We start from the raw sequence: 191067 nt of genomic DNA, 5'->3' as shown, positions 1-191067 counted from the left end.
AAAGCATCTGATTTCCAACCTTTGACATCTGTTTTGTCATACTGGCTGTTTTGTTCAGTTTTCAAAGAGCGAGTCATAATGGCTTTGTCCAAGCCAACTTTTTCATTATATCAGGCAGCCAACTTAATGTCAACAATTATTTTTATTGAATTGTTTTATGCCTGTGCGGTTGTGCTTCGCTGAAAAAGCGACTTTATTAATATACCATCTTTCAAAATCGAAGTCAACAACTTTTTTATTTCGTTTGCTGCTTTCGTTTTTGGCCGCATCTGTTGGCGCGACATTTAATAATTTATCATGTTTGCCATCCGGAATCAATAGTAAATAAATAAAAATTAAATGGTTTTTTTATCCATCTGTTCAGCCGGGTACCCCACCTGCCATGCACACATATTTGAGTCACTAACAGCAAAAGATAAAGGATTGGTTCGTTGTCAGGTTCGCGATTAATTAATTCGCTCCATCGCAGACAACAAAATTGCCCACGTTCTTCCTTCTATCCGTTCATCACCACGGAATCCTCAGTACGGGGCCTTTTTCCAAGCCCCGCACTTTGATCCTCATCCTTTGAGTGATTGTTCAAAAAGTCCGGTAAAGGCGATCGGCGTCACAAACTTAGCCTGCCAATCCTTTTTATCCTCCTTCTTGAACACGCACTTTAAGACTATTTATTCCGCATTTGCGGGAATAACAGAACATCTCTAATGGATGGAGAATTGGTTAATAGCATTACCAGACGATCAATTCCTATACCCAATCCGCCTGTTGGAGGCATTCCATACTCGAGTGCTTCCAGGAAGTCTTCATCCATTAAATGAGCTTCATCGTTCCCTTCGTCCCGTTCTTTTACTTGCGCCTCAAACCGTTCGCGCTGATCAATCGGGTCGTTTAATTCGCTAAAAGCATTTGCATGCTCACGTCCAACAATGAACAGCTCAAACCGGTCTGTAAACCGCTCATCCTCCGCGTTACGTTTAGCGAGCGGAGAAATTTCCACTGGATGCCCGTAAATAAAGGTAGGCTGAATTAGATTCTCTTCAACCTTTTGTTCAAAGAATTCGTTGACAATGTGCCCGTATGTCATATTGTCCTGGACTTGAACACCATGTTCGGCAGCAAGTCTTTTCGCTTCGTCATCACTCATTTGTGACCAGAAATCAACGCCTGTATATTCCTTTATCGCATCGACGATATGCAGTCGTTTCCAACCCGGTGCCAGACTGATTTCATAATCGTCATACGTTACGGTTGCATCGGAGAGAACATCCTCGGCTATGTGGGCGATTAGATTTTCTGTCAGGGTCATAACATCATGAAAATCAGCATATGCTTCGTACAGTTCCATCATCGTAAATTCTGGATTGTGCCGTGTGGAGACACCTTCATTACGAAATACACGTCCAATTTCATAAACTTTTTCCAAACCGCCGACAATCAGCCGTTTCAGATGCAATTCAATCGCAATCCGCATGTACAACGGGATATCCAATGCATTGTGATGGGTAACAAACGGACGAGCGGAGGCCCCACCTGGAATTCCGTGCATCATTGGTGTTTCCACTTCCAGAAACCCTTGTCCATCGAGGAAACTGCGCATCGAACGTATAATTTTACTGCGCAGGATGAACGTTTCTTTACTGTCTGGATTGGTTATAAGATCCAAATAGCGCTGGCGGTAACGCTGCTCAACATCCTTTAGTCCGTGATATTTTTCAGGAAGCGGACGCAATGATTTAGTCAGCAAAGTAAACTCCGCTGCTTTCACGGACAGTTCGCCTACTTTCGTCCGGAACATAGTGCCTGTCACGCCGACAATATCGCCCATATCAGCGGACTGAAAGATTTCGTATGCATCTTCGCCAACTGTGTCTTTGCGGACATAAATCTGAATTTGGCCGCTGAGATCCTGCACATGGGCAAAACCGGCTTTCCCTTTCCCACGTTTCGTCATTACCCGGCCTGCGATGGTTACTTCATCCGGCTTTTCTTCCAATTCCTCTTTGGAATATTGGTCATAACTTGCAAACAAGTCGTCTGCCAAATGTGTCCGGTTAAACTTACCGCCAAAGGGATCGACATTCTTCTCCTGGTACATGGCAAGTTTCTCCCGCCTGGCCCGCATATGATCATTTAATTCTTCTGACACGATTATCACTCCAACATTGGTTATTAATCGGGATCCCGATCAATCCTGTATTTTTCTAACGTATAGTATAAAAGAAAACCAGTCGACTTTCATCCCCAGGGTTCTGCACTGCGCTGCAACTGCACGGATCCGTCAAGCCGCACTCAAACCCAGTCATTACAACAGCCGCATTAGGATGCGCTCTCAGAACCCTCAAGTTCTTCCGCAAATGTGTACAGTAGGTCGGTCAATTCTTTTTTTGTCGTTGTTTCATTAACTTTACGACGTACTTTTCCACCGCCACGCAGGCCTTTCAAGTACCATGCTGCATGTTTGCGCATCTCCATTACTGCAATTTTTTCGCCCTTCAGTTTGATAAGGCGCTCCATGTGCAGCATAATTTTTTCTCTTGGAGATGGGCTGGAAATCAATTCGCCAGTTTCTAAATATTGGGCTATCTGGTAAATAATCCATGGATTACCCAGAGCAGCACGTCCTATCATAACGGCGTCTACACCTGTTTCGTCCAGCTGCTGTTTTGCTGCCTGCGGACTGTCGATGTCGCCGTTGCCAATAACCGGTATATCGACAGCCTGCTTTACCTTCTTGACAATTTCCCAGTCTGCAGTTCCCTCATACATTTGCAACCTTGTCCTGCCGTGCAGTGCAACTGCTTTGGCACCAGCAACTTCAATTGCTTTAGCATTTTCAATTGCATAGATATGATCGTCGTCCCAGCCGGAGCGCATCTTAACAGTGACAGGTTTATCAACATTATTAACGACTGCTGTCACCATTTCATGGATTTTCTCCGGATCGAGCAGCCATCTGGAACCCGCATCACATTTCGTGATTTTCGGTGCAGGACAGCCCATATTGATATCAATAATGCTGGCATTGGTATTCTGATCAACATAATGGGCCGCTTTGACCAATGAATCCTTTTCACCGCCAAAGATCTGCAGACTCATTGGCATTTCGCCTTCATCTATATAAAGCATGTTCATGGATTTATCATTTTTATTGTTAATGCCTTTGTCACTGACCATTTCCGCGCAGACGAGCCCTGCTCCAAATTCTTTGACTAATCAGGCGGAAAGCGGAGTTCGAAACACCAGCCATCGGTGCCAGAACAACACGTTTGGAATGGTAATATCACCGATCGTAAACATTGGTTAATCCTCCTTCTCACCATTGCTGCTGTTTATCAGTTCCTGCCTAGGTATTTGCAGATGCCTGGCTATTTGATCCAATCGTTCCTCCGAGGGCTCTGTCTGCCCCCGTTCCAATTTACCAAGGGTGATGATAGGAAGATTCAATTCCTGAGCCAGTTCCGCCTGCGTGTACCCTTTTAATTTACGAAACGCTTTTATTCTTCTGCCGACCCTCTCTCTGTCCATCGTGTTACATCCTTTATGTCTCTTTCGGAAAGTGCATCTATATAATCGGAAATTGGTTTATCCGCTGGGGGCAATGTCAAGTCAGGTGCGATTTCGCCCAGCGGGATAAGTACAAATGCCCGTTCATGCATACGTGGATGCGGAAGGGTCAATTGTTCTGTTTGTCTATTTTCTTGATTATAAACTAAAATGTCAAGGTCAAGTGTGCGGGGGCCAAATCGGAACTCCCGCTCTCTTCCCAGCTTCTTTTCAATTTGCTGACAGACATCCAATAATGCCAACGGAGAAAGCGAGGTCTCTGCCTTTAGCACCATGTTCAAAAAGTCAGCCTGTTCCGTATACCCGACCGGTGCCGTCTGATAAATGGATGATGATTTGATGACAGTCAGCCGGGGATCGTCCTCCAATAAATGCACTGCCCTTTTCAGATAGTCTTCCCTTGGTTCAATGTTTGACCCTAATGCAAGATATACTGTTTCCATCATTCGTTTCGCTCCCGAAAAATTTCTGCCGCTACTGACCGGTAGTGCCCCGGTATTGGCGGATCTGGCTTGGTGATGCGAATGCGGCAAGCCTCCAGTATGGAATATGACTGAAACAATCGTTCTGAAATTGTTTCAGCCAGCGCCTCAAGCAAGTTCACCGGCTTGCCTTCCATAACTTCTTTCACAAGCTCGTAAGCATCCCCGTAATCAATGGAATCGTTCATATCATCTGACTTGCCTGGCTTTTTCAGACTAAACTTAAGCTCCGCATCTACAGAAAATCGCTGGCCAAGCTTTTTCTCTTCCTCAAAGAGGCCATGATAGCCGTAAAACGCCATCCCGTTCAACAAAATTTTATCCATTGCTTCCCACTCCTTGTTTAAAAAGCATGGCATCCATCATTTTTGCCAGTTCCACATGCAAAGGTACATTGTGAACACGGACAATTTGTGCCCCTTTCTCAATTCCCAGACAGGTAGTTGCTCCAGTTCCGTTATCCCGTTCAGGTGCGGGCAAATCCAGAATCCTTCCGATAAATGATTTACGCGATGTGCCAAGGAGCAGCGGGTAGCCGAGGTCCGTAAATGCCTCTAGCTGATTCATGACCATCAGATTATCCTGTGGCGTCTTTGCAAAACCCACACCGGGATCCAGAATAATGTTTTCCGGAACAACACCAGCGTCAAGAGCAATATCAATACTTTCCTGCAAATCGTGTTTCATATCATCTATAATCGACGTATAATTCTTGTTCGTCCGGTTGTGCATCAAAATAATCGGTGCGTTATGCGCTGCCGCTACCTGTGCAATGGCAGGCTCTTTTTTTGCACCCCAGACATCGTTAATGATATCAGCACCTGCTTCCAATGCCTGACGGGCTGTTTCCGCTTTATATGTATCAATGGATATCGGAATCGTAACATAATCTTTAACAGCACGAATCATGGGAATCACCCGCTGAAGCTCTTCCTCCAGCGATACCGACTCATGATCCGGGCGTGTCGATTCTCCGCCGATATCAATGATATCCGCTCCCTGTTTTTCCATCTGAACAGCTTGTTCAATAACTTCATCAGCCGATGTGTAATTTCCACCATCCGAAAAAGAATCAGGGGTTACATTTAATATACCCATAATATGGGTGCGTTCAGACAAATCGTATGTATTTATTTTTGTTTTCAGTTTCATCCTGTACCCTTCTTTCATCGATCAGATTATGTCACTACCATCCTATCACAGCCTAAAAAAAAGCGGAAGCAGGCACCATCAAAGCCGCAGCTGATTTCCCAGTCATTTAATTAGAAAGACTCGGCATCTGCCTCGTCTTTTAGCAAATGCCGAAGTTTTGCTTATAAGTTCATCCATAATTTATACTTTCTGACGTCACAAAAAGAACCGGTACCATAAACGGCACCGGTTTCGACTAGCTTTTCCCATCAGTCATCATATTGATACAGTGGAGTGGATAAGTACCGCTCGCCATTATCTGGTATGATCGCGAGCACCTTTTTCCCTTTGCCAAGCGTTTTGGCAACCTTTTTAGCCGCGGCGACGGCAGCACCCGATGAAATTCCGCCAAGTACGCCTTCCAATCGGGCAACTTCACGTGATGTTTCAAATGATTCTTCATTGGAGATCCGAATAACTTCGTCGTAAATGGATGTATCCAGAGTTTCCGGCACAAAGCCTGCACCAAGTCCCTGAATTTTATGCGGCCCTGGTGTGTCACCGGACAGCACGGCTGAATCTTCCGGCTCAACGGCATAAATTTGAATTCCTTCAAAGTGCTTTTTCAGTACTTTCCCGGCTCCAGTCACTGTTCCTCCAGTGCCAATACCGGAAATAAACGCATCAAGACCATCGCTCATCTGTTTGACAATTTCATTCCCTGTTGTGCGTGCATGCACTTCCGGGTTCGCTTCGTTGCTAAATTGTTGTGGCATGAAATAGCCATGTTCTTCTTTAAGTTCTTCCGCTTTTTTAATCGCACCCTTCATCGCATCTGCACCAGGTGTCAGCACAAGCTCAGCCCCATAGGCGCGCAGCAGATTGCGTCGCTCCTGGCTCATCGTGTCAGGCATGACCAATACAGCTTTATAGCCTTTCGCTGCAGCGACCATCGCCAGCCCGATTCCGGTATTCCCGCTCGTCGGCTCAACGATAGTGTCCCCCTCTTTCAGTTCCCCACTTTTTTCAGCTGCCTCAATCATAGATAAGGCAATCCGATCCTTCACAGAGCTGCCAGGGTTCATGAATTCCAGTTTCAAATAAACATCAGCACTGTCATCCTCAATAGAACGGTTCAGCTTTACAATAGGCGTCTCCCCTATCAGACCTGCAATATTATCAGCGACTCGCATGTGGACCCCTCCTAATTCCTAGTAATTTTATAGGATTTATATATCACAACTATATGCTGTAGCCGAAAAATTGTCAACGAAAACACTATCATTCATCACCGTATACCCATTCCACATCTAATTCACTCCAAAGCGATGCAGCGGATAATGACTGGTCCAATTTATCCATAGCCAGCTCCCTTTTTACATAGGGTTTCATTTCATCATAAGTGAATTCTATAGCAGAAAGTTTTCGGTGAACAAAGATGATTGCAAAACCATTATCGCGCCTGATTGGTTCACTGTATGTACGCTCCTCCATATCCGTGGAAGCTGTCATATAAGAGGCAGGGAAGGACCGGCTTGAATTGACGAAAAAACCTAAGTAGCCGCCGTCTTGTTTTGTATCTTCATCCATTGAATACTTCCGTGCAAGCTTGCCAAATTCGGAACCACCCGCTAGCTTCTTTCGTACCTTTTCAGCTGTTTTTCTATCAGGTACGACAATATGGGAAAGCTGAGTGGACGCTTTGAAATCATATTGGTTCTGATACTTGTCATAATATGTTTTCACGCGGTCTTCGGGTATATGTACATCGGCTGTCAGAAGAGCTTCCAGCCGATAGCGATATAAAATATCCTCACGCCACTTTTTTTCATTTTTCTTGGTTATTTTTTCTGTCATAACGCCTTGTGTGGTCGTCAGCAGTGCTATTTCCCGGGCAATGACCTTTTCGCTCACACTAACACCAAGCTCTTTTGCCAGCTGGCGGACAACCTCATAATCAATCATCGTTTCCAGTTGTGCCTTCCCTTGATTTTCCCTTAGTGATGTCATCCATTCATCGTAGGAGATTTCCCTATCACCAATTACAGCGGCAGGCTCCGACTGATCGATAGCTGTGCCACTTTCCAGCTTGATTTGCTTTTGCTGGCTCCAAAACAGGAGGGTTGTTATGTTTGTGATAAGCAGCACCGCCACAACTCCCCAAAGAAGTTTCCTGTTCATGGGTAACTCCTTTCCGCTTTATGTCTGGGCTGACTCTTTTTAAGAAGTAGTTCAAAAAGTCCGGTAAAAATGACACATCGAATTTCTTCGTTGGCTTGTTTCTCCGCTCCTTGGAAAAGAAATACGCTTTTCCTGCGTGCGATGCCGGTTCAGGGAAGCATTCCTTGTGCTCATGTATCTAAATACATACATTCCACTCCTTGGGAAAGAAGAACACTTTCCCAGCGTGCGAAGCGGTTCAGGGTAGCTTTACTTCTGCTCGAAACGACGCCGCCTTGAAATTCTCGGTCCTTTTTATCCTCCTTTTTGAACACGCATTTTAAGTTCACTCAACTCTTCTTCATTAAACCGGTAGACTTCATTGCAGAAATGGCATGTTGCTTCTGCACCGTGGTCTTCCTCAATCATGCTTTGAATTTCTTCTTTCCCTAATCCAATCAGCGCCTGCTGCAGCCGTTCCCTTGAGCATTTGCACTGAAACCGGACCGGCAGGCGTCCTTGAATTTTCACGTCGTCTTCCTGAAAGAGACGTTCCAATATTCCCTCAGGTGACACACCTTCTCTAATTAACTGGGAAATTGGAGGCATAGCCCCGATTCTCTCCTCGACACGCGCAATAACTGCATCATCTGCACCAGGCATCACCTGAACAATAAAACCGCCGGATGCGAGGATGCTATGATCAGGATTAACAAGGACACCTGCACCTACTGCAGAAGGAATTTGTTCCGAATTGGCAAAGTAATACGTGAAATCTTCTCCTATTTCACCTGACACAATCGGTACATGACCGGTGAAGTAATCTTTCAAACCCAGATCCTTCACAACACTAATGTTACCTTCCCCAACGGCGCGGGCAACATCCAGTTTCCCCTGGTTATTCAGGTCAAAATCCACGTGTGGGTTCGTTACATACCCGCGTACATCACCTGTGGCATCGCTGTCAGCAACAATAGCGCCGATTGGGCCATTGCCTTCCACCTTCACAGTCAGTGAATCGTCACCTTTCAGCATTGCGCCCATCATTGCACTAATGGTAATAGTTCGGCCAAGTGCGGCCGATGCCGTCGCCCAAGTGTCCTGCCTGACCTGCGCCTCTTTGACCGTATTGGTTGTGCTGATCGCATACGCACGAATCATGCCATTATATACTGTTGACTTTACTATATAGTCTTTCATTAGGTATTCATCCCCTTTTCTGTCACACTTTTAATACGAACGCCGATTGCTTGAATAATACAACTTATACAGACCTTTCAGCGTCAGATGCTTGTCCGCATGATCAATTGTTTCGGACTTGTTGGCGATTAACGGAGCAAGACCACCAGTTGCAACGATGGCCGGGGCTGTATCCATTTCCCGCTTCATTCTGTTTACGATCCCGTCAACCTGTGCCACATACCCATAAAAAACTCCAGATTTCATTGCATCGACTGTTGAACGGCCAATCACTTTTTCCGGTTCCTGAATCTCTATCTTCGGAAGCTTGGATGCCTTTTGGTACAAAGCCTCCAGTGAAATCTGGATCCCAGGCACAATCAGGCCGCCATGATATGCCGCATCACTGTTAATACAGCAATATGTTGTAGCGGTACCGAAATCAATAATGATCAGTGGCGCACCATAATCTTCAATTGCACCGACAGCATTGACAATGCGGTCAGCACCAATTTCTTCGGGATTGGGATAGGACATCTTTAAAAATTTATGGGCTGATGCACTGCTGATAATCATTGGCTCTATGTGAAAATATTTTGTGCACATTTTCTCTAATGCAAACATAATGGGCGGAACGACAGAGGAGATGGCAATCCCGCTGATGTCTGATAATGCAATATTTTTATGTTCCAGCAATGATTTGATTAACATGGCATATTCATCTTCTGTTTTATGGCGATCAGTTTTAATGCGCCATTCGTAAATCAATGTATCTCCATCAAATACACCAAGCACGGTGTTTGTATTACCGGCGTCGAGTACAAATAACATTTACGACCAAACCTTCCTATAGACCTTTTTCTATCTTTTTACTATATCATAAATCTATACTGTGTCATTAAGGAAAAACCTCGCCTTTATTAGAAAAACTCGGCATTTGCCCCGTCTTTTAGCAAATGCCACAATACTTTCTGTCGTTAAAATAAATACAGCCTCCCATAACGATGAGAGGCTGTAGCGTTTTTATTCCTTTTTCTCGTCTGAATCCGTTGAGGAATCGTCAGTATCATTTGTATCTTCTTCGTAGTTTCCCTGATGCTTTTCTTCTGCCTTCTGCTTCGCTTCCTCATACGTTTCCGGAGTTGATTCATCACCATCTTTAGAATGGATGTTTACTTTCACATCCGAACCCTTTTCGTCTTTTATTTCAGGCTCCGGCAAAACACCGTCCTCAAACAGTGATTTAATTTGTCTTTTATCAAGTGTTTCCACTTCCAGCAATGTTTGTGCCATCAGTTCCAGCTTATCTTTATTTTCGGTAAGAATGGTTTTGGCACGTTCATAGCAGTAATTAATAAAGTTTTGCATTTCTTTATCAATTTCATGTGCAATTGCATCACTGTAGTTTTGATCGTTTTGTATGTCACGGCCAAGAAAAACTTCCCCGCCGCCGCTTGTAAACTGCAGCGGTCCGATTTTATCACTCATGCCATACTCCGTAATCATTTTGTGGGCAATGTTGGTAGCCTGCTGGAAGTCATTGTGGGCTCCTGTACTCACTTCACCAAACATCACTTCTTCAGCGACCCGACCGCCCAATAATCCGGTAATTTTATCGAAAAGTTCCGGTTTGGTTATGAAAGACCGGTCTTCTTTTGGCAACTGAATGGCATAACCGCCTGCCTGACCGCGCGGCACAATCGTCACTTTATGAACTTCATCCGCATTCTCCAGGACCAAGCCGACAATGGTATGCCCGCTTTCATGGTGGGCAACAATGTCGCGCTCCTTCTTGGAAATGACTTTGCTCTTCTTGGAAGGGCCCACAATAACTCGATCAATGGCTTCGTCTACATCTTCCATGCCGATTTTATCTTTATCGAAGCGCGCTGCAACAAGTGCCGCTTCATTCAGAAGGTTCTCCAGATCGGCACCCGAGAATCCCGGCGTGCGCCTCGCAATCGTCTCGAGATCAACTGTATCATCAAATGGTTTATTCCGTGCATGTACTTCCAGTACTTCTTCACGACCTTTGACATCCGGACGGTTAACCGTAATCTGACGGTCAAAGCGCCCAGGACGCAATAGCGCCGGATCGAGAATATCCGGACGGTTCGTTGCAGCAATGATAATGATCCCTTCATTAACACCAAATCCATCCATTTCAACGAGCAATTGGTTCAATGTCTGTTCACGTTCATCATGGCCGCCGCCAAGACCTGCACCGCGCTGACGTCCGACAGCATCAATTTCATCTATAAATATAATACATGGCGCATTTTTCTTGGCATTTTCAAATAAGTCACGTACACGTGATGCACCGACACCTACAAACATCTCCACAAAGTCTGAACCACTTATGGAGAAGAACGGTGTGCCTGCTTCCCCTGCAACAGCACGGGCCAGCAATGTTTTACCTGTTCCCGGAGGTCCTACGAGTAGTACCCCTTTAGGGATTTTTGCCCCGACTGACGAAAATTTGCGGGGATCCTTTAGAAAATCAACAACTTCAACGAGTTCCTGTTTTTCCTCGTCTGCCCCGGCGACATCTTTAAATCGAACTTTTTTATTATCTTCACTGACCATTTTGGCCTTATTCTTGCCAAAGTTCATAACGCCGCGACCGCCACCGCCGCCTTGTGCCTGACTTAGGATAAAGAAGAAAAACAGTCCCAATATCAGAAATGGAATGATTGTTGTCAAAAAGGTTACCCAGCCGCTTGGTTGTTCCTCTTCTTTTACTTTCAGCGAGCTTTGCTTTGTTGCCTGCTGTGTAATCTCAGAAATGATATTGGTATTATCCGGAACCTGCGCAACAAATTGCTCATCACCCGTTTCGCCGGTAATGCGCATGATTCCATTTGCTGGCTGCATCGTCATTTTATCGATTTCGCCATTATTTAACGCATTCATGAATTCCTGTACATTGAATTCTTCTCTTTGTTCATTCGGTCCGTTGAATACTCCTATGACGCCTATGACGACTAAGAATATTAATAAGTAAAAGATGACATTACGAAATATCCGGTTCATTCCTTACCTCCTCCCAAGCGGGAAAACTACAACCAATAGTATCATACAGAAAAGTGTCCGCACAACTAATATTACTTATCCCGGCAGCAGATGCAACTCTTCCTGCAGCCCCGTTCCTACAAGGATTTCTATGCCTTTTCATTCAAATCCATCACAACTATTTTCCGCCATAAATCTCCGGTTTCAGCACACCGATATATGGCAGGTTACGGTATTTCTCTTCATAATCAAGGCCATACCCGACCACAAACTCGTTTGGAACCTCAAACCCAGCAATGTCAGCTTTAATATGGGAGGTACGCCCGGATGGCTTATCCAGCAGCGTGACAATTTTAATAGAGTTCGCTTTCCGGTACTTGAATAAGTCAACGAGGTAGCTCAACGTAAGGCCACTGTCAATGATATCTTCAATAATCAGTAAGTCACGGCCCTCCACTTTCGTATCCAAGTCCTTTACAATTTTTACCTCGCCGGATGACTGCGTCTGGCCGTCGTAGCTTGATACATCCATGAAATCCATTTCGAGGTATGGATGGATATACCGCAGAACATCTGCCATAAACGGCATAGCACCTTTCAGTACACCGACTGCCAGCGGAAATTTCCCTTCATATTCCTTTGTCAGCTGGTCTCCAAGTTCCGCACACTTAGCGGCAATTTCTTCTTCCGTAATCAAGATCTTTTCAATATCGTTATGCATGCTGCTCCTCCTATTGCTCCCGTTTTTCGCATGTCAGCTGAATAAATGGCCCCTCTTCCGTTTGCCCTGGCGGAAGCCCTTTTTTCAAACCAGCCAGCCAGAGCACGTTACCATTATTATCAGCTAGGACCGGCCATGTATCCCTTTCATTTAATGGAATTTTCGCATCGATAAAAATATCTTTCAGCTTTTTGCTTCCATTCAGTCCGCTCCAGCGCATCCGGTCACCTGCCTGCCGAGTTCGTATATGTAAAGGCAAGGCGACATTTGCCGCACGACAAGCATAAATAGCCTCTCCTTTTGTTCCCGGGGAGTCTGTATAATATGCCGTAAAACACAGGCTATTTGGCAGCTCCAACTCCCCCGGCACATCCAATATCTGGTGGTATGGCTGTAACTGCTCGTCCACAAAATAAAATAACATGGTCCGGTAATTTCGTTCCACTTTCAGCTGTTGCGGAAAGTCAAGCCTTGCATTACCGGTATCTTCCGTCAGTAATGCAAAAAACTGATCTTCATGAACATAAGATAACTTTTCCGGCTGCTCTTCATACAGATAATTTAATATTAGATGAAAGAAACGCCTTTGTAAAGAACGGGAATAGTTATGTAAGGAAGAAATTGAAAAAGATAAGGATTGTTTCTCCTCATTGATTACAGCTACTTCTTCAAATATTTTTTTCGCCTCGGCCATCAGGAATGCATCATCTTCCTGCAGTGACTCACTCAGGTGCTGTATCGTTCTATGCAGATTACTGTTTTGGGCTTTTAGTAGCGGGAGTACATGGCTGCGGTAATAATTCCGGGTATAGGTATCATCGTGATTGGATGGATCACGTCTCGGTGTAATCCCCCACTCCAGGCAATAGTGTTCAATTGCTTCTTTCGTCACACATAATAACGGCCTCACGATACGGCCCGTGGCAAACGGCCGCATTATTGGTATCCCTGCCAGCGATTGGACACTGGCTGAGTGAACCAGTCCCATCAGCATCGTTTCCGCCTGGTCATCACCATGGTGGCCAAGTGCCAGATAATCCGCCTGAAACTTCTCCATCTCTCTTTCGAAAAATGCATAGCGCAGGTTCCGTGCTGCCACCTGTGTTCCCAGTTTCTCCTCTTTCTTGTGGGCTGGAACATCCAATGAAGCCCCTGAAAATTCGATTCCCCAGTTAGCACAGACACGTTTTACATATGTAAGGTCCTCCTGGGATTCGTCCCCCCTCAACTGATGATCAGCAGTTACAGCGACAAGCCTTAGGTTCCATGCACCGCTTATCCTCCAGAGAAAGTGCAGCAGTGCCATCGAATCCGGACCGCCGGAAACACCAACCAAAACAGTCGCACCTTTTTTCAGCAGTTCGTTTTTTTTAATGAATGAACGGATGTTCGCTTCCAATCCCATTCCATCTCCTGTCCGTTTACAGTCTTTTCACTGCAAACGCAAAAATGTCCGCTGCCATTCCGACACATGCGGCTCCTTTTCCTTATCCTACCACAAACCAGCCATCTGAGAAATCACTGCGGCCGACCCTATTACGGTAAAAGAAGCGACGACAAGTAATAAAATAACGCAAGCAATATAATGCCGCTCCCCTCTTTAAACACCATGCGGTTCGAGGCAGCAACAGACTTTGTTCTAGTATCCCGCCGATTATTTGCACTATTAATTGCCTCCAGCAGTTCATTTCTCATCTCGGCGCTCGACTGATAGTGTCCGACGAGTGCCTTCTTGAGACAATGCCGGTAGATGCGCAACTGCTTTACATCATGCAGCTTTTTAAATAATGTTGCTTTCGGATTCGCTCCTTTTTCAAAGCGGTTCGGATAATAAACAGTTAAAAAAATCATGGCCAGTGCGAACAAATCATAACTTGGTTCCGCACGCCTTGAGCCCAGTCCCCAGTAGCCTCTGTCATAAAACTCCGTGTACTCTTTAATGGCTCGGCCTATTTGTGTCGTGCCACCGACATCAATCCAGCGAACTTTGATGGGGGAGGAGACTACAATTAGATTTTCCGGCTTGAAATCACCAAATACCCAGCCGGCCTTATGCAAATGCTCCAAGTCATCAAGCAACTGCAGCATAAAAACACCCGCCCACTCCTGGCCTTGGTGTTTGATAAAAGATTGCAGCGACTCTCCGTCCAAGTATTCCATAACATAAAAAGCATACTTGGCATTCGTGGAGGCTTCCCAATCGTCCACATCCAGTAAAGAAGGTCCAAGACGATTGCCTTGAACCTTCTGCAGCGACTTGAGTACATTTACTTCTACCGTCATGGATGCAGCATTTTCACTGATTTTCAAGGCAGCATAGCGACCGTTCTGTTCACAGAGGTAGACAGTGCCGACAGCGCCCTGGCCAAGTCTGCGTTTGATGACATAGCGTTTTCGGTGCCATTTGCCGGTTATGACTGTTCCCGGCCGTATATTAATGCCCTGCTTCTTCCATGCCTGGTTCATCTTCATCCCTCAAGCTCCTTAACAAGCTTTTCTTCCCAAATTGATACATTGCTTCCCGTATCGCCGGACCTGTCGGAGTAATTCCACCACTGGTCAGTTTTGGGAATACGTTAGAAATAGAGTCAAGTTCCGGTGACCAGTCCAACACTTTCTGAATTTGTTTGCGCTTGCCTGGAAAATGGTAAATGGAGAAACGATTGCGGCCGATCCGGGCATTGAGGCTAATGGACAAGTCGGTAAGGGCTTCCTTAACGGTCGGAAGCTTATCATGCATGCTGGCGCTTGTATCAACCAGTATTAATACCTCTAAATCGCACGTCTCACCCATATCTTCCACGACTTCCATAATTTCACCGCGTTTTTCGGGCTCAATCTCCTCCAGATTCTGTTCCGGTCCGAGAATCTGCTTCAGCTCCTGATTAACAAACCCTTGTATGGTCTGTGTCATCGCCTGCTTTGTCACCATCTGTACCGTCTGTGATAATGCCTGTTTGTAAACAATCTGACTGAGACCACCGCCGGAATTTGCAATGTCTTCCACCTCTTGAAATCCTTCAGGTTCCTCCGTCTGATCATCATCAAGGATTCCAATGACATTAACAGCAATACCCTGCTGCTGTGCCAATGCTGCCGTAACAGACGGGTCTTCCCCTTTATTGGAACAGCCGTCGGTAATCAGCAGTATTTGTTTCAATGTTCCTTTTTTCACCTGGCATACCTCCCTGTTAAATCCACTACCATCATCGACACAAACAGGGAATAATATACATTGGCCCCTCGCTCAGGCGATATTTGTTATAAGACAGAGGACCTTCTGTGTCTGCGATTACTCGGCACAACACGCACTATTAGGTCATCCTTTTAGCAATATAAATCTTAGTGCAAATCGCACATAAAATAACAGATTGAGAATTTTCGTTCCCAATCTGTTGCTTTGTGTGCTAAATGGCATGTTACTTAAAGTATATTCCTTTTGATTCTAGCAGTTGATATAAAATGTGCAGTAACGGCCCCGCCCGATTCCGCTGCGGGCAGTTGCTTTCCGCGGGCACGGCTTCAGCCGAGACTCCTGTGGGAGCAGAGGCCTAGATGAGACCCCGCAATGCGCAAGCACAAAGCAAGACTTCACTGAGTAATCTGCGACCTGCGAGGAGCGTATGCTTCGCCGAGTAAGCTTGCAACGTGACGAGCATGAGGAGGCTCATCAGCCGCCCACGGAAAGCGACGAGCAAGACATCCACCGAGTAAACTGCGAGTTGCGAGGAGCGTATGCTTCACCGATAAAACCTGCAACGCGACAAGCACCCAAGTGTATTTCCGTAGCGGTAATTAGTGCGCATTCCATTTGTGAAAAACAATGAATCCTATTGTGAATTCATCTGCTATTTTCATTGCTGATTTCTATGCGATTAGCCATGACTTTTTCCTGTTTGCGCCTCAAAAGAGAACGTCTTAGGGAAGCCAATATTGTGGCAAACACTGGCCTGTCTTTTTTTATACATCGTCACTGTGCTTGTACATCAGAATAAATGGGGATGGACGCCCATTGCGGTGCATTTTTTTCTACCTTAGTAACGACAACTGTCATATCATCCTCAATAGCACCTGACCTAGTACGTACAACCTCTTCCAGTAATAAATCCGCAATCTCTTGTGCATCATCTGTTTTCAATTCCCGGATTTTCCGTTTCAGCCACACATCCGTATCTTCAATATGCTTTGGACCGTCCAGTATACCGTCACTCATCATGATCAAGATGTCTTCTGATTTCAGCTGCTCTCCGACAATGTCTACATCAAATTCCTGGATAATTCCCATTGGCAAGTTGCTAGACTCCACCTTAATAATCTCCTCGCCTCGTTTTATAAAACTTGGGGCTGAACCGATTTTCAAAAACCGTACAAATGCATTATGAAGGTTAACGACAGCCAGATCCAACGTAGCGTACATTTCATCACGGGTCCGGAGTGACAAAATGGAATTAATCGATTTGATGGCCACTTTTTCAGGAATGCCTGTCTGCAAAATTTGCTGGAGAAGCCGCAGCGTCTCTTCACTTTCTTCATTTGCCCGCTGGCCGTTACCCATTCCGTCGCTGATTGCAAGGGCGTGTTTTCCTTCTCCGAGTTCAATTGTCCGGTAACTGTCACCGGAAACGAGGCCGCCTCCTTTTGCCGCATTAGCAATGCCTGTCTCTACTACATATTCCTTGGCCGATCCGAACACCAATTGGCAATACCCATTTGGAAAGGGCGAAACCTCTTCTTTTTTGACAACAATCATCTCATTTAAAATATCTGACAGAACTGGAGCAATGAGCTTGGGTCCTTCACCATGGTAATCGTAAAACGACAGTGTCATTTCGATATCGATGTTGCCTTTTTCCAGCCCGTAAATATCCAGTTTCTCCACTTCGATACCCATGTTCTGCAATGCATTCATAATCTGCATTTCCTGTTTTTCGTGATGCTTCCGTTCTTTAAGAATTTCATTAGCAAAGTCGTCCATGACATCTGACACGCCCTGCAGCTGATCGGCGACAAACTGTTTACTTTCCAGTACCTGTTTTTTCAATTGCTTGTTTGCCTCGAAGAATGATGCTTCTTCCTTCATGGCATCAAGTACTTTCTTTGACTTTACACAATGGTTCTCAAAGCTATACATCGATTTGCGATCGGGCTCTTTTCCATCTGCAAGGTCATCTTTCAAATGTTCCATTAAGGTATATGTTTTGTCGAACTGCTGCTGCCAGCACCGTTCCTTCATGAAACAGGATTGACACGTCTTTTCCGTTACCTGGCTCAGGAAATAATCGGTATCCCGCCTGTCATCGATGTCATCCTCTTTGCTCTCTTCTGCTGCTGAGAAACTTTTCGACAGTGCCTCAAATACGTCAGAGAACTGTTCCACGCGCTTGGCTGTTACATTACGTACCTTCTGTAAGTATTGTTCCTGTTCGTTCGTATATTCCTCCGTCCCAGGAATGTAACGGGACAACTTTTTGATCAAGCTTGCCGGTGTCAATAGGAAAAGAATGATAGCCATCAGTGTTTCCATAAGCGAAGGGACAACTGCTGCCACATCCGCGTAAATAGCAACCAAAAACGTCCCGACCAAGAGACCAGCACTGACCCCCGGCTTTCCTCCCTCTTTCAGCAGTCCGCCAAGCAGCCCGGAAAAAGCGAGCAGACTCATCTGATAGAGATTCGCAACATTGGCCAGTGACAGAATGAGCCCTGCCACGACACCAACAGTAGATCCGATTGCTGCCCCACCAACAAAGGAAAGCAATAAGACAAAGTACCGGGAAAAAATCTGTTCAATCGAAGCATTATACACTTCCCAGCCGATGGTTCCGGTCAGTATTGATGCGATGAGGATAATCATGCAGACAATTTCCTCATTTTTTAATGCAGGTTTATAACGTTGTGGTGATAAAAGCGGAATGCTTTGCATAAAGATTAATACTAGGACAGCACCCAATACTCCCTCCACTAATAGCAGCATCCATTCATAAGATGACAGCTGATCACGGATGGAGTAAATAAATATTCTTGGTGCCGCTGTCGAAATGAACACAATAAGCGGCATTAGAACTTGCTGTTTTTGCGTTTGCTTCACAAGTCCTGCCATGAAAAGGAACACAATCGTGGCCAATGCAATGAAAGCACCATGGACAAGCGAATAGCTTAATGCACCACACAAAGCAAATAACATAACCTTTGCCGCCTTTTCCCGTTGAATAAACCAAATAGTTGCCAAAAAGGCAATGGCAAAGGGAGAAACAACAGACAATATAATGGCTCGTCCAAGTAAAAAACCGACAATATAGAACAGCCAGCCTTTTTCGAACAGCATTGTCTTCAGTGCAGATGTTATTTTTATGCGGAACTTGTCCAGGAGACGATCATGCATATCACGTGCAGCAGGTTTGAGCTCTGGAACAGAATTTATCATATTCAACCACTCCCTCTTGCAACCCATTAAAACACAGGATGCTAACTTTTTTTGTCAAAACAAGAGGAAGGAATTAAAAAATCGTTCGACTTCTTTCAAGCTGGACAAGCGATATTCTACATGACATTCCGTATTCTGTTTATTTATGTCAATGAGAAATACCCATTGACACATTGGACATGCTGTTATAATATATCATTTGTGACTAATTCGGCGGCGTAGCTCAGCTGGCGAGAGCGTACGGTTCATACCCGTAAGGTCGGGGGTTCGAACCCCTCCGCCGCCATACAGATAAAATGGGTGCCATGCCCAGAAGGAGAAGAATCGGTGAAGACACCGGTTCTTTTTTTTGGTTGTTTTCTAAATGACTGTTGCTTTTTGCCGCAGTTGGAATATAATGCGACATAACTTTGTATGAGTGTTAAACCGCCGCTGCGGAAATACACTTGGGTGCTCGTCGTGTTGCAAGTTTTTCGTTGAAGCAGCACTCCTCGCAACTCGCAGATTACTCGGTGGATGTTTCGCTCGTCGCTTTCCGTGGGCGGCTGATGAGCCTCCTCATGCTCGTCGCGTTAAAAGCCAATTCGGTGATGCGTACGCTCCTCGCAGGTCGCAGATTACTCGTGGAATCCTTGCTTTGTGCTTGCGCATTGCGGGGTCTCATCTAGGCCTCTGCCCCCACAGGAGTCTCCGTGTATTTCCTCCGCTGGTTTGAAGATATTCCGCTTCTAATCATTGTTAGTGCTATTATAATGGTTGATTAAAGCGGAGGGTAGTCGACTCCTGGGCGAACAGCACGTGTCTGAAGACCCCGCAGCACTTGTACCCGGAGCGGTATGCTGTGTCGCAGTTTAAGGAATTTGTTCAGTAGCGTTTCATTCTTTAAGGTGACCGGCTAAAAAAGCAGGCATCCCACTAAAAGGGATGCCTGCTTTTTATATATGGTGAATTCCGGATCAAATTTTGCATCAATTGATCATAGACAGCAAACTGCTATCCTCTTTTCGCACCACGACCTCCCCGCTTGGATTCCGTGTGCTTCTTCAAAGAGGCTAAACGTTCATCCGAATCTTTGAGAAACTTGTTCATTTTAGATTCAAAGGACTCCGTACGCTGACGGGGCCGCTGGCGTGGCGGTTTATCCTTTGCTTTCTTGATGGATAGGCCAATCTTCCCATCCTTTTCGACATTGATGACTTTTACTGTCACACTGTCGCCAACACTTAGGTGTTCATTAATATCTTTCACATAATTGTCAGCAACCTCACTAATATGGACCAGACCTGTTTTTCCTTTCTCAATTTCGACAAAGGCCCCAAAATTAGTGATACCGGTCACCTTTCCCTGCAGCTTGCTGCCTACTTCGATTGACATAAAAAAAGTGCTCCTCCTTAGAATTTTGAAAAGTGTACTTCTACTATATTATAGCCATTCATGTAAAAGTGTGTCAATAAGAGGGGTCTTTATCGGGAATTTTAAAAATCAATTCGCCTTCTTTGGAGAAGAAATAGTTCGTGCGGGCAATCTCCAGCACATATTCCTCATTATTCAACAAACTGATCTCTTCCTTCAGATTCTGTTCTCTTTCCTCAAGATTGGCAAGCCTGTCCTCCAGCTGCTCATGTTGTTCCTTTTTCTCCGCCTGCAATGCGCGCTGGTTCAAATGGTATGCAGTAAGGCTGCCGACAATCAGCATGACAAGCACAGAAAAAAATACAAGCCGGCGCACTAGTCGCTTTTTCTTTCGCTTTTGTCTGGCTATGTAGGCATCGTACTGCTCCATGTAATTGGAATCCAGGCGTGTAACTGTTTTCTTATCTGCCGACACGAATCACTACCTCCTCTTTGACAGCAATTGCTTTATCCTTTTCCTGCATATATTCTCTATTTTACTATAAAATCCTGCAATTTTGTGTAATTTCTTTTGAACTGTTTGAGGAAGCATGCGATATACCAGCCGGCACAGCCAGAAAAGCGGAACAGCGATTATTTTAACAAGCCACCGCAAAATTGTTGCCAGCGTACTCAAGATAAACACAGCAATGACCGTAATAAGCTGGAAAAGCCATTTCACCGGTATGATGACGAGCACTTGAACCGTCCGCTTGCAGAATCGGTAAGCAGCCGCCACCATCCGGATGATGTGTTCCAAGAATGCTTTGTATGGCCTGGCCGCTAATCCCTGGTACATGGAAAATCCGAGCAGGCAGGCCAAAAACACATAAAAGCGCAGTTCTCCACTGTTTACCCGGAATAATACATAATATAACAGCATCGTCTGGGTCAGCCAAAAAACGATTTCCATGAAGTATTTCATGAATGGGCTGCTTTTCCAATGGATCGACAGGCGCCTGTATGTGTCCAGTATCATCCCAAGATAGAATCCGCCTGCAGTCATGGAAATCATCGTTAAGAACTGTACACTCAAAGTCATTTGAATAGCTTGCTAAAGAATCCTTTAGCTTTCTCCTGATGATGGTCATCAACATAGGAAAGCTCATATACTTTGCCTTTGATGGTAACCAGACCGTCACCAACATCCAGGTTCTGCATCTGCAGATTTTGTCCACGAATGATCAGATAGCCCATAACTGTTTCCAGCAGAAACTCTTCATTATCAAAACTGTCAACCTCTTTGACCCCAGTTATCTCCAAATTCTTCCGGTTGTTCATCTTGACGGAATGATCCTGCTCCGTGCGATTGACGGTATCATTTTGATAATAATTCATACACTTTCCCCTCCTTGTCATTACTACTCTATGAAAGGAGGGACAAGTATAGAACTGACTCAGTCCACTTTTTCTTCACTGATCACACGATATAACGAATCCGCCTCATCCTTATGAGCTGCATCCTTCAGTGATGTCACTTCAAGCGTTACAACCTTCTGGCCGAAACGGATGGTCATCTCATCCCCAACCGAGACGATAGATGAGGCTTTTGCCTTATTCCCGTTAATTGTGATGCGTCCTTGTCCGGCAACTTCTTTTGCCAGGGTTCGGCGCTTAATAAGCCTTGATACCTTTAAAAATTTATCGAGCCGCAATGCAATCACTCTCCCCTCTTGGCTTGATTCCAATAATAATCCATTTCCGCAAGTGATGTTGTTTGTATATCTTTTCCGTTATCCTTCAGCTGCTGTTCAACATAAGAAAATCGCCGAACGAATTTCTGATTGGTCTGATGCAGAGCGAGCTCCGGGTTTACTTTATAATACCGTGCCAGGTTGGCCAGTACAAATAAAACATCGCCAAGTTCCTCTTCGATATGCCGCTGATTGCTGACAGCCTCCTGCAATTCCTGCCATTCTTCTTGAAACTTGGTAAGAACATCCTTTACATCATCCCAGCCAAAACCAACTTTCGCTGCTTTATACTGCAGCTTAGAGGCCTTTGCCAGCCCAGGAAGACCAGCAGGAACACCGTCAAGTACGGATGTCCGCTGATGCCCCTTTTCTTCCTGCTTTAACGCATCCCATGTCTGATAAACGTCATCAACCGTCCGGGCCTCATGGTCAGCAAAAATATGCGGATGCCGGTGAATCATTTTTTCCGTAATTGAACGGATGACATCATCAATGGTAAAAAAGCCATTGTCCGCACCGATCTGGCTGTGCAGCATGACCTGAAGCAATAAATCGCCCAATTCCTCGACAATACCATCATCGTCCTGTTCATCAATCGCTTCGATTAACTCATATACCTCTTCAATTGCATATTGCCTGAGTGTTTCATGTGTCTGTGCACGATCCCACGGACAACCATCAGGCGCGCGCAATGCAGCAATCACCTCGCGCAGACGGGGAAACGTATGCTGCAGCATGCTGTCCGCCACAGGGGGAATATAAACCGATATCAAATTATGTACCTTATCAAAAGCACGGTCAAGTTCTTCCAGCCGAACCTGTGTCAACCGTTCCTGCTCACTTCCAGCCGCCTCTACAATACTGACTGGATAATCCGGGGGTAAATCCTCCAGCAGTTCAAGCTTCACATTGGATGCTGTGATCCGGTCATACACCTGAGAAATAATGATATGCTGCCGGTAATTTAGTGTGTTTCTATTAAAAGCTGTTCCTTCAGTGAACTGGAACCCGTCAACCGGATCTATTTTTAATACTGTAAATAGAGCATCGAGGTAACTGTGCCCACCTGTGATTTCAACCGGTATTTCTTCCTGATCAAGTAATCGGCTGACAGTCTCTTCAGCCAGCATCGGATGACCCGGAACAGCGTATATAACGGAACGAGTCCTAGCCTCATCCAGAAGTCTGTCCACGATAGACTCATAAACCGCAGCAAATTCATCCGATGCTTCATATAAGTCATCAAACGGTGTAAACACAACTCCTTCTTTTTGCAATTCCTTTACTGCCGGGTGGTCCATCGTCCGTACGAACACGTCTTCTTCCGCACGTATTAATTTCCGATAAATGCCGAGGGGCAATTGATCCAGATCACCCGCTCCCAGTCCAACAACTTTGATTGTCCTGTCCATTACGAATCCCTCTCTTTATGTAGTCGTATCCACAATCCCGCTAACGGAAGCATGGATAAATCTGTTTTACGGAAAGCTCCCTGACGCAGAAGCAGTAGCAGGTAAACAGCTCCCCCAGTAACCGATATGAAAAGAACATACAACAACAGTCCGGCTCTGGAAATAATCGGCTCCATCAGCCAGTCCATCCCTGCTAAAAATGCAACCATCCCGGTTATCGCCAACAGCAATGCACGCCAATTCACCTGTTTTCCAAGTGCAAGCTGTGGCATCTTCTGTTTCAGGGTTATTAACATCAAAGCAGCAAGAAATGCCGAACCAATGACTGTTGCGAGAGCACTTCCAGTGATTCCTAAACGCGGTACGAGCATTACGTTACCCAGGACTTTTATGACAAACGCAGCCGCAACAAAAAACGCAGTCTGCTTTACATAACCAAGTCCTTGAAGAATCGACGCCGCTGTGATGCCGATAGAACTGAGAAGGATGGCCATCACAAGAATTCGCAGACTGCCTGTACCATCATCATTTTGGAAGAGAAGCCTGTTCGCCTCCGGAAAAATAACCATCAATCCCACAGTTGCACCTGCAGCAAGATAAAAACTGACCGCCAGCGCACGCTGAACTGGCAGATGGAGTGCTTTTGAATCTTTGGCTGTTATTTCCCCTGACACAGCTGGGAGCAGTGTTAGGGCAAACGATGACCCAAGCACAGTTCCAAGCTGAATTAGTGGCTGTCCGCGGTCAAATACCCCTTTTGCCGCCATGGCTTCCAATTTGGTCCATCCATCCGCAGTCAATCCTGGCACAAGGGTGAATGTATCAGCCAGTTGCATCAGAATGAGAACCGAGTGATTCATTGCAGCCGCAATTCCGACAGTCAAGAGCACGCCTGTATAATAACGCCAGGGAGTCCGTGCTTCACGTGCTGCCGGCGACCTGTTCCGAACAAAAAACATGGTAAGAATGATAATAGCAGCCAGCATACCAGCCATGGATGCAATCACAGCCGCCTGTCCAATCGCATAATAAGAAACGGTACTTACTGAAATCCATACCGCCGCACCAATGATGAGAAAGACGCGAATAAACTGCTCAGCTATTTGTGAAAAGGCTGTCGGCTTCATTTGTCCGGTTCCTTGCAGTACCCCGCGCAGCAAAGCGGTAAACGGTACAAGCAAAAAGATGAAAGCAGCCAATCTGTAAACTCCTGTTAAATGCACATCCCCCACTAGTTTCGCCAATTCACCCGCCTGAGAAAACAGCAGCAGGAATACACCAGCCATCATGATAAACAGCAGTATAAACACCGGAGCATAAAAATGACGGAAAGAAACACCTCTTCCACGCGCCAGCAGTTCAGCCGTTATTTGGGAGATAGCGGAAGGAAAACCGTATAACGATAGTATGGTTACAATTCCCAAAAAAGGGTATACTTGCTGATAAATATAGAAGCCTACATCACCCGTCAGGTTCTGCAGCGGTATCCGGTAACCTGCACTGAGCACTTTTCCAGCCAGCCCGGCCAACGTCAGGAGCAAAGCCCCTTTCATTACGTCCGTGTTATCATGTTCCTTCATTCAAAACGCCTTTCTCCAAAAACTTATCCGCAAGCCATTTTGCAGCTGTAGTACCAGCGTCCGGCCAACGATTCAAACACATTACCGATACAGTATAGCTATTTTATTATAGCATAGACGAGCATTGACAATGGAAGCGAATCGTCCGAAGAATCATCGCTAAAACGAAAAAAGTGCCCTATTTTCTCGTAAAATAAAGACACTTTTTCCATACAAGATACAATTGTTATTGATGGCATTTCATTTTCACTGCCACTATTCCATTTGTCTGGCCAGAAAGCTGGAGGCCGTTTGAACCGCCTTTTGTTCAGCATCCCCGATTTTATTCCCGTCGTTGGAAAACAGCATGACACATCCAATCGGATCACCATTGGCAATAATTGGGCTAATGCAATATGAATCAACTTGCTCATCTTGCCCTTGAATAAACTCGACCGAAGCTTGTTCTGTTTCATAGGACATTGTACGGTTTTCCATCGTGCTTTCCGGCTGCGAACCAATGCTTTTATTTAAGTAGTCTTTTCTGGATTCACCTGCAACAGCAATAATCTCATCCCGATCACAGATCAGTACTGGGTATTGGAGTGAATCAAACAATGCTTCTGCATATTCTTTCGCAAATGTCCCTAATTCACTGATTGGTGAATATTTCTTTAAAATAACCTCACCTTCACGGTCAACAAATATTTCTAATGGGTCTCCTTCGCGAATGCGCAATGTTCGTCTGATTTCTTTTGGGATGACAACTCTTCCTAAGTCATCAATGCGTCGTACAATTCCTGTTGCTTTCATTTGTAGGAAGCCCTCGCTTTCTGTGGTGATTGTTCCTGGTGTATGTATGTTTTCAGACGTTTCCTCTATGAGAAAAAAACACCAGTTGTGGGTTTAGTATGAAACAATCAGTGATATCTATACATCCACAGAAAACTTCTAGGCAGAAAATGGAATATGCCAGCCTTGAAGCAATTTAATTAATTAGCCGATACCATTCCGTCCCGGTCGACAGTGGCTAGTTCCCGGATAAACTGTTCAGCTTGTTCGTATCGCTTATGCTTTGTGTCACGAGTCCATGTCAGCATAATCTTTAATTTACTTCCTTCAGTCCCAAGCTGTACATTCCTGCCAAACTGATTGGCCTTTTCAAACAGCTTAGATCCATCAATCCTCTGACTGCGCTGCTCCTCAATCAATAATTCCAGTTTACCGGACTTCTCTGTGATCGATTCAACACGCTGCTGTTTCGCGTTGTATTTTAATGATGTGACGGTAAATAAGTTCGCCACTTCCTCCGGATAATCACCAAACCGATCCATTAATTCATCCCGCAAATCCGATATGTCCTCCGTGGAGGCAATAGACTGGAATTGTTTGTACATATCGACTTTTTGTTTTTCATCCGCAATATAGGCATCCGGTATATAGGCATCCAGCATAAGGGACAATTCAGGCTCAAATGCTTCTACTTCGTCTAGCGCCTTTCCTGCTTTGCGTACCTCAATCGCATCCTTGAGCATTTGTGAATACATGTCAAACCCGACTGAATCAATAAATCCATGCTGCTGGGCACCTAACAGGTTCCCCGCACCGCGGATGGATAAGTCACGCATGGCAATCTTAAAGCCAGATCCCAGTTCAGTAAATTCTTTGATAGCCTCGAGACGCTTTTCCGCCACTTCACTGAGCACCTTATCCCGGTGATACGTAAAGTACGCGTACGCAACGCGGTTGGAACGGCCGACACGTCCACGCAACTGGTACAACTGGCTGAGGCCCATTCGGTCGGACTCATTGACAATCAGCGTGTTTACATTTGGTATATCTACACCTGTCTCAATAATGGTTGTACTAACGAGAACATCGTATTCTCCGGCCAGAAAGGCAAAAATAATATTCTCTAATTCCATTTCATTCATCTGACCATGGGCAACTGCAATCCGCGCATCATCAACCAGCATGCCAAGATCACGTGCAACCTTGTCGATATTATCCACCCGGTTATGGAGGAAAAACACCTGACCGCCACGTGCCATCTCACGTTCAACCGCTTCTCTAATGAAGATGGGATTATATTCCATAACATACGTCTGAATGGGGAAACGGTTCTCAGGCGGTGTTTCAATGACCGACAAGTCACGGACACCGAGCATAGACATGTGCAACGTTCTTGGAATTGGCGTTGCTGTCAGAGTAAGGACATCGACATTGGATTTAAGCTGTTTAATCTTTTCCTTATGCTTGACACCGAATCGCTGCTCTTCATCGACGACGAGCAGTCCCAGATCACGATAAACGACATCTTTGGACAGCAGACGGTGCGTTCCGATTACGATATCCACCTGCCCTTTACGGAGTCCTTCCGTTGTCTCCTGCTGCTGTTTCCTCGTCCGGAATCTGCTTAACATGCCGATATTGACCGGATAGTCCTGGAATCGTTCCTGAATCGTTTCCATATGCTGTTGTGCCAAAATCGTTGTCGGTACAAGAATGGCCACTTGCTTTCCATCTGCAATCGCTTTGAATGCAGCACGAATCGCCACTTCCGTCTTCCCGTATCCAACATCTCCGCAAAGCAGCCGATCCATCGGGCGTTCCCGTTCCATATCATGCTTGATTTCAGCAATACAACGCAACTGATCCTCAGTCTCCTGATAGGGAAAAGCTGCCTCGAATTCATGCTGCAGATCCGTGTCTTCACTAAACGCATTCCCTTTTCTCGCCTCACGCTCCGCGTACAATTTGATAAGGTCATCCGCAATATCCTCAACATTGGACTGCACTTTTCGTTTTACTTTCGTCCATTCACTTCCACCAAGTTTATACAGCTTTGGCTCTTTGCCCTCGGATGCAACAAATTTCTGAACCAAATCTATCTGATCAATCGGTACGTAAAGCTTATCATCACCTGAATACCTGAGCAGCATAAAATCCTTGTGCAAATCATTCACCTTAAGCGTCTCAATGCCAAGGTATTTACCGATGCCATGGTGGGCATGAACGACATAGTCACCTGCTTTTAACTCCTGATAATTTTTAATGCGCTCCGCATTTGACAGCTTCTGTTTCTTTTTACGTGGACGCTTTGTTTTCTTTTTAAACAGTTCATTTTCTGTAATGAGCACGAGTTTATGCATCGGAAATTCAATACCATTGCTGATATTCCCGACCGTTATCACTGGGCGTTTAACAGGCAGTTCCAGCTCACGCACAACATCCGCCTCTATTGCATAATCCATGAAAATGGACTGAATCTTTTCGGCACGCTCTTCATCCGGTGCAAAAACAACTACTGAAAACTCACCTTTTTCCCACCGCTGCAGTTCATTTTTAAATAAGTGCATCTGTCCATGGAATTCCTGCATGGCCCGCGCCGACAAGTTAACAATGTTTTGTGGATGCGTATTGGGAATATGGCGCAAAAAAACAGACATATAGAGCCGCTGCTGATGCTGCATGCTAGCCCTCACTCTATTCCAGTCATAGGAAAATGTGCTGTCTCTGACCATTGCATTCGTTTCCAGTAAGCTGCTGTACCACTCCGCTTCTTCTGTATCCAAATTAGCTGCAGTTTCTTCAATCCGGCTCATTTCATCCATAATGATTAGCCCATCAGAAGGAAGGTAGTCTAGCAAACTAGCCGGATTATCATAAAGAAAACCAATATACTTGTATAGTTCCTGAAAATGTTCCAGGTTCTTCAGCCTGTCAATATCCGGCTCAATAGTCTCTGCCAGTTTTTCTTTCGCTTCTGTCGATGTCAGCTTTTGCAGCGAGGAGGCCAGTGCTTCTTCCAGACGATTGGCAGCGGCCAGTCTGTCCTCATTTGTCAGAAGCATTTCGGTTGCAGGCCCCGCCGTGATCGATGACAGCTTTTCCAATGATCGCTGTGTTTCCGGATCAAACTGGCGGATGGAATCTATCTCATCATCAAACAATTCAATCCGGACCGGCATTTCTTCTGCTACTGGATAAATATCTATAATACCGCCGCGGACACTGAATTCACCCGGCGTCCCGACCATGGACACCCGCTCATATCCCATATCAACCAGTGATGACAGATAAGCATCCAAATCAATAGCCTCTCCGGAAGAGAACGGAAGCTGGTAGGCCGCCCAGTAATCTGTCGGGGGGAGAATCCGCTTCAGTGCTGCCACCGGTGCAATTAGAATTCCGGACTTCTTCTGTGACCATTCACTTAATGACTCAATCCGCTGCCCTCGCAATTCAGGGCTGGCTATGGCAATTTCTGATGCAATCAATTCGTTGACAGGATACAAATGAACATGATCATCCCCAGCCAACTCTGTCAGATCATCATACAACTGCTGTGCCTGCACAAGCTGGTTCGTCACAAGCAAAACTGGCCTGTGCAGCGATTCGTTGATGACCGATACAAATAAGCTCCTCGCCGAACCTGACAGGCCGGCAACCAGCTGTTCTTTCATACCATCTGAAATGCCACTAATAACAGATGCTACATCTTCTTTTGATTGTAAAAATGCATGAATACCCTTCATTATTCCCCACCTGCTCACGTGCAAAAATGCTCTGATTGCAGACGGGGCACCTTAAAGGCAGCATGCCGTTCTCCTTCTCAAAACGGCACCCGGACTATGGGGCTTCCCGCTACCAAGCAATCAAAGCTTCTTACAGCATGTATGTTATTGTATAAAATGATCCAATTCATGATACTGCGGATTTTTCCCCAGTGACTCTTCACAGCTTTCGCAAATAGACTTAATTTGTATATCGCCATTTTCCTGATAATTAACCATATCCTGTCTATCTTCCACGGATAACTGATCCAGTCCCAGCATGGACGCATCAACCATCTGCTGATCCAATTGTCCAATCTTATGCCCGCAATGCCTGCATTGATAGATAATCGGCATAACCATACCTCCTCGAATAAACATAGGGTATCCTAAAGTTTATCCGAAAAGCGTATGATTATACTATATGAGGTTGTTCAAAAAGTCCGAAATAACACTTCGGTAGACCTTAGCCGGCTGGTCCTTTTTATCCTCCTTTTTGAACACTATATGCAGTTTTAACGGTTAAATTCATTCATTACTTCAGGAAAGGACTTTTCCATCCAAGCCTCACAAGCTTCCGCTGCTGTTTTGACGCTCCGTTCCGCATCATGCTTTTCTTCCTTAGTAAACGGCCGCAAGACATAGTCAACGACTGGCATGGCATTCTGTGGTCTTCCAATCCCAATCCGTAAGCGCTTAAATTCTTTTGTGCCCAGATGATCGATGGTCGAACGAATACCATTATGGCCGCCATGGCCGCCTTTTTCGCGCAAACGGACTTTTCCTGTGGGCAGATCAAGGTCATCATAAATAACCAATACATCCTCCGCACGAATATTATAGAAATCAGTCAGTGGCCGGATAGACTCACCAGAAAGATTCATGAATGTCTGCGGCTTCAGCAGGATTATCTTTTCGCCATTAACCGTCTCCACAGCTGACTGGCCGCTGAATTTATCCTTTTTTACTTTCCAGCCATTTCGCCTTAGCAGTTCATCAATCACCATGAATCCGACGTTATGCCGGGTTCCGTCATATTTTTTGCCAGGGTTTCCCAATCCTGCGATACATTTCATTTCGTTTCTTCCTTTGCTGATTAGTATTCCTTTTTTATTACCGGCTAGAACGATTAGAAAAACCTAGGTCTAGTCTTGTTATATCGCTAGTGCCGTCTGACGTTATAAAGCAAAACCCCCCTATCCCGGTAGGAGGGTTTCATATGCCTCTAGGTCTATTCCACTAGAGAACTTGCTTTTATAGCCTTATTCCTCGTCCTTACCGTCGGCACCGACCAGTTCCGGTTCAGCATCTTCGTCGGATGCCTCGTCCGTTTCACTGACAGTATCTGGCGGTACAACTGTAGCGATGGTCGTGTCTTCCGTGTCAAGGAATTCATATTCTGCTGCTTCCGGCAAATCGGCAACCGTAATGGTATCACCAATTTCCAGCTTCGTTACATCAACAGTAATCGCTTCCGGAATGTCAGCAGGCTTCGAGCGCACTTGCAGCTGATATAAAGGTTGCTGCAGTACACCGCCATCTTTCGCGCCCTGCGCCTCGCCTTCAAGGTGCAGCGGTACTTCAACATCCATTTCCTCTGCCATATTAACCATGTAAAAATCAGCATGCAGCAATTCATCTCTGAGCGGATCCTTCTGATAGTCATACAGCATGACATTGACCGGCTGCTCTCCTTCAATATCAAGTGACATAATCGCATTTATGCCCTCGTCCCGGACAGTTTTGACTAATTCGATGCTGTTGACCGATATCGTCTTTGACTCTTTATCCTTCCCATAAACAACCGATGGGACATAGCCACTTTCTCTTATTTGTTTCGTTACCGATTTGTTAAGGTCTTCCCTTTTTTCTGCTTTTAATGTTACTGCCATTTTCATCACCCTCCATTAGTTGAGAACCTACTTGTACTCAAGTTTATTGATACGGTAAATATTTCAGTAACAAAGGTTGCACTAACACTCTCTATTAAAACACATTTTAAACCACTATACAAAAATACAGCTGCTAATCAAACAGGATGCTGACCGATTTCAATTCATGTACACGGGTAATTGCTTCGCCTATTAGCGGGGCAACAGATAATTCGTTGACTTTTTCACTCCGCTTCTCATCCGGGAGCGGAATGGAATTGGTCACAACCAATTCTTTGATTTTCGAGTCATTTATCCGTTCCATTGCCGGACCTGACAGTACCGGATGTGTGCAGCATGCATATACATCTTTAGCCCCGTTCTCAATCAGTGCATTTGCAGCCATTGTAATGGTCCCTGCTGTATCAATGATGTCATCAATAAGTATGGCCGTTTTACCTTCAATGTTACCGACAATATTCATTACTTCTGCAACATTCGGACGCGGCCTGCGTTTGTCAATAATTCCGATTGGTGCTTTAAGACGATCAGCCATCTTTCTGGCTCGTGTCACACCGCCATGGTCCGGAGAAACAATAACTACATCATCAAAGTTTTTCGCCTCAAAGTAATCTGACAAAATCGGTACACCCTGTAAATGATCGATTGGAACATCAAAGAATCCTTGAATCTGCGGCGCGTGCAGGTCAAGGGTAATCACACGGTCGGCACCGGATGATTCGAGTAGATTGGCGACGAGTTTAGAGGTAATCGGCTCTCTGGACCTTGCCTTGCGATCCTGTCTGGCATAACCATAGTATGGCATCACGAGATTAATGGACCTCGCTGACGCACGTTTTAGCGCATCAATCATAATCAAGAGCTCCATCAGATGCTGATTGACCGGTGATGAGGTGGACTGAACAACGTACACATCACAGCCACGCACACTTTCCTCAATATTAATTTGAATTTCACCGTCACTGAATGTTTTGACCGTACACTTGCCCAATTCTGTTCCAATATGATTAGCGATGTCCTCAGCCAGTTCCGGATTGGAATTTAACGAAAACACTTTCAAAAATGGATCTTTATAGCCAGACGCCATGGAAAAACCCTCCATTAATCTTTTTTTTGATTTTTGATTCTTGATGCATATCCTTCTTTATTCGTCTGTCTTGCACGGGCAATTGACAATGAATCCCCGGGCACATCATTTGTGATTGTCGATCCTGCGGCGACATAAGAGCCTTCCCCTACCGTCACCGGAGCAATCAGATTGGAGTTACAGCCGATGAATGAATCGTCCTCAATGGTTGTTAAATACTTATTGTTTCCATCATAGTTAACTGTAATCGTTCCGCAGCCAACATTGACATTACTGCCAACTTCAGCATCCCCGATATAGCTCAAGTGGGACACTTTGCTATTATCTCCCAGGGACGATTTTTTCACTTCCACAAAGTTGCCGATCCTTGCTTCACTGCCAACCGAAGTCTCCGGCCGGATATGAGCATACGGCCCAACCTGTACCCGGTCGCCAATTCGGCTGTCTTTAGCGACACTATGCCGAATGACAGTAGATTGTCCAACAGAACAATTGTCAATTTCTGTATACGGCCCTATTTCGGCGTCCGTTTTAATGGTTGTCTTGCCTGTAATAATGGAACCGGGGTGAATCAGGACATCTGAATCAATGACAGCTTCCAGCCCAATGTATGTGTTATCCGGATCAATAAGTGTTACACCATTTTGCATATGGTTTTCATTAATGCGCCGTTGCATCACTTTCTCGGCGCGGGCCAATGCTTTCCTGTCATTGATCCCCATAGTTTCTTCAAAGTCGAGCGTCTGAAAAGCACTCACTTTTTCACCGCGGCTTTGCAGAATTTCGATGACATCCGGCAAGTAATACTCACCTTGTGCATTGTCATTCGATATGTGCTGCAGTGCCTCAAACAGTGTTCTGTTATCAAAACAGTATGTTCCTGTATTGATCTCGTCTACTAGACGTTCACTATCCGATGCATCCTTCTGTTCGACAATCCGCTCTACTTCTTTTTGTTCATTACGAATAACCCTGCCGTAACCTGCAGGGTTGAGAGCCTTAGCTGTTAAAATTGTCGCCTTGGCACCTTCCTGTTCATGATGCTCGAAAAGCGTCTGGTACGTTTCACTTGTAATCAATGGAGTGTCTCCACATACGACAATCGTCGTTCCGTCCTTATCTTTCAGCAAATCTTCCGCCTGCAATACGGCATGACCTGTTCCCAGCTGTTCTTCCTGCAGAACCAGCCGGCTTTCATTACCGATGTACTCGGCCACTTTATCAGCACCATGGCCTACAATCGTTACCATTTCATCGGGGCTCACTGCACTCAATTGGCCTGTCACATGCTGCACCATCGGACGCCCGGCAACCGGATGAAGCACTTTATACAGCTTGGACTTCATTCTGGTCCCCTGTCCTGCAGCAAGGATTACTGCATATCGTTTCGCCATGAAGAATCCTCCATTCTGAATATCCATTATGAATATATCTTAAAAAAAGACGAATTTCAATTCATAAGCATAACAGGACACAGGGGAGAATAAGGACATTTAAAATTTTCACTTAACGCTAAAGCGGTTCTTAGAAAAGCGTTCTTAGCTTTCTTAGAACCCCTTAAGATTTGGAGTGCGATTAGCTTTTGTTCACTTGTGAGAAAGTATCTTATACCAAAAAAAGAAGGCTAACCTGCCCGCAGATTAGACTTCTTGTTGATTGCAGTTTAGGAAGCACCAGCTTCTTCGTAATTTTCTTCTGTTTCTCCGACAAGATGATATTCTTCCAGGACGGCCTCCTGAATCTTGCCACGAGTACTGGAATTAATTGGGTGCGCAATGTCCCTAAATTCCCCATCCGGTGTGCGCTTGGAAGGCATTGCCACAAACAGGCCATTGTTTCCATCGATAACACGAATATCATGAACGACAAACTCCTCATCCATCGTGATTGATGCAATTGCCCGCATCCTTCCATCTGTGTTTACGCGGCGTAATCTGACGTCAGTAACTTCCATGATGTTTCACCACCTTTTACTTTTGTACTTACTATACATAATTCAACAAAACTATAAGAAATCCTGCCTATTTTTTAAAAAATTTTAGAATTTGGATATAAAAAAATCTTTCCCTTTTCGGAAAAGACCTTTTACCACTCCGATACAATATTCCCGGGAGCAACTGTTATGCGCTGATACTTCCCATCCACATCCGTAATCTTCACAAGTGATTTATAGTGATCAACCACCCGTTCATCTTCTTCATCATCCGCCTCAGCAAGCACACCGACTGCACTGACGTTGGCTTTGAACTCATTCAACAGACTGATTATGCCGTTGATCGTTCCGCCAGCTTTCATGAAGTCGTCAACTATACAGACATTGGCATTCTCCTGCAGACTCCGTTTCGGCAGCACCATTGTCTGAATTTTTCTAGACGAACCTGATACATAATTAATACTTACGGAGGACCCTTCCGTTACCCGCGGGTCCCTTCTAACAATGACAACTGGAACATTTAAAACAGAAGCCACCGCATAGGCAAGCGGAATTCCCTTTGTAGCAACGGTCACAACGACATCAATATCCGCACCTGCAAAAGCTGATGCCAACACCCGCCCGACCTTACCGACCATTTTCGGATCACCTAAAATGTCACTCATGTATAAATAACCGCCGGGGAGAATGCGTTCAGGATCTTCCAGCATATCGCACAGTTCCCTAATAAAGGTCATGCTGTTCTCCTGTGAAAATTCTGGTATGAATCGAACTCCGCCAGATGCACCAGGCAATGTCTGCAAATGACCAATTCCTTCGCCCCGCATAACACGGTCCACAATGTCCAAGTCCTCACTGATCGAGGATTTTGCTGCACCATACCACTCACTAAAAACTGGGAGTGCTGTATGTTCCCTTGGGCTTTCCATAAAATAGTTCATCAACGAAACTAGACGTTCACTTCTTTTCATATAACCACCTCTAATAATACCCGAATATTATAAGATAAATATACCATTATTATACGTGTTCAGACAAATTTTTAGCGCTGATCAAGCAGCCGTACAATAAATACCTCATCACAAAAACCGCGCAGTCCATTGTACACCCGCTTTGCCTTGCTGTATTGCCTGACGAAACCAGCTACTGTCGGACCACTTCCGCTCATGACTGCACCCGGGACGCCATTGGCAAGCATTTTTTCCTTTATCCGGCTCACCTCCGGATGCATCGAAAAAGTTACACGCTCCAGCGCATTACCAGCACTGGCACAGAGCCTTTGGAAGTTTTTCTCCCGCAAGGACTGAATAACCTCTTCTGTTCGCGGATGCTCCAGTTCATCCATGTTTACCCTGGGGAAAATATGCCTCGTGGATATTCCAATATCCGGCTTGGCCAGCACGACATAGCAGCCAGGCGGTGAGGGCAATAAACGAATCTTTTCCCCATGCCCTGTTCCAATGGCAGTCGTGCCGTAAATACAAAAGGGCACATCAGAGCCAAGGCCTGTCCCCAGTTCAGCCAGCTCAGCCTGTGAAGCACCGACAGACCACATTTCATTAAGGCCGCGCAAAACAGCAGCCGCATCACTGCTGCCACCTCCAAGTCCCGCTGCTACCGGTATGTTCTTTTTAATGTCTATCCGGACCCCCCGCGTCAATTGATAGTGATGCTTAAAAGCCGCCGCAGCCTTATAAGCAAGGTTCCGTTCGTCATCAGGGACATACCGGCTGTCCGCCGATACCTCAATTACATCACGGTGAAGTTCCTGGAGCTCAACGTGATCAGCTAAATCAACACTTGTCATGATCATCTCCACTTCGTGAAATCCATCCTCACGCTTTCCCAGAACATCAAGGGACAAGTTGATTTTAGCCGGAGCCCGTTCAAATAAACCCATCGCCGTCACCCACTTTAATTAGAAACAGTCTTTTCGTAAAAACCCACGTACTTTATGAAAAACTATAACAGATTGTATCACATTCCAAAAGAAGCTTCGACTCAAAACGAAATTTAAGCGGCGGTGCTTCACCATAATTCCTAAAAAGTGCATTAAAAAGGCAAACCCATTCAGGGTTTGCCTTTTTGGCAGTTAAGAAAGTATGAACCCTTTCTTTCTGCATAAGTCAACTAGGGCTTTCGCCATTAAGGCTTGTACTCCATAAAAGCACAAATCAAATCCCTGCAGCGATAAGCCAAGTTTTTAAATTATTTCATCTGTTGCTCGGCCTTTTCAATTGCTCGTTTCACCATATTCCCGGCATCCTTCGCACGAATGCCGCCCCAGCCTTCCTGCTGCACTGTGTCGTAAAATCCTAACTCTTTAGCAATTTCTTCTTTCAGTTGGTCCGACATCGCTCCGCCTCGCCTAGCCAACAAAGAACATCCCCTTTCCTGAAAGAGTGGTTACGACACCTATAGTATATGAAAAGATCGAAAAACAAATTCCCGTTAAATTAATGAAAAGCAGGAAAAAGTTATGTCCGGCATATGTATTCTTTGCAGTACATCTTTTTTCGTCTAAAAGGAAAAACTGCAAATAAGGAAAAAGCAAGCAGCAAACGGTGTTTACTGCTCGGCAATCAATGCTCCTTCATTCATTGCTCCCTCATTCTGAAAGCTTAATTCCACTGTCTCTGTCAATACGTCCGCATAGCTGTAAGAAACACGTTCGAATGCATTTTCATCCTGGTCCAGTTCAACAATAAAAACAGAAGGATATGTTTCTGCCAACACACCATAGCGTTCAATCGTTTTCCTTCTGCCGCCATTGGCTTTTAACCGCAGCCGCCTGCCGACCTGGCCTTCAAGACCTTGCTTAATTTCGATTAATGTTTTTGCCACTATACTCCACCTCACTCCCATTCATATTAGCATATGCTTGTTTAAAAGTCAAATAAAACTTTTAATTATACCAGCATAGCTTTTCGAATGTCAATAAACAAAAACACTTTTCACGTTTTATTATTACAAAAAGTTAACAATTTATGTATGCGTTTTCAAATTTTGTGCATAAAAGGGGTTCTAAACCCGAAAATGGACAGGAACAAGGAAGCAATCGTTCCTGTCTATGGAGTAGTGGCAATTTCGTCAGCTATCTTCCTCGTCATCAGGTATATAAGGAACTCCTGTCCGCAGCAGCCCTCTTGTTTCAATGCCACCCATCCCCTTTTCACCGGTCATGGTGTTCCGGAGTGCATCCCAGACACCGACTTTTTCCATGAACGGGGTATAGGCAATCTTTGCAGCAATATACACTGGATCCAACGCATGAATATTAATGCGCAAAGGAGAACTGGCAAAATTCGCCCCTGCCCTAATAAGCGATTCAAAATGAGATTGACAGGCGCCTGCAAATATGACAAGTTCATCCAGATTCGGGTTTATCTCCCGGATAGCCCTGACGGTTTCTGCAAAATATTTGGAGTTCCGGTATGCACGAATGTCTTTCTTCATGCCTTTATTACGGGAATAAGCATCATGACCAGTAATTACAACAATATTGGGCTGAATTTTCTCCACAAGTGAGCCAATTTCATGCGGCATGTCTTTTTCATGGATATGAACCCCATGAACCTGGAGACCAATCCGACTGTACAATTCAATGCACTTACGGAGGTACATACGGTCACCATCTATATGCAGCACTTTCGTCGGCAGCTGAAAAAAACTCTCCGTATACTGGTACCCATTTGTTGTCTGGTATTCACGCTTTTCCTTCATCAGCTGGTAATCTTGCCGGAACAAGCGATAGGAAAACTCCTCTTGCTCCTTCCTTTGCTTCTTCCGCTGTTCCAAATCTCTTTTCCCGACGTGTTCCAAATCATCCAATGAGGCATCTGCGACAAGACGAAAGTCCTCGCCATGCAACAGAGCACTATTACCGGATATGGATGCAATGCGGAACAGCAAATCATGCTTATGCGATTTTCGTGTTACCATCTCTCCTGCTGAAAAACTCATAAAGCCACCTCACAGCCTCTGATTGGATGAATCTCCCTATCTGTAGACTATGAAGGATGGACCTTTTCTGTGCCGTTGACGTTAGAAAAAAAACGGTTGCTCCAAAGCAAAAAAAGCGATTGCATATAGCAGGCAATCGCTTTTGATAATCAGTTTCTAAATTTACGGTAGAATGCATTAGCAAGTCCGGCAAATTCCTCCATTGTCAGGGATTCGCCACGCCTTACAGGATCTATACCGGTTTCATCGAGTACCGCCGTGATTATGTCCCTGTCAGCCCATTCACTGAAATGACGCCGCAAATTATTACGCAATGTTTTCCGGCGCTGTGCAAAACATGCCTGTACGAGTGCGAAAAAATAATCCTCATCATCAACCTCTACCGGTGGTTCCGTTTTTTTGGTCAGTTTCAGTACGCTTGAGTCCACATTCGGAGGCGGCATGAATACACTTCTTGGGACACTCATGACTACTTCCGCGTCCGTGTAATACTGAACCGCAATAGTCAATGAACCGTACTGTTTGCTATTCGGCTGTGCAGCCATACGCTGTGCAACCTCTTTCTGGATCATGACCGTAAAACTGGAGACCGGCAGCTCTTCACGCAGCAACTTCATTAGAATTGGAGTTGTAATGTAATAAGGGAGATTGGCAACGACATGAATAGACTGATTCGCATCAAAACACACATTCATCATTGCTTTCACATCAGCTTCAAGAATATCCTGATGAACCACCTGTACATTACCGCAGTTGTGCAAGGTATCATCCAGAATGGGGAGCAGGCGACTGTCAACCTCGTACGCCACCACTTTGTCGGCTGCGTTGGCAAGCTGTTCTGTCAACGCGCCAATGCCGGGTCCAACTTCAATTACTCCGGATGTTTCGCTGATGCCTGCTTCCCGTATGATATTCTGAAGGATATTGACATCAATGATAAAGTTCTGTCCCAAACTTTTTTTAAACGAAAATCCGTACTTATGGAGTATATCAGTTGTTCGCTTAGGTGTTGCTATTGGTTTTCCGTTCATCGTCTTCCTCCTGCAATACCTGGTTCATCGCCTGATTAAATTGGCCTTTGGAAATACGAAACATGGACAGACGCTTCAGCAGTTGCTTGCCGTTCGTGTGGCCAATTTGCAGCAGTTCACCAAGACGTTCCCGCCGGGCTCCTGCCTCCGCGCTTCCAATCAGTCCTGCTGCAATCAAGTCTTCCCTATTAATCTGCGCCGGTTCATCTCCGGCCAGTGTATACACATTACGCAAAGCTTGCCGGAGCGCTTCCGGTGAGGCATGTTCTATCCCCAGACTGTTATCATGGTCATTTTTCGCGCGGGCATCATCCCGCTGCAAAAATGCATGTTTGCAGCCTGGAACAGCATGGTCAATAATATGGCGTATCCGGCTGCCCGGATGGTCCGGATCAGTAAAAATAATGACTCCTCGTTTAGCTTGTGCATGCCTTATCTGTTTTATGACTGCATCATTAACAGCCGACCCGTTCGTTTCAATGGTATCTGCATCGACGGCCTGCTTTAGTTTCGCTGTGTCGTCGCGCCCTTCTACAACGATGACTTCTCTAATTTTCACATGTATTCCTCTTCCCGAATAATAATGCTCCTGTCACTATACCATGACAGGAGCTGTTTTCCTATTTTAGTCGAGTATTTTAACTTTAACGGTTTTTCGTCCAAAATTCAATGCCGCTGATTGACTTGAAAAATGGAGATCAATTCGGTTTCCGGCAATTTTTGAACCAGTATCCCCAGCAATTGCCGTGCCATAGCCTTCCACCCAAACCTTCGTGCCCAGTGGAATGACACTTGTATCAACGGAAACAACTTTTTTGTTCGGGTTTGCCTTCAAATTAATACCAGTAGCTGTAGTACCCGAACAGCCATCACAATTAGCTGAATAAGCAGTGGCATTCATATACATTACCTTACCGCTATCGCTGTCGCTGTCATCAGAATCGTCACCAGAGTTGCTCGTATTGGACAGCGTCTTCAGATTCTGCTCTTTTTCCTTTGTACCGATTGCGACAACCCGGTTTTTGCTTTCGCGTCTAACTGTCTTATCAACCAGTTCCCGGTCAACCTCTTTGCCGTTTTCTTTCGTTACTTTGTATTTTTTGACCACCAAACCTTCTTTTCCTTCAGAAATGACATTTTGCTTTCCTTTTGCCAGACTGTTGTCTTTTTGTTTTTCTACTTGGTAATCAATGGTCTCTTCTACTTTATCCGTCACTTTTTTAATACGGGTGATGGTTACTGGTGTGTCTTTTTTAACCTTTTTATCTTTTGCTGGTTTAACTTTATCATGATCTTTAAGTTTGATGTCTTCTTTGTCCAGAAGTTCCCCGACGGTTCCGCCATTTACCCAAATTTTTTCCTTTTCACCGCCGTCATTGACAGTCACCTGAAATGCTTTATCGATGGCAAGCGTCATACCATCCTCAATCGATTCATCCTTGGCATGTGACGTCTCATCATGCTTTGTCACTTCAATGCCTTCCTCATCAAGGAATTTCTTCACGGTATCCATTGTTGTAAAATAACTTTTTTCATTCCCATCGACTGTAACGGTAACCTCACTGGCTTCATCGTATGTAACGTTCATATCATTTTTCAGTGCTGTGTTTAAATTATGGTTTAGTGCGTCATGCTCTTCATAGGTAATCCCTGCTTCGGCAAGTAATTCTTCAACGGTGTCTGCATGGGTCTTGACTGTTTGCTTTTCCCCATTTTCCGTCAGTGTCACTTCTGCTTTTGTTGTTTCGAAAATGACGAATCCGGAAAAAGCAATCAGTGCTATGATACCTGCACCAGAGAAAATCTGTTTCCAGGTCAGTTTTGGCAAAAGCTTTGAAAATATTCGCATGCTTCTTTGCCTCCTTTCACCGCGACTTTGATTATATTAACAGACCTATGCAATTGCAACGAAATTCCGTTTACGTTTCCTTTACAGTTGGATTACAAATGATGACCACTTTGTGACAACCTTTCTAAAAGGTTGTCATGGCAGTACGTACAGCCAAAAAAAGAAGACTGACAATTGCCGTCAGTCCCATCAGATTATCCAATTTCCTATCATTTTATTACACGCATTTTACAACAATCTTCACGCGTTATCGCCAATTTTAAAGAATGTAAAGGCATTTTCTGTCGTTTTTCTACTTAATTCATCGAATGGCATATCCCGGAGTTCAGCAATCTTCTCGGCCACCAGTTTAACGTAAGCAGGCTCGTTGCGCTTGCCGCGGTTGGGGTGTGGTGCCAGGAACGGAGCATCGGTCTCCACCAGCAGCCGGTCAAGCGGAACCTCGACAGCCACATCTTTTGGCAATGTTGCATTTTTGAATGTGACTGGTCCGCCCAGCGATATGTAAAAATTCATATCGAGGAAGGTCGGCACATGTTTGGCATCGTCATTGTAGCAATGCATGATGCCACCAACATCCTTGGCATTTTCCTCTTGCAGTACTTCAATAATATCCACCGTCGCTTCCCGGTTATGGATAATAATTGGCATACCGACCTTTTTGGCCAATTCAATTTGTTTGCGGAAAACATCTTTCTGCACATCTTTCGGTGATTTATCCCAATGATAGTCTAATCCCATTTCACCAATGGCCACCACTTTCGGATGTGCGGTCAGCTCTTCAATCCATTCCAGGTCCTCATCTTGCATATCAATGGCATCAACGGGGTGCCAGCCGACAGCGGCATAAATTGTTTCATTCTGTTCGGCTAGTTCCAATGCCAATGGGATAGTCTCCCGGTTAAAGCCGACCACGACCATGTATTGAACCCCAGCATCAAACGCACGCTGGATGGTTTCCTCTCTGTCTTCAGCAAATTGCTCCACATTCAAATGCACATGTGTATCTACTAACATACGATCACTCCTGTGATAAACGGATTTAACATACTTACAGTAACAAATTGTTGCTTCCTAAACACGCAGTGAAAATAGAAAAATCGGCAATACGGCCGATTTTTCTAAGGTTGGTTCAGGCTTATTTCACGACAGATCCATTCGGCAATGATTGTTCAACAGATGCCAGCACGAGCTGTCCTTGGTTGTCTTCTCCACATAGAATCATGCCCTCGGACATTTCCCCACGCAGTTTGACCGGTTTCAAATTGGTTACGCAAATGACTTTGCGGCCAATAAGGTCTTCCGGCTGATAATGTTCCGCAATGCCTGATACAACCTGGCGCTTATCCGTTCCGACGTCCAGCTGTAATTTCAGCAGTTTATCGGTTTTTTTGACTGATTCCGCCTTCATGACTTCAGCAACGCGCATGTCCAGTTTCATGAAATCATCAATAACGACTTCTTCTTTCTGTTCCGGAACCGGTTCCTGAGGCTCCTGCTCCTCTTTCTGTTTCGGCTTTTGCATCATTGCCTTGATTGCCTGGACTTCTTTATCAACATCAAGACGAGGGAAGATTGGGTTGCCTTTTTGGACTGGTTCGCCTTCCTTCAGAACACCGTCGTCACGGATGCTGTCCCATGCCTTAAGTGATCCGTCCTGAATTCCAATCTGGCGGAAGATTTCGTTAGGCGCCTCTGTCAGAAATGGCTGCAGCATAACCGCAATTTTGCGCAATGATTCGGCAAGATGTGCCATTACATTGCCGAGGCGTTCATTGTTTGCAGCATCCTTAGCCAGCTTCCACGGTTCCGTTTCATCAATGTATTTATTGGTACGGCTGATCAGCTGCCACAAAGACGAAAGAGCGACTGAAAATTGCATGTTGTCCATCGCGTTTTCTACTTTTTCGGCCGTTTCTTGCTGCAAGTTTTCCAGCGACCTCTCCACTTCAGTTTCTGCCGCTTTGTAGGCAGGCATTTTGCCGTCAAAGTATTTGCTGATCATCGCAATCGTTCTGTTAAGCAGATTGCCAAGATCATTGGCAAGATCATAGTTCGTGCGTTCCACAAATCCTTCCGGCGTGAAAACACCATCCGATCCAAATGGCACCTCGCGCAACAAATAGTAGCGCAATGCATCAAGGCCATAAACATCGATTAGCTGGACCGGATCGACAACATTGCCTTTTGATTTGGACATTTTACCATCTTTCATCAAAATCCATCCGTGTGAAAAAACCTTTTTCGGTAATGGCAGATCAAGTGCCATCAGCATAATAGGCCAATAAATGGTATGGAACCGGACAATCTCTTTACTCATTAGATGAACATCAGCAGGCCAGTATTTCCGGTACCGTTCATCGTCACGAGACCCATAGCCGAGTGCCGTAATGTAGTTCGTCAGCGCGTCAATCCATACGTAAATAACATGCTTCGGATCGCCCGGTACTTTAATACCCCAGTCAAAGGTTGTCCGTGATACAGCCAAGTCCTCAAGACCTGGTTTAATGAAGTTATTCAGCATTTCATTTTTTCGGGTTTCCGGCTGAATGAACTCCGGATTTTCCTCGTAAAATGCCAACAGCCTGTCCACATACTTGCTCATCCTGAAGAAATAAGATTCTTCTTTTACTTTTTCAACTGGCCCGCCACAATCCGGACAGGCGCCTTCATCAAGTTGGCGTTCTGTGAAAAAGGACTCGCATGATGTGCAATACCAGCCCTCGTACTCATCAAGGTAAATATCCCCCTGCTGGACAAGCTGGTCAAAGATCTGTCCGACTACCCTTTTGTGCCGCTCCTCGGTAGTTCGAATAAAATCATCGTTTGTTATTTTTAATTTCGCCCATAAATCCTGAATGCCGCTGACAATTTCATCGACATACGCCTGAGGTTCTTTTCCTGCTTCTTCTGCTTTGCGCTGGATTTTCTGGCCATGTTCATCCGTTCCGGTCAGATACATGACATCATACCCGCGCAGCCGCTTATAACGTGCCATCGCATCACCGGCGACGGTTGAATACGCATGGCCAATATGCAGGTTGCCACTCGGATAATAAATCGGTGTGGTTATATAGAATGTTTTGTTATCGTTAGGCATAGCGTTCCCTCCTCCATCATGATTCCCATTGTAGCTTTTTTTAAAAGTTTTTCCAATCACGGGCTCCCCGGACACATGCAACTGACTTTCTATATTCCTAATACGCGCTATTTTACCAAAAAACGAACCAATTGTTTAGTTAATCTAATTTTCAAATTAATTTTTACACTTTTGCACCATACTTATTGACACCTGTACAGAAGGTTGGTACGATATTCCATAAGTAAGTGTCGAAACGTGGCGAATATTTTTTAATGGGGAAACAATTTCCATGGTTGTTTTAAAAAAGAAAGTTTAGAGGGGAGAATGGACTATGAAATCAACCGGAATTACACGGAAAGTGGATGAACTAGGCCGGGTCGTGCTCCCGATTGAACTGCGCCGTACACTGGACATCAACGAAAAGGATGAGTTAGAAATTTTCGTTGATGATGACCGGGTAGTACTGAAAAAACACAAACCAAGCATGACCTGTCAGATTACCGGGGAAACATCAGATGACAATTTATCATTGGCCAATGGTCAAATTGTGCTCAGTCCAGAGGGGGCAAAAGCACTTATTGCAGAAATAGAGTCACGATTCGACCCGCAACCGGATTAAACAGCTAGAAACAGCAATTTATTTGCTGTGTTCCCATAGAATGTGCGAAAAGCGGCTGACGCATTGCCAAAACAACGTCAGCCGCTTTTTTTTGCTATTTACCCTGTTTGCGCAGATCTCCCACTTTTCCGTCCGGATGGAGCGTTTCCGGTTTCTGCTCAGCTGTCAATATGGAATGCCTGGTATACTTCACGCTTGGCAAGATTCCGGTCAGTGGCAGTACGTTTAATGGCGTCTTTGCTTGTTAGATCCTCTTCCTGTATGTAATGGGTGACGTGCTGGGCAATGGACATGCCGCTCCACCACAGATCATCCGCCTGTACCGTATCACTGGAGGCCCCTTCCATCACGAGGCAGCATTCCCCTTTCAGTTCTACTGAATCCGTCCATTCAATCAGCTCTTCCGCGGTTCCGCGGGCATATTCCTCAAATCTTTTTGTCAGTTCGCGTGCCACCGTGATCCGGCGATTGCCAACATGCATATGCAGTGCTTTCAGTGTATCTTTCACCCTATATGGCGACTCATAGAAGATTAATGTGGCCTGTATACTCTTTAGACGGTCCAGTTCTGCTTTCTTATCCTTCGTTTTGCGCGGCAAAAATCCATAAAACAGAAATTCCCCCGCCGCAAGCCCCGATCCAACAAGTGCACATAATGCAGCATTAGCACCGGGAAGAACAACTACTGGATGCTCTGCTTCTATTGCAGCCTGCACCAGTTCCTCACCGGGATCGGAGACAGACGGCATGCCCGCATCACTGACAACAGCGATCGATTCGCCTTTTTCCAGGCGGGCAAGAAGTTCTTGTCCACGGCTTTTTTTATTATGTTCATGGTAGCTAACGAGCGGTGTGGGTACATCGAAATGGCGGAGCAGTTTCCTAGTGTTCCTCGTATCCTCCGCAGCAATGACATCCACCTCTTCTAATGTTTTCAGCGCCCGCATCGTAATATCATCCAAGTTCCCGATCGGGGTAGGAACAACATAAACAGTACCGTCAGTATCTCCGCTAAAGCTCTTCTGAATTTGCATACTGCATCACTTCTTTCAGCTTCTCCCTTATCAACTTCACTTTTTCCTTGCGGGAGAGCTGTTTCACTTGGTATTCCTTCTTTAGTGCTTCTTCTTTGGTTGGGAATTTCTCTACAAACACTACCTGGAATGGCCCACGTCCCCTTGTATACTTGGCACCTTTTCCGTCTTCATGCATTTTCAGCCTGTTTTCCAAGTCATTGGTATAGCCGGTATAAAACGTGTCATCGCCGCATTTCAAAATATAAACGATATGCTCATTGTTTTCCATAAATGATTCCCTCGGCTTCCTTTGTATAAGTATTGTCCTCATGATAAATGTATAATGGTGGAAGAGTAGCAAGCCCTGGCTTTCCGTCTCTTGTCCCTTCAATCAGCAGCATATTGGCATCCCGCCCGTATTTCGGATAGACAAATTGAATCCGTTTCGGCTCAATCCGGTGCTGGCGGAACAATGCGATAATATCCACTAGTCTATCAGGCCTGTGCACCATCGCCACTTTCCCACCGGGGCGCACATGCAGCTTGCATGCTTTGACCACATCCTCAAGAGTACAGTACACTTCATGCCTTGCAGCAGTCAAATGGGCATTTGCATTATGCTCTGTTTTGGCAGGAGACCGAAAGTAAGGAGGATTGCACGTAACCACGTCAAATGCAGAGTGACCCAGCTCCGTCTTCATTTCCTTTAGATCGCCGTGAATCATCGATAGCCTGTCACCAAGCCCATTCAATTCCACACTGCGCTGTGCCATATCAGCGAGCCGTTCCTGAATCTCAACCCCGGTAATCGATGCATTCGTGCGCCGTGACAGCAGCAGAGGAATCACACCATTGCCTGTACACAAATCAAGAATATTGCCTTTTTTGATTGGTACATATGCAAAGTGGGCTAGCAGCACAGCGTCCAGGGAAAATGAAAAAACCTCCGGGCTCTGTATAATATGCATATCATCTTCAGCCAGCAAGTAATCAATTCGTTCATCATCATTTATTGCCTTCATTGTACTCATCCATTCATGCCAAGGATACAAAAGCTGTCCCTAAAGCATAGAGACAGCCTTTTGAACACGCAGCGACATCGCCATCATTTTGTTTTATTCAGAAATTCGAGACAGAACAGGCAGTCCTCTTCCCTTCTTGGAGTGCCAAAATGAACATTGCATATATGAAATCCCTCTTCATACAGTCTGGCCAGGTTATCATAGCCTTCCCCCGGTATGTCCTTCGTAGCATGACCCTGCTCTTTGTCATCCGGGACATCTTCCCCTGTTTGTTCCAGGCGATTGTGCAAATAATGATTCTCCATTTCCAGCCGGTGCTTTTCCTCAAGCAAATCACGCAATTTGCCCTTCAAATCACCAAGCTGTTCATACAGCTCACCGATTTGTGTTTCCATATCGGATACCTGGTCGAAAATTTGCCTCTTAGACACGCTTCCTCACCCCACTACTCTGTGGCTTGCGCTGCAATAATGCCTTCATTAATCATTTCATCTAATGTATATTCAATCACGCGTTCCTTTTCCGGTATTTCAATATGGATGATTCTCTCCAGAATGTTCAGCCCGACTACCTTCCCATTTCCATATGGGGTTGTAATTTCTTCCCCCATGTCGGGCAGTTCACGTTTAGCAGTTTCGTAGTCATCGTTTTCGTATTTCAGGCAGCACATTAGACGTCCGCACAGTCCTGAAATTTTAGCCGGATTCAGTGACAAGTTCTGATCCTTCGCCATTTTGATGGATACTGGTTCGAAATCTCCTAAAAACGTGGAGCAACAAAGCAGTCTGCCACACGGACCGATACCGCCGAGCATTTTGGCCTCGTCACGGACACCAATCTGCCGGAGCTCAATGCGTGTTTTGAATTCCGCAGCCAGGTCCTTCACAAGATTGCGGAAATCGACCCGGCCGTCTGCTGTAAAGTAAAAGATAATTTTATTGCGGTCAAACGTAAATTCCACTTCGACCAGATTCATATCCAGTTCATGTTCCTTAATTTTTTGGGAACCTATTTCTATAGCTTTATCTGCAAGGTCCTGATTTTCCATGACCGTACGTTTATCTTCCTCATCTGCCAAGCGGATCACTTTCTTGAGCGGAAGGACGACATCCTCCTCGTCCACCTGCCTGTTCGTGATGACAACTTTGCCAAATTCGATTCCGCGGACCGTTTCAACCACAACATAGCTGTCGGTTTCTATTTCATTATTCCCGGGATCAAAATAATATATTTTACCCGCTTTTTTAAAGCGGACACCAATCACTTCTATCATTGTCTATCACCCCTGTATTTGAACGGTGAGCTGTTCCATCACTAGTGCTGGATTGACATTTTGCTTGAGTTTGCGTTTGGCATCCAGCAGTCTGTTCAGTATATCCAGCAATTTCTCCTGTGAAAAGAACATCACCAGGTTTTCCAGTTTCTCATCACCCTTTGAAAAAATAATCAGGTCCTCGTCCTTGCCGATATGGCAGTATAATATATCTTTGAATGCCAAAACCAGCAAATCCAGCCCCTGTTCCTGCTGTGACCGTTCTTTGAAATGCGGCAGCCACTCGTGATGCAGAAACAAAAACAACTCGTCCGGATTAGCTGTGATTATTTCTATCAATTGTATCATTCGTTTTCGTGCCTGCGCAAACCAGTCATCTTCGCTCCACGCAATTGCTTCGTCCAAATTATTCGTTAAAGCACTCAGTAAAACAGCAGTTGGCCTATTGATACCATGCTCCACAAGCTGCTCCTGAAAAGCCTCCGGATGAAGCGGTTTCAAATCGATAACCTGGCATCGTGAGCGGATAGTAGAAATAACTGCCTGACTATTTTCGGTCAGCATCACGGCCGTCGTTTCTCTTCCCGGCTCCTCCAGAAACTTCAGAATCCGGTTGGCGGCGTTCTGCGTCAGCGTCTCAGCACCCTTGATCACATAAAACTTTCGATCTGACTCCAGTCCGGAATACATGAACTCCTTTTGCAAATGCTCTATCTGTTCTTTTCGTATGGATTGCCCGTCCGGTTCAATCCAATGGACATCCGGATGGTTCCCTGATTCAATCCGTTTACACGCGTGACATACCTGGCAAGGATCAGGGCCGGATCGATTCTGACAAAAGACAGATTTTGCAAGCAGGATTGCAATGGCGTCTTTTCCTGTGCCGCGCTCTCCCTGAAGCAGATAGGCATGGGATATGCGGCCCCTCTCAATACTATTGGTGATAATTTTGCTTGCCAGTGGCTGAATGACAGCTGCTTCCGACCATGTTTTCATTCGCTAGTCCCTCATTTATCAAACTACATGTACAGATTGACTAACAGATCTTTTACTTCTCCAATCAATCCGAGCAAATCGACGTTTTCTTTTCTTGATTCATGACCTCTTCCGTTATTTAATCAGTTTATTGTCGACTTCTTTTATAATTGCCAGCTTACGGTTATGCCCATCCATACTGAAATCATGTGACTTTTTTACATCAGGCCCTTTGTACACCGTTTTCTCCAGGAATGACTTAACGAGTCTTTTGAATCTCACCATGTCGCGGAATGACCGGTACCGGGCTAGTTTATCCCCTTGCGTTGTCTTTCATGAGCCGATCAAGTTCCTGCTGTTTCAGCCCCTGTGTCTGCGACTAGACGATCTGCTGAAAAGAAACATGCCTTTCAGCGGATAATGGCTGTTTTTTGGCTGCCGTTTCGACTTGTGATTGTACATCCGTGCTCACTTTCATGCGATCATTCCTTTTCGATAAACCATCCCGGATGAACGGTCATTCAAAGTATCTCATCCCTTAAAACTGTAGAAACTTCTCGACGGGCATTATGAATACAGTTGCTCCGCCAACCTCGACTTTTACCGGTTTCGGGATGTAAGAATCAGCATTGCCGCCCATAGGTGAAATTGGCGCCACCATTTGCTCGCGCTTGGAACAGTTGTCCCTGATAACATCCAAGGCCTGGTCAACATACTGGTCTTCGCAGCCAATCATCAATGTTGTGTTCCCTTCTTTCAGAAAGCCACCAGTCGTTGCCAGTTTGGTTATCTTGAAGTTCTCCTCACCCAAGGCATCAACAAGGCGGTTCGTATCCTTATCCTGGACAACCGCGATAACTAATTTCACTGTTCTCCCTCCTCTGTATTCGTGTGTAAACCTGATAATAGCTCTTGTACGGCATCTGCCTTAACCTGTTCGTACGGCTGATCCGCATCAATAACCCGGATGCGTTCCGGTGATTGTGAGACAAGCCACTGATAGGCCTCATAAACCTGTTCATGGAACTGAATATTCTCAAGGTCAAGGCGGTTTCTTTCCCGGTTCTCATTAGCCTCAATGCGCGCCAGTCCTTTGCCCGGCTTAATGTCAAAAAATAGTGTCATATCCGGGAAAGCATCCTGGATGGCAAACTGGTTAATCCGATAAACATCATCCACACCAATTCCTCGAGCATAGCCCTGATAGGCCAGACTGCTGTCAATGAATCGATCGCACAGGACAATTTTTCCTTTGTCCAGAGCTGGCAGGATCTTTTCCACGAGATGCTGCCGTCGCGCTGCTGCATACAATAGGGATTCCGTGCGCGCATCCATTGATGTATGGGTTTTGTCGAGGATAACTTGACGTATCTTCTCGGCGATTTCGATGCCCCCCGGTTCACGGGTGGTCAGCACATCATATCCTTTATCCGACAGCATGCTGGCTGCGGCTTCAAGAATGGAAGACTTACCGGCACCCTCCCCACCTTCAAATGTTACAAAATATCCATCCACGTTTGGTTGCTCCTTTATTCAAAAACAGTGATTCTACCAGTGATGCTCCGATGCTGGAACGAAACATTCTGCTGCAGCATTTCTTCCACTAGCTGAAGATGCCTTTCTGTGATCTTTTCGCCCTTCAGGATAATCGGAATTCCAGGTGGATAAGGTATGACAGCTTCTGCTGCTATATAGCCTGCCGATTGCTGCAAGGGTACCTGCGTTGTCCGGCGCTCTAGCATTGTCTGGTAGTCCAAATCAAGTTCTGTTAATTTTTCTGTAAATAAAACATTCATTTTCATTATAGCATGATTTGCCGTAAATTTTAATTGTGCACCAATTCGTTTGACGGCATTTTTTAGATGTGCTGTTTTGGTGAAAGGAGCTAGTCCGTGTACCATTAATACCTGATTATGAGTGGAAAGCTCCGGATAAATTCCTTCCCGTTCAAATGCTTGAGCCAGAGCATCACCAGTTAGACCACTTCTTGCCTGCAGTGTAATTTTCAGCGGATCATCCGACTCCAAAACTTCCCATGGCCCGTCCGCCAGTATACCCTTGAGATGATCAGCGCTTTCAATTACCAGATCGATCTCATGTTCAGTCATTCCCACCATGTGAAAACGTGCTAAATCCAATGATGCCATAATCGGGTACGACGGGCTGCTCGACTGCAGCATCTGTAAATAGTGCCTGATACGTTCAATGGCAATCCGCGGTGAACGGACGTGCAAATAGGATCCCATCGTCATTGCCGGAGCCATCTTGTGCGCCGACTGAACAACAGCGTCCGCACCTAATTCAAGTGCGGCTGCCGGAAATTTGCTTCCCAGCGGAAAATGAACGCCATGTGCCTCATCAACAAGCACTGGTACATCATATGCATGGGCAAGATCAATCATTTCTTTTAAAGGGAAGATTCCGCCAAAATAATCAGGATAGGTCAGAACAACGGCTTTCGCTTCAGGATGTTGCCTTAATGCCTCGCGTATAGTATGTATAGCCGGCGCAGTATAACGCCCTTTGGACTTATCAAATTCTGGTGCTGCGAACACGGGTCTGGCACCACTCAATTCCAGCCCATTCATAATCGACTTGTGGCTATTGCGCTGTACGATGATTTTATCCCCAGGGGAACAGACAGCCATTACCATTGCCAGATTGCCTGCCGTACTGCCGCCAACAAGAAAAAAGGTGGCATCCGCGCCAAAAAAAGCAGCTGCCAGGTCTTGCGCCTCTTTAATGACTTCATTTGGTGCATGCAAATCATCCAGGCCCACAAGTTCCGTCATGTCAATAGGTAGAACCGAACCAAAGAAAGACCGCGCCCGTTCTGGAAAAATCCTCCCGTTTTTATGTCCGGGCACATGAAACGAAACGGATTCACGGCCGGCCATTTGCTGCAGTGCATCATATAACGGTGTTTGTGTCTGGTTTCTTCTCATCGTTCATCCCCCCTTTGGTTATTTCTATTCTATTTCAACAAAAAAGGCCTCTGCAAAAAATTTGCAAGAGACCTTCAGTGATTGCTAGGAATATAGTGTTGGCTGATTAACATTTTTCAGTTTCTGTAGATAGTAACGGTATTTTTCTTCTCGTGGTTCTGTCTGGACCATGTTCGTCTCACATTCGCGGCAGATAAACATTTTATATAAATGAATACCCCGTTCCTTCTCTTCTTCACAGATTCCACATCGTTCCAACATTACTTTTTGTTCCATCTCCCCACCTCCGTTAGCTTAGTATCTCCTAATCTAACGAATCGTATACATGATAATCTTGTAAATGTAGATTTTTTAATAGAAAATACCCGCAAAATTTTGTATATACAGCAGTATATGCTGTGGGGGCTCTTTTCTTTACTGTTTCAGCCAACATTTGTGGGGAATATTTTTTTAAAAGACTGTTGCTTTTGGCGTCATTCTAAGAACCAAACACTTACTTAATAATTTCTATAAACCGCGACGTAACTGCTACGTTGATTTCCACTCCGGGCAGTCGCTTTCCGCGGGCAAATAACCGTCACGCTATGATGAATAAATGGATAGCGGCCAGTGAGGCCAGTCCAAATAAACCCAAAAATCCGGAAACGGCTGCCGTGAATAGATTAATTGGGATATGCAACCCAATCGCCCCACCAAACACATTAAAGAAAAACAGAAATAAAATGCCAATACCCATTTTCACCGTACTGTTTGCGATGAACCGCATTGGCTTCACAGGGGCACCTGCAAATAGCAAAATGACAATCAGCGCAACCATAATCGATATCACCAGTGTTGAACTCAATCCGAACACTCCTTTTCCTTGTCCCTTTCTACTTATATATGAAAAGGCGTGCGGAAAAAGAACTTCTTATCTATTTATTATATCGGATGGCACTAATTTTGCGCCGTTTGGCCTCCCGCAGCAAAAATAAATAGTTTTCCCTGGCAATATTCTGCCTGTAAAAAATGTCTTCCGTCGGTTCAATGCTCTTCTCCACAATTGCCTGGATCTGCTTCCATTCATTCTCCAGGGCTACAATTGCATCCAGTAATTGTTCGTCTGCTCCCCGCTTTTTCTTTTTTCTCCTCATATCATCACCTGACCACGTATGTTAGAGGTCTCTTCTGCCTTCAAGGGCTTTGGACAGTGTCACCTCATCTGCATATTCCAAATCACCGCCAACCGGCAATCCGTGGGCGATCCGGCTCGTTTTAATACCTGAAGGCTTGACAAGGCGAGATATATACATTGCCGTTGCCTCCCCTTCAATATTCGGGTTGGTCGCGAGAATGAGCTCCTCCACCCCTTCATCCTTCAGTCTATTAATCAGGTCCGGAACATTGATATCTTCCGGGCCAATGCCATCCATTGGAGAAATAGCACCATGCAGCACATGATATTTCCCGTTGTATTCCTTCATTTTTTCCATGGCTATAACATCTTTCGGATCCTGTACAACACAAATAATAGAACCGTCTCTTGATGTATCCTGACAGATTGCACACGGATCCTGGTCTGTGATATGGCCGCACGTGGAGCAATGTGTCAGTTCCCGTTTGGCATTGACCAATGACTTGGCAAAATCCAGCACATCGTCATCTTTCATATTCAGCACAAAAAATGCCAGCCGGACAGCGGTCTTCGGACCAATCCCTGGCAATTTTGTGAAACTGTCAATCAGTTTGGAAATCGGTTCTGGATAATACATTCCGGTACCTCCTATTAGAAAAGCTCGAAGCTCACCCCCGCCTTATGGCAGGCGCCGAAGCTTTTCTTATAAGGTCAACAATCCTGTTTAAATTCCTACATTAGAACATTCCAGGCATATTCATCCCTTTTGTGAATTCTCCCATCGTGTCATTTGTTTTATCTTCAATCTGTTTAAGTACATCGTTGGTTGCGGCCAGAATAAGATCCTGCAGCATATCTACATCATCCGGGTCAACAACCTCTTCAGAAATCTGTACATCCGTTATTTCTTTTTTGCCATTTGCCACAACCGTAACCATTCCACCGCCGCTTGACGCCTCAAACGTCATTTCATGCAGTTCTTCCTGGGCTTTCATCATTTTCTTTTGCATCTTCTGCATCTGCTTCATCATGTTATTCATATTTCCTTTCATTGGAAACGCCTCCTTGAACTTAATCGGTTTTTATTCGTGAATTTCCAGCAGATCATCGCCTACAAGCTTCCTAGCCTCTTCCACCAGAGGATCTTTCTCCTTGCCTTCTTCTTCTGCGGCGGATTGTTCCTGCCTGCTTATATATTCATTGCGCAATTCCTGCCAGTTATGCGCTGGAATTGGTATAATTGTCCAATCTTTACCTGTGACGCTTTTTAAAACAGACTCAACTGTTTCCTGGTTATCGAGGAATAAGGAACAATGAATTTCATATTTGAACTGAACGACCAGTGCCTCCTGTGATGCGGCGGCCGGCTTGCTGTCCTGGATCGTTGCGTGGGCAGGAGCACTTGCTGACTTTAGCTTTGATAAAAAAGATGCCCACTGGGACTGTACTTCCTTCAGAAGCGGCCGTTCTGCTGCATTCAGCACACGCCGGATTTTTTCATATGGTATTGTGTAGCCATTTTTGGATGACCTTGGCCTTGACCGTTTGGGTTCACTTTTTGAAGGCTGCTGTTTGGCGGCAGGCGGTGCCTCTTTCAACGCATTCAGCTCTTTCTCCAAGTGTTGAATCTTTGTCATCAATTCCATGACTTTCTCCGAGTCCGGTGCATTTTGCTCTTGTCGTTCATGCCCCTTGTCGGCGATGGTCAGCAGAGCAATTTCAATGAATACTTTCGGGCTATTTGTCCACTTAATCTCCTGCTGACACTGGTTCAGATGAGTGATTGCCTCTTGAATCCAATTATTGGATACCTCACCGGCAAGCTGTTTAAACGGTTCGTCAATCATCGCCCTTTCCAAAATGCCTTCCAGAGAGGGGGCGCTTTTATACAGCAGCAAGTCACGCAAAAAATAGATCAGGTCATACACAAAACGTGCTGGGTCTTTACCGTTCTGAATCAAATCGTCCAGCAATGACAGTGCCCGCTGTACATCCCGCTGTTTTAGTGCCTGCACGATGTCCGTCAATAGCCCTTGTGCCACACCGCCTGTGACAGCCAGGACATCCTCCAGTTCAACGCGCTCGTCACTGTAGGAAATTGCCTGGTCAAGAATGCTCAACGCATCCCGCATGCCGCCTTCCGCTGCCAGTGCAACTGTTTCCAGTGCATCAGGTGATACACCTATATTCTCTGCGCTGACAACCGTCTGCATGCGTTCCACAATCGACTTACTCGTGATCGGCTTGAAGTCGAAACGCTGGCATCTTGACGCAACGGTCAGCGGAATCTTATGGGGTTCGGTTGTGGCAAGAATGAACACGACATGCTTCGGCGGCTCTTCCAGTGTTTTCAGAAGTGCATTAAACGCACTCGTTGAAATCATGTGCACTTCGTCAATAATATACACTTTATAAGGAACCGTACTGGAAGCATATTTTACTTTATCCCGTATTTCGCGTATATCCTCAACACTCGTGTTCGAGGCAGCATCCATTTCGATTATATCGGAAATGGAGCCATCCTGAATACCGCGGCAGGCAGCACATTCATTGCATGGTTCTTTCACAGGGGCCTTTTCGCAGTTAATTGTTTTCGCAAAAATCTTAGCCGCACTTGTTTTCCCGGTTCCCCGCGGGCCTGAGAAGATATAGGCATGCGAAAACTTCTCCTGCACAATAGCATTCTGCAAAGTTCTTGTAATATGGGTTTGTCCGACAACGTCCTGAAACTGTCTTGGCCGCCATACGCGGTATAATGCCTGATAGCTCATAATGAACGCTTCCCCTTTGTGGATTCTATTTAAATTATACTCGATTTAAGGGGTGAATGTGAACCTTTATGGACCATCAATTGAAAAATAGCTGCCAGCCGCAGAAAGTGCTTTTCTTTTCCAAGGAACGGAAAAGCAAGCTAACGAAGAAATTCGAAGCGTCATTTTTACTGGATTTTTTGAACAACCTATTATATACGAAAAAACTGCACCAGCCCGCAGTACGGTACTGATGCAGCCTTGCAAATATATGTAACCGTGCACCCATCGTTGATCGGACGTCCCTAAGCGTTACCCAAGTTCATGGCTCAGCTCAGGCTTCCCCGCGGCACACAAGAATGACCACTTACTGCTGCTTCCTTCCGGATCTGACAGGATTCATGGGTTCCTGTTGCGCAGGACCTGGGCGTCAACACCAATCCCTTGGGGCAGGCCTTAAAGACGCCTGACCTCGAATGGGAATTCAGCCTCGCTATAGCGGATTGCGAGTACAGGGCACCGCTACCTCCCCGCCTAGCACGGCAATAATTATTATACGTACTATCTAAGCAAAATGCAATGAAAAAAACAAAGTGGATACATTTTACAGTACGCCAGAACCTTCAAACCCATTTGCAGGCTAAGTTCGTGATGCCTTTGAAAAAAGTACCGCCTTTTCTGCTTGCGATGGATAGCTCCCGAAGCTATTTCTTTTTATTCCCGCGCAATTCCCGGAAAAAGTCAGTCAAAAGCCCGCTGCATTCCGCTTCCAGAACGCCGCTGGTCACCGCTGCCTGATGATTAAATCGCTTATCGTCAAGCAGATTCATCAGTGTTCCGGCACACCCTGCTTTTGGATCCGGTGCACCATACACAACCCTTCCAATCCGTGACTGGAGTATCGCACCAGCACACATGGGACACGGCTCCAGCGTCACATACAGTGTGCAGTCTTCCAGCCGCCAGCTGCCAATTGCCTGATTGGCCTTTTTGATGGCGATAAGTTCAGCATGTGACAGCGTCGTCTGGGATGTCTCCCGGACATTATACCCTGCCGCAATCACGTTTTCATCATGAACAATAATCGCTCCTATCGGGACTTCATTCATGGCTTTTGCCTTATTTGCCTGTCGGATTGCTTCCATCATATATGTAGCATCATCCATTAGCCGTAACACCTCACTTGCAGTCAGTATAACCCATTTTACCAGAATACGAACAGTATAATCGGTACATTGGTGGTATATCTGTCTTATGCCAGTCATAACGTGTAATAAGGATACAACAACTGAGGGAGGGAACTTTCGTGCAAATACACGTGGTACAGCAAGGGGATACACTGTATGCCATCGCCAATACATATGGCACCTCAGTGAATGAACTGATTGAAGCAAATGAACTGGATGCGCCCAATAACCTTGTTGTCGGCCAATCGTTGGTCATACCAATCGTCGGGCAATTTTACTTCGTCCAGCCCGGCGACAGCCTGTACTCCGTCGCCCAAAAATTTAACATGTCCTATCAGCAATTAGCTCAAATCAATCAATTTCCTGTCAATAATACCTTACCTGTCGGCTACAAACTGTACATTCCGGAACAGCCTAAACAGCAGATAACCGCCAATGCCTATATTGAACCATATGGTGACAGTGTTTCGGACACACTGGTGAACGCTGCAACTAAAACAGCACCATATTTGACTTATATCGCACCGTTTAGCTATCGCATCAGCCGGAACGGGACACTCACGCCGCCGCCATTGGATAATTTCCAGCAGATTGCAAATGAAAACAATACAGCAAGGATGCTTGTCGTTACTAACCTTGAAGGCGGTGAGTTCAGCAGGGAACTCGGACATATCATTGTTACCGTCCAAGCTGTGCAGAATACACTGCTCGATAACATTGTGAACGTTGCCAATGAGCAAGGATACAATGATGTCCATTTTGACTTTGAATTTTTGCCGCCGGATGATCGTGAAGCTTATAACCAGTTCCTTCGCAAGGCAAAACAGCGCCTAGCAGAAGAAGGTCTGCTCATGTCAACTGCACTCGCCCCAAAAACAAGCGCCGAACAGGAAGGAGCATGGTATGAGGCACATGATTATGCCGCTCATGGGGAAATTGCCGATTTTGTGGTGTTGATGACATATGAATGGGGATATAGTTATGGTCCGCCATTAGCCGTCTCTCCGATAGATGAAGTTCGCAAGGTAGTCAATTTTGCACTTAGTGTCATGCCTGCTAATAAAATCCTGCTTGGACAGAACTTATATGGCTATGACTGGACATTACCATATGAAGAAGGCGGAGATCCCGCTGAAGCAATCAGTCCGCAAGAGGCGATTAACCGGGCACGCATCAATAATGCAGCTATTCAGTACGATTCAGAAGCACAGGCACCATTCTACACGTATACCGATGCACAGGGAAAAGAACATGAAGTGTGGTTTGAGGATGCACGCTCCATCCAGGCTAAATTTGACATGATCAAGGAACTTAACCTTCGAGGAATCAGTTACTGGAAGCTTGGACTCGCCTTCCCGCAAAACTGGCTGCTACTGCAAGACCGTTTTAATGTGAAGAAATTGGAAGAATGATAAAAACCCCCCTCAAATGCCGTAGTTTTCGAGGGGGGATTTATTCCCGATTAGACCTTCTTCTTTCTCAATTGTTACCACTTCATGACCGGCATCCTTGAATGCCTCGGCTGGTTCTGTGTACTCGACGTCTTCAAACATGTCCGTCAGAACTGTCGCTATTTTCTTACCCATGTACGATCACCCCTCCCAGCTTTGGTAAATCCTGAACAGTTACCCTGCAATCCATATGCAAGGCAAAGCATGTTCCATCCATAATTGTAATACCAGGTCGGACTATGCGAACAACCAAACTGCTTGTCCGACCAATTCATGCTAAAAAGGCTGCCATCCGCAGATGACAGCCTCTAATTTTTTACGTTTCCAATGTTGACGTATCGCCGGTCGGTAATCCAAGTTCCCATGATTTCAGCAGCCGGCGCATAATCTTTCCGCTTCGTGTTTTCGGAATACCATCTTTGACTTCGAGTTGACGTGGTGCCGCATGCGCACTTAGCCCAGTTTTGACGAATTGACGGATTTCTTCAAGCAATTCGTCTGAATGCTTATATCCGTCATTTAGCGTAATGAAGGCTTTAACAATTTCTCCACGCTCCGGATCCGGTTTGCCGATAACACCAGCTTCTGCAACAGCAGGGTGCTCGATTAGCTTGCTCTCAACCTCAAATGGACCGACGCGCTCACCGGACGTATTGATAACATCATCCAGACGTCCCTGGAACCAGAAATAACCATCTTCATCCTTGTAGGCGCTATCACCGGAAACATACCAGCCATTGATGAAGTAGCTTTCGTATTTCTCCGGCCGTTTCCAAATCGTACGCATCATTGCTGGCCATGGCGCTTTAATAGCTAAATTCCCCATCTGATACGGTGGAACCTCATTGCCTTCATTGTCGACAATGGATGCTTCAATTCCCGGAATTGGTTTACCCATTGAACCAGGACGGATTTCCTCTGACGGTAGGTTAACAATCAGCTGCGCACCTGTTTCCGTCATCCACCATGTATCGTGAATCCGCAAATCAAATGCCTGCAGTCCCCATGTAATGACTTCCGGATTCAGCGGCTCCCCGACACTCATAATATGACGCAAGGATGACAAGTCATGGCTTTTTACCGCATCCTCACCGGCACTGACCAACTTCCGGAGTGCAGTCGGAGCTGTGTACCAGACGGACACCTTATAGTTTTCAATTGTGCCATACCAGTTATCCGGACTAAACCGGCCGCCGCGGACTACGTTTGTGACACCATGCAGCCATGGGGCAAAAATGCCGTAGCTCGTTCCTGTAACCCAGCCAGGGTCGGCTGTGCACCAGTAAACATCGTCCTCTTGCAGGTCAAGCACCCACTCAGCCGTTGCATAGTGCTGAATCATCGCGTTATGGACATGGTAGACGCCCTTAGGTTTGCCGGTTGATCCGGACGTATAATGAATCAGCATGCCATCTTCCAAGTCAACCCACTCAATAGCGAAGTCGCTGGAGGCCTCTTTCATTTCACTCGCATAATCAATATATTTATCAGACGTTTCATTATGATCACCAACAAGGATGATTTTCTCCAGGTCAGGCAGATCTTCCTGTGGGACTCGCTCCAAAAGTTCTGGCGTAGTAACTAGCATGCTTGCTTCACTATCCTGCAGACGGTCACGGACAGCCTGCTCCATAAAAGCTTCAAATAGAGGTCCGGCAATTGCACCAGTTTTCAGAATACCGAAAAACACCGCATAGAACTCTGGGCTTCTTGGTAAAAAGAGAAATACACGGTCGCCCTTTTCTACATTATATTTTTTTAACACATTTGCAAACTGGTTGCTTTTTTGACGCAATTCATCAAATGTCACTTTTTCTTCCCGGTCCGGTGACGTGTACATTAAGGCAGCTTTATCCTTCTTGGCAGGATCTTCCGCATGGCGGTCAATAGCTTCATATGCCATATTCACTCTGCCAGTTTCATTCCAGCTGAAGTTCTTTTTTATTTGGTCCCAGGAAAAAGTCTCCCGCACCTTTTCATAGTTTTGCAGATTGAAATTCCCATCTCGCGCAGGTATCCGTTGCATATCCATCTGTATCACCCTTTCTGAGTTTTGCAACCGGTTACAATGGCCCCTATTAAAATACTTATAGGAGAAGTGCACCAACTATGCAATTATATAAAATTATGCAAACATTTTGTAACTGATTTCTATTTTAGAACATTTTGTGACAATTTTAAAGTGTTAAGGCTTAAAAAAGTAAAAAAACACCCTTATGGTCTATCTGCATAAGGGTGCTAGGGGAGCAATCAGCCTGTATTTTTGGCTTCTTTTCGTTTGTCTTTTTCCGATATGATATAGGCACATGCGGCATCACCGGTTATGTTAAGTGATGTTCGCATCATATCCAGCAACCGGTCAACACCAATAATCAGTGCAATACCTTCAACCGGAAGACCTATTTGATTTAATACCATTGCAAGCATAACTAGGCCTACACCAGGCACACCAGCTGTCCCGATGCTTGCCAGGGTAGCGGTGAGAATGATGATCGTAATATCACTGAAACCAAGGTCAATGGCATATACCTGCGAGATGAACACTGTTGCAACAGCCTGCATAATACCTGTTCCGTCCATGTTGATTGTGGCTCCAAGCGGCTGGACAAAACTGCTGATTGATTTTTTGACGCCAAGATTGTCCTGCGCCATTTTCATGGAAACCGGCAATGTGGCACTGGAACTGGATGTACTGAATCCAACCGACATAGCCGGGAAAAACCCTTTGTAAAAAGTGAGCGGATTTGCCTTGCCAAGTGCCCAGATTGCCAGACTGTATGTGATGGCGCCATGAAGGATTAAACTTAAAATGACTGTTATCATATACATCGCCATGGATCCCAGAGCATCAAGCCCCGCATCCCCAATGGCCGATGCAATTAAAGCAAACGCACCATATGGGGCTGTTTTCATTACTAAGTTCACCAGGAAGATTAAAATATCGTTTGCTTCTTCAAACAATTGGTGAATACGTTTTGTTTTATCCCCCAGCGCGGCAAGTGCTATCCCTATAAAAATAGCAAAAGCAATTATTTGCAGCATATCTCCGCTGCTCATCGCTTTTATTGGATTTTCCGGGATGATGTTAATCAGGGTATCCATAATCGGAGGAGCTGACTGTTCTTCATACGTATTCTCACCGATAGGAAAATTGCCTCCCTGACCCGGCTCCAATAAATACCCCATCCCAATACCGATAGACAGGGCAACTGCTGTTGTCACAAGATAAAACGCAATTGTCTGCATGCCGATTTTACCAAGCTTTAACGGATCACCCAGCCCGGCAGCTCCGAGGACAATGGAGACAAATACAATCGGCACTACCAGCATCATAATAAGATTTAAGAATAGCTGACCGATAGGATTTAAAGCGTATTCATCAATGGCAGAAAAAACATCCCCTGGAACAAAACTCAGACCAATCCCAGCTACCACACCAAGTACAAGTGCGATTAGAATCTTTTTTGTTAATGTCATGCTGCACGTTCCTTTCATGCTGATTTGTTCAAACGATGGATGCTTCTTTATGAGATATTTCGAATGTTTCAGGATGGCATATACTTAATGAGGCATGCCCCCGGCAGGAATCGAACCTGCGCACACGGCTTAGGAGGCCATTGCTCTATCCGCTGAGCTACGGGGGCATTGACTAGTGAAGCTTGTCCTATACAAGAGAAAATAACTATGATGTGAAAAACTCACAACAACTATTATACTAAAGGTTGACTCAAATGAAAAGATAAAATTGCATATTTACATGGAAGTGCCTTTTCCAATATGCTAAAATAAACCGAGTCGACCAGATAATAGATTGATCGGAGGGTACATCATGCCAACTGTTCCGTTCATTGCAATCGAGGGTCCGATCGGGATTGGCAAGACATCACTTGCCAAAAAACTTTCCGCCCGTTTTGACTTTCATCTGCTGAAAGAAATAGTGGAAGAAAACCCATTTCTAGGAAAATTCTACGATAATATTGAGGAATGGAGCTTCCAGACAGAAATGTTTTTTCTATGCAACCGGTTCAAGCAGCTGGAAGATATTGAACAGAAATATTTAAGAAAAAACAAGGCGGTCATCGCCGATTATCATATATCCAAGAACATGATTTTTGCCAGGCGCACACTGCCGGCAGATAAATTTGATAAGTATGAACAGATTTACCACATTTTAACGAAGGATATGCCTGTCCCGAATATTATGATTTACATGCATGCAAGCCTTGATACAATCCTGGAGCGCATTCGCAAACGCGGGAGAGATATTGAGCAAAATATTAAATCATCCTACCTGGCTCAGCTTGCCGACGATTACGAGGCATATATGAATGAATTTGAGATGCTTCATCCGGATATTCCGGTTATTCGCATTGACGGAGACAAAATGGACTTTGTCAAACACCAGGATGACTTGGAGAACATTATCAGTCAAGTCAAGCAGCAAATGCAGTACCAACAGGCAATATCTAAACATTAAAGGGGAACAAAATGATGAATTTACGTGCAAAATACCAGATACCAAATGACAGCATCATAACAGTCGCCGGCACCGTTGGCGTAGGTAAGTCAACGATGACAAAAACATTGGCGAACGCCCTCCATTTCAAAACCTCCTTTGAAAAGGTGGAAACGAATCCCTATCTAGAAAAGTTTTATAACGATTTTGAGCGGTGGAGCTTCCATCTGCAAACCTACTTCCTGGCTGAACGTTTTAAGGAACAAAAACGGATTTTTGAATATGGTGGCGGGTTTGTTCAGGACCGCTCCATTTATGAAGACACCGGCATCTTTGCCAAAATGCACTATGAAAATGGGACGATGCCGAAAACAGATTATGAGACATATACGAACTTGTTTGAGGCAATGGTCATGACACCGTATTTCCCGCATCCGGATCTCCTGATTTACCTTGAAGGTTCATTTGACGAAGTACTCGAACGTATTCAGAGCCGCGGCAGGCAAATGGAACAGGACACACCTGTTTCCTACTGGAGAGAAATGTACGACCGTTATGAGGATTGGATAAACAACTTTAATGCATGTCCGATATTGCGTATCAATATATCTGATTACGATCTGATAGAACAAGAAGAGTCAATTGAGCCAATCCTTGAGAAAGTCGGCCATTTCATCCAGCAGGCACGGAAATGGAAGACAAGAGAATTTATTAAATAGCAGGAAGGACTCCTAATCAGAAAGGAAGAATGATCATGGCGACCATTCGGACGGAAAATGAACGGGATTTGGTCGTAGAAGCTGATTTGTCTGACCTGCAGGCATTCATTGATGAAGCAGAACGGAATTTGGATGACTATAAAGATGAGATTGCCGTCATTCACGATAAGATGCCAAAGTTTGAATATATATACTTTTGCTCCTATGCCTATTCCACGTATCGCCTGCTCGAAGTGACATTTGACTTTGATACGAGTGAAGTCGTGCATATCCGGGTTTCCGCGCCTAATGAACTTTTCTATGCCTTCTATGGCATGATTGCAACACTCCACAAACAAGCAAAAGTACAGGAAAACAAGGAACTCGGTGCCAAACCGGTTCCTTGTTTATAATTTTTTCCCTAACTCAATCGAGCGCTCACGAGCGGTTTCGACACAGCTCATGACCGCTTCTTGAAAATTACCTTTATCCAAAGCCTCCAGCCCGGCCTGGGTCGTCCCCCCCGGACTTGTTATATTTTTACGAAGTTCAGCTGGATCCTGCCCAGAAGACTTCAACATTTCCCCGGCACCAGCAATTGTTTGTACAAGCAATTCGTGTGCAGTTTGTTTGCCAAGTCCCGCTTGTATGGCTGCCTCCTCCATTGCCTCGACCAGATAATACACATAGGCTGGTCCGCTTCCTGCAATGGCAGTAACCGTATGCATATCTTCTTCGGCAACTTCTGTAGCTGTTCCGATTGTGCTGAACAAATGAAGGGCAGTACGGAGATGATCCCCGGTGGCATACTTTCCCTTTGTAACAGCCGTAGCAGACTCACCGGCTGCTGCGGATGTGTTCGGCATCGCCCTGATCACCGGTATGTCACGACCCAGCAACTGTGAAATCGTGTCAGTTGATACACCGGCGGCAACAGATATAAGCAGCTGATCACTATCTAAATGATCCCGAATGGAAGCAACGGCTGCCTTTATATCGTATGGCTTAACAGCAAGCAAAACGGTACGAGCATCAGCAACAGCTTCCCGTTTATCCTCGACATATGGAATATGGTACTGCCTTTCTAAATGTTCCAGCCTCTCGAAATCCGATTTGTTTGTTACCATGATATTTTCTTTTGGCAAAAACTCACTGGCCAGTATGCCGGATAAAATAGATTCAGCCATCGAACCAGCGCCAATAAATGCCATTTTTTCGGACATAATCCAAATCCCTCCTTGAAATGAATGTAAAAAATCCCCAGTCCATCCTTGTAAAAGGACGGACTGGGGTTCCGTGGTACCACCTTTATTGGCATATCAAGATACAGTATGCCCACTCTCTTTGATAACGCATTGGGTATGCGGTCAGACATTGCTGACAACTCCAAGGCAGGTTTCACGTTAGCTTCATCCGATGGAATCTCGCAGCCGGTGAATTCCAATCTCTTGCGGCAGCTTTCCGCTACTGACCTCTTCTTCGTTCGTTTACCTTTATTTCCATGTACTATACCTGCTGCCACTCGTAATGTCAAGTGGTAGTCAGGTTGAAATCGCGACGTCCTCGAAAAAGGAACCCGCTTTTTCTTCGTGCGATGTAATTGCTGCCGAAGCCATCCTTGTCCTGTACGTCGAAAAAAAACCGCTACAGAAAATGTAACGGCCTGGTGGTTCTATCTCCAATTTTATGCGCGTTTGAAATTAAATGGAGGAGGTAGAGGGATTCGAACCCCCGCGCGGTTTGACCAGCCTGTCGGTTTTCAAGACCGATCCCTTCAGCCCGACTTGGGTATACCTCCATAAGACAAAATATACTATACCATTCATATAGGACATTGTCAACGGAGGCAGCCATTTTTTTAAGCTGATTAAGTGACCTCTTTGAATTCCCGGTAAATTTCCTCATACAAAGTCCTGTCCGTCAGAAGCTCTAATACTGTTAAAGCAGCTGCTTTAGCCCCTAGTATAAGTGCTTCATCTCCTTTTTCCGACTTTGCTGCTTCTCTGAATTCAACGGTATGGCCTACTAAATCACTTGGACCAATTTTAATATGTGGATGGATCGTCGGAACAACTTGACTCACATTGCCAACATCTGTGGAACCAAATGCGGTTCTTTCCTCCAAATTCACCGTCTCTCCCAAGCTTTCCATAACTTCTTTAAAGACGTTGTCAAAACGGTGATTAATAATAAAGTTATCTACTTCATTCTGAAAAGAAGAAATCTGTACCGATGCGCCTGTTGCCAGAGCTGCACCATTTGCAATCCCCTTTACTTTTTCTGTTATTTCATTGAGTACGGTTCTTGTCGCCGCACGTATAAAAAATCTTGCTTTCGCATATTCCGGAACGATATTCGGTGCATCACCACCATCGGTAATAATGCCGTGGATCCTTACATCAGAGGGAAGGTGCTGACGCAATGCATTAACGCCATTGAATAACTGAATGACACTATCCAATGCATTAATGCCCTTTTCAGGTGCTGCTGATGCGTGTGCCGGTTTACCAAAAAACTCAAAGTCCAGTGGATCAACACCCAGCGTTGGGCCGGTTAAAGTTGTTTCATTGCCAGGATGAAGCATGATTGCGGCGTCTATTCCTTCAAGCAAACCTGCCTTTACAAAACTTCCTTTCGCACTTCCATTTGGCCCGCCTTCTTCTGCAGGCGTTCCAAGTACGAAAAGTTCCCCGCCTATGTCGTCGATTACCTTACTTAATGCAACTGCAGCTGCAACGCTTGTTGTTCCAATGATATTATGCCCGCAAGCATGGCCGATTTCCGGTAATGCGTCATACTCTGCCAACAGTCCAATTCTAAGCCCATTTTTCTTCCCCTTTCTGCTGGCCAAAAATGCCGTTTCATGCCCTGCAACACCTTTGTCTACATGGAATCCTTCATCAGTTAAAATATCCGTTAAAACCTTTGAAGCAAAAAATTCCTCATTTCCAACCTCCGGATGATTGTGGATATCATGACTCGTCTGAAGATAGCGTGCCTTATTGTCTTCAATGTTCTCCGTAATACGCATTCTAATCTCCTGCAAATTGCTTTTTGTCACTGCCATTCCAAACACCTCTTTGTGATTTATTACCTAGTCCGCATCCCACATACATTTTGCTTTCCGCGGTCGAGTGTTTTCTTCCATCAAATAACAACAATCTATACGAAAGCAGCCTTTATTATGAATGGTTACCAGCCTATTTTCTCCAATGGTACAAAAGTCGGTATCTGGTTTCCGTCGTATTCCTTTTCTATCAGTTCCTTCACATCGTCGGACTGGTATATATCAGCTAATTTCTGCAGTGTTTCGTCATCTTTATCTTTTTCCTGTACGGCAATGATGTTAATGTATGGTGTTGCTGTTTCATTCTCATGAAAAATGGAATCGTCTAATGGACTGAAGCCTGCGTCGACAGCAATACCGTTATTGATGATGGATGCTGCAACATCTGGCAGGACACGCGGCGTTTGTGCGGCCACAAGTGTTTCAAACGTCAGACTCTTTGGATTTTCCGCAATTTTATCGATAGACCCGTTCCCATCAAAATCCTCCACAAGTTCAATTAGTCCGGCTTCCTGAAGCAGCAGCAATCCGCGGCCCATATTCGTTGCTTCCTTTGGCAAGGCAATAGTTGCACCTTCTGGAATTTCTTCCGGAGAATCATATTTTTCAGAGTAAAGCCCCATTGGTGCGATGACTGTTGTCGCAATCGGTGCTAAATCCAAATCGTGCTCCTCGATAAATGCATCAAAATAAGATACTGTCTGAAAGGCGTTAGCATCCAGTTCCCCTTCCGCTAATGCCAGATTTGGCTGAACATAATCAGAAAAGCGGACAATCTCAACATTTATTCCTTCTTTTTCAGCCTTTTTAGCAACAAAATCCCAGACCGTTGTATCCGAACCACTGATCCCAACTTTTACAGTTGATACTGCATCACTGGAACATGCACTGCTAACCGCTATTAAACTCATAAACAATAAAAACAAACCAATTTTTCTCATATTTCCTGCACCCCTTTGATATGTTCAGCTCTTAACGCCGTCTAACTTTTTTTGATAAAACATTCCCTGTCGTTTGCAATCCCTGCACCATGACAACCAGAATGGCTACGGTAATGACCATCACTGCCGTATCAAATCGCTGATAGCCATATGTGATCGCCAAATCACCAAGACCTCCCCCGCCAATGGCACCAGCCATAGCTGATGCACCAACTAACCCAATGGTTGCGATCGTTAATCCCAGTAAAAGTGAACTTAATGCTTCCGGTATCAAAAAACGAATAATGATTTGCCATGGTGTCGCTCCCATTGCTTGTGCCGCCTCCATCACACCCGGGTCAACCTCAAGCAGGGAGTTTTCAATTAACCGGGCAATGTATGGGCCTGAAAAAAGCACCATTGGCACAATTGCAGCTGCAGTACCAATTGATGTCCCGACAATCAAGCGTGTAAATGGAATAACAGCAACCATCAGGATAATGAAAGGTATGGAACGGAACACGTTTACGAACGCATTCAGCACCTTAAAGATTAGAGCATTTTCCCATAAATGCCCTTCACGGGTTACGACAAGCAAGATTCCTAACGGCAAACCAATTAGTATAGCAAACAATAATGAAAATACCACCATTGCAGCAGTTTCCCCCAATGCTGCAATAATTTGATTCCAATCAACCAGCATCTTCCAAAACCTCCTTAATCGTTACTTCTTGCTGATTAATATACATGAGTACCCTATTAATCTCTTTCGTTTCTCCCTGAAATTGAATAACCAAATTTCCAAATGGTATTCCCTGTAATTCAGTTATGTTGCCAAACAACACATTTACTTCCACATTAAAATGCTTCGCTATTTGTGAAAGCAGCGGATCCCCGGTAGCTTCACCAAAAAACACAACTCGGTAAATCTGGTTCGTTTCCCCTTGAGAACGGATTAATTGATGGACAGATTCCGGTATTTCATCATGCATGACCGTGCTGACAAAATTGTAGGCAACGGCTGTCTTTGGCCGAGCAAACACTTCAAAAACAGAACCGGATTCCACTACTTCACCCTGATCAAGAACGGCGACCTTATCACAAATCTCGCGAATAACTCCCATCTCATGCGTAATAATCAAAATGGTAATGTTATATTCCTGATTAATCTTTTTCAGCAGATTTAAAATCGAATTAGTTGTCTGCGGATCAAGTGCCGATGTTGCTTCATCACACAGCAGGACTGATGGCTGCGTTGCTAAGGCCCGTGCAATGCCTACCCGCTGTTTCTGTCCTCCTGATAATTGGTCCGGATAGTTATCTGCTTTGTCACGCAGCCCAACGAAATCCAGCAATTCCTCGACCCGCTTCTTCACCTCTTCTTTTGGTTTTTTCATAAGCAATAATGGCATTGCCACATTGGTGAAAACTGTTTTAGAATCTAGCAGGTTGAAATGCTGGAAAATCATACCGATATCTCGTTTTGCTTCTCTTAATTCCTTAGGGGAAAGGCGAAGCAAATCCTGATTATTAACAGTAATCGTTCCATGGGTTGGCCGCTCAAGCAGATTGACACAGCGGATCAATGAACTTTTCCCAGCGCCGCTGAAGCCAATAACACCATATATTTCACCTTTCTCAATCTGTAAATTCACATCATCCAAGGCCTTAACTTCCTTTTCTCCACCTTGATAAATTTTTGTGACATTCTCTAATGTAATCAATGATTCCCCTCCTTAAAGTAAAAAAATACCTCTTTCTGATAGATAGGAAGAGGCATTTTTTGTATTATCCTCTTCTTATCTTTCAAGTCTGTTGCTTGCTGGATTTGGCACAGTACTAAAAAAGTCCGCTGCCGAGGCTTCCAAGGGCCAGTCCCTCCACCTCTCTGGATAAGAAGTTCGTTCTTATTTAGTTTTGGAAATGAAAAAATCTCTTCTTATGGTCAAAATAAAAAGAGATTTGCAAACAGATCCGCTCTCTCTTCTTATTTTCCAAGCAAATGCTTGTTGGATTTGGCACAGTACTTAAATAAGTCCGCTGCCGAGGTTTCCAAGGGCCAATTCCCTCCACCTCTCTAAATAAGAAGTTTGATTATTTAATTTAAAATAAAGCTTACTATCATTTAGATTATTTGTCAATACATTTTAAAAATAAATCTGATCCAGTTACTTGACTATTTGATGACTTCCTTTCCGCCCATATACGGCCGGAGTACTTTCGGGACGACAACAGAGCCATCCTCGCGCTGGTAATTTTCCAGAATAGCAGCGAGGGTTCGGCCCACTGCAAGGCCTGAGCCATTTAATGTATGCACATATTCTGGTTTTCCCTTTTCTTCACGGCGAAAACGAATGCCAGCGCGCCTTGCTTGGAAATCCTCAAAATTGGAGCAGGACGAAATTTCGCGGTATGTGTTCTGGCTTGGGATCCATACTTCAATATCGTATTTTTTAGCAGCAGTAAAGCCTAAGTCGCCCGTGCACATGCTCATCACACGATACGGCAGGTTCAGCTGCTGCAGCACTTTCTCGGCATGTCCGGTCAGCACTTCTAATGTGTCATATGAATCTTCCGGTTTGGTGAAATGAACCAGTTCCACTTTGTTAAACTGGTGCTGGCGAATAAGCCCGCGTGTATCCCGTCCAGCAGAGCCTGCTTCAGAGCGGAAGTTAGCACTGTATGCCACATATTTTCTTGGAAGGTCGTCCACACTTAGAATCTCATCCCGGTGATAGTTCGTCACTGGCACCTCAGCCGTTGGAATCAGGAAATAGTCCCAATCAGCCAGTTTAAATACATCCTCGGCGAATTTAGGCAGCTGTCCAGTTCCTGTCAGGCTTCCGCGATTGACAATCTGTGGCGGCATCATTTCCGTGTACCCATGTTCGTCTGCATGCAAGTCCATCATGAAGCTAATCAATGCTCGTTCCAGTCGGGTCCCAATTCCTTTATAGAATACAAAACGGCTTCCCGTAACTTTGGCAGCCCGTTCGAAATCCAGAATACCTAGGTTTGTGGCAATATCCCAGTGCGGTTGCTCGGTAAAATGAAATTCCGGCCGGTCGCCCCACTGACGCACTTCTACATTATCATCTTCATCCTCGCCAACCGGGACACTTTCATGCGGAATGTTCGGGATGGACAGCATCATCATTTCCAAGGCTTCTTCAATTTCTTTCAATTCTCCATCCAACTCTTTGATTTGATCGCCGACTTCGCGCATCTCTTTAATGGCAGATTCGGCATCTTTTTTCTCTTTTTTTAGAGCAGAAATCCGTTTGGATGTTTCATTGCGTTTGGCCTTCAATTTCTCTGCTTCCGAAATAAGTGTTCTTCGGCGTTCGTCAAGCTCACTAAACTTCTCCAGTTCTGATAAATCCTCTCCGCGGTGAGACAACTTTTCCTTTACTTCCTGAAAATTATTACGCAAAAATTTCATGTCCAGCATGGCTATATCCTCCTTTTAGTGTTTAAAATAGGCTCTTTTCGCACATGTTGTTGTTTTTCGCAGTTGATAAAAAAAGCGACATACTGAAAACTAATTTGTGTTCGACACCGCAACAATGGTAAGAAGTCGAATAGCACAAAACCAGCGAGGAAATACACGGAGACTCCTCGAAAATAAAAACCAATTTTCTTCGTGCGATGCATCGCTGCCGAAGCCTTCCTTGTCCTGCGGGAACAGTGGCCTACGTGAGACCCCGCAGAACGGAGTTCGAGGAGGCTCACGGGTCACCCGCGGAAAGCGACGAGCAAGACATCCACCGAGTAAACTGCGAGTTGCGAGGAGCGTATGCTTCACCGATAAAACCTGCTACGCGACGAGCACCCAAGTGTATTTCCGGAGCGGTATCATGGAACTAAACCATTTCTTCAAGTTGTGTTGCATTTTATGGAGAATGTTAAGTAAGGTTCATCTTAACCCCCTGGTGCGAATAGCAATAATCTTTTCGAAAACAGCCTTAAAATAAATATTAAAAAACTCCCGTCCCTGTTTTAATTCAGGGACGGGAGTGCTGTTCCCGCGTTGCCACCCTTATTGAAGAAAAATGTGCATTCCTCTTCCGGCTCGCTCAGATAACGGTTGATGGCCGGGTTCACCTACTAAAAAGTTCAGCAAACCAGTTCAAGGACGGATTCACAGGCAGCTCCCACTGGTTCTCACCTGCCACCAGCTCTCTGAAGTAAGCTTTCCTGTTACTATTTCCTCTCATAACTGTTTAAGTAATTCTATTATAGAGGTTGTTCAAAAAGTCCGGTAAAAAGGACACTTCGAATTTCTTCGTTGGCTTCCTTTTCCGTTACTCATGTATTGAAAGCATACACTCCGCTACTCGGGAGCTGCGCCGCCTCGAACTTCTCGGTCCTTTCTATCCTCCTTTTTGAACACGCACTTATAGGTTAGTCAATTTCTAATTAAGATGCAAGTGTTTGCTTTGATTGTTCCACCATATCGGCAAAATATGCAATAATACGGTTATCATCCGTTAATTCGGGGTGGAAGGCTGTACATAAATAGTGGCCTTGCCTTGCTGCAACAATTCTGTCCTGATAGGCAGCAAGAACTTCCGCATCCTGGCCTGTTTCTAATATGTACGGCGCACGGATGAAGACAGCGTGAAAATCATCACCGACATGTTTAATGTCCAGAGTTGCTTCAAAGCTTGCCACCTGCCTGCCAAATGCATTCCTGGCAACTGTCATGTCCATCAGACCGAGGTTTGCATCTTCCTGTCCCTCAATCGCATTTGCCATTAAGATTAGCCCAGCGCAGGTTCCAAAAATCGGCTTTCCTTGCCTGCCAAATTCCCTGATGGCATCGAAAAAGCCGTAACTGTCCATTAGCCTGCGCATTGTCGTACTTTCACCGCCAGGAAGAATCAGCCCATCAATTTCATGGAGCTGTTCCACTCGTTTTATTTCTACCGCGTCAGCCCCGGCTTCCTTAATCGATCGGACATGTTCCCGGACTGCGCCCTGCAAAGCGAGTACACCAATTACACTCATCATCCTACCTTCTTTCTATTCGCTGCGGTCCTGCATCCGGTCATGTGCTTCCAGTGTACCCATTTCAATACCTTTCATCGCATGACCGAGTTCTTTGGATAGCTCACCGATCAGTTTGTAATCCGTGTAATGTGTTGTTGCCTCAACGATTGCTTTTGCATACTTTTCCGGATTGGTTGATTTGAAAATACCAGATCCAACGAATACACCATCCGCTCCGAGCTGCATCATCAGTGCTGCATCAGCAGGCGTCGCCACTCCGCCCGCTGCGAAATTGACAACGGGGAGGCGGCCTTCCTGCCTGATTTGCATCAGCAGTTCAAACGGTGCACCAATTTCTTTCGCATAGGTCATTACTTCATCATCAGACATGGATGTCAGTTTCCTGATTTCCGACTGAACCTGACGCATATGACGAACAGCTTCAACAATATTTCCTGTACCAGGCTCACCCTTCGTACGGAGCATGGATGCACCTTCACCAATGCGCCGTGCCGCTTCACCCAAGTTGCGGCAACCGCACACAAATGGAACGGTATAATCTGATTTTTTCAAGTGATAGACGTCATCGGCTGGTGTGAGTACTTCACTCTCATCAATATAATCAGCACCCATTGCTTCCAATACACGTGCTTCAACAATATGCCCGATACGTGCTTTAGCCATAACCGGAATGGATACGGCATTCATTACTTCTTCTGTAATTTCCGGACTTGCCATGCGGGCTACACCACCGGCAGCACGAATATCAGACGGAACACGTTCTAGTGCCATAACAGCAACTGCACCTGCTTGTTCCGCTATCTTAGCCTGCTCAGCATTGACGACATCCATAATGACGCCGCCTTTTTGCATTTCTGCCATTCCCCGTTTTACACGTTCTGTTCCTGTGTTCGCCATTTAGTTCCCCTCCAGAGTGTCTGTGAATTTTCTGTCATATCTATTTTACTACGCCTGTCCACCTGAAGTCGATTAGAAAAACTTGGCTTTCACCAAGTCTTACTAGTGAAAGCCTTCGTTTTTTTATAAGGTCAACCATAATTTATACTTCTGACGTTATAAATAATAGCCAGCAAGCAAGGCCCAGCTTAGAACCAGCCTTTCACTGTATCAACAACTGTACTGAACAAGTTTCCGAAAAATTCACCAACCGAGCCGATTGCAAGCATAAACCAATTATCTTTTTCCACCTCGCTCTGTGCTACCAGATCAATGGTCTGTTTTCCGGCGTCGGGATAAATATAACCATAGTCTTCCTCACCATTATAGACGATTTCAGCGGTGCCGACTTTTTCGCCTTTTTTAACTGGTGCAATCAGTTCTCCATCTTTATTCAATTTATCTTTGTTCAAATGGTACTTGATGCTGTAGTTCTCTGCCTGTCCTTCTTTTATCGGGGCACTGAACGCTTCTTTTGTTGCTATCTGTACGGTATCTTCTTTCCCTTTGGCTACAGAAATATCCGATTTATCTTCCAGCTGATAGCCTTCAGCGAATATTTCCTGCTTTTGAAACCGCTGGAATCCATAATCCATCAGTTTGGCTGTCTGCTGAAAGCGTGCTGGTTCATCTTCCGCCTTCATAATGACAGAAATAAAGCGATTGTTATCACGCTTGGCCGTTCCCGTAAAACAATACTTGGCCAGATCCGTGTGCCCAGTCTTCAGTCCATCAATGCCTTCATAATGGAACTGCTGAAGTGAACTGGCTTCTTTTGCATCATGCGGCAGCATCCAGTTATAGTTGCGGATTGTCTGTCCATCAAATTCTGTGGATGGGACTTTGGAAACATCAAGTGCTTCCGGATAATCATTAATCAGATTATAAGCCAGTAGTGCTGCTGAACGGGCTGAAAGCAAGTTATTGGCATTCGGGTCTGTCCCCTCCGGCACATTTTCTCCGAGTGATGAATTGGCAAGTCCTGTCGAATTAACAAACTTGTAGTCCGGCAGTCCCATTTCTTCTGCCTTTTTATTCATCATCTTGACAAATTCGCCTTCCGAACCTGCAATCAATTCCGCAAGAGCGATTGTTGTTGCATTGTCCGAATTGATGGCCATCGCTTCGTATAACTCTCTGACAGTATAATCCTGGCTCTGTGTCAGTCCAACACCTGAAAATGCTGGATTTGCTGATATGCTATACGGGTAGTCGCTAATCTGTGTTGTTGTATCCCAGCTGATTTGACCTTCCTCAATCGCTTCATGGACAAGGTATTCCGTCATCATTTTGGTCATGCTGGCCGGTGGCAGTGCCATATCTGGTTTTTTAGCATATAGAATTTTGCCCGTTTCTGCATCTACCAGTATCGCTGACTCTGCCTCGATATCCAATGTTGCTGCCTGTGCAGAAAATGGTTGTGTTAAAACTGCGGCCATCATCACCAAAACAGCCAAGAATAACGACATTTGTTTCTTTCGGTTGTTGTTCACTTTCTTTGCCTCCACTTATATTGAAATCTTTCTTTATCATCGTTCATTAGACACTTTCGTATTTTACCACAAAAAATAGAGAAAAAATAGACAGGGAAAAGCCCTATCTATTAAAAATCCTATAGGAAATATCTACTATATACACCGCCATGACAAACCTGATTATGGCAGCAAGTGGCCTCACTATGAGTAATTCGGTGCCTCTTTCGTTATCTGCACATCATGCGGATGGCTTTCTCTTAGCCCGGCATTAGAAATTCGGATAAAGCGTCCATCCTGGCGCAAATCGTCAATCGTTGGGGTGCCGCAATAGCCCATGCCAGCTCGCAAACCACCAAGCAGCTGATGGATGGTATCAGCGAGTGGCCCCTTATAAGCTGTTCTTCCTTCAATGCCTTCCGGAACTAGCTTTTTAGCGTCTTCAGCATCCTGGAAATACCGGTCTTTGGAACCTGCCTGCATGGCACCGACTGATCCCATGCCTCGGTATACTTTATACTGCCTGCCCTGGAAAATTTCCGTCTCACCGGGACTTTCTGATACACCGGCAAACATACTTCCCAGCATCACTGCATTTGCGCCGGCAGCAAGTGCTTTGACTATATCACCGGAATACTTGATCCCGCCATCAGCAATGACCGGTACCCCGTACTCGGCTGCCTTTACAGCACAATCATGAACGGCAGTAATCTGGGGAACACCAATGCCTGCTACGACTCTGGTTGTACAGATAGAGCCTGGTCCAATACCCACTTTGACAATGGACGCACCTGCCTCTATCAAATCGGCTGTTGCTTCAGCAGTGGCCACATTTCCGGCAATGATAATAAGCTCCGGATAAGCATTGCGTACCGTGCGAACTTGTTCCAGCACACCTTCTGAGTGACCATGTGCTGTATCAATAACAATGACATCGGCACCAGCTTCGGTCAATTTTTCAATCCGTTTCATGGAATCACCGGTTATGCCAACAGCCGCACCCGCCAGCAGCCGGCCCTGGCTATCCTTGGCTGCACTCGGGAATTCAATTGCCTTTTCAATATCTTTAATCGTGATTAGCCCTTTAAGCACACTGTTGTCATCAACCAATGGAAGTTTCTCAATCCGGTGGGTCTGCAAAAGACTTTCCGCTTCTTCCAGTGTCGTTCCCACCGGGGCTGTCACCAGATCTTCACTCGTCATAACATCTTTAATTGACATGGAATAATCCTGGATAAAGCGCAGATCCCGATTCGTCAAAATCCCTGTCAGTTTCTGGTCATCCGTGTTATCGACAATCGGTACTCCGGAAATGCGGAATTTCCCCATCAGATGTTCCGCATCATAAACCTGATGTTCCGGTGTCAGGAAAAATGGATTGGTAATTACACCGCTTTCAGAGCGCTTTACCCGGTCTACCTGTTCCGCCTGGTCCTCAATCGACATATTCTTATGAATAATGCCCAGACCGCCCTGCCGTGCCATCGCTATCGCCATTTCTGCCTCTGTCACCGTATCCATACCGGCACTTATCAATGGAAGCTTGAGACGGATGTTTTTCGATAAATTTGTGCTTACATCAGCATCTTTCGGTAGTACCTCTGACTTAGCCGGCATCAAAAGTACATCATCAAACGTCAATCCTTCTTTGGCAAACTTGTCCTCGCGCATTGGTATCCTCCTATCCAGTCAATGTATTCTGTGAGTAAATAAATGAAATCTTGGCTAAACTATACCAGTAATTCTATTGTTATTCACAATACGGCAACTGTGCTACATTTGCAATAGTCTATGGAATATGCAGCAGAAAAACCTCAATTCTGAAATTTGTAATATTAGGGAGACTGTTTCATGCTGACCAATGAAATTAATACATTTTATACATATCTGCAGTCACAGCAAAATGCTCAGCAATATTTAGCAGCTTGCTATCGGCAACTGGAATTCGATAATGCCTCCGTAAAAAGCTTTGAAAACTGTAACCCATTTATGCACTACTTAGATCATGGCGTGCGGTTTTACGATAATGGCAAACGGCTTGAACCGCTGCTGCAGCCAATGCTATTTTTTTACGGCATGGTCCATTTAATCAAAGCAAACCTGCTGACAGTGCGTCCGGAATATCCCGAATCAACAGCTATATTGGCACACGGTGTATCAACAAGAAAGCGCAAAAAAAGAGATTACACATTCATGGGGGACGAAGTGAAGATTCAGCATAATGGCTTGTTTTCCTATTTCACCACACATTTGTTTTCCATCCGAACACAGCCGTTTGACAAGATAAAAATGAATCGGCTGTTTGCACTAATTCCCGAGATGGACCCGTTGTTCCAATTTCATGCGGAACGGAAATTGACCGTTATTGGGGAAATGGGAACAAAGCATGTACAATTTCCCGTATGGCTTCTGGATCGTTATCATCTGACGGACAAAGCATTCATCAATCGGGTAAAGCCTTATTTGCCAGAAATAAAAGAGACTCATAATAAGGGTGGACATATTGTTGTCCATTTGAATGATCCACTATTCCCGGCAGGGGCCAGTCCATTCTTTACAGGTATGGCAGATCATCGTATTTATTTTCCAGCAGACCGGGAAGATTTTCTGCCTATTTCTGAAGTGATGGTCCACTATTTGCTCCTGTATAACTTGAGTATGCTGTGCCGTTATGAACCGGAATGGTGGGGTGATCTGCTTGCCGCAAAACCGGATCGAGACTTTCCATTCATTCATTCCTTTTTAGACGTAACGGCGGCAAAAATGCCCATGCTGCTGGGGAAGTGTCTGCTGGATAACCATGCTGGAACTTCAGAGTGAATGCCTGGACTGACATACCAGAATATAAAAGAAGCCATTATAAAATGGCTTCCATGTGATTAGCATCGCTGTCTTTTAGTACGATGTGCTCATTAGACCTGCCCAGCCGAATAATGGCCGTACTGGGTCATTTTTGCCAGCAGAAACGACTTCACCTGGAATTTTTATACTAAGATCAGACTTATTCGCCGTTATCCTCTGTATTGTCCGCGCTTTCGTCATCTTCAGCCGATTCCGTTTCAATAGCAGACTCGTCACTGTCTTCTTCCGGTTCATCCTCTTCCTGTTCAACGACAGCCACAGTCGCCACTTCTTCCTCCTCTTGCACCCGAATCAGCCGGACACCTTGTGCATTACGTCCGGTTTGGGAAATACCGCTGATCGGGGTACGAATCAGTACACCAGCAGCAGTTATGAGCATCAGATCTTCATCCCCTGTTACGGCTTTCACCGCAACAACACTATTGCTTTCGGTCAATTTGCATGTGAAAATGCCTTTCCCACCGCGTTTTGTTACGCGATACTGATCTTCAGGCGTCCGTTTCCCGATACCTTTGTTCGTTACATGAAGCACTTGCAGCCCTTCATCAAGTATTTCCATCGAAACAACTTCATCATCGTCCCGCAGTGAAATACCGCGCACACCAGCTGCATTTCTTCCCATTGCACGCACCTGGTCCTCCGGGAAGCGGATAAGGTAACCGTTCTTAGTTCCAATCATAATATCTCTTGTCCCGTCAGTTAGCCGGACAGACATAAGTTCATCTTCTTCACGGAGCCCTACTGCAATCAGCCCGCCTTTTCGGATATTAGCAAACTGGGAAAGGTTCGTCCGTTTAGAGAGCCCATGTCTTGTTGTAAAGAACAAGTACCAATCACTGCTGTATTCGGAAACGGAAATAACTGCATTAATCCATTCTTCCTTTTCTATCTGCAGCAGATTAATAATCGGTATTCCTTTAGCAGTTCGGCTAAATTCAGGAACTTCATACCCTTTGGCACGGTATACCTTTCCTTTGTTGGTAAAGAATAGAACAGTATCATGTGTTGATGTTGATACTAAATGTTCAACAAAGTCATCATCATTTGTTCCCATTCCTTGAATGCCGCGGCCGCCGCGTTTTTGCGTCCGGTACGTGGAAGCTGGTAGCCGCTTGACATATCCCTGGTGTGTAAGCGTGATGACGATGTTTTCCTCAGGAATTAAATCTTCATCCTCAATGGAATCTGCCCCGCCGGCAACAATTTCTGTACGGCGTTCATCATTGAATTTCTCCTTGATACCAATCAGTTCTTCGCGAATAATCTCCAGCAATTTTTCATCGTCGGCCAGGATGGCTTTCAGTTCATCGATTTGCTTCAGCAGTTCGTCATATTCATTGTTGATTTTTTCCCGTTCCAGCCCTGTCAGACGCTGCAGCCGCATATCAAGGATAGCCTGTGCCTGTTTGTCCGACAGCCCAAACCGCTCAATCAAGCCGTTTTTGGCCGTGTCGGTTGTTTTGGAATTACGGATAAGTGAAATAACCTCATCCAGGTGATCGAGTGCAATCCGCAAGCCTTCCAGTATATGAGCGCGTGCCTGTGCTTTCCGCAGCTCGAATTCGGTGCGGCGTTTCACAATTACCCTTTGGTGCTCGAGGTAGTGTTCCAGACACTGCTTAATCGTCAGCACTTTTGGTCTTCCGTCAACAAGCGCAAGCATATTGATGCCGAACGTCGTCTGCAGTGCAGAATATTTATATAAATTATTCAGGACAATGCTGGGATTTGCATCACGGCGCAGTTCAATCACAACACGAAGCCCGTTACGATCCGATTCATCGCGTAAATCGGTTATGCCGTCAATCCGTTTTTCCCGGACAAGTTCAGCAATTTTTTCAATCAGTTTCGCCTTATTGACTTGATATGGCAGTTCGGTAACAATAAGGCTGGCCTTTCCGTTTGCCTGTTCCTCAATATCCACTTTCGCACGGATGGTCACTGATCCTTTTCCAGTCTCATATGCTTTACGAATGCCGCTTCTGCCAATAATTTCACCGGCTGTCGGAAAATCAGGCCCATGAATATGGTCCTCCATCAGTTCCTGGATAGTAATTTCCGGGTCTTTAGTAAGAGCCAGTACGGCATCAATTGTCTCCCCGAGATTGTGGGGCGGTATATTTGTAGCCATCCCGACTGCAATACCAGCCCCGCCGTTGACAATCAAGTTCGGAAAACGGGAAGGGAATACAACTGGCTCGCGTTCTGTCCCGTCATAGTTATCCGCATAATCAATCGTGTCTTTCGTGATATCCCGCAGCAACTCCATGGAAATTTTGGACATACGTGCTTCTGTGTAACGCATTGCGGCTGCCGAGTCCCCATCGACTGAGCCGAAGTTGCCATGCCCGTCTACAAGCATATACCGGTAACTGAAATCTTGTGCCATCCGGACCATGGACTCATACACAGCAGAGTCACCGTGCGGATGGTACTTACCAATAACTTCACCGACGATACGGGCTGATTTCTTATATGCTTTATCCGAGTGCATGCCAAGATCATTCATTGCATACAGAATTCTGCGGTGGACAGGCTTCAGCCCATCCCGGACATCCGGCAGAGCACGTGAAACAATGACACTCATGGCATAATCAAGGAATGATGTGCGCATTTCCTGACCAAGATTAATTTCCTGAACGTTTGGACGCTGTTGATCCGCCATTAAAATACCTCCAAATCTCACTTCCTGAAAAAGACACGGCACACAGCCAGGGCAGCTGAATAAAGACTGCCTGCCGTCCTGCCGGGAAATCAAATTTCACCGATTTCACTGCAGTTGTATTTATACTTTCTTAACTGCCAAAGATAAAAGACAGTTGATTACACATCCAGATTTTGCACATATTGCGCATTTTCCTGAATAAAATTCCTGCGCGGCTCGACTTTATCACCCATCAGCATATCGAAAATATAATCCGCATCCATTGCATCCGATAGCTCCACTTGAAGTAATGTCCGTGTTTCCGGGTTCATCGTCGTTTCCCAGAGCTGGGTTGCATTCATTTCACCAAGACCCTTATAGCGCTGGAGCCCAGGTTTAGGTGTTTTTGCAAGCTCTTCCAGTATCCGCTCCATTTCCTTGTCATCGTAGGCATAATAAGCAGCTTTGCCCTGCTGTATTTTATACAATGGCGGCTGCGCAATATAAACGTATCCATGTTCAATCAGTGGACGCATATATCGATAGAAAAATGTTAATAGTAAAGTACGGATATGCGCACCGTCAACATCAGCATCTGTCATAATGACAATCTTGTTATAGCGGGCTTTGGTAATATCAAATTCCTCACCAATTCCGGTACCAAGTGCTGTAATCATCGCCCGGACTTCGTTGTTTGATAGAATCTTATCAAGACGGGCCTTCTCTACGTTCAATATTTTGCCACGCAATGGCAGAATTGCCTGGAAGTGCCTGTCACGGCCCTGTTTGGCAGATCCACCGGCAGAGTCACCCTCTACAATATATAATTCACTGATGCTGGCATCCTTTGACGAACAGTCAGCCAGTTTGCCGGGCAGGTTGGACACTTCAAGTGCACTCTTCCGCCTTGTCAGTTCCCGTGCTTTTTTAGCAGCGATTCTGGCTCGGGATGCCATCAGTCCTTTTTCAACTACAATTTTTGCGACATCGGGATTTTCAAACATAAACTTGAAAAAGGCCTCGCTGAACGCTGAGTCCGTCACTTTTTTCACTTCACTGTTCCCAAGCTTTGTTTTCGTCTGTCCCTCAAATTGAGGATTCGGGTGTTTGATAGAAATGATTGCCGTCATTCCTTCGCGGACATCATCACCGCTCAGATTCGGATCATTTTCTTTGAACATATTGTTCTTGCGGGCATAATCGTTGATGACACGAGTCAGCCCGGTCTTGAATCCAGCCTCATGGGTACCGCCTTCGTACGTATGAATATTGTTGGCATAGGAATAAATGTTGCTGGCAAACCCATCATTGTACTGAATGGCTACTTCTACCGTGATCTCCTGGTCTTCACTTTCTGCATAAAACGGTTCATGCAGTACTTCACGATTCCGGTTGATGTACTCAACGTACGAACTGATACCACCCTCATAGTAAAATTCGACCGGCTCTTCATCTGTCCGTTTATCTTCGAGCGAGATTGTGATTCCTTTGTTCAGAAATGCCAGCTCCCGCAGACGCTGAACAAGCGTGTCAAAGTCAAACTCAACCGTTTCAGTGAAAATTTCCGGATCCGGTTTGAATTGTGTTTTTGTCCCGGTTATGTCTGTTTCGCCAATTGTTTCAATTTTTCCCTGTGGCACTCCTTTCTGGAAGCCCAGGTAATAAATTTTTCCGTCACGGTGAACATACACATCCAGTGTACTGGATAAAGCATTGACAACCGAAGCCCCGACTCCGTGCAGACCACCAGAAACTTTGTACCCGCCACCGCCAAATTTACCGCCGGCATGGAGGACAGTCATAATCACTTCAAGCGCTGGCTTGCCGGTCTTTTTCTGAATATCCACAGGTATACCGCGGCCGTTATCAATGACAGTAAGGCTGTTGTCTTTTTCAATAATAATCTCAATTCTGTCACAGAAACCAGCCAGTGCTTCGTCGATACTATTATCGACAATTTCCCATACCAGGTGGTGCAATCCCCTGTCACTGGTTGTTCCGATATACATGCCAGGCCTTTTGCGTACTGCTTCCAGTCCTTCCAGCACTTGTATCTGATCAGCGTCATACGCCTGTTCATTTGAAACTTTTTCTTCTGCTGACATCTTATCACCTACGTTTCTGCTTATAATGCGTGCTCAAAAAGAAGGATAAAAAGGACCGAGAATTTCGAGGCGGCGGAGAAACAAGCCAACGAAGAAATTTAATGTGTCATTTTTACCGGACTTTTTGAACAACCTTTTATAGCTGTTCCTTAAGCGGTCATTCCTCAAGTTCATCTGAATCATCATCAAGTTCATCCGAATAATCATCCAGCTTGCTGATTGTAGAAATCATGCTTGCGCGTTTTTTCAACGTTGAAACGGACAAGGAGCTGTAATAAATCTCTTCTGCTGTAACAACGACGGATTTCGCCTCATCTGTCGGTCCAAAAACTTTTTTTCTTATGGTCGCATTTTCCATCATTTCTTCCATGATGCTGGATGATGTCACGACATTGCGGTCAATGATCGAGATGACATCTTTTGATTGGATAACATTATCATTGCCAATATGAATAAACATCGTATCCCTCCACGGTCATGTCTGTGCGACGCCGTCCTTCACACGGAATAATTCAGCTTCCCGCAATGTCTCATGATTAATTCCATCAACACTTGTAGTGGATACAAATGTCTGTACTTTGCCCTGAATCGTGTTCAATAAATGGGACTGCCGGTGATCATCCAGTTCACTCAATACATCATCGAGAAGCAAAACAGGATATTCACCAACCTCACTGGAGATAAGCTCAATCTCGGCTAGCTTCACCGATAACGCGGCTGTCCGCTGCTGGCCCTGAGATCCAAAGGTTTGTACGTTCTTCTGATTAACATAAAAAATGAGATCATCCCGGTGCGGCCCTGCCAAGGTAGTACCGCGCTCAATCTCTTTTTCCTGTAATTCATGGAATTTATTGGTATACACTGTTTCTATCTTTTCCCTGTTTGCTGATTCTGATACCTCTATCGTGGGAGAGTACCTGATTTCAAGCTTTTCCATGCCACGGCTGATGTCATGATGGACCGGAGAGGCCCATTTCCGGAGCAATTCCAAAAAAATGAAACGGCGCTCCAAAAGTGTCGCCGCATGCTGGATAAGCTGATCAGTCAGGACCTCAAGCATCGTCGGGTCCTGTTTTTCCCGGCGCTGCATCTGTTTAAGCAAATGGTTCCGCTGCCGTAATGTTTTCTGGTACTGGCCAAGGTGGTAAATATATCTTGGCTGGATCTGACCAAGTTCCATATCGATAAACCGTCTTCTGATCTGGGGTGGTCCTTTGACGAGTGACAAATGCTCCGGGGCAAACATAACAACGTTGAGTGCACCAATATAATCGCTAAGGCGCTTCTGTTCCAGGTGATTTAATTTTGCCTTTTTTCCTTTTGCTGAAAGAATAATTTCCAGCGGGAAGGTCCGATTCCGTTTAGTGACCTCTCCCTTTATTGTAGCATACTCATGCTCCCATTGGATAAGTTCTTTTTCCCTAGGGGTCCGGTGTGACTTTGTGAACGCAAGCAGATAGATTGCTTCCATCAGATTAGTTTTCCCTTGCGCATTTTCCCCGATAATGACGTTGATTTTATCATCAAAGGAAAGGTCTAACTGTGCATAGTTCCGATAATTTTTCAGTTGCAGCTGCTCAATCTTCATGGAAACTCCCCACAATTATTCTTTAGAAACGATAAAGGTGCCGATATCTTCCACTTCGACTGTATCACCCGGGTACAATTTTCTCCCCCTTCGATGTTCACGCTCACCATTAATCAGTACCCCAATATCCTGTAGATAGGCTTTGACCATTCCTCCAGAATCAAGTACGTTTAATAGTTTTATGAATTGTCCCAGCGGAATGTAGTCCGTGCTGATTGGTATTTGTTCATGTTCATGCATAGCATTCACCAGACTTTTATCATTATCGTGACACTTCTTGTACTTCCTATCTATTTTACTAAACTTTTGCCGTTTAGGGAAGGAAAGAGCACATACAAATGTGCTGATCCGGCGAATACACTTCATTCGATGCACAGGACATGCTAGTGTCGGCGTTACAAATTGTTAAGTAGGGTTTCATTCTCTTAGTGACGGAAAAAAAGGGTCTTTAAAGAGGTTGTTTAAACACGCACTTAAAACAGCCTTTTATAAATATAACGGAAATGGGCTGGATGCAGGGTTTTAGAAAAGCAGAACAGCTAAAAATGAGCAAGTTGCCAAATTCAGCTGTCCTGTCTGTCAGCATGGAAGTTTGAATTCCAACCGAAATCATGCCGGTAAAACCTTCCTAATACGTTCTGACCGGAAGAATCAGTTGCAAAATAGGATCGCCGTTCGCTGGTTTAATAATAAATGGCCGCATGGCACCAGTGAATTCAATTACCACATCGTCATTTTCAATAGCTTTCAATGCATCAAGCATATATTTGGAACTGAATGAAATCTTCAGTTCTTCACCTTCCATGGACTGAGCAGTAACTTCCTCTGCCACTTGCCCTACCTCTGGTGAGTTGCTCGTAATTTGTAATAGCTGGTTATCTTTTGTTGTCAGTTTGACGACATTATTTCGTTCATCCCTGGCAAGCAGAGAGGCACGATCAATGGTATCAATCAATTCTTTTGTTTTTACATGAAGTTTTGTCTGACTTTTCTCCGGAATTAGCCGAGATGTTTCCGGATAATTTCCATCAAGCAGTCTTGACAGGAAATGCAAATGTTTGGTCCTGAACAGGATCTGATTGCTAGTAACACTTATTTCAACTTTTTCACCTTTATCATCAAGTATTTTATATAGTTCATTAAGACTTTTTCCTGGCACAACAATACTTGAAAATTGGCCATGCACGTCATTGATTGGAACCTGGCGTGATGCTAGCCTGTGACTGTCTGTTGCAGTGAAATGTAGTGTTTCATTTTCAACTTTTACATTGACACCGGTAAGAATTGGCCTTGTTTCCATAGTAGAAACCGCAAAACCAGTTTGTTTGATTAAACTTTTCAAGAGATCCGCCTGTATTTCGAAACTATCTTCTGTCTCCAGTTTTGGTAACTTCGGATATTCATCTGCGTCTTGTCCATTCAAGTTAAATTTGGCTTTTCCAGAACGGATTGTAACATTCAGACTGTCATCAGCTTCGATTTCAACTGTTTTTTCAGGAAGTTTTCGAATAATATCCGGGAAATAGCGGGCCTGAACAACGATGCTTCCTTCTTCAATTTGTTCGGCATAGACAATACCATCTTCCTCAGCCGGTATATGAGATTCGATGGATATATCAGAATCACTTCCGGTTAAGGTGATTCCATTTTGTTTAGCATCTATTTTCATTCCGGTCAAGATGGGGATGGCTGCTTTTGACGAGATAGCTTTCATGACATCCTGCACACTGGATATGAGTAGGTCACGCTGAATGACAAATTTCATGAAATGGATTCTCCTTTTGGATGCATATTTATATTAATTATTTATAAAAATACAGTAATAATAGTAGTAAGGCCTGTGATTATGTGGATATCTGTCGAAACATGCCGCAAGTAAGAGTTATTCACATGTGGACAGACTGTTCATAAGTATGGTACTTCTATCCACATTGTGAACAGTGCCCCTGTATTAAAATGATTTCAACTGTTCCTTTAATTCTTCAATATCTTTCTGCAGTAGAGTGTCGTTTTCCATTGTTTTAACAACTTTCTCATGGGCATGAATAACGGTTGTATGGTCCCGTCCACCAAACTCATCCCCTATTTTTGGCAGGGAGAAATCGGTAAGTTCCCGTGACAAGTACATGGCAATCTGCCGGGGAAAGGCAATAGATTTGGTGCGCTTCTTGGCTGCAAAGTCCTCCAATTTCACATTGTACTTTTCGCCTACTGCTTCTTGGATGCCCTGGATTGAGATGGTGCGCGGTTTGCTGCTTGGGATAATATCTTTCAAAGCATCTGCAGCAAGTGACGCGTCAATATCCTGATTTACCAGAGATGAATAGGCGACAACCCGGATAAGTGCACCTTCCAGTTCCCGAATATTGGTATCAATCTGATTGGCAATGTAAAGCATCACTTCATTCGGGATATCCAATCCTTCCGCTTTCGCCTTTTTGTTTAAAATAGCAATTCTTGTTTCCAGATCTGGTGGTGTGATGTCTGTGATCAGGCCCCACTCAAACCTGGAGCGCAGCCGGTCTTCCAGTGTTGGTATTTCTTTAGGAGGACGGTCACTGGAGATAATGATTTGCTTGTTTTCCTCATGCAGTGTATTGAATGTATGGAAAAATTCTTCCTGTGTTTGTTCTTTTCCAGCAAGGAATTGAATATCATCAATCAGTAAGATGTCCACATTGCGGTATTTGTTTCGGAAATTGGCTGCTTTGTTGTCCATGATTGCGTTAATGAATTCATTGGTGAATTTTTCCGATGTTAAATAGTCGACTTTTGCCTTTGGGTTATGATCCTGAACATAATGTCCGATTGCATGCATTAGATGTGTCTTGCCGAGTCCGACCCCCCCGTAAATGAACAGCGGGTTGTATGCCTTTGCTGGTGCTTCTGCAACTGCAAGGGATGCGGCATGTGCAAACCGGTTCCCTGATCCAATGACAAATGTGTCAAAGGTGTACTTTGAATTCAGCATTGTTTTTGTTGCTTCTCCTGTATCGGAGTTGTCTGCTGCTGGAGCTTTTTTTGGCGTCTGGCTGATATCATCCTCCGGTTCCTGTGCATCAGGGATGATAAAGCGGGTTGATAGTTCTGCTCCGGTGAGTTCCAGCAGTATTTCATCAATGAGTTTGGTATATCTGCCTTCAAGCCAGTCACGGGCAAATTCATTCGGTGCAGATACGGTCAGCGTATTATTGTCCAGTGATTCGGCTTTTGTGTTCTTTAGCCAGGTATCAAAACTTGGTTTGCTTATTTTGTCTTCAATACTTTTTAATGTCGCGTTCCACAAATCATCGATGTTTTCCATAATGGTTCACCCCTTTCAACGCTTAGTTGATGATAGAAAAACCCTTCCTCAATCCTTCAAATAAGGTTCTGGGTGCGAAAGATGGAAAGGTCTGCGAAATGGTTAAATTGTCTTTATTTTATTGTGGATGGGGAAATGCCTCTGTTAGAGTGCATGTTTCTGTTATTTACATTATCCACAGTGTTGTTAATGAAATAAAGCACAATGGTGTGAATGAATATCCACACGTTGTCCACAACCTGTGGAGAACTGAAACTGGAGAAAATGATACACACATGTTAAAACACAAACATAATATCAAAAAAATCCCCGATGTGCAACGGTTTTTCGTAAGTTATCCACAGTATCTACCGCTTGTAGACGGCAATTGTCCACACCACTATATTTTGTGAGCGGATTGTCGATAGGCGTTGTGGATAGTGGAAAAATGTCGAAAACAGGAACACAAACGTGTGTGGATAACTTTTTGCCAAGGAGAAGTTGACAGGCAGGAACTGTTTTCTTTATAATGATCTAGACTGTCATTAGAAGTGTGTGTTCAAAAAGGAGGATAAAAAGGACCGAGAAATTCGAGGCGGCGTAGTTTCGAGCAGCGGAATGTATGTGTTTAGATACATGAGTAGCGGAGAAACAAGCCAACGAAGAATTTCGATGTGTCTTTTTTACCGGACTTTTAGAACAACCTCTAGAAATGATCCTAAAAGGTTTGTTATTCCTCAGGGAGGTGTAGAATAAATGAAACGAACATTTCAACCAAATAACCGTAAACGTAAAAAAGTGCATGGTTTTCGTAACCGCATGAGCACAAAAGACGGTCGTCAGGTTTTGAAACGCCGCCGTCGTAAAGGAAGAAAAGTATTATCTGCATAGACCACTGAACCTTTCAGTGGTCTTTTTTCCACTTTCGGCGAGTAAATACGCTAGAATACTTCAGGCATCCGGAGTGCATGTAAAAGGTGATGGCATTGAAAAAATCATATCGGATAAAAGCGAATAAAGAATTTCAGCATGTGTTCAAACATGGCAAGTCATTTGCAAACAGGCAGCTTGTTCTATATTATATAAAGAAGCCGGAGCAGACCCATTTCCGCATCGGCTTGTCTGTTGGGAAAAAGATAGGTAATGCTGTAACCAGAAATCGTATTAAGCGTTACTTGCGGGAAGCATTTCATGAACTGGAAGCAGGCGTTGAACCGGGATATGACATTGTAATTATTGCACGGCAGCCGACAAAACGAATGAACTACCATGAAATGAAAAAAAGTTTAATTCATTTGTTATCTAAAGAAAAACTGCTTTCAAAAAAATAGTAGCGTTTTTTATTTTTATATAGAATCTTTCATTGTATTAATGGTAAAATAACTATGAAAATGGGATACATAGGTTCTTTTTGTTAGTTAGGAGGAAAAGCGGTGCGTAAAAAGATGGTATTGCTGGTAGCCTTGATAGGGCTAGTAGCGGTTTTATCAGGATGTACGCAGATTAATGAGCCAATAACTTCAGAAAGTGAAGGTATCTGGAATTCATATTTTGTATATCCATTGTCAGAAACAATTAAATACCTTGCAGGGCTATTTAATGGTAGCTATGGTCTGTCTATTATTGTATTGACGATCTTCATCCGGCTATTATTGCTTCCATTGAACGTCAAACAGCTGAAAAGTTCCAAGGCGATGCAAGACATTCAACCGGAGTTAAAAGAACTGCAGGCAAAATATGCTTCAAAAGATGCCAATACACAGCAGAAACTGCAGCAGGAAACCATGCAGCTATTCCAGAAGCATGGAGTGAACCCGCTTGCAGGCTGTCTGCCAATATTTGTGCAGATGCCGATTTTGATTGCGATGTATCATGCAATCATGCGCACGACAGAGGTACAGCAGCATCCTTTCCTGTGGTTTGAATTGGGATCACCGGACTATATTTTGCCGTTAATTGCTGGTGGGGCAACATTCCTGCAGCAAAAATTAATGATGGCCGGCAGTCCGGCAGCTCAAAACCCGCAAATGATGGTCATGCTATATGTTATGCCGATTATGATTACGGTGTTCGCCTTCTTCTTCCCGGCAGCATTAGCATTGTACTGGGTAGTGGGTAACGTCTTCATGGTTGCTCAGACAGTTTTCATCCGTAAGCCAATGATGAAAGATTCGAATACTGGGGGAGACAAAAAGTGAGGGAAGTAACTGCTAGTGGTCAATCGGTTGAGGAAGCGGTCCAATCAGCACTAGAGCAGTTAGACACCACAAGGGACCAAGTTGAAGTTGATATCGTTGATGAAGGAAAAAAGGGACTTCTGGGTGTTTTCGGGTCCAAGCCGGCAATCGTCAGAGTGAATGTGCCAGCGGATCCAGTTGAAGACACGCGGAAGTATCTGCAGCAGATTGTGGAAAATATGGGTGTTACAGCAGAGGTAACAGCTGCGGTCACAGGCAATCGGGTAACGTATGATGTAGATGGGGAAAATGTAGCCCTGATTATAGGCAAGCGCGGACAGACACTGAACGCAATCCAGTACTTGGTCCATCTCGCCATTAATAAAGACCTAAGTGAACATTATGCCGTAACCGTCGATGCTCAGGGATACCGAAACAGAAGGAAAGAAACCCTGGAATCATTAGCTTATAAGATGGCCGATAAAGCGAAACGATTGAATAAAGAAGTGACGCTTGAGCCGATGCCAGCATTTGAACGTAAAATCATTCACCACGCACTGCAGAACAATGACCAAGTGACAACTTCTTCAGAAGGCCTCGAGCCGCACCGTCATATTGTCATAAGACCATAATATAAGATAGTTAAAAAACTCCCGGAAACCCCGGGAGTTTTTTGACGCAGAGGACGTGCTAGTGCTGGCGTTGGCGATTGACGTTGTGAATTTAGCCATGGACGTACAGGACAGGGAAGACTACGGGAGCGTTAATCGCACATGTTAATAACTTTTTTCTTAAACCCTTTTATTCACATGTGGATAAAAGGGTTTAATTTTTACCACGATAAAATTGCTAACATTGTGGATAACTTTATTTTTGACTGGATTTATGATATTCTATTAAGTTAGTGGCACAAAAATAAATGTTTTTATATAGATGTTCATTTGGAAAAGATGGAGGTGAAGCAAATGGAGACAGATACGATAGCTGCCATATCGACACCAGTCGGTGAGGGAGCGATATCAATTGTCCGGCTGAGTGGGGAACAAGCGATTCCGGTAACAGCTGAACTGTTTCAAGGCAAGGACCTAGTTGAAGCAGATACGCATACAATTCATTACGGAAAAATTTTCGACCCTGCTGCAAATGAGGCTGCCGAAGAAGTGATGGTAACTGTTATGCGTGGACCAAAGACTTTTACAAGAGAAGATGTAGTTGAGATTAATTGCCATGGCGGGATGGTTGCGGTAAACCGTGTGCTGGAAATCGTCCTGGAAAAAGGGGTTCGGATTGCCGAGCCTGGTGAATTCACGAAGCGGGCATTTTTGCATGGCCGGATTGATTTATCTCAGGCCGAGGCGGTGATGGACGTTATCCGGTCCAAAACCGATAAAGCTATGTCTGTCGCTCTTAAGCAGATGGACGGCCGCTTATCGGAATTGATCGGACGGCTTAGACAGGAACTTTTGGAAACAGTTGCACACGTGGAAGTGAATATTGACTATCCGGAATATGATGATGTAGAAGAAATGTCCAATGACATGATGCAAGAAAAGACGAAAGAAGTACACGGGGAACTGGAACACCTGCTGCAAGTGGCCAAGCAAGGGAAAATTTTGCGAGAAGGACTGGCCACAGCCATCATCGGGCGTCCAAATGTTGGCAAGTCATCCTTAATGAACACACTCGTGCAGGAAAATAAGGCCATTGTGACAGAAGTACCGGGGACGACACGTGATATTATAGAAGAATATGTCAATGTGCGCGGGGTTCCGCTAAGACTAGTTGACACTGCCGGAATTCGTGAGACAGAAGATATTGTTGAAAAAATCGGGGTGGACAGATCCCGGGAAGTACTGCAGGATGCAGACCTCGTTTTGTTTGTGCTGAACCATAATGAGCCGCTGACCGAAGAGGATGAGAAACTGTTTGAAGCAGTACAGGGACTTGACTATATTGTGATTGTGAATAAAACAGACTTGGAACAACAGCTTGATTTAGATAAGGTAAAGGCACTTGCGAACGGAAAGCCAATTATTACAACATCACTTATCAGAGAAGAAGGAATCGATCAGCTTGAATCTGCCATCGCCAAGACGTTTTTCGCTGGTGACGTGGATGCGGGTGATATGACGTATGTATCCAATGTGCGCCATATACAGCTTCTCAAACAAGCCAAGCAAGCGCTGGAAGATGCAATGGGAAGTCTGGAAATGGACATGCCATTGGATATTGTGCAGATTGATGTCACCAGAACGTGGGAGTTTCTGGGCGAAATCGTTGGCGACACCGCCAGTGACAGTCTGATCGACCAGCTATTTTCCCAGTTTTGCCTTGGGAAATAATCTAACGACTTATCATGATATAATGATTAAGTCAATACTTGTTAATAATGGACGTTTACGTAAGGGATGTTGTTTTCTTTTTAAACAATCTCAGGATTTAATAATAACAGGAGAAAGGGTGAAAAATGATGGTATATGATGCTGGACATTATGACGTTATTGTTGTCGGTGGGGGTCATGCCGGTGCAGAAGCAAGTGTAGCTGCAGCGAAAATGGGCGCCAAAACGCTAATGCTGACACTAAACCTGGATATGATTGCTTTTATGCCGTGCAACCCGTCACTGGGAGGACCAGCCAAAGGTATCGTTGTCCGTGAAGTGGACGCACTTGGCGGTGTTATGGCCAGAGTGATTGATAAAACACACATCCAAATGCGGATGCTGAATACAAGGAAGGGTCCCGCTGTACAAGCATTGCGTGCACAAGCAGATAAACCAATGTATATAAAAGAAATGAAACATGTCCTTGAAAGTCAGGAGAATTTGACATTGCGGCAAGGCATGGTCAATGAATTGATTATGGAAGATGGTGTATGCAAAGGGGTAATTACGGAGACAAAAGCCGCTTATTATGCGGATTCAGTCATCATCACAACCGGAACATTCATGCGCGGAAAAGTACTGATGGGTGATCTGGAATATGAAAGTGGCCCCAACAACCAGCGTGCCTCCGTCAAACTATCGGAAAACCTTGAAGAGCTTGGTCTTTCCATCACACGGTTTAAAACGGGAACTCCACCAAGGGTGAACAGTAACTCCATTGACTATTCCAAAACCGAGGAACAGCCGGGAGATGCCAAACCGCAAAGTTTTTCATATGAAACAACGGAGTATATCACTGACCAGATTCCATGCTGGCTCACATATACAAATGAATTCACACACCAACTCATCAACGATAACCTATCCCTGTCGGCAATGTATTCCGGTATGAAGCGTGGAACAGGCCCACGTTATTGTCCTTCTATTGAGGATAAGATTGTACGGTTCAACGACAAGCCCCGCCATCAAGTCTTCCTTGAGCCGGAAGGACGGGACACAGAAGAGGTGTATGTGCAGGGCTTGTCAACATCACTGCCGGAGTACATCCAGCATGACATGGTTAAAACCGTTCCGGGACTGGAAAACGCGGAAATTATGCGGGCAGGCTATGCAATTGAGTATGATGCGGTCATTCCGACACAGCTATGGCCAACATTGGAGCTGAAAAATGTCTCAGGTCTGTTTACAGCCGGGCAAATAAACGGTACATCTGGCTACGAAGAAGCAGCTGCACAAGGCATTATGGCTGGGATCAATGCTGCAGCCAAAGTTCTTGGCAAAGAGCCTCTGATCCTTGACCGCTCACAGGCATATATTGGTGTTCTGATTGATGATCTGGTTACCAAAGGAACAAGTGAGCCTTACCGTCTTCTGACATCACGTGCCGAATACCGTCTGCTGCTCCGTCATGATAATGCGGATATTCGTTTGACAGACATCGGGCATTCTTACGGACTGATTAATGATGAACGATATGAACAATTCACTGAAAAGAAACGGCTCGTTGAAGAAGAAAAAAAACGTCTCAGCAAAATTGTTATCAAACCGGGAGAAGCCGTGCAATCGATGCTGAAGGAAGCAAACGGCTCCCCACTAAAAGAAGCAGTCAAAGCATATGATATGTTGAAACGCCCTGAGGTAACGTATGATATGGTGGAACAGCTTATCGAACCGAATGATGAATTACCGCAAATTGTAAGGGAACAAGTAGAAATTCAAATTAAGTATGAAGGGTATATCAAGAAAGCAAACGAACAAGTGGATAAAATGCTGAAAATGGAAAATAAAAAAATACCGGATAACATTGATTATGATGATATTGATGGTATTGCCTCCGAAGCAAAAGAAAAACTGAAAACAGTGAGGCCGCTGTCAGTCGGTCAGGCTTCCCGTATTTCCGGTGTAAACCCGTCAGACGTGTCCATCTTGTTGGTTTATATTGAACAAGGAAAGATCGCCCGTGTTGCCAACTGATTACGAAGGATAACTAGTTGGGACGAGGCTGGACGTTTTACTTTTATAACCATGGTAAAGGGGCTTTGCGTAATGACACCTGAGCAATTTAAAGACAGATTGAGCGCTAGGGGGATTGACCTGACCCAGGAGCAAGCTGATCAATTTGAGACGTATTTTCAGACACTGGTGGAGTGGAATGAAAAAATAAACTTGACCACCTTAACCAATAAAGAAGATGTCTATTTAAAGCATTTTTATGATTCCATATCTGCTGCTTTCTACCATGATTTCACTGGAAACAGTCATATTTGTGATGTGGGTGCTGGGGCGGGTTTCCCCAGCATTCCTCTCAAAATATGCTTTCCTGAATTAAACGTAACTATCGTGGACTCGCTGAAAAAACGGATTCACTTTTTGGAACAATTGGCTACAAACTTGAATTTAACGGATGTTACATTTCATCATGACCGTGCTGAAAGTTTTGGAACTAACCGTACATATAGAGAATCGTTTGATATTGTCATTGCGAGAGCAGTTGCCAAAATGTCCGTACTAAGTGAATTATGTTTGCCGCTGACAAAGAAAAACGGCACATTCATCGCCATGAAGGGTGCAAATGGGGAAGAAGAAGCTGCGGAAGCGACGAATGCATTTAAGGTGCTTGGCGGAAAGCTGGAAAGCATTCATTCATTTCAGTTGCCTGAAGAGGACAGCGAACGGTCCATCATTCGTTTACATAAAGCACATAGTACACCGAAAAAGTATCCAAGAAAACCAGGTACACCAGCTAAAAAGCCAATTACATAATGAAAAAGTTGAAATTGGTGAAAATATTATACCGTGATTTCATACTTTTTTACCGTCAGATGTGATAGAATAGCAATAGAGTTTAATTCTAGTTTGCAGGAAATCTATTACTAGCCCCATAGGCAGACGCGCTATGGTAGCATACTTATTTTGTAAGGAAATCATGATAATAATAGAAAATGTTTCACGTGGAACATTTTTTCATAGATGCTATGTTTTTGCTGACATGCCCTGATTTGCTAAAAATATTCGGCCAGTACAGAGAATGAGAATGGGACGGATTTTCAGTAAAACTGGTATTGTCCAGAGCAGCAGATGTGTTATTGTTGAGTATGTTTTTAAAAGGTGGTGATTTGGTAATGGTAAGTCCATTGAACCGAATATTTGGCATGGGCGATAAAAATGAATCAGTGCCAGAAGAAGAAACCTACCATCCAGATGAGGTAACCGAACTTCCCGTTGAAAAAATAAAACCAAACAGATTTCAGCCCAGGGCCGTATTTAATGAAGAAAAAATCGAGGAACTTGCCCAGACAATACATACACACGGGATGATCCAGCCAATCGTTGTCCGTGAAGTTGATAACGGGGACAGTTATGAGTTGATTGCCGGTGAACGCAGGTGGCGAGCAGTAAAACTGCTGGAGTGGGAACAGATGCCTGCCATTGTCCGCAGTATGACGGACACGGAAATCGCCTCCGTTGCACTGATTGAAAACTTGCAGCGGGAAGAGCTAACAGTGGTTGAAGAAGCCAGTGCCTATGCACGGCTCCTTGACTTGCATTCATTGACACAGGAGGCATTGGCACAGCGACTGGGTAAAAATCAGTCTACTATTGCCAATAAATTGCGTCTGCTTAAACTTCCAGAAGAGGTACAGACCGCACTTCTCGATAAACAGATAACAGAGCGGCATGCAAGAGCATTAATTAAAATCAATGATCCTGAAAAACAAGTAAAAGCACTGGAAACCATCCTGGAAAAGGAACTAAACGTTAAGCAGGCTGAGGAGCTTATTGCGAAACTGGACCAACCGGCGGAAAAACCCGCAAAAAAACAGCCGAAACGTAAAGGTGTCAGTAAAGACGTCCGGATTGCCATGAACACCATTCGCCAATCCCTGAATATGGTATCAGATACAGGGATTGATGTGGAGACGGATGAAGAAGATCTTGATGATTTTTATCAAATCACGATTAAGATACCGAAAAAGAACTAATTTATTCCATTATAGCACCTGGTAAAATACCATTCATCTTTGCAGAACAGAAGATGAGTGGTTTTTAAATTCTTTGCAGATTTTAAAAGATTATTTAATATAGAATCGGATGCGCATTAGTCTATATATAGAATAACTTTTATGAACATAGAGGTAGATCTACTCATTTACATTTCATTAGATTAATTTTTCCTGACAAACGTTCATATTAATAGCCCATTTTTCAAAAAAAGTGATAGAATAATAAGTATAGATTTTAGGTAGGTGACAGCATGGGAAAGATTATAGCCATTGCCAATCAAAAGGGTGGCGTAGGAAAAACAACATCAGCAGTTAATTTGAGTGCTGGTCTTGCCAGTATGAATTATAGCGTACTAGTTGTGGACACTGATCCGCAAGGGAATGCTACCAGTGGCGTTGGGATAAACAAGGCTGATATGGACCAGTGCATTTACAATGTCCTGGTGGAAGACTTGCCCGCGGAAAAGGTCTGTGTACCTACTCAAGTTCAGAACTTGGATATTATACCTGCCACAATACAGCTTTCAGGAGCAGAAATTGAGCTTGTACCGACTATTTCACGTGAAATACGCCTTAAAAAATCGCTGGAAAGTCTTAAGGAAAAATACGACTATATCATTATTGACTGTCCTCCTTCTTTAGGGCTGCTCACCCTTAATGCACTTACATCTGCAGACACCGTATTGATTCCTGTCCAATGCGAATATTACGCGCTGGAAGGGCTTAGTCAGCTCTTAAATACAATACGGCTCGTGCAAAAACATTTGAATAAATCGCTGATGATTGAGGGTGTTCTACTGACAATGCTTGATGCAAGGACGAACCTCGGCATCCAGGTGATTGAGGAAGTGAAAAAGTACTTCCAAGATAAGGTGTATCAGTCAGTTATACCAAGAAATATCCGGCTAGGGGAAGCTCCGAGCCATGGTCAACCGATCATTACATATGATCCAAAGTCTAAAGGTGCTGAGGTATATCTTGAATTAGCGAAGGAAGTGATAAGCAATGGCGAGAGGGTTAGGTAAGGGTATTAATGCACTTTTCCCCCAGGATGTGGAAGAGAAAGATGATGATGTCATTAAGGAAATACCGGTTAATGAATGCCGTCCGAATCCCTATCAGCCTAGAAAGACGTTTCATGCTGACGCAATAGAAGAATTAAAAGATTCCATTATGGAATATGGAATCGTACAGCCGCTTATATTGCGCAAAAGCATTAAAGGCTATGAAATTGTGGTTGGTGAACGTCGTTTCCGTGCCGCAAAAGAGGCTGGACTGGATACACTGCCTGCAGTGGTAAAAGACTTATCAGATGAAAAAATGATGGAAGTTGCTCTTTTAGAAAACCTACAGCGGGAGGATTTAACCCCAATCGAAGAGGCACATGCCTATCACAATCTGATGAACGAACTTGGCGTTACCCAGGATGAGCTATCTAAACGGCTAGGCAAAAGCAGATCACATATTGCCAATATTGTCAGGCTTTTATCTCTACCTGATCAAGTGGTGGCTTATATCAACAATGGTGAGCTCTCGATGGGGCATGGACGTGCTCTTATCGGGGTGAAAGATAAGGAAAAGATTATGCCGGTAGCCAACAAAATCCGTAATGAAAAGTTGAATGTGCGACAGGCGGAAAAATTAATTAATGAGCTTAATGACCAGGCGCCGAAGAAAAAACAGGCAATGCCGAAAAAAGATATTTTCCTGGAGAAACAGGAGTCTTTGCTGCGTGACAGACTTGGTACAGCAGTTTCTATCAATAAAGGGAAACGTAAAGGGAAGATAGAAATTGAGTTTTACTCAAACGAAGACCTGGAACGTATACTGGAAACGTTTGAAGATTAATCCAATGTTGACGAGTGTATCGAATTTGTTGATGGCTGCGAATGTAAATGGTTTAAATACAAGAGGGACTGACTGTTGATGAAGTCAGTCTTTTTTAGCAGTTAAGAAGGTATAATTTTTTTTTACTGAATAAGTGCAACTAAGGTTTTCGCGACTTGTGATAAGCCAAGTTTTCTAACACCAAACGTTTGTACTTCCATGGAATCAAAGGAAATTTCCGTAATGTCGCTCCCGTATGAATAATTTTAAAATGGGGTGTTTGAATCGTGATCTATTTTGATCAGGCTGCATCATCTTATCCTAAACCACCAGAAGTGGGGGAGGCTATGGTTCACGCGCTTAACAATATCGGTGCTAATCCTGGCAGGGGGAGTCATCAGCTTGCAAGACAGGCAGCACTAATCATATCAGAAACTAGAGAAAAGGCAGCGCGTCTGTTTGGGTGCAGTGATCCGCGGAAAGCTTTGTTTTTTCCAAATGCGACTGCAGCACTGAATCAGGCAATTAAAGGTATAACATGGTCAGCTGGCGATCATGTTATAGCAACTGTACTGGAGCATAATTCGATTCGCCGGCCGTTGGAATATGTGAAACGTAAATATGGGGTCGAAGTTACATATGTAAATTGGGACGGAGATACGGCGGCATTTGAACAGCAAATCTGGCAATCCATCCGTCCGGGAACACGGCTCTTAGCCATGACTCATGCTTCCAATGTAACAGGCTCTCTTCTGCCAGTTGGACAAGCAGCTATGATTGCCAGAGAACATAGTATCCCGATTCTTCTTGATGCCTCCCAGACAGCAGGGCATTTGCCGTTGAATATGCAGGATATGGGGATTGATATGCTCGCTTTTCCTGGGCACAAAGGACTTTTAGGTCCACAGGGGACAGGAATGCTGCTTGTAGAAGGCACTATCGACATGGAACCTGTCCAGCACGGAGGGACCGGAAGTTTTTCCGAGGAAGCAGAAAATCCAGAGCAGTGGCCGGAGAAATTCGAGAGTGGCACTCTAAATACACCTGGAATTGCAGGACTGAACGCCGCTCTGAATGTACATGAATCAGAACAGGATGGAAATGTTCCACGTGAAACAATTTTAGGTCAATTGCTTCGAAAAGGGCTGCAGTCAATAGATGGCATCACATGTTATGGGCCGGATAAGGAAAACTATCAGCTGCCGATTGTTGCTTTCAATGTGCTGGATATAGCCTCACAGGAGATTGCGATGGTGCTGGATTCCCATTATGGAATAGCTGTTCGAGCAGGTCTGCACTGCAGTCCGCTGGCACACGATTTTCTTCACACAACAGAACAGGGTGTGATTAGAGCCAGTTTGAGCAAGTATAATACAGAAGAAGAGGTTAATCGTTTCCTGGAGGCAATACAGGAAATAACAGAATCATATAAAATGCTGTAACAATTTTATATAGATAGGGATGGATCTATGGCCTTACTTGGAACATTGGTGAATGGAGTTTGTATTGTAGCTGGAAGTATGATTGGGCTGTTTTTTTCAAAGATACCCGAGCGCTATAAAGAAACAGTAATGCATGGAATTGGCTTGGCCGTTATTCTGATTGGGATGCAAATGGCCCTGTCTACAGAAGCAATCATTGTTGTGCTCTTGAGTCTGCTAACCGGTGCAGTGATTGGTGAACTGCTGCATTTGGAAGAGGGATTGAACAAGCTGGGGGAATGGCTGGGAAATAAATTTTCATCAGCAGATGATGATAGTAGGGTTGCACAGGGGTTTGTGACGGCATCACTCGTTTTTGTTATTGGTGCGATGTCAGTCGTAGGAGCACTGGACGGCGGCTTGCGCGACAATCATGAGGTTTTGATCACAAAAGGGGTGATTGACGGATTTGTCGCATTGGTGCTGACGACAACACTTGGGTTTGGTGTCTTGTTTTCTGTTGTTCCGGTTTTCTTATATCAAGGAACAATCGCATTATTGGCCACCCAAATCGAGCGGTGGATTCCTGAGCAGGTCCTGAACGGAATGATTGTGGAGCTGACCGCGGTCGGTGGTCTTATTATTGTCGCAATTGGACTAAATTTGCTTAACATAACGAAAATACGTGTTGGGAATTTACTGCCATCCATTGTAACGGTTGGACTAGTCTATGCAGTCTATTTACTTTTTTAATAAGTGGTACGTATGTGATAGTTTCTCGAAATAAAAACTCTGCCCTGTGGTGCCGGCAGAGTTTTTTATATCATCCTTTCACTTTTATCATTTGCTGCGGCAAGTTTTGATAGGGTATGTGTATGTACAAGCTGTTCATCAATTCTATATAGCAGTTCCGACATGCGCTTTGCCATGGCAACGACGAGTGATAATCTCGTATTTTGCAGAATAGAATATTCCATAAAACCACCAATATTGACAACACCCGTCAGATGGATATCGCCAATTTCCGGAAGTTTCTTGTTTAAAGCAGCTCCGGGTTTCAGGGAACCGGTATCAGCCGTAATCGTGCCGACAGATGCAGATTTACCCAAAGATGCATCAACTGCAATCACAAATGGATTGCGGTGTTCCATGCGGATATAACGAAAATAGTTCTCCATATTGGCGGCATGTACTGGATCATGCAGTGTACCGTAGAGATGGATGTGTTTCGGTTTTTTTTCTGCTAAATAAGAACCAGCAAACGGACCAAATGCATCACCAGTTGAACGATCTGTACCGATACAAATAATGACGTAGTCTCTCGATGTTACAGGAGTCCATGACAATATCCGTTTTGTCATTCGTTCCAGCAAGTTTGGATCATCATGCATCATTTGCAGCTTTTCATTCTTGGGCATTAAACGGTTAATCAGATTCATAGCTTATCCTCCACAATCATATTGGTATTAGTATACGGAAAAAATTTAAAAACTATACCTGTGTAAATAATGGAGGCAAAGCGATGTGGGGAGCAGGATTTAAGTGGATGTTTCTAATCATTGGGACGACTATTGGGGCTGGATATGCATCCGGCCGAGAGTTATGGCAGTTCTTTGGTCATGAAAGTGGCCTTGCCATACTTCTGTTCACAATATTTTTCACTGTAAGCTGCTATGTCATCATGGACGTAAGCTACCGGAGACAGTCAAGTGACTATTTGCCGGTGCTTCGGGATATCGTCGGACCGAAGTTGACAAAAGTGTATGATATTATGATCTTTCTATATCTGTTTACCACTACGGTTGTTATGATTGCCGGAAGTGGTGCGACCGGACAAGCATTCCAGTTTTCTTACTGGTGGGGAGTAGTGCTCATTACCATTGGCCTGATTGCTTTATTTTTAAAAGATATTAATGGATTGCTGGCGATGAATCAGATTGTACTGCCGCTGCTCCTTGGGGGGCTCGTATATATTCTGTTGTTATTTATTATTGACCAGGAACTGGATGTGTTCTCTCATTGGCATGAACAGCGAAATTGGACGGCTGCTTTTCCGTTTACAGCCCTGAATATTCTGCCATTAATTGCAGTCCTAGGGGCGATTGGCAATAAAGTTAAGTCCAAGCGGGAAATCCATATTGCTGCAATCGGCAGTGGGTTTCTGCTAGGGACGATTTCATTCATTTATAATAGCAGCTTGATCCAGATTGCGGATGAACTATTATTATATGAAATCCCGTTGTTTGCTATCTTAAAACATTATCCATTTGAAATTCTTATATTAATGTCTGCACTGTTATGGTTTGCCATTTTTACAACGGCAGCAGCAGGTATTCTTGGGATTGCCACCAGGCTGCAGAGTATATGGAATATTCCTATTTGGATGCTGGCAGCGGTCCTGATTGCTGTTATGATTCCACTCACTACACTTGGTTTTTCTACTTTAATTAGCTATATTTATCCGATCTATGGCATTTTGAATTTATATGTTCTCAGCCGTTTGCTTCTATACCCACTATGGGGCGGTAAGCAAAACAAGGAGGCATAGCCTGGTTTGCTATTTTCTTTTCTTTATACATCAAGTATTGTAAAATCAATGTATAGAATAGCGGCCGGAGGTTATAGCTTGCAGTTTTTACAAGATCAATTTATGAATGTATGGAACTATGTAACAGGGCCGGCACTCTGGCTGGCAATTGGAACGGCATTCCTGCAAACCGTTTCCATCATTATCCTGGCAATGCTGGTCATCCGTTTTGGCAATAAAATGGTTGAACGTATTTTTGAAAGTAGAACACGCAGGCCATTCCGGATAACGGAGAGAAGAGAAGTCACGCTGAAGAAACTGATTCAGAATGTATTGAAATACACCGTTTACTTTATTGCTATTATCACGATTCTTGATGACGTATTCGGCCAGGATATTAAAGCATTGCTTGCGGGTGCCGGAGTGGCTGGTCTGGCAATTGGTTTTGGTGCACAGAATCTTGTCCGTGATGTTATTTCCGGCTTCTTTATTATCTTTGAAGATCAATTCTCTGTCGGTGATTATATTTCCGTTTCCGGTGTAGAAGGGACGGTCGAAGAAATCGGGCTGAGGACATCGAAAATATAGAGCTGGACAGGGGAGCAGCATGTTCTTCCCAATGGTGGTGTGACGCAGGTGACGAATTATTCGGTACATAATGGTCTTGCCATTGTTGATGTCAATGTGCCATATGAAAGTGATGTGGCTGCTGCCGAACAGATTATTGAAGAGGTGGGCGAACGTTTACCTGATCAATATGAGGAGATAGTCCGCGTTCCGGAAGTTATCGGGGTGCAGACGCTTGCTGCTTCCCACTATGTAGTCAGGGTGATTGCAGAAACGCTGCCGGTTTACCAGTGGGCAGGTGCACGTATTATAAGGAAGGAAATAAAAGAAGTCCTTTATAAGAAAGGAATTGAAATACCAGCACCAAGACTAGTGATGTATTCGCGCAATCAGGAACCGACATCACTGGAGGTGGAACCGAACAGGCAGATGCAGGAGGGGGATTAGTAATGGCAGATAAGGAATTTGGACTAAATGACATTGTTGAGATGAAAAAGCCACACCCATGCGGCGAAAATAAATGGAAAATAATTCGAATGGGAATGGATATCCGGATTAAGTGTATGGGATGCGATCATAGTGTCATGATACCGCGTAAAACATTTGCTAAAAAAATGAAGAAAATTCTGGAAAAAGCTGAAGAATAATTTCCTTAAAATTTTCATTGCTGACCATAAAACGTTAAATTCGAAAAGCCCACAGATGGAAAATAGAATTTTAGTGCCCACTTCCGTAAAAATAAGCATTTTCGAATGCTTATTTTTGTTTTTCCATAGCTTGTCATTTTTAAAGCTTGTATCTATAATTGATATGACTGACGCGTTCATATGAATGGAAATCCTTAAGGAGTGAAGGTTACATGGCTTTGACAGCAGGAATTGTCGGGCTTCCAAACGTTGGTAAGTCCACATTGTTTAATGCAATCACCCAAGCGGGAGCAGAAGCGGCGAACTATCCGTTTGCAACGATTGACCCGAATGTGGGGATTGTGGAAGTTCCTGACAATCGCTTAGATAAATTAACAGAATTAGTGAAACCGAAAAAAACTATCCCGACAACGTTTGAGTTTACAGATATAGCCGGGATTGTCAAAGGTGCAAGTAAAGGTGAAGGGCTGGGAAACCAGTTTCTTGCCAATATCCGCCAGGTGGATGCAATTGTGCAAGTAGTACGCTGTTTTGCGGATGAAAATGTCACCCACGTATCAGGTAAAATTGATCCGGTTGATGACATGGAAACGATTAACTTGGAGCTGATATTGGCGGATTTGGAGACCGTCACGAAACGGATCCAGCGCGTGGAGAAAATGGCCAGGCAAAAGGACAAGGAAGCTGTTGCGGAATATGACGTGCTGACGAAGGTGAAAGAGGGGCTGGAAGCAGAGCAGCCTGTACGGGTATTGGAATTTTCGGAAGAGCAGTGGAAAATAGTCAAAGGACTTCATCTGCTGACAAGCAAACCGGCGCTGTATGCGGCGAATGTAAGTGAAGAAGAAGTTCAAGATCCGGATGGGAATGAACATGTCCAGAAAGTAAAGGAGTATGCAGCGGCTGAACATGCAGAAGTAATTACGGTCTGTGCTAAGATTGAAGAGGAAATTTCCGAACTTGACCAGGAGGAAAAAGAACTGTTCCTGGAGGATTTAGGTATTGCTGAAGCCGGGCTTGATCAGCTGATTAAAGCATCGTACAGCCTCCTTGGACTGGGTACATTTTTTACTGCCGGCGAACCGGAAGTTAGAGCATGGACATTTCGCAAAGGGATGACAGCACCACAGGCAGCCGGTGTCATCCACTCCGACTTCGAGCGCGGCTTTATCCGAGCAGAAACCGTCTCCTATGAAGATTTGATTGAAGCAGGTTCCATGGCAACTGCCCGGGAACATGGCAATGTCCGGCTGGAAGGAAAAGACTATATCGTACAGGACGGGGATGTCATCCACTTCCGGTTTAACGTTTAAATTGGCTTATTAATATTTGATACAGCCGTAGAAAATAGTAACAGTCTTGTCGGATTAGGACGAAGCTTATCAGCAGTGGAAATACGCGAGACCCCGCAGGTGAGGTACGAGCTGAGGAGGCTTGCGGTTTGCCCGCGGAAATCGAGTGTATTTCCACTGCGGGATTAGAAAAAACTTCTAAGGATGCGGGAACTAGCAGCAATATAGGAAATAAAGTAAATCAGGATCTCTCGAATGCTTGTTTTTCATGCGATCATTTGGTATAATACTCCACTGTGAGTAATAAACAGATGATTACTCCTTGCTCTTGCCGAATGGGAAGGGCCGTTAAGACCAGAAGGAGGTGTAACGGATGAGAAAATATGAAATCATGTACATCATCCGCCCGGATATGGAAGAAGAAGCGCAGACAAGTTTGATTGAGCGTTTCAACAGCGTATTGACCGATAACGGGGCGGAGATTGAAAAAGTTGATGAAAAAGGCAAGCGCCGTCTTGCATACGAGATCAACGACTACCGTGATGGATATTATGTTGTCATCAACTTCAGTGGTGATGAAAATGCCATCAATGAATTTGACCGTCAGGCAAAGTTCACTGATGATATTATCCGTCATATGGCAATTCGTGAAGATGATCAATAATAGGGAGTGGTTCTGATGTTAAATCGTGTCGTTCTAGTTGGCAGATTAACGAAGGATCCTGATTTACGCTATACTGCAAGTGGTGTGGCAGTAGCCAATTTTACTTTGGCGGTCAACCGCCCCTTTTCCAATCAGCAGGGCAGCCGGGATGCTGACTTTATTAACTGTGTCATTTGGCGCAGAGCAGCTGAGAATCTGGCAAACTATATGAAAAAAGGCAGCATGGTCGGAGTTGACGGCCGCATCCAGACTCGCACATTCGAAGGCCAGGACGGAAAGACAGTCTTTGTGACAGAAGTTGTTGCTGACAGTGTTCAGTTCCTGGAATCAAAAGGATCTTCACAAAACAGAGGACAGCAGTCATCAGGATTCCAGCCAAACCAGAACCAGAACCAAAGTCAGAACCAACCTGATCAAAAACCAGCCAGTGACAACCCGTTCAAAGATAACGGGGAACCGATTGATATATCAGATGATGATTTACCGTTCTAGAAGACAAGCGTAGTGATGGATTAGCTTGATTGATTATCGTGTAATCTGAAGCCAGCTGTTTCTAGTTCGTAAACATGAAAAGGAGGGTTTCAAATGGCAGCTCGCCGTGGTCGTGCAAAGCGTCGGAAAGTGTGTTATTTTAAATCCAATGGCATTACACACATTGACTACAAAGATGTTGACCTTTTGAAGAAGTTCATTTCTGAGCGCGGGAAAATCCTCCCACGCCGTGTTACAGGAACTTCTGCTAAATATCAGCGCAAATTGACCAAAGCAATCAAACGTGCCCGTCAAATGGCACTATTGCCATACGTGGCAGAATAAGCAAAAAACCCGATTCACACATTGAAGCTGTGTGAATCGGGTTTTTTAGGTTTTTTAATAAGTTTGCTTTCTAAAAACTGTTGCTTTTTGCATCACCTAAGAGAATGAAACGCTGTGAGTAATTCTATAAAATGCGACGTAACTGTAAAAAAATTGATCCTATGACACCGCTCCGGCAATACACTTCGCTTTCCATGGGCACGGCCTCAGCCTCCTCGGAAGCAAAAACCGCTTCCTGTGGGGTCTTCGGACACGTGCTGTTCCCATAGGAGTCTTCGTATATTGCCTCCGCTAACAATGAAATTCTGCATATGGAACGAACATCACAATAAGCTGCGGAAAAATCGACACTCCTGCGGGAAAGGAACAGTCTAAGACCCACGAGCGTTCGATAGTGAGTGAGGAGGCTGAAGCGTTCCCCGCGGCAAAGAAGACACTGCGAATGCGACCAAAGGAAGCATGAGCTGATGTCGCGCTTGTACCCGGAGCGGTGAAAGGGAGTATTTTTCCGCAGCGGCAAGCTAGCACTCATTTCCAATAGAATTTGAGGAAGATATACAATAGTTGTGTCGCAGTTTACAGCTGCACTGAACAACAACAACGTTTATGAAAAGAGCCTTTACTAACCATTTATACCAATGTGCCGTTCTCAATCTGCAAAATCCGGTTTCCAAGCAGTTTTGCTTCTTCCTTATCGTGGGTAACCAAAAGGATCGGTATGTTCCAAAACGCATGCAGTCTTAATAGCTCGTTCCGGCATTCCATTTTCGTCTGGTTATCAAGGGAAGAAAATGGCTCATCCAATAGCAGTGCCTCCGGTTCCGTTGCCAATGCACGCACAAGTGCGACACGCTGCTTTTCCCCACCGGAAATAGTTCTTGGATATTCCTCCAGTAAATGCTGGATGCCCGCTACTTCCATAAGCTTTTTGGTCAATTGCTCGTTTTTCATGCCATATTTTATATTATTCCAGACCGTCATATGCGGAAATAGTGCATAATCCTGAAAAAGATAGCCGATGCGGCGTTTATTGACGGGCAGCGGCTTTTTGCCCTCTTGTAATAGATCCCGGCCATTAAGTGTGATATAGCCGGAATCTGGTTGGCTGAGCCCGGCTATACAATTCAGTATCGTCGTTTTCCCCGCACCAGATGGGCCCGACAGCACCACAATCTCTCCACCGGCTTCCAGCTGTACATCAAGTGTAAATGCCTTCAACTTTTTCTGTATATTTATATTTAGCGAGAGCATTATTCATCCCGTCCCTCACTGATCATTTGTAAAACGCAAAATATTACGGCCACTCCACCAGTTCAGCCATAATATAGCAAGAAAGCCAATAATGAGAATGCTGATTACCCAAAACACTGCCGCGTCTATTTCACCCGATTCGACGGCGAAGTAAATGGCAAGCGGAATAGTCTCAGTTCGATCTGGAATATAGCCGGCCACCATCAATGTTGCTCCAAACTCTCCCAGTGCACGCGCAAATGTTAATACGAGCCCTGCCAGCAATCCGGGCCATGCAAGCGGGAATGATATCGTCCAAAAAACTCGCCATTTGGAAGCTCCCATCGTAAGTGCAGCATTTTCGATATTCCGGTCATAGTTTGAAAAAGAAGCTGCTGCGCTCTGGTACATTAATGGAAATGCCACAACAGCGGCAGCAATTACTGCACCAGTCCAGGTGAATACAATCTGGACATCGAACCAGTTTAACAGCAGTTTCCCAATAGGACCGTTTCTTCCGAATAAATAAAGGAGACCGAATCCGACAACCGTTGGCGGGAGTACTAATGGCAGCATGAGAATGGACTCCAGCACCCGCTTTCCCAGAAATGAACTGCGTGCAATCAATCTTGCTGCGGTTATCCCAATGACCGATACGATTAGTGTGGCAATACCGGCAATTTTTAAGGACAATAATAATGGTGTTAGGTCCATCGACATTCTCCTCTAGTTCCCAAAACCGTAATCCTCTAGAATGGATTGGGCTTTGTCCGTTTGTAAAAATGAGAGGAATGCTTTTGCTGTTTGCTTCGCCTCGCTTGACGCCATGACGGCAGCTGGATACGTAATCGGGTCATGGAGATTCTCATCGATTGACAGCACTTCTTTGGTGAGATCGGACCGCTTTAAGTCACTGCTGTAGACAAAGCCAATTTCAGTGTTTTCCGATTCGATATAGGTGAGAGTCTGTCTGGCATCAGTGGTATGGACGAGTTTGTTTTCTACGTCTTCCCAGACCCCGCTTGCCTTTAGCGCCTGCTCGGCATATTTTCCGGCGGGTACACTTTCTGGATTACCAAGTGCAATTTGTTTCACATCAAGCTCTGGCAGTTGCTGTAGTGACTTTATAGCAAAGGATTTTTGCTTACTGCTTGCCAATGTCAGACTGTTTTTGGCAAAATCAATTCTGGTGTCTGCTGCCAGCAAGTTTTGTTCAGCTAGCCGGTCCATCCACATTTGATCCGCTGACAAAAAAACATCAACCGGTGCCCCTTGACTGATCTGCTGGGCGAGTTTTCCAGAAGCACCATAGTTTAGAGAGAGGACCACATTCGGGTGCTCTTTCTCAAATTCATCCGTCAGTTTGGCTAGCACATCAGATAAGCTGGCCGCGGCAGATAGAAGGATTTCCTTTTTTTCTGTCTCATTCTGGCTTGTGCAGCCTGTCGTCATCACAAGAGCTGCAGCTAAAAGAATCAAACTGAGATAGCGCATAACAAAACCCCTATGTACGTTTTTTTCGTTTCGGATAGACAGTTATTATTTTCAGTATTAGCACTAGTGAATAAATCATAAACACGCTCAGCCATAAATCACCTAGCGGGAAAATCAATCCAGCAGCCATGTACAGGATAAATGGAATCGTTGTCGTATATACTGTAAGTTTCCACAGTATGGAAAACCTTATTTTCCGCCACAGAAATTTAGCTAAACCAGTGCCAAGATAAGCAATCAGTGAAATGAATAAAAATACCATAATCGTCAGTGGCAAGTAATAGAATATAAAGAAATAAATTAGAAAGAACAGCAGATTCATACTATTACCGGGTCCGTCCACGTCCTGCAATCTGTTAGTGAATGATGGAACTGAAACCACCACCATCAGTATAAACATGTAGAGGACTGTAAAATCCATACCAATTCGATTCAAACGAAACATCGCCTGTTTAGCCGGCAATTTCAGGCTATCAACAAACATTCGCCAAAAAACCATGATCTCTCATCCCTTGAGTACATTACATATAAAACTTCTTCTATTTAAAATACCATTAAAAGCACTTCATGACCATGAATATTCCTTGAAAGTTCCTCGCCCATCGACAAATTTCCCGAAATTATTTCCCGGGAAATAGTTTGATTTTGTAATTTCAAATGGAAACAAAAGCTTAAATCGTGTTATCATAGATTAATGGACAGATGGTACTGTCTGAACGAAAGTATATTTAACAAACACGAATAGAAGTAAAGAAGGTGCAGTAAATGAATCAATCAAAACATTTGGCAGATGGAGCGTTACTGACGGCAATTTATATGATCCTGATGCTGATAGCAACTTTTATCCCTGTGATCACAGTTGTTGCTACATTTTTACTGCCTGTGCCTTTTATATTATTTGCCTCAAGGCATGACTGGAAGCCATCGATTGTTATGCTTCTTGCTGCCGTTGGCTTATCGGCGATTTTTACGTCCGTTTACTCTGTACCGATCCCCGTCCTGATGGGTCTTGGCGGCATCCTGATAGGTAGCGCGATTTTCAGGAAATATTCTGCTTATGAGACACTGGCTAGCGGTACAATTGGCTTTGTCGCAGGGCTTGTTATACTGTTTCTGTTCAGTCAGTTCGTGTTTCAAGTTAATCTGATCAATGAAATGAATCATTTGATGGAAGAGTCGGCTGCGATGAGCAAGGACGTCATGGAAAATTTAGGACTTGGCAGTCAGGCCGAAGAACAGATGCAGCTGGTGATGGAACAGCTTGATATACTGATTGACCTCATTCCGGTATGGATTGCTTTAGCCAGTCTGTTAATGGCATTTGTCAGTCAGTGGATTAGCTATAAAGTGATAGCTAGATTGGAAAGTCGGTCACTGCACTTTCCGCCGTTTCGAATGTTTCGGCTTCCGGTTTCACTCATTTGGATATACTTTTTTGCCTTGATTATATCCTTTATGGATTTATCCGGAATTGGTGCACAAGCTGTCAATAATGTCCTGATGCTGACTGGAATATTTATGGCATTGCAAGGACTATCCTTTATCTTTTATTATGCCTATGTAAAGAATATAACAAAAGCACTGCCGGTGATGAGCGTCCTATTGACCATTTTTGTTCCATTCATTTTCCTTCACCTCGTGCGCCTCTTAGGTATAATAGATATAGGTTTTGCACTCAGAGATCGCATTTCAGGTGGCAAGACATGAGCGGGAGTTCAAGTAGGAGCTGATGATATGCAGGACTTTCAACGAAAACCGGCATTAAGCGGCCATTTACTGGTGATGTACCTTGTGGCTGCAATTATTGTCGGGTTTATCTGGTACTTTCAATGGATGCTGGGACTGGTAATGACAGCGATTCTGGCTGTTTCCATCTATTACAGTGTCCGGACAGAACGAAAGCTGCAGAATGAAACACAAAAATATATTGAAACACTTTCTCATCGTGTGAAACGGGTTGGGGAAGAGGCGTTGCTGGAGATGCCAATCGGGATTATCCTGTTCAATGATGAGTACATGATTGAGTGGGCAAATCCGTACATGAACCGTTTTGCTGAGGAAGAGGACTCGCTTGTCGGGATGTCACTGAATGTGCTTTCGGATGACCTTGCATCACGGATAAAAGAAAGTGACGACGAAATCTGGCTGGAGTTGGATGGCTATCAATTTCAGATATCGATAAGAAAGGACGAACGGCTGTTGTATTTCTCTGACCGTACCGTACAGTCTGAAATTCAGACACGCTACGAAAATGAGAAAGCCGTCATTGCCATTATTTATCTTGATAATTATGAAGAAATCACCCAGAACATGGATGATACGCTGAAAAGTCAGCTGAATTCGAAAGTCACGTCCATTCTGAACAGCTGGTCAACGGACTATGGTATTTATTTGAAACGGACATCACAGGATCGTTTTATTGCCGTTTTAACAAAGGAAACATTGGATCAACTGGAAAAATCAAAATTCGATATCCTGGATGAAGTCCGTGAACTGAACGCCGAACAGAACATTCCCGTAACATTGAGTATCGGTATTGGGGTTGGGGACAGTACCTTGCCGGACCTTGGAGAAATGGCGCAGTCCAGTCTTGACTTGGCCCTTGGACGCGGCGGAGACCAGGTTGCGATAAAAGACGGGATGGGCAAAGTCCGCTTCTACGGCGGTCGCACCAACCCGATGGAGAAACGGACAAGGGTCAGGGCGCGTGTCATTTCACACGCATTGAAGGAACTTGTTCAGGAAAGTGACAATGTCATTATTATGGGGCATAAATCACCGGACATGGATTCGTTCGGTGCAGCGATTGGCATTTTGAATATTGCCAAGGCGAATGGTGTGGACGGCTATATCGTATTTGACCCGGACGATGTTGATACCGGTGTTTATCGGCTTGTTGATGCGATGAAAAAAGATGAAGACTTGTGGAAGCATTTTATTGAACCGGATGAAGCGGAGGCATTAGTTACTAGCTGGACCTTGGTTGTAGTGGTGGATACACACAAGCCATCGATGGTTTCCCACGAGAAACTACTAAACAAGACGGAATATAAAGTAGTTATTGACCACCATCGCCGGGCAGAGGAGTTCATTGACAACCCAACGCTGGTCTATATGGAGCCTTATGCATCATCAACTGCAGAACTTGTGACGGAGCTGCTTGAATACCAGCCGAAGAACTTGAAGCTCAAAATGCTCGAGGCCACCGCTCTTCTCGCTGGAATTATTGTTGATACAAAGAGTTTTACACTGCGGACAGGATCGCGTACGTTTGATGCCGCATCCTACTTGCGTTCAAAAGGTGCAGACACGGTGCTTGTGCAGCGCTTCATGAAAGAAGACCTTGATATTTATATTAAACGGGGCAGACTGATTGAGCGCGCTGCAATTTACCGTGACGCCATTGCTATCGCCAAAGGCAAACCTGGAGAAGTTTATGGCGGCGTCCTGATTGCACAGGCCGCTGATACGCTCCTGACCATGAGCGGAATAAACGCCTCATTCGTTATTTCCGAACGGGACGACGGGCGAATTGGCATAAGTGCGCGTTCCCTTGGTGATGTGAATGTGCAGGTCATCATGGAAAAAATGAACGGTGGCGGCCACTTAACTAATGCCGCCACACAGATTGAAGATACGACCATTGACGATGCAGAAGCATTGTTGAAAGATATATTGGAAGAATACTTTACGGGAGGGGAAAAAGAATGAAAGTGATATTTACCAAAGATGTTAAAGGCAAAGGAAAAAAAGGCGAAGTGAAAGATGTTTCTGATGGCTATGCCCGCAACTACCTCCTGAAAAACAACCTGGCGGAAGAAGCAACACCAGGAAACATGAAAGCACTGGAAGCAAAAAAGAAAAAACAGCAGCAGCAGGAAGAAGAAATCAAGAAGGAAGCGGAACTGCTCAAAAATGAACTTGCAGATGTGACGGTCGAAATAAAGGCCAAATCTGGAGATGGCGGCCGTCTATTTGGTTCGATTACATCAAAGCATATTGCGGATACATTGAAAAAGGATTATGACTATAAAATTGATAAACGTAAAATCGAGCTTGACAGCCCAATTCGGACGCTTGGCTATACCAAGGTTCCCGTTAAGCTGCATCAGGATGTTACTGGAACAATTAACGTCCATGTTGCGGAAGCATGATAGAATGATGTTTTCGAAGCAGAGGCCTATGTCTCTCCATAAGGGGGGGAACCGATGAGCGAACTATGGAATGATCGGACACCGCCGCATAATATCGAAGCTGAACAAGCAGTCATTGGTGCGATTTTTCTTGATCCTGAAGCGATGCCAACAGCTGCTGAACGTCTCATGCCTGATGATTTTTACCGGGCAAGTCACCAGCGGATTTTCGATGCTATGCTGAAATTGACGGACAGAGGAGAGCCGATTGACCTCGTTACGGTGACCACTCTCCTGTCCAATGAAAAGAAGCTTGATGAGGCTGGCGGGGTGGCTTATCTGTCTGATTTGGCCGGCAGTGTTCCGACAGCAGCCAATATCGTTTACTACAGCAAGATTGTTGAAGAGAAGGCATTGCTCCGCCGACTGATTCGGACGGCCACAGATATTGTTACATCCGGTTTTTCAACGGAAGAAGATGTGGAAGATGTCTTGAACGAAGCGGAGAAAAATATTCTGGAAGTGTCCGGACGGAAAAATACCGGAGCTTTTAAAGCTATTAAAGATGTTCTTATTGATGTCTATGATAATATTGAACAGCTTCACCATCATGACGGGGATATAACAGGAATTCCGACAGGCTTCAGGGACTTGGATCAAATCACATCTGGTTTCCAGCGGAATGATCTGATTATTATTGCTGCCCGTCCATCTGTTGGTAAAACGGCATTTGCGTTAAATATTGCCCAGAACGTTGCCATCAAAACGAACGAAAATGCGGCGATTTTTAGCCTTGAGATGGGCGCGGATCAACTCGTTTCCCGTATGCTCTGTGCAGAAGGAAATATTGATGCACAGCGCCTTCGGACAGGAAAGCTTGAAGATGATGACTGGAGCAAGCTGACCATGGCTATGGGAAGTCTTTCGAATGCTGGCATTTTTATTGATGATTCCCCGGGCATTCGGGTAAGTGAGATACGTTCGAAGTGCCGGCGCCTGAAGCAGGAGCACGGCCTTGGTATGATTCTGATTGACTATCTGCAGCTTATCCAGGGCAACGGCAATTCTAAGGAAAACAGGCAGCAGGAAGTATCAGAAATATCGCGTGCCCTAAAAGCACTCGCGCGGGAATTGAATGTGCCATTAATTGCTTTGTCACAGCTTTCGCGTGGAGTTGAATCGCGTCAGGACAAACGGCCAATGATGTCTGACCTGCGTGAGTCTGGAAGCATCGAACAGGATGCCGATATTGTTGGCTTCCTGTACCGGGACGATTACTACGACCAGGAATCAGAAAAACAGAATATCATTGAAATTATTATTTCCAAGCAGCGAAATGGACCGGTCGGGGATGTTGAATTAGCTTTTGTTAAAGAATACAACAAATTTGTCGATCTGGATCACCGTTATTCCGAAAGTGATGTCCCACCGGAACCTGTACACGCGTAACCAGCTTCATTATTATGGAGCTGGTTTTTTCTTGCTATTCACTTTAACGAATATTATATTGTAAAAACAATTAATTGTTCGTTTTTGTTTTGACATATAGGATCATGACTGGTAAACTCATGCTGTTAGTGATGAAAATACAAATGTTATTGTAGATGGAGGTGCGCCATGTCCTCAGTGGTTGTAGTCGGAACGCAGTGGGGCGATGAGGGAAAAGGCAAGATTACTGACTACCTATCGCAGAATGCCGAGGTTGTCGCTCGTTATCAGGGAGGCAATAATGCAGGGCATACAATTAAATTTGATGATGCGACATATAAATTGCATTTGATCCCATCCGGAATTTTTTTCAATGACAAGACATGTGTGTTAGGTAATGGGATGGTTATTGATCCAAAAGCTTTTACAAAAGAGATGACGTATTTGCATGATAATAGCATAACAACAGACCAATTGCGTATCAGCAATCGGGCACATGTTATTTTGCCGTATCATACTAAGCTGGATGCTCTGCAGGAAGAAGATAAAGGAAACGAGAAGATAGGGACAACGAAAAAAGGAATTGGCCCGGCGTATATGGATAAAGCTGCGCGTATGGGTATCCGTGTTGCAGATCTCTTGGACAAGGATGCATTCCGCACCAAGCTTGAACAGAATCTGAAAGAAAAAAACCGTTTGTTTGAAAAAATATATGAAATCGAGCCGATGCAAGTGGAGGATATCCTTGAGGAGTATTACGAATACGGTCAGCAGATGGCTCCATTTGTTTGTGATACATCCGTTGTGTTGAACGAGGCACTTGATGAGGGCCGCCGTGTCCTGTTTGAAGGTGCGCAGGGTGTCATGCTGGATATTGATCAGGGGACATATCCGTTTGTCACATCGTCCAATCCCATTGCTGGTGGTGTCACGATTGGGTCCGGTGTCGGCCCGTCGAAAATTGACCATGTCGTCGGTGTCTCGAAGGCGTATACAACACGTGTCGGGGATGGGCCATTTCCGACAGAGCTAACTGATGCGACCGGCGACCAGATACGGGAAACCGGGAAAGAATACGGTACGACAACAGGACGTCCGCGCCGTGTCGGCTGGTTCGACAGTGTGGTAGTCCGCCATGCCCAGCGTGTGAGCGGCGTGACTGATTTATCATTGAATTCACTAGATGTACTGACAGGAATTGAAACGGTCAAAATTTGTGTTGCCTATAAATATAAAGGGGAATTGATGCATGAATTTCCGGCCAGTCTGCGTGTGCTGGCTGAGTGTGAGCCGGTCTATGAAGAAATGCCCGGCTGGACGGAAGATATCACCAGTGCCCGGTCCATTCATGAACTGCCGGCCAATGCAAGACATTATTTGGAGCGGATTGCACAACTGAGCGGCATCCAGCTGTCGATTTTCTCAGTGGGGCCGGATCGACTGCAGACGAATGTGGTCAAGAGCGTCTATAGCTAAAAAGCAAAACATGTGTGAAATCAGCCTCTGTCTCTACAGATAGAGGCCTTTTCATGTCCATTTTCCCAGCTGGAGGAAAGTCAGGATGCAGTTGTCAGGATAAATGCTTCATTTGATGAACAGGTTTCCTGGATAACCATCCCTTTATTACGTGTTTGTCACTATTTGTAATCTGAATGTAACAAAAAGACATATATTTTTCCTTAAAACGCCGAAAATTTCTGTTTTATAAGCTTATAGGAGTGCAAAAATACCCGGAATATGTAAAAAATTGTAATCCATTATACAATTCCTTTACATTTGCATACCCCCTATTTTACCGCAAAAGGAATTATGGTAGATTGGTAGAGGAATACAGAGGATTTTTCAAAAAAATACATATAACGCGTTGGCAAAAGGGGAGTAAAGCATTGTTTAATCGGAAAAAACAGCCCCACCGTCCTCCGGGCAAGCTGCACATGCTGACTAAAATTGCGGTCATGACATGTCTTGGTCTGTCACTGACATTTACGACAGCATATGCAGAAGAAGATGGGGCACTGGAAAAAATATACCACGTTTACGTCGATGGCAAACATGTAGGTAAAGTGAATGACAAAACAGCTATCCAGAACTTGATGGAAACTAAAGTAGAGAAGAAAAAGGAAAAATTTGATAATTCTTCTCTGAGTATTGGTGAAAATGTTTCTCTTGTTCCAGAGCGTGTATTTGATCCATCGTACGACAACAGTGGCGTAAGCACCTATTTGAAGGACGAGCTTTCCGTTAAAGCGGAAGCGGTTGAATTGAAAATTGGGGACAGCCAAGTTGGCTATTTTAAAGATGAAAAAACGGCTAAACAAACTCTGAAAGCATATAAGGCTAAATTCGTTGATGAAGGAACTCTCGACAAACTAACACCGAAAAAACAGGAAGATGAAGACGGCTATAGTCTGGAAACACTCGTAAACGAACAAAAAGATGCCGATGATCTTGGAGCCGGTGAGTCTATGATTACAGACGTTACACTATCGGAAAATGTTTCGCTTTCTGAAGATAAAGCAGTACCATCCAATATTTTGACGAAAAAGCAAGGTGTCAAAAAACTTCAAAAAGGGACGCTGGCTGATAAGGTACATCAAATCAGTGAAGGGGAAGCACTGGTTGAAGTTGCAAAGAAATACGATTTGACACTTGATAAACTGCTTGATTTGAACGAGGGGCTTAAGGAATCCTCTGTTCTGCAAATTGGACAGGAACTTCATGTTACCGATTACCAGCCGTTTGTCGATGTTATCGTCAACAAGGAAACCAAGGTTAAAGAAACCATCGATTATGAGACAAAAGTAGTTAAGTCCGATGATCTTTATAAGGGTGAAGAGGAAGTGAAACAGCAGGGCGCGGAAGGCCAAAGTGTCGTCCATTATTCTTTGGAGACACATAATGGCAGTGTCACTGACCGGAACATGGTTGAGGAAAAGACAACAAAAGAATCCGTTAAAAAAATCATTGTGAAGGGAACAAAGGTGGTCCCTTCACGCGGGACAGGCAGCCTGCACTGGCCAGCTGTCGGCGGCCATGTTTCCAGTAATATGGGAATGCGCTGGGGATCCATGCATAAAGGCATGGACATTGCAGGCCCTAGCAGCCGAACCATACAGGCAGCCGATAACGGTACCGTTGTTTCAGCCGGATGGGACAGTGGCGGCTATGGCAACAAGATTGTAATCAACCATAACAATGGGATGCGAACCGTTTATGCACACCTAGCATCCATCAATGTCAGCCCTGGCCAGACAGTTGAAAAAGGAAGAAAAATTGGGGTCATGGGATCGACAGGAAACTCAACAGGCACACACTTGCACTTTGAAGTATATAAACATGGATCACTGCAAAACCCGCAGAAGTATTTCTAAAAGGCTGTTTTCTAAAGGTGGTTGCTTCGTCGCAATTTCTCTGGGAAGTGCGAGATAGGCAAGACCCCACAGGGCGGATGCCCAAGGAGGCTGAGGACAAGCCCACGGAAAGCGTAGTGTTTTTCCGAAGCGACTGCTTACGCCAAAATGACATCTAATTTGTCAACCATAGACTTTGGTGAACAGCCCTTTCTTATTAAAATAACAAATCAAGACTGACTCATACAGCAAAAGATGAGTCAGTCTTTTTATTAACTCGTACCATGTCGACCAGATTCAGCCTGCACCGTATTTTCTACCTCAATATAAGACATTTCAGGCAAAGTACGATAGAATAGACCAAAGAGCCATTAGCTAGTAGGATTGATAAATAGAAATAAACCCGGGGGCATTGACCCGGTTATAGAGATGAACCCAGAGCAAAGGAAGTGACGGTTATGAGTCAGAAAGTTTTAGTCGTTGATGATGAACAGCCGATAGCGGATATTTTAAAATTTAATTTAGATAAAGAAGGCTATGAAGTGGTCGTAGCTTATGATGGGGATGAGGCAATCAGACTTGCCGAGGAGGAGGACCCTGATCTTGTTCTTTTGGATATTATGCTTCCGAACAAGGACGGAAATGAAGTTTGCCGGGAAATCCGCAAAACACAGTCGATGCCGATTATTATGCTGACGGCCAAAGATGCCGAAATTGATAAAGTGCTAGGCCTGGAGCTTGGCGCGGATGACTATGTGACGAAGCCATTCAGTAATCGGGAGCTGGTTGCCCGGGTGAAGGCGAATTTGCGCAGGCAGCAGCAGGTTCCGGATGACGGCGTCAAGACGACGAAAAATATTAAGATCGGCAGACTGGAAATCCATCCTGATGCATATGCCGTTACACGGGACGGGGAACATGTTGAGCTGACCCACCGTGAATTTGAACTGCTTCATTATCTGGCCCGTCATATTGGCCAGGTGATGACACGAGAACATTTGCTTGAAACGGTATGGGGCTACGATTACTTCGGCGATGTCCGGACGGTCGACGTGACAGTCCGCCGGCTCCGTGAAAAAATTGAGGAAAACCCAAGCAACCCAATGTGGATTGTTACCCGCCGTGGCGTTGGCTATTATTTGCGCAACCCTGAACAGGAGTAGACATGGTTCATGAATAAAGTAGGATTTTTCCGCTCAATACAACTGAAATTTATCATTATTTTCATTTTGCTTCTGCTCATTTCTACCCAGTTGATCAGTGCGTATTTTGCACGTGGGCTGGAAAATGAACTGAATGATAACTTTGAGCAGTCGATTAATGCCAGCGTGGAAATTCTGAAAGTCAACCTTACTCAGGCCTTCAGTAAGGACCGGCCGGAAGACGGTGAAGGACCAACACTTTATCAGGAAGTGCAGGATATCGTCAGCGTCAATGACACGAAGGATATTATCAATATCCAGGTTGTAAACATGCAGAGCAGAATTATTGCATCGAGCAACAATACAGGCAATCGGAACATCGGTAAAAAGATGACCAACGAAATTGTCCGCAATGCTGTCCTGTACGGCAAACAGGAGGAGAACAAACGGTATAATTTGGAGCGAAATCTGGTATATGTGCGGGCGGTCCCGATTTTTGACAATGAAGAGACACAGGTTGGTGCCCTCTATATTGAAGCATCGCTTGAAGGGGTGTACAGCCAGCTGGAAAACATTAACCGCATTTTCATGCAGGGTTCGGTTCTTGCCATTACAATCTCTATCTTCCTCGGAATACTGGTGGCACGGACTATCACGAAGCCGATCATGGAAATGCGCAGACAGGCACAGGCCATGGCCAGGGAGGAATTTTCCCAGCAAGTTAATGTGTATGGCAAGGATGAAATCGGCCAGCTTGCAGATTCATTCAATGATTTAACCGCGAAATTACAACATTCCAGGGCGCTGACGGAAGAGGAGAGACGGAAGCTGAGCAGTGTACTTTCCAATATGTCGGACGGTGTCATTGCAACTGATCGGAATGGTTTCATTACATTGCTGAATGATGCGGCGGCTGATTTGCTTGGCAAGGATCCCGACGATGCAAAAGAGTCGTTTCTCTTGGATGTGCTGCAGCTGGATGAGAACGAAATCGACATTTCCAAGCTGCCTGATAATGGATCGATGATCATTGATTTTAGTGATGATGATACTACCTTCCTGATTCGTGCTAAATTCTCGACTATATCTGATGAGGAAGAGGATATTACTGGGTTTATAACGGTTCTCAGTGACGTAACGGAACAGGAGAAGATTGAGCGGGAGCGCAGGGAGTTCGTTTCCAACGTGTCACATGAACTAAGAACACCACTGACAACCATGCGCAGTTATATCGAAGCACTGTCGGAAGGTGCATGGGAAGACAAAGAAATTGCGCCGAAGTTCCTTGACGTGACGAGAAATGAGACAGAGCGCATGATCCGTATGGTGAATGACTTGCTGCAGCTTTCCAGAATGGACAATCAGGATTATGAACTGAAAAAGGAACGGACGGAATTCATTGATTTCTTCCATCATGTTATTGATCGTTTTGAAATGAATGTAGCGGATGAAATCAAACTGAAGCGTGATTTGCCAAACGGGAAGTATGATGTCTGGATGGACAAGGACAAATTGTTCCAGGTACTTGATAACGTTATTTCCAATGCTATTAAATATTCACCTGAAGGCGGCACTATCCGATTCAGGGCAATGAAACAGCAAGGCCAGCTGCTGGTGAGCGTCTCGGATGAAGGCATGGGAATACCGCGGGATAAAGTTGATAAAATTTTTGACCGCTTTTACCGTGCAGATAAGGCGAGATCACGCAAACTAGGCGGTACTGGACTTGGACTGGCTATTGCCAGGGAAATAATCGAAGCCCATGATGGGTCCATCCGCGCGAAGAGTAAAGAAGGTAAAGGGACAACCGTTCTCTTTACACTTCCGCTAATGAACACGAAGCGGAGGGGGTAAATAATGCAGCTTGAAACTGTCAAATCGTTTATATTATGGGTACTTGTCGGGGCCAGTCTGCTGCTTTCATTTGCCCTGTGGAATTATAAACCGGAAGTGGAAAGCGTCCCGCAGGAGCAATATGAAGATCGGGTTGACCTCGGCGGATACGAAGAAACGACGAAAAACCTGATTGAACCAAAGTCCATTATTTTCCGGAATGGGCAAAACTATTACAGTTTCCAAGACCCGAGTGGTGGCAAGACCCTATATCAGGATATGCATTCATGGGTGTTATACGATTTCCGTACAAGGGAAGACGGCAGCAGACCTTCTGCAAGCAATCAGCTGGAAATTGTTTTTCCGGATGCTATCCCTGCGAACATGCTTACAAGCCTATTCACGTTTAACGAGGATCCTTATTTACCTGATTGGAGCTTTAAGCGGCTGTTCATTACATTTAACCAGGATGCTTCATCACTGAATTTGATATTCCAGTCTCAGGATGGTGAACAGCAGGCAACAGCCGTTGTTAATGATAGTAAAAAATATGACCGATTATGGCAGCGTCTAACAACCTTTGAGGGGTTAAGTGAATATGTACGGTTTGATGAAGGGACGGAACCTATATATATTCCGAAATATGAGGTGGAGATTGCCAGTATGTCGGTCGCAGCGCAGGAGATTAATTCCCGCTTAATGGTGGATGCACTGTTTCGGAATCCGGATATTGTAACCCCGAACCAGATTAGCGAAAATGAAGTATACTTTACCGACAGTGCACGCGGTATTATGCGGGTCTACCAAAACAGGCGGACCATGGAATTTCAAAACCCGCTGCAGACACCTTTTGAACAGATGGATCCGGAAGCACTCCTGGAACTAAGCAAAAATAACATCAATGGCCATGTGGGATGGACGGATGAGTACAATTTGATGGATATTGCCGCATCATCCAATACCATTCGCTACCAGCTGTTCTATGACGGTTACCCGGTGTATGGAGATCATCATGCATCGATGATTGAGCAGCAGTTCAGGATCAAGGAACTTAATCAGCCAAACTTATACAAACGCCCGCTGTTCAGCCTGAAGAACTTGCTTGGTAAAGACCCGGCAGAATTGCGATCAGGCAATGACGTTATTTATTTTTTGAAAAACAATCAAACGTATGAATTGGACCATGTGGAAGATATCCGAATCGGCTATAACTTGACGTATCAGAGTAATGCGGACGCGATCACACTGAATCCATCATGGTTCATTAAGTACAGTGGCAGCTGGCAGGAAATTAAGTTCAACGATATGACGGATCAAAAAGGAGGAAGCTGAGGATGCAATGGAAACAAATTAAGACACTGTTTATCCTCTGCTTCCTCGCACTGGATGTCTATTTATTGTTTATGTTTTTCGATAAGCAGGAGGAATCTGATTTCGGCTATGAGAGTCCGGACAGTGCGACTTTAGAAGAAGAGCTGGAGTCGGAAAACATTACAATCAGTGCCGACCTGCCACAGAAGGAGATAAAACAATCGTATATAACAGCAGGCAAGAAGACATTTACGGATAAAGAACTGGATTATTTCAGTGCGCTGGATAACCAAGAGGTGGAGGTACTGGATAAAACGTTTATCCTTTCCCGTTTTAAAGATCCGGTCAGTGTGCCGGATGATGCGGGCGAGGACACCATTAATGAGCTTGTTAAAAGCAGAATTCTCCTGCCTGAAAACTATACATTTGGCTCGTGGAACAAGACGATGAATACCCTTATCTTTTTCCAGAAGAAAAAGGACCATCCTGTATATTACAATCAGAATGGGATTATTATTATTTATCTTAATAAAGACAACGAAATGATGTTTTATACACAGACGATGCTTGGGAAAGCTGAATCTCCATCAGAAGAGGAGCAGACCCTGATCAAGCCGATGGATGCTATAAAGGTTCTGTATGAGGGCAACAGAATTTGGCCTGGTGATGAAATAACAGGTGTAAAGCTTGGTTTCCATACAAGAATACCACTCCCAAGCGGGGAACAGTCATTTGCCCCGACATGGATTATATCGGTTAATGAAGATGAGTATTTTTATGTGAATGCGATTGAGAACTTAGCGACTAAAAATGATGAAATGACATTTTTAACGGATGCGATAAAAGCAGCAATGAAAAATGTCCAGAAGCTTCCGGACGATAGTGACATCAAAGATTATGTACAGAAGTACCTTAAAGAAAAATTATCATCTGATAATAAATCGGAGTGAAAATAAATGACAATGCGTTTTAGTGTTTTGGCATCAGGGAGTACCGGAAATGCTTTTTATGTTGAGTCCGACCGTGAAAAGCTGTTGGTGGATGCCGGACTAAGCGGGAAACAGATGGACAGGCTTTTCAGCGAAGTCCATGTTGATCCTTCTGAGCTTTCCGGTATCCTTGTCACGCATGAACACAGTGACCACATTAAAGGGCTTGGGATTATTGCCCGAAAGTACCGTCTGCCTATTTACGCCAATGATAAAACATGGAAGGCCATGGAGAATTCCATTGGAACGATTGACGTTGGTCAGAAATTCCACTTCGGAATGGAGGAAGTAAAAACGTTCGGCGATATCGACGTGGAATCATTTGGTGTGTCACATGATGCAGCTGAACCCATGTTTTACACATTCCGTCATAATGGTAAAAAGGTAGCACTTGTGACGGACTTGGGCTATGTATCGGAGCGGATCAGGAAAACAGTGGAAGATGCAGATGCATATGTGTTCGAGGCAAACCATGATGTAGAGATGCTGCGGATGGGACGTTATCCATGGAATGTTAAGCGCCGCATATTGGGGGACAATGGCCATGTTTCCAATGAGGATTGCGGACTTGCTCTCTGTGACATTATAAGTAATCGGACAAAACGTATTTATTTAGCCCATTTAAGCCAAGATAATAATATGAAAGACCTCGCACGTATGTCGGTCAGTAATGTTCTGACGGAACGGGGCATCCATCTTGATATTTGTGATACCGATCCGAAGACACCGACAGTTTTATATGATGTCGGCTGATTCATTCATTATTACTGTCCGGCAGTGCTGAAGAAGCAATCCTTTTATAGGTTGTTCAAAAAGTCCGGTAAAAATGACACGTCGAAATTCTTCGTTGGCTTGTTTCTCCGCTGCTCATGTATCTAAATACATACATTCCGCTGCTCGAAACTACACCGCCTCGAAATTCTCGGTCCTTTTTATCCTCCTTTTTGAACACGCACTTTTATAAAAAGGGGAAAATGGAAATGGCTTATTTTGGTGATGATGATTACAAAGGGCAGCATCAGAAACGCAATTGGCTCGTGCCTGCACTTATAGGCATCATTATTGGAATGGTAGTTGTCCTTGTGGCACTTCCCAATATATTGAAATCAGACATTCTGCCGGAAACATGGACAGAAAATACATCCGGGAACGCAACAAGTGGTTCAGGATCAGGGCCGAACGACAGTAATTATATGTCGGTGAATGTCTCTTCACAGACAATCGATGTTGTCGAGAGTGTATCACCTGCCGTTGTCGGCGTCATTAATATCCAGCGTAAAGGTGACTTTTGGCAGCAGGGCAATCAGCGTGAAGCCGGATCCGGGTCCGGCGTCATTTATAAAAAGACCGGCGGCAAGGCATATGTCATTACGAACCATCATGTCATTAAAGGAGCCGATACGGTCGAAGTCATTTTGTCGGATGATACTCGTGTCGAGGCAGAAATCCTTGGCAGTGATTTATTTTCCGACCTGGCAGTATTGCGGATGGATGGCGGCAAGGTGAAAGAAACAATGGACATGGGGAACTCGACTAGCGTAAAGGTCGGGGAGCCGGCCATTGCTATCGGGAATCCGCTTGGAAAGTTCCTTGGTTCTGTTACGCAAGGGGTGATCAGTGGAAAACAGCGCACCATTCCACAGGATTTTAACCAAGATGGACGGGCCGACTGGCAGGCTGAAGTCATTCAGACCGATGCGGCTATTAACCCCGGCAATAGTGGCGGCGCACTCATCAACATTGACGGTCAGCTGATTGGGATTAATTCCATGAAAATCAATGAAGAAGCAGTGGAAGGCATTGGCTTTGCCATCCCGATTGATGCTGCCAGACCAATTGTTGAACAGCTGGAGAAGAATGGCCAGGTGAAACGGCCATATATGGGTGTAGAAATATATTCACTTGACGAAGTACCGAAGACCGAATGGAACCGAACACTAAACCTCCCGGACAATGTGGGTGGCGGGGTTTATGTCTGGAGTGTAGAGTCACTGTCCCCTGCAGACCGTGCCGGCATTGAGCGACTCGATGTCATTACCGCCATTGACGGGAAAAAAGTGATGAATATGATTGATCTGCGAAAGATTCTGTATCAGAAGAAAAAAGTCGGTGACTCCCTGAACGTGACGTATTATCGGAACGGGGAGAAACAGGAAGCGACAATGGAATTGGCCAGACAGCGATAAGCTATCCTTAAGGAGGATAGCTTATTTTATATAGTCCGCAGCCCGAATCCAATTCGCTTTCCGTGGGCGAGTGGCAAGCCTTCTCGGGCAGAGCCCTGTGGGGTCTTGCCTATCTCGCACTTCCCGCAGGAGTCTAAGTGTATCCGGGCTGCTCAGAGCAAATATAGTTGTTTTTAGAGCAACAACCATACGAAAAAAGACTTGGTTAAATATAGCTTAAGCCTAAGTTTTGAGTTAAATCCATGTTATCAACAGTTTATCCACAACCTGTAGATAGACAACTATATATCGTATAGAACACTCATTCCGCAACAAAATAGCTGCGAACATTTGTGCATATGTGGATAACTCTGTGGATTACTGGACATTAGTCATTGCGGTTATGCTTGGGAAAGCTGTTTACCTGGTTTCTGCTGCCAAAGCAAGAGAAGCAGGATAAGCATCACAACATCAAGCCGAGCATCAAAAGCGAACCGCAGTATTCCTTGATTCATCAGGATAGGCAGTTTGGATAAATAAATGGCGCTGAGCATGATGAATATAAGTGGTGCGGCTGCCTGTTTGACGTATATTCTCCCGATAATAAGTACACTGCAGGCAATTTCCGTAATGGCCACAAAAAATAGAATCGTATCCGGAAATGGCAGTCCTAAATTCATGAAAGCAATTTTGAAGTCATTTGTAGTCAGTTTTAAAATACCGGATACGAGGAAAACGTAACCAACTGCATAACAGAGCCACTTCATTATATGCATGCGCTGCAAAACGGTCACCTCCATTGTGGTTATACAACCATGTATATGCCTGATTCCAAACAACCTTGACAAGCTTATTGGTAACTTTTTTGGATTTGTGGAAAAGGTCGCATTGGCTGGCTATTTGTTGTTGGCACGGATTACCATCGCCGATACCTTGGCTGCCACTGTTGGAAGATCGAATAACACTAATGGACTGTTCACTTTGCCATTGTTGATGTTTCGGCTTATAATTTTAATTAGACAAATAAGTAAAGGAAGTGCAGCTGTTGATCCGACGTTTTTTTGCTTACTATAAACCGCACCGGCGGCTGTTTGCCATCGATTTCACGTCAGCGGTAATTGTGGCCATTTTGGAGCTTGCTTTTCCGATTGCGGTCCAGGAGTTCGTTGATAAATTATTACCGAGTGGGAACTGGGATCTGATTGTCACAGTCAGCATTGGACTGCTGCTCATTTACTTGCTCAGCACGTTTTTGCAGTATATTGTCACCTACCTGGGGCATAAACTTGGTGTCAACATTGAAACGGATATGCGGCAGGATTTGTTTCAGCACGTGCAGCGGCAGTCATTCCGGTTTTTCGACAATACAAAAACCGGCCACATCATGAGTAGGATCACAAACGACTTATTTGATATCGGGGAGCTTGCCCACCATGGCCCGGAGGATTTTTTTATTGCAGCGATGACGTTTTTCGGAGCTTTTTGGATTATGTTCATCCAGAATGCCCAGCTTGCGTGGATTATTTTGATAACCGTGCCGCTGCTCATCTTTTTGATTGCCTATAGTAATATCAAAATGAACAAGGCGTGGAGTGCCATGTATCATGATATTGCTGAAGTAAATGCGCGTGTGGAGGATGCGGTAGCAGGTGTTCGGGTTGTGCAGTCATTTACGAATGAGCAGCATGAAATGGGCCGGTTTACCAAAGACAATTACAGCTTCCGTAATGCCAAATTGCGCGCCTATCGGGTAATGGCATTTGTCAACTCAAGTATTTACATGATGATGCGGCTGGTTGTTCTGCTTGTTCTGGTCATCGGTGCGTGGCTCACATTTAATGACAAGTTGTCCACAGGTGAGCTTGTTGGCTTTGTCCTATATGTAAATGTCCTATTTAAGCCAATTGAAAAAATCAGCGCTCTGCTGGAACTTTATCCGAAAGGCATGGCCGGGTTCAAACGGTTTACAGACATGCTGGACATGGCGCCCGATGTGACGGATAAAAAGGACGCTAAAGAAATGGAAACAGTGATGGGCGAAATAGCCTTTCATCATGTTACATTTGGCTATGAAAAAACACAGCCGCCTGTGTTGCGCAATTTGGACATGACCATTAATGCCGGCGAGACAGTAGCGTTTGTCGGTCCGTCCGGTGCTGGGAAAACGACGATATGTTCCTTGATACCAAGATTTTACGATGTGGATGAAGGAAGCATCACGATAGACAGCCGCGATTTGCGCGATGTCACGAAACAGTCGCTGCGCAGCCACATTGGCATTGTACAGCAGGATGTCTTTTTGTTTACCGGAACATTGCGGGAAAATATCGCCTATGGAAAACTTGATGCGACAGATGAGGAAATTGTCCATGCCGCTCGTCAGGCACATATGGAGGAATTTATCCATGAGCTTCCGGATGGATACGAGACGCAGGTTGGCGAACGCGGCCTGAAACTTTCCGGTGGGCAAAAGCAGCGGATTGCCATCGCACGGATGTTTTTAAAAAATCCACCCGTCCTGATATTGGATGAAGCGACTTCCGCATTGGACACAGAGACGGAAATGGCCATCCAGCAGGCATTGTCCGAACTGACAAAAGGACGGACAACCCTGGTAATAGCGCACAGGCTGGCCACGATAAAAAACGCTGACAGAATCATGGTCGTCACGAAACATGGCATTGAAGAGGAAGGAACGCATAATGAGCTGCTGGAACGTAACGGCTTGTTTGCCCACTTACATCATGCGCAGATGCGCTGATTAGGTACGTTTGTTGCTTAACTTTCTTTATTCAGGTTGTGGATAACCCACTTATCCCCAAAAATCTGTGGATAGGCTGTGGACAATTTGTTGATTTAATGTATATAACCGCAGCATCTGTTACACTGGAAATAACCATTGCATGTGGATCAACCCCATTAAAGTGCGTGTTCAAAAGGAGGATAAAAAGGACCGAGAAGTTCGAGGCGGCGCAGCTTTGAGTAACGGAATGTATGCAATTTAATACATGAATAACGGAAAAGCAAGCCAACGAAGAAATTCGAAGCGTCATTTTTACCGGACTTTTTGAACAATCTCTTAAACGTAAAGGAGGCGACAAGCATGGAACGGTTGAGTGAGGAACAAATCGAAAAAGAATTGAAAGACTTGCCGGAATGGAAGCGGCTCGATGAAAAGTGGATTGAAAGGCGCTATCGTTTCAAAGACTTTTTGAATGGCGTTCGATTTGTCGATCAGATTGCCGAATACGCTGAGAGCAAGCAGCACCATCCTTTCATTTCCATTGACTACAAAGTGGTTACCCTGAAAATTTCGTCCTGGCAGATGAAAGGGCTGACCGATTTGGACTTTGAAATGGTCAAACATTTTGACAAACTATATGAAAAAGCTGCGAAATGATTACATGCGGGCGTGCATCATGTCACGCCCGCTTTCTTATGGTTTTCGAGAAATTGCTGTGTTCTAGTGGTGTATCGGAAAAATACTCACGACGGGTTGATAATTGGTATCGATGGGATGATAACTCCCCAACATTATGTTTTGTTAAAAGCCAGCTGGCTGTTCGGTAAGTAGTTGTGCCGGTGCTGCTTCCATTCGGCCGCTAGCAAGCCATATATAGCATGATCCGCGTGATAATCGTACAATAGTTCTGCCTGGCGAATCTGCCCCTCCTGTACAAAACCGAGCCGTTCCGGAATGGCACGACTTTTCCAGTTGTCAACGGCAGCACGGATTTCAATACGATTTAATGCAAGGGGATAAATGCCATAATCAATTAATCCACTGACCGCACGAGTCATGATTCCATTCCCCTGATAGGCCGCTCCAAGCCAATAGCCGATATGGCCAATACTATTCTTCCAGTCCAGGCTGTTAAACCCAATGACCCCAGCCAGTTCACCGTTATACAAGATGCCTGTTGTCAGACCGCTGCGATTGGCAAATGCCTTCAGACCGGACTGAATGAAAGCTTTCGAATCCTCCACCGTTTTTGTATGGTCGACCCATGACAGCCATGGGCGCAGGTGGTCCCTTGACTGGTCTGTCAGCTGGAACAATTTATCCGCATCCTGCAATTCCAGATGCTTCAACGCAAGTTCATCATCAATTTGGAATAGAAACACAGTATCACACCCTCATCGTAGTTAAAAGACATTTTACCATATATAAGTAAAAGATGTGGGATGAATTTGACAAGTTTGTAAACACCATTCACTTTGGGCTGTGTAATTGACCACCATGTTTGCAAAAGTAATAGACTGCTATGATGACGATATCCGGACTGCTGCGCTGCCGCATGATATCGGAAAAATGGGGCTGACGAGGGCTGACGAAAGAAATTCTATTTAAACCGGCAAATTATGTATTTCATTTAGCTCTATTGGACTATTTTCTATTAAATAGGTGGGCGGAAAGGATGATTTTATCAAAAAAACAACAAACGGATTGAATATTTTAGTATAATTAAAATATTCAAATAAAAGGGATGTGAATTTAAAAATAATTGCGAAGGATTATGTGAAGAAACTGTTTCTTTTTTCCCTTCTGGCTATGGTTGTATTCATGCCATTTGCTAATCAGGAAAAATCCTTTGTTTCAGCATCCGAAGAAACGGCACAAGCAGTAAATGAGAACGAAACATTAGCAGAAAAACTTGATGAGATTCTTAGTCACGATAGCCTGGAAGGGACAAGCACGAGTGTAAGCATTCGGGAAGCTGATAACGGTAAGCTGATTTATTCGCACGCTGGTGATCTGCGGCTCCACCCCGCGTCAAACATGAAATTGCTGACAGGCGCAGCGGCTCTGGAAACATTGGGGACTGATTATCAATTTTCCACAAAATTGCTGACAGACGGTAATATTAAAGGGAAGGTTCTTCAAGGGGATTTGTATTTAAAGGGGAAAGGTGATCCAACCTTAATGAAAGAGGACCTTGATCGGTTTGCGGAGGAACTTAAAGAACAAGGTATCAAGATTATTAAAGGCGACTTGATTGGTGATGACAGTTGGTATGATGATGTTCGCCTGTCAGAGGATTTAAACTGGTCGGATGAACCTTACTACACGGGTGCACAAGTTTCTGCCTTAACCCTGTCACCGAATAAAGATTATGATGCCGGCACCGTCATTGTTGAAGTTTATCCTGCTGAAAAAAACGGTGAGGAAGCAGCTGTTAGCGTTACCCCTGCGAATGATTACGTTTCAATCGTCAACAAAACCGAAACCGTTGCAGCAGGTGAGGGAAAGGATATCTCTATCCAGCGCCAGCACGGGTCAAATGAAATACTTGTGGAAGGTACAATTCCTGTCGACGGTACAAGATCCAGATCCTGGGTTTCTGTGTGGGAGCCGACTGGGTATGCACTGGATGTTTTCAAGAAATCCCTTAAGGAAAACGGGGTAAAATTCGCTGGAAAAATGGATGTGAAAACCGGTACGACACCTAAAGATGCAAAGGTTCTTGCGTCTAGAGAATCCATGCCACTGGAAGAACTGTTTATTCCATTCATGAAATTAAGTAACAACGGTCACGGTGAAATTCTTGCCAAAGAAATGGGCAAAGTAGTACATGGGGAAGGCAGCTGGGATAAAGGGCTTGACGTAATAGAAGATGTCGTAACAGATCTTGACGTTGATAATGATACAATTTTGCTGCGTGACGGTTCGGGCATGTCGCATAAAAACATGATCCCTTCCAATGAACTTACCAAATTTCTTGTGGCCGTCCAGGATAAAAGCTGGTTCCCGGCATTCGAGAAATCACTGCCTGTAGCTGGTGCATCGGAGCGGTTCGTTGGCGGAACACTGAGATACCGCATGACATCATCGCCTGCAGAGGGGAATGTTACCGCCAAGACGGGGTCCCTGACCGGTGTCTCAACACTTTCCGGCTATGTCACATCAAAGGATGGGAAAAAGCTGGCATTTTCCATTATGTTCAATAATTACCTCGGCCATTCGGATACAGCATTGGAGGACTCCATTGCAACGACGTTGGCCGAGCATGACTTTCGGTAAAAAAGAGGACTCCAGCTACTTGTACTAGGCTCAAGGAAGAGGTGAACGACAACATGAACATAGCCAAAGAGCGTTCATTTTAAATTATGGAAAAATATATCTTAGGAAGGTATTCGCATTTTAATTATTCCTTCCTCCATTACCTTAACGAATGACAATTGGGGACTGCTGTATTTGCGGATTCGGCCAGTTTCATAAGGTAGTAGCATGTTTCTCGTGCCGTGTGGTCAACCATCGATGCCGAAAAGTTGCTCAAGGCCGTTTCTAGCAGTCCCATTTCCTCCAATTCACATAGAAATGACTGGAATAGTCCCATTTCCGCTGCCACATCATGATTAAACCGCTCCAGTGCAGGGAAGGCTTGGATATTGGTACGAAGGAGTCCAGTTAGATCAATGGCTTTCAGGTAAAATTGCTCAAACTGTCTGGGGAATCGTTCGCTTTTTTTCTTCAGCTGTTTATCCACCTGATCCATTTGATGATGGATGGTACTTGCATGTCCGGAAGCATCCAGCAGCCAGCGCATATGATGGTGGAGCTCATGAAAAACAGGCGGTGCTTCCCCTTGTTTCAGATAACCGATAAGAAGCTCGTATTCTTCCAGTTCATTAACCATATGGTTCAGAAATGAAGGTGTCAAATGAGTGTCTATATTGCCCTCCAGCTGTCGTCTGATAAGCGTCAGCTTGAACTCCTTCAACTGATCAGCTGCGGCTTTCGTAAAGGTGATAGCATTGCTTGGGGTTATCAATGGTGCTTGTTCTGACAGCTGGTTAAATGTATCCGCACATTTTCTGGCATGATGTAATGCATCTGCTTCGTCCGGAAAAAGAGAGTCCCGGATGAGTCCGGCATGGTCGCCTAATATCTGGAGCCAGAATGAATGTTCAAAACTGGCGCTCTGCAAAAAATCCGCCAAATGAAATCATCTCCTCCAAAAGTCGTCATTCATACATATGTATGTATTCAGGCAAATAGTAGGACTCTCTGAAAGAGGTTCTGCTTAAGGCTGACGGCATGTAGAATAAGTGTGTAAATCGTATTTCATTTCCGTTACATGTCCAAAATAGTGTAGCGTATTTGTCTGATAAATGGTAAAATTTTTGTTACAGTTTGCTTTATTGATTCGTAAAGGGGACATACACAATGAAGCTTTGGATGCGAAAAATAGCAGTAGCACTTATTGCCGTTATCACACTGGGATTATATATCCCGGATTTCGATATTGATGTGGAGGCCGAGCAGAGTAAAGAGACTGCTGGCCCTGACCTGCCGGAAAAAACCGATGTCTTGGATGAGGAGGAGTCGGCTCCGGTCACCAAGCCCGCCCTGGAGACAGAGCCAGACGTATCAACAACTGATAATACTGCCGCTTTTCTTACGGAACGGGCGAAAGAACAAGTGCTTTTCAAAATGGGGCCACGGATTGTGCCTAAGATGGAAGGTGAATTCCAGACCGTGATTTTCCCAAAAATGGAAGAGTCAATCGAGCTTATTCTGGCAAACGTTGAATCTGCAGAAGCTCCGAATGTTAGCATTGCGGGAGAACCTGCTGAGGGAACCGGCGAGCGGATTTTTAATCTCCGTGATGAACGCACAGGCCAGCTTGTCGCCAAGTTCCATGTGAGGCGGGACCGGCGCCCGCAGGAAGGGTACTGGTTCAACTTTCATTATCATGTAAGCAGTGATGGCTTTCAGAAGCATCACGATATTGGAGAAGTGTATTGGGATAAAAATACACCGCCGGAATGGATGGCTTGAGAAGGAAGTCTGGTCGTGCACCAGGCTTTTTATTTGCCAATTAAATACTTACCTGCTGCATATGTGCAACGAAGACTTGACGACAAGCAACGTTTTCTAATGTATAATGAAATTTTAGGAACTCGGATCACATGCACATGGCAGGAGATCTAACTGTTTTTTAACAGGAAGCTGCCGATATAATAGGAGAGTCGTTATGGACGAAGAAAACATTACACGGATTCATCAGGATGGAAAAGAATATATTTTGATAGGCACAGCACATGTTTCCAAACATAGCGCCGAGCAGGTCAAAGAAGTGATTGCAAGCGAACAGCCAGATGCTGTCTGTATTGAACTGGACAAGCAGCGCTACAAGTCCGTTACAGAAGGTAATAAGTGGAAAGAAATGGACATTTTTCAAGTAATTAAAGAAAAGAAGGCAACATTGTTGTTAATGAATTTGGCCATTTCTTCCTTTCAGAAACGAATGGCCAAGCAATTTGGCATTAATGCCGGCCAGGAGATGATCCAGGGCATTGAATCGGCAAACGAAACCGGTGCAGAACTAGTTCTTGCCGACAGGGATATCCAGATTACTTTTTCCCGCATATGGGGAACAATCGGGCTGAAAGGGAAAATGATGCTCTTGATGCAAGTCATTGGGGGTATCTTCAGCCAAGAGACGATTACAGAAGAAGAACTGGAGAAATTAAAGTCGAAGGATATGCTGGACAGCATGCTGGATGAGTTTACCGAGCATTTTCCAAGGCTAAAGAAACCGCTAATTGACGAACGGGACCAATACCTCGCCCAAAAGATCAAAGAAGCATCGGGCGATAAGGTTGTTGCTGTGCTCGGGGCGGCACACGTCCCTGGAATCAAAAAGGAGCTACATAATGAGCATGATTTGGAGCGGCTGCAGGAACGCCCGCCCAAGTCGAAAGTTCCGAAAATCATTGCCTGGACCATTCCGATTCTGATCTTGTCCGTTATTGCTTATACATTCTGGACAAACCCATCAGCAGGCTGGCAGCAGACCATAAGCTGGATTTTATGGAACGGAAGCTTGTCCGCCATTGGAACAGCCGTTGCATTAGGACATCCACTTACCATTCTAACGGCTTTTCTCGCAGCACCGTTGTCGTCGTTGAACCCACTGATCGCCGCGGGCTGGTTTGCCGGTATTGTCCAAGCACTGGTCCGCAAGCCAAATGTAGGCGACTTTGAACAATTAACGGAGGACGTTCATCATGTGAAGGGATTTTGGAACAACAAAGTAACCCGTATCCTCCTTATCGTGGTCCTGGCAAATATCGGAAGCTCTCTCGGCACATTTATTGGCGGCGCCGACGTGATCCGCTTGTTTTTCGAAAACCTTTAATCAGGTAGCGATCCAATCGAGTCAAACCGAGTTTTAAAATCGCTGATACAATAAAAAAGCTTGAGGGCATACTACCCTCAAGCTTTGTTCTCCAAATCCTTATCCTTCAGTTTGAATCCGATAAATTTCGCTTCAGTCATGCCCTCAACGGCATATTTGACCCCTTCTTTTCCGATGCCGCTTTGTTTAACCCCGCCGTATGGGTGGTTGTCCTGACGATAGGTGGAGATCTCGTTGATCCAGACACCGCCCATTTCGAGCTGGTCAGCGACCCTTAATGCCCGGTCCAAATTCTTTGTGAAAACGCCTGCCTGCAGTCCATAAATGGAATCGTTGGAATAGGTGACGGCGTCTTCTTCACTGTCGAACGGAATGACGGATACAATTGGTGCAAATACTTCTTCGGCAATGATTTTCATGTTGCTTTTGACGTTGGTCATGATGGCTGGTCGCAGTACGGTTCCTTCCCGGTTTCCACCAACTTCAAGTTTGGCTCCGTTATCAACAGCATCGTCAATCCATTGCTTGGCACGTTCAGCCTCTTTTTCGTCAATCATTGGCCCGATATCGGTATCTGTTTCTACGGGATCCCCAACTCTTAATGCTTTGGTTTTTTCAATAAACTGTCGCAAAAACTGGTCGTATACGGACTTCTGCACGTAAATGCGCTGTGCGGAGATGCACACTTGCCCTGAAAAAGCAAACGAGCCTTTTACTAACAGGTCAGTTGCTTCGCCGATGTTGGCGTCATCGAAAATAATATTCGGTGAGTTCGACCCGAGTTCCAGTGTTACTTTCTTGAATCCAGCAGATTCTCTGATTGAACGGCCAACAGGCAGACTACCGGTAAATGAAATTTTGTGCACTTGATCACTGTTGACTAGTGCCTCGCCGATGTCACCGGCCCCCATTAAGAGGTTCACTACACCATCCGGGATGCCAGCCTCCTGGAATAATTTAACAAGTTTGTAAGCGGATATTGGTGTTTTTTCCGCTGGTTTGAAAATGACGGTGTTGCCGGCAGCAATCGCTGGAGCAATTTTGTGTAATGATAAATTCAGCGGAAAATTGAATGGAGTAATCGCTGCAACAACGCCGAGCGGAATATGCTTGACAAGTCCGAGGCGCCCATCCCCATCAAGCGCTGCATCCATTGGTACCACTTCCCCGCTGATATGCTTTGCTTCTTCTGAGGCAAAGCGCAGAACCTGAATGGACCGTTGCACCTCCCCTTGGCTGAAGCTGATTGGTTTACCCGCTTCCTTGGTGATGGTTTCGGCAAACTCGTCTATTCTTTCTTCCAATAAATCTGCAGTTTTCCGTAAAATATCCGACCGCTCATGTGCCGGCATGTCCTTCATCGTGTTGTGGAATGTGTCAAATGAATTGGTGACAGCCTGTTCGAATTCTGTTTTGGATGCAAGCGCGATTTCTGCTTCCTTTTCCCGGGTGTACGGGTTTAATACGTCCATAGTATTCTGGCTGTCGTTATACTCCTGGCCATTTATGATGGAACCGATCATGGTGTATCATCCTTTCTGCAAACTAACAAATGATATCTCCGAGTTTTTCGGTCAGTTTCATGTTTTCACTGTAATCGACTGGGCAATCGATAAAGACTGGCTGATTCATGCTGACGGCTTTCTCCAGTGCTGGCTTCAGTTCTTCCGCCGATTCAATGCGCATCGCTTCAAAGCCGTATGATGCTGCCAGCTTCTGGTAGTCCGGGTTACCAAACTTAATGTAAGATGCCTGGCCGAACTTTTTCATTTGGTGCCATTCAATCAGTCCATAGCCCTCATCCCGCCACATGAGTACAATAATTGGCAGGTTCAGTCGTTTTGCTGTTTCCAGTTCGGCACCTGTCATCTGGAATGAGCCATCCCCGCATACAGCGACGACATTTTGTTCTGGATTGGCCATCTTGGCAGCGATAGCGCTTGGGACTGCTACCCCCATCGAAGCAAGTCCATTCGATATGAGGCATGTATTTGGCTCATGGCAATGATACATGCGTGCCATCCACATTTTGTGGGCGCCAACATCGGATATAGCAATATCTTTTTCACCCAGAACCGAGCGTAAATCGGCAATGATTTTTTGCGGTTTGACCGGAAAGCTCTCATCCGCCTGGAACGATTGGAATTCATCGATGGCCTGCTTCCGGACATTAGCCGCCCAGCTGCTGTCCTGCTTTTGTGTCTCGGCCGCGTCCGTCAATTGGTTCAAATTCGCTTTAATGTCTCCTAGTATATTTAGCGCTACCGGATAGTTTTCATCTGTCTCCGCCTCTTCGGTGTCGACATGGATAACCGGTGTTTTGCCGTCAGGGTTCCAATTTTTCGGCGGATACTCAGCCATATCAAACCCAACAGCAATAATTAAGTCAGAAATGTCAAAGCCACATGTAATGTAGTCTTTGCCGCCTATACCGGCTGTCAGAAGGCTGAGATCGTCCGACCATGGCAAGCTGCCTTTGCCCATAAACGAATGAACAACAGGAATCTGGCTTTTGTCGATGAATGCCCGAAATTCCTCTATTGCCTCCTGTCTGGCAATGCCATTACCAGCAAGAATGAGCGGGTTCTCCGCTTCCTTTATCATCTCTGCGGCCTGTTGAATCATATCCTTCCTTGCTTCCGTATGTGGTCTGTTCGCCACGGTAAGCGGTTCGCCGTCCACCTCCATACTGGCGACGTCCTCAGGCAAGTCGATATGTGTCGCTCCCCATTTTGCCTGTCCGGCGACTTGGAACGCTTTCCGTACTACTTCCGGGGTAATGGAGGCAGATTTAATCTGGGCATTCCATTTGGTGACAGGCTCATACATGTTGATCAGATCATAGTATTGATGGGATATTTTATGCTGTCGATCCAGTCCTGCCTGTCCGGTAATGGCAACAAGCGGCGCATGGTCCATATTGGAATTGGCGACCCCTGTCATCAGATTGGTGGCACCCGGGCCCAGTGTGGCCAGGCAGACACCAGGATTGCCGGTCAGCCTGCCATACGTTCCGGCCATAAATGCAGCACTTGTTTCATGACGTGTCACGATAAACTCAATCGGTGAATCGTAGAACGCATCCATCAGGTCAATATTTTCCTCACCCGGAACACCAAACACATACTCTACACCTTCCTGTTCCAGGCACTTCACGAGCAATTCGGCTACTTTCATGCTATCCATCCTTTGTATATTGGTGAAAAAATGTCGTATATGGCTTCCGTACCATAGCTTTCCTTAAAAAACACATAATTATGAGCAAAAAATTCTGCGTGACAAACTGGTTTCATGGTGAACGGGCATTTTCGTGGAAGGGCTTGCATAGGCTGTAGAAACCGTTCCTGGATGGAGGAATAACATGGATATTCTTAACAAGGTGAAGCATCACCGTGAAGAAGAAGAACAGTTAAGATGGGAAGGCACATTCGCGGAATATCTGGAAATCGTGAACGAGCGGCCAGAAGTAGCCCAGACAGCGCATTCACGTGTTTACAATATGATTAAGAGCTCAGGCTTGACTGAACGAGACGGCCGTAAAATGTATGATTTTTTTGGGGACGAAATTTTTGGCCTCGAAGATACGATTGAACGGCTTGTGGAAGAGTATTTTCATCCGGCAGCAAAGCGGCTTGATGTCCGGAAGCGGATTTTGCTGCTGATGGGTCCGGTCAGTGGTGGTAAGTCGACTATCGTAACCATGCTGAAGCGAGGGCTGGAGCAATACTCACGGACGGATGAAGGTGCTGTTTATGCCATCAAAGGCTGCCCGATGCACGAAGATCCACTGCATCTCATTCCCCAGCATTTACGTGATGATTTTTATGATGAATACGGGATTCGCATTGAAGGCAGTCTGTCACCACTGAATGCCATGCGACTGGAGAAGGAATATGGCGGGCGCATTGAAGATGTAATGGTGGAGCGCATCTTTCTTTCCGAGGATAAGCGCGTCGGCATCGGCACGTTCAGTCCATCTGATCCGAAATCACAGGATATCGCTGATTTGACCGGCAGTATTGATTTCTCCACGATTGCAGAGTACGGATCTGAGTCTGATCCGCGCGCATACCGCTTTGACGGTGAGCTGAATAAAGCCAACCGCGGAATGATGGAATTTCAGGAAATGCTGAAGTGTGATGAAAAGTTTCTATGGCATTTGCTGTCATTGACACAGGAAGGTAACTTTAAAGCTGGCAGATTTGCGTTAATCAGCGCCGACGAACTAATTGTGGCGCATACAAACGAGGCCGAATACCGCTCCTTCATTGCCAACCAGAAAAACGAAGCACTGCAGTCACGAATTATTGTTATGCCGATTCCATACAACTTGAAAGTAAGTGAGGAAGAGCGAATTTATGGGAAGATGATCCGGGAAAGCGATATGGCGCATGTCCACATTGCCCCGCATGCGCTCCGGGTGGCTGCGATATTTTCCATTTTGACTAGGCTGGAAGAATCGAAAAAGCAAAGCGTGGACCTCGTGAAGAAAATGCGTTTGTATGACGGCGACAATGTGGAAGGGTATAATCAGGTTGATGTTGAGGAACTGAAGAAAGAATACCCGGATGAAGGAATGAATGGCATTGATCCGCGTTACGTCATTAACCGGATTTCTTCTGCCATTATCCGCAAAGAAGTTCCGTCGATTAATGCACTTGATGTGCTGCGCTCTCTTAAGGAAGGCCTTGAACAGCATCCATCGATTTCCGATGAAGATAAGGAAAGATATTTGAACTATATTTCCGTTGCAAGACGGGAATACGACGACATTGCCAAAAAGGAAGTCCAGAAAGCATTCGTCTATTCCTATGAAGAATCAGCTAAAACATTGTTAGATAACTATCTGGACAACGTCGAAGCCTACTGTAATAAGACGAAGCTACATGATCCGCTAACAGGCGAAGAGATGAATCCGGATGAAAAATTGATGCGTTCCATTGAGGAACAAATTGGCATATCGGAAAATGCGAAAAAAGCATTCAGAGAGGAAATTTTGATCCGCATCTCTGCCTACGCACGCAAAGGGAAACGATTTGACTACAGCTCCCATGAACGCCTGCGCGAAGCAATCCAGAATAAACTGTTTGCCGATTTAAAAGACGTCGTTAAAATTACCACCTCATCCCAGACACCAGATGAATCCCAGCTGAAAAAAATCAATGAAGTCATTGCCCGTCTGATTGATGAATACGGCTACAACTCCGTATCAGCCAATGAATTGCTGCGTTATGTCGGCAGCCTGCTGAATCGGTGAGTAAAGTAAAAAAATAACAAGACTGATGCTTCATCGGTTCTTGTTATTTTTTTCTACAACCGTCCATTCGAGACTGGTTTGGATAACTTGTTTGCTTGCGAGTGCATAAACTGAATAAAAGGATGAGGAGGGAAAGTTGTGCACGAAGACAATAGGAGTTATACCGTTTCCCGGGAAGATTGGTCCCTCCATCGCAAAGGGTATCAAGATCAGCAGCGCCATACGGAGAAAGTAAAAGATGCAATCAAAAATAATTTGCCTGACTTGATTAGCGAAGAGAATATTATTATGTCCAATGGCCGCGATGTTGTTAAAATCCCTATCCGTTCATTGGATGAATACAAAATCCGCTACAATCATGACAAGTCGAAACAGGTGGGCCAGGGAGATGGTGACAGTGAAGTAGGTGACGTCATTGCGCGCGATCCAAATGGCGATAAACAGGGGCAGAGTGGTTCAGGTAATGGGAAACAAGCGGGAGATCAGCCAGGCAGTGATTATTATGAAGCCGAGGTGTCCTTGGCTGAACTGGAAGAAGCGCTGTTTAATGAGTTGGAACTTCCCAATTTGCAGCAGAAGGGTGAAGCAGATGTCACATCAGAGAAAATAGAATTCAATGATATACGCAAGAAAGGCCTGATGGGAAATGTAGACAAGAAAAGGACCATTTTGACAGCACTGAAACGCAATGCCATCAAAGGAAAACCACAGATCACCCCTATCTACAACGATGATCTCCGTTTTAAAACATGGAATGATGTGACCAAGCCAGAGTCAAAAGCTGTCATTCTCGCCATGATGGACACGAGTGCTTCCATGGGAAGTATGGAAAAGTATCTGGCCCGAAGTTTCTTTTTCTGGATGATGAAATTTTTGCGTTCGAAATATGAAAGTGTTGAAATCGCATTTATCGCCCATCATACCGAAGCGAAAGTCGTCTCGGAAGAAGCATTTTTTGCAAAAGGGGAAAGCGGCGGAACCATCTGCTCATCTGCTTATGAAAAAGCACTTGAGCTCATTGCTGATGAATATAATCCTTCCAGATATAACATTTACCCTTTTCATTTTTCCGATGGCGAAAACATCACATCAGACAATCCGAAATGCATCAGCCTTGTGAATGATATCATGGCACAGTCGAATATGTTCGGTTATGCTGAGGTGAACATGTACAATCGCCAGTCCACCCTGATGCGCACCTATAAAGAGTTCGAAAACCCGAAATTCCGTCATTATATCTTGAAAGGCAAGCAGGATGTCTACCATGCTTTGAAGTCATTTTTCCAAAAGCAAGAAGCTACTGTTTGAGCCTCCGTATGTGCGGGGGCTTTTTTTCATATAGTGGCAGCGGCTGCGACTAGGAAAAGGAGGAGCTGCAGCTAGCCTGCGCTGCCAATCTGCAGCGATAAAAGGCTAAACTACAGCGATTATAAGCAAAACTATAGCGATTCCCGTCATGCGCTTAATTGTGATGAATAGACGCAGGAAGCCCTTTAAATGCTAAGTCCTAAGTTGGGATTATTCCCGTTCGATCTTATATACGCCTCGGGATGTGCTTACTAAAAATTGGTGTCCGTTGAATTCATATAAGGAATTGTCCTCCAGTGGAATTTCGTATAATGATGAAGGAAGCTTCTGAGGTTCATTTTCATCTGTTTCCATTATTCCTTCACCATTTAGCTGCAATGCGTGCATCGGTTCGTAATCGTCAATCCTTCTGGTGTTGCGGTCGTAGGAAATTTCCTCCAGTGTCATCTGCGTTTCATCGAGGTCATCGAGTTCATGTTTGGAAATTTTAATCGTTTCCCCGTTCCATTGCTGTAACAATGAATGGAACTCTTCAATGGTCAAGAACTGGAAACCCATGATCATCCCTCCTGTTCTTAGTCTGAGCTGGTTGCAGGCAATCATACAGGAAGGGGCTGTGGCAATATTTAACTCGGTCTCGTGCTCCGCGCCGTTTGCTGTTAGCTGAAATGACATAATAGGTGGATTTTCTTATCGCAAGTTGTTCCGTCCATATGGGGAACCGAACACGAGAAGGACATACCGGAAGTTTGGAGGTTTTTATTTTTGCGGGCCAGGTATGAATCTCCCATACATACCGGGGGCATGCCCGGCCAGCGAGCGCCTTAAGTCGCCGCCAGACCAAAGATGGCTTAAATAATCCCTTGTTCCATCATAGCGTCAGCTACCCGGATGAATCCTGCGATATTAGCCCCGGCAGCCAGATTGCCTGGATGGCCATAATCCTTTGCAGCTTGCCGGCAATTTTGATAAATGGATTTCATGATTTCGTGCAGTTTGGCGTCCACTTCCTCGGATGTCCAGGATAGTTTGCCACTGTTTTGAGCCATTTCCAGTGCAGACACGGCTACACCACCGGCATTGACGGCTTTTGCTGGTGCGAAGAGGATGTCACTGTTGAGGAATACATCAATTGCTTCCAAATTGGATGGCATGTTGGCACCTTCACAAACTGCTTTGACACCATTTTCAGCAAGTAATTGAGCCGTTTCTCCGTCAATTTCATTCTGGGTCGCACATGGCAGGGCAATATCACAAGGAATCGACCAGATACTGCTGCAGTCATCAACAAATTGGGCATGCGGGTGCTTTTCCACGTAGCTGTAAATCCGCTCATTGCCGGCTTCTTTTAGTTGTTTGACGGTATCAATATTGATGCCTTCTTCATCATAGATAAAGCCGTCTGAATCACTGCATGCCACAACAGTTGCGCCAAGTTCGACTGCTTTTTCCATGGCATAGATGGACACATTTCCGGAACCGGACACAACCAGGGTGCTCCCTTCAAACGCAAGCCCCTTGTCCGCAAGCATTTCTTGTGCAAAGTAAATCGTACCATACCCTGTGGCTTCTTTCCGGGTCAGGCTACCGCCATACCTGAGCCCTTTCCCAGTCAGAACGCCAGGTTCAAAAGCGCCGCGGATGCGTTTGAATTGGCCGAATAAATAGCCTATCTCCCTGGAGCCAACACCGATATCACCTGCTGGCACATCTGTATCAGGGCCGATATGCCTGTAAAGCTCGGTCATAAAACTTTGGCAGAAGCGCATGATTTCTACGTCAGACTTCCCTTTCGGATTAAAGTCTGCACCGCCTTTTCCACCACCAATCAGCTGCCCAGTCAACGCATTTTTGAACACTTGCTCAAACCCAAGAAACTTCACGATACTGGCATTAACCGATGGATGAAATCTTAGCCCGCCCTTATAGGGACCGATTGCACTGTTGAACTGCACGCGAAAGCCGCGATTGACCTGGACCTTACCATTGTCATCCACCCACGGGACTCGGAATGTAATAAAGCGTTCCGGTTCCGTCATTCGCTCCAGTATGCCGTAATTCATGTACTCGGGATATGCAGTAAAGACAGGTACAAGCGAGTCAATAATCTCTCTGACCGCCTGAAGAAATTCTTCCTCGTTCGGGTTGCGCTGTTTGACCGTTTTATACACACCTGTGACATAATCCCGTGCCGCCTGTGTTCCCGTCTGTAAAATACCTTCTGTCGTCTCCATGGCATCGAACTCCTTTTTGTAAGATTACTGAAATCTGTATCAGCTTAACCCTGCCGTCCGTTTTCCGAAAAGTAACTGAAACGTATATAATTCTTTATTATATAATGAAATTCTGATTTTAACAACAATATCGAAAATTATTTATGAATTTTTTTACGAAATTCAAAGTGCTATTTTTACTAGACTTTTTGGAACAGCCTCGGTAACGAGTAAATTGTTTGGTCAAATTTTCCCCTTCGTATCATACACTGTAAAAAGGACATTTGGAGGGATGATGGTGACGGATACACGAGCGCTGAGCCGTGCGATTGATGAAATTACGGAAATTGCCTCGGGATTCGGCCTGGACTTTTACCCGATGCGATACGAAATATGCCCGGCCGATATCATTTACACATTTGGAGCTTACGGGATGCCGACGCGCTTTTCCCACTGGAGTTTCGGCAAACAGTTTCACAAAATGAAAACCCATTACGACCTCGGATTAAGCCAGATTTACGAACTGGTGATTAATTCCAACCCGTGTTATGCATTTCTTCTTGATACGAATAGCCTCATTCAAAATAAGCTCATCGTCGCGCATGTGCTTGCCCACAGTGACTTTTTCAAAAATAACGTCCGGTTTGCCGTAACAAGACGTGATATGGTGGAGAGTATGACTGCAACAGCGGAGCGGATTGAAAATTACGAGTTGATCCATGGAAGGGAAAAGGTGGAGCAGTTTCTGGATGCTGTTCTATCGATTCAGGAACATATTGACCCGTCTATTATGGAGCCGAGTGGCCCGGGCGATGGGAAGGATGATGAAAGGACCCCCGCCGCCAGTCAGGTGCGTAAAACGCCCTACGATGATTTGTGGAGTTTGGATAAGTCTGCCGAGTCAAACAAGCAGCTGCCCGCAGCACCAGCGACATTTCCACCCAAGCCGGAAAAGGATGTGCTGCTCTTTATTGAGGAATACAGCCGCGAATTGGATGACTGGCAGCGCGATATTTTGACAATGATGCGGGAAGAAATGCGCTATTTCTGGCCGCAGCTCGAAACGAAAATCATGAACGAAGGCTGGGCATCCTTCTGGCATCAGCGGATTTTGCGGGAGATGGATCTCACTCCTGAAGAAGCGGTGGAATTCGCGTCATTGAACGCCAGTGTCGTCCAGCCGTCCAAACAGCAGATTAACCCGTATTATCTTGGAGTAAAAATGTTTGAGGATATTGAAGCGCGCTACAACAACCCGACAGAGGAAATGCAGAGGCTAGGAGTGGAACCGGGGTCGGGCCGGGAGAAAATTTTTGAAGTGCGGGAAATTGAATCTGACATATCATTCATCCGCAATTATTTAACAAAAGACCTTGTTCAGCAGGAAGACATGTACCTGTTCGAGAAACAAGGTTCCGATTACACGATTACCGATAAGGAATATGAACAGGTCCGCGGCCAGCTCATTACCCAGCGCGTGAATGGGGGCTTCCCGTATATCACCGTCGAAAATGGTGATTACATGCGTAATGGGGAACTATATTTGATGCATGGCTATGAGGGAACCGAACTCGATCTGCATTATTTGGAAAACGTCCTGCCGTATATTCACCAGCTGTGGGGGCGCACCGTCCATATGGAGACCTTCGTGGAAGATAAGCGGGTTGTTTTCTCGTATAACGGGGAAAGAATTTACCGGAAGTTTTTGTGATCGGGCGGGGCCTCAACTGGTCAGGCTTGGAAGGATAAACTTTGATTAGGAAGTAGGCAATCGCCTGCTTCCTTATATATTTTAAATTAAATTTAGGTTATGATATATATGACTAAAATACGATATCTGAGGGGAAGAGGATAAATGGGAATTGAAGTCGATTTTACAAAGGAAGATGCTATTTTTTTTCTGGATATGACTAATTCACCTATAAGCCCAAACCATAAACCTGTTTTTTTTAAGAGAATGCCATTTTTTCAGTTACTTTCGGATAAAGAGTCAAGAGACTATAAAAGGTTTATTAATGTATATGACGCTATGAGAGAAATACTTTCGGAAAGAGACCGAGTCATTCTGGATTGTTCATACGGGTATCAATGCGAACCTTTAAATTTAAGACAGATTGGTGAAAAAATAGGTGTTACGCGAGAACGGACAAGGCAATTACGATACCAGGCACAAAGAAAAGTTTCTTACCGAATTAATAAATCGTTTAAATTTAAAAAACGCTTTCCTCGCAAGAACATTTGAAGACTTATCAAATAAAGGTTCTGTAAAGAAAAGGAGGAATCAGAATGAGGTGGCAGGAAGTAAGGGAGTTGTATCCAAGTCAGTTTGTTTTAGTTTCCATGCTTGATTAGAACAAGCTAGAATTATATTCAATAGTGCTTGGTTCCACATTAACTGGCCGTCTGTCCCGGATGTGGCTCTTATCGCATATGATGATAGCAAAACGCGATAAGGGATGTGATCAGCATGGGATTATATATGAACCGAGATGAACATCCATTGGTTTACAAAAATGATACGGCAATCCCTGAGCCGAATCAGGGGTATTTTCACAAAGATACATTCTCCGAAATGATCCAGGAACAGAAGGAAGTGAATAAGCAACTATCTAACGCCTTTCAGGAATTGAAAAAAACCCATCAGCAGCAAAACCGTGCAGCTGCGGGCAAATGGCAGGAAATTACGCGACAGTTGAACGCTTTGAAAGAACGGGAGGAAGAACAAGTTGTGTTTGAGAACCAGGCACTGGAATGGCTGCAGACGCTCGAGGAAAATAACAAACAGCTGGCAGCCATGCTGGAAACTGACGATACTCACAAACAGGAAACCGCTGCCCGTATCGACGCACTCAGCCAGTCGAACCAGGAGATTGCCGCGCGTCTGGCAGCTTATGAATCCTGGAACAGCGGTATAAAAGAGCATCTGGAAAAACTCGCTGAGCAGAACGAACAGCTGTCCACCCAGTTATCCGAACAGGATCAGACACAGGACAACATGCTTAACCGGCTGGGAAATCAGGAAGCCCTTTTGGAAAAAGTCAACCGGCAGATCAGCGAATTCCGGGCAATCCTGTATGAACGGAGCAGCCATCTGGCGGAAAAAATTGAGGACAGCTGCAAAGTAACCTCGTCGTACGTGTATAAATTGATGAGGGGTTCCGACCAGCCATTGACACTGCTGATGGATCAGAAAAAAGTAGAAAACGATAGTCGTGAATAATCGGTGCTTGAAAGCAGTTTAAAAGGTCTCGAGAGTATATCTCGAGGCCAAAAATCACCTCGAAAGCAGCCAAAAAGGTCACGAGAGCCCATCTCGAGGCCAAAAATCACCTCGAAAGCAGCCGAAAGGGTCTCGAGAGCCCATCTCGAGGCCAAAAATCACCTCAAAAGCAACCGAAAAGGTTTCGAGAGTCCATCTCGAGGCCAAAAATCACATCGAAAGCAGCCGAAAGGGTCTCGAGAGCCCATCTCGAGGCCAAAAATCACCTCAAAAGCAGCCGAAAGGGTCTCGAGAGCACTCCTCGAGGCCAAAAATCACCTCGAAAGCAGCCGAAAAGGGTCTCGAGAGCACTCCTCGAGGCCATAAATCACCTCAAAAGCAGCCGAAAAGGTCTCGAGAGCCCATCTCGAGGCCAAAAGTCACATCGAAAGCAGTAAAAAAGGTTTCGAGAGCCCATCTCAAGGCCAAAAATCGCATCGAAAGCAGCCGAAAAGGTTTCGAGAGCCCATCTCGAGGCCAAAAGTCACATCGAAAGCAGTCAAAAAGGTTTCGAGAGCCCGTCTCGAGGCCAAAAGTCGCATCGAAAGCAGCCGAAAAGGGTCTCGAGAGCCCATCTCAAGGCCAAAAATCACCTCCAAAGCAGCCGAAAAGGTTTCGAGAGTCCATCTCGAGGCCAAAAATCACCTCAAAAGCAGCCGAAAGGGTCTCGAGAGCCCATCTCGAGGCCAAAAGTCACATCGAAAGCAGTCAAAAAGGTTTCGAGAGCCCGTCTCGAGGCCAAAAGTCACATCGAAAGCAGTCAAAAAGGTTTCGAGAGCCCGTCTCGAGGCCAAAAGTCGCATCGAAAGCAGCCGAAAAGGGTCTCGAGAGCCCATCTCAAGGCCAAAAATCACCTCCAAAGCAGCCGAAAGGGTCTTGAGAACCCATCTCGAGGCCAAAAATCACCTATATCCAGGCGCTATAAACGACCTTCAGCTTCCAATGCAAAAATCGCTTTATTCATAATAAGCCCATCGGTTTGTCCCTTTCTTTGTATAGTTATCATCTAATATTTTCCTTATCCTTTTTTGGTATTTCACTACTTGGCACCATTCCTGAATACTGCGTGTCGTAATCTTATGTTCCGGAAACAGTAGCTTAAATTCCTCAACTGCCCGCACGACAGCCATTTCAACGATTTCTTCATGCTCACATTCTTTACAAACAAGTTTTCTCCCTTCAACCGCAGTGGAAAAGGATTTGCATGCTAAGCAAGTAATTCCTTTTCGCACGTCCCCATACGTATAGGATGGCAGCTGCTTATAAGGCGAATCCTCTATATGAAGAGAGATCAACTTGTCTGCTATCCACTTGTGTTTTTCATTTAAATGGGAAGGCGTTGAATTTAATTTATTCAGGTAGTTTTTGATCTGGGTTGGTAAAATCATTGGCTTATCAAGAGGTGCCTGGTATAACGTAAATTCCGGATTGATAAAAACCAAAGAGGCGTCAATTGGAAGATTAATTTTGTCTTTGAGGAGTAGCTGTCGCAGTAATGATTCGCTTCTGCTTAACTGGTGCAGAGGATTTGTAATTTCATATTGAGGCAACTTAATAAATTTATCTGCTTCGTAATTATAATCCTCTTCAAAATTCTTCACTTCAAACAAATGAATTTTCCTGGATGAGATGAGCAGCGAATCAATTTGAAAGAGCGTGTTATTAACTTTCAGCAGCAGGTCATTTAATATGAAACAGTCCCACGTAAGCTTTTCAGTTAATGAATCAAATTGGACCTCACCTTCATAGCCCTTGGTCAAGTTTATGAGATGCTGCTTATCCTTTGAAGATAAAGTCATTCGCGTATCCAGGGAGCTTAGTTGTTGCAGTTCTACAGGTTTCGTGCGTGTTTTGTATGGCAATGGCATGTCCCACATCCTTTCTTTATTAATATCTATCATACTAAATGTTTGCAACTTTATATAGTAATTTATTAAATTAATTGAAAAATAAAAAAGGAAATGGAAGATAAATGTCGAATCATTAAGAGAGTGGCATAAAGCCCGCGCTTTTTGCCCCAAAAACTACTCGGAAGGAAGGATGTTATGAAGAATGCAGATAGAACAACTGAAAAGGTGGTACCATTTGCACAGTCAACGTTCAGTGCAAAAGCATTTCGGCATGATTACCCGGTTTCAGATGATGTAAAGGAGGAATTGCTCCTCGAAGTCTACAAGGATTTCACGCATTTTTTGTTAAAACGTTACTTTGCTGTGTACCAGGAGATGCTAAGTGAATTTATCGACGATCACCAACCGCGGAAGGAAAAACGGCAAGCACTGGAGCATAATCTATTTTGGTGGAAATTAATGTATGATTCGGCAGGAGCAGACGTTACTTTCACAGAAGACTACATCGCCGAAAACGATCAGCAATTGCACAATAAGCCGCTTATCACATCCTGGCTACTGGAATGGGATAAGGCAATACCGAAGTTTTACTACGTCGGCTATAAATATAATGATCGTGTCCTTGTCGTTGTTGACATGCTGACAAATGAAACACTGGATGTCATTGTATATGCCCCAGACGCTGTACCGCCAAAAAAAGGTGAAATTGTCATGGGTACACTGATCCCAGTTGGTGATGCACTATATTTTCCAATCATTGATTTCTACCATTTTGATATGGAAGCCAGTAAAGATTTGGCACCCCCCATTATCCACAACTATGAAAAGCATTCGAATACCTCCAAGTATGAAGCATTTATCCACGTATTATCTGTGGCACTGCAAATAGAGCGTATCATCTTCCAGGAAAATCAGCAGAAAACACCTCTTGAATAATTTAACCGTCAGCGCATCCCCAGCCTCAGCAATTTCCTAGTTGGATATGATGTGATTTTTTCCACGCGATCAAGCGTTCTACCATTTGGAATATAAGTAAGCAGTAAATTTCTCATCTCCCTATTTACCCAACCAAACATCATTAATCGTACAGATGATCTTGCATTTTAATGCAAATAAACCCGTATCACTATAATAGTGGTACGGGTTTTTATCTAACACAAGCTTCACATCCCACCCAATCTTTTTCTTGCTGATATCGTCTAAGCGGTAATCGGTGTGTGACTTGCTGCCCTTGCAAGTCCGTACACCGGCATATTTCCATAAATTGCTTCATAATTGCCTTTTGGCACAACGTATGTCTCGTGGTAAATCCCGACCGCATAGGTATTCCCAATGCAGCTCCCTGATCATCCCTGGCATCGCTTGTTTATAGTTTTTGCAAACGATTTTTGCTATGCTGAAGATAAGAATGCAAAGCAAAGGACGGGGCAGCGGATGAAAATTGATATCGTGGCAGTCGGAAAACTGAAGGAGAAATATTTGAAGCAGGGCATTGAAGAGTACTTGAAGCGGCTCAGCCCGTACGCGAAAGTTCAAATCACTGAAGTTGCTGACGAAAAATTACCGGAAAATATGAGCGACGCGGACGTGCGTGCCGTGCAACAGAAAGAGGGCGAACGCATCTTAGCCAAAATTGCCAGCGATGCATACGTCATCACGCTGGAGATCAACGGGAAAATGCTGACCTCCGAGAAATTCGCCGCCAAACTGGACGAGCTCGCCACCTATGGCAAAAGCAAAATTACCTTTGTCATCGGCGGTTCCGTCGGTATCAGTGAAGACGTGCAAAAGCGAAGTGACCTTGCCCTATCCTTCTCGAAAATAACCTTTCCCCATCAAATGATGCGAATGATCCTGCTGGAGCAAGTGTATCGGGCTTTTCGGATAATGCGGGGGGAACCGTATCATAAGTGAGGTTAAAATCATGGGGGACAGGAACCCTGGTCCCCCACTGGATTTAAGCCTCAAATTCCTTAATTTTTGCATCCGGATTTAACACTTTTTCTGCCTTAAAGGCTGCTAACGGTTCCTCATTTTTGATTTTGTTGACCCAATCATGGTTAGCCAGGGCGCCTTTACCAAGGGTAATCACATCGCCCTTCCCTTTCTCAATCATACTTCTCGCTTTTTCAGGGTCTTCTAAATGTCCATTAACTATTACAGGAATACCGCCGTATTTTTTCGCTAGAGCTGCAAGTGATGTTTCACTTGTGTCGAATGCGGGCGCCCATGCTTTATACTCCGTCACATGGATATAGTCAAGACCAGTTTGACCTAATTGACCAAAGATGACTTCAGCATCCCGTTCTTTTCCTGCCCACTTATGTGTGTAATCATTTGGTTTCGCTTGTGAAATTCTGATACCAATGGTAAAGTTCTGCCCAACTGCTTCTCGAATTGCTTTAGACACTTCCTCCATTAAATGAACCCGGCTTTTCGTTGAACCACCATATTTATCCGTACGTTGATTTGTATAATCAGTTAGGAACTCGTCAAGAAAATAGCCATTGGCACCATGAATTTCAACCCCATCAAAGCCTGCTGATTGGGCACGTTTAGCAGCATCAACAAACCCGGTTACGACTTCTGAGATTTCTTCTATTGTCGCTTCCCTTGGAGTTGGAAACAAACCCTCGCCTCCATACATTCTTAATTGTTCTCCTTTTGGCTGAATAGCAGATGGGGCCATTGTTTCTTGAGTAAAACGATTTCCTTGTGAAAGGGCCCCTGCATGCTGTAATTGCATAAAGATTTTCGCTCCTGCTTGATGAACAGCGTCGACAACTTTCTTCCATGCTTGAGCCTGTTCCTTATAAGCGATACCTGGTTGATTAAAATAGGCTTGGCTATATTTATCATCAATATAAGTTCCTTCCGTAATGATTAGCCCGAATCCACTCTGGGCAAAAGAAGTATAGTACGATACCATCTGGTCGGTCGCTAACCCTTCAGGTGATGCACTAACACGCGTCATTGGCGCAACACCAATCCGATTATCTAATGTTGTATTGCCTAATGGAACAGTCTCAAATAATGATTTTATGTCTCGCATTGTCAAAACTCCTTCTTTTATATAGGCTCAAAGCTTATTTTTATTGCAGTCGAATGAGTGAAATGGGCTCTCGAGTCCTTTTCGACTGCTTTCAAGTGCCGTTTTGGTCTCGAGAAGGGCTCTCGAGACCTTTTCGACCGCTTTCAAGTGCCGTTTTGGTCTCGAGACGGCCTCTCGAGTCCTTTTCGACCGCTTTTGAGTGCTGTTTTGGTCTCGAGAAGGGCTCTCGAGTCCTTTTCGACTGCTTTTGAGTGCCGTTTTGGTCTCGAGAAGGGCTCTCGGGCCCTTTTCGACTGCTTTTGAGTGCCGTTTTGGTCTCGAGAAGGGCTCTCGAGACCTTTTCAACTGCTTTTGAGTGCTGTTTTGGTCTCGAGAAGGGCTCTCGAGACCTTTTCGACTGCTTTTGAGCTCTGTTTTGGTCTCGAGACGAGCGCTCGGGTCCCTTTCAGCGGTTTTCGAAGCTACACACCAATCTTCCAAGGCGGAGTATATGATTAAGTGTGTTATATGTTCGTATATCAAACAGAAAAAGCATTTATGAAATTCATTCGCGTAATAAAATATTTATCTAACATTCTCAAATTCCACACCATTCCACCAGGGATATCCGGCTTTTGTCTGCTGATCTCGTCATTAATCATTTGATCATCAAGCGTTTCTTGGGACGGATGTGGATTTTCTTAACTACAAAAGTAGCACATTACACTCTTCGGCTTAAAGCAACCTGTTTCAGGGCCATAGGGACAGGAGCCTTGGACCAGGGTTCCTGTCCCTGTGGTCCTTTAGCCACGTCATTTTCTCCCTTGACATTATAGTTAAACGGGTATAGAATTCTTTGGTGTTCATTTTTGAACAGTTTAAATTTGGGTTGTTTCATTTGGAACAATTGGGAAGAATAAACCGGATGAATTTTCCTTTAAAGGCGGGTGAGGATATGGATAAAGATATATATGAAACAAATCGGCCAATGGCACTTATGCAATCATTCTGGCAGCTGCAGAAATCAATTATGACACAGGTTAAACAGACAGCCATCGACAATGAACTGTCCATTCCGCAATTTGCGATCCTTGTCATGATGCAGCACAACAAGCAGATATCACAGAAAAAATTGCAGGCCCGGACACATTATCCTAAAAGTACGTTGAGCCATGCGATAGAAGGGCTTGTTCAGGCCGAACTGCTTAACCGGACACATGTTGAAGGCAATCGAAGGGAAATGAATTTAGCATTAAGTGATCGTGGCAAGGCACTGCTTGATGATATGAAATCACAGGAAGACGGTGTGCACAGCCGATTCAAAAATGCCGTCGATTCATTTACAGAAGAGCAGTTTGCCGACTTAATCCATATGCATCAGCATATTGTAACGTTTTTTGAAGGTGGTGAAACCGAATGATCAAGATTCTAAAAAAGCTATCCCCCTATAAATGGATGCTGGCACTTGTAGTTCTACTTGTCTTTGCTCAGGCTATGTCGAACCTCTTATTGCCAACATTGATGGGAAACATCGTTGATAACGGCGTCGTTGAAGGAGATATCTCCTATATTTGGGAAGTTGGCTTGGTTATGCTCGGTGTCTCTGCACTGGGCGTCGGTGTCGCTGTTCTGGCGAGCTTTTATTCCTCGAAATTTGCCATGGGGCACGGGCGTGACATTCGCAGGGATGTATTCAGTCATGTTCAGACCTTTGCATCTCAGGAGTTTGATGAAATTGGGGGAGCTTCCCTTATCACAAGGACGACCAACGATATTACTCAAATACAGCGCGTAATGATGATGCTGCTCCGTATGGTGATCATGGCACCGCTCATGATGGCTGGCGGAATCATTATGGCAGTTTCCAAGGATGCCAAGTTATCACTTGTTGTCCTTGGGGTTATGCCATTTTTGGCAGCGGCCATTATCCTTATTTTGAAAAAAGGTATGCCATTGTTCAAGGCCGTCCAAAAGCGTCTGGATAAATTAAATCTGGTCATGCGGGAAAATTTGACTGGTGTACGTGTCATTCGTGCTTTTAACAAAGAAGATGCTGAATCAGACCGATTAAAAACAGCTAACACCAATTTGACCGATGTGACGATTAAGGTTAATAAACTGATGGCTTTCTTAATGCCACTTATGATGCTACTTATGAACTTAACGGTCGTTGCGATTATCTGGTTTGGCGGCATCCGTATTGATGGCGGAAATATGCAGATTGGCGATTTGATGGCGTTTATTCAGTATGTCATGCAGATTATGTTTTCCCTTGTGATGGCATCTATGATGTTTGTCATGCTGCCGCGTGCAGCCGTTTCGGCCAATCGTGTTAACGAGGTGCTCCAGACCAAGCCGACAATCACCGATAAAGATAGAAGCGCTAAAACAGGATACGCTAATGAGAAAGGTTCATTGGAATTTGATCATGTGACATTCCACTATCCCGGCGCAGAAGAACCTGCGTTAAAGGATATTGATTTCCGGTCAAAACCCGGTGAAATTACGGCGATTATCGGTGGGACGGGATCAGGAAAGTCCACACTAGTCAATCTGATTCCACGCTTTTATGATGTCACAGAAGGATCCATCCGTCTGAATGGAGTTGACATCAGAGAAACCAATCAGGCTGATGTTCGTTCACGGATCGGTCTTGTTCCCCAAAAAGCGTTTTTATTTTCCGGCACAATTGCCGACAATATCCGTTACGGAAAAACGGACGCCTCCATAGAGGATGTTCGCTGGGCAGCTAAAGTCGCCCAGGCGGATGATTTCATTTCCGATATGGAGAACGGTTATGATACCAATCTCGATCAGGGCGGCACTAACCTATCAGGTGGACAAAAGCAACGTTTGGCCATTGCCAGAGCGCTTGTCAGACGTCCGGATCTTTATGTTTTTGATGATAGTTTCTCAGCACTTGACTATAAAACAGATGCCAAACTAAGGCAAGCTTTGGAGGATGAAGTGACTGATGCATCCATCCTTATCGTGGCACAACGAGTCAGTTCCGTTATCAATGCCGACCGGATCATCGTCCTGGATAATGGACAGGTAGATGGTATTGGCACACATCAGGAACTGCTGGCATCCAGTGACACCTACCGTGAAATTGTCAAGTCCCAGTACGGAGAGGAGGGTATCGCATGAGTCAGCCAAACAAAAACGCAAGTCAATCAATGGCGACACTGAAGCGGCTCCTTGGCTATCTTGCGCCAAGACGCACGCGGTTAGTCGTCGTTTTGATTGCTGTGATGTTAAGTACGTTATTTGCTGTTTTGGGTCCGAAAGTAATGGGGAATACGGTTACGGAGGTATTCGAAGGCGCCTATGCAAAACTAACGGGTACCGGTGAGGGGGTTGATTTTGTCCAAGTTGGCAAAATGCTCCTTCTGCTCGCGGGCTTATATATCTTCAGCAGCTTGTTTACGTTTATGCAGCAATATTTAATGGCAAGTGTCGCTCAGAATACGGTATATGACTTAAGGGCTGACATTTTTAAGAAATTGGAAAGGTTGCCACTTAACTACTATGACAGTCATTCGCACGGGGACACACTGAGTCGTGTGATCAATGATATCGACACTATTGGTAATACGCTGCAGCAAAGTATCACCCAGTTCATCCGTTCCATGGTGATGCTTGTCGGGATTACAATTATGATGTTAACCATCAGCCCGTTACTGACGCTTATTGCCATCGTCAGCATTCCTGTATCATTGTTTGTGATTAAACCATTTTTAAAAAAGTCACAGAACTATTTTACCAACCAGCAACATTCACTTGGTAAGCTGAACGGTCATATCGAGGAAATGTATACCGGCCATCAGGTCATCAAGGCTTTTGGTCAGGAGGCGCATGCACAGCGGACATTCGACGATATGAACGAGGAGCTTTACAATGCCGGGCGCCGGGCCCAGTTCATATCCGGGATTATTAATCCGGTAATGACGTTTATTGGAAACTTAAGCTATGTTCTGATCAGTATTGTCGGTGGTCTTTTGGTGACACAGCGGGCTATTTCCATCGGGGATATTCAGGCATTCATTACGTATACCAAACAATTCAATCAACCGATTAATCAAACAGCCAATATTGCTAATGTTATTCAGGCAACCATTGCAGCTGCGAGGCGGGTATTTGATCTCCTTGATGAAGAAGAGGAAATTGCTGAAACAGCATCAGGAGAAGTTTCTTCCGCAGAAGGTGCCGTTACGTTCAACCATGTCGCATTTGGTTATGATGACGAATTATTGATGGAGGATTTGAATATTGACGTCAAGCCCGGAGAGATGGTTGCCATTGTTGGACCAACCGGCGCCGGCAAAACAACAATGATCAATTTATTGATGCGTTTTTATGAAGTAAATGCAGGTTCTATCGAGGTCGACGGTAAAAACATCCAGTCTATGTCGCGGCATGATCTGCGTGCACAATTCGGCATGGTATTGCAGGATACATGGCTGTTTAATGGGTCAATCAAGGATAATATCGCCTATGGTAAACGGGATGCTTCCGAAACCGATGTAATTGAAGCAGCCAAATCAGCCCGCGCTGACCAGTTCATTCGAACATTGCCAGATGGCTATGATACGATTTTGAACCAGGATGCCTCCAATATATCCCAAGGTCAAAAACAGCTGCTTACGATTGCCCGAGCGATATTGGCTGACCCACCAATCATGATTCTTGATGAAGCGACATCCAGTGTCGATACACGAACAGAAGTCTTTATTCAAGAGGCCATGAAACAGATGATGGAAGGCAGAACCAGCTTTGTCATTGCCCATCGGCTGTCTACCATACAGAATGCCGACAAGATCCTTGTTATGAATCAAGGGGATGTCATCGAACAAGGCACACACGACGAATTGCTTGAACAACAGGGCTTTTATGCCGATCTATATAACAGCCAATTCGCCGATGAACAGGCTGGGTAATGATCCAAGGGGCTGGGATATAGCTAAAACGTTTAACACTAAAGATGAATGATGGCCAGAAGAGTCTAGTACAATGTTAAGATAGGTTTAAACAATAAAAAATCCGAACTGATTCGAAAACCAATGGAAGCATTTTGAATCATCGTTCGGATTTTTCTTTTTTAAACTTTAAAATTTAGGGCAGTAAACATGTAAGGAAAATACATATATGAAATTATGATAGTATCATAAAATCTTGTTAAGTAAAAAAACTAAAGAAGCAACATATTTAAATAGGAAAACCTGCATTCATTGCAGGTTTTCCTACCTAACCAATTCGTTTATTCGTCTTCCTCGTCTTCTTTTTCGAATTCATCATCCTCATCGTCATCGTTATCCTTAACTTTCATAGCATTAGCAATAACATCAGCGATAACTGTATTGTCGATCGTACCTGCTAGTTTAGAAGACTGAGGTCCATATGCTAACACGGGTACGTTAACAGCAGTATGACCAGTAGTGGTCCAACCAATGAGAGCGCGGTTACTGATTACATCTGCTACTCCGCTTCCAGCACTTTTGGCATTTTTAATTGTTTTGATTTCCTCTTGCGTTAATTCTTTAATTCCTGTGTACTTTGTGATTACATCTTTACTATTCGTTCTTTCATAGTTTAATTGATTACCGATATACTCTGATGTACGTTTAACATCGTGAAGCACACCTTTATTGAAACCGTAAGTACCTTTAGCACCGATGGACATACCACCAGTTTCATGGTCAGCAGTTACAATAACAAGTGTGTTTTTGTTTTCTTTAGCAAACTCTTTTGCAACACTAACAGCATCGTCAAAAGCTAACGTGTCATGAATATTTGCAGCCGGGTAATTAGCATGTCCAGCATGGTCAATACGTCCGCCTTCAACCATTAGGAAAAAACCTTCTTTATCATCTTCTACTACGTCCAACGCCTTTTCAGTCATAGCAGCTAAATTTGGTTCTTCTGTTAATTCGCGATCCAATTCATAAGTCATGTGGCTATCATTAAATAAACCTAATAGTTTACCAGAGTCAGCGTCTTCCAAGTCATCCTTGTTACCTAATACTTCATAACCTTTTTTCTCAGCTGCTTCCATTAAATTTTTCCCGTCTTCCCGTCTGCCACCTTGGTCTTTTGGAAGGAAGTGACGTTTCCCGCCACCAAGTAAAACTTCAATATCATGATCTAATAACATTTGTTTCGCTATAATATTTTCTTTATTTCGATCATCTATATGGGAAGCAAATGCTGCTGGTGTTGCGTGTGTAATTCTTGCTGTCGATACTAGTCCCGTTGCCTTTCCGGCCTTTTCAGCCTTTTCAAGTACTGTTCCTACATTAAAATGCTTTTCATTTTCAGAGTGTTCTTCTTGCCTCGGCGCTTTTCCTAGAACACCGTTATCCGTTTTATGTGAAGCTGAAAATGCAGTCGCAGCAGCTGCTGAATCCGTAACAACATTATCATGCGAGAAAGTTCTAGCGAAGCCAATGTTTTTGAATTCGCTCATCGTTAAATCGTTAGCACCATATCCTTCTCCCTTAAAATAAGACGCTGCGGAAATTTGATTTTGCCCCATGCCATCGCCAACTAATAAAATGACGTTTTTAGCGACACCTTGATTTGAACGATGATCACCATTCTTTTTCGCCTCAGTCACATCTGAATAAAAAATTGCTGTTGCAGTAAGAACACCTGCTAACGCTACACCACCAATAAGTTTAAATGATTTTTTCAAAATTATCCCCTCCCATTCATTTTATAATTACAAGCTAACAAACGAATATTAAGTCACTATTAAGAGAAAATAAATAAACTGTAAATTTGTTTAATAAACGAGGAAGAATCTTTTGGTAATAAGGTGTTATCCACCCCCGCCAGCCCATGCTCGAACTTTCTCCTGGAGCTGTTGCTTTTGCTGCTGGAATTGCCTTACACGATGTCCGTTTGCTCCGGATGGATGAGGAAAACCGGTTAAATACGTATGGTTGGGTAGCATCTGTTCCTCCGCCAATCTGACAATTGTTTGCTCCACCGTTTTTCCAAGTGGGATTACAAGTGCAGGCGGATGAATTTGTGCTAATTCGTCCGGGAAAATATTGTAGGCATAATGCTTTAATAAAGCCGAACGATGGATAGGCGGCTGATGTCCAGTATAGTTTTTTCCTTTTATAAACACGGGATATTTAATAATCGACGTTGTATGAAGGAAGTTCCTGCTATTTCCGAATAGATCGGCTGAACTCGGGATGCCGAGTGCGTTTGGAATGCCGCACTCATCAAGCATGTGCAAGAGATTCTTTCGCATCGAACCGGCGAATCGGGCTGCTTGTTTTGCTTCGTTCAAGCATGTTTCCACCGTATCACCAGATGACAGGCTGTCCACAAATTGCTCAAAGGCAATTTTCATTTGCCTCCATCCCGGAGTAATCCCAACGATGACGATTTTCGCAGCTTTATTGATAGAGTCATTATGAGGAGCATAATACACACGTATGTCGCCACTTTTTTCCATTAATAAAGACGCTGTTAATAAATCCTGTTTTGTAAGTGGTCTGTCATTGGACAGTGTGCCAATGAACGGTAAAAAGTGCTGAATTGATGTATGTAACAAGCTGAATTCTCCTTTGAAACGGAAAAATAAGTAACGACAAAATTTTTAAGAAGATATTTCAGTTTGTGCAAAACTCTGGTAATCTATAATAGGGTATAATTATTTTTAGGAAAGATGTGACTAGGCTGCGTCCTGTCTTATGAAATGCATCAGCAGGAGCACCGGAATCTTTTCTGCAAAACTTCAAGGATAGGGATGAAAAAAATGAGCAACAAACATACGACAACAGACGTTATCATGATTGGTGCCGGAATCATGAGTGCAACATTTGCTACATTGTTAAAAGAATTGGCACCAGATTGGGACATTACCATTTTTGAGAAGCTCGAAAATGGTGGAGAAGAAAGCTCTAACGTTTGGAATAATGCAGGAACAGGACATTCTGCACTATGTGAGCTTAACTATACGCCCGAACAGCCGGACGGATCAATTGATACCAGTAAAGCACTGAACATTAATGAAAAGTTTCAGGTGTCCAAGCAGTTTTGGTCCCATCTTGTGAACAGTAATCGGATTGATAACCCACAGGACTTTATCATGCCGTTGCCTCACATGAGTTTTGTCCATGGGGAAGATAATATAAGGTTTTTAAAAAAGCGATTTGAAGCACTCTCAGGCAATCCGCTGTTCAAAGGGATGGAATTTTCCGATGATCCGGAGAAATTAAAGGAATGGATTCCGCTGATCATGGAAAACCGAGCTGATAATCAGCCAACTGCAGCAACGAAAATCGACGACGGAACCGATGTCAATTTTGGAGCACTCACGCGCAAATTGATGGATCACTTAAAACGTCAGCAAGTTCATATCAATTATAATCATGTGGTCGATGATATTAAACGTACGGAAGACGGTGCGTGGGAAGTAAAAGTGCGCAATTTTGAACGTGGTACGCTCGAAACACACACGGCTAATTTTGTCTTTATTGGTGCTGGTGGAGGAGCCTTGCCGTTACTGCAAAAAACCGGCATCCCTCAAAGTAAACATGTCGGCGGATTTCCGGTAAGCGGACTATTCCTTACTTGCAACAACCCGGATGTTATACAGAAGCATCAGGCAAAAGTATATGGCAAGGCGCCAGTCGGGGCTCCGCCAATGTCTGTACCGCACCTTGATACACGGTATATCGATAATCAGAAATCATTGCTATTTGGCCCTTTTGCTGGCTTCACACCTAAATTTTTGAAGACGGGTTCCAATATGGATTTATTAGGCTCTGTTAAACCGAATAATGTCCTTACCATGTTGGCGGCAGGTGCTAAAAATATGCCATTAACAAAGTACCTGATTGGACAGCTTATGTTATCGAAAGAACAATATATTGAAACGTTACGTGAATTCGTTCCGGATGCTAAAGCAGAAGACTGGGAAATTGTGACGGCAGGCCAGCGCGTACAAGTGATCAAAGATACAGATACTGGCGGTAAGGGCACCCTTCAATTTGGTACCGAAATTGTCAACTCTGATGATGGTTCTATCGCTGCATTGCTCGGTGCGTCCCCGGGTGCTTCTACCTCGGTTTCCATCATGCTTGAAATCATTGAGAAGTGTTTCCCAGAGCATGTAGAGGAATGGGCACCAAAAATAAAAGAGATGGTTCCTTCTTATGGTGTGTCATTGAAGGATAATCCAGAACTTATCCATGACATTCAAACGAGAACCGCTCGGATGCTGGGCTTAGTGGATGAAAGCCAGGAAAACCCGGTTTAAAAAAATAGTGATACGTACCGATTAGCCCAATTTCTATTTATGTGATTTTGGCGGGTGACTGGTTAATCCTAGCTAAACTCGGCATTTGCTAAAAGACGAGGCAAATGTTTTTCTAATCAAAATAAGAAGCCCGAATCAGTAATGTCTGATTCGGGCTACTCTTTAAGGTGTTTGCGAATTAACTTGTTTTTCTTTTGTTTTATTCTTTCTGGTTAAAATTGTTTCAACTACTATGGCAACGAGTGCACCAAATACGAGTCCGTTACTTAATATCGACACTAGCACTGGCGACATTTCCGCGAATGCTTCGGAAGGGATAAACATAATACCAATTCCTGCAAATAATGATATGCTAACAACCCGGAACAGAATCTGTTTATTTTCAACTGCTTCAAATTCTTGAAGGGCTAAACTAATGATGCTGGCGAAAACCGGAAAAATGGCCGCATATCCAACAGCTTCAGGAAGTGCTGCAACAAATGCAGTAAATGGCGGAAACATGCTGATCACTACAATGAGAAGGGAACCAATGATAAAGGGTTTTTTACTAGTTATTTTTGTTGTTTCAATAAAGCCTGCTGAACCGGAGATAGGTACAGCTCCTATTGCCGAAAATAAACCACCCAACAACTGGTTGATTCCAGAAATAATCCCAGTTTGCTTCAAACGATTTTCTTCAACCGCAACATGATGGCGTTCCAATACTTGTTGAACCACACGTACGGTAGCTAACATATTAGCAAGCAGCAATAAAGTTATAAAAATGACCACTACGATCATGTTAGGCTCAATCCTTGGTGAACCAAATGCAAAGACTTCCGGCAACTTCATAAATTGATTTACTTCTGTAACAGGCTTCGCAAGGCCAAAAACAGAAAATAACAGCCAGCCGAAAATAATGCTAAACAGGACTGAATAATGGCCAACCTTGGGTATTTTCATAAAGCAATAAGAGAGTATAATAATCAACAATGAAAGTAAAAAAACTACCGGCTGAACAGTATGATGCTGTCCGTTAAGCCCAAACATTCCTTGCAAAAAAGAGCTGCTTAATTGTGCCACCAAAAGAATCAAGTATATCCCGACAATCGTTGGGGTGAACAAGCGTGCTAGTTTTTCCACCAGCCCAAAAACACTTAAAAGAATAAATATAACTCCGCTTAACAAAAAGGCATACTGCAAAACCCGTAATGTTTCGGCATGCGATCCAAATAAAACGGTGCCTAATCCGGCATATAAAGTAAACACACCCCACCAAAGACCTGCAGGGCCCTCCTGAATTGGCATATGGTGTCCAAATAAGGTTTGTAAAATACCTGCAAGTCCCAGAACGAATAATGTCCGCTGTACGAATTCGATTGTTGCAATGTCATGGAGTCCGTAGCTGGAGGCGATGGCAATCGGAACAACCACACTGCTCATTAATATAAATAAAGCCCATTGCAGAGATGAAAAAATAACCTTCAATCTTGCTCTACTCCTTTTTTGGCAGATAAGAAAGTATATAGACTTTCTTATTTCATAAGTGCAATTAGAAACATGTACAATCATAAAACGAAATAGTCCAATGAATCAATTAATATATTTTATATAAATGAGTTAATTTCATAATTCAATATCTACCTTTAAAATACGAACAATTAGGTTATTGTGTTTGATTTCCACTTCAGGCGGACGCTTTCACCACTCCGGGTACAAGTGCGACATCTGCTTAAGCTTCCTTTGGTCGCTTTCGCAGTGTCTTCTTTGCCGCGGGCGGCTGATGAGCCTCCTCATGCTCGTCGCGTTGCAAGTGTGGTCGTGGATGCAGCACTCCTCGCAGGTCGAAGCCTACTCATGGAAGCTTTACTTTGGGCTAACGCCTTGCGGGGTCTCATCTAGGCCTCTTATCCCGCAGGAGTCGTCCGCCTTCCGTTCCAATCTTCTAAGTTAGAGTACGAGTGATTAAGTGTATTTTCAGTTATAAGTTCGTATATTAAGCAAAAAAAGTATTTATGAAATTCATTAAAAACATGAGAGGATAATAATGGATTCACATTTAGTTGAAAAATGAAAAAGTAAATTTCCTGTGCCTCTATCATTTTAGTTAAAAATTTTGTAATCTATAGATATAATGTTTGATAAAAAAGGGGCCATGCATCATGAATCTTGCACAGTTATATAGGGAAAAACATCATACAAAAGAGGAAGCGCTTACGTTTATTCAGCCGGAGTCTGATATCATTACCCCCATTCTTGCCGGGGAACCATATGCATTGATGAAACAACTGGAAACATATGAGGGGCTAGAGGGCAATCGCCTGTTTCAAATGTTTTCCACCCGTGATGTGCTGGATGTAAACCCTGAAAAGCTTAAAATTACTAGCATGTTTATGGGGGCGGCGGAACGGAAGGCATTTCAGGAAGGAAAAATTGATCTTTTGCCAAACCATTTTTCCGACTTGCCAAAAATCCTGCAGCAAACTGCCAGAAAGCCAGTGGTCATGGCTGTTGCGTCACCAATGGATGAAAATGGCTATTTTTCCCTGGGGACGAATGCGGACCATATAATAGCGATGCTGCCGTATGCTGAAACGATACTGCTGGAAGTGAATGAATACATGCCGCGCACGTACGGGGAGAACCAAATCCATATTTCGGATATTACTGCTTTAATCGAGCATCATCAGCCAATTCCAGAGGCACCGGCTGCACCGCCCCAATCGGGAAAGGACAAGCTGATTGGCGAACACGTTGCCAGTCTAATCAAAAACAGGGATACCCTGCAGATTGGCTATGGATCCATTCCAAACGCCATTATGGATAATCTGAAGGACTATCGGAATCTGAGCATTCATACCGAAATGATTCCCGAAAAAGTCATTGCACTTTATGACAGCGGGGCAGTGACCAACGAAAATAACCCATTCAAAAAGGGGAAAATGACAGCGACATTTGCCTATGGGTCGCAGAATCTTTACGACTTTCTCCACGAAAACCAGGATATTTATATGCTGCCTGTAAATAAGACGAACCATGTTGGCCGATTACAGGATGCGGACAGCCTGGTAACGGTGAATGCAGGCGTGGAGGTCGATTTCCTTGGCCAGGTTAACTCAGAAATGGTTGGCGGGACGTATTGGTCCTCCACAGGCGGGCAGTCGGATTTTCAAGTGGCTTCCCGTCTGTCAGAAGGCGGACGAGGTGTAATCTGTCTGCATTCAACCGCTAAAGGTGACTCCATTTCCAAAATTGTGCCGGCCCTGAACCCGGGAACCCCTGTCTCCACCTCAAAAAACGATGTTGATTATATTGCCACAGAGTACGGCATCGCACGGCTTCGCGGCAAAACCATTCGGGAACGGACGAAGGCACTAATTGACATCGCCCATCCGAAGTTCAGAGATGAACTGACGTTTGAGGCAGAACGAATGGGATATTTGTAGAAGGTAGATACTATATAAGGGTCTTAGGTATGGGTGAATATGGAAGTGAGTCCTGCGAAGATACGCTGGATTAATAATAGTTTCTTTATAGGCTGCTGCCCTACTATTGAACCACATGGGCTCAGCCTTTTTGTACGTTGAAGGATGGATGCTCAATACCATTTTCACCTTATCCATGATTACTTACAGTTACTTTCACTGGCATTACGTGGTTATTTTCCCTACCATAGAAGGCAAAGCTATATAAACCACGCTTATGTAAAGGAGACGATCCCATGACTCGTGTGAATAACCAAATCATTCTGGCTGAGCGGCCACAGGGCATGCCAGATGACAGTACGTTCCAATTTGTCCAAAAAGAGGTGGCAAACGTCAGGGAAGGCCAGATTCTCATTAAGACGCTGTATGTATCCGTCGATCCGTATATGCGGGGAAGAATGGTGGATGCGGAGTCTTACATCGAACCGTTTAAAGTCAATGAAGTGATTGAAGGCGGCTCCATCGGCGAAGTCATCGAGTCTAAATCAAATAAGTTCCAAGAAGGAGATGTTGTGACCGGTATGTTTGGCTGGCAGGAATACTATGCTGCCGATGAAAATGAGATTCGGCAAATCGATCCGTCGATAGCGCCAATCACCACCCATCTAGGCATATTGGGTATGACCGGCTTGACTGCCTATTTTGGTCTGTTGGATATCGGAAAGCCGAAAGAAGGCGAAACGGTCGTTATTTCAGGAGCAGCTGGCTCGGTCGGCTCCACCGTCGGGCAAATTGCCAAAATTAAAGGTGCACGCGTCGTCGGCATCGCCGGATCCGATGAAAAAATCAATTACCTAAAAGAGGAACTTGGCTTTGATGCAGGCATCAATTACCGGACGACAAACGATATCGAACGTGACCTAGCGCAGGACTGCCCGGACGGGGTTGATGTGTATTTCGATAATGTCGGCGGGAAAATATCAGATGCGGTCATGACGCAATTGAATCGCTATGCGCGCATCCCGGTTTGCGGTGCTATTTCCACGTACAATCAGGAAGAACCGGATATCGGCCCGCGCGTGCAGCAGACTCTCATTAAGAAAAGCGCCCTAATGCAAGGTTTCACGGTCGCCAATTATGCTGATCGCTTTAAGGAAGGCGCCCAGCAGCTTGGCAGTTGGCTACAAGAAGGCAAACTGACATACCGCGAAACGATCCGCGAAGGTTTTGAAAATATTCCTGATGCTTTTCTCGATTTGTTCAAAGGAAGAAATATCGGGAAACTGCTGGTGAAAGTAGCTGACCGACAATATGAGTAAAGCAGAAAAGAGATTGAAGCGTGAGTCCTTTGCTGTGTCTCTGACTGCTTTACACGGGTTTCCGGCTGACTACATTATCGAATGAAGTCATTGAATCATTAACTGACGATGACGTTATAAACAAAGACCCAGCCCGCTCGTATGGGGCTGGGTCTTTTCATAAGTTGTTAAAATGGAAATTCCCTTGGTTTCTTCTGCACCGAAATCCATTTTCCTTCTGTAAATTCATCCACAATATGCGGGCTGCCGAAACGGCCGATACCGCTTTGACGCATGCCTCCGAACAAGGCCGTTGGTTCGTCATGAACCGGCTGGTCATTAATGTGTGTCATGCCGAATTCCAGTTCTAAAGCATGCGCGCGTGCCTTTTCCTCGTTTTCGGAAATAATGGCAGAGCTTAAGCCAAATTCAGTATCATTGGCTTTAGCAATGATATCCTCATCTGATGCGGCTTTCACAATCAAAGCAATTGGTGAGAACATTTCCGTCTGAGCCAATTCACTGTCATTATCCACATTACCGATGACAGTTGGCGTTAATATGTTGCCAACCTGTTCTCCTTCAAGAAGGATGTCAAAGCCGGATTCTTTAGCTTTCTGGATATTGGCTAGTGACTTCTCCATTTGTTTGTCATCAATGAGCGGCCCGACGACAACTTCTGGGTCACGCGGATCGCCGTATTTTATTTCTTTGGAACGGGCAATGAATTTTTCCACGAACGCATCATAGACATCCTCGTGCACAATCATGCGGTTGATCATCATGCAAATTTGACCCTGGTGCAGGTATTTACCGAAGATGGCGGCATTAACTGCTTTGTCCACATCTGCATCGCTCATGACGCAGAATGGACCATTGCCGCCGAGCTCCAATGCAACATCCTTCAATTGTTCACCGGCTACTTGTCCAATATGACGACCAACAGGTGTTGAGCCTGTAAAGCTGACAAGGCTGGCAGCTTCATGGTTAAACATGGCATCGCCAGTAACACTTGATTTGGTCAATAGCGATTGGAACACACCCGAAGGAATGCCGGCTGCTTCAAATGCCTTTGCGATCACGGAGCCGGAACTGAGACCGCACTTGAGATCCGGTTTGTGGACAACGGCATTTCCAAGTGCCAGTGCTGGTGCTATGGTGCGCATCGATAAATACAACGGGAAGTTAAATGGCGCAATTGATGAAATGACCCCTTTTGGCAGCCGGTAAAATTCATTCACTTTATCGGGGATCATTGATGCTTTTTCATCGAATTTGCCAACTTGAGTGATCATTGACAGCGATTCTTCCATAATTCCAACCGTTAAATCAAACTCTAGATTTGCTTTGACAGCTGTACTTCCTGATTCCAGTGTCAGGATTTCCATGATGTCGTCTTTATGATCCTTAAAATAGTTAATCGCCTTTGTCATGACCTCCTTGCGATGTTCGGCATCCTTGCCCCAGGTTTTTTGTGCCTGCTTCGCACTTAAAAATGCTTCGTTCACCTGTTCAAGAGATGCCAGGCTGACGGTTGCTAAAACGTCATTGTCATATGGATTTACCATATCAGAAGTTTTATTTTCCTTCCCCTCAACCCAATTGCCGTTGATGAAGCTTTTATTGAAATGCTGATATTGATTCATTGTTTTAGCCTCCTAGTTCTTGGATAGTTACACAAACGTTGTCACGGATGGCAACTGAAATCTATGAAGCTTTCAATTCAATTGTAGGACCAGGAAGAGAATGTGTCTATTTTTCTGTTTATATTGACACACCAGTGTCTTCAGTCATAGAGTCGCTCTCACCACTATAATCGTATAGAAATGAAAAAAAGTGCCATGTGTCATGACACTTTTTTTATATTTTCGATTATAGGGTAAAAGGAACCCCTCATGTAGCCTTTCTTCACCCTGTAATCTCCACACGGTTAATCAGTCGGGCAATTTGTTTCGGTGACTGGTCCATATTGTTTGCCAGCCAATGTTTGATGACGTAGATGCTTCCGCTGGTAACAAAGGTGCTGGCGTATTCGGAAATATCCGGATCCACTTCATTATTGCTCATCCAGTTTTTGATCAGGAATGTCCTGGCGACGTCCATAACACGCCGTTCAAAAGAATGATCGGCATTTTCGTTTAGGAGTGTCTGGCAGATGTCATACTTGGAAACGACGTACTCTAGGAGCTTTTCTGTCATCTGTAGTGCTTCCTCTTCCTGTTCGAAATTATATTGATTTAAATAGCTGTTTAAATCTGCAATGATTTCTTCCTCTATTTGCTCCAGCAAATGAAATTGATCACTGTAGTGGGTGTAGAAGGTGGAACGGTTGATATCGGCCTTTTTACAGATTTCTTTTACCGTGATGGCAGAAATCGGGTTTGTTTTTAATAAATTGATTAAACTATCCTTTAAAACCATGCGAGTATATTTCTTTCGACGGTCGAGTTTTTTGTTCATCAAATCGTCACACTTTCGTTTTAACATTTGGCAACACTTTCATTTCATATGTTGGAATTATTACGCATGTTATAAAACTGTTTGTTGTAAATCCAACACAGTGTCTTATATAATATTATCGTGTTCGAATGAATGAATCAAGAGAGGATGAACACCGATTAAAATGATAGCACGTGTTTTAAAACATAAAAAACTGATTGTCATCACCTTTATGTTTCTGGCGATTATCAGTGCGGTGGTGCAGTCTGCGGTAACAGTAAATCATGATATGGTCGAATATCTGCCGGATGATGCACCATCCACAGTGGCGATGGATGTCATGGAGGATGAATTTGACGGGGCTGTGGCCAACACACGAGTCATGATGAAGGACGTAAGCATCAATGAGGCATTAGCCTTTAAAGACGATCTGGAAGCAATTGATGGCGTCTCTGAGGTCACGTGGCTTGATGATGTGATCGATATCAAGACCCCGATCGAAATGGCAGATGCTGACACCGTCGAATCGTATTATGAGAACGGGAATGCACTGTTTTCTTTCCATGTTGAGGAAGGAAAAGAGGTGGAGACGACAGATGCCATCTATGAACTGATTGGTGAGGACAATGCCATGTCAGGGGAAGCCCTGAATACGGCGATATCACAAAAGTCAACAGGCCAGGAAACGACGTTTGCAGCAGCCATTCTTGTGCCGGTCATTATCCTGATCCTTTTCTTGTCGACAAGGTCATGGGCCGAGCCGTTGTTTTTCCTCACAGCTATTGGTGTTTCTGTACTAATCAACCTGGGAACGAACATCTTTATCGGCGAAGTTTCCTTTATAACCCAGGCGGTGGCACCGATTCTGCAGCTTGCCGTATCACTCGATTACGCGATATTTTTGCTGCATAGCTTTGCTGACTACCGGCAGGAGACAGCGGATCCGAAAGAAGCCATGCAGCAGGCGATGAAGCGGTCATTTCCGGCCATTGCTGCGAGTGCATCGACGACGTTCTTCGGGTTTACTGCACTCACGTTTATGGATTTTGGAATTGGCGCGGATCTCGGGCTGAACCTTGTCAAAGGAATTTTGCTTAGCTTTATCAGTGTCATGATTTTCTTACCGGCAATGACGCTGATGTTTTATAAGTGGATTGACAAAACAAAACATAAACCATTATTGCCGAGTATTCCGCATGTCGGAAGAAATCTCCTCAAATTACGTATTCCGGCATTGCTGGTGGTGATGATCCTAATTGTTCCGGCATTTCTCGCACAGGGCCAGACGGACTTTATTTACGGGACAGGGGAGCATCCGGAGTCGACACGAGCCGGCAGCGATGCCAGTGAGATTGAAGAGACATTCAGCAAGCATACGCCAGTCGTTCTCTTAGTGCCAAAAGGCGATATCGCCCGGGAAGAGGAGCTCGTGCAGGAACTTGATGATCTTAATCATGTGAATAGCATCGTCTCCTACGTCGGGAGCGTCGGAACAGCGATACCACCCGAATATCTAGGTGAGGCGGAAAAGGAACAGTTTTTCTCGGAGAACTACAGCCGGATCATTATCAATTCGACAACTGATACGGAGGGGGACGACGCTTTTGCCCTGGTGGAGGATGTGCGGACTATTGCATCTGACTATTACGGAGATGATTACCATGCCCTTGGGGAAAGTGTCACCTTGTATGACATGAAACATATCGTGGAGCAGGATAATAAGGTTGTTAATATACTGACTGTGGTCACGATTGCCATTGTCTTACTTCTTACATTCCGGTCGATTTCCATTCCGGTCGTGTTGCTTTTGACAATTCAGTCGGCTGTATGGATTAATTTGTCGGTGCCGTACTTTACGGATTCACCTCTTGTTTATATTGGGTACCTGATCATCAGTACGGTCCAGCTTGCCGCAACGGTAGATTACGCGATTTTATTGACTGAAGCTTATACCGTAAACCGGAAAGAGATGGGAGCGATGGCTGCGATTAAGAAAACAATTGACGAAAAGATCTTCTCGATTGGCGTATCCGCATCAATCCTGTCCAGTGTCGGGTTTATCCTGTGGGCGACGTCAACAGACCCAATCGTTTCGTCCATCGGGCTTCTGCTGGGAAGAGGAGCGCTGCTTGCGTTTCTACTAGTGGTACTCTTCCTGCCGGCCATGCTGCTTTTATTTGATCGGGTAATTGAAAAAACAACGTGGAAACCAAACTTTTATAAAAGGACGTGATGCTATGCGGCCAAGAAAATTAGCGATGATGATGATGAGTGTTATGCTGGTGTTTGGCTCGCTTCCTATAACCGCTTCCGCTGAAGACAATGGAAACGGGAAAAAGGCGAACACACAAACCGGCGAGTATAGCACGAAAGATGAAACAATCTACGGTAATCTGAATGCAGGCGGCACATTGCAAGATATGTATGTGGTGAACACCTTCCACGTCTCCAAGCCTGGTGAAATTGTAGATTACGGGGACTATACGAATGTGCGGAACTTAAGCAACTTAAAAGATATAGAGACCGATGGCAACACGATTCGCTTACAGGCGAAAGAAGACGAATTTTACTATCAGGGGGACATGAAAAAGAAGCCGCTCCCATGGGATATCAATATTACCTATGTGCTGGATGGTGAAGAAGTGGCGCCGGATGAATTGGCCGGAAAAAGCGGTCCGCTCGAAATCAAGATTTCCACATCAGAAAATGACAAAGCTGATTCCGTGTTTTTCGAAAACTATATGCTGCAAATATCGCTAACGCTGGATCCGGCGACATTTGAAGCTATCCAGGCGCCCAATGGAACGAAAGCCAATGCCGGAAAGGATACCCAGGTGACGTTTACCGTGCTTCCGGAAAAAGAGGAGACATTCATAGTATCCGCCAATGTCACGGATTTCGAGATGGATCCGATTAATATCTCCGCAGCACCGGCTTCCATGCCGATTGAGGATCCGGATTTAGGTGGCATGAAGGGCGAAATGCAATCATTATCTGATGCCATCAGTGATATCAATCAAGGTGTCGGTGATTTGAACAGCGGCATTTCCGAACTGAATTCAGGGGTCTCCGATCTGAGCAGTGGTTCCAGTGAATACCTGAGTGGCATTAGTGAACTTAATCAATCGTCCGCTGGGCTGGTCAATGGGTCTGCAGATATTCGTGATGCATTGCAAAGGGTAAGTGAATCTATGCAAGGAAGCTCTGATGCGCCGGACTTAAGCGAGCTTAAGAAATTGCCTAGCGGGCTTCATAAAATGTCGGATGGCTTGCGGGAATCCGCTAAAGGGCTGGAAAATTTGCGCGACAGTTATGATGATGCGTATGGTAAATTGGATGAAGCCATGAAGAAGATTCCGGATGATATTAAAGAGGAAATTGATGCGTTGCGTGAAAGTGACGCCGAAGAAAAAGTGGTGGATCGAGTGGCCAAGGCTTTTGAGAACGCCCAGAATGCCAAGGGAGCTTATCAGAAAAGCCAAAAAGTGTTTGGTTCCGTGACCGGTACACTTGACCAAATTTCCAGCGGTATAACAGAAATGGCTAACAACGCCGAAAAAATGGCTACAGAAGTCGAGAAAGGCATGGAAAACATGGACCAGATGGATGCACTTGCTGATTTGCAGAACGGATTATCCTCCCTGGCATCCAAGTACCAATCTTTCCATAGCGGCCTGGTAGATTACACGGATGGTGTCGGAGAATTGGCGGCTTCTTATCAGGATATTGATGCGGGCATTCAGGGACTGTCTGACGGTGCTACCTCTCTTAACAGTGGTGCAAGTGAGCTGAAAGACGGAACACAGGAACTGCAGGAAGAAACCAGCGATCTGCCTGGCCAAATGCAGTCAGAGGTGGATGAAATGATGGACGAATATGATGCCTCTGATTTTGAACCGAAATCGTTTGTGTCGGATAAAAATGAAAACGTCGAGGTCGTGCAATTCGTCCTGCAGACCGAGTCAATTGAAGTGGAAGAACCTGAATCAACAGAGGAAACTGGCGAACAGGAAGAAAAAGGCCTTTGGGACCGATTCTTGGACCTCTTCCGCTAAAGGACGCACAGGACAAGGAACACTTCGTCAGCGATACATCGCACGCAGAAAAAGCGGTTTTCTTTTTCAAGGACGTGCTAATGCAGGCGTAGGCAAAAACTATAAATTGGAAAAAGAAAGGCTTTCACTACATACTTGGTGAAAGCCTTTCTTTTTCTAAAATCCCAAAGTCCCAAAGTAAACACCGCACTTTTAAAACTCTTGTATTATTTTTTTGTTTGTGTCTTGCTCTGTTTAGTGGAACGATCGTTGACAGCGGTTATGTAGAAATCATTGCGGAATAGGTCGGGAATGATACGACATTTCCAAAATTATTGATCTTGTGGAAGAAGCGCAGGAATCCAAATCTTCGAAAGTCGATACCCTCGTATTTGACAAAACAGGCACCACTTATTTTTGTTCAATTCCTCATGATAATATAAACCATATACAAGACATATGCGGCAACTAGCGTCATTCCTTCCAATTTCCCAATCGTATAGTTAGTTCTGGAAAAAACGAGCAATACGCAGGTAAGGGCAATCATTAAAAGAACATCAACAAAAACCTGACTGTCAACGATAAGTGGTGAAATGGCGGAGGCGCTTCCGAGAACAAGTAAAATATTAAATATATTACTTCCTACAATGTTTCCGACTGCAATTTCTCCTTCTTTTTTAATGGCCGCTGTCACAGACGTAATTAATTCCGGTAAAGAGGTGCCGACTGCTACGATTGTTAACCCAACCAACGTTTCACTCATCCCAAATGAAACGGCAATGTCGGTGGCGTTATTTACAACCAGCCGTCCGCCAATAATAATTGCTGCCAGGCCGCCGATGGTTAGCGCTATATTTTTACCCCACGAGATAGGTTTTGTCTCCGAACTTTCCTGTTTGACTTTTTCCCGGCTATTTTTTGCGACTTCAAATAAATAGTACAAAAAGATGCCGAAAAAAAGCAGTAGAATAAATCCGTCACTTCTGGTAATCAAGTTTTCACTCAGGTGTTCAAGGCTCTTGTCACTAATGACGATGAGCAGAGCTGTACTTGCTAATAAGGTAAAGGGAATTTGCTTTTTAACGGTTTCGCTTTTCACTTTCAATGGATTTAAATAAGCAGTTAACCCAACGACAAGTGTGATATTAAAAATATTGCTCCCGATAACATTCCCTACTGAAACGCCGGAACTTTCCTGCAGTGCTGCAACTATACTGACAGTTGCCTCAGGAGAGCTTGTCCCGAGTGCCACAATCGTTAATCCTATTAATAAAGGGGAAACGTGCAATGCCCGCGCAATGTGTGAAGCTCCTTCAACAAAGAAATCAGCACCTTTTATCAATAAAGCAAAGCCTAAGATTAATAAGATATAGGCCATTATCGTTTGCCCCTTTCCTATAGCACTTATATTAGCCTGTCGCAATAAAAGGGATTTACCCTTATTCTGCGCTATTATGGTCATACGTTAAAAAAGATAACAATATTGAAACTGTACCGCAACTAAATAACTATAACTGTGTGGCAGTTGACATTTTTAGAATTTTTATTATATACTTAATTCAATAAGGTTGAATCAAACGAAACGTTAATGAATATAATGGGAATAAGTTGAACAGGTTTGGGTATCAGGCGTCAGCAAATTAAATGTTTGTAAACGGATTCATCAAGTACATTTTTTTCAATCATGAAAAGGAGGGGGATGCATGGGACGCTGGCCGGAGAATGTGCAGGTAAAGGAAGTTGGTCCGCGTGATGGCCTGCAGAATGAGAAAACAAGGGTGGCCACCGCGGATAAGGTTCATTGGATTAATATGCTGTCTGAGTCAGGTGTGAAGGAGATTGAGTACTCCTCATTTGTCCATCCGAAGTGGGTCCCGGCCTTATCGGATGCGCATGAAGTCGGCAAAAAAATCAAACGGAATCCTGATGTCCGCTATTCCGCGCTTGTGCCTAATATGAAAGGTCTGGAGCTGGCGCTAGAAACAGGAATTGACGGGGCATCGGTGTTCATGTCAGCAAGTGACACGCATAACCGGAAAAATATTAATAAATCAATTGACCAGACATTTTCGGTGCTGCAGGAAGTTGTCGACGAAGCGAAACAGGCGGGCAAACATGTGACAGGGTATGTGTCGACTGTGTTTGACTGCCCGTATGAAGGCCGGATCACACCAGAGTCTGTTATCCGGGTCTGTGATAAGCTGTTCGAATTTGGCGCAGATGACGTCTCGCTTGGTGATACGATTGGCACGGCTGTTCCTTCACAGGTGGAAAAACTGCTGGACGCCGTGCTTGCCCGGTACCCGAAGGAAAAAATCATTATGCACTTTCACGACACGCGCGGAATGGCAATTGCCAATATCATGACATCGATGGAATACGGGATTACCAGGCTAGACAGTTCCATCGGCGGGTTGGGCGGATGCCCGTATGCACCAGGTGCTGCAGGCAATGTGGCAACCAACGATGTGCTGTATTTGCTGCACGGCCTGGGAATCGATACAGGCATCAGCGAGCGGAAACTCCAGGAAGCAGCACTCTATATCCAGAATAAGCTGGGCAAGACACTGCCAAGCAAAACATTGGCGTCCGTTGTCAACCAAAGCTGATTCGGGTGGAAGTTTGGAAGTTAGCATCGGTCGCGGATGCAGAAATAATAATCAGAATCGCCGGCGATGGCTGGAGATACCCTCACCCGCATGCGAGCAGGTGGGGGTTTTGATTGATTTATCAGCGATTCCAGCTTTACCACCTTCTATCGGAAACCACTCTGTTTAGTGACAGACGCTCTACCGGTTGCCAGTTCGCGAAATTTGCTCTATTCTATGTAGGAAGGAATTTGATTTACTCAGGCGAAAGGGGAGAGCAGCCATTAATCTTGAAACAATAGGCCAGAAGCTGAAGCAAGCGCGTATGAAAAGTAAACATACACAACAGCAAGTAGCGGATCAATGCGGTATTTCCAAAAGCCTGCTGTCAAAAATTGAGAATGGCCAGACCTCATCCGCCGTTGCGACACTGTCTAAGATTTCCGAAGCCCTGGATGTACCGCTGTCATGGGTGTTGGACGGGCATCCGGAGACAGATCTGGTGGTCCTGCCGAAAGCGGACAGGCAAATGAATGCTGATGATGAGAATATGGGATACTCGTTTGAGCTGCTCGCCAATCGATCCCGTTTTACGCGGATTGAACCAACGATTGTTCACGTCACCCCAAAGGATTACAATATGCGCCACGAACCGTACACCCATTCCCAGGACGAGTTTATTTATATTGTTGAAGGTGCGATTGAGCTGTATTACGATGGTGAAAAGCACTATATGCAAAAGGGCGATACTAGCTATTTCAGAGGCGTGAAACCGCATCTGTTCATTCCGGTCGATAATGACGGGGCGAAAGTTCTGACGGTGTTTATCGACGACTGATAAACTACTCCCAATATCTTAAAAAACGCCTCCATCAGTGGGAGGCATTTTTTTGAATCGCGGTTTGAAAAAGCTTAACGGCATAGGAATCATTCGAATTTGTAAAAAGCATCTCCTCTATGCAAAGGAGATGCTTTTTTCTAAGGTTAACTAACGTTTGTTTGCTCTTTTGCTCGCTCGGTCTTATTAATAATGCTTGTTCCGACTAAATCACCTGCCACATTCAGTGCGGTACAGCCCATGCCGACAAGGACATCAATTGCGGTGAGGAGTCCAACGGCTTCCATTGGCAGGCCGAGCTGAGCGAACACGGTAGCAATCATGATGATGCCTGCACCGGGCACACCGGCAGTTCCAACCGATGCCAAAGTACCGACTAGCACGACTTGAAGCATTTCCGGGAAACTGAGCGGGTCGCCGATTACATTGGCAGCAAAAACGGCGGATACGGCAATTCGGATGGCCGCCCCGTCCATGTTAATCGTTGCACCAAGCGGGAGACTGAATCCGTAAAGGCTTTTGGACAGGTTGAGATTTTTGGCAGCATTCAGTGTCAGCGGCAGTGTACCCGAGCTGCTCTGGGTGACAAATGCCGTTATAATCGGCGTGCGGCCATGTTGGAAAAAGTCTTTAATATTAATGTTGGTCAGCGCCATAAAGGCAATATAGAAAATTAACTGTACAAGCAATGCTACGTACAGGACAGCGACCATATTGCCGAGGGAGAGCAGTGTATCGCTTCCCTGCTGGCCGACGATTTCTGCGACAATGGCAAAAATCCCAATCGGTACATACTGAATGATTCCTTTCATGATAGTCATCGTGGCTTCGTTCAGTCCATTGATGACCTTGTACACGGCTTCGCCCAGCTCATGGCTGGAATCGGATGAACGTAGCACTGAAATGGCGATACCGAATACAATCGCGGTAAAAATGATCCCTAATAAATTTAGCTCACTGAAAGCTGTAACGATGTTGTCAGGAACGATGTTTAAAAGAACACTGGCAACCCCCGGATTTTCCGGCACGTCAAATGACTCGCTCCCATCAAGCGTCATCCCTGTTCCCGGATTAAACAGGCTTGCCACTGCAATCCCGACCGCGATGGCAAAGGCTGATGTTATAAGATAGTAGATGAACATTTTTCCGCCCATTCGGCCAAGGCTCCCCAGTTTTGTCTGATTGACCCCGACAATCAGAGTGAATAGAATGAGTGGCACAATCAGAAACTTTAAGAGACGGAGCAGCAAATCTCCGAATGGCGCCAGAACGGCTGCATCCTCACCGAAAATCAGACCGATTACAACACCAAGGCCAAGTGCAACTGTTATTTTTGAGATGAGGGATGCTTGCAAATAACCTCTCCACATTGCTTTCATATTTTTCCCCCCTATAATGAATGATTCCTAATCCGATAAAACTAATGGGAATTATATGTACTGACATTACCTTGTATATTCCGAACTGTCAAAAGGAATGCTTCATTTTTCCTTAAAAGTGCGTGTTCAAGCGGGAGGATAAAATTTCCGCACCCGCAATCTCTAAAAAGGGAGCTATGCCGTTTCTGGACGTGCATGGCTCCCTTCATCTTCGTCATTTCTCAATGAACATCTGCGTCCAATATTTTCCTTCCTCTGTGTAGCCGACGCCAATATGCGTGAATGATTCATCAAGGATATTCTTGCGATGCTCTTCACTGTCCATCCAGGCATCAACCACCTGTTGAGGGTTGCGCTGTCCTCTGGAAATATTCTCTGCAGCTGACTGGTACGTGACATCGAATTGCTTCATCATGTCAAATGGGGATCCATACGTTGGACTTGTATGGGAAAAGTAGTTTTTTTGCTGCATGTCCATTGATTTATTTCTGGCTACGCGGCTCAACTTCTTATCTGCTTTTAGTGCGGACAGCCCTTGTTTGCTTCGTTCTTCATTCGTCAGTTCAATCACTTTAGATGCGTACTCGTTGATTCCTTGCTGTTTTCCATTATTGCCACTCCGCTCAATAGGCTTCTGTCCGGCCAGATCCTTCTTCATTCGTGGATTGTTTTCTCCGTCGTTTTCCCGCAAATTGCGTTCAAGCGGATCTTCTTGGCGCAGACGATTGTTGTCCTGACCATTTGGATCCCTTCCCTGGTTGTTTTCGGTCTGGCCAGGGTCGTTTGGCTCGCCATTGAATCTAATCTGCTGTGTTCCCGGCTCACTGTGATTACTGGACTGGTCAGTTCGGACAGTAGAAATAGGCAGCTGATTCTCATCCACTTCCGTCTTGCTTCGGTAATCTGCTGCATTTTCGTCGTCATTAGCATTGCACGCTGCCAGCACCAGCAGGCTGACACTTGCCAACATAAGAAAAAGTATTGCTCGTTTCATATGGCCGTGCTCCTTTTGTCAATTTTTACTTAGTATGGATCATCTTCGGCTAAACCATTCAAATCGACATGCTGGTCATGATCCATCTCATCAAGGGGAAAAACAACGGCTGTTTCCTGATCAGGATTTATTTGCTTCAAATAAACGGGAAAACCGTGATAATTGACGTTTACCATTGTAATCGAATGCATTATTTCCTGTGCACGGTCGGCTTCCATAAAAAATCTCCTTTCGTATGCAGCCTGGCCTCACCTCTATTTTTTGCCCGGGAGACGGGAATATGAATGGTGGTAAATGTCAGTCGGAGCGAGCAGACGCAAACGGCTTTGCCATCAGCTGGATATCAATTGGAAGCGCCACAAACATTGACACAACTCCACGAACATCAGCCTGATGATTGTGCTGCCTCATAAATTCCAGTAAAATAAAACGCAGATTATAAAAAAGAGCGTTTTAATGTTTTTTCAGGGGAGGTTTTGTGTTGACTGAAAGGGGGAAGGTTTTTCAACGTATTTATTATGGCTGGTTCATTGTGTTTATTGGCGGGCTAGGTATCTTTTTCTCCGGTCCTGGACAGACGTATTCGAATTCTGCTTTCATTGATCAGTACATCCAGGAATTTGGCTGGTCACGTACGGAAGTGTCCAGCCTATATTCAACTGCTACACTGATTGCCGGACTGACAATGATGTTTGTGGGCCGATTTATTGACCGGTATGGACAGCGGTTCATGATGGTAACGGTCGGAACCGTATTTGCTCTTGCTTGTTTTTTCAACAGCATGGTCTCCAATATGTTCATGCTGGCCATCGGATTTTTCCTTGTACGGCTGCTTGGCCAGGGAACGATGTCGCTCATCCCGAATACACTTACCGCGCAATGGTTTGTGAAAAAAAGAGGCCGTGCATTCAGTTTCATGACCCTGGGCAGTTTCGCCAGTGCGATGCTGTTTCCGATTATCAACACGTGGATCATCGAAACGTGGGATTGGCAGATGGCGTGGCGATTCTGGGGTGTGGCACTATTGATTGTGTTTGTGCCATTTGCACTGTTTGGTGTGCGCAACCGGCCGGAGGAGATGGGGCTTGAACCGGATGGCTCTCAGTCGGATGACGGCGAGTCAACCGAGCCAGCCGCCGGAACTGTACTCCCTGAAGCGAAGGAGGACTGGACACTGAAAGAAGCGATGCGGACGTGGGCTTTCTGGGGAATTCTGATTAGTGTTGGCATTCCGGCCATGATCAATACAGGCATTACGTTTCATATTATATCCATTTTTGACACGAATGGACTGTCACCAGCTATTGCTGCGATGGTGCTGAGCCTGATGGCTTTTGCAGGTATTCCGGTATCGTTTGTTTCTGGCTTCATTACCGAACGGATACCGACCAATTACCTGCTGGCTAGTGTGTTCTTTATTGAAATTATTTTTCTGCTCATGCTTTTGGTGACGAAAAACGTGATGATGGCGGTTCTGTTTGGCATCGTATGGGGTGCTGCGAATGGCCTTGAACGGATTGGCATGAACGTTATCTGGCCGGATTATTTTGGACGGAAGTATGTCGGCAGCATCAACGGGGTCGGTATGACGATGGTAGTCATCGGTTCGTCATTGGGGCCATTGCCGTTTGGTGCCGGGTTTGATATATTTCATAACTATACACCGGTATTGCTGGCATCCCTTGCATTTCCGGTTATTGGCATTCTTTGCGCCGTATCAGCCAAGCGTCCTGACAAAGCAAAACTGAACGCACATTAATTTTGAAAAAAGCGGTGAACATAATGCTGGAAGATACAGGAGAGCGGGTAATTCCTGAAAACATGAAAATAACGAATGAACTGCTGGTAGAGCATGTGGCTAGGTACCATTTTGCCAGCGAGCATGTGTATGGCCGGGTGCTCGACTTTGCCAGTGGCGCAGGTTTCGGCACACACATCCTTGCAAAAAAAGGGAGAAAAAGCGTATCCGAAGTTGTTGGGATTGACGTGGATCCGGACGCTGTTCAATATGCGCGAGGCACGTATTACCATCCGATTTCTGCTTTTACGGAAGGGGATGTGACTGATCCAGGGCTGCCGGACAAGCTTGGGCAGTTTGACAGTGTGGTCAGCTTTGAGACGATGGAACATGTCGAGGCGGAAGAGCAGTTTTTGGCAAATGTGTACACTTTGCTGAAACCGGGCGGCACTCTCGTATTGTCAACGCCGTTCGGAAAAGGCCGCGGGAAGCCGTGCGGGTCGCCATTCCATGTGCACCAGCTGACTGTGGATGAATTTACGCAGTTGTTTCCGGATTATACTTCTGTTGGTTTCTACTTTCAGAAGGGCGCGCTGATCAAGCCGGCAGATGATCATCATGGTGGTCATTATCCGCTTGGAATAGCCGTTTGTGAAAAATAACGGAAAAAACCCTGCCAGGGCGCTTGCACTTGGCAGGGTTTTTATATGATTATTTGTAGATCAATACATTACCGACCGTGTTATCTTTGCTTTGACCGATGACGCGGAACTTCAGTCCGTACTCAGGAACATCCCGGCCGGCGTCAACAAGACCCGGGTTGCTCCAGTCTGCGCTGTCATCGAATAATGGTGTGCGTTTCGTATAATTGTCTTTCATCGTTACACCTTGCAGGTCCATGTAATCCAGGAACATTTTCTCGGATTTATCGAGACTGAACGATGCATCATGTACCTGATAGCGACTGCTTCCTGTTCCTTTGTCACTCCATCTGACCGCACGCTGGTCAGCATCCACTACACCAAGGAACCCTTCACCCGGATGCTGGCCAGTCCAGTTGTTATTATACGATTCATCCACATACCAGACAACTAGTCCATCATCATAGGACATTAAGCTATCACCACGACGGATGTGGGCAAGACCTTCATCAACACCGTTGTGTGAGCGCCATTCAAGCAAATAGTATTGATCAGTTGTATGCGTACCATCATGCTTCTCAAAGCCGTTCAATGTGAATGAAGGCTCTGCTTCTGCGCCATCAGAAAACACTTCATTTCCGTCTGCTGTCACTTTTACATTGTCAACGAAAAATCCTGTCATATTAGTGGCCCAGTCAGTCATGGAACGGAACTGAAGCTGAATTTCCTGACCGGCATAGTTGCTGAGATCAATTGATTCATGGATCCATCCGTCACTTGAGCCTGTATAACCCGGCAGATTTTCTTTAATTGCCGGATATCCGCCTGAAGCGAGTGTTGAGCTAGTATTCGAGGTTGACAGGGATTCCCATGTTTCACCGTCATCTGTTGAAATTTGGACCATTGCATAATCCCAATCTTGTTCGATATCGTACCAGGCATTGAAGTCAAGTGTTGCATTTTCAGCGCCAGTTAAATCCACTGTTTTTACCATTTTATGATCAACTTCATCGCCTCTGCCGCCATAGTATTCAAATTCACCGGTTTTTGGGGTGTTTAATATATTAACTTTATCCGGCAGATTAACACGAACGGCATCATTGTTCGTGCCTTTGGTGACGCCTTCATCAAGAAGAACCGATGTACCTTCCCCCGTTATACCTGATGCGTCAAGGGTTGTGCCGCTTAGCCAATTGCCGCCGTGAAGCTCTTGCAGCATTTGTCTTGAATATGGGCTAATTCCAGGTGGCTCTGTTCCTGGAACATCTCCAGCCCAGCTGCCACTTGCCATCAGTGACCAATAACCAATTGCCTCACCCTCACCAGTGTAGTTGGTGTCATATTCATCAGGCAGCCCTAAGTCATGTCCATATTCGTGGGCAAACACACCGGCCGCACCGTCTTCCGGTTCAATTGTGTAATCATCTGCCGCTAATAGGCCGTCAAAACGGTCACTATCAGACTCTGCCCCCGGAACTGCAACTAAACCCAGTGACGAACGGTGTGACCAAATAGCGTCACCACCAAGTGAACCGCCGCCAGCTTCTTCGCCGACACCAGCGTGAATGACCATTAAGTGGTCGATAATTCCATCCGGCTCGTCATATACACCGTCACCATCATAATCTTCACGGTCCCAAGTGTCATAGTCACTTAGGTCAATACTTGGGTCTTGTGCAGCTTTTTCAAGTGCTTCATACACCAGCTCAGCAGCTGCTGCATCGTTACCATCTGGAGCCGGAACGTTTTTGCCATAATAAGCAGCAGGGTTATCAGCTGTGTACCAGCCTGCTACCGTTCCGTCGACGGTGTAGCTTCCTCCTGATTGCTGTTCATAATATTGTTTCATCGATATCAAATTTTCCCCATTCGGACCTTCATAGCCATCGTCACCAAAGATCATGTTTTGAAAATGGTCGTGTGTGTAGTTTTCGTACCACATGTCCGTTTCATCTGGTGTGATTGAGCTTTTTTCATAGTCCGGAAAGTCGATAGCTAGTACCAGTACCTTATCTTCCCGAACTTCCCCATTATAAGCCTCTTCTTCAACAGCGTCCACTTTGTTTTTCTTGGCATGTCCAAGTTTATTACCCTTTCCGTTTGTAAGCGGATTGTTGTTTTTCTTTTCATCATTTTTCATACTGGCGTCATTATTTTTTACCTGATTGACGCTCATTTTCTTGCTGTTTTCCACTTTAGATTGTAAGTATTTATTTAGTGCTTTGTTCGCCTCTTTTGGCGATGCATCTTGTGCAATTGTGCCTCTTTCCTTCAGCATCTCAATCAATTTTTCATCATTGGCGATCCCCAAATCGACTGGTGAACCAAGCTCTTGCGAAATGCCTGACTGCAAATCGCCATCAGAACCGTTGCCAGGTGCTGCGCCAGCGCTTGAAAGGCCAAGGCTTAGTGTCAGTGCAGCGGCGGTTGATAGAATAAATCCTTTTTTCATTACGATAAACTCCTCCCACAAATTATTATGTTGGCGTTATGGTGCCTGTCCGGTGGTCCTCCTTTTGAACACGCACTATCAGAAAAATGATAGAATAGTTTTTATCATATAGTCATAATTGAATATTGTAAATATTTAAGACAATTTACGACAAAAAAGAGGACAATGGACCTATTACAATAGAAGGTGAAATTGTTTCGGTCATTGTCCTAATATAGGCAAAAAGTCTTTTTTGGCTATTTTTGCGAGTATGTGTACCGACAAACAGGATGCCGCTCTACCTGCTTTAATGCTCACTTTCCAGTTCAGCTAATTTGTCCATAATCTGCTCGATTACCTCATCAGCAACGTCGCTGGAAATGATGTCTTCCTTGACCAAGCGCTCAACCGCCTCGTGTTGTGCATACAGGGAATGACGTTTCAGAGTGTTTTGCTGTTTTTCTTTCAGTTCCGGATGCTCCTGGAAAAGCTCCTCGATTTTTTCTTGTATTGTTTCAAGGTTATGCTGATAATCCTCCACAATCTCATTCGTTACCGTATCTGTAATGCGCAGATTGTCTTGGACCCGGCTGATTTCCTGGATGGCATTTTCATACCGGTACGCCTGTGCCAGCAATGTTTCATAGTCCTCATAACCTTCTTCCTGTTTGTTAACACCAAGCCAGTTGAGCACAGGCTTGATGGTAAGGCCCTGGCACACAAGGGAGAATAGCACAGCACTGAATACAAAAATCAGAATATCCTCACGACCGTCAAAATCCCTGGGAAGACTGAGCACGAGTGCGATCGATAAGGATCCTTTCAGACCGCCCCAATTCAAAATGTGTTTCCATGCATTGGGGATATTTCCGGTAAATAATGTGGTGACGTAGACAGCAACACTTCTGGCAGCAAGAACAATCAAAATAGCAGCGAAAATCAATCCCCATTTGTCCGCTACATCAATCCGGGTAATTTCCAGCCCGACCATTAGAAAGACAAGGGAATTAATCAGTAAGGTAACAACATCCCAAAAATTACTGATATTTAACTTGGTTGTTGGGCTCATGCCGATTTTGGCCCCGTAATTTCCTAACGTAAGTGCCGCTACGACAACAGCAATCACACCGGATGCCTGGACACTTTCTGCAAGTAAATACGTGCCGTAAAACAAGATGATACTAAAAATAATCTCGAGCGGATAATCATCAAAATATCTCGTTATCCGTGATGCGATGTATCCGGTTGCCCCACCGACGATAAGCCCCAGTGCGACAACTTTGATAAACTCCCATACCCCTAGCCCGACACCTTCCATCCCCATATCAGCATAGGTCAGGAGCGAAAATGCGGATATATTAAAGAGAACTACGGCAAGTCCATCATTAAATAAACTTTCCCCTTCAATGACAGTGGAAAGCCGTTTGTTGACGCCAAGACTTTTGAAAATCGATAAAACACTGACCGGATCAGTCGCACTCATGACAGCTGCAAAGACAAATGCGGCCGGAATGGTCAATTGCAGAAGCCACATGGACGAAAAGCCAATCACAACAAATGACAGGAAAGTTCCGCCAAATGCCAGTAATAGAATGGGCTTTTTGTTGTTAAACAGCTGTGAAAATGGCAGCTTTAATGCAGCTTCCCCCAGTAACGCAGGCAGAAACAGCGTAAGTACGGCAAAATTAAACACTTCACCTGCTGTTATAAAATCCTTTAATGGTTCAAGAAAAGGAATATTACTGAGCCCGATGACAGCCCCAATGATAACGAGGGCAATCGGATAAGGCCTTTTAAACTTCTTCGCGATAGCGGTAATCCCGGCTGCAATCATCACCAGTATAAGCAGGAGGGAAAAAATATGATGTAAATCCAGCTCTTCCACGAGAACAGCCTCCTTCGCTAAATCTCCATATGCTCTATTTTTACCCAAAATGCCATGAGAATGCGGTGAAAGAAATAAGAATCAGAAAAACACAGGTATGTCTTTGCCCGTGGAACGTGGATATCGGGCTGAGTACACGCATCAGCGTATGCTAGGCGGATACGGATATTCGTGGCCGGAATCAACCGGTCTGCAGCAAGAATCAACCAGTTCGTGGCTGGAATCAACCGGTTGGCGGCAAGAATCAACCAGTTCAGGGCGGAAATCAACCTGTTTGGAACAGAAATCAACCGGTCAGCGGTCAATATCAACCAGTCTGCACGAAATATCAACCGAAGTGCTTCCAAACGCGGGCTCAAGTGCAAATAGATGACATTTGTCACCTCTGCTACTTGACGTTTATGACTTATAAAAGTGATTGATTTTCTATATTCTATATAGTAGACATATGGACAAAAATAATTTACTCTCAGGAGGATATGATGAGCAGACAAAAACAAGCACAGTTGAAAAAAAGCGTCGCAGCTTTTGCTAATCCGGATACGAAAGCAAGCATACTGCAGCTCATAAACACGATTCCGCCGTTTTTCCTGATTTGGTTTCTGGCTTACCAAAGCCTGTCCGTTTCGATTTGGCTGACGCTTGCTTTGACGGTTCTGGCATCAGGGTTCGTCGTTCGCATCTTTATCATTTTCCATGACTGTACGCACGGATCATTTTTCAAAAATGGCAAGGCTAACCGGATTGTTGGGACGATAACCGGAATCATCACGTTGTTTGCTTTTGAAAAATGGAAACGGAGCCATGCGATACATCACGCGACAAGCAGCAATCTGGACAAGCGCGGGACAGGCGATGTATGGGTGATGACAGTTGATGAATATATAAATGCATCTTTTTGGGGCAGGCTGGTCTACCGGCTTTACCGCAATCCGATTGTAATGTTCGGATTAGGGCCGTTCTATCTTTATTTTCTTTCCAACCGTTTTAACCGAAAAGGAGCCAAACGGAAGGAACGATGGAACACGTACGTCATCAATGTTTCTGTTGCCGTCATCTACAGCCTGTTAATCTGGGCAATCGGCTGGCAGGCGTTTCTCATTATTCAGTTGCCAATCAGTTTTATGGCTGGGGCCTTGGGGATTTGGCTGTTTTATGTGCAGCATCAGTTTGAGGATTCCTACTTTGAAAATGAAGACGAATGGGATTTTGTTAAAGCTGCTGTTGACGGAAGTTCGTATTATAAACTGCCGAAAGTGATGCAATGGCTGACAGGAAGTATTGGGTTCCATCACGTGCATCATTTAAGTCCAAAAGTTCCGAACTACCATTTGGAAAAAGCCCATGAATCCACACCGCCACTACAGCAGGCTACCACAATCACATTAGCGTCCAGTTTAAAATCAATCCGCTTCAGGCTATACGATGAAGCAAACAAAACGTTTGTCAGTTTTAAAGAGGTTAAGGAGCTGCTCCGAAAGAGAAAACTCGGCATTCAAATGAATCCGGGACGATCCACTGTTCAGGAAAAATAAATACGATAACACCCAAACCCTTCTATCATGTATGGAAGGGTTTGATTTTTGTTATACTTAACGGAAGCAGTTAGGAGCGGTTGTTCAAAAAGTCCTCCTTTTTGAACACGCGTTAGGAGGACCGTTATGCAAAAATGGTATCATATTGTCCCGAAAAACACTGGGCTTAGTATATATGCGTGGATTATCTTTTGTATTCTACCTTTTTATTTTATTTTCCGAACATCTGGAACACTGGAAATTATATTCGGCATTTTCATGATACTGCTGTTTTTTACAGCATACAGCGTATCGTTCCTGTCAGAAGGCTGGACGGTTTACCCGGCAGTGGGGGCAGAAATGATTATAAGCGTCGTGATGACGGTGGTTCTTGGGTATGTTTACTTTGCACTTTTTTTGGCGTTCTACATCGGAAATATCCCGCATAAAGCCGGATTTATAACACTCTATGTCGTTCACCTTGTGACAACAATCGCCGCCGTTACGATTGGTTTTTTTACCCAAAACGAAATATTCCTTTCGCAGCTTCCATTCATTGTATTTAGCGTCATTGGCGTTATTTTGCTGCCGCTAACTATTTATTTCCGAAACAAGCGGGAAGCATTGGAAAGCCAATTGGAAGCTGCCAACCAAAAGCTTTCCCAATTAGTTGTTTTGGAGGAGCGTCAGCGGATTGCCCGCGATTTGCATGATACACTGGGACAAAAACTGTCTATGATTGGCCTGAAAAGTGATTTGGCAGGAAAGCTGGTCGATGTAAAACCTGCAGCAGCAAAAAATGAACTTCATGATATCCATCAGACTGCTCGAACGGCGCTAAAAGAAGTGCGTGAAATGGTGTCAAACATGAAAGGTGCCAAACTGGAAGACGAAATCACCCGTGTTCAGGAAATGCTGAAAGCTGCCCGGATTGATTTTCATTTGGAAGGAAGCCCAGAGCTTACGGACACACCTTTATTTGTGGAAAATGTGCTGAGCATGTGTTTGAAAGAGGCTGTAACCAACGTCGTTAAGCACAGCGGGGCGTCTTCCTGTACAGTCACCATTGCCCCATCAGCGGAAGAAGTACTGATCGAGGTGCAGGATAACGGAAGAGGGATGGCGAATAAGAAAGGTACCTATTCAGAAAACGGACTTCAGGGGATGAGAGAGCGGCTGGAATTTGTCAATGGCAGCCTGGATATTCAATCAGCCAATGGGACGACATTGACGGTTAGAGTACCGAATGTCATTCAGCGCACAGAACAGGAGGGGTTGTCGTGATACGCATTGTGATAGCGGAAGATCAGCGCATGCTGCTTGGAGCACTCGGGTCGCTGCTTGACCTGGAAGATGATATGGAAGTTGTCGGTAAAGCAAGGAATGGGGAAGAGGCAATATCGCTTGTGCAGCAGCAGCATCCGGATATTTGCATAATGGATATTGAAATGCCGGTAAAAAGCGGCCTTGACGCAGCCGAAGAATTGAAGGATGACCCTTGTAGAATCATTGTATTAACTACCTTTGCACGGACAGGTTATTTTGAGCGCGCAAGAAAGGCCGGTGTGAGCGGTTATTTACTCAAAGACAGTCCGAGTGAGGATTTAGCAAACTCCATTCGCACGATTATGAATGGGAACCGGATATATGCTCCGGAGCTGGTTGATATGGCCTACGATCATGACAACCCACTGACCGAACGGGAAGAACAGGTGATTAAGCTGATTGCTGACGGTAAAAATACAAAGGAAATTGCCAGTGAGCTTTATCTGACCTATGGAACGGTCCGTAACTATGTCTCCGTTATTCTTGATAAACTGGAAGTGACGAACCGGATTGAGGCCATTTCAAAAGTAAAGGAAAAAGGCTGGCTTCAGTAAGTGCACTTGTATAAGGGATGCCCCTAATCCAAAAACTAAACCATCATCATGAAAAGGGGGTAACCACCATGGCAAACAAGAACAATCAATTCAAGGAAAATAAAAACCACGGCGAGCACCGTAATGGGCGCAAGAGCCAGTATAAAAACCATAATGCCAAGGGCGGCCGTCCGAATGAATATATTAGTGAGAATGATGAATCGCTGTAGTTTTCGCAGGAATCGCTGCAGATTGCCATAAAATTCCCAAAAATCATTACAGTTCATAAGCATAACAGCCAAAAATTACAAAAGCGGTGTGATATAGTATCACACCGCTTTTATCAAATGGAGGAAGAAGGCATGCATCAAGGAATTTTTCTGGACCGGGATGGGGTCATTAATGAAGTGCTCAGCGATCGGGTGAAGTTTGTCAACAAACCCAGCGACTTCTATTTATTAGATGGTGTCGGAGAAGCTGTCAAAATGTTCAATGAGATGGGTTATTATGTTTTTGCCGTCACGAATCAGGGTGGAATTGGGCTTGGCTATATGAAGGAATATGCATTGGATGCGATACATACACAAATGAAAGCTGAACTGGCTGCATTTGGCGCGAAGATTGATGATATTGCCTATTGCCCGCATAAACCGCATGCTGGCTGTGCCTGCCGCAAACCACAGCCAAAGATGATTCTCGACTTAGCGGAAAAATATGATATTGCACTGGAAGAAAGCTTCATGGCCGGTGACAGGGAACCGGATATCACCGCGGGGAAAGAGGCTGGAACGACAACCGTTCTTATCGGACAACGCAAGCGCGAGCAGCAAAAGGCCGACGCCAACATGACCTTTCCGGATCTTTTGGCATTTGCCCGCTGGCTGCAAAAACAGTAATCACCTTTCATGGATTCGTCCTTTCTGGTCATACTAAGACATGTCGTTATTTTATAGAAACAGGAGGATGAATCCATGCTAATGCGTTTGATACTAACATCTGCTCTGGCACTGGTGCTAATGGCAGCCCCAGCAGGCACTTCTTTCGCATCCGACTTTTATAAAGGCTTTGCGGAAGATTTACACAGTAAACAGGAAGTGGAAGAGGATCGCAAAGAATCGTACAAACGGATTTTCATTGAAATGGAAGCCAAAGAGCTGGGCATCGAAACAGAAGGGAAAGACCCGGAAAAACTTGCCGAAGAAGTAGCTGAAACGAAAATAAAGCGCTCTGCCAAGGAACTGAACATTGACACAGAAGGAAAAGATATTAAAGAGCTGGCCAAAGAAGTCCATCACGCCGAAGTGAAAAAGAAAGCGGATGAACTAGGGATTAACCAAAAAGGGAAAGACCCACAGCTGCTGGCTGAAAATGTATATGAAGAGATGCTGAAGCAAAAAGCGGAAGAACTCGGTGTTAAAATGGTCGAACGAGATATCCGCGGGCTAAAAAAAGCTGTACTTGAAACAATCGTGAAGCAGGAAGCAGAAGAACTTGGTATTGAAGTGAAAGGAAAAGATGCACAAAAGCTGCAAGAGGAAATACATGACAAAAAGCTTTTTCAGACAGCAGAAGCACTCGATTTAAAAACCGATAATAAAAGCAATCGTGAGCTTTTCGACGAGATTATAACAGAGCATGCAGAAGAGGCGAAAGACAAGCAGCTGTTTCCATTTGAAAAGAGGAATGGTGATTTTTTCTGGAACCATCATGTGAAACAGCGTCCTTAATCCTCGAGTGAATCGGGGATTTTTTCATATTGGCAGGAATTTCAATGGGTTTGCCGAATATATAGAATAGGAAGTCAAAAGAAAGGGGAAAAGATAATGAGTGACAATGCACAAATTAAAGTGAATGACAATGGGCCATACTTGGTAAAAGGTAATGTTGAAATGGTGGATGCAGAAGGGAATGTATTTGAGACGAAGAAAGCTTTTTCCCTGTGCCGCTGCGGTCATTCCTCGAACAAACCGTTTTGTGATGGAACCCATAAGAAAATCGACTTCGAAAGTGAACCGCGTGCAGAATAATTATAAACCCTTCTATGTGTTGCTTAGCATAGAGGGGTTTTTATCACTCTTTTTCCGAAGATTTCCTGAGAAAAACAAGATCATGAACAGTTCGTAAAACAGCATAGTTGTCATCATGGCCGCTGTTTGGAATAATAATAAACGTAAACTAAAAAATGAAGGAGATGGACTTCATGCACGTTTTGGTTGCAGGTGCAAATGGAAAAATTGGACAGAACATTGTTAAGCAATTGCATAACAGCGATGAACATACAGTAAAAGCCATGGTCCGGAAAGAGGAACAGGCAGAAGAACTAAAGAAAAAGGGAATTAACGCTGTCATAGCCAATCTTGAAGGCAGAAAAGAAGCCATCAGAAAGGCGGCCAAAGGATGTGACGCGGTCATTTTCACCGCAGGATCCGGCGGCAGTACAGGTTCTGACAAGACATTGCTCGTTGACCTGGACGGTGCAGTTAAAACCATTGAGGCAGCGGGAGAAGCAGGTGCGGACCGTTTTATTATGGTGAGTGCACTTCAGGCCAACAATCGTGACAATTGGAATGAAAAAATCCGGCATTATTATGTGGCTAAGCACTATGCTGACAGAGTGCTGCAAGCGAGCGGCTTGAATTATACCATCGTCCGGCCGGGCGGTCTTTTGAATGATCCGGGCACAGGCAAGGTTATCGCATCCGAAAATCTGACGGAGCGGGGATCTGTTCCGCGCGAAGATGTAGCCACTACGGTCGTATCCTCCCTGACTGAGGAAAACACATATAAACGCGCGTTTGACCTGGTTTCCGGTGAAATGGAAATTGGCGAGGCGCTGAAAAAAGTGTAACTGTTTTAAAAATAAATTAAAAGCTATAAGGGATGCAGGAGGAATAGTATTGTTAAAAAAATGGCTGGCAAGTGTCGGAATCGGCGGTGCAAAGGTCGATACACAGTTGGAAAATGACGAGCTAGTGCCTGGTGAAGAAGTCCGCGGCAAAGTTGTCGTTGAAGGTGGAAATACCGAACAGCAGATTGATCAGATTCATTTATTTCTGATGACCGAGGCAGTCCGTGAAATAGACGATAAAAAAGTGCGGGAAGATGTAAAGCTGGATTCTTTTGCCATTGGAGAATCGTTTACCATTGGGGAAGGGGAAACGAAAGAAATCGACTTCCAGTTTACACTGCCCGTCCATACACCGCCAACCATTGGAAAAACGGACGTGTGGGTACAGACAGGCTTGGATGTGCCGAATGCAATTGATCCAAAGGACAGGGATTTCATACAGGTAGAGCCGCACCGGAATATGAACACTGTTCTGGAGGCGTTAACGAATGTATTAGGATTCCGTCTGCGCAAAGTGGAAATGGAATACTCCAAACGCTATCGCTATGTTCAGGAGTTTGAATTTTTACCGAGCAGCGAATTTCGCGGTGACCTCGATGAACTGGAAGCCATGTTCTTCATGCGCGAAGACGGTCTGGATGCTGTTCTCCAAGTTGACCGGCGTGCCAAAGGACTTGGCGGACTGTTCGCAGAGGCAATGGAAATAGATGAAAGCTATGCCCGGGTTTCCTTTACAAGTACGGAAACTGATAAGGGCGTAAATGAAGTTGCTGATAAATTACGGAGAACGATCGAGAAGTTTACTTAGATAAAAGGACCCGCGGGCTTTGGTAGGCTTGCGGGATTTTTGTGCGACGGGCAGTCGCACCTAGTGTAGATTACTACACTGAACTAACTTTTAAAGGATTGGAGTA

General features: G+C 44.7%; 172 protein-coding genes, 3 tRNA genes, 1 other RNA gene, 4 pseudogenes, 2 riboswitches and 1 other annotated feature. Of the genes and pseudogenes, 73 read left to right on the top strand and 107 right to left on the bottom strand.

All coding sequences use genetic code 11. The features are described 5' to 3' along the window. Positions 1-664: 664 nt before the first annotated feature. The 16 genes and pseudogenes from lysS to spoIIE all read right to left on the bottom strand — a co-directional run bounded on the left by lysS (position 665) and on the right by spoIIE (position 18673). On the bottom strand, positions 665-2146 hold the full coding sequence (lysS, locus tag ACFSUO_RS10765) for a lysine--tRNA ligase (protein ID WP_382393903.1): 1482 nt from the start codon (positions 2144-2146) through the stop codon (positions 665-667). Positions 2147-2316: 170 nt separating this feature from the next. After that, positions 2317-3297 (bottom strand): annotated as a pseudogene (dusB, locus tag ACFSUO_RS10760) (tRNA dihydrouridine synthase DusB). Positions 3298-3300: 3 nt separating this feature from the next. Further along, complete coding sequence (locus ACFSUO_RS10755) at positions 3301-3525, bottom strand: helix-turn-helix domain-containing protein (RefSeq protein ID WP_382393901.1); 225 nt, start codon at positions 3523-3525, stop codon at positions 3301-3303. Beyond that, positions 3495-4007: a 2-amino-4-hydroxy-6-hydroxymethyldihydropteridine diphosphokinase gene (gene folK, locus ACFSUO_RS10750; protein ID WP_382393919.1), complete on the bottom strand. Its 513-nt coding sequence runs from the start codon at positions 4005-4007 to the stop codon at positions 3495-3497. The genes ACFSUO_RS10755 and folK overlap by 31 nt, the downstream gene beginning before the upstream one ends. Further along, on the bottom strand, positions 4007-4372 hold the full coding sequence (gene folB / locus ACFSUO_RS10745; RefSeq protein ID WP_382393899.1) for a dihydroneopterin aldolase: 366 nt from the start codon (positions 4370-4372) through the stop codon (positions 4007-4009). Before folB ends, folK begins: the two co-directional genes overlap by 1 nt. Then, a complete protein-coding gene (folP, locus tag ACFSUO_RS10740; RefSeq protein ID WP_382393897.1) occupies positions 4365-5198 on the bottom strand; it encodes a dihydropteroate synthase in 834 nt (277 codons plus the stop codon). The genes folB and folP overlap by 8 nt, the downstream gene beginning before the upstream one ends. 248 nt (positions 5199-5446) lie before the next feature. Further along, complete coding sequence (gene cysK, locus ACFSUO_RS10735) at positions 5447-6370, bottom strand: cysteine synthase A (RefSeq protein WP_382393895.1); 924 nt, start codon at positions 6368-6370, stop codon at positions 5447-5449. A gap of 88 nt (positions 6371-6458) precedes the next feature. Then, positions 6459-7358 (bottom strand): peptidylprolyl isomerase, encoded by a 900-nt coding sequence (locus ACFSUO_RS10730; protein WP_382393893.1) that lies wholly within the window; start codon positions 7356-7358, stop codon positions 6459-6461. 294 nt (positions 7359-7652) lie between these two features. Continuing rightward, complete coding sequence (gene hslO / locus ACFSUO_RS10725) at positions 7653-8537, bottom strand: Hsp33 family molecular chaperone HslO (RefSeq protein ID WP_382393891.1); 885 nt, start codon at positions 8535-8537, stop codon at positions 7653-7655. A 30-nt stretch (positions 8538-8567) separates the two neighbouring features. Then, the gene (locus tag ACFSUO_RS10720) at positions 8568-9347 is read right to left on the bottom strand and encodes a type III pantothenate kinase (RefSeq protein WP_382393889.1); all 780 of its coding nucleotides are present in this window, start codon (positions 9345-9347) and stop codon (positions 8568-8570) included. A 192-nt stretch (positions 9348-9539) separates the two neighbouring features. Next, positions 9540-11549: an ATP-dependent zinc metalloprotease FtsH gene (ftsH, locus tag ACFSUO_RS10715; RefSeq protein ID WP_382393887.1), complete on the bottom strand. Its 2010-nt coding sequence runs from the start codon at positions 11547-11549 to the stop codon at positions 9540-9542. A gap of 157 nt (positions 11550-11706) precedes the next feature. Next, positions 11707-12249 carry a hypoxanthine phosphoribosyltransferase gene (hpt, locus tag ACFSUO_RS10710; RefSeq protein WP_382393885.1) on the bottom strand — a complete coding sequence of 181 codons (543 nt, stop codon included), beginning with the start codon at positions 12247-12249 and terminating at the stop codon, positions 11707-11709. Between the two features lie 10 nt (positions 12250-12259). Continuing rightward, positions 12260-13648 (bottom strand): tRNA lysidine(34) synthetase TilS, encoded by a 1389-nt coding sequence (gene tilS / locus ACFSUO_RS10705; protein WP_382393883.1) that lies wholly within the window; start codon positions 13646-13648, stop codon positions 12260-12262. Between the two features lie 137 nt (positions 13649-13785). After that, on the bottom strand, positions 13786-14721 hold the full coding sequence (locus ACFSUO_RS10700; RefSeq protein WP_382393881.1) for a serine/threonine protein kinase: 936 nt from the start codon (positions 14719-14721) through the stop codon (positions 13786-13788). Next, the gene (locus tag ACFSUO_RS10695; RefSeq protein ID WP_382393879.1) at positions 14684-15424 is read right to left on the bottom strand and encodes a hypothetical protein; all 741 of its coding nucleotides are present in this window, start codon (positions 15422-15424) and stop codon (positions 14684-14686) included. Before ACFSUO_RS10695 ends, ACFSUO_RS10700 begins: the two co-directional genes overlap by 38 nt. Before the next feature lie 795 nt (positions 15425-16219). Continuing rightward, positions 16220-18673: a stage II sporulation protein E gene (spoIIE, locus tag ACFSUO_RS10690; protein ID WP_382393877.1), complete on the bottom strand. Its 2454-nt coding sequence runs from the start codon at positions 18671-18673 to the stop codon at positions 16220-16222. Positions 18674-18885: 212 nt separating this feature from the next. Between spoIIE and ACFSUO_RS10685 the strand changes: the two genes are divergently transcribed. Beyond that, a tRNA-Met gene (locus ACFSUO_RS10685) sits at positions 18886-18959 on the top strand. 707 nt (positions 18960-19666) lie between these two features. On the opposite strand, the gene ACFSUO_RS10680 is transcribed toward ACFSUO_RS10685, so the two are convergent. The 25 genes from ACFSUO_RS10680 to metG form a co-directional block, all read right to left on the bottom strand. Continuing rightward, entirely contained in the window at positions 19667-20047 is a 381-nt protein-coding gene (locus ACFSUO_RS10680; protein ID WP_382393875.1) for a S1 domain-containing RNA-binding protein, read from the bottom strand. Between the two features lie 73 nt (positions 20048-20120). Beyond that, the gene (locus tag ACFSUO_RS10675; protein WP_382393873.1) at positions 20121-20501 is read right to left on the bottom strand and encodes an FtsB family cell division protein; all 381 of its coding nucleotides are present in this window, start codon (positions 20499-20501) and stop codon (positions 20121-20123) included. A 6-nt stretch (positions 20502-20507) separates the two neighbouring features. Continuing rightward, positions 20508-21107 carry a spore cortex biosynthesis protein YabQ gene (gene yabQ / locus ACFSUO_RS10670; protein ID WP_382393871.1) on the bottom strand — a complete coding sequence of 200 codons (600 nt, stop codon included), beginning with the start codon at positions 21105-21107 and terminating at the stop codon, positions 20508-20510. Further along, positions 21104-21403: a sporulation protein YabP gene (gene yabP, locus ACFSUO_RS10665; RefSeq protein ID WP_382393869.1), complete on the bottom strand. Its 300-nt coding sequence runs from the start codon at positions 21401-21403 to the stop codon at positions 21104-21106. Before yabP ends, yabQ begins: the two co-directional genes overlap by 4 nt. Before the next feature lie 59 nt (positions 21404-21462). Beyond that, entirely contained in the window at positions 21463-21720 is a 258-nt protein-coding gene (locus tag ACFSUO_RS10660; protein WP_382393867.1) for an RNA-binding S4 domain-containing protein, read from the bottom strand. A gap of 5 nt (positions 21721-21725) precedes the next feature. Continuing rightward, on the bottom strand, positions 21726-23171 hold the full coding sequence (locus ACFSUO_RS10655) for a bifunctional methyltransferase/pyrophosphohydrolase YabN (RefSeq protein ID WP_382393865.1): 1446 nt from the start codon (positions 23169-23171) through the stop codon (positions 21726-21728). Continuing rightward, positions 23171-24751 carry a putative polysaccharide biosynthesis protein gene (locus ACFSUO_RS10650; RefSeq protein WP_382393863.1) on the bottom strand — a complete coding sequence of 527 codons (1581 nt, stop codon included), beginning with the start codon at positions 24749-24751 and terminating at the stop codon, positions 23171-23173. The genes ACFSUO_RS10655 and ACFSUO_RS10650 overlap by 1 nt, the downstream gene beginning before the upstream one ends. A gap of 255 nt (positions 24752-25006) precedes the next feature. Further along, positions 25007-25543: a stage V sporulation protein T gene (gene spoVT / locus ACFSUO_RS10645; RefSeq protein WP_382393861.1), complete on the bottom strand. Its 537-nt coding sequence runs from the start codon at positions 25541-25543 to the stop codon at positions 25007-25009. Between the two features lie 179 nt (positions 25544-25722). Beyond that, positions 25723-29268 carry a transcription-repair coupling factor gene (gene mfd, locus ACFSUO_RS10640; protein WP_382393859.1) on the bottom strand — a complete coding sequence of 1182 codons (3546 nt, stop codon included), beginning with the start codon at positions 29266-29268 and terminating at the stop codon, positions 25723-25725. 144 nt (positions 29269-29412) lie between these two features. After that, positions 29413-29643, bottom strand: a complete 231-nt coding sequence (locus ACFSUO_RS10635) for an anti-sigma-F factor Fin (protein ID WP_382393857.1) — start codon at positions 29641-29643, stop codon at positions 29413-29415. Positions 29644-29801: 158 nt separating this feature from the next. Beyond that, a complete protein-coding gene (gene pth, locus ACFSUO_RS10630; RefSeq protein ID WP_382393855.1) occupies positions 29802-30362 on the bottom strand; it encodes an aminoacyl-tRNA hydrolase in 561 nt (186 codons plus the stop codon). A gap of 186 nt (positions 30363-30548) precedes the next feature. Continuing rightward, complete coding sequence (locus tag ACFSUO_RS10625) at positions 30549-31178, bottom strand: 50S ribosomal protein L25/general stress protein Ctc (RefSeq protein ID WP_382393853.1); 630 nt, start codon at positions 31176-31178, stop codon at positions 30549-30551. Between the two features lie 133 nt (positions 31179-31311). Then, on the bottom strand, positions 31312-32265 hold the full coding sequence (locus ACFSUO_RS10620) for a ribose-phosphate diphosphokinase (RefSeq protein WP_382393851.1): 954 nt from the start codon (positions 32263-32265) through the stop codon (positions 31312-31314). A 14-nt stretch (positions 32266-32279) separates the two neighbouring features. Continuing rightward, positions 32280-33659 (bottom strand): bifunctional UDP-N-acetylglucosamine diphosphorylase/glucosamine-1-phosphate N-acetyltransferase GlmU, encoded by a 1380-nt coding sequence (gene glmU / locus ACFSUO_RS10615; RefSeq protein ID WP_382393849.1) that lies wholly within the window; start codon positions 33657-33659, stop codon positions 32280-32282. 269 nt (positions 33660-33928) lie between these two features. After that, positions 33929-34219: a septation regulator SpoVG gene (gene spoVG / locus ACFSUO_RS10610; protein ID WP_382393847.1), complete on the bottom strand. Its 291-nt coding sequence runs from the start codon at positions 34217-34219 to the stop codon at positions 33929-33931. 131 nt (positions 34220-34350) lie between these two features. Then, positions 34351-35169 (bottom strand): pur operon repressor, encoded by an 819-nt coding sequence (gene purR / locus ACFSUO_RS10605; RefSeq protein ID WP_382393846.1) that lies wholly within the window; start codon positions 35167-35169, stop codon positions 34351-34353. 71 nt (positions 35170-35240) lie between these two features. Next, a complete protein-coding gene (ispE, locus tag ACFSUO_RS10600; protein ID WP_382393845.1) occupies positions 35241-36098 on the bottom strand; it encodes a 4-(cytidine 5'-diphospho)-2-C-methyl-D-erythritol kinase in 858 nt (285 codons plus the stop codon). Between the two features lie 308 nt (positions 36099-36406). Beyond that, on the bottom strand, positions 36407-36574 hold the full coding sequence (locus tag ACFSUO_RS10595) for a small, acid-soluble spore protein, alpha/beta type (protein WP_382393844.1): 168 nt from the start codon (positions 36572-36574) through the stop codon (positions 36407-36409). 192 nt (positions 36575-36766) lie between these two features. After that, positions 36767-37042 (bottom strand): biofilm formation stimulator Veg, encoded by a 276-nt coding sequence (gene veg, locus ACFSUO_RS10590; RefSeq protein WP_382393843.1) that lies wholly within the window; start codon positions 37040-37042, stop codon positions 36767-36769. Positions 37043-37288: 246 nt separating this feature from the next. Then, the gene (yabG, locus tag ACFSUO_RS10585; protein WP_382393842.1) at positions 37289-38161 is read right to left on the bottom strand and encodes a sporulation peptidase YabG; all 873 of its coding nucleotides are present in this window, start codon (positions 38159-38161) and stop codon (positions 37289-37291) included. 149 nt (positions 38162-38310) lie between these two features. Continuing rightward, positions 38311-39192: a 16S rRNA (adenine(1518)-N(6)/adenine(1519)-N(6))-dimethyltransferase RsmA gene (gene rsmA / locus ACFSUO_RS10580; protein ID WP_382393841.1), complete on the bottom strand. Its 882-nt coding sequence runs from the start codon at positions 39190-39192 to the stop codon at positions 38311-38313. Beyond that, a complete protein-coding gene (gene rnmV / locus ACFSUO_RS10575; protein ID WP_382393840.1) occupies positions 39164-39751 on the bottom strand; it encodes a ribonuclease M5 in 588 nt (195 codons plus the stop codon). Before rnmV ends, rsmA begins: the two co-directional genes overlap by 29 nt. Positions 39752-39817: 66 nt before the next feature. Then, positions 39818-41041, bottom strand: a complete 1224-nt coding sequence (locus ACFSUO_RS10570; protein WP_382393839.1) for a ubiquitin-like domain-containing protein — start codon at positions 41039-41041, stop codon at positions 39818-39820. Between the two features lie 240 nt (positions 41042-41281). Continuing rightward, on the bottom strand, positions 41282-42058 hold the full coding sequence (locus ACFSUO_RS10565) for a TatD family hydrolase (protein ID WP_382393837.1): 777 nt from the start codon (positions 42056-42058) through the stop codon (positions 41282-41284). A 121-nt stretch (positions 42059-42179) separates the two neighbouring features. Continuing rightward, on the bottom strand, positions 42180-44141 hold the full coding sequence (metG, locus tag ACFSUO_RS10560; protein WP_382393835.1) for a methionine--tRNA ligase: 1962 nt from the start codon (positions 44139-44141) through the stop codon (positions 42180-42182). A gap of 313 nt (positions 44142-44454) precedes the next feature. Between metG and ACFSUO_RS10555 the strand changes: the two genes are divergently transcribed. Then, a complete protein-coding gene (locus ACFSUO_RS10555; protein ID WP_382393833.1) occupies positions 44455-44742 on the top strand; it encodes an AbrB/MazE/SpoVT family DNA-binding domain-containing protein in 288 nt (95 codons plus the stop codon). 158 nt (positions 44743-44900) lie between these two features. Here the strand turns inward: ACFSUO_RS10555 and rsmI are convergent, their stop codons facing one another. The 18 genes from rsmI to tadA all read right to left on the bottom strand — a co-directional run bounded on the left by rsmI (position 44901) and on the right by tadA (position 57003). Beyond that, positions 44901-45776: a 16S rRNA (cytidine(1402)-2'-O)-methyltransferase gene (gene rsmI, locus ACFSUO_RS10550; protein WP_382393831.1), complete on the bottom strand. Its 876-nt coding sequence runs from the start codon at positions 45774-45776 to the stop codon at positions 44901-44903. Beyond that, entirely contained in the window at positions 45754-46047 is a 294-nt protein-coding gene (locus ACFSUO_RS10545) for a GIY-YIG nuclease family protein (protein ID WP_382393829.1), read from the bottom strand. The genes rsmI and ACFSUO_RS10545 overlap by 23 nt, the downstream gene beginning before the upstream one ends. Beyond that, complete coding sequence (locus ACFSUO_RS10540; RefSeq protein ID WP_382393827.1) at positions 46034-46780, bottom strand: tRNA1(Val) (adenine(37)-N6)-methyltransferase; 747 nt, start codon at positions 46778-46780, stop codon at positions 46034-46036. The genes ACFSUO_RS10545 and ACFSUO_RS10540 overlap by 14 nt, the downstream gene beginning before the upstream one ends. A gap of 83 nt (positions 46781-46863) precedes the next feature. Continuing rightward, entirely contained in the window at positions 46864-47211 is a 348-nt protein-coding gene (gene yabA / locus ACFSUO_RS10535; protein ID WP_382393825.1) for a DNA replication initiation control protein YabA, read from the bottom strand. A gap of 14 nt (positions 47212-47225) precedes the next feature. Next, the gene (locus ACFSUO_RS10530) at positions 47226-48053 is read right to left on the bottom strand and encodes a PSP1 domain-containing protein (RefSeq protein WP_382393823.1); all 828 of its coding nucleotides are present in this window, start codon (positions 48051-48053) and stop codon (positions 47226-47228) included. A gap of 6 nt (positions 48054-48059) precedes the next feature. Then, complete coding sequence (gene holB, locus ACFSUO_RS10525; protein WP_382393821.1) at positions 48060-49049, bottom strand: DNA polymerase III subunit delta'; 990 nt, start codon at positions 49047-49049, stop codon at positions 48060-48062. A 114-nt stretch (positions 49050-49163) separates the two neighbouring features. Next, positions 49164-49313, bottom strand: coding sequence for a DUF327 family protein (locus tag ACFSUO_RS10520; RefSeq protein WP_382393819.1), 150 nt, complete (start codon positions 49311-49313; stop codon positions 49164-49166). 253 nt (positions 49314-49566) lie between these two features. Continuing rightward, positions 49567-49896 carry a cyclic-di-AMP receptor gene (locus ACFSUO_RS10515; RefSeq protein ID WP_382393817.1) on the bottom strand — a complete coding sequence of 110 codons (330 nt, stop codon included), beginning with the start codon at positions 49894-49896 and terminating at the stop codon, positions 49567-49569. After that, positions 49893-50543, bottom strand: coding sequence for a dTMP kinase (gene tmk / locus ACFSUO_RS10510; protein ID WP_382393815.1), 651 nt, complete (start codon positions 50541-50543; stop codon positions 49893-49895). Before tmk ends, ACFSUO_RS10515 begins: the two co-directional genes overlap by 4 nt. A 14-nt stretch (positions 50544-50557) precedes the next feature. Beyond that, complete coding sequence (locus ACFSUO_RS10505) at positions 50558-51973, bottom strand: aminotransferase class I/II-fold pyridoxal phosphate-dependent enzyme (RefSeq protein ID WP_382393813.1); 1416 nt, start codon at positions 51971-51973, stop codon at positions 50558-50560. A gap of 84 nt (positions 51974-52057) precedes the next feature. Further along, positions 52058-52249, bottom strand: a complete 192-nt coding sequence (locus tag ACFSUO_RS10500) for a sigma factor G inhibitor Gin (RefSeq protein ID WP_382393811.1) — start codon at positions 52247-52249, stop codon at positions 52058-52060. 301 nt (positions 52250-52550) lie between these two features. Beyond that, positions 52551-52817: a pro-sigmaK processing inhibitor BofA family protein gene (locus ACFSUO_RS10495; protein WP_382393809.1), complete on the bottom strand. Its 267-nt coding sequence runs from the start codon at positions 52815-52817 to the stop codon at positions 52551-52553. A 70-nt stretch (positions 52818-52887) separates the two neighbouring features. After that, the gene (locus ACFSUO_RS10490; RefSeq protein ID WP_382393807.1) at positions 52888-53106 is read right to left on the bottom strand and encodes a YaaL family protein; all 219 of its coding nucleotides are present in this window, start codon (positions 53104-53106) and stop codon (positions 52888-52890) included. Positions 53107-53127: 21 nt separating this feature from the next. Continuing rightward, the gene (gene recR, locus ACFSUO_RS10485) at positions 53128-53724 is read right to left on the bottom strand and encodes a recombination mediator RecR (RefSeq protein ID WP_382393805.1); all 597 of its coding nucleotides are present in this window, start codon (positions 53722-53724) and stop codon (positions 53128-53130) included. Positions 53725-53824: 100 nt separating this feature from the next. Next, on the bottom strand, positions 53825-54139 hold the full coding sequence (locus tag ACFSUO_RS10480) for a YbaB/EbfC family nucleoid-associated protein (protein WP_382393803.1): 315 nt from the start codon (positions 54137-54139) through the stop codon (positions 53825-53827). Between the two features lie 30 nt (positions 54140-54169). Continuing rightward, the gene (dnaX, locus tag ACFSUO_RS10475; protein ID WP_382393801.1) at positions 54170-55858 is read right to left on the bottom strand and encodes a DNA polymerase III subunit gamma/tau; all 1689 of its coding nucleotides are present in this window, start codon (positions 55856-55858) and stop codon (positions 54170-54172) included. Between the two features lie 256 nt (positions 55859-56114). Further along, positions 56115-56380: signal recognition particle sRNA large type (ffs, locus tag ACFSUO_RS10470), an RNA gene on the bottom strand. A 161-nt stretch (positions 56381-56541) separates the two neighbouring features. Beyond that, entirely contained in the window at positions 56542-57003 is a 462-nt protein-coding gene (tadA, locus tag ACFSUO_RS10465; protein WP_382393799.1) for a tRNA adenosine(34) deaminase TadA, read from the bottom strand. A 140-nt stretch (positions 57004-57143) separates the two neighbouring features. Here tadA and ACFSUO_RS10460 point away from each other — a divergent pair, with 140 nt between their 5' ends. Then, the gene (locus ACFSUO_RS10460) at positions 57144-58436 is read left to right on the top strand and encodes a LysM peptidoglycan-binding domain-containing protein (RefSeq protein ID WP_382393797.1); all 1293 of its coding nucleotides are present in this window, start codon (positions 57144-57146) and stop codon (positions 58434-58436) included. 54 nt (positions 58437-58490) lie between these two features. On the opposite strand, the pseudogene ACFSUO_RS10455 reads toward ACFSUO_RS10460, so the two are convergent. The 4 genes and pseudogenes from ACFSUO_RS10455 to ACFSUO_RS10440 all read right to left on the bottom strand — a co-directional run. Further along, positions 58491-58610, bottom strand: a pseudogene (locus ACFSUO_RS10455) (DJ-1/PfpI family protein); the annotation flags it as partial. A gap of 181 nt (positions 58611-58791) precedes the next feature. Continuing rightward, positions 58792-60507 (bottom strand): acetate--CoA ligase, encoded by a 1716-nt coding sequence (acsA, locus tag ACFSUO_RS10450; RefSeq protein WP_382393795.1) that lies wholly within the window; start codon positions 60505-60507, stop codon positions 58792-58794. Between the two features lie 218 nt (positions 60508-60725). Then, positions 60726-61952, bottom strand: a complete 1227-nt coding sequence (locus ACFSUO_RS10445) for a dicarboxylate/amino acid:cation symporter (protein WP_382393793.1) — start codon at positions 61950-61952, stop codon at positions 60726-60728. Positions 61953-62047: 95 nt separating this feature from the next. After that, positions 62048-62119: transfer RNA gene (locus tag ACFSUO_RS10440), tRNA-Arg, on the bottom strand. Positions 62120-62304: 185 nt separating this feature from the next. On the opposite strand from ACFSUO_RS10440, the gene ACFSUO_RS10435 reads away from it, so the two are divergent. From ACFSUO_RS10435 to ACFSUO_RS10425, 3 genes are read left to right on the top strand one after another with little or no spacing between them, the layout of a single operon-like run. Next, positions 62305-62952: a deoxynucleoside kinase gene (locus ACFSUO_RS10435; RefSeq protein ID WP_382393791.1), complete on the top strand. Its 648-nt coding sequence runs from the start codon at positions 62305-62307 to the stop codon at positions 62950-62952. Positions 62953-62966: 14 nt separating this feature from the next. Then, the gene (locus ACFSUO_RS10430) at positions 62967-63650 is read left to right on the top strand and encodes a deoxynucleoside kinase (protein WP_382393789.1); all 684 of its coding nucleotides are present in this window, start codon (positions 62967-62969) and stop codon (positions 63648-63650) included. Between the two features lie 35 nt (positions 63651-63685). After that, a complete protein-coding gene (locus ACFSUO_RS10425; RefSeq protein ID WP_382393787.1) occupies positions 63686-64042 on the top strand; it encodes a hypothetical protein in 357 nt (118 codons plus the stop codon). Here the strand turns inward: ACFSUO_RS10425 and proC are convergent. The 11 genes from proC to guaB all read right to left on the bottom strand — a co-directional run bounded on the left by proC (position 64037) and on the right by guaB (position 76708). Then, positions 64037-64852 carry a pyrroline-5-carboxylate reductase gene (gene proC, locus ACFSUO_RS10420; protein WP_382393785.1) on the bottom strand — a complete coding sequence of 272 codons (816 nt, stop codon included), beginning with the start codon at positions 64850-64852 and terminating at the stop codon, positions 64037-64039. The two genes, ACFSUO_RS10425 and proC, sit on opposite strands and share 6 nt — an antisense overlap. A gap of 482 nt (positions 64853-65334) precedes the next feature. Next, positions 65335-65427: transfer RNA gene (locus tag ACFSUO_RS10415), tRNA-Ser, on the bottom strand. Between the two features lie 69 nt (positions 65428-65496). Then, entirely contained in the window at positions 65497-66696 is a 1200-nt protein-coding gene (locus ACFSUO_RS10410; protein WP_382393783.1) for a M20 family metallopeptidase, read from the bottom strand. A gap of 125 nt (positions 66697-66821) precedes the next feature. Beyond that, on the bottom strand, positions 66822-67637 hold the full coding sequence (locus tag ACFSUO_RS10405) for a MetQ/NlpA family ABC transporter substrate-binding protein (protein WP_382393781.1): 816 nt from the start codon (positions 67635-67637) through the stop codon (positions 66822-66824). Positions 67638-67668: 31 nt separating this feature from the next. Further along, positions 67669-68319 carry a methionine ABC transporter permease gene (locus ACFSUO_RS10400; protein WP_382393779.1) on the bottom strand — a complete coding sequence of 217 codons (651 nt, stop codon included), beginning with the start codon at positions 68317-68319 and terminating at the stop codon, positions 67669-67671. Further along, positions 68309-69340: a methionine ABC transporter ATP-binding protein gene (locus tag ACFSUO_RS10395; protein WP_382393777.1), complete on the bottom strand. Its 1032-nt coding sequence runs from the start codon at positions 69338-69340 to the stop codon at positions 68309-68311. Before ACFSUO_RS10395 ends, ACFSUO_RS10400 begins: the two co-directional genes overlap by 11 nt. Positions 69341-69412: 72 nt before the next feature. After that, a riboswitch (SAM riboswitch) is annotated at positions 69413-69515 on the bottom strand. 85 nt (positions 69516-69600) lie between these two features. Beyond that, positions 69601-69704, bottom strand: a riboswitch (SAM riboswitch). An 88-nt stretch (positions 69705-69792) separates the two neighbouring features. Further along, entirely contained in the window at positions 69793-71067 is a 1275-nt protein-coding gene (serS, locus tag ACFSUO_RS10390) for a serine--tRNA ligase (protein ID WP_382393775.1), read from the bottom strand. Between the two features lie 552 nt (positions 71068-71619). Then, positions 71620-71842, bottom strand: a binding site (T-box leader). Between the two features lie 193 nt (positions 71843-72035). After that, positions 72036-72626: a pyridoxal 5'-phosphate synthase glutaminase subunit PdxT gene (pdxT, locus tag ACFSUO_RS10385; RefSeq protein ID WP_382393773.1), complete on the bottom strand. Its 591-nt coding sequence runs from the start codon at positions 72624-72626 to the stop codon at positions 72036-72038. 15 nt (positions 72627-72641) lie between these two features. Then, entirely contained in the window at positions 72642-73526 is an 885-nt protein-coding gene (pdxS, locus tag ACFSUO_RS10380) for a pyridoxal 5'-phosphate synthase lyase subunit PdxS (protein WP_382393771.1), read from the bottom strand. Between the two features lie 188 nt (positions 73527-73714). Continuing rightward, complete coding sequence (locus ACFSUO_RS10375) at positions 73715-75058, bottom strand: serine hydrolase (RefSeq protein WP_382393769.1); 1344 nt, start codon at positions 75056-75058, stop codon at positions 73715-73717. A gap of 183 nt (positions 75059-75241) precedes the next feature. Further along, positions 75242-76708 (bottom strand): IMP dehydrogenase, encoded by a 1467-nt coding sequence (guaB, locus tag ACFSUO_RS10370; RefSeq protein ID WP_382393767.1) that lies wholly within the window; start codon positions 76706-76708, stop codon positions 75242-75244. Positions 76709-76888: 180 nt separating this feature from the next. Here guaB and ACFSUO_RS10365 point away from each other — a divergent pair, with 180 nt between their 5' ends. Further along, positions 76889-77857: a YaaC family protein gene (locus ACFSUO_RS10365; RefSeq protein ID WP_382393765.1), complete on the top strand. Its 969-nt coding sequence runs from the start codon at positions 76889-76891 to the stop codon at positions 77855-77857. Between the two features lie 181 nt (positions 77858-78038). Here the strand turns inward: ACFSUO_RS10365 and gyrA are convergent, their stop codons facing one another. From gyrA to dnaA, 7 genes are all read right to left on the bottom strand, one after another. Continuing rightward, positions 78039-80564: a DNA gyrase subunit A gene (gene gyrA, locus ACFSUO_RS10360; protein WP_382393763.1), complete on the bottom strand. Its 2526-nt coding sequence runs from the start codon at positions 80562-80564 to the stop codon at positions 78039-78041. A gap of 158 nt (positions 80565-80722) precedes the next feature. Further along, positions 80723-82648: a DNA topoisomerase (ATP-hydrolyzing) subunit B gene (gene gyrB, locus ACFSUO_RS10355; RefSeq protein ID WP_382393761.1), complete on the bottom strand. Its 1926-nt coding sequence runs from the start codon at positions 82646-82648 to the stop codon at positions 80723-80725. A gap of 157 nt (positions 82649-82805) precedes the next feature. Beyond that, positions 82806-83108, bottom strand: coding sequence for an extracellular matrix regulator RemB (gene remB, locus ACFSUO_RS10350; RefSeq protein ID WP_382393759.1), 303 nt, complete (start codon positions 83106-83108; stop codon positions 82806-82808). A gap of 15 nt (positions 83109-83123) precedes the next feature. Then, complete coding sequence (gene recF / locus ACFSUO_RS10345) at positions 83124-84236, bottom strand: DNA replication/repair protein RecF (RefSeq protein WP_382393757.1); 1113 nt, start codon at positions 84234-84236, stop codon at positions 83124-83126. A gap of 15 nt (positions 84237-84251) precedes the next feature. After that, complete coding sequence (yaaA, locus tag ACFSUO_RS10340) at positions 84252-84476, bottom strand: S4 domain-containing protein YaaA (protein ID WP_382393917.1); 225 nt, start codon at positions 84474-84476, stop codon at positions 84252-84254. Between the two features lie 388 nt (positions 84477-84864). Then, on the bottom strand, positions 84865-86001 hold the full coding sequence (gene dnaN, locus ACFSUO_RS10335; RefSeq protein WP_382393755.1) for a DNA polymerase III subunit beta: 1137 nt from the start codon (positions 85999-86001) through the stop codon (positions 84865-84867). Between the two features lie 186 nt (positions 86002-86187). Further along, positions 86188-87540: a chromosomal replication initiator protein DnaA gene (dnaA, locus tag ACFSUO_RS10330; protein ID WP_382393753.1), complete on the bottom strand. Its 1353-nt coding sequence runs from the start codon at positions 87538-87540 to the stop codon at positions 86188-86190. A 26-nt stretch (positions 87541-87566) separates the two neighbouring features. Here dnaA and ACFSUO_RS10325 point away from each other — a divergent pair, with 26 nt between their 5' ends. From ACFSUO_RS10325 to ACFSUO_RS10265, 13 genes are all read left to right on the top strand, one after another. After that, entirely contained in the window at positions 87567-87932 is a 366-nt protein-coding gene (locus ACFSUO_RS10325; protein WP_382393751.1) for a hypothetical protein, read from the top strand. Positions 87933-88275: 343 nt separating this feature from the next. After that, on the top strand, positions 88276-88410 hold the full coding sequence (gene rpmH / locus ACFSUO_RS10320) for a 50S ribosomal protein L34 (RefSeq protein ID WP_343751806.1): 135 nt from the start codon (positions 88276-88278) through the stop codon (positions 88408-88410). A gap of 95 nt (positions 88411-88505) precedes the next feature. Next, positions 88506-88850 carry a ribonuclease P protein component gene (gene rnpA / locus ACFSUO_RS10315; protein ID WP_382393748.1) on the top strand — a complete coding sequence of 115 codons (345 nt, stop codon included), beginning with the start codon at positions 88506-88508 and terminating at the stop codon, positions 88848-88850. A gap of 102 nt (positions 88851-88952) precedes the next feature. Continuing rightward, a complete protein-coding gene (gene spoIIIJ / locus ACFSUO_RS10310) occupies positions 88953-89717 on the top strand; it encodes a YidC family membrane integrase SpoIIIJ (RefSeq protein WP_382393746.1) in 765 nt (254 codons plus the stop codon). Further along, positions 89714-90328 carry an RNA-binding cell elongation regulator Jag/EloR gene (gene jag / locus ACFSUO_RS10305; RefSeq protein WP_382393744.1) on the top strand — a complete coding sequence of 205 codons (615 nt, stop codon included), beginning with the start codon at positions 89714-89716 and terminating at the stop codon, positions 90326-90328. Before spoIIIJ ends, jag begins: the two co-directional genes overlap by 4 nt. A 333-nt stretch (positions 90329-90661) precedes the next feature. Further along, positions 90662-92038 (top strand): tRNA uridine-5-carboxymethylaminomethyl(34) synthesis GTPase MnmE, encoded by a 1377-nt coding sequence (gene mnmE, locus ACFSUO_RS10300; RefSeq protein WP_382393742.1) that lies wholly within the window; start codon positions 90662-90664, stop codon positions 92036-92038. Positions 92039-92166: 128 nt separating this feature from the next. Continuing rightward, positions 92167-94053: a tRNA uridine-5-carboxymethylaminomethyl(34) synthesis enzyme MnmG gene (gene mnmG / locus ACFSUO_RS10295; RefSeq protein WP_382393915.1), complete on the top strand. Its 1887-nt coding sequence runs from the start codon at positions 92167-92169 to the stop codon at positions 94051-94053. A gap of 72 nt (positions 94054-94125) precedes the next feature. Continuing rightward, positions 94126-94842 (top strand): 16S rRNA (guanine(527)-N(7))-methyltransferase RsmG, encoded by a 717-nt coding sequence (gene rsmG / locus ACFSUO_RS10290; protein WP_382393740.1) that lies wholly within the window; start codon positions 94126-94128, stop codon positions 94840-94842. 359 nt (positions 94843-95201) lie between these two features. Continuing rightward, positions 95202-96062 (top strand): nucleoid occlusion protein, encoded by an 861-nt coding sequence (gene noc, locus ACFSUO_RS10285; RefSeq protein ID WP_382393913.1) that lies wholly within the window; start codon positions 95202-95204, stop codon positions 96060-96062. 272 nt (positions 96063-96334) lie between these two features. Then, a complete protein-coding gene (locus tag ACFSUO_RS10280) occupies positions 96335-97108 on the top strand; it encodes a ParA family protein (protein ID WP_382393738.1) in 774 nt (257 codons plus the stop codon). After that, a complete protein-coding gene (locus ACFSUO_RS10275; protein ID WP_382393736.1) occupies positions 97089-97931 on the top strand; it encodes a ParB/RepB/Spo0J family partition protein in 843 nt (280 codons plus the stop codon). The genes ACFSUO_RS10280 and ACFSUO_RS10275 overlap by 20 nt, the downstream gene beginning before the upstream one ends. Before the next feature lie 266 nt (positions 97932-98197). Then, positions 98198-99352: an aminotransferase class V-fold PLP-dependent enzyme gene (locus ACFSUO_RS10270; RefSeq protein ID WP_382393734.1), complete on the top strand. Its 1155-nt coding sequence runs from the start codon at positions 98198-98200 to the stop codon at positions 99350-99352. 27 nt (positions 99353-99379) lie between these two features. Then, positions 99380-100084, top strand: a complete 705-nt coding sequence (locus ACFSUO_RS10265; protein ID WP_382393732.1) for a DUF554 domain-containing protein — start codon at positions 99380-99382, stop codon at positions 100082-100084. A gap of 65 nt (positions 100085-100149) precedes the next feature. On the opposite strand, the gene yyaC is transcribed toward ACFSUO_RS10265, so the two are convergent. Further along, positions 100150-100770, bottom strand: coding sequence for a spore protease YyaC (yyaC, locus tag ACFSUO_RS10260; protein ID WP_382393730.1), 621 nt, complete (start codon positions 100768-100770; stop codon positions 100150-100152). Positions 100771-100853: 83 nt separating this feature from the next. Here yyaC and ACFSUO_RS10255 point away from each other — a divergent pair, with 83 nt between their 5' ends. The 7 genes and pseudogenes from ACFSUO_RS10255 (at position 100854) to rpsR (ending at position 105844) form a co-directional block, all read left to right on the top strand. After that, positions 100854-101879 (top strand): YkvI family membrane protein, encoded by a 1026-nt coding sequence (locus ACFSUO_RS10255; RefSeq protein ID WP_382393728.1) that lies wholly within the window; start codon positions 100854-100856, stop codon positions 101877-101879. 78 nt (positions 101880-101957) lie between these two features. Continuing rightward, positions 101958-102872: pseudogene (locus ACFSUO_RS10250) on the top strand (mechanosensitive ion channel family protein). A 2-nt stretch (positions 102873-102874) separates the two neighbouring features. Then, positions 102875-103072 carry a DUF951 domain-containing protein gene (locus tag ACFSUO_RS10245; protein ID WP_382393726.1) on the top strand — a complete coding sequence of 66 codons (198 nt, stop codon included), beginning with the start codon at positions 102875-102877 and terminating at the stop codon, positions 103070-103072. A 212-nt stretch (positions 103073-103284) separates the two neighbouring features. Continuing rightward, positions 103285-104385 (top strand): redox-regulated ATPase YchF, encoded by a 1101-nt coding sequence (gene ychF, locus ACFSUO_RS10240; RefSeq protein ID WP_382393724.1) that lies wholly within the window; start codon positions 103285-103287, stop codon positions 104383-104385. A 352-nt stretch (positions 104386-104737) separates the two neighbouring features. Further along, positions 104738-105028, top strand: coding sequence for a 30S ribosomal protein S6 (rpsF, locus tag ACFSUO_RS10235; protein ID WP_382393722.1), 291 nt, complete (start codon positions 104738-104740; stop codon positions 105026-105028). A 15-nt stretch (positions 105029-105043) separates the two neighbouring features. Then, on the top strand, positions 105044-105520 hold the full coding sequence (gene ssb, locus ACFSUO_RS10230; RefSeq protein WP_382393720.1) for a single-stranded DNA-binding protein: 477 nt from the start codon (positions 105044-105046) through the stop codon (positions 105518-105520). Between the two features lie 93 nt (positions 105521-105613). After that, the gene (gene rpsR / locus ACFSUO_RS10225; protein WP_129674926.1) at positions 105614-105844 is read left to right on the top strand and encodes a 30S ribosomal protein S18; all 231 of its coding nucleotides are present in this window, start codon (positions 105614-105616) and stop codon (positions 105842-105844) included. Between the two features lie 630 nt (positions 105845-106474). Here the strand turns inward: rpsR and ACFSUO_RS10220 are convergent. Genes ACFSUO_RS10220 through ACFSUO_RS10205 form a run of 4 tightly spaced genes read right to left on the bottom strand, consistent with a single transcriptional unit; the run spans position 106475 to position 109052 of the window. After that, the gene (locus tag ACFSUO_RS10220; protein ID WP_382393717.1) at positions 106475-107095 is read right to left on the bottom strand and encodes a sulfate/molybdate ABC transporter ATP-binding protein; all 621 of its coding nucleotides are present in this window, start codon (positions 107093-107095) and stop codon (positions 106475-106477) included. Between the two features lie 15 nt (positions 107096-107110). Then, entirely contained in the window at positions 107111-107788 is a 678-nt protein-coding gene (modB, locus tag ACFSUO_RS10215; protein ID WP_382393715.1) for a molybdate ABC transporter permease subunit, read from the bottom strand. Positions 107789-107800: 12 nt separating this feature from the next. Continuing rightward, positions 107801-108568, bottom strand: a complete 768-nt coding sequence (modA, locus tag ACFSUO_RS10210) for a molybdate ABC transporter substrate-binding protein (RefSeq protein ID WP_382393713.1) — start codon at positions 108566-108568, stop codon at positions 107801-107803. Between the two features lie 10 nt (positions 108569-108578). Next, on the bottom strand, positions 108579-109052 hold the full coding sequence (locus tag ACFSUO_RS10205; RefSeq protein WP_382393711.1) for a hypothetical protein: 474 nt from the start codon (positions 109050-109052) through the stop codon (positions 108579-108581). Positions 109053-109333: 281 nt separating this feature from the next. Between ACFSUO_RS10205 and ACFSUO_RS10200 the strand changes: the two genes are divergently transcribed. From ACFSUO_RS10200 to ACFSUO_RS10145, 12 genes are all read left to right on the top strand, one after another. Then, on the top strand, positions 109334-110275 hold the full coding sequence (locus tag ACFSUO_RS10200; RefSeq protein WP_382393709.1) for a YybS family protein: 942 nt from the start codon (positions 109334-109336) through the stop codon (positions 110273-110275). Positions 110276-110302: 27 nt separating this feature from the next. Continuing rightward, positions 110303-112279, top strand: coding sequence for a DHH family phosphoesterase (locus ACFSUO_RS10195; protein ID WP_382393707.1), 1977 nt, complete (start codon positions 110303-110305; stop codon positions 112277-112279). Next, positions 112276-112722 carry a 50S ribosomal protein L9 gene (gene rplI, locus ACFSUO_RS10190; protein WP_382393705.1) on the top strand — a complete coding sequence of 149 codons (447 nt, stop codon included), beginning with the start codon at positions 112276-112278 and terminating at the stop codon, positions 112720-112722. The genes ACFSUO_RS10195 and rplI overlap by 4 nt, the downstream gene beginning before the upstream one ends. 54 nt (positions 112723-112776) lie before the next feature. Next, complete coding sequence (dnaB, locus tag ACFSUO_RS10185; protein WP_382393703.1) at positions 112777-114150, top strand: replicative DNA helicase; 1374 nt, start codon at positions 112777-112779, stop codon at positions 114148-114150. Positions 114151-114318: 168 nt separating this feature from the next. Next, a complete protein-coding gene (locus ACFSUO_RS10180; protein WP_382393701.1) occupies positions 114319-115605 on the top strand; it encodes an adenylosuccinate synthase in 1287 nt (428 codons plus the stop codon). 410 nt (positions 115606-116015) lie between these two features. Beyond that, entirely contained in the window at positions 116016-117500 is a 1485-nt protein-coding gene (locus tag ACFSUO_RS10175) for a peptidoglycan DD-metalloendopeptidase family protein (RefSeq protein ID WP_382393699.1), read from the top strand. Between the two features lie 437 nt (positions 117501-117937). Continuing rightward, a complete protein-coding gene (yycF, locus tag ACFSUO_RS10170; RefSeq protein ID WP_382393697.1) occupies positions 117938-118642 on the top strand; it encodes a response regulator YycF in 705 nt (234 codons plus the stop codon). A 9-nt stretch (positions 118643-118651) separates the two neighbouring features. Next, positions 118652-120475, top strand: a complete 1824-nt coding sequence (gene walK, locus ACFSUO_RS10165) for a cell wall metabolism sensor histidine kinase WalK (RefSeq protein WP_382393695.1) — start codon at positions 118652-118654, stop codon at positions 120473-120475. Between the two features lie 3 nt (positions 120476-120478). Further along, positions 120479-121786, top strand: a complete 1308-nt coding sequence (locus ACFSUO_RS10160) for a YycH family regulatory protein (protein ID WP_382393693.1) — start codon at positions 120479-120481, stop codon at positions 121784-121786. A gap of 2 nt (positions 121787-121788) precedes the next feature. Next, positions 121789-122715, top strand: a complete 927-nt coding sequence (locus tag ACFSUO_RS10155) for a two-component system regulatory protein YycI (protein WP_382393691.1) — start codon at positions 121789-121791, stop codon at positions 122713-122715. Positions 122716-122721: 6 nt separating this feature from the next. Continuing rightward, on the top strand, positions 122722-123507 hold the full coding sequence (locus tag ACFSUO_RS10150) for an MBL fold metallo-hydrolase (protein ID WP_382393689.1): 786 nt from the start codon (positions 122722-122724) through the stop codon (positions 123505-123507). Positions 123508-123734: 227 nt separating this feature from the next. Beyond that, positions 123735-124940 (top strand): S1C family serine protease, encoded by a 1206-nt coding sequence (locus ACFSUO_RS10145; RefSeq protein ID WP_382393687.1) that lies wholly within the window; start codon positions 123735-123737, stop codon positions 124938-124940. A gap of 380 nt (positions 124941-125320) precedes the next feature. Here ACFSUO_RS10145 and ACFSUO_RS10140 read toward each other — a convergent pair whose 3' ends face one another. Next, positions 125321-125695 carry a DoxX family protein gene (locus ACFSUO_RS10140; RefSeq protein WP_382393911.1) on the bottom strand — a complete coding sequence of 125 codons (375 nt, stop codon included), beginning with the start codon at positions 125693-125695 and terminating at the stop codon, positions 125321-125323. A gap of 269 nt (positions 125696-125964) precedes the next feature. On the opposite strand from ACFSUO_RS10140, the gene ACFSUO_RS10135 reads away from it, so the two are divergent. Together ACFSUO_RS10135 and ACFSUO_RS10130 are read left to right on the top strand one after the other, a co-directional pair. Next, positions 125965-127680, top strand: coding sequence for an ABC transporter ATP-binding protein (locus tag ACFSUO_RS10135; RefSeq protein ID WP_382393685.1), 1716 nt, complete (start codon positions 125965-125967; stop codon positions 127678-127680). Between the two features lie 342 nt (positions 127681-128022). Next, positions 128023-128319: a 4a-hydroxytetrahydrobiopterin dehydratase gene (locus ACFSUO_RS10130; protein ID WP_382393683.1), complete on the top strand. Its 297-nt coding sequence runs from the start codon at positions 128023-128025 to the stop codon at positions 128317-128319. 134 nt (positions 128320-128453) lie between these two features. Here ACFSUO_RS10130 and ACFSUO_RS10125 read toward each other — a convergent pair whose 3' ends face one another. Beyond that, the gene (locus tag ACFSUO_RS10125; protein ID WP_382393681.1) at positions 128454-129044 is read right to left on the bottom strand and encodes a GNAT family N-acetyltransferase; all 591 of its coding nucleotides are present in this window, start codon (positions 129042-129044) and stop codon (positions 128454-128456) included. A gap of 427 nt (positions 129045-129471) precedes the next feature. Here ACFSUO_RS10125 and dacB point away from each other — a divergent pair, with 427 nt between their 5' ends. Beyond that, on the top strand, positions 129472-130941 hold the full coding sequence (gene dacB / locus ACFSUO_RS10120; RefSeq protein WP_382393909.1) for a D-alanyl-D-alanine carboxypeptidase/D-alanyl-D-alanine endopeptidase: 1470 nt from the start codon (positions 129472-129474) through the stop codon (positions 130939-130941). A gap of 139 nt (positions 130942-131080) precedes the next feature. Here the strand turns inward: dacB and ACFSUO_RS10115 are convergent, their stop codons facing one another. Continuing rightward, positions 131081-131860: a DUF2935 domain-containing protein gene (locus tag ACFSUO_RS10115; RefSeq protein ID WP_382393679.1), complete on the bottom strand. Its 780-nt coding sequence runs from the start codon at positions 131858-131860 to the stop codon at positions 131081-131083. A 227-nt stretch (positions 131861-132087) separates the two neighbouring features. Between ACFSUO_RS10115 and ACFSUO_RS10110 the strand changes: the two genes are divergently transcribed. Both ACFSUO_RS10110 and ACFSUO_RS10105 read left to right on the top strand, forming a co-directional pair. Then, entirely contained in the window at positions 132088-132702 is a 615-nt protein-coding gene (locus ACFSUO_RS10110) for a YpjP family protein (protein WP_382393677.1), read from the top strand. Positions 132703-132898: 196 nt separating this feature from the next. After that, a complete protein-coding gene (locus tag ACFSUO_RS10105; RefSeq protein ID WP_382393675.1) occupies positions 132899-134065 on the top strand; it encodes a TraB/GumN family protein in 1167 nt (388 codons plus the stop codon). Between the two features lie 77 nt (positions 134066-134142). Here ACFSUO_RS10105 and ACFSUO_RS10100 read toward each other — a convergent pair whose 3' ends face one another. Together ACFSUO_RS10100 and ACFSUO_RS10095 are read right to left on the bottom strand one after the other, a co-directional pair. Beyond that, positions 134143-135588 carry an aldehyde dehydrogenase family protein gene (locus ACFSUO_RS10100; protein ID WP_382393673.1) on the bottom strand — a complete coding sequence of 482 codons (1446 nt, stop codon included), beginning with the start codon at positions 135586-135588 and terminating at the stop codon, positions 134143-134145. Positions 135589-135610: 22 nt separating this feature from the next. Continuing rightward, positions 135611-137242 carry an acetolactate synthase large subunit gene (locus ACFSUO_RS10095; protein ID WP_382393671.1) on the bottom strand — a complete coding sequence of 544 codons (1632 nt, stop codon included), beginning with the start codon at positions 137240-137242 and terminating at the stop codon, positions 135611-135613. Positions 137243-137426: 184 nt separating this feature from the next. Here ACFSUO_RS10095 and ACFSUO_RS10090 point away from each other — a divergent pair, with 184 nt between their 5' ends. Together ACFSUO_RS10090 and yhbH are read left to right on the top strand one after the other, a co-directional pair. Beyond that, on the top strand, positions 137427-139322 hold the full coding sequence (locus ACFSUO_RS10090) for a PrkA family serine protein kinase (RefSeq protein WP_382393669.1): 1896 nt from the start codon (positions 137427-137429) through the stop codon (positions 139320-139322). Between the two features lie 138 nt (positions 139323-139460). After that, entirely contained in the window at positions 139461-140630 is a 1170-nt protein-coding gene (gene yhbH / locus ACFSUO_RS10085; RefSeq protein ID WP_382393667.1) for a sporulation protein YhbH, read from the top strand. Positions 140631-140840: 210 nt separating this feature from the next. Here the strand turns inward: yhbH and ACFSUO_RS10080 are convergent, their stop codons facing one another. Beyond that, complete coding sequence (locus ACFSUO_RS10080) at positions 140841-141188, bottom strand: hypothetical protein (RefSeq protein ID WP_382393665.1); 348 nt, start codon at positions 141186-141188, stop codon at positions 140841-140843. Positions 141189-141481: 293 nt separating this feature from the next. Continuing rightward, positions 141482-142864, bottom strand: a complete 1383-nt coding sequence (gene gdhA, locus ACFSUO_RS10075; protein ID WP_382393663.1) for an NADP-specific glutamate dehydrogenase — start codon at positions 142862-142864, stop codon at positions 141482-141484. A gap of 271 nt (positions 142865-143135) precedes the next feature. On the opposite strand from gdhA, the gene ACFSUO_RS10070 reads away from it, so the two are divergent. The 3 genes from ACFSUO_RS10070 to ACFSUO_RS10060 all read left to right on the top strand — a co-directional run bounded on the left by ACFSUO_RS10070 (position 143136) and on the right by ACFSUO_RS10060 (position 146063). Further along, positions 143136-144554 (top strand): SpoVR family protein, encoded by a 1419-nt coding sequence (locus tag ACFSUO_RS10070; protein ID WP_382393661.1) that lies wholly within the window; start codon positions 143136-143138, stop codon positions 144552-144554. A 144-nt stretch (positions 144555-144698) separates the two neighbouring features. Beyond that, positions 144699-145085 carry a sigma factor-like helix-turn-helix DNA-binding protein gene (locus ACFSUO_RS10065; protein ID WP_382393659.1) on the top strand — a complete coding sequence of 129 codons (387 nt, stop codon included), beginning with the start codon at positions 144699-144701 and terminating at the stop codon, positions 145083-145085. A 225-nt stretch (positions 145086-145310) separates the two neighbouring features. Then, complete coding sequence (locus ACFSUO_RS10060) at positions 145311-146063, top strand: hypothetical protein (protein WP_382393657.1); 753 nt, start codon at positions 145311-145313, stop codon at positions 146061-146063. Between the two features lie 995 nt (positions 146064-147058). Here ACFSUO_RS10060 and ACFSUO_RS10055 read toward each other — a convergent pair. Then, positions 147059-147964, bottom strand: coding sequence for a nuclease-related domain-containing protein (locus ACFSUO_RS10055; RefSeq protein WP_382393907.1), 906 nt, complete (start codon positions 147962-147964; stop codon positions 147059-147061). A gap of 183 nt (positions 147965-148147) precedes the next feature. Between ACFSUO_RS10055 and ACFSUO_RS10050 the strand changes: the two genes are divergently transcribed. Continuing rightward, positions 148148-148888, top strand: a complete 741-nt coding sequence (locus ACFSUO_RS10050; protein WP_382393655.1) for a hypothetical protein — start codon at positions 148148-148150, stop codon at positions 148886-148888. A 263-nt stretch (positions 148889-149151) separates the two neighbouring features. Here the strand turns inward: ACFSUO_RS10050 and ACFSUO_RS10045 are convergent. Beyond that, positions 149152-149271, bottom strand: a pseudogene (locus ACFSUO_RS10045) (monooxygenase family protein); the annotation flags it as partial. 115 nt (positions 149272-149386) lie between these two features. Here ACFSUO_RS10045 and rlmH point away from each other — a divergent pair. Further along, on the top strand, positions 149387-149866 hold the full coding sequence (gene rlmH / locus ACFSUO_RS10040) for a 23S rRNA (pseudouridine(1915)-N(3))-methyltransferase RlmH (protein WP_382393653.1): 480 nt from the start codon (positions 149387-149389) through the stop codon (positions 149864-149866). Between the two features lie 43 nt (positions 149867-149909). Here rlmH and ACFSUO_RS10035 read toward each other — a convergent pair whose 3' ends face one another. Continuing rightward, entirely contained in the window at positions 149910-151004 is a 1095-nt protein-coding gene (locus ACFSUO_RS10035) for an NADH:flavin oxidoreductase (RefSeq protein ID WP_382393651.1), read from the bottom strand. 934 nt (positions 151005-151938) lie between these two features. Between ACFSUO_RS10035 and ACFSUO_RS10030 the strand changes: the two genes are divergently transcribed. From ACFSUO_RS10030 to ACFSUO_RS10020, 3 genes are read left to right on the top strand one after another with little or no spacing between them, the layout of a single operon-like run. Continuing rightward, positions 151939-152403, top strand: coding sequence for a MarR family winged helix-turn-helix transcriptional regulator (locus ACFSUO_RS10030; RefSeq protein ID WP_382393649.1), 465 nt, complete (start codon positions 151939-151941; stop codon positions 152401-152403). Further along, positions 152400-154133 carry an ABC transporter ATP-binding protein gene (locus ACFSUO_RS10025; protein WP_382393647.1) on the top strand — a complete coding sequence of 578 codons (1734 nt, stop codon included), beginning with the start codon at positions 152400-152402 and terminating at the stop codon, positions 154131-154133. Before ACFSUO_RS10030 ends, ACFSUO_RS10025 begins: the two co-directional genes overlap by 4 nt. After that, positions 154130-155923 carry an ABC transporter ATP-binding protein gene (locus ACFSUO_RS10020; protein ID WP_382393645.1) on the top strand — a complete coding sequence of 598 codons (1794 nt, stop codon included), beginning with the start codon at positions 154130-154132 and terminating at the stop codon, positions 155921-155923. Before ACFSUO_RS10025 ends, ACFSUO_RS10020 begins: the two co-directional genes overlap by 4 nt. A 320-nt stretch (positions 155924-156243) precedes the next feature. Here ACFSUO_RS10020 and ACFSUO_RS10015 read toward each other — a convergent pair whose 3' ends face one another. Both ACFSUO_RS10015 and ACFSUO_RS10010 read right to left on the bottom strand, forming a co-directional pair. Then, positions 156244-157677 carry an alkaline phosphatase gene (locus ACFSUO_RS10015; protein ID WP_382393643.1) on the bottom strand — a complete coding sequence of 478 codons (1434 nt, stop codon included), beginning with the start codon at positions 157675-157677 and terminating at the stop codon, positions 156244-156246. A gap of 126 nt (positions 157678-157803) precedes the next feature. Next, positions 157804-158553 carry a uracil-DNA glycosylase family protein gene (locus ACFSUO_RS10010; protein ID WP_382393641.1) on the bottom strand — a complete coding sequence of 250 codons (750 nt, stop codon included), beginning with the start codon at positions 158551-158553 and terminating at the stop codon, positions 157804-157806. Positions 158554-158748: 195 nt separating this feature from the next. Here ACFSUO_RS10010 and ACFSUO_RS10005 point away from each other — a divergent pair, with 195 nt between their 5' ends. Then, the gene (locus tag ACFSUO_RS10005) at positions 158749-160263 is read left to right on the top strand and encodes a malate:quinone oxidoreductase (protein ID WP_382393639.1); all 1515 of its coding nucleotides are present in this window, start codon (positions 158749-158751) and stop codon (positions 160261-160263) included. A 162-nt stretch (positions 160264-160425) separates the two neighbouring features. On the opposite strand, the gene ACFSUO_RS10000 is transcribed toward ACFSUO_RS10005, so the two are convergent. Continuing rightward, positions 160426-161730 (bottom strand): purine/pyrimidine permease, encoded by a 1305-nt coding sequence (locus ACFSUO_RS10000; RefSeq protein WP_382393637.1) that lies wholly within the window; start codon positions 161728-161730, stop codon positions 160426-160428. A 674-nt stretch (positions 161731-162404) separates the two neighbouring features. Here ACFSUO_RS10000 and ACFSUO_RS09995 point away from each other — a divergent pair. Together ACFSUO_RS09995 and ACFSUO_RS09990 are read left to right on the top strand one after the other, a co-directional pair. Then, positions 162405-163688 carry an acetyl-CoA hydrolase/transferase family protein gene (locus tag ACFSUO_RS09995; RefSeq protein ID WP_382393635.1) on the top strand — a complete coding sequence of 428 codons (1284 nt, stop codon included), beginning with the start codon at positions 162405-162407 and terminating at the stop codon, positions 163686-163688. Between the two features lie 275 nt (positions 163689-163963). Next, positions 163964-164986 carry an NADP-dependent oxidoreductase gene (locus ACFSUO_RS09990; protein WP_382393633.1) on the top strand — a complete coding sequence of 341 codons (1023 nt, stop codon included), beginning with the start codon at positions 163964-163966 and terminating at the stop codon, positions 164984-164986. A 167-nt stretch (positions 164987-165153) separates the two neighbouring features. Here the strand turns inward: ACFSUO_RS09990 and ACFSUO_RS09985 are convergent, their stop codons facing one another. Next, a complete protein-coding gene (locus ACFSUO_RS09985) occupies positions 165154-166611 on the bottom strand; it encodes an aldehyde dehydrogenase family protein (RefSeq protein WP_382393631.1) in 1458 nt (485 codons plus the stop codon). A 262-nt stretch (positions 166612-166873) separates the two neighbouring features. Next, positions 166874-167425, bottom strand: coding sequence for a TetR/AcrR family transcriptional regulator (locus ACFSUO_RS09980; RefSeq protein WP_382393905.1), 552 nt, complete (start codon positions 167423-167425; stop codon positions 166874-166876). Between the two features lie 163 nt (positions 167426-167588). Between ACFSUO_RS09980 and ACFSUO_RS09975 the strand changes: the two genes are divergently transcribed. After that, complete coding sequence (locus ACFSUO_RS09975; protein ID WP_382393629.1) at positions 167589-169637, top strand: efflux RND transporter permease subunit; 2049 nt, start codon at positions 167589-167591, stop codon at positions 169635-169637. Then, the gene (locus tag ACFSUO_RS09970; protein WP_382393627.1) at positions 169594-171459 is read left to right on the top strand and encodes a YhgE/Pip domain-containing protein; all 1866 of its coding nucleotides are present in this window, start codon (positions 169594-169596) and stop codon (positions 171457-171459) included. The genes ACFSUO_RS09975 and ACFSUO_RS09970 overlap by 44 nt, the downstream gene beginning before the upstream one ends. A 400-nt stretch (positions 171460-171859) precedes the next feature. On the opposite strand, the gene ACFSUO_RS09965 is transcribed toward ACFSUO_RS09970, so the two are convergent. Further along, on the bottom strand, positions 171860-172816 hold the full coding sequence (locus ACFSUO_RS09965) for a calcium/sodium antiporter (protein ID WP_382393625.1): 957 nt from the start codon (positions 172814-172816) through the stop codon (positions 171860-171862). A gap of 325 nt (positions 172817-173141) precedes the next feature. Here ACFSUO_RS09965 and ACFSUO_RS09960 point away from each other — a divergent pair, with 325 nt between their 5' ends. Both ACFSUO_RS09960 and ACFSUO_RS09955 read left to right on the top strand, forming a co-directional pair. After that, positions 173142-174047: a hydroxymethylglutaryl-CoA lyase gene (locus ACFSUO_RS09960; protein WP_382393623.1), complete on the top strand. Its 906-nt coding sequence runs from the start codon at positions 173142-173144 to the stop codon at positions 174045-174047. Positions 174048-174234: 187 nt separating this feature from the next. Further along, positions 174235-174864 (top strand): helix-turn-helix domain-containing protein, encoded by a 630-nt coding sequence (locus ACFSUO_RS09955; protein ID WP_382393621.1) that lies wholly within the window; start codon positions 174235-174237, stop codon positions 174862-174864. Between the two features lie 146 nt (positions 174865-175010). Here the strand turns inward: ACFSUO_RS09955 and ACFSUO_RS09950 are convergent, their stop codons facing one another. The 3 genes from ACFSUO_RS09950 to ACFSUO_RS09940 all read right to left on the bottom strand — a co-directional run bounded on the left by ACFSUO_RS09950 (position 175011) and on the right by ACFSUO_RS09940 (position 177455). After that, the gene (locus tag ACFSUO_RS09950; RefSeq protein WP_382393619.1) at positions 175011-176243 is read right to left on the bottom strand and encodes a dicarboxylate/amino acid:cation symporter; all 1233 of its coding nucleotides are present in this window, start codon (positions 176241-176243) and stop codon (positions 175011-175013) included. A 214-nt stretch (positions 176244-176457) separates the two neighbouring features. After that, complete coding sequence (locus tag ACFSUO_RS09945) at positions 176458-177237, bottom strand: CAP domain-containing protein (protein WP_382393617.1); 780 nt, start codon at positions 177235-177237, stop codon at positions 176458-176460. A 29-nt stretch (positions 177238-177266) separates the two neighbouring features. Continuing rightward, complete coding sequence (locus ACFSUO_RS09940) at positions 177267-177455, bottom strand: H-type small acid-soluble spore protein (protein ID WP_382393615.1); 189 nt, start codon at positions 177453-177455, stop codon at positions 177267-177269. A gap of 263 nt (positions 177456-177718) precedes the next feature. Between ACFSUO_RS09940 and ACFSUO_RS09935 the strand changes: the two genes are divergently transcribed. Next, the gene (locus ACFSUO_RS09935; RefSeq protein WP_382393613.1) at positions 177719-178996 is read left to right on the top strand and encodes an MFS transporter; all 1278 of its coding nucleotides are present in this window, start codon (positions 177719-177721) and stop codon (positions 178994-178996) included. A 23-nt stretch (positions 178997-179019) separates the two neighbouring features. Beyond that, positions 179020-179637 carry a class I SAM-dependent methyltransferase gene (locus ACFSUO_RS09930; RefSeq protein WP_382393611.1) on the top strand — a complete coding sequence of 206 codons (618 nt, stop codon included), beginning with the start codon at positions 179020-179022 and terminating at the stop codon, positions 179635-179637. Positions 179638-179686: 49 nt separating this feature from the next. Here ACFSUO_RS09930 and ACFSUO_RS09925 read toward each other — a convergent pair whose 3' ends face one another. Both ACFSUO_RS09925 and ACFSUO_RS09920 read right to left on the bottom strand, forming a co-directional pair. Further along, positions 179687-182068, bottom strand: coding sequence for an immune inhibitor A domain-containing protein (locus tag ACFSUO_RS09925; RefSeq protein ID WP_382393609.1), 2382 nt, complete (start codon positions 182066-182068; stop codon positions 179687-179689). Positions 182069-182354: 286 nt separating this feature from the next. Further along, on the bottom strand, positions 182355-183932 hold the full coding sequence (locus tag ACFSUO_RS09920) for a Na+/H+ antiporter (RefSeq protein WP_382393607.1): 1578 nt from the start codon (positions 183930-183932) through the stop codon (positions 182355-182357). A gap of 171 nt (positions 183933-184103) precedes the next feature. Between ACFSUO_RS09920 and ACFSUO_RS09915 the strand changes: the two genes are divergently transcribed. The 10 genes from ACFSUO_RS09915 (at position 184104) to ACFSUO_RS09870 (ending at position 190961) form a co-directional block, all read left to right on the top strand. Then, entirely contained in the window at positions 184104-184301 is a 198-nt protein-coding gene (locus tag ACFSUO_RS09915) for a hypothetical protein (RefSeq protein ID WP_382393605.1), read from the top strand. Positions 184302-184414: 113 nt separating this feature from the next. Continuing rightward, on the top strand, positions 184415-185467 hold the full coding sequence (locus ACFSUO_RS09910) for a fatty acid desaturase (RefSeq protein WP_382393603.1): 1053 nt from the start codon (positions 184415-184417) through the stop codon (positions 185465-185467). A gap of 126 nt (positions 185468-185593) precedes the next feature. Next, on the top strand, positions 185594-186730 hold the full coding sequence (locus ACFSUO_RS09905) for a sensor histidine kinase (RefSeq protein WP_382393601.1): 1137 nt from the start codon (positions 185594-185596) through the stop codon (positions 186728-186730). After that, positions 186727-187326, top strand: coding sequence for a response regulator (locus ACFSUO_RS09900; RefSeq protein WP_382393599.1), 600 nt, complete (start codon positions 186727-186729; stop codon positions 187324-187326). Before ACFSUO_RS09905 ends, ACFSUO_RS09900 begins: the two co-directional genes overlap by 4 nt. A gap of 68 nt (positions 187327-187394) precedes the next feature. After that, positions 187395-187535, top strand: coding sequence for a hypothetical protein (locus tag ACFSUO_RS09895; protein WP_382393597.1), 141 nt, complete (start codon positions 187395-187397; stop codon positions 187533-187535). 132 nt (positions 187536-187667) lie between these two features. Further along, positions 187668-188201 carry a D-glycero-alpha-D-manno-heptose-1,7-bisphosphate 7-phosphatase gene (locus ACFSUO_RS09890; RefSeq protein WP_382393595.1) on the top strand — a complete coding sequence of 178 codons (534 nt, stop codon included), beginning with the start codon at positions 187668-187670 and terminating at the stop codon, positions 188199-188201. Between the two features lie 75 nt (positions 188202-188276). Then, positions 188277-189032 (top strand): hypothetical protein, encoded by a 756-nt coding sequence (locus tag ACFSUO_RS09885; RefSeq protein WP_382393593.1) that lies wholly within the window; start codon positions 188277-188279, stop codon positions 189030-189032. A gap of 96 nt (positions 189033-189128) precedes the next feature. Then, positions 189129-189332 carry a CDGSH iron-sulfur domain-containing protein gene (locus ACFSUO_RS09880; protein WP_382393591.1) on the top strand — a complete coding sequence of 68 codons (204 nt, stop codon included), beginning with the start codon at positions 189129-189131 and terminating at the stop codon, positions 189330-189332. Between the two features lie 173 nt (positions 189333-189505). Beyond that, the gene (locus tag ACFSUO_RS09875; protein WP_382393589.1) at positions 189506-190153 is read left to right on the top strand and encodes an SDR family oxidoreductase; all 648 of its coding nucleotides are present in this window, start codon (positions 189506-189508) and stop codon (positions 190151-190153) included. A gap of 49 nt (positions 190154-190202) precedes the next feature. Then, on the top strand, positions 190203-190961 hold the full coding sequence (locus tag ACFSUO_RS09870) for a sporulation protein (RefSeq protein WP_382393587.1): 759 nt from the start codon (positions 190203-190205) through the stop codon (positions 190959-190961). The last annotated feature ends 106 nt before the right edge of the window (positions 190962-191067 follow it).

This window comes from Lentibacillus juripiscarius (genome assembly GCF_042685205.1).
Taxonomy (GTDB): Bacteria; Bacillota; Bacilli; order Bacillales; family Amphibacillaceae; genus Lentibacillus; species Lentibacillus juripiscarius.
The sequence above is the reverse complement of the archived record's forward strand: the minus strand, read 5'-3'. Positions and strand labels throughout refer to the sequence as shown.

Excerpts from the sequence above, each read along its gene's own strand:
- dacB (WP_382393909.1), top strand. The coding sequence starts at position 129,472 with ATGGTTGTATTCATGCCATTTGCTAATCAGGAAAAATCCTTTGTTTCA.
- gyrB (WP_382393761.1), bottom strand. The coding sequence starts at position 82,648 with ATGTCAGCAGAAGAAAAAGTTTCAAATGAACAGGCGTATGACGCTGAT.
- ACFSUO_RS10245 (WP_382393726.1), top strand. The coding sequence starts at position 102,875 with ATGGCAGATAAGGAATTTGGACTAAATGACATTGTTGAGATGAAAAAG.
- ACFSUO_RS10200 (WP_382393709.1), top strand. The coding sequence starts at position 109,334 with ATGAATCAATCAAAACATTTGGCAGATGGAGCGTTACTGACGGCAATT.
- ispE (WP_382393845.1), bottom strand. The coding sequence starts at position 36,098 with ATGGGTTTATTTGAACGGGCTCCGGCTAAAATCAACTTGTCCCTTGAT.
- ACFSUO_RS10095 (WP_382393671.1), bottom strand. The coding sequence starts at position 137,242 with ATGAAAGTAGCCGAATTGCTCGTGAAGTGCCTGGAACAGGAAGGTGTA.
- ACFSUO_RS10275 (WP_382393736.1), top strand. The coding sequence starts at position 97,089 with ATGGCGAGAGGGTTAGGTAAGGGTATTAATGCACTTTTCCCCCAGGAT.
- modB (WP_382393715.1), bottom strand. The coding sequence starts at position 107,788 with ATGGACCTAACACCATTATTATTGTCCTTAAAAATTGCCGGTATTGCC.
- ACFSUO_RS10500 (WP_382393811.1), bottom strand. The coding sequence starts at position 52,249 with ATGGAACAAAAAGTAATGTTGGAACGATGTGGAATCTGTGAAGAAGAG.
- yaaA (WP_382393917.1), bottom strand. The coding sequence starts at position 84,476 with ATGCATGAACATGAACAAATACCAATCAGCACGGACTACATTCCGCTG.
- ACFSUO_RS10195 (WP_382393707.1), top strand. The coding sequence starts at position 110,303 with ATGCAGGACTTTCAACGAAAACCGGCATTAAGCGGCCATTTACTGGTG.
- hslO (WP_382393891.1), bottom strand. The coding sequence starts at position 8,537 with ATGAAAGACTATATAGTAAAGTCAACAGTATATAATGGCATGATTCGT.
- mnmE (WP_382393742.1), top strand. The coding sequence starts at position 90,662 with ATGGAGACAGATACGATAGCTGCCATATCGACACCAGTCGGTGAGGGA.
- ACFSUO_RS10255 (WP_382393728.1), top strand. The coding sequence starts at position 100,854 with ATGTGGGGAGCAGGATTTAAGTGGATGTTTCTAATCATTGGGACGACT.
- rpsF (WP_382393722.1), top strand. The coding sequence starts at position 104,738 with ATGAGAAAATATGAAATCATGTACATCATCCGCCCGGATATGGAAGAA.
- ACFSUO_RS10100 (WP_382393673.1), bottom strand. The coding sequence starts at position 135,588 with ATGATCGGTTCCATCATAAATGGCCAGGAGTATAACGACAGCCAGAAT.
- ACFSUO_RS09880 (WP_382393591.1), top strand. The coding sequence starts at position 189,129 with ATGAGTGACAATGCACAAATTAAAGTGAATGACAATGGGCCATACTTG.
- ACFSUO_RS09910 (WP_382393603.1), top strand. The coding sequence starts at position 184,415 with ATGAGCAGACAAAAACAAGCACAGTTGAAAAAAAGCGTCGCAGCTTTT.
- ACFSUO_RS10155 (WP_382393691.1), top strand. The coding sequence starts at position 121,789 with ATGCAATGGAAACAAATTAAGACACTGTTTATCCTCTGCTTCCTCGCA.
- ACFSUO_RS09940 (WP_382393615.1), bottom strand. The coding sequence starts at position 177,455 with ATGGAAGCCGACCGTGCACAGGAAATAATGCATTCGATTACAATGGTA.
- ACFSUO_RS10205 (WP_382393711.1), bottom strand. The coding sequence starts at position 109,052 with ATGTTTGTTGATAGCCTGAAATTGCCGGCTAAACAGGCGATGTTTCGT.
- ACFSUO_RS10430 (WP_382393789.1), top strand. The coding sequence starts at position 62,967 with ATGAATTTACGTGCAAAATACCAGATACCAAATGACAGCATCATAACA.
- spoVT (WP_382393861.1), bottom strand. The coding sequence starts at position 25,543 with ATGAAAGCAACAGGAATTGTACGACGCATTGATGACTTAGGAAGAGTT.
- folP (WP_382393897.1), bottom strand. The coding sequence starts at position 5,198 with ATGAAACTGAAAACAAAAATAAATACATACGATTTGTCTGAACGCACC.
- rsmI (WP_382393831.1), bottom strand. The coding sequence starts at position 45,776 with ATGCAAATTCAGAAGAGCTTTAGCGGAGATACTGACGGTACTGTTTAT.
- ACFSUO_RS10180 (WP_382393701.1), top strand. The coding sequence starts at position 114,319 with ATGTCCTCAGTGGTTGTAGTCGGAACGCAGTGGGGCGATGAGGGAAAA.
- ACFSUO_RS09895 (WP_382393597.1), top strand. The coding sequence starts at position 187,395 with ATGGCAAACAAGAACAATCAATTCAAGGAAAATAAAAACCACGGCGAG.
- ACFSUO_RS10700 (WP_382393881.1), bottom strand. The coding sequence starts at position 14,721 with ATGAAGATGAACCAGGCATGGAAGAAGCAGGGCATTAATATACGGCCG.
- pth (WP_382393855.1), bottom strand. The coding sequence starts at position 30,362 with ATGAAATGTATCGCAGGATTGGGAAACCCTGGCAAAAAATATGACGGA.
- noc (WP_382393913.1), top strand. The coding sequence starts at position 95,202 with ATGGTAAGTCCATTGAACCGAATATTTGGCATGGGCGATAAAAATGAA.
- ACFSUO_RS10145 (WP_382393687.1), top strand. The coding sequence starts at position 123,735 with ATGGCTTATTTTGGTGATGATGATTACAAAGGGCAGCATCAGAAACGC.
- ACFSUO_RS10410 (WP_382393783.1), bottom strand. The coding sequence starts at position 66,696 with ATGGCAGTGACAAAAAGCAATTTGCAGGAGATTAGAATGCGTATTACG.
- walK (WP_382393695.1), top strand. The coding sequence starts at position 118,652 with ATGAATAAAGTAGGATTTTTCCGCTCAATACAACTGAAATTTATCATT.
- ACFSUO_RS10425 (WP_382393787.1), top strand. The coding sequence starts at position 63,686 with ATGGCGACCATTCGGACGGAAAATGAACGGGATTTGGTCGTAGAAGCT.
- ACFSUO_RS10105 (WP_382393675.1), top strand. The coding sequence starts at position 132,899 with ATGGACGAAGAAAACATTACACGGATTCATCAGGATGGAAAAGAATAT.
- ACFSUO_RS10625 (WP_382393853.1), bottom strand. The coding sequence starts at position 31,178 with ATGGCAGTAACATTAAAAGCAGAAAAAAGGGAAGACCTTAACAAATCG.
- ACFSUO_RS10565 (WP_382393837.1), bottom strand. The coding sequence starts at position 42,058 with ATGTTAGTAGATACACATGTGCATTTGAATGTGGAGCAATTTGCTGAA.
- guaB (WP_382393767.1), bottom strand. The coding sequence starts at position 76,708 with ATGCGCGAGGACAAGTTTGCCAAAGAAGGATTGACGTTTGATGATGTA.
- rlmH (WP_382393653.1), top strand. The coding sequence starts at position 149,387 with ATGAAAATTGATATCGTGGCAGTCGGAAAACTGAAGGAGAAATATTTG.
- ACFSUO_RS10400 (WP_382393779.1), bottom strand. The coding sequence starts at position 68,319 with ATGCTGGTTGATTGGAATCAAATTATTGCAGCATTGGGGGAAACTGCT.
- ACFSUO_RS10530 (WP_382393823.1), bottom strand. The coding sequence starts at position 48,053 with ATGATAGAAGTGATTGGTGTCCGCTTTAAAAAAGCGGGTAAAATATAT.
- ACFSUO_RS10570 (WP_382393839.1), bottom strand. The coding sequence starts at position 41,041 with ATGCGAATATTTTCAAAGCTTTTGCCAAAACTGACCTGGAAACAGATT.
- ACFSUO_RS09875 (WP_382393589.1), top strand. The coding sequence starts at position 189,506 with ATGCACGTTTTGGTTGCAGGTGCAAATGGAAAAATTGGACAGAACATT.
- remB (WP_382393759.1), bottom strand. The coding sequence starts at position 83,108 with ATGTTTATTCATATTGGCAATGATAATGTTATCCAATCAAAAGATGTC.
- ACFSUO_RS10635 (WP_382393857.1), bottom strand. The coding sequence starts at position 29,643 with ATGCCGATTATCTATCAATGCAGGCATTGCGGGCATAAGATTGGACAA.
- rsmG (WP_382393740.1), top strand. The coding sequence starts at position 94,126 with ATGACACCTGAGCAATTTAAAGACAGATTGAGCGCTAGGGGGATTGAC.
- ACFSUO_RS10405 (WP_382393781.1), bottom strand. The coding sequence starts at position 67,637 with ATGAGAAAAATTGGTTTGTTTTTATTGTTTATGAGTTTAATAGCGGTT.
- glmU (WP_382393849.1), bottom strand. The coding sequence starts at position 33,659 with ATGGCGAAACGATATGCAGTAATCCTTGCTGCAGGACAGGGGACCAGA.
- ACFSUO_RS10265 (WP_382393732.1), top strand. The coding sequence starts at position 99,380 with ATGGCCTTACTTGGAACATTGGTGAATGGAGTTTGTATTGTAGCTGGA.
- rpmH (WP_343751806.1), top strand. The coding sequence starts at position 88,276 with ATGAAACGAACATTTCAACCAAATAACCGTAAACGTAAAAAAGTGCAT.
- serS (WP_382393775.1), bottom strand. The coding sequence starts at position 71,067 with ATGCTGGACATGAAATTTTTGCGTAATAATTTTCAGGAAGTAAAGGAA.
- yyaC (WP_382393730.1), bottom strand. The coding sequence starts at position 100,770 with ATGAATCTGATTAACCGTTTAATGCCCAAGAATGAAAAGCTGCAAATG.
- ACFSUO_RS10650 (WP_382393863.1), bottom strand. The coding sequence starts at position 24,751 with ATGAAGGAACATGATAACACGGACGTAATGAAAGGGGCTTTGCTCCTG.
- yabQ (WP_382393871.1), bottom strand. The coding sequence starts at position 21,107 with ATGACTTTGAGTGTACAGTTCTTAACGATGATTTCCATGACTGCAGGC.
- dnaA (WP_382393753.1), bottom strand. The coding sequence starts at position 87,540 with ATGGAAAACATCGATGATTTGTGGAACGCGACATTAAAAAGTATTGAA.
- proC (WP_382393785.1), bottom strand. The coding sequence starts at position 64,852 with ATGTCCGAAAAAATGGCATTTATTGGCGCTGGTTCGATGGCTGAATCT.
- purR (WP_382393846.1), bottom strand. The coding sequence starts at position 35,169 with ATGAAAAGAAGTGAACGTCTAGTTTCGTTGATGAACTATTTTATGGAA.
- ACFSUO_RS10520 (WP_382393819.1), bottom strand. The coding sequence starts at position 49,313 with ATGGTGAGATTCAAAAGACTCGTTAAGTCATTCCTGGAGAAAACGGTG.
- recR (WP_382393805.1), bottom strand. The coding sequence starts at position 53,724 with ATGTATTATCCAGAACCGATTTCCAAACTGATTGACAGTTTCACAAAA.
- metG (WP_382393835.1), bottom strand. The coding sequence starts at position 44,141 with ATGCCTAACGATAACAAAACATTCTATATAACCACACCGATTTATTAT.
- dnaN (WP_382393755.1), bottom strand. The coding sequence starts at position 86,001 with ATGAAATTTGTCATTCAGCGTGACCTACTCATATCCAGTGTGCAGGAT.
- yycF (WP_382393697.1), top strand. The coding sequence starts at position 117,938 with ATGAGTCAGAAAGTTTTAGTCGTTGATGATGAACAGCCGATAGCGGAT.
- ACFSUO_RS10540 (WP_382393827.1), bottom strand. The coding sequence starts at position 46,780 with ATGAAGGCAATAAATGATGATGAACGAATTGATTACTTGCTGGCTGAA.
- yabP (WP_382393869.1), bottom strand. The coding sequence starts at position 21,403 with ATGAATTATTATCAAAATGATACCGTCAATCGCACGGAGCAGGATCAT.
- ACFSUO_RS09980 (WP_382393905.1), bottom strand. The coding sequence starts at position 167,425 with ATGAACAAAAAACTCGACCGTCGAAAGAAATATACTCGCATGGTTTTA.
- ACFSUO_RS09930 (WP_382393611.1), top strand. The coding sequence starts at position 179,020 with ATGCTGGAAGATACAGGAGAGCGGGTAATTCCTGAAAACATGAAAATA.
- ACFSUO_RS10730 (WP_382393893.1), bottom strand. The coding sequence starts at position 7,358 with ATGAACAGGAAACTTCTTTGGGGAGTTGTGGCGGTGCTGCTTATCACA.
- pdxS (WP_382393771.1), bottom strand. The coding sequence starts at position 73,526 with ATGGCGAACACAGGAACAGAACGTGTAAAACGGGGAATGGCAGAAATG.
- ACFSUO_RS10065 (WP_382393659.1), top strand. The coding sequence starts at position 144,699 with ATGGGAATTGAAGTCGATTTTACAAAGGAAGATGCTATTTTTTTTCTG.
- gdhA (WP_382393663.1), bottom strand. The coding sequence starts at position 142,864 with ATGGAGACGACAGAAGGTATTTTACAGACGGGAACACAGGCGGCACGG.
- ACFSUO_RS10025 (WP_382393647.1), top strand. The coding sequence starts at position 152,400 with ATGATCAAGATTCTAAAAAAGCTATCCCCCTATAAATGGATGCTGGCA.
- ssb (WP_382393720.1), top strand. The coding sequence starts at position 105,044 with ATGTTAAATCGTGTCGTTCTAGTTGGCAGATTAACGAAGGATCCTGAT.
- folB (WP_382393899.1), bottom strand. The coding sequence starts at position 4,372 with ATGGATAAAATTTTGTTGAACGGGATGGCGTTTTACGGCTATCATGGC.
- rsmA (WP_382393841.1), bottom strand. The coding sequence starts at position 39,192 with ATGAACGGAAAACCAATAGCAACACCTAAGCGAACAACTGATATACTC.
- ACFSUO_RS10130 (WP_382393683.1), top strand. The coding sequence starts at position 128,023 with ATGGAACGGTTGAGTGAGGAACAAATCGAAAAAGAATTGAAAGACTTG.
- ACFSUO_RS10620 (WP_382393851.1), bottom strand. The coding sequence starts at position 32,265 with ATGGCGTCTGGCTATAAAGATCCATTTTTGAAAGTGTTTTCGTTAAAT.
- ACFSUO_RS10080 (WP_382393665.1), bottom strand. The coding sequence starts at position 141,188 with ATGGGTTTCCAGTTCTTGACCATTGAAGAGTTCCATTCATTGTTACAG.
- ftsH (WP_382393887.1), bottom strand. The coding sequence starts at position 11,549 with ATGAACCGGATATTTCGTAATGTCATCTTTTACTTATTAATATTCTTA.
- ACFSUO_RS10545 (WP_382393829.1), bottom strand. The coding sequence starts at position 46,047 with ATGGAAAACAATGAGCATATCGTTTATATTTTGAAATGCGGCGATGAC.
- ACFSUO_RS10445 (WP_382393793.1), bottom strand. The coding sequence starts at position 61,952 with ATGACATTAACAAAAAAGATTCTAATCGCACTTGTACTTGGTGTGGTA.
- ACFSUO_RS10035 (WP_382393651.1), bottom strand. The coding sequence starts at position 151,004 with ATGCGAGACATAAAATCATTATTTGAGACTGTTCCATTAGGCAATACA.
- ACFSUO_RS10030 (WP_382393649.1), top strand. The coding sequence starts at position 151,939 with ATGGATAAAGATATATATGAAACAAATCGGCCAATGGCACTTATGCAA.
- acsA (WP_382393795.1), bottom strand. The coding sequence starts at position 60,507 with ATGGATATGCAACGGATACCTGCGCGAGATGGGAATTTCAATCTGCAA.
- tadA (WP_382393799.1), bottom strand. The coding sequence starts at position 57,003 with ATGGATGATGCTACATATATGATGGAAGCAATCCGACAGGCAAATAAG.
- ACFSUO_RS09960 (WP_382393623.1), top strand. The coding sequence starts at position 173,142 with ATGGGACGCTGGCCGGAGAATGTGCAGGTAAAGGAAGTTGGTCCGCGT.
- ACFSUO_RS10060 (WP_382393657.1), top strand. The coding sequence starts at position 145,311 with ATGGGATTATATATGAACCGAGATGAACATCCATTGGTTTACAAAAAT.
- ACFSUO_RS09990 (WP_382393633.1), top strand. The coding sequence starts at position 163,964 with ATGACTCGTGTGAATAACCAAATCATTCTGGCTGAGCGGCCACAGGGC.
- ACFSUO_RS10090 (WP_382393669.1), top strand. The coding sequence starts at position 137,427 with ATGGATATTCTTAACAAGGTGAAGCATCACCGTGAAGAAGAAGAACAG.
- folK (WP_382393919.1), bottom strand. The coding sequence starts at position 4,007 with ATGGAAACAGTATATCTTGCATTAGGGTCAAACATTGAACCAAGGGAA.
- ACFSUO_RS10655 (WP_382393865.1), bottom strand. The coding sequence starts at position 23,171 with ATGGACAGGACAATCAAAGTTGTTGGACTGGGAGCGGGTGATCTGGAT.
- ACFSUO_RS10505 (WP_382393813.1), bottom strand. The coding sequence starts at position 51,973 with ATGAGAAGAAACCAGACACAAACACCGTTATATGATGCACTGCAGCAA.
- ACFSUO_RS10555 (WP_382393833.1), top strand. The coding sequence starts at position 44,455 with ATGAAATCAACCGGAATTACACGGAAAGTGGATGAACTAGGCCGGGTC.
- ACFSUO_RS10720 (WP_382393889.1), bottom strand. The coding sequence starts at position 9,347 with ATGTTATTTGTACTCGACGCCGGTAATACAAACACCGTGCTTGGTGTA.
- ACFSUO_RS10160 (WP_382393693.1), top strand. The coding sequence starts at position 120,479 with ATGCAGCTTGAAACTGTCAAATCGTTTATATTATGGGTACTTGTCGGG.
- ACFSUO_RS10490 (WP_382393807.1), bottom strand. The coding sequence starts at position 53,106 with ATGAGGAGAAAAAAGAAAAAGCGGGGAGCAGACGAACAATTACTGGAT.
- ACFSUO_RS10140 (WP_382393911.1), bottom strand. The coding sequence starts at position 125,695 with ATGCATATAATGAAGTGGCTCTGTTATGCAGTTGGTTACGTTTTCCTC.
- ychF (WP_382393724.1), top strand. The coding sequence starts at position 103,285 with ATGGCTTTGACAGCAGGAATTGTCGGGCTTCCAAACGTTGGTAAGTCC.
- ACFSUO_RS09945 (WP_382393617.1), bottom strand. The coding sequence starts at position 177,237 with ATGAAACGAGCAATACTTTTTCTTATGTTGGCAAGTGTCAGCCTGCTG.
- ACFSUO_RS10755 (WP_382393901.1), bottom strand. The coding sequence starts at position 3,525 with ATGGACAGAGAGAGGGTCGGCAGAAGAATAAAAGCGTTTCGTAAATTA.
- ACFSUO_RS10050 (WP_382393655.1), top strand. The coding sequence starts at position 148,148 with ATGAAGAATGCAGATAGAACAACTGAAAAGGTGGTACCATTTGCACAG.
- ACFSUO_RS10220 (WP_382393717.1), bottom strand. The coding sequence starts at position 107,095 with ATGCTCTCGCTAAATATAAATATACAGAAAAAGTTGAAGGCATTTACA.
- ACFSUO_RS10435 (WP_382393791.1), top strand. The coding sequence starts at position 62,305 with ATGCCAACTGTTCCGTTCATTGCAATCGAGGGTCCGATCGGGATTGGC.
- ACFSUO_RS10005 (WP_382393639.1), top strand. The coding sequence starts at position 158,749 with ATGAAAAAAATGAGCAACAAACATACGACAACAGACGTTATCATGATT.
- hpt (WP_382393885.1), bottom strand. The coding sequence starts at position 12,249 with ATGCATAACGATATTGAAAAGATCTTGATTACGGAAGAAGAAATTGCC.
- ACFSUO_RS09905 (WP_382393601.1), top strand. The coding sequence starts at position 185,594 with ATGCAAAAATGGTATCATATTGTCCCGAAAAACACTGGGCTTAGTATA.
- ACFSUO_RS09965 (WP_382393625.1), bottom strand. The coding sequence starts at position 172,816 with ATGGCCTATATCTTATTAATCTTAGGCTTTGCTTTATTGATAAAAGGT.
- ACFSUO_RS09885 (WP_382393593.1), top strand. The coding sequence starts at position 188,277 with ATGCTAATGCGTTTGATACTAACATCTGCTCTGGCACTGGTGCTAATG.
- rplI (WP_382393705.1), top strand. The coding sequence starts at position 112,276 with ATGAAAGTGATATTTACCAAAGATGTTAAAGGCAAAGGAAAAAAAGGC.
- yabG (WP_382393842.1), bottom strand. The coding sequence starts at position 38,161 with ATGAGTTTTTCAGCAGGAGAGATGGTAACACGAAAATCGCATAAGCAT.
- ACFSUO_RS09985 (WP_382393631.1), bottom strand. The coding sequence starts at position 166,611 with ATGAATCAATATCAGCATTTCAATAAAAGCTTCATCAACGGCAATTGG.
- spoIIE (WP_382393877.1), bottom strand. The coding sequence starts at position 18,673 with ATGATAAATTCTGTTCCAGAGCTCAAACCTGCTGCACGTGATATGCAT.
- ACFSUO_RS09975 (WP_382393629.1), top strand. The coding sequence starts at position 167,589 with ATGATAGCACGTGTTTTAAAACATAAAAAACTGATTGTCATCACCTTT.
- spoVG (WP_382393847.1), bottom strand. The coding sequence starts at position 34,219 with ATGGAAGTTACTGACGTCAGATTACGCCGCGTAAACACAGATGGAAGG.
- ACFSUO_RS10070 (WP_382393661.1), top strand. The coding sequence starts at position 143,136 with ATGATGGTGACGGATACACGAGCGCTGAGCCGTGCGATTGATGAAATT.
- ACFSUO_RS10365 (WP_382393765.1), top strand. The coding sequence starts at position 76,889 with ATGCTGACCAATGAAATTAATACATTTTATACATATCTGCAGTCACAG.
- gyrA (WP_382393763.1), bottom strand. The coding sequence starts at position 80,564 with ATGGCGGATCAACAGCGTCCAAACGTTCAGGAAATTAATCTTGGTCAG.
- ACFSUO_RS09890 (WP_382393595.1), top strand. The coding sequence starts at position 187,668 with ATGCATCAAGGAATTTTTCTGGACCGGGATGGGGTCATTAATGAAGTG.
- ACFSUO_RS10020 (WP_382393645.1), top strand. The coding sequence starts at position 154,130 with ATGAGTCAGCCAAACAAAAACGCAAGTCAATCAATGGCGACACTGAAG.
- ACFSUO_RS09925 (WP_382393609.1), bottom strand. The coding sequence starts at position 182,068 with ATGAAAAAAGGATTTATTCTATCAACCGCCGCTGCACTGACACTAAGC.
- ACFSUO_RS09995 (WP_382393635.1), top strand. The coding sequence starts at position 162,405 with ATGAATCTTGCACAGTTATATAGGGAAAAACATCATACAAAAGAGGAA.
- ACFSUO_RS09950 (WP_382393619.1), bottom strand. The coding sequence starts at position 176,243 with ATGAAAGCAATGTGGAGAGGTTATTTGCAAGCATCCCTCATCTCAAAA.
- dnaX (WP_382393801.1), bottom strand. The coding sequence starts at position 55,858 with ATGAGCTATCAGGCATTATACCGCGTATGGCGGCCAAGACAGTTTCAG.
- holB (WP_382393821.1), bottom strand. The coding sequence starts at position 49,049 with ATGAAAACATGGTCGGAAGCAGCTGTCATTCAGCCACTGGCAAGCAAA.
- modA (WP_382393713.1), bottom strand. The coding sequence starts at position 108,568 with ATGCGCTATCTCAGTTTGATTCTTTTAGCTGCAGCTCTTGTGATGACG.
- ACFSUO_RS10280 (WP_382393738.1), top strand. The coding sequence starts at position 96,335 with ATGGGAAAGATTATAGCCATTGCCAATCAAAAGGGTGGCGTAGGAAAA.
- ACFSUO_RS10480 (WP_382393803.1), bottom strand. The coding sequence starts at position 54,139 with ATGAAAGGAAATATGAATAACATGATGAAGCAGATGCAGAAGATGCAA.
- ACFSUO_RS10110 (WP_382393677.1), top strand. The coding sequence starts at position 132,088 with ATGAAGCTTTGGATGCGAAAAATAGCAGTAGCACTTATTGCCGTTATC.
- mnmG (WP_382393915.1), top strand. The coding sequence starts at position 92,167 with ATGGTATATGATGCTGGACATTATGACGTTATTGTTGTCGGTGGGGGT.
- pdxT (WP_382393773.1), bottom strand. The coding sequence starts at position 72,626 with ATGAGTGTAATTGGTGTACTCGCTTTGCAGGGCGCAGTCCGGGAACAT.
- cysK (WP_382393895.1), bottom strand. The coding sequence starts at position 6,370 with ATGCGAGTCGCTGATAATATTGCAGGTCTGATAGGGGAGACGCCTATT.
- ACFSUO_RS10680 (WP_382393875.1), bottom strand. The coding sequence starts at position 20,047 with ATGTCAATCGAAGTAGGCAGCAAGCTGCAGGGAAAGGTGACCGGTATC.
- mfd (WP_382393859.1), bottom strand. The coding sequence starts at position 29,268 with ATGAAGGGTATTCATGCATTTTTACAATCAAAAGAAGATGTAGCATCT.
- recF (WP_382393757.1), bottom strand. The coding sequence starts at position 84,236 with ATGAAGATTGAGCAGCTGCAACTGAAAAATTATCGGAACTATGCACAG.
- rpsR (WP_129674926.1), top strand. The coding sequence starts at position 105,614 with ATGGCAGCTCGCCGTGGTCGTGCAAAGCGTCGGAAAGTGTGTTATTTT.
- dnaB (WP_382393703.1), top strand. The coding sequence starts at position 112,777 with ATGAGCGAACTATGGAATGATCGGACACCGCCGCATAATATCGAAGCT.
- ACFSUO_RS10150 (WP_382393689.1), top strand. The coding sequence starts at position 122,722 with ATGACAATGCGTTTTAGTGTTTTGGCATCAGGGAGTACCGGAAATGCT.